Genomic DNA, 224,247 nt, shown 5'->3' on the forward strand with positions numbered 1-224,247 from the left:
GGGATGCAATGATGCCGGCGCTACCCGAATCGAACGTAATACCGCGCTGCTCAACAGCTTACGTGAACACGGCGTGCAGGCGGAACAAGAGATCGTGCCAAACGTCGGCCACGACGGCATGAAGGTGCTGGATGAAGTAAAAGATTTTTTCCTGCGCGTACTGCAGGCAAATCGCTGAGGAGCGAATAACGTGACGCAACCTTTTCCCTTAATCGAAATTTCCGGCACGCCGTACGAGCGGGGCTGCCAGTACGGTGAGCAGGCTAAGGCTCGGATCCACGCCAGCGTGGCCATTTACGGCGACCAGCTCAACGCCCTGCGGATCGGCCAGGAACAGCGCGATCGCCTGATTAATAGCTTCAGCGCCATCATCCGCGAGTTTGACGCGGACTATCTCGACGAAATGCGCGGCATTGCCTGCGCCTCCGGGGTTTCGCTGGAAGCGATTGTGATGATCAACGCCCGTACCGAAGTTATCGCCCAGGCGCGCAGCATGCAGCAGTGCCAGACGCCGCACGACGACAGCATAAAAGATGGCTGTACCGGCGCGGTGATCCTGCCGCAGCGCAGCCCGCACGGCAAACTGATTCATGGCCAAAACTGGGACTGGCGCGCGGAGTGCGCGGAGAGTTCGGTAGTGGTGAAAATTAAGCGTCAGCAGGGGCCGGATGTCCTGACTTTTGTGGAGGCCGGAGGGCTTGGACGCAGCGGCATGAACAGCGCCGGTATCGGCATCACCGCGAACTATCTGCGGTGTGAGCGCGATTATCAGCAGCAGGGCGTCCCGCTGTCGCTGATCCGTCGTAAGGCGCTGGAACAGCAGCACATGGCGCTGGCGATGAAGGTGGTCACCACCACGCCAAAGTCGTGCTCCAACAATATGATCCTCAGCACAAAAGAGGGCTTTGCCATTGATTTCGAATGCGCCCCGGACGAAAGCTTCACCCTCTATCCGCAAAATGGCCTGCTGGTGCATGCCAACCACTGGGAAAGCCTGCCCGCACGCTGCAAAGTTCGCGAAGAGGGCATCGATGCCTCGCCGGATTCGCTGTACCGCAGCTGGCGCGTCCATGAATTACTTAATGCCCATGCAAAACCGGGAGAAGAGGAGATGAAAAACGCCTTTTTCGATGACTTCGGCTCCCCCTATTCCGTATGTCGTCCGCCGCGGCAGGGGTTCAGCAGCGATTTATCCGCCACGGTGGCGATGATCGTGATGACCCCCGCCGAGGGGATGATGGATGTGGTCCCGCTTCCGGCACTTAATCGCGACTTCACGCGCTACACGCTTGATTAACAGAGAGATCGCTATGAAAAAATTATTATCAGCTGTTGCCCTGTTACTGCCGGGCATGGTGGCGCAGGCGGCCGATGGCGAGGTTATCCGTTTTGCGCTGAATCAGGATATCCGCAGCAGCCAGCCGGGCGTCAACCGGGACGGAAACACCGATGATGTCCTGATGCACGTGGTGGAAGGTATGGTGGGCTACCGTGAAGACGGTACCGTGGGGCCGATGCTCTCGTCATCGTGGGACGTGAGTAATGAAGGTAAAACCTATACCTTCCATCTGCGTGAAGGGGTGAAGTTTCACAACGGCGACGCCATGACGGCGCAGGACGTGGTGTGGAGCTGGAAACACTGGAACGACCCGAAAACCCAGTGGCGATGTTTGCGCGAATTTGACGGCAGCGGGTTGATTCATGTTACCGACGTCAGCGCGCCGGATGCGCATACTGTGGTCATGACGCTGGAGAAACCGGTGGCGCTATTTCTGGACACGCTGGCGCGCACCGACTGCGGCGCGGCTGCGGTTATCAGCCCTAAATCGGTTGCCGCGGACGGAACCTGGATCGCGCCGATCGGCACCGGGCCGTTCAGCTTTGGGGAGTGGAAGCATGGTGAGTACGTTTCATTGAAGCGTTTTGCCGACTACAGCGCGCTGGCGGGGAAAGAGGACGGCTTTGTCGGCGGGAAAAAAGCGCTGGTGGAGGAAGTGCGCTTTATGGCGATCCCCGATGCGGCAACGGTGAAGGCGGGCCTGCAGTCGGGAGCCGTGGATCTGGCGCAGGTGAGCCCGATTGACGGCATCGACCTGAAAAAAGACCCCAATATCTCCCTCGAAGTGGCGCCGAACGCCCAGCGTCACGTGATGCTGATCCAGACCGACGATCCGCTGCTGAAAAACGTCAAGCTTCGTCAGGCGATAGCCTCTGCGCTGGATAGCGAACAGATCGCGCTGGGAACCAGCCAGAATCTGGCGCAGGCATCCAACTCCAACATTTCCGTGGCCTCGGCGTTTTACAGCAATATTCAAAAACAGGGCTATAAGTACGATCCGGCCCGCACGGCTCAACTGCTGAAAGAGGCGGGCTATAAAGGCGAGCCGCTGGAGATTATCGCCAATAAACGCGCGACCGTGCCGAGCTTTGACATGGCCATTATTATCCAGGCGATGCTGCAGTCGGCGGGAATTAACGCCCGCGTCACCACCATGGAGTGGGCGACCCAGCTTGAGCGCTATCAGTCAGGGCGCTATCAGATGATGACCTTCACCTACTCCGCGCGCTTTAACCCGGCGCTGGCGTTTGAGCAGCTGGTGGGCGATAAAACGAAGCAGAAACGCAAGGTATGGGGCGACCCGCAGGCTATCGCTATGACCGATGAGCTGGCCACCGTCGACGATCCGGCGCGGATCCAGGCCATCACCGATAAGCTGCACCAGCAGATGATTGCTGATGTTCCGCTGATCATCTTTTATCCCGGGCTGGATATTGTCGCACACCGTAAGGCTATCAGCGGCTATAAATCCTGGCTCGCCGCCGCTGCGCGGCTGTGGAACGTCAGCAAAGCCTGATGAGATAAGGAGACGCGCATGTTGCAGTTTCTGCTTACCCGTATTTTGACCGCTATTCCGACGCTGCTGCTGGTGACCGTGCTGGTCTTTCTGCTGACGCGCATGGTGCCGGGCGACCCGGCCCTGCTGATGCTGGGGGATATGGCGACGGAATCCAGCCTTGCCGATCTGCGCCATAGCATGGGTCTGGATCAGGGGATAGTGCAGCAGTTCTTTATCTGGTCCGCTAACGTGCTGCACGGCGACTTTGGCCACTCAATTCAGAGCGGTCAGGCGGTGCTGCCTTTGATTCTGCAGCGCTTCGGCGTGACGCTAAGCGTGGTGCTGGTCGCCATCGTTATCGCTTCGCTGCTCGCGGTGCCAGCGGGAATGCTGGCGGCGTGGAAACAGAACTCCTCCCTGGATACCGGGCTGGTGATGTTCTCCACGTTTCTGCTGTCGATCCCGAGCTTCTGGATGGGGCTGCTTATCCTGCTGCTGCTCGGCCTGAAGCTCGGCTGGCTGCCGGTTGTCGGCTACGTCTCATTGAGCGATGACCTGAAGGCGGGGCTGCTGTATCTGCTGATGCCAGTGATGACGCTGGTGCTGGTGGAAATCGGCGCGCTGGTCCGCATGATGCGGGCCAGTACGCTGGAGGTGCTGCGGCTTGATTATGTTTCCCACGCCCGGGCGAAGGGGCTGCGCGAGCGCGCGGTCCTAACGCGCCACGTGTTCCCGAATGCCTTTGGGCCGACGTGGACGCTGATTGGCCTGACGCTCGGCAACCTGCTCAGCGGGGTGGCGGTGACGGAAACGGTCTTCAGCCTGCCGGGGCTCGGCCGCCTGCTGGTGGATGCCATTTATGCCCGCGACTATCCGGTTATTCAGGGATGTATGCTGTTTATCGCCACGCTCTATGTGCTCACCAATCTGCTGATTGATGCGCTCTATCCACTGTTCAATCCGAGGGTTTCTGCGTGAAGAGAAAACATATCGTCCTCGCGCCAAACGCGCTGCTGGGAATCGCGCTGATTGGCACCATCGCGCTGGCCGGCATCGTGGGCTTCTTCTGGACCCCGCTGGACCCGTCGCGGATCAATATTCTGGCGCGCCTGCAGTCCCCGGGAGCGGGTCACCTGCTGGGTACCGACGAATACGGTCGCGACGTGCTGAGTCGCCTGCTGGCCGGAGCCAATGCCAGTATGACTATCTCTCTGGTGACGGTTGGCTTTGCGCTGTTGGTCGGTATTACGCTGGGGCTGATCAGCGGCTACCTGCGCGGCGCGGTGGACCGGCTGATTATGATGCTGACCGATGCGCTGCTGGCCTTTCCCGGCATCCTGCTGGCGCTGGCGCTGTTGAGCATTCTCGGCAACAACCGCTACGGCATTATTCTGTCGCTGGGCCTCGCCTACACCCCCTCTGTGGTGCGCATCGTTCGCGGGACCGTGCTGGGATTGCGCGAGGCGGAGTTTGTCTCTGCGGCCAGGGTTATGGGGCATAACGAATGGGCGATCCTGCGCCGTCATATTCTGCCCAACTGCCTGGCGCCCTTGACGGTGCTGGCAACCTCGATGCTGGGCTGGGTGCTGATTTCAGAAAGCGCGCTCTCATTTCTCGGTCTCGGCGTGCCGCCTCCGGAACCGACGTGGGGCAATATGCTGGCCGCCAGCCGCAGCTATCTCGCCCAGGCGCCGTGGCTGGCGCTCCTGCCGGGCCTCTGTATATCGCTGGCTCTGCTGGGAGTGAACATGCTGGGTGACGCGTTACGTGATTATCTCGATCCGAGGATGCAGTGATGAACAATACAACCGCCTTATTGCAGGTTAGCAACCTGCGGGTTAGCGTCGCGGGGCGAGAGGTCGTAAAAGGCATCTCATTTGCGCTCGCGCCCGGCGAAGTGCTGGCCGTGGTCGGGGAGTCCGGCAGCGGTAAAACCCTGGCGATGCGTTCTTTAATTTCGCTGCTGCCGACGGGAGTGACCAGCTTTGCCGATTCGCTGGTTTTTGACGGCCGCGACCTCAATCATCTTACGGCGGAGCAGCTGCGCGACCTGCGCGGCGCGGGCATTGGCATGGTTTTTCAGGAGCCAATGACGTCGCTAAATCCGGCTATGACGATTGGCCGTCAGCTTGATGAAGGGCTGGCATTACACACTCGCCTTAGCGAGCCCGCGCGAAGGGCAAAGATTATTGCGATGCTGGAGCGCGTCGGCCTGGCGGATGCCGGGAAATTACTAGGCGCTTACCCCCATGAGTTTTCCGGGGGCATGCGCCAGCGGGTGATGATCGCTGCGGTCATGCTGCTTGAGCCGAAGCTGATCGTTGCCGATGAGCCGACCACCGCGCTGGACGTGCTGGTGCAGCATGAGGTTATGGATCTGATGCTGGCGCTCACCGCCGAAAAGGGCAGCGCCGTTATTCTGATTAGCCACAATCTGTCGATGGTTGCACGCTATGCGTCGCGCATTATGGTGATGGAACAAGGCGAAATCGTTGAGCAGAACGACAGCCAGCGGCTGCTGGCCGAACCGCAGCACGCCTACACCCGGCGCCTGCTGGAAGCGCTGCCGGTACGTCAGCCGGCGCCGGACCGCCAGCGGCTGCTGGCGGCAGAAAGCGTGATTGCGCTGACGGATGTCGATATCCGCTACGTAGGCCGCAAGTCCTGGTTCCGCCCGCAAAAGGTGACGCACGCGGTCAAAGGGATCAGCTTTAACGTGCGCGCCGGCGAAACGGTGGCGCTGGTCGGCGCGAGCGGTTCCGGTAAAACCACCATCGGTAAGCTTATTGCGGGCATGCTAAAGGCCAGCCAGGGCGTGCTGGCGTTTCGGGGGCGGGCGCTTAATCCGGCGGATAAGGCGCTGATGACCACCTGGCGGCGGGAGTGCCAGATGATCCAGCAGGATCCCTTCTCCTCGCTTAACCCGCGGATGCGCGTCGCGCAAATTATCGAAGAGCCGCTGCTGCTGCTGGCGACGATGAACCGCAGCGCGCGCGAGCAGCGGGTGCGCGAGGTGCTGGATGAGGTTGGGCTGGGAGACCTGTTTACGTCCCGCTATCCTCATCAGCTTTCGGGAGGACAGCGTCAGCGGGTGGCGATTGCGCGGGCGATTGTCCGTCACCCGGCCTTTATTATTGCCGATGAACCCACTTCAGCGCTGGATATGACGGTACAGAAACAAATTCTCGAACTGCTCAAGCGGCTCCAGCAGCACTACGGGTTTGCCTGCTTGTTTATTACGCACGATCTCGGCGCCGTGGAGCAGATAGCGGACAGGGTGCTGGTGATGGAAAAGGGGGTTCTGGTCGAGAGCGGCTGGAGTGATGAGGTTCTGGATAATCCTCTTCATCCCTACACGCAGCGGCTGTTGAGCTGCCTGCCGGTTCTCAAACCGCGGGAGCAGGGAGGATACCAGCTGCAGCAGCCGGCCTGAACGCGTCGCTAAGCGGACTGCGGGCGGGCAGATGAAAAAATAGCGGCGTCAGGCCGCCGCTCTTATTTTGTCGCTATAAAAGAAAGCGTTACAGCGTAGGGTAGTCGGTATAGCCTTCCGCGCCGCCGCCGTAGAAGCTCTCCGGACGCTGCGGGTTCAGCACCGCCTTGTACTTCAGACGGGCAACCAGATCCGGGTTGGCAATAAAGTCGCGGCCGAAAGCCACGGCGTCAATCAGCCCTTTGCTAATCAGATCGTTAGCCTTTTCAACCGTATAGGCACCCGCGCCGATGATGGCACCCGGGAAACGGTCGCGAACTTTCTGACGGAACTCGTCGCTGTACGGCTGGCCGCCGGCCCAGTCCGGCTCGGACATGTGCAGGTAGGCGATGCCGCGTTTAGCCAGCTCTTCAATCAGATACAGGGCGTCGGCTTCTTCGTTCGGGCCGTTATCGACGTTCTGGAAGCTGCCGATTGGCGATACGCGGATACCGATGCGATCGGCGCTCCACTCTTGACTGACCGCATCAACCACTTCCAGCACAAGGCGCGCGCGGTTTTCAACGCTGCCGCCGTATTGATCGCTACGCTGGTTAGACGTTGGTGACAGGAACTGGTGCAGCAGGTAGCCGTGGGCCGAGTGCAGCTCAACGAGATCGAAGCCGGCGTCGCGAGCGTTGCCTACCGCCTGGCGGAAGTCGTTGACGATCCCCGGGATCTCATCGAGCTCCAGCGCACGCGGCATCGAGGTATCGGCGCGCACGGCGTGGCCGTTCTCATCGCGCAGCGACGTACGGGTGCCGGCGCTGATTGCGGACGGCGCAACCGGCGCCGCGCCGCCCGGCTGCAGGCTATTATGTGAGATACGACCGGTATGCCACAGCTGTACCGCAATATGTCCCGCTTCGGCGTGAACGCCGGCGGTGATTTTCTGCCAGGCCGCGATTTGCTCCGGGCTGTGCAGACCCGGGGCGCCGGCATAGCCTTTAGCCTGGGCGGAGATCTGCGTCGCTTCGGAGATAATCAGCCCGGAGCTGGCCCGTTGACGGTAATACTCGGCCATCAGCGGAGTCGGGATATCGCCGGGTTCGATGCTGCGCAGGCGGGTCAATGGAGCCATAAACACGCGGTTAGGTACGGTGACCGCACCCACTTTCAACGGGGTAAACAATTTTGATTCGGACATAATGACTCCTGAGTAGACCGGTCGTCTTGCAATTCGTTAAATAAAAACGCCTGTCAAACGCCAGGCGCGGCAATAATACTTTTGGCATGGGCAAGGGCGCTTTCAAGCGGCGTTGCGCTGCGCGTAATCTTGGCCTGCAGGTTTGCACCCAGCCACAGGGAGTAGAGCACCTGCGACAGGGTTAATGCATCGCCGCTGAAGACCAGGCTGCCTTCCTGACGGCCCTTTTCCAGCGCTTCGCCAAGCAGGGTAATAATCTGGCTGGCGCCTTTATCCATCTCGGTACGCATCGACTCCGACAGATCGCAAACTTCCGCCGACAGCTTCACCGTCAGGCAGCCGCTGATAATGCCCTGCTGGCAGAACTGGGTCAGCGTATGCTGATAGTAGGCCAGCAGACGATCGCGATAGTTGCCTTCGCCGTGGGCGAAATGCTCCACCAGCCGCTGCAGATAGCCAGCGTAGTGATGTTCCAGCAGCGCAACCCCGTAAGCTTCCTTCGAGCGAAAATAGTGGTAGAAAGAGCCCTTCGGCACTTCCGCCGTTTTCAGCAGTTCGCTCAGGCCCATTCCGGTAAAGCCGCGGTGCATGCACAGCTGTTCGCCGGTGGCCAGGATATGTTCGCGGGTATCGCATTCGCTATGTTTGTTCATGCCGCTCACTGTATTAGACCGATTGGTCTAATGCAAGTGATAATTTTAAATGATGCGTGGCGCAGAGGCTGAGCAACAAAAGTTGCCAACCGCGGATGAAACGTCTTCAATGAGAGAGAGAACGAGGTGACCGGAGGCGTGAGGTGGCAGAGCAGCTGGAGTTTTTCCCGGTACAGAGCCCGTGCCGGGGAATTTGTCAGTCGGACGAACGCGGCTACTGTCGCGGCTGTTTGCGCAGCCGCGAGGAGCGTTTCGCCTGGCAAACGATGAGCGACGTACAAAAGCAGGACGTTCTGCGGCTGTGTCGTCAGCGCCAGTTGCGTAAATTACGCGCGACTAAGGCGGAAACAGCGGAAGAACCGCAGCAACCCTCACTGTTTTAATTGCAAAAATGAGTATACTCAAAGCACTTTTTTGTTGAGGACGTTGTTATGGTTCAGCGTATTGCTATGGCCCCGCAGGGGCCGGAATTCTCGCGTTTTGTTATGGGCTACTGGCGTTTAATGGACTGGAAAATGTCCGCCAAAGAGCTGGTCGGCTTTATTGAGCAGCACCTGGATCTTGGCGTCACAACCGTTGATCATGCGGATATTTACGGCGACTATCAGTGCGAGGCGGCGTTTGGTGAAGCGCTGAAGCTGGCTCCGCACCTGCGTAGCCGGATGGAGATCGTCAGCAAATGCGGCATCGCCACGATGGCGCGCGCGGAAAACACCATTGGTCACTACATTACCGATCGCGACCATATTGTGCTCAGCGCCGAGCAGTCGCTGCGCAACCTGGCTACCGACCACCTGGATCTGCTGCTGATTCATCGCCCGGACCCGCTGATGGATGCCGATGAGGTCGCCGAAGCCTTCCTCGCGCTGCACCACAGCGGCAAGGTGCGCCACTTCGGCGTCTCTAACTTCACGCCGGCCCAGTTTACCCTGCTGCAATCGCGTCTGCCGTTTACGCTGTCGACTAACCAGCTGGAAATCTCACCGGTACATCAGCCGCTGCTGCTGGACGGCACCTTAGATCAGCTGCAGCAGCTGCGGATCAGGCCGATGGCGTGGTCCTGCCTGGGCGGCGGTCGTCTGTTTAATGATGAAAGCTTCCAGCCGCTGCGCGATGAGCTGGCTCGGGTTGCCCAGGAGCTGAATGCCGAAAGCATTGAGCAGGTGGTTTACGCGTGGATCCTGCGCCTGCCGTCGCAGCCGCTGCCGATTATCGGCTCCGGCAAAATTGAGCGCGTCCGCTCCGCGCTGGTGGCGGAAAAGCTCAATATGTCCCGTCAGCAGTGGTTCCGCATCCGCAAAGCCGCGCTGGGATACGACGTCCCGTAAGCGCAGCCAGAGCGCCCGCGGCGCCGGTGATACGCCCGATAAACCCGGATACGGCCCGCGCCGCTATCCGGGTTTTTTCTTTCAGCGCCGGCGCCTCACGCCGTTCTCTCTTCTATCGTTCCGGCAACCGGGGCCTGCTCCAGCTGCGACAGCGCGCAGTAGAGGCGCCAGATAACCGCCGCCAGCTCCCTGGCCGCCGGCTGATGGTGATGATTAAGCGTGTCGCAAATGCGCTGCAGCTCCTCGAGGGTTGACGCCAGCGGCCGCTGCTGCACGCCGCGCTCGCTCATCACGTCCCGCAGCAGGCTGATGCACAGGTCGCGCACCTGAGAGAGCGGGTCGGAGCGGGTTTCCCACTCCCGAAGCTGCCACACCACGTGCGAACAGTTAAGCAGCACAACCCCCCAGCGCAGCAGCCAGCGGCGCGCCAGGGCATCCTGGCTGTTACTCAGCTGGCTGATATGGTGATAAACCAGAGACTCAAACTCGTGTTCGCTATGCTGCGGATGGCGGCTAAGCTGGTCGACAAAGTGACGCCGTAACGCTTTGATGTGGCGACGGCTTTTGCGCGCATCCGAGCCCGGGCTTATCACCGCGAAGGCAAGCCAGGCAAGGCCTACGCCGATGATTTTCCCGAGGTTATCGTTAAGGAATGCGGCAAAGTCGTACACCGGCGGGTTGGTCACCGAAATAAACGAGCCCATAAATACGATCAGCTGCCCCCACAGGCCCGCCAGCTTTGGCATCTGCAGCTTGAGCAGCTGCATGGTGGTGAGCAGCGGAAAAAGAAACAGCAAAAATTGCCATAAATCGGTTATCTGCACCATCAGGCCGAACTTCACCACGAAGCTGAACAGCGAAAGCAGCACCAGGGTGCGCATCAGCAGCGTCAGCGATTTAAACGGCGAGGGCGAGACGGAGTAGAGCACGCAGCAGATGGCGGCGAGGGTGAGCGCGGCGGCGCTGGACTGCCACTGGGTGCTGATGCCCCAGGCCCCGACCATCACCAGCGCGCAGAAGGTTCGCACGCCGTTCCACAGCGCTTCCGCCTGGTCGGTGTGGCGGGCCAGCGCGGGCGCCGAAGGGACGTTGAATTCGCTCACCGCCGTCGCGTTTTCCACCCGGGCTATCCAGCGGCTGCTCCGCAGGTAGAGGCGACAGAAGTAGCGCAGACGCATCCAGAACGCCAGGTGCCGGTAGTCGGCGGCGGCACCGGGCGCCAGCGGGGCAATAATGCGGGCGACGGAGTAGAGATCGGCGCGCGGGCTGGCCAGCTCGCTCAGCAGGGTCTCCAGCACCGCGCGAGTATTTTTTGGCGCATCGGGCCAGTTGAGCAGCAACCGGCGCAGGCTGGAGATGACGCTGGTCATACGCAGCTGCTGGTGCAGCAAATAGTTCAGCAGCGGGTTCTGCCGGCGGAAGCGGTAGTGGCTCCAGAAGGCCTGAATGCGCAGCAGGTTCATAGTGAGGATCTGACCAATAACGCCTTCGTGGGCGGTGCGAATGGCGTCGGTGGTTTCCGGCACCCACAGCAGGCTGGCGTGCTCCAGCAGACGGGCGTGCATATTTTTTAGCGCCGTCAGCAGCGTGGTGCCGTCGGAGGTGCTGGGCAGGATCATCATCATGACCCCGCCGCAAAGGATCCCGACGATGACTTCGCAAACGCGCGACTGGGCAATGGTCCACAGCTCGTTGGCGTCGGTCACGTTGATGACCGGGAAGGCAATAATGGCGCAGGTATAGCCGGCAAGCTGGAAAGCGTAGGCGACGTTGTTGGTGTACATCGCGCAGGCCCAGGTGCAAAGCGCGATCCATGCCGAGATGCTAAATAAGAACAGCCACGGATCGTTCAGCGTATGGCCGGCCAGCAGCAGGGCGGCGCAGGCGCCGAGCAGGCTGCCGGCGATGCGGCCAAAGCTTTTGCTGATAACGCCGCCGACGGTAGGAAAGCTGACCACCGCTGCCGAGGTCATCGCCCAGTAGGGTTCGTCCAGGTTCAGCCAGTAGGCAACGCTCAGCGCCAGGCACATGGCAATGCCGTTGCGCAGCGCGTATCGCCACTGCGCCCGGCTGGCCTTAACCCACGGAAGTGCGCGCCACGTCAGGGCCTGCACGTTCACTACGGGCGGCCAATAGAGACGGTGCAGGTGGTACCGGAGATAAGCGTTATCTCCGGCGGCAGGCTGCTCAACTCGATGCGTACCGGCACCCGCTGGGCCAGGCGTACCCAGGGAATATTCGGTTTAATATCCGCCACCAGCCCGGCGCCACTTTCAACGCTTTGGTCAACAATGGCGCGGCCAATGCTGGAAACGTGACCTTGTAACTTTTGCTTGCTGCTATACAGAATAACCTCGGCGCTATCGCCGGCGCGGATATGGCGCAGCTTGGTTTCTTCAAAATAGCCAATGACGTAGAACGAATGGCTGTCTACCAGCGCGAACAGAGGGCGGCCAACGGAGGCGTAGTCGCCCACGCGGGTGGAGAGATTGGTGACCCAGCCGTCAACCGGCGCCTTAATCAGGGTCTGGCTGAGCTGCCACTGAGCGTGTTCGAGGCTGGCCTGGGCGACGCCGGTGACGGCTTTCGCCGCTTCGAGGACCGCGTTCGCGCTACTCAACGCGGTGCCGGCGCTTTCAAGATCTTCGGCGGAAATCACGTTGCGCGACAGGTCCCGGCGGCGGGCGGCGTCGCTGGCGGCCTTCGACTGCGCGACCTTAGCTTTCGCCAGCTCCGCGCGGGTTTTAGCCAGCTGCGCCTGGGCGTCGAGTAGGGCAATACGATAGGGAGTGTCATCAATCTTAAACAGCACGTCTCCGGCCTTCACCAGTTGGTTATCGCGGACGTTGAGCTGCAGAATGCTGCCGGAGACCTGAGGCGTGATGCCGACCTGCTCGGCGCGCACCTTGCCGTCGCGGGTCCACGGCGATTGGGTGTAGTAGTTCCAGACCAGCCAGGCAGCAATAATCGCCAGCGCAACAATCAGTAAAGTTGAGAAGTATTTTAGTTTTTTCATCGAGTTAACATTACCAGACGGTCAACAGAACCAGTGCAAGACACACTGAAAGCGCAAACAGGGAGAGATCCATCAGCAGCGGGTGCCAGATGTCGCCGGCGTACATCCAGTCGCGCAGCTGACGATGCAGCACCAGCCAGAGAAAGAATCCCAGCAGGACGGCTTTAAACAAGGGAGGGAAATAGATAGAAGCGCCAAACACCAGGTCCTGGAGCGACAATCCGCAAGCGTTAAGACTCAGTTTCACAAGCAAAAATCCTTTGCCGTTGCAGGGAGAATGTCAGGTAATGCTATTATTTGCATTGTAAATCATTGTTTTCATATTAGTGAATCAGGTAATTCATTTGTTTTGATTATTTAAATGCTGCACACTATTCTAAAATCAGTATAATAACTTAGCAAGCTAATTATAAGGAGATGAAATTGGAATCGCCACTGGGTTCTGATCTGGCACGTTTAGTGCGCGTCTGGCGCGCGCTGATCGACCATCGCCTGAAACCTCTGGAGTTAACGCAGACGCACTGGGTCACGCTGCATAACATCCATCAGCTGCCGCCCGAGCAGTCGCAGATTCAGCTGGCGAAAGCCATCGGAATTGAGCAGCCCTCTTTGGTGCGTACGCTGGATCAGCTGGAGGAGAAAGGGCTCATTTCTCGCCAGACCTGCGCCAACGACCGGCGGGCGAAGCGTATTCGGTTGACGGAAAAAGCGGAGCCGCTGATCAATGAGATGGAAGAGGTTATCAGCAAAACGCGCGATGAAATTCTGGCCGGCGTCTCGACGCAAGAGGTTGAAATGCTGCTCGGTTTGATTCGCAAACTGGAACACAATATTCTGGACCTCCAGGCAAAAGATTAACCTGTCCAGGGCCTTGATCTCTCAAGGCCCTTCATCCTTTACTTCTCCTCACACCACACGACGACGCGGTTGCGTCCGCCGTTTTTCGCTTCATACATTGCCGTATCTGCCCGCTTCACGCACTCCTCGGCGCTCAGGTTGCCGTCAACAGCGGTAAACACCCCGGCGCTGATCGTCATCCTTTCCGGCAGGGCGTCCTTTCGCTCGTTGACCGCGAGACGGATGCGCTCGGCGATAGCGCCGGCGTCCCCTGGACCGGTATTCACCAGCAGTAGAGCAAACTCTTCGCCGCCAATGCGGGCGGCAACGTCCTGCGGCCGGACGTTTTTTTGCAGCACGTCGGCGGTAAACTGAATGACTTTGTCCCCCTGCACGTGCCCGTAGCTATCGTTAATGCGCTTAAAGTAGTCGAGATCGCTGACAATCACCGACAGCGGCTGGGATGCCGAGGCTTTCGTCAGCTGTGCGTTGAGGGCGTCGTAGAAATAGCTGCGGTTATGCAGGCGGGTCAGCGGGTCGCGGATTGAGTTTTGGTATGACGCGAGATATTTATCGTTGGAGCGACGGTACAGCGTAAAGACATCACACAGCAGGATAAAAAACATAAATAACGTGCTGATGGCTTCGAACGTCCGCGCGTGATACCACGAATACAGCATGTCACTCTGCGGCATGAGCACCAGCAGTGTAAATATATAAGCCGAACAAAAGAATGCGCCGCTATACCAGAATATATTTTGCAATCTGCTTATATAAATTAAAAATGTCAGCGTTATTAGCCAACTGGCGACTAAAATCCGTCCGATAAAATTATGCCAGAGCGGAGAGAACTGATGGCTGAAATTGTCGACCAGCGCGATATTCAATAGCGGATGATTGCTTGAATAAAGCCACGACAGAGTAATTATCAGCGTGGTAAAACTCAGGCAGCCCGTCAGAATAACCGCATGTACCCTTTTGGTGAGGCGCGGGCTATGGCGGAAGCGATATAAAATAATCGCGACGGTGAACAGTATTACCATCATCGCGTTGCGGAAGGTAAAGAAAATCAGCGCGTCGTTGGCGTTAGGCATGGGGCCCTGGCTGCAGAGTAACCAGCCCGAGTGGCCGCTTAGCGCTCCCAGCATCAGCAGCGCCGAGCCGGCGAAGGCGCAGGCAATGGCGGTCAGGTACAGACGCTCCCGAACGCACCAGTACTTCATTATCATGAAGCAGGAAATCGTGAGATGTAATATCAATAAAAATATCGTCAGTACCGGCAATAGTACCGGGCTGGCCGTAGATGTACGACTAATTAATGAGGAGGCAAATAAATGTATCAGGCCAGTGGCAATAATACAGATAAGTAAATAGAGTAACGCCTTGTTTAATAAAGGCTGTGAGTTTATTAGCATCTTCTTCATCCCTGGGAAATAAGACGGCACGGAGCGACGTCACTGTCGCGCATGATGATATGGGGCAGGGACTATAATAAGGCCACGTGCGCGATTAATATTGCGCCAGCGCAAATCTCCGGCCGTTAACGCCGCGGCAGGCTGAATTCAAAAGGAGAAAAAGTGGGGTTAATAGATTGATATTTGGGGAATAAGGCGGCCCCGAAAGGCCGCATGAAAAAAGATTAACGCGGGGATACGGTGACCTGGCTGCCGCTGCCGGCAATCGCCACGCGCTGGCCAACGGAGAACGGGGTGCTGCCCTGTTTCTGGACCACCAGAATGGTGTTGCCGTCATCCTTACGGATTTCCAGCTCAACGCCCTGGGTTTTATTCATTGCGCCCTGGACGCCCTGGCCGGCTACGCCGCCCGCTACTGCGCCTGCTGCCGTTGCCAGCGAACGGCCCGTGCCGCCACCGATGGTGTTACCGAGGAATCCACCCAGAACTGCGCCGCCGATAGCACCGATGGCGTTGCTGTCATCGCCGCCCTGGATCTGAACCGCGCGGGTATGAACGATGGTGCCGTAAGTTACGCTCTGGACCTGTTTGGCTTCGGATGCGGAGTAAACATCACCGGAAAGGCCGCTGCTGCTCACGCAGCCCGCAAGAGTAAAACCAATCATCGAGACAGCCAAAACACGTAAAATCATTTATGAATCTCCTTCACCAAATAGCGTTCTGTTGAACTTCCATGTGGTCAATTATATGGCATTTAAGCGTCAGCTGGCATAGCTTCCACATGAACAATACAAAAAATAATAAGCACAGACGTCTTAACCGCAGCTAAACGTACGCGCTTTACGCGAAGCGCCGCGTTGATAACCACGAGGCTTCGGGCTTCTCTGCTCGGGCTTTTGCGCCGTTTGAAAGCGGCTAAAACCTGATTATCTGACAGCTGGAATGATTTAAGGTTTATCCGTTTTAGTGTTAAAAAAAATTATTGTCCCATAGCAATGACCCCGTCTTTATGATGGAGTGTCGCTATACCAGAGTCATGGAATGAAGGAAGGCGTATGAAATCAGGTCGCTTTATTGGCGTAATGTCCGGCACCAGCCTGGATGGCATCGACGTTGTTCTGGCGGTAATTAACGAAAGTATTGTGGCCCAGCAGGCCAGCCTGTCTTATCCCATCCCTGTTGCTATAAAAGAAGAGATTCTGGCCATCTGTCAGGGACAGACGCTCACCTTATCGCAGCTGGGGCAGCTTGATACGCGCCTGGGGCGGCTGTTTTCCGATGCGGTGCGGGCGTTAATGCGCCAGGAGAATCTTCAGGCCTCGGAGATTGTTGCGATTGGCTGCCACGGCCAGACGGTCTGGCACGAGCCGATGGGCGATGCGCCTAATACCCTGCAGATCGGCGACAACAACCAGATTGCCGCCCATACCGGCATCACGGTGGTGGGGGATTTTCGCCGTCGCGATATGGCGCTTGGGGGCCAGGGCGCGCCGCTGGTTCCGGCCTTTCACCACGCGCTGCTGGCCCATCCGGTCGAGCGCAGGATGGTGCTAAACGTTGGCGGCATCGCCAACCTCTCGCTGCTGGCGCCCGGCCTGCCGGTACGCGGCTACGACACCGGTCCGGGCAACATGCTGATGGACGCGTGGATCTGGCGCCAGTGCGGCAAGCCGTACGATAAAGATGCGCAATGGGCCAGCGAAGGAAAGGTGCTGCTGCCGCTGCTGCAGGATATGCTCAGCGATCCGTGGTTCGCGCTGCCCGCGCCGAAGAGTACCGGTCGCGAATACTTCAACTACGGCTGGCTGGCGCGGCATCTGGCGCGCTATCCCGGCGTCAGCGCGCAGGACGTTCAGACCACCCTGACGGAGCTTACCGCGGTGACGATCGCCGAGCAGGTGCTGCTCAGCGGCGGCTGCGAGCGGCTGCTGGTGTGCGGCGGCGGGGCGCGTAATCCGCTGCTGATGGCGCGGCTGGCGGCGCTGCTGCCGGGTACGGAGGTCTCTACCACCGACGCGGCGGGGATCAGCGGTGACGATATGGAAGCGCTGGCCTTTGCGTGGCTGGCGTGGCGGACTATCTCCGGGCTGCCCGGCAACCTGCCGTCGGTGACCGGCGCCAGTGAAGCCTCCATCCTTGGCGCTATTTTCCCGGCGAATGCGCCGCAGAATCAGAGTTAACTGAACTCGCTCTATTTTATTAACCGGTAAACTGGATGAAGTGAGTGGAGGGTCAACGCCCTCCTGGACCGGGAAAGTCGAAGGCAACCAAATGAAAAAAATCCTTATCGCAGTGATCCCTTTTATGCTCGCAGGCTGCAGCTATTACAATCAGTTTGCCGAGCGCATGCAGACCGATACGCTGGAGTATCAGTGCGATCAGAAACCGCTGACCGTTCATCTCAATAACGTCCGCCAGCAGGTGAGCTTCATTTACGATAACCAGCAGCTGAATCTGCAGCAGGGGCTCTCGGCGTCGGGGGCTCGCTACACCGACGGCGTATACGTCTTCTGGTCAAAAGGCGACGGCGCTACCGTCTACAAGCACGACCGCGTGGTGCTGGAAAACTGCCAGCTGCAAACCGCCAAACGTTGAGATTTCCGTCCCGGGGGCGCACAATAACGCCACCCGAAGACTCTTTTCTCAATGGCCATGTCAGACAACGACGAATTGCAGCAAATCGCGCATCTGCGCCGAGAGTATACCCGTGGCGGCCTGCGTCGCCACGATCTTCCCGCCGAACCGCTGACGCTGTTTGAGCGCTGGCTCCGACAGGCCTGCGATGCCCGCCTGGCCGACCCCACGGCGATGGTGGTGGCCACCGTTGATGACAGCGGCCAGCCCTACCAGCGCATCGTGCTGCTAAAGCACTATGACGAAAAGGGGCTGGTGTTTTATACCAACCTCGGCAGCCGCAAGGCGCACCAGATCGAAAAAAATCCCCGCGTCAGCCTGCTGTTTCCGTGGCATATGCTGGAGCGCCAGGTGATGGTCACCGGCAAAGCTGAACGTCTGTCGACGCTGGAAGTGGTGAAGTACTTCCATAGCCGCCCGCGCGATAGCCAGATCGGCGCCTGGGTCTCCCAGCAGTCGAGCCGTATTTCTGCCCGCGGCATCCTTGAAAGCAAATTCCTTGAGCTGAAGCAAAAGTTCCAGCAGGGCGAAGTGCCGCTGCCGAGCTTCTGGGGCGGGTTCCGCGTCAACATCGAGCAGATGGAGTTCTGGCAGGGCGGCGAGCATCGTCTGCACGATCGTTTTCTGTACCAGCGGCAAAACGAAGGCTGGCAAATCGACCGTCTGGCGCCATAAAGGACGCAAAATGTTGTTTTAAGCGCTGGTGCTACGTTCCCCGGCGCTTTATTCTATAGGCTTCATTTTTCACGCTGCATCGTAGCCATCCGTGCCTGTTCGCTCCGGTAGCTTACCCGCGTAAGCGCCAGAGGATCCCCACGCTTGCCGCTGTGATGCCGCCTGAATCATTTTGTGCAGTATTTTTTCGCGTCTGGCGAAAAGTCGTGTACCGGCAAAGGTGCAGTCGTTTATAGATGGAGAATTTGATGGCAAGCAGTAACTTGATTAAACAATTGCAAGAGCGGGGGCTGGTAGCCCAGGTGACGGACGAGGAAGCGTTAGCAGAGCGACTGGCGCAAGGCACGATCGCGCTCTATTGCGGCTTCGATCCTACCGCCGACAGCTTGCATTTGGGGCATCTTGTTCCATTGTTATGCCTGAAACGCTTCCAGCAGGCAGGCCATAAGCCTGTGGCGCTGGTGGGTGGTGCGACCGGTCTGATTGGTGACCCGAGCTTTAAAGCCGCCGAGCGTAAACTGAACACCGAAGACACGGTGCAGGAGTGGGTTGATAAAATTCGCAAACAGGTCGCGCCTTTCCTCGACTTTGACTGCGGTGACAACTCGGCTATTGCCGCGAATAACTACGACTGGTTTGGCGGCATGAACGTGCTGACCTTCCTGCGTGATATCGGCAAGCATTTCTCCGTTAATCAGATGATCAATAAAGAAGCGGTTAAGCAGCGTCTGAACCGTGACGATCAGGGCATCTCCTTTACCGAGTTCTCCTACAACCTGCTGCAGGGCTATGACTTCGCGTGCCTGAACGAACTGCACGGGGTTGCGCTGCAAATCGGTGGTTCGGATCAGTGGGGTAACATTACCTCCGGTATCGACCTGACCCGTCGCCTGCATCAGAACCAGGTATTTGGCCTGACCGTTCCGCTGATCACCAAAGCGGACGGCACCAAGTTCGGCAAGACCGAAGGCGGCGCGGTATGGCTGGATCCGAAGAAAACCAGTCCGTACAAATTCTATCAGTTCTGGATCAACACCGCGGATGCCGACGTCTATCGCTTCCTGAAGTTCTTCACCTTTATGGAAATTGACGAGATCAATGCCCTCGAGGAAGAAGACAAGAACAGCGGTAAGGCGCCGCGCGCGCAGTACGTGCTGGCGGAACTGGTTACGCGTCTGGTTCACGGTGAAGAGGGTCTGATCGCCGCTAAGCGTATTACCGAGAGCCTGTTTAACGGCAACCTGAGCGAGCTGAGCGAAGCGGACTTCGAGCAGCTGGCGCAGGACGGCGTGCCGATGATTGAAATGGAACAGGGCGCCGACCTGATGCAGGCGCTGGTGGATTCCGAGCTGCAGCCGTCCCGTGGCCAGGCGCGTAAAACCATCGCCTCCAACGCGGTGACCATCAACGGTGAAAAACAGGCTGACCCGGAGTACGTCTTCGGCGATGGCGACCGCCTGTTTGGTCGCTATACCTTACTGCGCCGCGGTAAGAAAAATTACTGTCTGGTCTGCTGGAAGTAATTGCGTAAAGGCAGGGGCGTGGGAAACCACGCCCCTTATTTTTTGCTGTCAGGTATCCAAGATGAAGAATATCCTCGCCATCCAGTCCCACGTTGTGTTTGGCCATGCCGGCAATAGCGCCGCCGAGTTTCCAATGCGCCGCCTTGGCGCCAACGTCTGGCCCCTCAACACCGTGCAGTTCTCAAACCATACCCAGTACGGTAAATGGACCGGCTGCGTTATGCCGCCGGCGCACCTGAGCGAAATCGTACAGGGCATCGCTGATATTAATCAGCTTCAGCGCTGCGACGCGGTGCTCAGCGGCTATCTGGGATCGGCGGAACAGGGCGAACATATTCTTGGGATTGTTCGTCAGGTGAAAGCGGCCAATCCGGCGGCAAAGTATTTTTGCGATCCGGTGATGGGCCATCCTGAAAAGGGCTGTATCGTCGCGCCGGGCGTGGCCGAGTTTCACGTGCGCCACGCGCTGCCTGCCAGCGACATTATCGCGCCGAACCTGCTGGAGCTGGAAATTCTCTGCGAGCATCCGGTGGCGAACGTCAGCGAAGCGGTAGCCGCCGCGCGGGAGCTGATTGCTCAGGGGCCGGAAGTGGTGCTGGTGAAGCATCTGTCGCGCGCCGGGATTAGCATGGATCGTTTTGAAATGCTGCTGGTGACGCGTGACGAAGCCTGGCATATCAGCCGTCCGCTGGTGGACTTTGGTCTGCGTCAGCCGGTAGGCGTCGGGGATGTGACCAGCGGCCTGCTGCTGGTGAAGCTGCTGCAGGGAGCCAGCCTGCGCGATGCGCTGGAGCACGTAACCGCTGCGGTATACGAAATTATGCTGGCGACTAAAGGAATGCAGGAGTACGAGCTGCAGGTCGTGGCGGCGCAGGATCGCATTGCGCAGCCGGAGCATCTCTTCAGCGCCACGCAGCTCTAGGCGCCGATAGCCTGCCCGGAATCGCGTCCGGGCAGGGACATCAATCTTACTTCAGACCTTCCGCTTCCAGCGCGGCCGCCACCGACGGGCGCGCGGCGATGTGCTTCATCCACGCCCCGATATGACGATAGCCTTCCATATTCAGCTTCACCGCGTACGCCCAGCGCAGTACGGTAAACAGGTAGCCATCGGCGATGGTGAAGCGATGGCCGTTGAGCCACTGCTTATCCTGCAGCGATTCGTCAATATACTGCAGCTTCTTCTCCAGCTGCGCGCGCGCCGTCGGTTTGTAATCCTCCGGCGTATCCGGACGAAACAGCGGGGTGAAGCCTTTGTGCAGCTCGGTGGCAACGTAGTTGAGCCATTCCAGAGTCTGGTAGCGGGCAACGGTGCCCACCGGAGCCAGCAGCTGCCGGTCCGGGACGCGGTCGGCAATGTACTGCATAATCGCCACCCCTTCCGTCAGCAGCAGTTCGTCGTCAAGCAGCAGCGCCGGAACCTGGCCTTTCGGGTTAATCAGCAGGTAATCCTCCCCGTTTTCAAGGCGTTTTTTCATCAGGTCAACGCCCTGTAAGGTGAAGTCCAGTCCGCTTTCGCGCAGGGCGATATGCGAAGCAAGAGAACAGGCGCCGGGTTTGTAGAACAGTTTCATCGGTAACTCCTCGTAGCTGCAGTTTTCTGTATGTTAGTCCGCCCACGGGCAAAAAAAAAGCCGCTAACGGCAGGTTAGCGGCTAAATTAAAGGGTTTTCCCGACGCGATTAGGCGGTTGCTGTCTCGCGCTCTTTCGCGACGCTATCGTCGTCCAGAGTCATACGATTCAGCTTCGGCGCCGTCAGCAGCATCAGCGCGGCGATTACGGCCGTCACGATACCAATCTGCATGAATACGTGACCGTAAACGTTCAGAGAAACCAGCGGGTCGGTTACGTTTTCCGGAACGGCCATCAGGTTAGCAATCTTACCGGCAATAATTGCCGCACCCGCGGTGGTCAGGAACCAGCTGCCCATGATGAAGCCCATCAGACGCTGCGGAACCAGCTGAGCAACCATGGCCAGGCCGAGGCCGGAAATCATCAGCTCACCGATACTCTGCAGCGCGTAGCTCAGGATCAGCCAGTTTACCGACACGATACCGGCATCGCTGGCGAACTTGGTGCCCAGCGGCAGCACCAGGAATGCGCCAGAGCACAGGATCATCCCGATAGCGAACTTGTGCGGCATCGGCAGACGGTCGCCCATCTTGTTATAGATGGCGGCCAGAATCGGGCTACCGACCATGATCCAGAACGGGTTCAGCGCCTGGAACTGCTCCGGCTGGAAGCTGATGCCCATAATGGCGTGCTCAACGTTGCGGATGGCGAAGAAGTTCAGAGAAGTCGGCATCTGGCTGTAAAGGACGAAGAAGACGATCGCCTGCACCATCAGAATGAAAGCGACAATCATCTTACGACGCGCGGCACCCTTCAGGGCGATAGCTTCTTTGGCGAAGATGATGACGATACCCAGCGCGACCACGCCCAGAACCATACGGGCGATGCCCTGGTTATGCAGCAGCCAGGTAGCAATCACCACCAGGATAACCACGCCCACGATAGTCGCCAGCAGCTTGCCGTAATGAACCGGCGCGAAGTCGGGTTTAGAACCGTAGTTTTTCACCCATTTCTTGCAGAACATAAAGTTCACAAGCGTAATCAGCATGCCGACAAAGCTCAGGGAGAAGGCGATACTCCAGCCGAACTTCGCTGCCAGCCACGGGGTCGCCAGCATGGAGAAGAACGAACCGATGTTGATGGACATATAGTACATGGTAAATGCACCGTCCAGACGCGGGTCGTCTTTCTCATAGCAGGTAGAGAGCAGGGAGGACGGGTTCGCCTTAAACAGGCCGTTACCGACGGCGATAGTCGCCATACCCATATAAACGATAGCGGCGTCGTGGCCGGAGTACGCGACCAGCGCGTAGCCGATAGCCAGGACGATAGTCCCCAGCATAATGACGCGCTTGGTGCCGAGCACTTTATCGCCCAGCCAGCCGCCGATAGCCACGAGGCCGTAGACCAGCGCGCTGAAGGAGGAGAAGAGTGTAATAGAATCCGCTTCTGACATACCCAGCTGTTTGACCAGGTAAACGGCCATGATCCCTTGCAGGCCGTAATAACCAAAACGCTCCCATAATTCGATCGAGAAGATCAGATAGAACGACTTCGGCTGCTTGAAAGCGTTCAAACTCACGCTTTCTGCTGGTTTATTGTTTGCAGTTGACACATATACCTCTTTTTTTACATCCCATATTAACGGGGGGTGTTCGGGGCGCAATCTTCGATGACCGCCGCCTTTATAGTTATTCTGGAGGGAAAACGGCAGGTAATGTTCACTATCCTGACCGTTCAGGCAATACCTTTGTAATAAACTGTTACACATAACCAACGCATTATAATACGCCAGTCATTCAAATGTTATGCAGAGTTAAACTTCACCAATTTGCTATTGGTGATATTTTTATCTGTCCGCATCCGCGAGATGGCGGATAAAGGCGATATATTCTGCTGATTAGCCTTGAACCCAGTGATATAGGCCATAATCCTAAAAAATGATGGGGTATTCTCCTGGTAAGCAGGGCTGCGCTATTGCAATTGCTGGCTTTTGTTATCAAACGAGCAACAACAAATTAACATTAAGTTGCGCAGATGATCTGGATCACAAATGTATAGAAATTTTTTCTTCGTAAAAAATGATTAACCTGGCTGAGCGTTATATAAGCAGATGATCGCCCTGTTAACTGGCGAAATTATGGCGAAAGTGGCAGGGATGAAAGGGTGTGAACAGAACCATTACCCCAGGCAGGGTAATGGTATTATCGAGTTTCAGGCAGCGTAGACTTTTTCTTTGAACTCGCAGAGGTCTTCGATCAGGCAGGAGCCGCAGCGCGGCTTGCGGGCAATGCAGGTGTAGCGCCCGTGGAGAATTAGCCAGTGGTGGCAGTCCACCTTAAACTCGGCGGGAACCACCTTCAGCAGCTTCTCTTCAACCTGCTCGACGTTCTTGCCGGGGGCAAATTGCGTCCGGTTGCACACGCGGAAAATATGCGTATCGACCGCAATCGTCGGCCAGCCGAAGGCGGTATTGAGCACCACGTTGGCGGTTTTGCGCCCGACGCCGGGCAGCGCTTCCAGCGCGGCTCTGTCCTCCGGAACTTCGCCATTATGCTGCTCCAGCAGGATCCGGCAGGTCTTAATCACGTTTTCGGCCTTACTGTTAAACAGGCCGATGGTTTTGATATATGACTTAACCCCGTCGACGCCAAGGTCGAGCATCGCCGCCGGGGTATTGGCCACCGGATAGAGCTTTGCCGTCGCCTTATTGACGCTGACGTCGGTCGCCTGCGCCGAGAGCAGCACCGAGATCAGCAGCTCAAACGGCGAGCTGAAGTTGAGCTCGGTGGTGGGATGCGGATCGTTATCCCGCAGGCGGGTCAGAATTTCCAGACGTTTGCTCTTATTCATCAGGCTTTCCCTGCGGCATCAGAGGGCGCGACGATCGGGGCTTCGGCGATTGCCGCCTGGGCCTTACGCTGTTTGCCGCGCTCATCAATAAGATATTTGACCGCCAGCATCATTCCGAGACCGATAAACGCCCCCGGCGGCAGCATCGCCAGCAGGAACGGGGTGTCGGTATGGAAGACTTCGATGCGCAGCGCTTTCGCCCAGCCGCCGAGCAGGCTATCGGCGCCGTCAAACAGCGTACCGTTACCAATGATCTCGCGCAGCGAGCCGAGGACAAACATGGCGCAGGTAGCCCCCATGCCAATCGCGAAACCATCCAGCGCCGAGAGGGCCGGGCCCTTTTTCGCCGCGAAGGCCTCGGCGCGACCGACGACAATACAGTTGGTCACAATCAGCGGGATAAAAATCCCCAGCGACTGGTAGAGGCCGTAGGCGTAGGCGTTAATCAGCATCTGCACGACGCTCACCACCGAGGCGATGATCATCACGTAAATGGGAATACGGATTTCGGCCGGCGTCCAGCGGCGCAGGCTGGAGATAGTCAGGTTGGTGAGGGTCAGCACCAGGGTGGTGGCCAGCCCTAGCCCCAGCGCATTGGTGGCGGTGGAGGTCACGGCAAGCAGAGGGCACATCCCCAGCAGCTGAACCAGCGCGGAGTTGTTTTTCCACAATCCCTGGACAATAACGTCTTTTACTTCGCTCATGCTCTAGTCTCCGCAGGCGGTGAATTCGGGAATCTGCGCTGGCAGCGTTTGTGCGTACAGGCCGGCGCGCTTAACCGCGTTGACGACCGCGCGAGGCGTAATGGTCGCACCGGTAAACTGGTCAAAATCGCCGCCGTCTTTTTTAACCGCCCAATGGCTGTCGCTCTGCCCGTGAATAACTTTGCCGGCAAAATAGGTGATCCAGTCAGAAAGACGCAGCTCAATTTTATCCCCGAGGCCCGGCGTTTCGTGATGCTCGGTGACCCGAGTGCCGAGGACGGTGCCTTTAAAATCTGCGGCGACCAGCAGCTGAATCGCCCCGGAGTAGCCGTCCGGCGCGGTGGTTTCCATGACCGCGCCCACCGGAATGTCGTTATTTTTAGCGATCCAGACCTTATGCTGTCCTTTGCCCAGCGCCGGGGCGGAGGCCAGATAGCAGCTCTTCAGCAGATCGTTATTATACAGCTCTGCCGGCAGTACCTGGTCAAAAAGCGCCTTTTGCTGTCGGGACGCCTGATCTTCAATCGTCGATTTGGTCAGCTCATTGATAGCCGCCGTCAGGCCGGTGGAGCCGGCGGCGAAAAGTGCCAGCGTGATGCCGTGTTTGCGCATGCTTTTTAACATGACGGGTCCTCAGCGGTGGCCGTACACGCGGGGGCGCGTGTAGTAATCAATCAACGGAACGGTAATGTTCGCCAGCAGCACGGCGAAGGCTACGCCGTCAGGATAGCCGCCGAAGCTGCGAATCAGCCACACCAGCAGGCCAGCCAGCGCGCCGAAAATAAGGCGCCCGCGGTTGGTGGTGGAGGCGGTTACCGGATCCGTCAGAATAAAGAACGCGCCGAGCATGGTGGCGCCGGACAGCAGATGTATCTGCGGCGCGGCCAGGCTCTGCGGCGAGAAAAACCAGCCGAGCGTGGAGCAGACGGCCAGGCTCAGCAGGAAGCTGAGCGGAATATGCCAGCGAATCGTCTTCTGCCATAGCAGGAACAGCCCGCCGACCAGATAAGCGATATTCACCCACTGCCAGCCAAGCCCTGCCAGAGTGCCGCCAAAAATCGGGTACTGGAGGATCTCCTGCACCTTATGGCCGGCGTGCAGGGAGGTTTTAAAGGTGTCCAGCGGCGTGGCCTGGCTGATACCGTCGATCCCGAGGCGCAGGGCGTTCATATCGCCACCGGCGGCGGTGTGGCCGGTGAAAATGACCCGCAGCGCGTCGGTAAAGCCTGGAATGTGGGCCGCAATCTCCTGCGGCGGTAGCCAGGAGGTCATCTGCACCGGGAAGGAGATCAGCAGCACCACGTAGCCAATCATGGCCGGGTTAAAGGGGTTATGTCCCAGCCCGCCGTACAGCTGCTTGGCGATGATCACGGCAAAGGCGGTACCGAGGACGACCATCCACCAGGGCGCCAGGGGCGGAATGCTGACGGCCAGCAGCAGGCCGGTCAGCAGCGCAGAGTTGTCGGCCAGAATAGCGGCAACATTCTGCTTGCGCAGCTTGAGGATAGCGGCTTCGGTTCCCCAGGCGGTTAAGGCGGCGAGAATAAGCTGCAGCACGGTGCCCCAGCCGAAAAACCAGGTCTGCACCACGATGCCGGGCACGGCGGCGAGCAGCACCAGCAGCATAATCCGCGAGGTCTGACGCTGGTTGTGGGTATAGGGAGAGCTTGCGATTCTGAAAACCATTTAATCCTCGTTAACTGCCTGCCGGGATGCTTTCCTGGCCTGAACTCGGGCGATTGCTTCGGCGACTGCAGCCTTGCGCGCATCGTCATTGGCGGCGGACCCTACGTCGTCCGCCTGCTGCTGTTCGGCCTTGCGGGCCTTAGCCCGGGCGATGGCGGCCTCTACCGCGGCCTTACGCGGATCGACGGCTTCGGCTTCCGGGGCGACAGTAGTGACCTCCGCCTGCTGCTGTTCGGCCTTGCGGGCCTTAGCCCGGGCGATGGCGGCCTCTACCGCGGCCTTACGCGGGTCGACGGCTTCGGCTTCCGGGGCGGCAGTAGTGACCTCAGCCTGCTGCTGCTCGGCCTTGCGGGCCTTGGCGCGGGCGATGGCGGCCTCTACCGCGGCCTTACGCGGATCGACGGCTTCGGCTTCCGGGGCGACAGTAGTGACCTCCGCCTGCTGCTGCTCGGCCTTGCGGGCCTTAGCGCGGGCGATGGCGGCCTCTACCGCGGCCTTGCGCGGGTCGACGGCTTCGGCTTCCGGGGCGACAGTAGTGACCTCCGCCTGCTGTTGTTCAGCCTTGCGGGCCTTGGCGCGGGCGATGGCGGCCTCTACCGCGGCCTTGCGCGGGTCGAGACCTGCGCCAGCCGACGCCTCGGATGTGGACTCAGCCAGTTCGTTTTTACGGGCGCGCGCCTGCGCTTTACGCGCTTCGCGCGCGGCGATGGCTTCACTATTATCCGGCTTAGCGCCCGCCTGAACGACGATCGGCTGCGCCGCGTCCTGCTGTTTTTCCCGCACGCGGGCGAGGGCGGCGTTAATCGCCGCGCTATCCTTGGCGGCGGGCTGCACGGCAGACTGTTTATGCCGCTCGAGGCGCGCGGCCTTATCGCGCTCCAGACGCGCCTGGCGGGCTTCAAAACGGGCTTTGGCTTCCGCCGCGCGCTTCTCTTCCAGACGAATCTCCGCGATCTCGGCCTTCTCCTGACGGAAGTACTGCACCAGCGGAATATTGCTCGGGCAGACCCAGGCGCAGGCGCCGCACTCAATGCAGTCGGCGAGGTTGTGGGTGGTGGCCTTGTCGTGCTGCTGGCCTTTGCTAAACCAGTACAGCTGCTGCGGCAGCAGATCGGCAGGGCAGGCATCGGCGCAGGCGCTACAGCGAATGCAGCCCTTTTCCTCTTCCGCCTCGCCCATTTCGCTGGCCGACGGGGCCAGCAGGCAGTTGGTAATTTTGACCACCGGCACGTCGAGCCACGGGAGGGTAAAGCCCATCAGCGGGCCGCCCATAATCACCATCGGCTCAGCGCTGGGGCAGAAACCGGCATCATCCAAAAGATGGCGCACCGGCGTGCCCAGCCGGGCCCAGACGTTGCCCGGGCGCGAAACCGCTTCCCCGGTTAAGGTCACCACCCGCTCGGTCAGCGGTTCGCCGTCGATCACCGCGCGTTTAACCGCGTAGGCGGTGCCGACGTTTTGCATCAGGATCCCGATATCGGAAGAGCGGCCGCCGTGGGGCACCTGCTTACCGGTGAGGATCTGCGTCAGCTGCTTAGCGCCGCCGGAGGGATATTTGGTTGGGATTACGCGCAGGGAGATGCCGTGCGCATCGCTCAGTACCGCACGCAGCATGGAGATTGCCTGCGGCTTGTTGTCTTCAATGCCGATCAGCACCTGGCTTGGCTGTAAAATATGGGCCAGGATGCGAATGCCGTCGATAATCTGCGCCGCACAGTCCTGCATCAGACGATCGTCGGCGGTAATGTAGGGCTCGCATTCGGCGGCGTTAATAATCAGGGTGTCGATTTTGTCGCCGCCGCCGCGCAGCTTGATGCCGGTCGGGAAGCCGGCGCCGCCCAGCCCGGCCACGCCGAACTGGTGGATACGCTCGATAAGCTCTTCGCGGGATTTGCTCTGGTAGTCGCTCCAGCCGTCGCGTTCAATCCAGCGGTCTTCGCCATCGGCGTCAATGATAACGCTCATCTCCGCCAGCGCGGAGGGGTGCGCCGTCGAATGCGGAGCGATGGCGCTGACGATACCCGACGTCGGGGCGTGAACGGGCAGCATTTTTCCCCAGCCGCGGGTAAGAGGCTGGCCGCGCAGAACGCGATCGCCGGGCTGCACGCAAAGCTCGCCCTCTGCGCCAATATGCTGCTTAAGCGGAATAACAAACTGCTGCGCGAGGGAGACCTGGCGCAGCGGCGTACCGTTTGACTGGGTTTTCATCTCCGGAGGATGAATTCCGCCGTTGAAATCCCAGATCTTGTCTTTTTTGAACGCGGAAAATAGCTTAAACATGTTGTTCCACAGGAATGATGCGCACCGGGATGGTGTGTAGATCCCATTTCCAGGTTTCAGTGGTCGCCGCAACCGGAACCATCTCTATACACTGCGTCGGGCAGGGCGCGACGCAAAGGTTACAGCCGGTACAGAGGTCGCTCATCACCGTATGCATCGCACGGGTCGCGCCGACGATGGCGTCAACGGGGCAGGCCTGGATGCATTTCGTGCAGCCAATACAGTTCTTTTCGTCGATGACCGCCAGCATACGCGCGGGCTCAGCCTGCTGAGCATCGCCGTCAGCAGGCTGCGGGTCGACGTTCAGCAGGGTGGCAATTTTTAACATTACCGCTTCGCCGCCGGGGGCGCAGCGGTTGATTTTCTCGCCCTGCAGGCCTACCGCTTCCGCATAGGGGCGGCAGCCGGGGTAGCCGCACTGGCCGCACTGGCTTTGCGGGAGAAGTTCGTCGATCTTTTCAACGACCGGATCGTCCTCCACCTCAAAGCGGCGGGAGGCGTAACCCAAAATTAAGCCGAAAATCAGCCCGAGAAGGCTGATCGCAACGACGGCTATCCAGACAGCGCTCATATTACAACTTCACCAAACCACTAAAGCCCATAAATGCCAGCGACATTAAACCTGCGGTCACCAGCGCAATGGCGTTACCGCGAAACGGCGCCGGGACGTCCGCAACCACCAGACGCTCGCGAATGGCGGCAAACAGCACCATCACCAGAGAGAAGCCGACCGCCGCCGCAAAACCGTACAGCGCGGACTGCAAAAAATTGTGCCCAAGGTTAATATTCAGCAGCGCTACGCCGAGCACGGCGCAGTTGGTGGTGATCAGCGGCAGGAAGATACCCAGCAGGCGGTAGAGCGCCGGGCTGGTTTTGCGCACCACCATTTCGGTGAACTGCACGACCACCGCAATGACCAGAATAAAGGCCAGCGTGCGTAAATAGACCAGATTCAGCGGAATAAGAATCCAGGTATCAATCAACCAGGCGCAGATAGAGGCCAGCGTCATCACAAAAGTGGTGGCCAGCCCCATTCCCATGGCGGTCTCCAGCTTTTTGGACACCCCCATAAACGGACACAGCCCAAGAAACTTCACCAGCACGAAGTTGTTGACGAGGACGGTACCAACAAAGAGCAGTAAATAATCAGCCATCAATTCGACCTGAAACGGAAAAAGCCGCCTATTATCGAATAAAACGATACCGGCGACAACAGGTTAACTGTGGGGTTATTACGGATTAACAAAGGTCCGTTTAACCCGTTCGGAGCGCTTGAAGTAAGGAACCAGCAGCGCGGCAGCAAGAAGAGGGAACAGCAGCTGGCGCAGGGCCAGAACGTCCGATATTGGCGAAAAGGCAAAGGCCTTAATCGCCAGCAGCAGGGAGATCAGCAGCCAGATAATATAGTGCTTCGGCACCACCTTCCGCCGTTTGAAAAAGGCCAGCGTCAGCCACAGGGTGTAGTACCACATGGCGACGGCGAACAGCAGGGATGCGATCCACAGAATAAGATTCCCGGCGCTCATTGCGCTCAGCAAGGAGAACGTTTGGGGCGCCATGAGCGCGTTGGCAAAGATAAGCAGCGATAGCGAAGCGCTTAACAGCGCAACCAGTAGCCACGCAAGCGGCCCCAGCAGCCATCCGCCAATTCGTTCTGCAGAGTCAGAGGACATACTTTCTCCCGGATTTAACGCCAGTGAAATACCCGTTGAGCGTCAGGCTGCGCGCGCTTGCCTGCGCAAGCGTCTGTACATTCGCGCTGCTTGCCCGGCGGGCCGGCGCTCAACCTGTTCAGGTACGGATCAAAATCAAGGGCGGGAGTATAAGCAACTGGCGTGCTTCAGAACAGTTTTTATTGCACGTAACGCCAGACGGACTTGGGAACCTGGCCAATATCGAACAGTTTACCGCCAGAAACCAGCTCGGCCCGGCGATGGTCAGCGGCGCGGTACATATTAACAATCTCTTCGTTATCGGTCAGGGAGTAGTTAAGGTGGTCAAAAAGCTTTTCCAGACTTTCCAGCGAGCTGATTTTACGAAATTTTAATAAATAGTCCTGAACGGTCATTTGCGTATCCATTTTATAATCGGAATAAATATGAGCCTGTCCCATTAGGTTATTTGATTGGCCATTTTAGCCCAGGGTCGTACTCGCATCCTCACGCACTTCGCGCGCGCTGCGGTTGCTCCACGCTCCCGGTATCACAAACAGCGGCACCGTTACCCGGCGGGATCGCCTCTAAGTCGAATATTACCAACTTTCAGTAAACCTGCTCTAAACCAGCGGCACCTTATTAATTAACGCTGCCTGGGTGGAATTATTTCGGTTGTAAATACTAAAGACAAGAACTGATTACATTCCTGGTGTAGTAACAAGAAATTTAAGAATATTCTAGCGCTGAATCAGGCGCCGGACGGCGCCTGGAGGAGAAGATTAACGCTGTTGGCCGCGGCTGGCAATAACGTTTTGATACCAAAAATAGCTCTTTTTCCGTTTGCGGGCGAGCCCCTGCTGATGGTCGACAAAAACGAAGCCGTACTGTTTCTGATAGCCGTTCAGCCAGCTCAGCAGATCGATAAATGACCAGGGATAATAGCCGCGCACGTCGGCCCCGGCGTCGATCGCCTTCTCCAGCGCACTGATGTGGGCGCTGAGGTAGTCGATACGCGGATCGTCGACTATTTCGCCGTCAATAATTGGGTCTTTGGCGCCCAGGCCGTTTTCGGTGATGTAAATCGGAATATCACCGTAGCGCTCCTTGATCATCATAATGCCGTCCGTTAATCCCTGGGGCCAAATTTCCCAGCCCCATTCGGTATAGGTGCTTTGCGGATTACGCACGAAGTGGAACAGGCCCTCAACGCCAGGCTCGCCGCCGCTTAATCCTTCCTGCGGATGGGCTGAAACGGTTTCGCGGCGATAGTAGTTCAGGCCGATAAAATCGCTGTGGTTTTCACGCAGCAGCGCGTCATCGCCGGGGGCAAAGCGCGGAACGCCCCACAGCGCCTGGGTTTGCTGCAGCAGCCCTTCGGGATAGGTGCCTTTTAACACCGGATCGTACAGCCAGTGGGTATGGATAGCGTCAGCCAGCTCGGTCGCCTGGCGGTCCTCTTCGCTATCGGTGAGCGGCGTATGCGGCTGCAGAACGTTGACGAAACCAATCTCGCCCTTAATACCCATTTCACGAAACGCTTTAATCGCCATCGCGTGGGCCACAAAGACGTGGTGACAGGCCTGAATGGCGCGGGCCGGATCGCGTACCGCCGGCGGATGGCAGCCGTTAATGTAGCCATGACCAATAAAAACGATGGTCTCGTTAAAGGTGGCCCACAGCTTGACCCGTGAACCGAAACGCGCGTAGCACAGGCGCGCGTATTCGGCGAAAGCCTCCGCCGTGCTGCGGGCTTCCCAGCCGCCCTCATCCTGCAGCGCCTGCGGCAGATCCCAGTGGTACAGCGTGATCATCGGCTCGATATTGTGCGCCAGCAGCTCGTCGATCAGATCGCTATAAAACTGAACGCCGGCTTCATTGACCTCGCCGCGGCCGCCGGGCAGCAGGCGCGGCCAGGAGATGGAAAAACGGTAGCTCTGCAGGCCCATTTCGGCCATCAGCGCAACGTCTTCGCGAAAGCGGTGGTAGTGATCGACGGCGACGTCGCCGTTGGTCCCCTGGAAGGTGGCGCCCGGCTGGTGAGAGTAGATGTCCCAGATCGACGGCCCTTTCCCGTCGGCATCGTGGCCGCCCTCAACCTGATAGGCTGCGGTAGCGGCGCCCCAAAGAAAATTTTGCGCAAATGCGGCCATGAGAAAAACTCCTTAGCAAATGATAAGGAGAGTGTAATGAAGGGGTATACAGAGATGCAACCGGTTTCAGAAACCGGTTGCATACTTGCGAAGCGGGTCACTCTTTAGCGTTAACGCTATTTTGTCTGCACAACATTAGCGGGAGGCGGGGATTGGTAGTTATCAATGTGATGCGCGATAACCAAAAGCAGGGCCGAAACGCCAAGAACAACCCAACCTATAAGCTCTACAATTCTGCTGAAAACGGCTGCCATAATTCTGCTATTGAAAGTTAAAACAGAGCTAAATGTTACTAAATGCCGCAAACAACGCAAGTATTAGCTGGCGAAGTTTTCACGATTGGCGCAAGAGTGAGCGGTCGACGATGCATAAGCAAAGCTAATAAGACATTTGGGTCTTATAGTTATGGTGAACCCCCGAACTTTTCGCCAGAGAGGTGGCAAGATGAGTGACAATATTCGCGTCGCAATAATCGGCTACGGGTACGCCAGTAAAACGTTCCATGCGCCGCTGATCGGCGGTACGCCGGGAATGACCCTTGCCGCGGTGTCGAGTAGCGATGAAGCTAAGGTGCGGAACGATTGGCCAACGGTGCCGGTTGTGGCCGAACCCCGCCAGCTGTTAGACGACCCCAACATCGACCTGATCGTGATCCCTACGCCGAACGATACCCACTTTCCGCTGGCAAAAGCCGCGCTGGAGGCGGGAAAGCATGTAGTGGTGGATAAACCCTTTACCGTGACACTGTCACAGGCCCGCGAGCTGGATGCCGTTGCCAGGAGCCGGGGACGGCTGCTGTCGGTGTTCCACAATCGCCGCTGGGACAGCGATTTTTTAACCGTTAAATCATTGATTCACGAAGGTCTGCTGGGGGAAGTCTGCTATTTCGAATCGCACTTCGACCGCTATCGTCCCCAGATACGCGACCGCTGGCGGGAGCGGGGCGGCCCGGGAAGCGGGATCTGGTTCGATCTTGGCCCCCACCTTCTCGATCAGGCGATCGGCCTGTTTGGCCTGCCGGTCAGCATGACCGTTGACCTCGCCCAGCTGCGCCCGGGGGCGCAGTCTACCGACTATTTCCATGCGGTGCTGGTTTACCCGCAGCGTCGGGTGATCCTGCACGCTACTCTGCTGGCGGCGGCGGAAACGGCGCGCTTTATCGTGCACGGATCGCGGGGAAGCTATATCAAATACGGTCTCGACCCGCAGGAAGAGCGGCTAAAAAACGGCGAGCGCCTTCCGCAGGAGGACTGGGGATACGATATGCGCGATGGCATTCTGACGCGCGTTGACGGGGAGGAGCGCAGCGAGGAGAGCTGGCTAACGCTGCCCGGTCATTATCCAGCGTACTATGCCGCCATCCGCGATGCGCTAAACGGGAATGGCGAGAATCCGGTACCGGCGAGTCAGGCTATTCAGATTATGGAGCTGATTGAGCTGGGGATTGAATCAGCAAAGCATCGGGCCACGCTCTGCCTGATTTAAGATAAAACGCCCGGCAGGATTGCTGCCGGGCAGGATCCTAGACGCGCTGCACGCGCTGAATCAGCGCCGCTTTTTCCTCTGCGCTGAGGAAGGCGAGCTCCAGACCGTTGATTTGTGCCTGGCGGATTTGCTCGCGGCTCAGGCCCGCAGCCGGGGCGGCAACGTTATATTCATGAATAATATCGACGCCCTGTACCGCCGGATCGTCGGTGTTAATCGAGGCCAGCACGCCGTGCTCGAGGAAGGTTTTTAACGGATGCTCGGCCAGCGACGCGACGGTGCTGGTCTGAATATTTGAGGTCAGGCAGGATTCAATCCCGATACGCTGCTCGGCTAAAAAGTCCATCAGCGCCGGATCCTGCACCGCCTTCACCCCGTGGCCGATACGCTCGGCGCCTAGCTCACGAATGGCCTGCCAGATGCTTTCCGGGCCAGCGGCTTCGCCGGCGTGGACGGTAATGCGCCAGCCGGCGTCGCGGGCCTGGGTGAAGTGTTGCATAAACAGGGTACCCGGGAAGCCGAGCTCATCACCGGCCAGGTCGAGGGCGGTGATGCCGTCGCGATGGGCAAGCAGCGCGTCAAGCTCCTGCTGGCAGGCTGCCTCGCCGAAGGTGCGGCTCATAATACCAATCAGCCGCGCTTCAACGTTAAAATCGCGGCTTCCGTCGCGCACGCCGGCAATGACCGCCTCAACCACGCCGTCGACCGGCAGCTGATGGGTCATCGCCATATAGCGCGGGGAAAAGCGCAGCTCAACGTAGTGCAGGCCGTTGCGCGCCGCGTCTTCTACGTTTTCATACGCGACGCGACGGCACGCTTCCAGCGAGGCGAGCACCTTTACGCCCCAGTCAAGCTTGGCAAGGAAGCTCACCAGATCGGGTTCGTTGCTGGTGACCTGGACATGCGGACGAAGGGTATCGAGGGTGGTTGCCGGGAGCGCGATGTTAAACTGGCGGCCAAGATCGAGAATCGTTTGGGCGCGGATATTGCCGTCAAGATGGCGATGAATGTCGGTTAATGGCAAAGCTGAATCAATCATGGTCGCACTCATTTTTTAGTAAAAGTGCACATCATTATACAACAGGGCTATAACTGTTTAAAAGTATTGAAAAAAATCCTGTCTATACAAGCATCTGGCGGCGCTGCGGGAACCGCCGGCTCTGTTTAAGATCCCACATTGCGATTTTGTTCCCGCCTTTGCCGCGCGTCTATTGCTGCCTGCGCGCACATTTTCAGCAATTGCGGCGCCGGTGAGGGCGTTGACAGCACGCGGGTGATTATGGTTGTATTATACAACTATGTGGTCAGGGTGGTTTTATGAATACTGAAATGCAGATCGTCGAAGAGATACGCGTGGCTTCCCGGCAGATGGTGCGGGAGCTCGGATTCATGAACAACACCCTGGCCGCGAGCCCATACTCCCCTTCGATAGTGCATACTCTGCTCGAAGTGCATGCGCAGGGCCTGATGACGGCGGCGCAGCTGGTGCAGGTTCTGGGCCTTGAGAAGTCCAGCGTTAGCCGCATGTTGGCAAAACTGGTCAGCGCCAACGAGCTGGAAGAGGTGCCGTCGACGGAGGATGCGAGAGTCAAATACCTGGGCCTGACGGCAAAAGGCCGGGAAACGGTGGCGAAAATTAATCAGTACGGTAGCGAACAGGTGATTGCCGCGCTGAAAAAAATGAATCCCCATCAGCAGCAGACGGTGTCACAAGGGCTTAAACACTACGCCGGTGCCCTGGCCGCCTGTCGTGAAAACAGCGAGATCGCTGCCGGGGATGCGCTTGAAATTATTACCGGCTATCACCCCGGCACCATCGGCCGCATCGTGGAAATGCACGGTACCTACTATGCCAGAGAGCACAATTTCGGCGTGTTCTTTGAATCCAAAGTTGCCGCTGACCTGGCTGATTTTTCGGGCCGTCTGGACAAGGACTGCAATCAGATTTGGCTGGCCGTGTTGAACGGGCGCATCGTCGGCTCTGTGGCGATTGACGGTGAGGACCTTGGCAACGGCGAAGCGCATCTGCGCTGGTTTATCCTTGATGACGGATGCCGCGGCAGCGGCGCGGGGAGAAGGCTTATCGGCGAAGCGATGAGGTTCTGCGAAGAGAGCGGCTTCAGTTCCGTTCAGCTCTGGACCTTCAATAAGCTTGCGGCCGCGCGTCGGCTATATGAATCGTTTGGCTTTATGCTGGCCGAAGAGTGGCAGGGCGATCGGTGGGGAAGCCTCCTCATCGAGCAGCGGTTTACCTGCATGTTGCGCTAATTATTCACGGCTTCTCTGTGGGGGCAGAAAATAATGCTTGCTATCAATGGTTATCTATGTGATCAATAGCAGGTCGGTTTGGTACACAGAACCAATAAAGCGGTTTAGTAAAGCAGTCCTCATCTCAAGCGTTATTCCTAAATAATCCTTTTTTCGAGCCTCCTTATCGTTATTAATTAATTTCTGTGATGCGAACTTTTTCGCCGCAAGGCTTTGAACATTGGGATAATACTTATGTCTGGTAAGATGATTGGTTTAGTAAAATGGTTTAATGAAGGTAAAGGTTTCGGCTTTATTTCTCCAGTAGACGGCAGTAAAGATGTTTTCGTGCATTTTTCTGCGCTGCAGGGCGATGGCTTTAAAACTTTATTTGAAGGGCAGAAGGTCGAATTCACTATCGAGAGCGGCGCCAAAGGCCCTGCTGCCGGTAATGTCGTTCTGCGCGACTAATTAATTTCGCTTTTTTATGAATCTGCGATAACGATGACGGTGTAATCCCGAGTAGTCAGATTGATAAAAAATGCATGCGGTTGAACTAAGTCAGCAGTATCTGCTGGCTTTAATCGATGCGGTAAATTGGTTTTTGTCTGACATTTCAGCAGGCTGAATGCCGTATGTTGTGCTGTAGCGTGAAGAGTTCTGTGGGCTGATGCAACCTAATCATCACCCTGAGCTAATGTACGTAAAAGGAGTGACCGCCTCCTGAAACAGGACACTGTTTTACATTGTGTAAATTTTTGTATTTCGTACGCCTGCGGGCAAATTAAAAACTAACAACATCCAAAATAATCGCTGATAAAGTAACATGGTTTGATCTGGAGTGATTTTCAGATTTATCGTTAAGAAATAATGACAATGATGTCTTTGTTTTACCAACCATTCGAACAGTGATTTCCGCTGTCATTGAAGGTCAAGAAGAACCTTCAGTTAAATATGGCTAAATGCCCCTGCGGTAGTGAATGTTGTAGCAAATAGAAGGCTAACATCATGACTGACCACATTCATTTCAGGTGCCCATGCTGCCATGGGTCACAGTACAGAACATCAAACTATGATGTATCTGAAAGCAATCCATTCGGTGCGAAATGTATCTTTTGTAAATCCTCGATGATTACATTTGATAATATTGCCCCCTATATTTCGGCAAAAGCCACCGTATCTGGATTACGCAATTAATCAAAAGGCCCCGAAAGGGGTCTTTTAACATCTGTGCGACGGTGTCAGGCTCCACCACGGGATGATTCAAATGCTCCCAGGGCGCTGGCGCCCGCGCATCTGACGAAATTCGCTGCGAACCCCGTAAATCTAGCCCCGGCCAGCGCCGGGGTTTTGCTATTTTGGCGTACAGCGTTGGCCGCGCCGCAGAGAGCGTGGACCAACGACGGCCTGCCGTCCGCGCTCATAGCAAAACGCTATTAATCATAGTGAATCAGTATTTAATTTTGGCGATGATATTTTCTATAGTTCCGGGTGCTACTTTTCCTGCAATGACTGGCAGGCTATTTTAAAAAGGACTCCGGGACTATGGTATTCACTCTAAAAAAATTTGCTGTTTCGCTGGCCGTTGCCGGCTCGCTGCTCCTGACCGCCTGCGGCCCCGCGGGAGGGGATCCTAATCATATCAAGGTGGGGATCAGCGCCGGTATTGACCAGCAGGTGTGGTCGGTGGTGCAAAAGGTGGCGAAAGAGAAGTACAACCTCGACGTCGAAGTGGTGACCTTTAACGACTTCGTTCTGCCGAACGAGGCGCTCAATAACGGCGATCTCGACATCAACGCTTTTCAGCATAAGCCGTATCTTGATAAGCAGATTCAGGAGCGCGGCTACAAGCTGGTAGCGGTGGGCAACACCTTTGTCTATCCTATTGCCGCCTATTCGAAGCAGATTACCGCTATCGACCAGCTGGCGGACGGCGCGCAGGTTGCCGTGCCGAACGATCCGACAAACCTTGGGCGTTCGCTGCTTCTGCTGCAAAAGCAGGGGCTGATTACCCTTAAAGAGGGCGTTGGTCTCCTGCCGACAGCGCTGGATATCGTCAATAATCCGAAGCGCTTAAAAATTGTTGAGATTGAGGCTCCGCAGCTGACGCGCGCGCTGGACGACAGGCAAATATCTCTCGCGGTTATCAATACGACGTTTTCCAGCCAGATCGGACTCTCGCCGAGCCGTAACGGGCTATTCGTCGAAGATAAGAACTCGCCGTACGTCAATATTTTTGCCAGCCGCGTCGATAATAAAGATAGCGATAAGGTAAAAAATTTGGTGAAAGCGTATCAGACCGATGAGGTGGCCGCGGCGGCGGCGGAACTGTATAAAGGCGACGCGGTTAAGGGCTGGTAATCTCTCTTTCGATATCAGGGCGAGGCCCTGATATCGAATATCGCTTATTTGTTCAGCATTTTATTGTAGACAAAAAAGTCCGTATCGCGCACGAAGCCGTTGCGTTCGTACAGCGCCTGCGCCGGGGCGTTGTCGGTCGCGGTACTGAGCATGATAAAGGCGGAATCTGTTTCCGTAGCCAGCTGCTCTGCGCGCTCGATAAGCTTCTGCGCGACGCCGTGTTTACGTGATTTGCCATCGACGAAGAGATCGTAAAGCAGCCAGATTCTTTTCATTTCTAATGAGCAGAACAGCGGATAGAGCTGCGCGAAGCCGGCGGGCTGGCCGTCAACTTCCGCGAAAAAGATAACCGATTCATTCAGCTCTAAACGTTTGAGAATAAACTCACGGGCCTGAACCGGCTGGGCTTCTACCTGATAAAAATTACGATAGCCTAGATACAGCGGCAGAATTTTATCGACATCCTGGGGCTGGGCTTGAAATATGTTCATTACGTACCTCACGCTAAAAGTAGGCTAATTGTATTACAAATCGGCTTCAGGTAAACCGGGGGGGAACGAGGGCTGGCCGCTGTACGGCGAGGTTGCCGCGCGCGTGGCGTCTTATTGACGTCCGTTCGCCAGGCAAATTGCCCTGGGAGCGAAATAAGGCGCGGGAATCGCGATCGAAATCATATCCTGGCCAAAAAATAGCCGCTTATCGTTCTGGCCTCGCTGCTTTTTTGGCCGAACGGCAGGCCGGCGGCCTGCCGCTTTTACCGATCTATTTCTGAATCAGGTAGCGGATGGTGGGCCCATCCTGCTGAATATCCAGTACGGTGTAGCCGTAGTTTTTCGCATCGTGCGGAATATTGTTGATCGACTGCGGGCAATCGCTGACCACTTCGAGAATTTCCCCCTTCTTCAATGACGGCATTGCTTCAAGCGTCGCGACGGCAGGATAGGGGCAGGGCTCGCCGACCATATCGAGGCGGTAATCTGGAACGATAGTTTTCATGCGGTGTCCTTAGCGCCGGCAAGGGCGGCAGATTTTTGACGGAAAAAGCGTTTTTCCCAGGCTATGACCAGCATCAGGGCGATAAACAGCAGGAGATAGGTGACCAGCAGACCGCCGAAAGGACCGAAGGTGGCCAGCAAATTGACCTTATCCCAGCTGGTGGCCAGCGCTGGCGACAGGTCGTCCCAGAAGTAGGCCAGAATGGTTGAACCGATAACGTTGCCCAGCCCGACCCACCAGTAGTGAACCTGGCCTTCAACGGCGCGATACATCCAGCCGGTTTCACAGCCTCCGGCGAGAACGATCCCAAAACCGAACAGCAGACCGCCGATGACCGCATTGGGACCGGCCCACATGATTTTCGGTTCCATTCCGAGCTGCACGTAGCTAAAGATGCCGATTGCGCTGGCGGCCATGCCGAAAATAATGGCTTTGGCCATATAGGTCCGGCCGGTTATCCACATATCGCGAAACGCCGAGGTGAAGCAGATCTGCGCCCGTTCGATAAGCAGGCCAAAGCCGACGCCAAAGAGCATGGCCAGCCCCAGCTTCGGCCGGTCGACCGCGGTCAGCAGACCCCAGGCTATCATGGCGAAAAAGACCAGCATGCCGAGACGAAAACGGCGCCGGGCCTGCTGAGGTTTTTGGGTTAACGGCGAGGCCGCGGAGACTTTCTGCATCCTTACCGGAATGCGAAAAATAGGCAGCAGGGTGAAACGGGCGCCAAACCAGGTGCCGATAGCGGTGGCGATAGCGAAAAACCAGGCGTGCAGCGAGAACTGGGGGATCCCGGTGAAAAAGGCCGCCAGATTACAGCCCATCGCCAGGCGGGCGCCAAAGCCGGCAATAATACCGCCAGCGACGGCCTGGATAATGCGGATTCGGCTACGCGGCATGCGCAGCTTAACGTTATTCGCCCACAGCGCGGCGGCAAAACAGCCGCCAAACATGCCAATAATCATCATTCCGTCGATGCGGGTTAACGGCGTCCCCTCAAGATGGATGAGCTTATAGTAGCCCCACTGCTCGCTGTGCACGCCGGCAAGCTGCAGCAGCTGCCCGCCCCAGCGGGTAAATTCGCCGGTAACGGCCCAGAAGGTGCCGGTAATACCAAAGTAATAAGTCGAAAGAATCCCTGCGGCAATAACCGCCGGGGCGGGTGCCCAGAATTTAATCAGATAGGTTTGTTTGAACTGCTGCCATGTCATAGAGAGGCCTCTGAACTCAGAAGGTAAATCACCCCTGGCGGGGTTTAAGAGCAGGGAATAATACGCTGGTGGCCATGCCAAAACGCTCGACGGGATCAAAAGGCCTATTTTTCCTGCGCATAATTAACGCCTCTGGATAAAGCAAATATGTCAGTCAGGCTACCGTTTTATGACCAAATCATTAACCTTGCCAAGGTGGCTAAAATAGCGAAAGATGACCGCGTTCGGGCCCGAATACTGCTCAATGAGATCCTGAGGGATATATGAGTCAAGACGTTACGTTAAAAATGTTAAAGCCCGATTTTGATATGGAAGTGTCCGGGTTGGTTTATGGCTATCTGTTCCGTGAAGGCAACGCGCCGCGGCAAATATCCTCCAATGAGGTCTGCGCCGAATATCATGAGCTGGCTGGCGAAAATGATTTCGTCTGGCTGCACCTCAACCTGAATCATGCCACCGCCGAAAAATGGCTGATGGCGCATTTTCCCGTCGACGACTTCTTCTTTGAAGAGATCCGCGATGGTTCCCACACCACGCGCATCGAACGCCAGGGCGACAGCCTGTTTGCCGTCCTTAACGACGTGCTGTTTAACCCCAAAGAGACCACCTCTGAAACATCAACCCTGTGGCTCTACTGCAGCCAGAAGCTGGTGGTGACGGCGCGCTATAAGCCGCTGCGCTTTATTGAATGGATGCTGCCGCGGCTGGCAGCGCTAAAGGTGAACTCCTCTACCGAGCTGCTGGCCTTTTTACTGGAAGAGCAGGAGGAGGTGCTGGAGCAGGTGGTCCGGCAGGCCAGCCGCCACGTTGATGCCATCGAAGAGCGGCTGCTCAGTAACCACGTTCAGCGCAACCGTGCCGATCTGGCGCGCCTGCGGCGCATGCTGCTGCGCTTTCAGCGTCTGCTGGCGCCGGAACCGGCGGCGATGTTCCGTCTGCTGAATCGCCCTCCGGCATGGATTGACCGGGCGGTAGTTCAGGAGTTTCGCCAGTTCACGGAGGAGTTTACCGTGGTGCTGAACGATTTATCCGGCCTGATCGAGCGGATTAGCCTGCTTCAGGAAGAGATCACCGCCAGGCAAATGGAGCAAAGCAACCGCACGCTGTATACCCTGACGGTGATTACCGTTCTGGCGCTGCCGATTAACATCGTGGCCGGCTTCTTTGGCATGAACGTCGGCGGCATTCCGCTGTCGACCAACCATCATGGCTTCATGTTGCTGGTGCTCATTGTCGGCATCTTTACGGTCGGCGCCGGGTACCTGGCCTTTCGGCGGCGGGACGATCTTTAGGCGTCAGCTATTATTTTCGGTAGAAGACCGCGGCGCCGGCTTGCGCTACCTTATTGATAGGAATTATCAATAAGGAGTTAAGGGATGACGAGAATCGGCGCAGTGCTGGCCCCATGCCTGCTGTTGCTTCTGCTGTCGGGTTGCGCGACCGACGGCGTTAAAAAACCATCATCACAGCCGAAGCTGCTGAAAAAGAGCCAGCCGGTCTATCCGATTGTGGCCTACGCCAACCATCTGACGGGCTACGTTCAGGTTGTCTATGATGTCAACGCGCAGGGCAAAGTTGAGGAGCTGCGGATTGTGGACTCGCAGCCCCGCTATCTGTTTGATGAGGCGGTGGTGATGGCGATGGCGCAGTGGGAGTTCGAGAAGAATAAACCGTACAACAACATGGAGATGCGCTTTCGCTTCAGCTTCGCGCCGGTCAATCCACAGGGTCTGTGAGGGCGCGTGGATGAGCGTTACGCGGCGCCTGGCGTAACGCTTCGTGAAGCGCTACGTCAGCGAACGCAGGGCGGCAATCAGCCCCTGAACTCCTTTCTCAAGCTTGACCCGCGGACACCCGGCGTTGAGGCGCACAAACCCCGCGCCCTCCTCGCCGTAGGTCGAACCCGGCATGATAGCAATCTTTTGCTCGTGGATTAACGCCTGCTGCAGGGCGCTATCGTCCACCTTGAGCGCCCGCAGGTCGATCCACGCCAGATAGGTCGCCTCCGGCGGCTGCCAGTTCAGCTGCGGGAAAGCCTGATTCAGCTCTCGGGCAATATAGCGCAGATTTTCCTGCAGATAGGCCCGCAGCGCGTCCAGCCAGCCGGCGCCTTCGCGATAGGCGGCAATATGGGCAACCAGCGCCGGGACGCAGGGCGAGGAGAGGCCATCCCGCGATTTCAGCGCGTTGAGGTAGCCCTCGCGGGTAGCCGCGTCGTCAATCAGGCCATAGGCGCCGGTCAGCGCCGGAATATTGAAGCTTTTCGACGCGGAGGTAAACAGCGCCCACGGGCCGCGGGCGACGTCGCACCACGGCGTATGCCGGTGGTTTTCCCAGGTCATATCCATATGGATTTCGTCGCTGATAACCTTGACGCCGTGCTTGTTGCAGAGCTCGGCCATCGTCGCCAGCTCGTCGCGGCTCCAGACCTTACCGGTGGGATTATGCGGGCTGCAGAGCAGCAGGATTTTATTGCGCGGTTCGGCCAGAGCCCGCTCCAGCTCGGCCATATCGCAGCGCCATTGGCCATCGTGAGCGGCGAGCGGGACCGGGACCAGCCGGCGCTGGTTGCCGGCAATGGTCTTATAGAAAGCATCGTAGGCCGGAGTGTGCACCACCACTCCGTCGCCCGCATCGGACCACTGGCGAATGGTTTCTGCCACCATATAAATCACCGATGGCCCGTAGACGATGGCATCGCTCTCGACGGGGCTCTGAAAACGGCTGGCAAACCAGTGGCTAACGGCGCCGAGGAACTCGTCGTTTTTCCAGCGGCTGTAGCCCAGCACGCCGTGGGCCAGGCGCTGGCTGACGGCGTCAAGAATGCACGGCGCGGTGGCGAAATCCATGTCGGAGATGGTGAAGGGCAGCAGGTCGGCGGTGCCGAAGCGGTCGGCGACGTAATCCCACTGCGTACACCAGGTACCGTGGCGATCGACGGGCGTTGAGAAATCAAACATCGGAACTTCCTTTATCTGAAACCCCTCCTGGTGGGAGGGGGCGCGGCGTTTATGCCTGGACGGTATTCATCAGGACGCTCATCTCATCCTTCACCGACTGGACCTGCGGCCCAATGACCACCTGTAGATTATGCTGATTAAGCTGAACGACGCCAATGGCGCGGTTGGCCTTCAGCGCGGCGGCGTCGACTTTGCTCATGTCGCTGACCGACAGGCGCAGGCGGGTAATGCAGTTATCCAGGGAGGTGATGTTCTCCGCGCCGCCCAGCGCGGCGAGGATCGCCGGCACGTTATAGCCGGACTTGCCGACGCTACCGGCGGTGGCTTTCTCAAAGGCGGCGCTGTTTTCGATATCGCGACCCGGCGTTTTGAGGTTAAAGCGGGTGATGGCGAAGCGGAAGATGCCGTAGTACACCGCGAACCAAACGGCGGCGACCACCGGAACCAGATACCACTTGGTCGAGAGGCCGTGCAGGATGCCGAAGACCACAAAATCAATCACGTTACCGTCGGTATTGCCGATGGTTACCCCAAGCACCGCCATGATGGTGAAGCCAAGGCCGGTCAGCAGGGCGTGGATGAGGTACAGCGCCGGGGCGACGAACAGGAACAGGAACTCCAGCGGCTCGGTGGTGCCGCCAATAACGCAGGCAATCACGCCGGAGATCAGCAGGCCCTTAATTTTGTGGCGATTTTCCGGGCGTGCGCAGTGGTACATGGCCAGCGCCGCGCCCGGCAGGCCGCCGAGGAACGCCGGCATTTTGCCCTGCGAGAGGAAGCGGGTGGCGCTTTCGGAGAAACCGTGGGTTTCCGGACAGCTCAGCTGGGCCTGGAAGATGGTCAGCGCGCCGCTGACGCTGTGGCCGCAGACGTCCATGGTGCCGCCCGCTTCGGTAAAGCGGATCAGCGCCACCAGAATATGCTGCAGGCCGAAGGGCAGCAGCAGACGCTCACCGGTGCCGAAAATCATCGGACCAAAGTTGCCCGCGCTGTTAATGACGCTGCCCAGGGCGTTGATACCCATCGCAAAGATCGGCCAAACCAGCGGGATGGCGAGGCCAACCAGCCCCATCACCACGGTCGTCGCAATAGGCACAAAGCGGGTGCCGCCGAAGAAGGCGAGCGCGTCCGGCAGGCGGATATTGTGAAAACGCTCGTGCAGCAGCCAGATAATAATCCCGGCGATCACCGCGCCGAGGATCCCGGTATCGATCGACTGAATGCCGATAACGTTCTGGATATTGTTGGCTTTAAGGATCGCCGCATCGGTGGTCGGCAGAATGCCTTTCGCCGTCAGCCAGAAGTTGACCGCGAGATTCATTACCGCATAGCCGACGAAGCCGGCAAAGGCGGCGACGCCTTTATTTTCGCGGGCCAGGCCAAGAGGAATGGCAATACAGAACATCACCGGCAGGAAGCTGAAGGCGAAAGAGCCGATCTTGCTCATCCACACGAACACCGCCTGTAGCAGCGGGGTATTGAGCCACGGCTGCAGGGTGAGGACATCATGGCTACTTAAGGAACTGCCGATGCCCAGCATGATCCCGCAGAATGAGAGCAGGGCCACGGGTAACATAAAGGTTTTCCCTAACTGCTGGAAAAATTCCCACAACGTAATTTTTGGAGTTGTTTTCGCCGTCATAACACGAATCCTGCTGCTTAGGTTATTGGTAGGATGTAACGTCACGGAAAGATAAAACGTTTTACCACTTTTTAGTGCGATAAAAATCACATAATCAAGCGATAATAACGTTTATAAAGGTCACTCATTGATAAAACGTTTTATCGACAGCCACAGGGAGTCGGTTGCAGGTATGGCTATCGCAAGAAAGATCACCATTAACGATGTGGCCCAGGCCGCGGGCGTTTCGGTCAGCACGGTGTCGCTGGTGCTGAGCGGCAAAGGCCGCATCTCTTCCGCCACCGGCGAACGCGTCAATCAGGCCATTGAGCACCTGGGCTTTGTCCGCAACCGCCAGGCGGCCTCGCTGCGCGGCGGGCAGAGCGACGTGATTGGACTCATCGTCAGTGACCTCTCGAAGCCCTTCTACGCGGAGCTTACCGCAGGGCTGACGGACGCTCTCGAATCCGCAGGCAAGATGGTCTTCCTCACGCAGGGCGGGCGTCGGGGCGAAAAAATGCTCCAGCGTTTTGAAACTCTGGTTTCGCAAGGGGTCGACGGGGTGATTATTGCCGGCGCTATCGACCAGGGCGGCGAGCTGCGCGACCGGGCGGCAGAGGTCGGCATGCCGCTGGTGTTTGCCTCCCGGGCCAGCTACCTCGAGGATATTGATTTAATCCGCCCGGATAATATGCAGGCCGCGCAGATGGTCACCGAGCATCTTATCCGCCGCGGGCATCAGCGTATTGCCTGGCTGGGCGGGCAAAGCTCGTCGTTAACCCGCGCCGAGCGGGTGGGCGGCTACTGCGCGACGCTGCTGAAGTATGGCCTGCCGTTTCATAGCGAATGGGTGGTGGAGTGCGAGTCGAGCCAGAAGCTGGCGGCGGAGGCGATGGCTTCACTGCTGCGGCAAAATCCGACCATCACCGCGGTGCTGTGCTACAACAGCGTGATCGCCACCGGCGCGTGGTTTGGCCTGATGCGGGCAGGGCGCCAGAGCGGCGAAGACAGCGTGGAAAGCTATTTTGAGCAGCGCATTGCGCTGGCGGCGTTCGCCGAAGTACCGGAGGCTGCGCTGGATGACGTGCCGCTAACCTGGGTGACCACGCCGGCGCGAGAGATGGGCAAAAGCCTCGCCGGGTGTATTCTGCGTCGTCTTGAAAAGGGGCCGGAATCAGCGCGCAACCAGATCATGCCGCCGCGGCTGGTGACCAGAAAATAGCCCTCCGGAGAGGGCTATTTCGCGTCTTACTGCTGAGGCGTCACCGGCGGGATCAGCTCTTCCGGCTCCGCGCTCTGCGGAGCGGAATCTGACGCCGCGGGAACCGACAGGCCGAACATCCCGGCGAACTCATCCAGCGGCATTTTCTGTCCGTTCAGGGTGACCTGGCCTTCAGCATACTGCAGGCTGGAGGTGATGGCGTTATTCTCCATGGCGGTGATGCGGAACATCTGTCCCATAGCCGCCAGGCCTTTGACCTGCTGATCCGCAAGCTTCGCCGCGTCAGCCGGCTGATAGCCTTCGAGACCCGCAATCTGGGTCATAAATTCGGTCGCCATCTCTACCGGAACGACCAGCTTGCCGTCCAGAGACTTCACGCTGCGGTCAATTTCGTCGGCCAGGGTTTGCGCCGGCGCGGTAACCACGGTCGGATCTTTCAGCAAAATTGAGAGATTAAAGGTGCTTTCGCCCTTCGCGTTGCGCCAGCTCAGCGGGGCGATGGTCAGCGACGGGCCGCCCTTCAGCAGCACCGGCAGCGCCTTAAAGAAGGTCTCGGTCAGCGCCTGCTGGTAAAGCTCCGGATTCTGCGCCAGCTCCGGCTTCGCCATCAGCGCCTGCGCTTCGCTATTGTACTGCTGGCTAAACTGGTGCCACGCCTGGCCGTCGAGATTATCCAGCTTCACGGTCAGCTTGCCACTGCCCAGATCCTTGTTCTGCAGCTTGAGGCTGTTAACGGTGTAATCAAGCTGGCTGTTGATGCCCTTGCCGTCTTCGGTCAGCGTCGATTTGCCGTCGATATTCATCCCTTCCAGCAGGGCCAGCTCTTTGCCTTCGACGCCAATCGCCAGCTTCTCAAGAGACACTTTTTGCTTGCCGATGCGCTCGTTAAAGCTGGTCATCTCGGTGGCGCCGTCGGTTTTCAGATTGCTGAAGTTGAGCTGTACTTTCTGGTTGTACTCGTTGACCGCGTTGATCTGGCCGCTGCCCGCTTCACCGGTCAGCGCGATCGCCTTGCCGTCACGATCGGCATTGAGCTGGAACTGGCCGCCGCTAAAGGTGACCTTTTCGTCGCCTTTACTGTAATCCAGGGGCTTCAGGTCGATAGCCGACCGGCTGTCGCCGCTGTAGGCAATCAGGGTGTCGATGGTAAACGGCGTGCTGCCTTTAGCAATATCAAACAGCGCCTTACTGGCTTCGTTATTGACCAGCGTGGTTTTGACCGAGGCCATCGACGGGGCAAAGTGGCCGCTTTTCAGCGCCGCCAGCGGGAACGGCCCGTGGCTGACGACTTCGTCAAACACCAGCGGCTGTCCGGCCGCGAGCCAGCTGCTCTCTTTGCCCGCTGCAGGCTTCACAACCAGCTGCAGGTGGCTGCTGAACAGGCCGCGCTGATAGTTCTGCCAGCCCAGCTCCAGCCCGGCTTCCGGGGCGCTGTTTTGTAGCTGAGCATTAGCCTGCTGTACCACCTCGGCGATCCGGCTTTCCAGCTGCTTGCCCGTATACCAGGAGCCTCCGGTCCAGACCACGCCCAGGGCCACGATAATTCCTGCTGCGACCAGCGATTTCTTCATAGTATTTGTCCATAAATAAAACCAGGCGCAAGAAGCCGCCTGGTTGTGCTGTCATGATGGGTCAAAGTCTAGCAAGAGCGGCTAAAAACTTCAGTAACTTACTGGAGCTTATTGAAGACGCGCGCCAGGCGGCCGCTGCCGCTCACCGTGACCGGCGATTCATCGCTGGCAATAAACGCCGACTCGCCGGGCTTCAGGGTCAGAGCCTGCTCGCCTTTGCGGATCGTTGCTTCGCCTTCGACGCAGAAAGCAATCGCGGCGCTCTGCTGGGCGAGGGTGGACTCCTGCGCCGACAGCGCGTGCAGGGAGAAGGCAAAGTCATCGACCGGGATCGGGAAGTCCAGCTCGTTGCCGTGCTGCTGCGGCTGCGTCAACAGCTCGGCGGCCGGTTTGGCTTCGAACTTAACGTTGGCAACCAGCTCCGGAATATCGATGTACTTCGGCGTCAGGCCGGCGCGCAGCACGTTATCCGAGTTGGCCATCACTTCCAGCGCCACGCCCTGCAGATACGCGTGCGGCGTTTCCGCAAACAGGAACATGGCATCGCCAGGGTTCAGCTTCACCACGTTGAGCAGCAGAGGAGAGAACAGGCCGCTATCGTCCGGATAGAACTCGGCGATCAGGCGAATAGTCTGCCAGGGTTCGCCCTGTTCGGCGTCGAGCGCCGACTGCAGGACGCTCAAGGCGTGAGATTTTTCCTCGCCCTGCATATTCAGCAGGCTGGCGAACAGCTGGCTTAAGCGTTCAGCATCCGGGCTGCTGAGAAACTCGCCGATCGCCGGATGGGCGCTGGCAACCGGCTGCAGAAGCGCGGCGATTTCCGCAAATTCGCGGAAGGCGTTCATGGCGAGGAACGGCGTCAGGGCAAAAACCAGCTCCGGCTTGTGGTTCGGATCCTTGTAGTTGCGCTCCGCGGCATCAAGTGGGATCCCGGCGGCATTCTCTTTGGCAAAGCCAATTTCAGAGGCCTGCTTATTCGGGTGGACCTGAATCGACAGCGGCTGGGCGGCGCACAGCACTTTGAACAGGAACGGCAGCTCGCCGAAGCGCTCGGCGACCTTGCTGCCGAGCAGGCTGGCTTTATCGCTCTCGATAAATTCGCGCAGCGAGCGCGGGCTGCCGCCGGCATCGAGGATCTGTGAACTACTTTTCGGGTGCGCGCCCATCCACAGCTCCGCCATCGGCAGATTGTTGGGGTTAGCAATTCCATAAAGTTCGGTTAATGCGGTGTGACTTCCCCAGGCATAGTTCTGTACTGAGTTAATGAGCTTCTGCATTCTCAATCCCTGTTTCCACTTGATAGTAATCGCTCTATTAAACCAGTAAACGCCTGAGAATCAACTGCTGAAAGAAAAAGTCGACCTTGTCTCAGTTTTTGTTAAAAAATTGTGTAAAATCGATCGACTCGCTTTTCTACAGGCAAATGGAGTGTCTGCCTGAAATATAATCAGCCAAGCAGTAAGTGAGAGCACAATGTCGAATAAACCGTTTGTTTATCAGGATCCTTTTCCCCTCAAAAAGGATGACACCGAGTATTATCTCCTCAGCAGTGACTACGTCTCCGTTACCGAATTCGCCGGTCAGGAAGTCCTTAAAGTTGAACCCCAGGCGCTAACCCTGCTGGCCCAGCACGCCTTCCACGACGCCTCCTTTATGCTGCGCCCGGCGCATCAGCAGCAGGTGGCCGATATCCTCAGCGACCCGGAAGCCAGCGAAAACGACAAATACGTCGCCCTGCAGTTCCTGCGTAACTCCGATATCGCCGCTAAGGGCATTCTGCCGACCTGCCAGGACACCGGCACCGCCATTATTACCGGCAAGAAGGGCCAGCGGGTGTGGACCGGCGGCGGCGATGAGGCCGCGCTGGCGCAGGGCGTCTACAACACCTACATTCAGGACAACCTGCGCTATTCGCAGAACGCTGCCCTCGATATGTATAAAGAGGTCAACACCGGCACCAACCTGCCGGCGCAGATCGACCTCTACGCCACCGACGGCGAGGAGTATAAATTCCTCTGCATCGCCAAGGGCGGCGGCTCGGCCAACAAAACCTATCTCTACCAGGAGACCAAGGCGCTGATCACCCCGGCAAAGCTGAAGGACTACCTCGTCGAGAAGATGCGCACCCTCGGTACCGCCGCCTGTCCGCCGTACCACATTGCTTTTGTTATCGGTGGAACCTCTGCGGAATCGACGCTGAAAACCGTTAAGCTGGCCTCCACCCACTATTACGACGGCCTGCCAACGGAGGGCAATGAGCACGGCCAGGCGTTCCGCGACGTGCAGCTCGAGCAGGAGCTGCTGCTGGCCGCCCAGAATCTCGGCCTCGGGGCGCAGTTCGGCGGCAAGTACTTTGCCCACGACATCCGCGTTGTGCGCCTGCCGCGCCACGGCGCCTCCTGCCCGGTTGGGATGGGAGTTTCCTGCTCCGCCGACCGCAACATCAAGGCGAAAATCAACCGCCACGGGATCTGGCTGGAGAAGCTGGAAAGCAATCCGGGCAAATATATTCCGCAGGCGCTGCGCCAGGCGGGCGAAGGGGAGGCGGTGAAGGTTAACCTCAACCAGCCGATGAGCGAGATTCGGGCGCTGCTGTCGCAGTATCCGGTGTCAACGCGCCTGTCGCTGAGCGGCACGATTATCGTCGCCCGCGATATCGCCCACGCGAAGCTCAAGGAGCTGCTGGATAACGGCGAGGCGCTGCCGCAGTACGTCAAAGATCACCCGATCTACTACGCGGGTCCGGCCAAAACGCCGGACGGCTACGCTTCCGGTTCGCTGGGGCCGACCACCGCCGGGCGCATGGATTCCTACGTCGATCAGCTGCAGTCGCACGGCGCGAGCATGGTGATGCTGGCAAAAGGCAACCGCAGCCAGCAGGTGACCGACGCCTGCCACAAGCACGGCGGCTTCTACCTTGGCAGCATCGGCGGCCCGGCGGCGGTGCTGGCGCAGCAGAGTATTAAGAGCCTCGAGTGCGTGGCTTATCCGGAGCTGGGAATGGAGGCTATCTGGAAAATCGAGGTGGAAGACTTCCCGGCGTTTATTCTGGTGGATGATAAAGGCAACGACTTCTTCCAGCAGATCCAGACCTCGCAGTGCGCGAGCTGCGTGAAATAATCGCCCCGATCGTCGGGTGAGCGCCTGCCGGCGAATCCACCGGCAGGTATTTTTAACACGCCGCCGCTGCGCTCTGCGGGGCGGCTATTTGTGTCGCTTAGCGGCACGAACGACTAAAACTAATTATAAATCTGACCAATACTTAACGCTTTTAAGCCAGTGGGCTTTGTCGAAATTACGTACTTTTTATTCAAGGAGACAGTAATGACAACGCATCGCAGTGAAAAAGACTCTATGGGCGCGATTGAGGTTCCTGCCGACAGGCTATGGGGCGCGCAAACCCAGCGTTCGCTGGAGCATTTCCGTATCTCAACGGAAAAAATGCCGGGCGAACTGATCTACGCCCTGGCGTTGACCAAGCGCGCGGCGGCGAAGGTGAATCAGGATTTAGGCCTGCTGGCCGGCGAAAAAGCGCAGGCTATCGTCGAGGCCGCCGATGAAGTGCTGGCGGGAAAGCATAGCGCAGAATTTCCGCTGGCTATCTGGCAAACCGGCTCCGGTACCCAAAGCAATATGAATATGAATGAGGTGCTGGCAAACCGGGCCAGCGAGCTGCTGGGCGGCGTGCGGGGCATGGAGCGCAAGGTGCATCCGAATGATGACGTCAACAAGAGCCAGAGCTCCAACGACGTCTTCCCGACGGCGATGCACGTGGCGGCCATTATCGCGCTGCGGGAGACGCTCATTCCCCAGCTTAACGTGCTGAGAAAAACGCTCAGCGATAAATCCGCCGCGTTCAGCGATATCGTTAAAATCGGCCGTACGCACCTGCAGGACGCTACGCCGCTGACGCTGGGGCAGGAGTTCTCCGGCTGGGTCGCCATGCTCGAACATAACCTCCGCCACCTTGAGCTGAGCCTGCCGCATCTGAGCGAGCTGGCGCTGGGCGGTACGGCGGTGGGAACCGGGCTGAACACCCATCCCGAATACGCGGTGCGGGTCGCGGCAGAGCTGGCGGAGAGTAGCGGCCAGCCGTTCGTTACTGCGCCGAATAAGTTTGAGGCGCTGGCAACCTGCGACGCGCTGGTCCACGCCCACGGCGCGCTGAAGGGGCTGGCGGCGTCGCTGATGAAAATTGCTAACGACGTGCGCTGGCTGGCCTCGGGGCCGCGCTGCGGTATCGGCGAAATTGCGATTCCGGAGAATGAGCCGGGTTCATCGATCATGCCGGGCAAGGTCAACCCGACGCAGTGCGAAGCGCTGACCATGCTGTGCTGCCAGGTAATGGGCAACGACGTGGCGCTGAATATCGGCGGCGCTTCCGGTAACTTCGAGCTCAACGTCTATCGCCCGATGGTTATCCATAACTTCCTGCAGTCGGTGCGGCTGCTGGCCGACGGCATGGAGAGCTTCAACGAACACTGCGCGGTCGGGATCGAGCCTAATCGGGAGCGCATCAACCAGCTGCTCAACGAGTCTCTGATGCTGGTGACGGCGTTGAATACCCATATCGGCTACGACAAAGCGGCGGAAATTGCCAAAAAGGCGCATAAAGAGGGGCTGACGCTGAAAGCCTCGGCGCTGGCGCTCGGCTACCTGACGGAAGCCGAGTTCGACAGCTGGGTGCGACCGGAAGAGATGGTCGGCAGCATGGCTACTCGCTAGCCAGCCACAGGTGCAGGCGCGGGATCAGCAGGCGCAGCGACTGCGCCTGGGGTTTATAGCGATACTGCACGTTGTCGGCATCGTAATTCAGTAACTCGCCAATGTCCGGCACGCTAACCCCCTGGCTGCCGGATATCAGCGTAATCAGCGGCCCGGGGCAGGCGTACTGCACCTGCTTTTGCTCGCCGGCGTACCAGACGCGGGCGATAGGCTGGACTTTCACCGGCCGCTTAATCTTCAGCTTTGCCCGCTGCGGCAGGGCGGCAATATCCTGATACTCCCGCTCCAGCTTGCTCTGCCACTGCTCGCGCGTCCACGGCGGCACCGCGCGCGGCGACTGCAGGCTTTTTTCCAGCTGCATCAGCACCTCATCGCGGGTTAAATTCTTAATCACGTGCTTATTGGCCCAGCCAAAGCGGATGGTGCTGGGATCGAACAGCGGCGTCAGCGTGCGGTAGGCGCTAAGGGTGATTAATCCCGGCAGATGACGATGAACCCACTCAAAGCGGGCCGCGGCGGGGAGGGTGGAGTCGACGGTAATGATTTTTTCGAAGGTGGCCTTTAGCGCGTTGATGCTGGCGATTTTTTGCCGCAGGTCGGCCTGCTCCTCGGCGCTGGTTTGCAGGCAGATAGTCCCGGGAAGGCGCACCGCCGCCTTGCTGCTGCGGCTTTCCGATTGCTGCTGGATAAACAGATGGCCGTAGTGCCTGAGGGCCATCTCCAGCGCCGTTTTACCGATATGCTGTACGACCTGAATCGTCTCAAGCGGATCGTGCTCGGCGTCTTTACTCACCGCCGGGAGCTCAAATACCCGAGCGGCAAGCAGGCGACAGCGGCTTAGCGCCAGCTTCAGCTCCTGCAGCTCCCGCTCAAGCTGGCGAAAGGTGCCATTGAGTCGTTCAACGAGGTCGTAATTTGCCATCTTCGCCACCTTAGTTACAACATACTAATCGATTTTTAACTATACGCAGGCCGCAGCGCCTGCGCAAGTGGGGTCAGCCAGAGGTAAAATTCGGCAGCTGGTGGTAGATAGGCCAGCTAAAGCTGAAGCATGCTCCGCCCAGCGGGCTGGTGCGGCAGCTCACCTCGCCGGACATCGCCTGGGCGATGCTGTGGACGATAGCCAGCCCGAGCCCGCAGCCGCCGGTCGCCCGATCGCGGCTGGGGTCAAGCCGGACAAACGGCTCAAACACGCGCTCGCGCTCGGCGGGGTCGATGCCCGGGCCGTCGTCGTTGACCTGCAGCGTCGCCCGCGATCCCGCCAGCGTCAGGCTCACCTGAATCTGCTGATTACTGTAGCGAAGCGCGTTATTGACCAGATTGTCGAGCACGCGCTCCATCAGGCGCATATCCAGCGCGCCGTAGTCGCCGGCCACCACCTCGTGAAGGGTCACCTCGCGCTGCGGGTTAACCATCTGAATATCTTCCACGTGGGCCTCAATCCAGGCCGGGAAGTCGGGGGTGGTCAGGCTCAGCTCGTTTTGCGGCCGGTCAAGACGGGCGTAGGTTAACAGCTCTTCGATAAGGGCTTCCAGCTGTCCGATATCGCGGTTTAGGGCCTGTGATTCGGCGGCGGTGAGATTTTCACTCATCTCAAGGCGGTAGCGCAGGCGAACCAGCGGCGTGCGCAGTTCGTGCGCAATGCCGTCGATCAGCTGCTTTTTGCTGGCGATCAGGGCGTTGATATTATCGGCCATCTGGTTAAAGGCCACGCCGAGCCGCTCAAAGCTGGACATGCTATCGAAATGGATGCGTTCGCTAAAATGCCCCTCGCCGAAGCGCTGGGCGGCGGTTTCGAGGCGCAGCATATCCTGCCAGTGCGGGCGCATCCAGACGAAGACCGGGAACGCCAGCGAAATGGCGATAAAGGCCATCAGCGCGACGTCCAGCAGGCGCATCTCATGCAAAAAGTAGAGATAGGGCACCGGACCCACTGACAGCACGTAGTGGCTGCGCGGAATGCGCTGAATAAAGGTGTACTCATCATCGAGGGCGACGATGTCGCCGGCGCGCAGATGCTGCATTGAGCTCTCCGCTAGCTTGAATTTGCTGAGCGGTTCAATATGCAGATCGAACGACAGGTTGAGGTCCAGCTCTTTGAGCGTTTTGCTCCAGTCGCGCGGCGGAATTTCCCGCAGCTCGCTGCGCATCAGATATAGCGAGCTTTTCATCAGATCGTCCAGCGACTGGCGGCCCGCACGCTCGGCGGTAAATTTATACACCAGACCGACCAGCATGGTCATAACCAGAAAGCAGACGAACAGCAGGAGGTAAAACTGCACAAACAGCTTTTTCATAGCCGGACCCGTTAATTAATTGTCCCAGGCGTGGGGGGCAAACAGATAGCCTTTGTTGCGCACCGTTTTGATCCGGTAGGGTTCCGTTGCGCTATCGAGAAGCTTTTTACGCAGGCGGGAAATGGCCACGTCGACGCTGCGGTCCATACCGTCGTAGGTGACGCCGCGCAGGTTTTTCAGCAGCGCATCGCGATCCATAATTTGTCCCGCATGGGTCGCAAGCTCCCACAGCAGTTCGAAATCCGCCGTAGAGAGCGCGACGCTGTCGCCGGCGAGCAGCACCTGGCGGTTCACCGGGTCGATGGAGAGTGAGCCAAAGGCGATGGTTTTATGCGGCGTCAGCGAGGCGGGCGCGGAGGTGAGCGGAACGGCAACGTGCTGACGCAAATGCAGGCGCAGCCGCGCCAGCAGCACGGCAGGTGGGGTGGTTTTGAGGATATAATCGCTCGCGCCCATCTCCAGCGACAAAATATGGTTCATATCGCTATCAAGGGAGGTCAGCAGCACGATGGGGCCCTGCCACTGCCCGCGCAGGTCGCGGCAGAGCGTCATCCCGTCCTTGCCCGGCAGCATGATATCTAATAGCACCAGATCGGGTTTTTCTCGCGCAATAACCTCTTCCGCCCGGTCGCCGCGTGGTTCAACCACCACGTCCATATCATGCTTACCCAGATAGGCGGCGATCAGCGCGCCAACTTCCGGATCATCCTCAACAAACACGATCTTATTCATATTTTATATGTATATGTAAAAGGTTAAACATACACCGCCAGCAAATTGCCTGCCATTACTCTTTTATAAACAAATGTTCTTCCGCTATGCTGGCGTAACTTGTTGTTTAAATGTTAAGGCAAAAGGCATGGGGCTGTTGATTAAAGCGCTGCTCGGGGCGCTGGTGGTGGTACTGATTGGCGTACTGTCCAAAACCAAAAATTACTATATTGCCGGGCTCATTCCGCTATTTCCGACATTCGCCCTGATCGCTCACTATATTGTCGCCAGCGAGCGCGGGATTGAAGCCCTGCGCACCACCATCGTATTTGGGATGTGGTCGATCATTCCCTATTTTATCTACCTGCTGTCGCTCTGGTACTTCACCGCAACGATGCGCCTGCCTTACGCGCTGGCGGGCGCCGTTGTGTGCTGGAGCCTGTGTGCCTGGCTGCTGATCCTCGGCTGGAGCCGTTTCCACTAGCGCAGGTGGCGGCCACCGTCGACGGCGAAGGAGCGGCCGGTGACGAAATGGCTGCTGAAGAGATAGTCGAGCAGTTCGATAATTTCCGTTTCGCCTGCCGCTATTTTCATCAGCGATTTATCCAGCGCCTGCAGGCGATATTCGGCATCGTCGCCTTCATTAAACATAATGAGCGAGGGGGCGATGGCGTTGACCTTTATTTCCGGCGCCAGCTTGCGGGCGAAGGAGCGGGTCATATTATCCAGCGCCGCTTTACTGGCGGCATAGGCGATGTGCTTATCGCTGCCGCGCTCAACCACGTAGTCAGTGATATGAATAATATCGCTGCCCGCGTGACCGTGGCCGCGCAGCAGCGCTTCCAGGGCGTGATTGAGCAGATAGGGCGCGTTGACGTGAATTTGCATCATGCTGGCGAGCACCGTGCTGAGGGGCGTCCCCGGCTTTTCCGCCATCCAGCCGCTGGCATTGTGGATAACGGCGCGCAGGCCTTGGCCGGCGTGGGATTTCACCGCCTCGGCGAAGGTTAAAATCCCATCGTCGGTGCTAAAATCCGCCTCCAGACAAACGGCGCCGGCCGTACGCAGCGCGTCAATAGCCGGATAGTGGGTACGATAGCTGACGATGACGGGCTGCTGTTGCTGAAGAAAATGCTGTGCCAGAGCGAGGCCGATTCGGCGGCCTCCTCCTGTTATAAGGACCGGGCGGGGCTGTAGTTCAGCCATGGGTATCTCCTTTGAATTCCGCGGCAGGGCAACCGCTTACCCCACCAGCATCCACGTTGCCGGTACGGCGGCAACCAGCAATAAACCAATTAAGGCTAATTCACGGCGTTTAAGCATGCGATCGTGCTGGTGCGTACGGCGGGCGTACAGGAAAACCAGAAGACCCGGAGCGTAAAGTATCACCGACAGCAGTAAATGCACAGGGCCCGACGCATATAATAACCATAAGCCATAAGCGCATGCCCCGATACCCACGGCCTTATGCAGCGGGCGTGCGGCAATTTTCAGCAGGAAGGCGCCGACGAGCAGATAGGGAACGAGGATCATCTCGGAGGCGATGGTGAGCAGGGTACCGTAATCCGAGCCGGTCAGCCAAATCAGCACCAACGAGGCCTGGACGCTAATATTGGTTAGCCACAGCGAAGCAGACGGCGCGTTGTGGCGATTTTGCCGGGCAAACAGGCGCGGAAATGCTTTGTGGGTGGCGGCCAGCCAGGGAACCTCCGCCGCCATGATGGTCCAGCTCAGATAGGCGCCGCAGACGGAAACGATCAGCCCGGCGGCGATGATCACCTCGCCCCAGGAACCCATCATTCTGACCATCAGCCCGGCCATCGAGGGATTACGCATTTCCGCCAGCTCCGGACGGGCGACAACCCCCAGCGAGAGCAGCGTGACCAGAAGATAAACCACCAGCGCCGAGAGTACGGCCAGCAGCGTCGCGCGGCCAACGTCGCGTTTATTTCGCGCGCGCGCCGACACCACCACCGCGCCCTCTACGCCGATAAACACCCACAGGGTGATCAGCATCGTATTCTTCACCTGCTCCCACACCGGCACGCCGAGCGCCAGGCCGCTGAAATCAAGCGTGAAGGTCTCTAAACGGAAGGCCATCGCGGCGAGAACGATAAACGCGCCGAGCGGAATAAGCTTCGCCAGGGTGGCGACCAGGTTGATGCCCGCCGCCGTTTGCACGCCGCGCAGCACTAAAAAATGGACCACCCACAGCAGAATCGACGCCCCGACGATCGCCTGCCAGGTATTGCCGTTGCCAAAAATAACCGAGCCGGGCGCGTCGGTGAAGAAGCTCAGCGCCGCAAAGACGATAACCAGGTAGGAGACGTTGGCGATGACCGCGCACAGCCAGTAGCCCCAGGCGGAGCAGAAGCCCACCAGCTCGCCAAATCCTTCGCGCGCATAGGTAAAAATACCGCCGTCGAGGTCGGCGCGAATGCGGGTCAGCAGGAGCATGGCGAAGGCGAGGAATAAAATGCCCACGCCGGTAATGGCCCAGCCGATCAGCAGGGCGGACGGGCTGGCCACGGCGGCCATATTTTGCGGCAAACTGAATACGCCTGCGCCCAGCATTGAGCTGAGAACCAGGGCGGTCAGGGCGCTAAGGCCCAGTCTCTTTTCCATTGCAATCCCGAAGTGACAACCGTGAAGTAAAGAATATTTATTTGGCTAAATCGCATAAAATGGACGATTACGCTAAGGCGCGGGATTTTACGGAGTGTCTTGTGCGCATGCAATGGCGGCGGATGAAAAAAAGCAAAAAGGCGGCAAAGCGCCGCCTTTTTATTCAGCTGAGGTGTCGTTATTTATACAGGTCAGCGCTGATGGTCATGTTGCCACCGCGTTCCTGCCACTGGCGGGTGATGTGGTAATACTTCGCGCCTTTCTTCGCCGCACGTTTGGCCACCTGGTAGGAAACTTCGGTCATATTGCCGTAGTTACCGGTGAACTTAATGCTATCGAACGGGGCCATCTGCGCCGCGGTGATCTTGTTTACTTCTTCAATCTTCGTGCCGTCAGGGAGCGTGACGGTGTAACGCCCACCTTTTGAGGACTGCGTTTCGAAGAAGCGGCCTACGCCGGTACCGGAGCCGACGGCTGCGGTGGTTGCCACGCCGGGGATTTCCACGTTTTTAGCCGCGGCGCCGCCTTCAGCCAGCGCTGCGCGCCCGGCTTGAGAATCGGCAGGAATCGCATCCGGGCTTTGCAGAACGCGTTTTTTGGCATCGGCTTTATAAACATAAGCGGTGATGCGCTGGTTGCCGCCCTGGTTAGCATCTACCTGACGAACGATGAAGAAAGAGGCCGCGCCTTTTGCTTTCGCCGCTTTGGTGATGGCATCGTTAACTTCAGGCTGGCTGCGATAGAAGCCCTGCACGGTCACGGTGTCAAACGGTTCCAGCTCAACGGCCTGGTCTTTCGGCAGCTCCATGATCCCATTAATCATGCGATTTTTGGGAGCATCGGCCTGCTGGGCGTTGTCTTTATAGAGATCTGCCGTTACGCGCCAGTTGCCGCTGTTGCCATAGTCTGAGGTGTCGACAACATAAAAGGAGGCTGCGCCGTCTTTGTCGGCCTTGCGGGAGACCGCCTTAACCGCATCGCCAATCGCAGTAAAACGGCCGGTGATGACCACGCGATCGTAGGGCTTCAGCGCCGCCGCCTGCTCCGGAGTCAGCTCGGTCGCTGCGTGGGCAGACAGCGCGGTCGTAGCCAGGAGAGCAGACGCCAGGAGTGAGTTCTTAAGATTCATAAAAATAGTCCTTTGCCTTGCGCAAACCATGTACAGGTATTGTTGTTGACTGAAAACGCTCGATTATTGCATTTAAAAGGAGTGACTGTCTGCGTCAATTTTTGCTAACCGCCCGAAACGCGCGTCACAATAATATAACATTTTCCGATATGTTGAAAAAACAGCCGCTTGACCAGCAAAATCGATAATCGATATCGCTTTAATAAGTTAATGTAATGTTAATGCGATGTTCTGGCTGGCGATTAATTGCGTATTACTGCTTAAGCTAAGCGAATTATCAGGCTCGCTTATAAATTTAAGGTAAATATTGCTGCCTGACGCAGTTTGCCGCGCGTTTTACCAATAAAATCAAAAATTCTGTTTTATCGCAGTAGATCACAATCGGTATTTTCAGTAGGTTATAAAAAGTTTGTTACTGTTTCATTTTTTCAGCCGAATATCCGAGCCGGTGCGTTTTGCCGGCGGATCCTCGGCTGTCAGAAGAGAAAACCATCATCAAAAACCGATGAAAGGGAAAACTATGCGTATCGGGGTACCAAAAGAACGGCTAGCCAATGAAACCCGCGTAGCGGCCACGCCGAAAACGGTGGAGCAGCTGCTCAAGCTGGGTTTTACCGTCGCAGTTGAAAGCGGCGCGGGCCAGCTGGCAAGTTTCGATGACGAGGCGTTTGCTCAGGCAGGCGCTGAGGTTGTGGACGGCGCCGAAGTTTGGCAGTCGCCCGTTATTCTCAAGGTCAATGCGCCTGACGAGAGTGAAATCGCTTTACTGAATCCAGGCACCACGCTGGTGAGCTTTATCTGGCCGGCGCAGAACCCGGAGCTGCTGGCAAAACTCTCTGCCCGCAATGTCACCGTGATGGCGATGGATTCGGTGCCGCGTATTTCGCGCGCCCAGTCGCTGGATGCCTTAAGCTCGATGGCCAACATTGCCGGCTATCGCGCCATCGTCGAGGCCGCGCACGAATTTGGCCGCTTCTTCACCGGGCAGATCACCGCCGCGGGCAAGGTTCCGCCGGCCAAGGTGATGGTGATCGGCGCCGGCGTTGCCGGCCTGGCCGCGATTGGCGCCGCTAACAGCCTGGGGGCGATCGTCCGCGCGTTCGACACCCGTCCTGAGGTCAAAGAGCAGGTGCAGAGCATGGGCGCAGAGTTCCTTGAGCTGGACTTTAAAGAGGAGGCGGGCAGCGGCGACGGCTATGCCAAAGTGATGTCCGAAGCCTTTATTAAAGCCGAAATGGCGCTGTTTGCCGCTCAGGCGAAAGAGGTCGATATCATCGTCACCACGGCGCTGATCCCCGGCAAACCGGCGCCGAAGCTGATTACCCGCGAAATGGTTGACTCGATGACTTCCGGCAGCGTGGTGGTCGATCTGGCCTCGCAGAACGGCGGCAACTGTGAATACACCGTGCCTGGCGAAGTGGTGACCACCGCCAACGGGGTGAGAATCATCGGCTATACCGATCTGCCTGGCCGCCTGCCGACCCAGTCATCCCAGCTCTACGGCACCAACCTGGTCAACCTGATCAAGCTGCTGTGCAAAGAGAAAGATGGCAACATTGCCATCGATTTCGACGACGTCGTGGTACGCGGCGTAACGGTTGTCCGCGACGGGGAAGTGACCTGGCCGGCGCCGCCGATTCAGGTCTCCGCCCAGCCGCAGGCCGCCGCGAAGAAGGTTGAAGCACCTGTTGAAGCGAAAAAACCGGTTTCGCCGTGGCGCAAATACGCGCTGATGGCGCTGGCGATTATCCTGTTTGGCTGGTTGGCTAACGTGGCACCGAAGGAGTTCCTCGGCCACTTTACGGTCTTTGCGCTCTCCTGCGTGGTCGGATACTACGTGGTGTGGAACGTGTCGCACGCGCTACATACGCCGCTGATGTCGGTCACAAACGCCATCTCGGGGATTATCGTTGTCGGGGCGCTGCTGCAGATAGGCCACGGCGGCTGGGTCAGCGTGCTGAGCTTTATCGCGGTGCTGATCGCCAGCATTAATATTTTTGGTGGTTTCACCGTCACTCAGCGCATGCTGAAAATGTTCCGCAAAGGATAAGGGGTAACAAATGTCTGGTGGATTAGTTACAGCTGCATACATTGTTGCCGCGATCCTCTTTATTTTTAGTCTCGCAGGGCTGTCAAAACACGAGTCCTCTCAGCAGGGCAACTACTTCGGCGTTGCCGGGATGGCGATCGCGCTGATCGCCACTATCCTGGGGCCGGACAGCAGCAACGTCGCGTGGATCCTGCTGGCGATGGTTATCGGTGGCGCCATCGGTATCCGTCTGGCGAAGAAAGTCGAAATGACCGAAATGCCGGAGCTGGTGGCGGTGCTGCACAGCTTCGTCGGCCTGGCGGCGGTGCTGGTGGGCTTTAACAGCTACCTGCAGCATGAAACCGGCATGGAGCAGATTCTGGTCAATATTCATCTGACCGAAGTGTTCCTCGGCATCTTCATCGGTGCGGTGACCTTTACCGGCTCCATCGTGGCCTTCGGCAAGCTGTGCGGCAAGATGTCCTCTAAGCCGCTGATGCTGCCGAACCGTCATAAGCTGAACCTCGCGGCGCTGGTCGTCTCCTTTGTGCTGCTGGTGGCCTTTGTGCGCACCGACAGCACCGCGACGCAGGTTCTGGCGCTGCTGGTGATGACCGTTATCGCTCTGGCGTTTGGCTGGCACCTGGTGGCCTCCATCGGCGGTGCGGACATGCCGGTAGTGGTATCGATGCTGAACTCCTACTCAGGCTGGGCGGCGGCGGCGGCGGGCTTTATGCTGAGCAACGATCTGCTGATCGTCACCGGTGCGCTGGTCGGTTCTTCCGGTGCGATTCTGTCCTACATCATGTGTAAGGCCATGAACCGCTCCTTCTTCAGCGTCATTGCCGGCGGATTTGGTACCGATGGTTCCTCGTCCGGCAGCGATGATGAAGTGGGCGAGCACCGTGAAATTAGCGCAGAAGATACCGCTGAAATGCTGAAAAACTCGCACTCGGTGATCATTACCCCGGGCTACGGGATGGCGGTAGCCCAGGCGCAGTATCCGGTTGCGGAAATCACCGAGCGTCTGCGCGCTCGCGGTATCAAGGTGCGCTTCGGTATTCACCCGGTTGCCGGTCGTCTGCCTGGGCATATGAACGTGCTGCTGGCGGAAGCCAAGGTTCCGTACGACGTGGTGCTGGAAATGGATGAAATCAACGATGACTTCACCGACACCGACACCGTGCTGGTTATCGGCGCCAACGATACCGTTAACCCGGCCGCGCAGGACGATCCGAAAAGCCCTATTGCCGGTATGCCGGTGCTGGAAGTCTGGAAAGCGCAGAACGTGGTGGTCTTCAAACGTTCGATGAACACCGGCTACGCCGGCGTGCAGAACCCGCTGTTCTTCAAGGAGAACACCCACATGCTGTTTGGCGATGCCAAAGCCAGCGTGGATGCGATTCTGAAAGCGCTGTAATGCGCTGAAGAGCGCGGACCAATGCCGCTATAAAACGTTTGCTTCTGAAGCCGTCTCCGTTGAGACGGCTTTTTTATATAGCGCGCCAGCCCGCTTATTGCTCATAAATTAATCGCCTCGGAGTGCTATAATAGGGACGTTTTTTCAACACACTGAGGATATTATGGATACCGAATTGACCCCCGCGCAAATGGCCATCGAATTTCTGCGTCGTGACCCTACAGCTTTAACCCCCGCACAGTACCTGAAAAAATTTAAACTTCTCGAGCTGGAATTTGCCGATTTAATGTCGCTCTCCTCCATCGAGCTGAAAGAAGAGATCGACCACGCCTGGCGCTTAGGTATCCACTAAAAGTATCGCTTCAGCCCGCAGTGCGTAGCTGATGAAGGGGCCGGAAGGCCCTTTTTTACGCTCTGTGCTCGGCGGCGGGCAAAAAAATCCCCCGCGGCGGCGGGGGAGTTGGCGACGACGGCTGGGCGACCAGAGATCAGTCGTCGTCTTCGTCGTCCAGTTCAACCGGCGTTTTGTACTGATCGGGTTTCAGCACCAGCAGATCGCAGCGCAGATGGTCGATCACCTGCTCGGCGGTGTTGCCGAGGAAGGCCGCCGACAGTCCGGTACGCCCGATGGTGCCCAGGACGACAATCCCCGCCTGCAGATGCTCCGACAGATCGGGAATTACCTCTTCCGGCAGACCCTTCTCGACGTGGGTGCGGCTCTCGTCAATAGCAAACTTTTGCCGCAGCGTTTTCATCGCCAGCAGATGCTGGCCGCGAATCGCGTCGTTATAGATGCTGGGATCGAAATCAGGCAGCTCAATGGCGATATTGATAGGCGTAACCGGATAGGCGCCCACCAGGTGGACCTCGGTGTGGTTAACCTGCTCCGCCAGCTCAAGCGTCTCTTTGACCAGTTTCTCATTCAGGGAGTCGTGGTAGTTTTCTTCGCTGGCAAGGTTGACCGCCACCAGCGCTCTGCCGCCCTCGGGCCACGGCTGGTCTTTAACCATCCACACCGGGCACGGGCACTTACGCAGAAGATGCCAGTCGGTAGGGGTGAAGATGACCGCTTCCAGCTTGTCGTGCTGGTGCGCCATTTTCAGCACTAAATCATGCTTGTCGCTGATAATTTCCTGAATGATGGCTTCGAAGGGGCGGTTGTGCCATACCACCTTGATGTCAATTGGGATCCCGGACTCAATATAGAACCGGGCTTGCTCCTTGATCCAGGCGCTGCGCTGGCTAATCACGCCCTGGCGCATAGCCGTTCGCTCGTCTGGCGACAGCAGGGTCGTCATCTCATATGAGAAATCATAGATCGGCAAAAAGGCTTTAATGCGGCCACCAATCCGTTGGTGTAGGTATACCGCGCGCCGCAGTGCGGGCTGGTCGTCCTGGTTAGGATCGATTACTACCAGCATGTTCTGATACTTTGCCATACAGGGTCTCCTTACAACTGTAACTGCAGTTTGTAATTAAAAAGATAACCTATATAGATGAATTGAAACAGGGGATGACCCTGGCCAGATCAACAAATAAGAAAAAAATTAGCGATCTGGCGAAGGGATCGGGCTATCAGGCGACGTTGCGCGCCTGACCAGCCAGCTGGGCGAGGAGGTCGCTGTTTTCGATGGTGATATATTTACCTTTAACCGCCAGCATGCCGCTTTTCTGGAAACGACCCAGCAGGCGGCTGATGGTTTCTACGGTCAGGCCGAGATAGTTACCGATATCGCCACGGGTCATGGTCAGACGGAACTCACGAGGCGAGAAGCCGCGCTGGGCAAAACGACGAGAAAGATTGTAGATAAAGGCCGCCAGGCGCTCCTCGGCGTTCTTTTTGGAAAGCAGCAGGATCATATCCTGATCGCCTTTGATCTCGCCGCTCATCAGGCGCATCATCTGCTGACGCAGATTCGGCATCTTGCCTGAGAGGTCGTCCAGGGTTTCGAAGGGAATTTCGCAGACCATTGAGGTTTCCAGCGCCTGAGCAAAGCTCGGGTGGAGACCGGTGCCGATTGCGTCAAAACCAACCAAATCACCCGCCAGGTGGAAGCCGGTAATCTGCTCATCGCCCTGTTCGGTGATGGTGTAGCTTTTGATGGTGCCTGAACGAATGGCGTACAGCGACTTCAGCTCATCGCCGGCTTTGAACAGGGTCTGTCCTTTCTGGATAGGCTTTTTTCGCTCGATGATATTATCAAGCTGATCAAGCTCGTGCTCGTTCAGAGTAAAAGGGATGCAAAGCTGGCTGATGCTGCAATCCTGACAGTGGATTGCACAACCGCCAGACTGAATGCGTCGTATAATTCTCTTTTCCGGGATCATAAGTCTGCTCAAGCCTTAATTGATATTGGTCAATTTTAACATCTTTTTGGTGAGCAGGTAAGCCTCGAACCGATGAAACACGTAATATTAAAAGGGGAAAGCGATTACCCCTTTTATCTTATTGATAAGAAATGAGATGTCTGGGCATATTTGATTGTAAAGTTGCCGGATGCTTCCGATAAAAGGCACTTACGGTCAAAGAAGCAAATACCCCTCATGGCGCAATAACCACTCTTTACGCTGCACGCCGCCCGCGTAGCCGGTCATGGTGCCGTTACGTCCGATGACGCGGTGGCAGGGCACCACGATACTGACCGGATTAGAGCCGTTGGCCGCCCCGACCGCCCGCGCGGCGCCAGGCCGACCTAATGCCTCCGCCAGCTGACCGTAGTGCATGACCTGGCCGCAGGGGATGGTACGCAGCGTTTTCCAGACCTCGCGTTGAAACGGGGTGCCCGCCGTCGCCGTCGGCAGCGTTTCGATAACCGCAAGGTCGCCGGCGAAATAGTCGCCGAGCCTGCTGCTCAGCCCGCCCGGGTCACGAGAATCCACGCGCTGATACCCTTCATGGCGATAGTGCAGCTCCAGCAGCTGCTCCATCCGCGCGCTGTGCTCCTCCCACTCAACGGCTCGCAGATGGAACTGCTCGTCGCAAATGATCCATAGCGGCCCGACCGGGGTGTCGATTTTGTCCTGAAGCAGTATCAGCATCGTTTTTCCTTATTACCTGATTCAAATGATTATTACTGCAGCCTGAACACAAGATATCACGTCATCCTGGCGGGCAACTATACTCCATAAAGGTGAACGGCGAGCGGCGTGGCTGAAGGGGCGGATCTATGAGTATGTTTTCCATTTTGCAACTGCCGGCAGGGCAGAAGCAAAACCAAATCGCAGCGGGCCCCGCGATATTTAATTTTGTATTAATTACGCCGCGCGGGTGTGAATGGATTTTGCTACTTTCTCCGGGCGGTAAATTCCCCTATGAGGAGGAGCGTTCAGTTCATCTCTCTATGCAGTTTGTCATACGCACGCGGATTAGTTTGAGCTGGCTAATTCATCGGGAGGCACCCGACGTCGCAACACGCTATACAGGCATTCCTTGAGTCAATTATTTGCCAGCACGCTAGTGCTGGCTTTTTTTGTTAACGTGAAAGGTGATGGTATGCAATATATGCTAACTGGCGTTTTGATATTGATTATCAGTGGTTTGCTGTTAAATGCTGTCTCTCTTATGTTCGAGTCGCTTTATAAGCTAATGAAAGATATGCACTTAAAGAAAAAACATTTTTAGGTGCCTCAGCAGGCTCGGCAAGCGAATAGACAGCGATCGCTTGCCGACCTGTTATTCCCCTCCGTCATACACCCGTTCAGCGATCCGGCCCTTATTTTCAGGCACTTCCTTTGGCATCACGTATATTTACCGCGGCGATCGCGCGGGCTGAGTGCTGGTGGCTATGGGCGCGGGATACGCCGCTGCCGGCGCGACCGGCGACAAACGCGTTGAGGGCGCACGGTGCGACGGCTATAGTAGCCTCCGATAGTCGCCGGAGGAGTGCTGATGAACCTTGATGACAAATCGCTATTTCTGGATGCCATGGAGGATGTCCAGCCGCTGAAGAGCGGCAACGACGTGCTGTGGCATCCCGAGCGCCACGCCCGCACCCCGCAGCGGATCGACGCGCTGCAGCTGGATAACTTTTTGACCACCGGCTACCTCGACGTGCTGCCGCTGGCAACGCCGCTGGAGTTCAGGCGCGAGGGGTTACAAAGCGGCGTGCTGGACAAGCTGCGGCTGGGGAAATACAGCCAGCAGGCGAGCCTCAATCTGCTGCGCCAGCCGGTCGAGAAGTGTCGGCAAATGCTGTTTGCCTTTGTGCTCCAGGCGCAGAAGGAGTCGCTGCGCAACGTGCTGATTGTTCACGGCAAAGGGCGCGACGACAACGCTCACCCCAATATTATCCGCAGCTACCTGGCGCGCTGGCTGGAAGAGCTTCCCGAGGTACAGGCGTTTTGCGTCGCCTCCGCCCATCACGGCGGCAGCGGGGCGTGCTACGTCGCCCTGCGCAAATCGGCCGAGGCAAAGCAGGAAAACTGGGAACGCCACGCCAAGCGCAGCCGCTAGCGCAGCAGCAGCGTCAGCTCCCGGGCCGCCTTTTGCAGCTCGGGCAGCACCCGATCCAGCATTTCGCGGGTCGAAACCTGTCCGGCATGGACGCCGACGTTCAGCGCCGCCTGAACCTGTCCCTGCGGGTTAAACAGCGGCACCGCCAGCGAGCGCAGCCCCATCTCCAGCTCCTGATCGTTCAGCGCGTAGCCCTGCTGGTGGACGCGCTTGAGCTCGGCGCGCAGCTTATTCACCGAATCCACCGTCTGCGGGGTGTAGCGAATCATCGTCACCCGGCCCAGCATATCGTTCAGCTTCTCCTCCGGTTGATGGCTCAACAGCACCCGGCCCATCGAGGTGGCCCAGGCCGGCAGCCGGCTGCCAATATCCAGATCGATAGTCATAATGCGCGAGCTGGAGGCGCGGGCAATGTAGAGAATATCGTCGCCGTCGAGGGTGGCGATGGAGCAGGACTCGTTAAGCATTTCGCTCAGATGCTTGAGCACCGGCTGGGCCGAACGCGCCAGCGGGGTTGAGGCCAGCCAGGCGTGGCCGAGGGCGAGGATGCGCGGACGCAGCTGAAAATTCTTGCCATCTTCAGCGTAGACAAACCCCAGCTTGCCCAGCGTATAGAGGCAGCGGCGCACCGCCGCGCGCGGAATGCCGGTCTTCTGGCTGATCTGCGAGATCGACAGCACCGGGCGCTGCGGGGTGAAGGCCTGAATCACCTCCAGCCCGCGTGCCAGCGAGGCCATAAAATTCGGATCGCCCTTAAACGGGTCGCTATCGCCGGTCAGTAAATCGTCTGGATGCTTCTCCATTTTGTTCTCCATATTTGCCATCGATCACATTCTTTCGCTAAAGATATACGATGTTCGATTATCGCACCATATTTCGATTATCGCCCTTGACCAACATCGTTAAGCGGGTCACATTTTGTGCGAACAACGTATATAAGTGCGATTACCGCACATAAAGGAGCGACCTGATGATTGATAAAAGCGTGTCGACGCTAAGCGATGCCATCGCCGGGATCCACGACGGCGCGACCATCATGATCGGCGGTTTTGGTCCCGCCGGTCAGCCAACGTACCTGATTGATGCCCTGATTGAGCAGGGCGCCCGCGACCTAACCATTATCAACAACAACGCGGGCAACGGTGAGGTGGGCCTGGCGGCACTGCTGAAGGCCGGACGGGTGAGCAAGATGATCTGCTCTTTCCCGCGTCAGGTTGACTCGCAGATTTTTGACGACCTCTACCGCCGCGGCAAGGTTGAGCTGGAGCTGGTTCCGCAGGGTAATCTGGCCGCCAGAATCCAGGCTGCCGGCGCCGGGCTGGGCGCGATATTTACCCCGACCGGCTACGGCACGCCGCTGGCAGAAGGCAAAGAGACCCGCGAAATCGACGGGCGCCACTACGTGCTCGAATATCCGATTAAGGCCGATTTTGCGCTGATCAAGGCCCATCACGCCGACCGCTGGGGCAACCTGGTGTACCGTAAAGCGGCGCGCAACTTTGGCCCGATCATGGCGACCGCCGCCAAAACCACCATCGCTGAGGTCTCCCGCCTGGTCACCCTCGGCGAACTGGATCCGGAAAATATCATTACTCCGGGGATTTTTGTCCAGCGCGTCTTCTCGCTGGAAAACACCGTTAGCGCACAAAGCGCCTGAGGAGCCAGCGATGCAAAAATTAACTCGTGATGAAATGGCCCAGCGCGTGGCGCGCGATATCCCGGAAGGGGCCTATGTGAACCTCGGTATCGGTTTACCGACCCGCATCGCCAACTATCTGCCCACGGATAAAGAGGTGTTCCTGCACAGTGAAAACGGCCTGCTGGGCATGGGCGGCAGGCCGCAGCCCGGCGAAGAGGACCCGGAGCTGATTAACGCCGGGAAAGAGTACGTCACGCTGCTCAAAGGCGGCTGTTTCTTCCACCACGGCGACTCCTTTGCCATGATGCGCGGCGGCCACCTCGATATCTGCGTGCTCGGAGCCTATCAGGTCTCTGCCCGCGGCGACCTCGCCAACTGGAGCACCGGAGCGCCGGACGCGATCCCGGCCGTAGGCGGGGCGATGGACCTGGCTATCGGCGCCCGTCAGGTCTTCGTGATGATGGATCATCTGACCCGCGACGGCGAGTGCAAGCTGGTCGAGCACTGCAGCTATCCGCTGACCGGCGTTGGCTGCGTCAGCCGAATTTACACCGATCTCGCGGTTATCGATATCACCCCCGGCGGCCCGGTGGTGCGGGAACTCTTCAACGGCCTCTCTTTTGAGGAGCTGCAGCGCATCACTCCGGTGGCGTTGACCTTCGAACATCTGGCGAAAAGCGCGTAAGGAACCTATGATGAATCAGGCATTTATCTGTGATGCGGTGCGTACACCCTTCGGTCGTTTTGCGGGCACCCTGGCGCCGATGCGCGCCGATGATTTAGGCGCGCTGCCGCTCAAGGCGCTGCTGGAGCGCAATCCGGGACTGGATCCTTCGCGCATCGATGACGTGATTTACGGCTGTGCAAACCAGGCCGGCGAAGATAACCGCAACGTCGCGCGCATGGCCCTGCTGCTGGCCGGGCTTCCGGAAACGGTTCCGGGCAGCACCATAAACCGTCTGTGCGGCTCGAGCCTTGATGCGATCGGCGTCGCAGCGCGGGCAATCAAAAGCGGCGAGACTCAGCTGATGATTGCCGGCGGAGTAGAGAGCATGTCGCGCGCGCCCTTCGTCATGGGCAAGGCCGAAAACGCCTATAGCCGCAGCATGCAGATTGAAGATACCACTATCGGCTGGCGCTTTATCAACGCGCGAATGAAGGCGCTGTACGGCGTCGATTCGATGCCGGAAACCGCCGAAAACGTGGCCGCTGATTTCGCGATTTCGCGCGCGGACCAGGACGCTTTCGCCCTGCGAAGCCAGCGGCGAACCGCGGAGGCGCAGGAAGCAGGGCGCTTTACCGATGAGCTGATTGCGGTCTCGATCCCGCAGCGTAAGGGCGAGCCGCTGCTGTTTACCCGCGATGAGCACCCGCGCAGCACCTCGCTGGAGGCGCTGGCGAAGCTAAAAGGCGTGGTGCGCGCCGACGGTTCGGTGACCGCCGGCAACGCGTCCGGGGTCAACGACGGGGCCTGCGCGCTGCTGCTGGCCAGCGAGCAGGCGCTGACGGCGAACGACCTGCAGCCGCTGGCGCGCGTTGTCGGGGTGGCGACCGCCGGGGTCGCGCCAAGAATTATGGGCTTCGGTCCGGCTCCGGCAGTACGTAAAGTGCTGGCGCTGACCGGGCTGACGCTGGCGCAGATGGACGTGATTGAACTGAACGAAGCCTTTGCCGCTCAGGCGCTGGCGGTGACGCGCGATTTAGGCCTGCCCGACGACGCCGCGCACGTTAACCCCAACGGCGGGGCGATTGCCTTAGGCCATCCGCTGGGCGCCTCCGGCGGGCGGCTGGCGATGACCGCCGCCTATCAGCTGCGGCGCACCGGCGGGCGCTACGCGCTGTGCACCATGTGTATCGGCGTCGGCCAGGGAATTGCGCTGATTATTGAACGCGTTTAAGGAGCCAAAATGAGTTTGCTGACCCCGATGATGCGCAGCAGCCCGCTAACGGCCTGGTTTAGCGACGCGCAGCGGGTACAGGGGATGCTGGATTTTGAAGCGGCGCTGATCCGCGCCCAGGCCGCCTGCGGGACGGTGCCCGAGGCGGCCGTCGCGCCGGTGGTCAACGCCTGCCGGCATTCGCTTATCGATTTCTCCGCGCTGGGTGAGGCGGCGGCCCGCGCCGGTAACCTGGCGATCCCGCTGGTCAAACAGCTCACCGCCTGCGTGAAGGCCGCGGACCCGGAGGCCGCGCGCTACGTCCACTGGGGAGCTACCAGCCAGGATGCTATCGACAGCGGTCTGATTCTGCAGCTGCGCGGCGCGCTGGCGGAGACCGATTCGCTGCTGCAGCGCCTGATGGCTGAATTTGCGCGGCAGGCGCTGCGGCATCAGCATACGGTGATGCCGGGGCGCACCTGGATGCAGCACGCGCTGCCGGTGACCTTTGGCCTGAAGCTGGCGGGTACCCTCGATGCGCTGCTGCGCTGGCAGCAGCGGCTGCGAGAAATGCGCCCCCGCGTGCTGGTGCTGCAGTTTGGCGGCGCGGCGGGCACCCTCGACTCGCTAAAAGGGCACGGACCGGAGATCGCCGGGCGGCTGGCGACCGAGCTTGGCCTGACGCTGCCGGACGCTCCGTGGCACAGCCAGCGCGATCGGCTGCTGGAAGTGGGGGCCTGGTACGCCGGAGTCTGCGGGACGCTGGGAAAATTTGCCAACGACTTCTCGTTGCTGATGCAGACGGAAGTTGCCGAAGTTGCGGAGCCGGTCGCGGAGGGCCGCGGCGGTTCGTCGACGATGCCGCACAAGCGTAACCCGGTCGGCTGCGCGGCGATCCTCACGGCGGCCCAGCGTACGCCGGGCCTGGTGGCCTGCCTGTATGCCGGCCAGGTTCAGCAGCACGAGCGCGCGCTCGGCGGCTGGCAGGCGGAGTGGGAGACGCTCCCGGAGCTGATTACCCTCGTCGGCGGCGCGCTGGAACAGTGCGTTGAGCTGGCGCGCGATATGCAGGTGTTCCCGCAAAAAATGCGCGCCGATCTCGATATTACCCACGGCCTGATTATGGCCGAAGCGGTGACCCTGGCGCTGGCGGAGTTTATCGGTAAAGCCGACGCCCATCATCGGGTCGAGGCGCTGTGCCGCCAGGCAATTGACCAGTCGCGCCCGCTGCAGGCGCTACTGGAAAACGACCCTCAGGTCAGCCAGCATCTTAGCGTAGCCCGTTTAACCCAGCTGCTGGACCCGACAACGGCTACCGGCAGTGCGGAAATTTTTGTGCGCCAGGTCGTGGCGCGTTACAAGGAACAACATGATGAACCTTGATTACCAGATTGACGGCCCGGAAGGTGCGCCGGTTATCGTTCTTTCTAACTCGCTGGGCACCACCCGGTCGATGTGGCAGCCGCAGCTTGGCGCGCTAACCGCGCGGTTTCGCGTGCTGCGTTACGACACTCACGGTCATGGTCAGACCGCTAAAAGCGGTAAAGTGACCCTCGCCCAGCTTGGCGAAGACGTTATTGCGCTGCTCGATCACCTGCAGATAGAGAAAGCCTGGTTTTGCGGGATTTCGATGGGCGGGCTGACCGGACTGTGGCTGGGACGTTTCGCCCCGGAGCGATTTTACGCCATTGCGGTGGCCAATACCGCCGCGCGAATTGGCGATCAGGCCAGCTGGCTCTCGCGGGCGCGAGCCGTCCGCCAGGAGGGGATGGACGTGGTGGCCGCCGGCGCGGCGGACCGCTGGTTTAGCCACGCCTTTCGCCAGAAGGCGCCGGAGGTGGTCGAATCCCTGTGCCATCAGCTGACCCATAGCGATGCCGAGGGCTATGCCGCCTGCTGTGAAGCGCTGGCGGCGGCCGACCTGCGCAGTGAAGTCGGGCACATTAGTCTGCCAACCCTGATTATCGCCGGGGAAAGTGACCCTGTCACGACGGTGGCGGATGCCAACTTTCTCCATCAGCAGATCCCCGCCTCGCAGGTGGTGGTAGTCTCCGCATCGCATCTGTCTAATATCGAAGCGGCGGGGGCATTCAGCGCCGCATTACTGGGATTCTTCCGGGGAGAGCAGCATGGATGACAAGGCGCGTTATCAGCAGGGAATGGCGGTACGACGTCAGGTGCTGGGCGATGCCCACGTCGACCGCACGCTGGATAAGCTGACCCCGCTCAATGAAGAGTTTCAGGACTTTATTACCCGCTACGCGTGGGGTGAAACCTGGACCCGATCGGGGCTGGATCGCCATACTCGCAGCATGATCACCATCGCGATGCTGATCGCGCTTAATCGCGAAGCGGAGCTTAAAATGCATCTGCGCGCTGCGTTTAATAACGGCGTGACCCGCGATGAGCTCAAGGAGCTGATTATGCACTCCGCGCTCTACTGCGGTCTGCCTGCGGCCAACGCCACGATGCATCTGGCGCAGCAGGTGTTTGACGATCTGGACGCGCAGCGGGCCTAGGCGCCCGCGTTCTCAGGCCGGCCGCGGGCGTTTACGGCCGGCTCTCCTCGCGTTAACCCTCTTTTTTGTTTATCTCTTCCGGCGCGGCCGCCGGCGCGGCGTACCAGTTTTCCTTCGCCACCACCACCGGCTCCTTCGGCTGCAGGACAAAGTTAGGCGACATTATCTGCACGTTAAACTCGTTGAACACGTCCAGCACGCTGCCGTGCAGCGCATTACGACCTTCTGGTACGGTGGTTTCGGCAAGCAGCCGCACCTGCAGCTCGTAGGAGGCGTACCAGTCCATCAGCGCCAGCTTGCGCACTTTTGGCGGCTGGTCAGGGTCGATGCCCTCAGCGCGGTGCGCCGCCAGCTCCAGCAGGGCGCAGACCTGGCGCCACGGCGTATCGTAACCAATCGTCACGCTAACGGTAAGGTTAACCCCCTGGCCGGGGTCCTGCGCGCTGAGGTTAACGATCTTGCCGCTCACCACCACCGCGTTGGGGACGGTGACGATGTAATTTTCACGGGTCTGGATCTTGGTTGCCAGCATGCCGATTTCGCTGACCTGGCCCTCATCGCCGGCGATGCGGATCCAGTCCCCTTTATGCAGCGCGCGCGAGTAAATCAGCACCAGCCCGCTCATCGCATGATTCATGATGCCGGTTGAGCCCAGGGTTAACATCAGGCCGAAAAAAACGCTGATGCCCTTAAAGGCCAGCGAATTAGCCCCGGGGAGAAAAGGGTAAGCGGCGGAGAGGGCAAAAAGCCAGATTGCCGCGGAGATGAGCCTGCGGGTGGCGCCGACGGTCTCCGGGTGCAGGCCGGGGATATGCAGGCGGCCGGCTTCAACCTGGCCGAGCAAAACCTTGACCAGGCGGATAATAAACCAGGTTATCAGGAAGATAATCAGCACAATCAGCAGACCGGGCAGCGAAGAGAGTATCGACAGGGCAATCTCCTGGATAACTTTCAGCGACCACTCGCCCAGCGATTCGCTCCACACGCGGGTCCACGGAAAGAGGCCGAAGGCCCAGCTCAGCCAGGCGTAAAGCGCCAGAATGCCGAGCAGCGCCATCAGCAGGGCATAGAGCCGGGTTTCAATATTGCCGAGGAAGCGCCGCCAGTTCTGCGGGATCCAGCTGCGTTTCTCGAGAATGCGCAGAGTGAAAAAACGCCGCACCCGCCGCCACGAACGGTACGCGGCGTAGTAAAGCAGGGCCAGAGCCAGGGCCCCGGCCAGGGTTTTGCCGGCCGACAGCAGCAGATATGAGCGGTTGTACTGTTCGCGCAGGGAGGTTCGCTGCGCCTCAATCCGGGTGAGCGCGCGCTGCGCCGCCCGATCGAGGGTCAGATCGTCGCCTTCATCAAGATCGGCCTGGCTGAGCAGCATCACCGGTTTGTTGTTCATCATAAACAGGCGGCCAGGCAGGTTGTAGCGGGTAACCGCCACCACCTGCAGCGGCTGGCTGATGTCGGCTTCCGTGAAGGCGCGCAGGGTATTACGTACCCGCAGCACGCGCTCTTCGGGGGTGGTCTGGCCGAAGGTTGCCTGCAGCATGACGATCGGCTGGTGGAAGATAAATACCGTGCGCGCCCGCTCGCGATCCGTCGGCTGCTCGCGCGGCTCGGCGGCGTGAAGCGGGAGCGCCAGCAGCAGCGCCAACCATGCCAAAAACAACGCCCGTACTCTGTTCATAAGCCGCACCCGGAAAGCGAATATTTTTGTTATTTTTCAGGCGGTCCAGCGCACCGTCTGGCGTGGACCTGCTTTGAGCATAGCCGAGGGGCAGGCGAATTCAAGAGCCGTCTGGCAGGGGCGCACCGGCGCTTAGCGCGCGGCTGAGGAGGCGCCATCCTGACAAAATGTGCGATCTTCTTGACACAGCATTGACAAATAAATGCCTGGTCAGTAATTTCATTTGTAATTACTGACCAGGCAAATATCATGAATAAGCATCCGGGTATTATCAATAACAAGTTCCATCTGGGTTTATTAATCCATCTGGCAAACCAGTATAAAGATCAGCTCATTAGCCAGTATTTCTCCGGCATGGATATCACGGCCGCCCAGTTTAAGGTGCTGATCAGCATCTATAAGGGCGTCACCAGTCCGGTTGAGATCAGCAAAAATCTGGTCATGGACGCCGGGGCGATGAGCCGCATGGTGGATCGGATGGTCAAGCGCGATCTCATCAGCCGTTCGCCTAATCCGCAGGATAAGCGGCAGGTCGTGCTGGCGCTGAGCGGCAAAGGCGAGCTGATTTGCGAGCGCTTTGTTAATGAAGCGCTGGCGTCAATCATCAGCGACCTTACCGCCCGACTGACCCCCGACGAGTCTCGTTTACTGGTAGAGCTAATGACAAAAATGCTGCCAGACGAAATTGTTGCCCCTCATCGCTAACGTATTCAAGAAGGTCCGGACAAGATGGAAACCACACCTGCACAGCACGCCGAGCGCGGCAGCAAGCGCAAACGCAACTTTATTATTTTACTGATTATTCTGCTTCTGGCCGCCGGCGGCGGCGTGGCATGGTACCTGCTGTACGCCCGCTACTATGAATCGACCGACGATGCCTACGTTAACGGCAACCAGGTGACGCTCACTCCGCAAATCGGCGGTACGGTGACCCAGGTCACGGTGGACGAGGGGGATTTTGTGCAGAAGGGGCAGCCGCTGGTGCTGCTTGACCCGAGCGATACCGAAATTGCGCTGCAGCAGGCGGAGGCTAATCTGGCCAACACCGTGCGCCAGGTTCGCGGTCTCTACAGCACGGCGGATAACTACCGCGCGCAGGTGGCGGCGAAAAGGGTCGCCCTGCAGACGGCGCAAAACGACTACGCCCGGCGGCAGAAAATCTTCCAGAGCGGCGCCATCGCGGCGGAAGATCTCTCCCACTATCGCGACGCGGTCACCAGCGCGCAGAGCGACTTAGCCGCCGCTCAGGAGGCGTTACGCACCAATACCGCGATGGTTGACGATACGGTTATCGACAGCCATCCTGAAATTAAAAGTGCGGTAGCCACGCTGCGCCAGCGCTATCTGGATAATTCGCGCAGCACCATCGTTGCCCCGGTCAGCGGCTTCGTGGCCAAACGCGCGGTCCAGCTCGGCATGCGCGTCGATTCGGGGACCACCCTGATGGCTATCGTGCCGCTGAATGAGGTGTGGGTCGATGCCAACTTCAAAGAGAGCCAGATGAGCGGGATGCGCCTGGGGCAGAAAGTGACGCTCAGCGCGGACCTCTACGGCGACGACGTGGAGTACCACGGCACCATTGAGAGCCTGGGCATCGGCACCGGCAGCGCGTTTTCGCTGCTGCCGGCGCAGAACGCCAGCGGCAACTGGATCAAAATCGTCCAGCGTCTGCCGGTGCGCATCGCGCTGGACCCGCATGATATGCAGAAAAACCCGCTGCGCGTGGGGCTGTCGATGAACGTTCGCGTTGATATTCGCGATACCGACGGCCATCTGCTGCCGCAGCAAACCGTTAGCGCCCCGCGTTTCACCACGGATGTGTATCAGAACCCGCTGGAACAGGCGGACCAGCTGGTGGCTAAAATCCTTCATGACAACAGCAAAGCGGTAGCCGCCGGCGCCCGTTAAGAGAGACGTTATGCAAGATAAGGCCGCATTTACGCCGCCCAATATGTGGCTGGCGGTGCTCGCGTTGTCGCTGGCCACGTTTATGCAGGTGCTGGACTCCACGATTGCCAACGTGGCGCTGCCGACGATCGCCGGCAACCTCGGGGTGAGTGCCGATCAGGGGACGTGGGTTATCACCTCGTTTGCGGTGTGCAACGCCATTGCGCTGCCGCTGACCGGCTGGTTTACCCGGCGCTTCGGCCAGCTAAAGCTGTTTATCGGCTCGGTGGTGCTGTTTACCCTGACCTCGTTCCTGTGCGGGTTTGCCCACAGCATGAGCGAACTGATTATCTTTCGCGCCCTGCAGGGCTTCTTCGCCGGGCCGATGTTCCCGATGTGCCAGACGCTGCTGCTGGTTATCTTCCCGTCGAGCAAGCGCAGCATGGCGCTGGCTCTGCTGTCGATGGTGACGGTGGTGGCGCCGATTGTTGGCCCCATTACCGGCGGCTGGATCACCGATAACTACTCCTGGCCGTGGATTTTCTACATCAACGTGCCGATCGGCATCTTTGCCGCGATTGTGGTCTGGACGCAGATGCGCGAGCGTGAAGAGACCACCACCCATGCGCCGATTGACTACATCGGCATCGCGCTGCTGGTGCTTGGCGTCGGGCTGCTGCAGGTGGTGCTGGATAAAGGCAACGACCTCGACTGGTTCGCCTCAATCCATATCGTCATTATGTCGGTAATTTCGGCGATATCGCTGGTTTCGTTCGTTATCTGGGAGCTGGGCGAGCGCCACCCGATAGTCAACCTGCGGCTGTTTAAGGACCGTAACTTTGCTATCGGTACGCTCTCGCTGACCCTGGGCTACGCGGCGTTTTTTGCCATCAACATCATTCTGCCGCAGTGGCTGCAAACCCAGATGGGCTACACCGCCATCTGGGCCGGGCTTGCCGCCGCGCCGATGGGCGTGCTGCCGCTGGTGATGACGCCGATTATTGGCCGCTACGCCAATAATTTCGATCTGCGTATTCTGGCTTCGCTCTCGTTCCTGACCATGGGGGCCTCCTGCCTTATTCGCGCGCAGTTCAACACCGACGTCGATTTCCGCACCATCGCCGAAGTACAGCTGTTTATGGGGATCGGCGTGGCGTTTTTCTTTATGCCGATCACCACTATCGTACTGTCGAACCTCAGCGGGGCGGAGGTGGCGGAAGGTTCCGGTCTGGCAACCTTCTTCCGCGTGCTGGGCGGCTCGTTTGCCTCCTCGCTGACCACCTGGATCTGGTCGCGGCGGGAGGTGTTCCACCATGCCAACCTGACCGAAAGCGTCTCCGCCTATAATCCGGCGGCGGTGGATTACGTGGAGAAGATGGGTGGAGCGACCCAGCAGCATATGGCGCTGATCGATAAAACCATCGAGCAGCAGGCCTATATGATGTCGACCATCGACTATTTCTGGGTGTTAGGCTGGGGCTTTATGGCGCTGATCGTGGTTATCTGGTTTGCCCGTCCGCCGTTCAGCCGCGCCGGAGCGCCGGGCGCGCCCTCGGCCGGCCACTAGCAACAAGCGGGGCCGAAAAGCGGGTCTGCTGGTCTGGCGGTGTTCAGCTCACCGGACAGCTGAGGCGATAAAAGCGGCCTGTCCGCATGGTCACCGCATGGTTTCAATCATTGTTGCTCTCCGCCATTGTTGCTATCCGCAACGATGGACGCCAGGTGGCGAAAAGGCGTGCAGCGGGGCCCTGGACCCCGCTGAAATCGGCGAACCGAAGGCCGGAAGACAAGGGCTGGCCGCCAGGGATGGCGGCAAGAGGCGAATCGAGACAGGAGCGAGCCCCGGAACGGGCGAGCAGGTCGAGTTGAGCCGACCGCAGGCTGCAGGCCGGGAGGTGAGCGCAGTGCGCAGCACCGATTTCCGTGCGGGACCGCGGGGATTGTTAAGGGGAAGACGGTTATCTTCCCCTTAACCCGGTCACCTCGCATTGAGGCCGCATGTTCTGCCTGACGTATGGTGAACGGAATACCTCTTAGCTAAATGATACCACGCAGCGCCCGGCTTTAGCCGGCAACATTACCGCTGGGCACAGCTGTTACACTGCTGGTTCTGGATCTGCTGGAAGAAGTCGTTGCCTTTATCATCCACCAGGATAAATGTCGGGAAGTCTTCCACCTCGATTTTCCAGATCGCCTCCATTCCCAGCTCCGGATAAGCCACGCACTCAAGGCTCTTAATACTCTGCTGCGCCAGCACCGCCGCCGGGCCGCCGGTGCTGCCGAGATAGAAACCGCCGTGCTTGTGGCAGGCGTCGGTCACCTGCTGGCTGCGGTTGCCTTTTGCCAGCATCACCATGCTCGCGCCGTGCGACTGCAGCAGATCGACGTAGGAATCCATGCGCCCGGCGGTGGTCGGCCCCAGCGAACCGGAAGCGTAGCCGTCCGGCGTTTTGGCCGGACCCGCGTAGTAGATCGGGTGATCTTTAACGTACTGTGGCAGCGCCTCGCCGTTATCCAGCAGCTCCTTGAGCTTCGCGTGGGCGATATCGCGGGCGACGATAATCGTGCCGTTCAAGGTCAGGCGGGTTGAAACCGGATGGGCCGAAAGCTGCCCGAGGATGTCGCTCATCGGCTGATTGAGGTCGATGCTAACGACCTGGCCTTCACCCTGCTGACGCAGCGCTTCCGGGATGTACTGGCCGGGGTTGCTCTCCAGTTTCTCAATCCAGATCCCGTGACGGTTGATTTTCGCCTTAATGTTGCGGTCGGCGGAGCAGGAGACGCCCATCCCAACCGGGCAGGAGGCGCCGTGGCGCGGCAGGCGAATCACGCGGATGTCGTGGGCAAAGTACTTGCCGCCGAACTGCGCCCCGAGGCCGAGATTCTGGGCGGCCAGCAGCAGCTCCTGCTCGAGCTGCACGTCGCGGAACGCCTGGCCGTGCTCGTTGCCTTCGGTTGGCAGGCCGTCGTAATAGTGGGTGGAGGCCAGCTTAACGGTTTTCAGCGTCGATTCCGCAGAGGTTCCGCCGATGACGAAAGCAATGTGGTACGGCGGACAGGCGGCGGTGCCGAGGGTGCGCATCTTCTCGACGAGGTAGTCCTTCAGCTTTGCCGGGGTGATCAGCGCCTTGGTCTCCTGGTAGAGATAGGTTTTGTTGGCCGAGCCGCCGCCTTTTGCCATGCACAAGAATTTGTATTCGTCGCCGTCAACGCTGTAGAGGTCGATCTGCGCCGGCAGGTTAGTCCCGGTGTTGACCTCTTTATACATATCGAGGGCGGCGTTCTGCGAATAGCGCAGGTTATCTTCGGTATAGGTGTTGTAGACCCCGCGCGCCAGCGCGGCCTCATCGCCGCCGCCGGTCCATACGCGCTGGCCTTTTTTACCCATGATAATCGCCGTGCCGGTGTCCTGGCAGGTTGGCAGAATCCCCTTAGCGGCAATCTCGGAGTTACGCAGGAACTGCAGGGCGACGTATTTGTCGTTTTCGCTGGCTTCCGGGTCCAGCAGGATTGACGCCACCTGCTGCTGGTGGGAGACGCGTAGCATAAAGGCCGCGTCGTGGAAGGCCTGCTGGGCCAGCAGAGTGAGCGCTTCAGGCGCAACCTTGAGGATCTCCTCGCCCTCGAACCCGGCGACGCTGACGTGCTCTTTGCTCAGCAGATAGTATTCAGTCTCATCTTTCGCCAGCGGAAACGCTTCCTGATAAACAAACGGTTTAGTCGACATTGTTTAAGCTCCCTAAGAGTAAAACCGCCGGGAGTGACCCCGACGGTTGTGAATCAGAACATCATGGACATCCACGGATAGCCAATCAGCAGCAGGGCGGCCAGGAAGATGGCGCCGAAGATGGTGCCGAGGCGCCAGTAGTCTTTGGTCGGCAGATAGCCGCTGCCATAGTAGATCGGGCTGGGGCCGGTACCGTACGGGGTGATGATCCCCATAATGCCCAGCGAAGTGACCATCAGCAGTACGAATACCTGCATATTCATACCCGGAATGGTGGAGGCGATGGTCAGCATGGCCGGCAGCAGCGCGGTGGTATGGGCGGTGGTGCTGGCAAACAGGTAGTGCAGCAGGTAGAACGCCAGCAGCAGCAAGATGGTGGCGACTCCCGGAGAGATACCGCTCATCAGCGCGCCGCCTTCTTTACCCAGCCAGGCGATAAAGCCGGTGGAGGAGAGGCCATCCGCCAGCGCCACCAGGGTGGCGAACCAGACAAAGGTATTCCACGCCGCTTTATTATTGGTGATATCGTTCCATGACAGGACCCCGGTCCACAGCATCAGGACGATAACCAGCAGGGCCGCCAGCGCCGGCTCAATCCACTCGGCGGCGAAGATCCACATCGTCAGCGCGAAGCAGACGAACACCAGCAGCAGAATCTCATTACGCGACAGGCGGCCGAGCTTTTCCAGCTCGCGCGCGGCCCACAGGGGCACTTCATCATTGACCTTCACCTCCGGCGGATAGAACCAGTAGGCCAGCAGCGGCATCACCGCAATCAGCAGCACGCCCACCGGCAGGAAGGCGATAAACCAGGTGCCCCAGGAGATATTGATACCGACGATACTTTTCACCAGCGCCAGCGCCAGCAGGTTAGGCGCCAGCGCCGAAAGGAACATCGAGCTGGTAATACAGGCGGCGGTAATGGCGACCCACATCAGATAGGAGCCGATGCGGCGGGCGCTAGGGTCGTTAGGCTTAGAGCCATACAGCGGCGGCAGGTTGGCGATAATCGGGTAAATGGTCCCGCCGCTGCGGGCGGTATTCGACGGGGTGAAGGGCGCCAGCAGCAGGTCGGCAAAGGTGATGGCGTAGCCCAGCGTCAGGCTGCGGCGGCCAAGGTACTTCACCAGAATCAGCGCCAGACGGCGTCCAAACTGGGTTTTGTCGTAGCCCGCGGCAAACATAAAGGCGCCGAAAATCAGCCACACGGTAGAGTTACCAAATCCGCTGACCGCCCACTTAAACGAGGCGCCGGCAAGCTTGAATTTGGGGTCCGCCAGCTGCGCCGGGTCGAACAGCAGCCACTGGCTGCACAGGGCGATAACCACCACCCCGGTGATGCCGATCACCGCCCCGGGAAGGGGTTCGAAAATCAGGCCGACGATCACGCCGACGAAAATGGCAAAGTAGTGCCAGGCATAGGGCGGAAGGCCGTCAGGCACCGGGACGAAGAGCAGCATTACGGCCACGATAATGGGCAGCGCCATCATCAGCAGACGACGCTTATCAGCAGCCTTAGGACTGGCTGCGCCGGCAGGCGATATGGTTGTCTTTTTCTCTTTCATAATGAGTATCTGCAAGTAGTTGAAAATAAGTTTGAGCCGTCGGTGATTTTTACTTTCTTTAATTTCAAAACTTTCTTTAGTTATTAATCATTGGTTTTTATTATCACCGCGACGGTTATTTAACGCATTTTTTATGGCGCTAAATTAAATCTGTTTGTTATTTATATATTGCTCTTTGATGTCGAATTGCAATTGATTGAGATCAATAAATCCAGGGGTCTGGCGTTTTTTTTATTTTTCGCAATAACCCCTGTAGTGAGGGTGGTTATTTGTATGAAATACCGCTAAATGTTAAATTTTAGTCGATTTTTAGCGTTTATCCGACAAGGTGAATTTATTTAAAGTGTTGATTTGTTTGGTTTTAAATGGATAAGAGTGATTTTGTTTTTATTAACAAAAGTGTCTTGTTTGTTATCAATATTATGCTTTGTGTAAACGTTGTATTTTAAAATAATAATACAATGGGAGTAGTGATGTTATTGTTGGTATTAAATAGTTTTTTAACTAACGTAAGTGATTTGGTAACTAAAAAATTCGCTATATTATTAACATGACAACAGGAATTAAAAACACAACCAAAAATAAATTCCTTAGCGAATTCTGAATTTCAATATTTAAAATCTGGAGTGTTACTATGACCAGTAATCAACGTATTTTGCAGCCCTTTACCTTACCAAACGGAACTGAGCTAAAAAACCGCCTGTTTATGGCGCCGATGACCACCTGTACCGGCTATTATGACGGCTCGGTCACCAGCGAGCTGGTGGAGTACTACCGCGTCCGTGCGGGCAGCATCGGGACCATCATCGTCGAGTGCTGCTTTATCGATAGCTATGGCCTGGCCTTCCCTGGCGCCATTGGCATCGACAGTGATGAAAAAATTGCCGGCCTTGCCAAAATTGCCGAAGCCATCCAGGCGGAAGGGTCGAAGGCCATCCTGCAGATCTATCACGGCGGCCGGATGGTCGACCCGCAGCTAATCGGCGGTCGCCAGCCGGTCGCGCCGAGCGCGCTGGCCGCCCCGCGCGACGGCGCCGCGATGCCGCGCGCGCTGAGTACAGAGGAAGTCGAGGAGACCATCGCGAAATTCGGTGACGGCGTTCGCCGCGCGATTCAGGCCGGTTTTGACGGCGTCGAAATCCACGGCGCCAATACCTACCTTATCCAGCAGTTCTACTCCCCGAACTCTAACCAGCGCGACGACTGCTGGGGCGGCAGCCGCGACAACCGCGCCCGTTTCCCGCTGGCGGTGCTGGAGATCGCCCATAAAATGGCCGGCCAGTACGCTGATGACGCTTTTATTATCGGCTACCGCTTCTCGCCGGAAGAGCTGGAAGAGCCGGGCATCCGCTTTGAAGACACCCTCTATCTGCTGGAAAAGCTGGCGGCGCGGGGCCTCGACTATCTGCACTTCTCGGTAGGCGCCTCGCTGCGTCCCTCCATCGTTGATACCCGCGATCCGACGCCGCTGATTGAAAAATACTGCGCGCAGCGCTCCGCCAGCCTCGCGCAGGTGCCGGTGATGGGCGTTGGCGGGATTGTTAACGCCGCGGACGCCGAGCAGGGGGTGGATCACGGCTACGATCTGATCGCCGTCGGACGGGCCTGCATCGCCTATCCGGACTGGACCGACCGCGTTGCCGATGGCGAAAACCTGGAGCTGTTTATCGACAGCACCCGGCGTGAAGCCCTGCATATTCCGGAGCCGCTGTGGCGCTTCTCGCTGGTGGAAGCGATGATCCGCGATATGAGCATGGGCGACGCGAAGTTTAAGCCCGGCGTCTTCGTCGAAAGCGTACAGGATGAGGCCGGGGAGCTGGTGATCCACGTCAGCCTTGAGAACGACCGCATCGCTGACGTTGAGCTGGCCTCTGCCGCGGTACAGACCGTGGAGTTCACCACCAGCTTTGAAGAGATCCGCGAGCGTATTTTGACCGCCAACACCCCGCACGTTGACGCCATCTCCGGCGCCACCAGCCAAAGCGAAGCGGTGAAAAAAGCGGTATCCAAAGCGATGCTGAAATCGAGCAAAGCGCTGGCAGTTGAGGAAGGCGGCGACGATCGGGCGGTGAAAAGCTACGACGTGGTGGTGGTCGGCAGCGGCGGCGCGGGTCTGGCGGCGGCGATTCAGGCCCACGACGAAGGCGCCCGCGTGCTGATCGTTGAAAAAATGCCGACTATCGGCGGCAACACCATTAAAGCCTCCGCCGGGATGAACGCCGCGGAAACGCGCTTCCAGCGGGTAAAAGGGATCGTCGACAGCAAAGAGCTGTTCTACGAGGAGAGCCTGAAGGGCGGGCACAACAAAAACAACCCGGCGCTGCTGCGCCGCTTCGTGGAGAACGCCCCCGAGGCGATCGAGTGGCTGGCCCGTCGCGGGATCATGCTGAACGACATCACCACCACCGGCGGGATGAGCATTGACCGTACCCACCGTCCGCGTGACGGGTCGGCGGTCGGCGGCTATCTGATTAGCGGCCTGGTGCGCAATATCAGCAAACGCGGGATTGACGTGATGCTGGATACCTCGGTCGAAGAGATCCTGATGGCCAACGACGAGGTGAGCGGCGTGCGTCTGCTCAACGACGAGCAGGAGCGCATCGAGGTGCAGACCAGGAGCGTCGTGGTCGCCACCGGCGGCTTCAGCGCCAACAGCGCGATGGTGGTCAAATACCGTCCGGACCTCGCCGGTTTTGTCACCACCAACCATAAAGGAGCCACCGGCGGCGGCATCGCGCTGCTGGAACGCATCGGCGCCGGCACCGTGGATATGGGCGAAATCCAGATCCACCCGACCGTTGAGCAGAAGACCTCATACCTGATTTCGGAGTCGATTCGCGGCGGCGGGGCGATTCTGGTGAGCCAGCGCGGTCAGCGCTTCTACAACGAAATGGCGACCCGGGATAAAGTCTCGGCGGCGATTATCGCGCTGCCGGAGCAGTACGCCTGGATCGTCTTTGACGAGCACGTGCGGGCAAAAAACAAGGCGGCCGATGAATACATCGCCAAAGGTCTCACCACCAGCGCCAGCTCCCCGCGCGAGCTGGCGGAGAAGCTGGGGATGGATTACCATGCCTTCCTTGCCACCCTTGAGCGCTACAACGGCTTTGTTGAAACCCAGCGCGATGAGGATTTTGGCCGCACCACCGCGCTGCGGGCGCCGATTAACGAAGGGCCGTTCCACGCGATCCGCATCGCCCCGGGTGTTCACCACACCATGGGCGGGGTGACGATTAATACCGCGACCGCGGTGTTAAACACCGCTCAGCAGCCGATTCCGGGCGCCTACGCCGCCGGGGAAGTGGTCGGCGGCATCCACGGCGGCAACCGCATCGGCGGCAATGCGGTGGCAGATATCATTATCTTTGGTACCCTGGCTGGCCACCAGGCGGCAGTACGCGCCAGAGGATAACATTTAGCGATTTGCCCCGGCCGCGCGCCGGGGTCATCCACAGGAGCTGCAACCATGTCTGACGACAGCCGCGTCTATAGCTACTCCGCCGTGTTAATGGGTTCGCCCATTTTGCTTAAACTGTTCCGTCACGATGACGCGCTCGCCTCCCGTACCTTCCAGTTAATCAAACGCTACGAAGACCTGCTTACCGTCAACCGCGCTCACTCCCAGGTCATGGAGATTAACCATGCCGCCGGCCGCCATGGGGTTGCCGTCAGCCGCCCGGTGTTTAAGCTGATCCAGTGCGCGAAGGCCGCCAGCATGGTGCGGGATAGCGCCTTCAACCTGGCGATTGGCCCGCTGGTCAAGCTCTGGCGCATCGGCTTTCAGGGGCACAGCGTGCCGGCGGCGGCGGAGATTGCCGCCCGCCTGCCGCTGACCCGGCCGCAGGATGTGATCCTCGATGAGGCGGCGGGCAGCGTGTTTCTTGCCCAGCCGGGCATGGAGATCGACCTTGGCGCCATCGCGAAAGGCTATATTGCCGATCGGGTGCGGGATGACCTGCGGCGCCAGGGCGTCGACGCGGCGCTGATCAACCTCGGGGGGAACGTGCACACCCTCGGGGAGTGGTCCATTGGGCTGAAAAAACCCTTTGCCGCATCAGACCAGCTGGTGGGCACGATTGCGGTGAGCGGCCAGTCGGTGGTGACCTCCGGCGTCTATGAGCGCTATTTCGAGCAGGACGGCAGGCGCTGGCACCATATTCTCGACCCGCGCAGCGGCTATCCGCTGGATAACGAGCTGGAGAGCGTGACCATCATTTCTGACGACTCCCTCGATGGCGATATCTGGACCACCCTGATCTACGGCCTGGGCGTGGAGAAGGGACGCGCGGCGCTGCGTCAACGGGAGGATATTGAAGCGATTTTTGTGACTAAAAATCGCGAAGTGATCCTCTCATCGCAGCGCCGCTTTCGCTTTCAGCTGCTGGATAGCGGCTATCGGCTCACTGACTGTACTGCTTGAGCAGGCCGTACTGCTCGGCGACCAGCCGATAGCGGTAGACCGGGCGGCCGGTGGCGCCGTAGTGAATGGTGGTGTAGAGGATATTAATCTGCGCCAGCCAAATCAGATATTTGCGACAGGAGACGCGGGAAATATTCACCGCCACCGCCAGCTCGTCGGTGGAGAACTCGGTCGCCGGGTGGGCATCGATCCACTGGCACAGCGTGCGCAGCGTTTGCGAAGTGAGCCCCTTCGGCAGCTTGCGCGCGTCGGTGGCTTCCGGCGCGTCGCCGTGCAGCAGGCGGTCAACGTCAGCCTGCTCATAATATGTCTGTCCGGTCATCAGCTTTCTTTTCTCGCGCCAGGCGGTTAACGCCTCCTCAAAACGCGGGAACTGGAAGGGCTTAATCAGATAATCGATAACGCCGTAGTGCATCGACGTTTGCACGGTTGCGGCATCGGCAGCGGAGGTGATCATAATCACGTCGATGGCGCGGCCGGAGGCGCGAATAGTCGGCAGCAGATCCAGGCCGCTATCATGCTGCATATAGACGTCGAGCAGCACCAGATCGATCTCCAGCTCGCCGTCGTTAATCATCTCCCGGGCCTTATTCAGCGTCGATGCGGTGCCGCAGCAGCGGAAACCGGAAATCCTCGCCACGTACAGGCGGTTCAGCTCGGCGACCATGGCATCGTCATCAACAATTAATACATTTATCACGCGCTGTTCCTTTTACTATCCCAGGGAAGGTGAACAAAAAATTGAGTAAATACGCCGGGTTCGGACTCGACGGCCAGCGTCCCGCCCAGTTCGCGCAGCTGCTGGCTGGCAAGAAACAGGCCGACGCCGCGATTCTCGCCTTTGGTGGAGAAACCTTTATTAAAGATGGCGTCGATATTGGCCTCCGGGATCCCCGGGCCATCGTCGCTCACTTCGCCGCTTAACCAGCCGTTTTGATAGTGTAGCAACAGGCTGACTTCGCCCTCGTGCTGGCCGCTCATGGCGTCCAGCGCGTTCTCAATCAAATTACCCAGCACGGTGACCAGCACGGTGATCTGCTTTTCGTTCGGGCAGTCGGGGACGAGGCTCTCTTCCGCGAGGCTAAGGCTAAATCCGCGCTCTTTCGCGCGCTGGATTTTACCAATCAAAAAGCCGGCGACCACCGGAGATTTGATGCGGTGCTGGATTTCGCCGATATCCGCCTGATAGGTGTGGGCGGTTTGTAGCACGTACTCCTCCAGCTTGTCATAGCTTTTCATATTCAGCAGGCCGAGGATCACGTGCAGCTTATTCATAAACTCATGGGACGTGGTGCGCAGCGCATCCACATAGTTGACCATGCCGTCGAGGCGCTGCAGCAGCTGGCTGACCTCGGTTTTGTCACGGAAGGTGCTGATGGCGCCGACGGTGGCATTCTGGCTGCGCACCGGCACGGTGTTGCTGATGAGCAGCAGGCCGTTGCAGCCGAGCTCGCGGTCGTAGATGGGCCTCCCGGTGCGCAGGACCTCCTGTAAATCCGCCAGCAGAGGCGTATGGCCGAGGGTTTTATCGGGGCCGCTGAACAGAATTTCGCGCGCGGCGGGGTTGATCAGGGTGACTTGTCCCTCGTTATCGACCGCCACCACCCCCTCTTTTAACGAATGCAGCATCGCCTGGCGCTGCTGGAACTGGGTGGAGATCTCCTGTGGCTCGAGGCCGAGCAGCACGCGCTTGAGGCCGCGCACCAGGCTCCAGGTTCCGATACCGCAGACCAGGGCGCTGAAGAGTACGGTAAAGAGGACGTCCCAGCGGCTGTTGGCTATCTGGGTATCGACCTTGCTGAGCGAAATCCCGATCGCCACGACGCCAATTTGCCGGTGGTTCGCGTCAAAGACCGGCGTAAAGGCGCGCAGGGCGGGGGCCAGCACGCCGTGGTTGACGGCAACGTTCTCCTTTCCCTGCAGGGTGGGATTAATGTCATCGCCGATAAACCGCTTGCCGATGATCTGGCTGTTAGGGTGCGAGTAGCGAATGCCCTGCATATCGGTGACCACCGCGAACAGGAGATCGTTGCGCCGAACGATCGCCTGCGCCAGCGGCTGAATAATATTGCTGTCCGCCGGCAGGGTCAGGCCGCGCTTCACTTCCGGCATATCGGCCAGCGTTCGCGCCACCGCCAGGGCGGTGTCCTTCAGCCCGTCGCGGGTGGTATCACTGATTTGGATAAACCACAGCGCGTACACCAGCAGCAGCACCGACCCCAGCACGCTGCCAATCATCAGCGTCACGGCGGTACTCAGCTTCATGCTCTTACGGCGCCTGCGTGCGGGCGGTTCCTGCTCCGCTAACTCGTTCATAACAACCCCAGGGTAAACAGCGAAGGCCTATTATCGCTGAAGGTGTGAATTTCTTAAAGGCATGTAAAAAAGCAATAAACCCGCCGCCGGGAGCCGGGAAGCGTGACCCCACTCGCAGGAGGCGAGGTTAAATATCCCTATAGTAAATACGGAGTTATTTAAATGGAGGTTTTTATGAGCAGTAAGCCAACCGCTTCAATGACGGAACGACGCCACCCGGATACCCGCCGCATCGATACTCTTACCACCTATGACATGCTGACGCTGCTGCACGCCGACGGCCGGCAGATTGCCAACGCCATCGACGCCTGTCTGGCAGACATGACCCGCCTGGTCGATAACGCCGCCGCGACCCTGAGCCGCGGAGGGCGGCTGGTGATTGTCGGCGCCGGCGCATCCGGCCGCGCGGCCCTGCAGGCGGTCAGCGAGTTTGCACCTGAGGAGAAACACTCCCTGGTGGGGCTCATTGCCGGCGGGCCGGCGGCGGCGCTGCAGGAGATGGAAACGGCCGCTAACGACTACGATCTCGGCGCCCTTGAGCTGCAGGCGCTGCGGTTCAGCGATAACGATATGCTGCTGGCGCTGACGGTCAGCGGCAAAACGCCGTGGGTGTGGGGCGCGATGCGCCACGCCTGGTCGCTCGGCGCGCCGGTTGCGGTGCTGACCCAGCAGGCGGATAGCGAAGCGGCGCAGCTGGCGGATATTATCGTGGCGCCGCAAACCGGCCCGGAAGCGGTGGCGGGGTTTGGTAACCCGAAAGCGCAGCTGGCGCAGCGGCAGCTGCTCAACATGCTGACCACCGGGCTGGCCATTCGCGGCGGCAGGGTCTTCAGCAACCTGCGGGTCGATCTGAAGGCCAGCAGCCCGCGCTGGGCTGAACGGCAAATTGCCATCGTTATGGAGGCCGCCGGCTGTTCGCGCAGCGAGGCGAAAGCCGCGCTTGCCGCCTGCAACCAGCACTGTCGGACGGCGATTCTGATGCTGCTCGCCGGGCTTGATGCGTGGCAGGCGCGGGAGCTGCTGCTGGAAAACAACGATCATCTGCGCATTGCGTTACGGGATAAAACGCATCAGCTGGCAGAGTCGCAGCGTTAATTATCAGCGGCGCGCTATAATTCCGCGCGCCGCTATTTTTTCCTTATGTAACTAAATAAACCGGCGCATGCGCCGCCAGCCCTCTAATTATCGCCCTGCGTTGACCCGTTTTAATTTCATTAATCATTTTCTGGTTTTTTAAGTTAAAAAAGTGAAATCAAATAATTGATTAACTGTGCGGAAAATGTAAATGATATTTTAAAATATAATGAAAGTGCGTTAACATGTTTACACTTATTTCATTATGCTATGCGATAATTCTATTATGCCTGCAATAAAAAACTCGATCTTATCCCTGACCGCGCTGGCGATGTTCGTCAGTACGGCAACCTACGCAAATACCGACGCCGCAAAGAAAACTGATTTTCTGCTGATTGGCGGCGGGATCATGAGCGCCTCGCTCGGGACCTGGCTGCAGGAACTTCAGCCGGACTGGAAGCAGGTGATGGTAGAGAAGCTTGACGGCGTGGCGCTGGAGTCCTCGAACGGCTGGAACAATGCCGGTACCGGCCACTCGGCAAACATGGAGCTGAACTACACGCCAGAGCGTGCGGACGGCTCTATCGACGTCAGCAAGGCGCTGGATATCAACGAACAGTTTATGATCTCCCGTCAGTTCTGGACGGCGCAGGTTAAGCGCGGCATTTTGCGCGATCCGCACTCCTTTATTAATTCCACCCCGCACATGAGCTTCGTCTGGGGCGATAACGTGGATTATCTGCAAAAGCGCTATACCGCGCTGCAGCAAACCGCTTTATTCCAGGGGATGAAATTCTCCACCGACCATGCGCAAATTAAACAGTGGGCGCCGCTGGTGATGGAAGGGCGCGATCCGCAGCAAAAGGTAGCGGCCACCTGGACTCCGGTCGGGACCGACGTTAACTACGGCGAAATAACCCGTCAGCTGATCGGCAGCCTGAAGAAAAGTAATAACTTCTCGCTGCAAACCTCCTCTGAGGTTACCGCCTTTAAGCGTAATGCCGATAATTCGTGGCACGTGACGATTAAGAACGTTAATAGCGGCGACGAGCAGGCGATTGACGCGAAATATGTCTTTATCGGCGCCGGCGGCGGCGCGCTGAAATTACTGCAAAAGACCGGCATTCCGGAAGCTGATAACTACGCGGGCTTCCCGGTAGGCGGCTCCTTCCTGATGACCGAAAACCCGGCGGTGACCCAAGAGCATCTGCAAAAAGTTTACGGCCAGGCCTCGGTCGGCGCGCCGCCGATGTCGGTTCCGCATCTTGACGCCCGCTTCCTTGACGGCAAGCGCGTGGTGCTGTTCGGGCCGTTCGCGACCTTCTCGACTAAGTTCCTCAAAAATGGTTCGATCTTCGACCTGCTGAGCACTACCACCACCGATAACGTTCTGCCGATGACCCACGTCGGTCTCGACAACTTCGATTTGGTCAAATACCTGGTAAGCCAGGTGATGCTCAGCGACGACGACCGCTTTGCGGCGCTGAAAGAGTACTATCCGGCAGCGCGTAAAGAGGACTGGAAGCTGATTCAGGCCGGCCAGCGCGTGCAGATCATTAAAAGAGACGCCGAGAAGGGCGGAGTGCTGAAGCTGGGGACCGAAGTGGTGGTCGACGAGCAGAAAACCATCTCCGCGCTGCTTGGGGCCTCTCCGGGCGCCTCTACCGCCGCGCCGATTACCCTGAACGTGCTCAAGCAGATGTTCCCGCAGCAGTTCAGCTCCGCGGAGTGGCAGAGCCGCATCCACGCGATCGTGCCGAGCTATGGCCAGAAGCTGAACGACAGCCCGGCGCTGACCCAGCAGGTGTGGGACGATACCGCCGCAACGCTGCAGCTGACCAAGCCGCCGGTGATTGATATGACCCACTCCCAGGCCGCCGCCGCGCCGTCTGCCGAGCTTAAGCCTGCGGAATCTCCGCAGCACGATATGGCGCTGTAGCCGCCGTATTAACTCCGCCCGCGTGCGTCATGCCGGTCAGCTCAGCAGCTGACCGGCATTTTTTTTGCCTTATCCGCGCCAGCGCCGCCTCACGCCCCGTTCGGCAATTCCTTGCTCTGCGTTAAAGCATTTACCGGCGTTACGGTTATACTGGCTTGAATTCATTCGAGAAATAGTGAGCCGCGGCGGAAATAGGGAGTGCAGCGCAGTGAAAGACGACATTAGCCAGGATATTACCTTCCGTAAGCTGGCGGTATTTATGATGTTTATGGCCAAAGGCAATATCGCCAGAACCGCCGAAGCGATGCAGCTCAGCGGCGTCAGCGTCCACCGGGCCCTGCATACCCTCGAAGAGGGGGTGGGCTGCCCGCTGTTTGTGCATAAGGGACGCAACCTGCTGCCGCTGCCGGCGGCCTGGACGCTGCTGGAGTATTGTCAGGACGTTACCACGCTGATGACGCGCGGGCTGGAGGCGACGCGAAAGGTCGCCGGCGTCGGCCAGGGACGGCTGCGGATCGGCACGCTCTATTCGCTCACGCTGGAGACGGTCCCGCGGATCATCATGGGGATGAAGCTGCGGCGCCCGCAGCTGGAGCTGGACCTGACGATGGGCTCCAACCAGATGCTGCTGGATATGCTGGAAGACGACGCCCTGGACGCGATCCTCATCGCCACCAACGAGGGGGAGTTCAGCAACAGCGCGTTTGACGTGGTGCCGCTGTTTGAAGACGATATTTTTCTCGCCGCGCCGGCGGCCGAACGGCTGGATACCGCGAAACCCGCCGACCTTCGCGACTATGCCGACCGCAAATTCGTTTCGCTTGCCGAAGGATTTGCCACCTACGCGGGCTTCAGGGAGGCCTTTCAGGTTGCCGCCTTCGAGCCTGAAATCGTCACCCGGGTCAACGATATCTTTTCGATGATAAGCCTGGTGCAGGCCGGCGTCGGCTTTGCGCTGCTGCCCGGGCGGATGAAAAAGGTCTACGAAAATGACGTGCAGCTGCTAAAGCTGGCGGAACCCTATCAGATGCGCCAGCTGATCTCGATTGTCTATTCCCACCATCGCGAACGCGACGCGGACCTGCTGGCGCTGGCGGCGGAAGGGCGGATGTACGCCCGCAGCCTCAACGGCTGAGGCGCTTCGCCAGGTGCTGCGCCACTTCAACGCTGTTTCGCTCCATGCAGATGGCGTCGCCCTGCCAGCCTGCGAGGTAGGTCAGCCCGGTCAATACGCTGCCGGGCGGCATCTCAATCGCCAGCCGCGCGTCGCGCTGATTGGCGGAAACCATCGCATCCTGCCACTGTACGGTGCGCGCCATGTTGAAAGCTAAGTCTTCGGCGATTTTCTGCGGTTCCCACAGCACTCGGCCGGTTGATCCGCTGAGATACGCTCGCGATGGGCGTGACAATGTCACGGATTCGAACGCCTGAGCTAATTCTGCCGCCGGTTTATCCAGCAAGGCACAGTGCGACGGTACGCTTACCGCAAGCCGGGTAGCCTTGCTGGCTCCGGCGGCCAGCGCCTTTCTCGCGACCTCGGCCATATCCTCATCCCGGCCGGCAATCACTATCTGCGTTTCGGCATTAAGGTTGGCAATGAAGGTGCTGCTTCCCGCCATCAGCTTTTCAACCTGATTCAGCGTGAGGCCAACAATCGCCGTCATACTGTAGCCGTGGGGATACGCCCGCTCCATTAAATCCCCGCGCAGGGCGACGAGGCGCAGCGCGTCGCGAAAATCCAGCGCGCCGGCCACTACCGCCGCAGGGTAAGCGCCAATCGACAGGCCGCTGACGATGTCGGGCTTAACGTCGTGGCGAATAAGCTCGTTAGCCCATGCCACGCCGGCAATCAGCAGGCAAAGCTGCACCGCGCGGGTGTGCTTCAGCGCGTTGGCAGTGTCGAGCAAGCTGGCTCCATCGCCAAGTACGGCGCGGACTTCGGCAAGAACGGTCTCGCCGTCGGGCAGGTTTTGCAGCATTCCCGGACGCTGGGTGCCCTGGCCGGGAAAGGTAAAGAGGATTTTCATCATGACTCCCTGTGCCACGGCGCAGCGGTGAGCCGCGGTCCGGTGGCGGTTTTCAGCAGAACGCGTCCTTCGCGCAGCCATTCGTTGAGCGCAAACGCGCCAAAGGGCGTTTCAATCTGGGTGTCGGCGCGGCACGGCAGCTTTTCCACCTGCGCCTGCCACTGCCGCAGTTCGTCGTCGGTCAGTGGTTCCGGGGCGCGAATCAGCAAATCGAGATCGCTGTCGGCGTGCAGGACGGGAATTTCGGTGGCGAGGGCATAGGCCGTACTGCCGGTAATGCCCCAGATCCACGGCCACGCAAAGGTGGTCAGCAAAATAGCCGCCTGAACGGGCGGCTGGGAAACAAACGGCGAGTGCAGCAGGCGCTGGCGCTCGACCAGCGCTTCCGGCGTGACGATGCGGGAAACGGACTCGGCCTTAACCCATCCGGCGGCGCGCTGTTCGCGCTTTATGCCGCGCACGCCCACCGGAATATCGCCGCTATCATTCACGTCGCGCCGCACGACCACGGGCAGGCCCGGCTGCCACTGGCTGGCTACCCACGCCTCCTCGACGTTGAGCAGGGCGTCGCGGCTTTTCAGCCACAGTAAATCGTGCGGGCGCGAAGTGAATGTCATATCAAATGCCTGAAGTTAAGGTGATGAACAGCGGTAGCGACAGGATACACAGAACCGAGCTCAACAGCAGCACCGCTTCCGCATCCGGCGACTGCACGCCAAAGCGGTTACCAAACACCACCCCGAAGAAGCCCGCAGAGAGCGCGATCATCAGGATAGCGGTGATCGCCACGGAGCCGTGCAGGCCGAAAACCACAACGATAGCCCAGGCGATAAACGGCTGGATCAGCAGCTTGGCGATGGTCGCAATGCCCACCATCGCGTTCAGCTTCAGCTTACGGGCAGACAGAATCACCCCGGTCAGGAACAGCGCCGCCGCGGTGGCCGAGAGGCCGAGCGGTTTGATTGCCGCCAGCAGCAGATCCGGCATTTTGATGCCAATCGCCGAGAGGATCACGCCGAGCAGCGGGCCCATCACGATCGGTTTTTTCAGCGAACGCCACATCAGCACCGGCAGCATTGCCAGCGTAGATCCGCTGTTTTCACCGGCGGCACGGGCTTTTTCACGCTCCAGAATCAGCAGACAGAACGGCGTCATCAGCACCGAACCACAGGCGATGGAGACGGCGACGGAAAGGGACGTCGCGGAGCTTTCACCCAGCACGCTACCCAGAATCGGCAGACCAAGCGCGGCATAGTTCGGCAGCGCCACGGTGAGGGTCAGCACGGCGGCATCCTGCGGGGACTTTTTAAACACGCCGGTGGCCAGGAAGTAGATCGCCGCATAGGTGATCCACATCGCGCCGGTCAGCACCACAATCAGCGGCGACTGGGCAACAATGCCGGCCCACGGGGTTTGCACGGTAGCGCTGAACAGCGCGGCGGGCAGGGCAAAGTCCATTACGAAGATGTTGAGCAGCGACACGTTTTTGTTGTCGACCATTTTGGCTTTGCCGGCCCAGAAGCCCAGCAGCATGATGAGAAAAATCGGCGCAAGGGCATGAACAATTACATAAGTCATAGATCACCTGTAGTAAGAAAAATAGAGAACATTTGCGATGTTTATAATTTTCTAAAAGCGGCATGCCGTGGGCGCTATGCTGCGTCCGACGGCTGCCGCTTTCGGCAGGTCTTTTTTTACGTACTTCTGAGGTTGCCCGTTACCAGCTGGCGCGCATCCGTTCGCGAACCAGGGCAGAGCTGCGGCGGTTCTCCGCGCCGAGACGGTTTTTCAGCGTTGGGTCTTTACGTGCATCGGAAATGGCCTTCTGCACGGTGAGCTCCACCAGCGCCAGATCGGCATCGGACGGCGCATCCGGGTTGCTGAGGTTCAGCAGGTCGGAGAGCAGGCCGAGGGTGGCGTAGTTGCTGACGTCATAGGCCATTGGCGGAATGGTCGCCGCCAGTTTTTCCAGCGCATCGACGGTGCGCAGGGTGATGCGGGCGGCGGACTCTTTGCCCATCGCGTGCACCAGTACGCCTTTATCGTTGATGGCAATCAGGCGATTAGCCTGATAACCGTGCGCCAGAAACGCCCCGGACATCGCCTTGCCGACGATAAGACCGATCACCGGATGGCCCGCCAGGCGCGCTTTGGCGTAGGCACCTGCGGCACCGGCCAGCGCCTGGTGAATGCCGAACGCTTCTTCCCGACGGCCGTAGGCCTGGCTTGGGACGTCGATGACCGCCACAATCGGGCGCTTCACGTCGCGGTTAGCGTCGGCATCGATGGTTTCATTCACCACTTTTGCCAGCGTCCAGCCTTCCAGCAGGCCCACTTCGCCTTTTGCGGCGCGCGGATAGTGGTTATTGGCATCGGGCACCACGGCAATGAAGCGTACGGCCTCATTGTTCAGCTCACCGTCGGCGACCTGTACCGAAGGGCACAGGCCAGTCATGCGCGGCGCATTGGGCGCCAGTTTTTCCAGCCACAGGGCTCCACGGCTATTGGACTGAGTCATCATTTCACCTCCCCGGCGAAAAGCTGTTTGATCTGCGCGGTATCGGCCTGCTGACGAGTGTCAAAGTTGCTCAGACGGGTCAGGAAGTCGGCATATTTGTCGCTGCGGTTTTGTGCCGGAACGCCTTTGGCGATGGCGTCGTTCATGGCGGTTTTCACCGCGTTGACGCCGTCACCGACCAGCGCATCCACCAGGCCGCTGGCATAGCGGATTTCGCCGCCGGTCATGCTCCAGATAAACGGGCGATCGCGGGAGTCATACTCTTCGATCCCGGCTTCCTGCTCGATAACCTGCGGGCCGTTGAGGCCAAGACGCGCTTCGCGGGTGACGATCAGGTAGCTGCAAAGCGCGGCGGCAATCGACATCCCGCCGAAGCAGCCGACGGTGCCGGTGATAATGCCGACCACCGGGGTATAGCGACGCAGATCGACAATCGCCGCGTGGATATCGGCAATGGCTGCGAGGCCAAGGTTGGCTTCCTGCAGGCGCACGCCGCCGGTTTCCAGGCACAGCATCGCCTGGGTTGGGATGCCGTTGCGGTTATCTTCCGCCGCCAGCTCCAGCGCGGCGGCCATTTTGGCCCCGGAGACTTCGCCCATGCTGCCGCCCTGGAAGGTGCCTTCGATGGCAATCACCACCGCTGACTGACCGTTAATGGTGCCGCGAGCGACCACCATGCCGTCGTCGGACTGCGGTACCACGCCCTGCGGCGCGAGCCACGGCGACATAATGCCTTCGAACGGGTCGAGCAATTCGCGGTAGCTGCCTTCGTCCAGCAGCGCGTGGGCACGTTCGCGGGCCCGTAATTCGATAAAGCTGCGATCGTTACGCATGAGCCACCTCTTCAAATACCTGTTCGATACGAATGCGCGCCACGCCGGGGGTTGCGCCGAAGTCGTGAACGATCAGCTTGCCGGCCGGCAGGCCGTTGATCAGATTCAGGCGATCGAACAGCGCATTCCAGCGGCGGGTGCTGTTGTCCACGGAGGTGGTGATATCAATGCTGAGGGTTTCCCCGGCGGCTGCGGTGAACAGTACTTCCATATCACCGGAGCCTACAACGCCTGCCAGAGCTTTACCGCTGACGGTGCGGCTGGCAGGAAATGACAATGTAATGTGTTCCATAACATCCTCTTTAAATTGAGCAAGACGCGGGCTGGCTGACCCTGTCAAGAAACAGCGTGGCGGCGAGAAGATCCGCGGCACCGCCGGGCGAAGCGTTAAGGGCGAGCATCTGGGCATCAAGCACAGCGAGCGCTTCGCGACCCTGTGCCGTGGCGCAACCGCCGGCGTTCAGTACCGCGCGGGCGCCTGCCTGCATCGCTTCCAGGCCGGGCATGCCGGCTCGGGAAAGCACACAGGTATCGCTGAGCGAGGTCATGATCGCCATCAGCGCGTCAAGGCGGGCTGCGCTCTCGTGCGCCCCCATTGCCCGGCTGCGTAACAGCTGCGGCAGCGCGAGCCGCATCACGTGCGGAAACGCCTGCTGCGCCTCTTCACGTGCACCAGGCACCCGGTACTGATGCGTGGCTTTCAGCCCTTTGCTGAAGGTTTTCGGCGCGGCGCCGTCCGGCAGGCGGGCGAGCAGGGCGGCGGATTGTGCAATCTGCCGTGCGCCTGCGTTACCGCCATGCATTGCCACGGCGCTGACCAGTAAACCGAGCGCCCAGATGGCGCCGCGGTGGGTGTTCACGCCGCGGGTGGCGGCCATCATCTGCCGTTCGCCTTCGCGCCCTAAGCGGCCGACGGTTTCGCGCAGGGCGATGTCGGCGGGGCGCTGCCAGCTTTGCTGGGCCAGCTGCAGAAACGTTGGGGCCAGGCTGTGCGCCGAGCGCTCCATCAGCGCCAGGGTGAGGTCGTGATGGGCGCCGTTTCCCCGGCTGTCCACCAGACCCGGCTTCGGGCTTAATCGCGCTTCGTCGATCAGACAGTCGCGGGCGATGAACGCCAGCTCTTCTGCCTGCACCTCGGCATAAGTCTGTGACAGGAGTTTCATTACCAGCTCCGGAATTTTGCCGGTGGGTTATAGAGTCCGTCGGACCACTCCACCAGATCGGCTACGCTGCCGGCGGCCAGCAGGGAGCGGGTCGCATCGCTGCGGCGAATGCCGATGTCTTCCGGATAAACCACCTTGCCGCTCTGGCGCAGCGCGGCAACGCGCTTCGCGTCGACGCCAAGGCCGATATCGGTGATCCCGGCGACCGCCGCCACCATCGCCCGCCGCTCTTCCAGGTTTTCGGCACGGTAGAGGTAAGCAATGCCTTCTTCGGTGAGTACGTGGGTGACGTCATCGCCGTAGATCATCACCGGCGCCAGCGGCATCCCGGAGGCTTTCGCCACCTCGATAGCGTCGAGTTTTTCGACGAAGGTGGGTTTCACGCCGGCCTGGAAGGTTTCGACCATCTGCACCACCAGCTTTTTACCGCGCTGCATCGGGTCGGGCTCGGTGATCATATTCAGCCAGGCCGGGGTTGCGTGGCGGCGGCCGTGCGGGTCGTGGCCCATATTGGGGGCGCCGCCGAAGCCGGACAGCCTGCCGCGGGTCACCGTGGACGAGTTGGCGAGGCCGTCAACCTGCAGGGTTGAGCCGATAAACATATCGACCGCATATTGCCCCGCCAGCTGGCAGAAGGCGCGGTTGGAGCGCATGGAGCCGTCGGCGCCGGTGAAGAACACGTCCGGACGGGCGCGGATGTACTCCTCCATCCCCAGCTCGCCGCCGAAGCAGTACACGCTTTCCACCCAGCCGCTTTCGATGGCCGGGATCAGCGTAGGGTGCGGGTTGAGCGTCCAGTGCTTACAGATTTTGCCCTTCAGGCCCAGCCGTTCGCCGTAGGTCGGCAGCAGCAGCTCGATAGCGGCGGTGTTGAAGCCGATACCGTGGTTAAGAGACTGCACCTGATGCTCGGCGTAGATGCCCTTAATGGCCATCATAGCCATCAGGATATGCTCCTGCTTGATGAGGCGCGGGTCGCGGGTGAACAGCGGTTCGATAAAGAACGGCTTATCGGCGACCACCACGTAATCGATCCACGAACCCGGAATATCCACGCGCGGCAGATCGCACTCGTCGTCGACCAGTTCGTTCACCTGGGCAATGACGATGCCGTCGTGGAAGGCTGCGGCCTCAACCAGCGCCGGGGTGTCTTCGGTACTCGGCCCGGTATAGAGGTTGCCTTTGCGATCCGCTTTATAGCCGGCAATCAGCGCGACGTTCGGCGAAAGATCGACGTACAGGCGGGAGTAGAGCTCGATATAGGTGTGAATGGCGCCGATTTCCAGCAGACCGTCCTCCAGCAGCTGCGAGATGCGCAGGCTCTGGGTGCCGGAGAAGGAGAAGTCGAGCTTGCGGGCGATGCCCTTTTCAAAAAGGTCCAGATGCTCGCTGCGCCCGACGCTCGGCATGATCATATGCAGGTCGTGGACTTTTTGCGGGTTTACCTCCGCCAGCATGCGGGAGAGAAAGTCGGCCTGCTTCTGGTTATTGCCTTCCAGCACCACGCGATCGCCGGGGGCGAGCAGATGCTCCAGCGCGTCGACCAGCTGTTCGCTGGGGATAACCTTACCGGAGACGTTGGCGGCGGCCAGTCGCCGCTGCTTTTCCGTCCGGCGGCGGTTCCAGACCCGTCCCGTCGTTTGTTCGGCATTCATTATTAACCTCCTGATTCGACAAATCGTTTTGACTGTCATGGTGTGGAAGTTAGTGTGCGACGCGAGGCGCAGGGCATCAATTAAGCCCGCGGACAGACTGTTAGCTTAAGAGTAATGAATGACGGACGCAGGATGTGACGAGGATCAATAATGCTAAAGGAGTAGTGGTCTACGGGCCGGCTGGCCCGTAGTGGGAGTGGGAGTGGGAGTGGGAGGTTAATCCTTGCTGAGGTCGCTCAGCAGGAAGGCGATGCTCTGTCCGCTCTCGCTCTGTTCAAGGGCAATTTTAACAATGATGGTCAGCGGCACCGACAGCAGCATCCCCACCGGCCCCAGCAGCCAGCCCCAAAAAATCAGCGACAGGAATACCACCAGCGTTGAGAGCCCGAGCCCGCGCCCCATAATCCGCGGTTCGAGGATATTGCCGAACACCAGGTTGATCACCAGATAGCCCGCGAGCACGATCAGCGCGTCATACAGGCCGCCGAACACCAGCACCTGTAAAATAGGCGGAATGGCCGCCAGCACCGAGCCGATATTGGGAATATAGTTGAGCGCGAAAGCCAGCAGCCCCCACACAAAGGCAAAGCGCACCTCCAGCAGCACCAGCATGCCCCAGACGACCAGCCCGGTGACCAGGCTAATGGCGGTTTTCAGCACCAGATAGTGCGAGACGCTGTCGAGCGCGCGCTGGATTGCGCCCATGCCCTCAACCGGGCGGGTCATCAGCTGCTGCAGCTTGGCCGGCAGCTGCGGTACCTCCAGCAGCATAAACACCACCGTCAGCAGCAGCAGGAAGATCGACGACATGGCGTTAGAGAGCTGGGTGAGCAGGCCGGTGACCATCGTCATCACCGCGTTGGGGTCAATATATTTGTTCAGCTCGACGACGGAAACGGTAAAGCCGAACCGCTGCAGCCACGGGGTGATGGTCTGCACCGGTTCGGATAGCGAGGCGCGGTACTGCGGCAGGGTGCGCGCCAGCTCGTTTAGGGAGGTGCCCAGCGAGGCCAGCAGGACGATCGCCAGCATAACGATCGCGCTGATTAAGAGCGAGATCGCCAGCACCCGCGGAACCCGGCAGCGCACCATCAGCTGCACCAGAGGGTTAAGGACCACCGCGAGAAACAGCGCCAGAACGAAGGGGACGATAATATCCGCGGCGAAGCGGATGCCGGTAAGGATGATGACCAGCATGCCCAGCATGATGACAATCTTTAATCCGTTAAGAGTGATGATGGGTTTGGCCATACGAATCCCTGAAAATAGAGCCTGTTTTCCTCACATTGTAGACGCAGATGCGGATAAAAAATCACGACTTTTTTGCGCGTACAGCGTGGAGTATTTGTTCGCCACGCCTCTGCCGCCGGCGATAAAATCATCAGGCGACAAAATTAAAATAACGACGCGCCATCATAATGGCGATCGGCATCAGGAAAAGCTAATCTAAATCAAATAGCCGAGGTAAAGAAATGCAAAGGCTTTGAGTATAATGTAGCATTATGCTACAAATTAGCTGTGTATAACTACCGAGGACAATTTTCATCCGCAATGACGAGAAGCAATACCGCGGATAATTGTAATTTTATGGACAATCAGTTCAGTATCTATATTTGTTATCTCCCTTCGCTTTCCCGCACAAACTCACGCTTTGCTGGCGAACAGCACTGGCGTTCAGCGCTTTAGATCCCTCTCTCTGCCTGAGCTGGCGCAGCGTTGCGCACGGCTAAATCTACGTCAGAATTTTTCGGTTTACCTTTGCTGTAGGCCGTAATGGATTATATTCTCAAGCAGGAGAAGGGATCATGTTTTATTGGATTTTATTAGCACTTGCTATCGTTGCAGAAATTACCGGGACCCTTTCGATGAAATGGGCGAGCGTCAGCGGTGACCACACCGGTTTTATTTTGATGCTGGCAATGATTGCGCTTTCATATATTTTTCTGGCCTTCGCGGTTAAAAAAATTGCCCTCGGCGTGGCCTACGCGCTGTGGGAAGGTATCGGCATTTTGCTGATCACGCTGTTCAGCGTCCTGCTGTTTGACGAGACGCTCTCAGTGGTCAAAATGGCGGGTCTGGCGACGCTGGTGGTCGGGATTGTTCTCATCAAGTCCGGCACCAAAAAGGCGGTGAAGCAGCCAGAAGAGAGGACCCATGCAACAGTTTGAGTGGATCCATGCGGCCTGGCTGGCGCTGGCCATCGTGCTGGAGATTGCCGCTAACGTCTTCCTGAAGTTTTCTGACGGCTTTCGCCGCAAGATCTACGGCGCGTTGTCACTGCTCGCCGTACTGGGCGCGTTCAGCGCGCTATCGCAGGCGGTAAAGGGGATTGAGCTGTCGGTAGCCTATGCGCTCTGGGGCGGCTTCGGTATCGCGGCGACCATCACCGCCGGCTGGGTCCTGTTCGGCCAGCGTTTGAACAGCAAAGGCTGGATCGGCGTGATGCTGTTGATTATCGGGATGGTGTTAATAAAACTGGCCTGATTGAACGCCGCCTGCCCGCGCAGGCGGCAAAATCTGTTCTCTGTATTACTCTTTAAAAAAGAGTATATTCGGTGCGTTTTTCCCCAGCCGCGATGAGGACAGATAATGGTTAACTTGCCTGGTTGGCGTCATCTTCCTTCGGCCAAAACGCTTGCGGTCATTATTCTCCTCGCCGGAATAGGCCTGATCGCTTCCGTTATTTCCCTGCTTTATCTGTCGCAGCACCTGATTGGCATCAAGGCGAACGAGATCGACCACCACCGCTCGGTGCTTTCGGTTAACGGCGCGGTGCAGACCTCGGTGAACCGCGTTATGTCGCTGGTGCTGGATAACTCCATCTGGGACGACGCCGTTAAGCAGACCTATGCCCCAACGCTCGATACCAAATGGCTGTTTGATTCCTGGGGTTCGGGCTTCAAAATAAATAACCTCTACGACGGTACCTTTGTCCTCGATCAGCACTACCGGGTGCTGTGGGGATCGTTTCGCAGTCAGTCCTTTAATGAGACGGATATCGGCTTTTTTGGCCGCGGGCTGCAGTCGATGATCGCCGAGCACGGCGCGGCGCTGCGCAACGGAACCAGCGCCTACGCCGGGATAACCCGAACCCGGGAGGGGATTGCCTTTATCGCTATTGGCCTGATACGACCGACCATGGGTCGCCTGCAGGTGTACGACGATACGCGGCGCTATCTGGTGATTACCCGACACATCAACCCCGATATGCTGCAAAAGCTTGGGGATACTTTTCAAATTCGTCATCTGCACACCACCGAAACCAGCGGCGACTATAGCGTGGCGCTGCGCACCAACGGCGGGGAGATTATTAGCTACCTCAGCTGGCAGCCGCGGCTGCCGGGAGCGGAGGCGGCTCAGGCGGCATCCGGCAGCATTCGCCTGATCGCGCTGGTGGCCGCCAGCCTGATCCTGCTATTCATCCTCTTTAGCTGCCTGGGGCTGTATAAGCTGGCGCGCGGAGAAAAGCTGGCACGCACCATCGCCATGACCGACTGGCTGAGCCGGCTGCCCAACCGGCGGGCGCTGATTGAGCGCCTCAACGTGGTGTGTGAACGATCGCAGCACGAGATGCAGAGCGTGGTGTTTATCGACCTCGATGGCTTTAAAGACGTTAACGATAACTACGGGCACGACGTTGGCGATGCGCTGATTACCCACGTCGCCCGCGAGCTGCAGGAGAGGGTGCCCGCCGGGGGGATGCTGGCGCGCATGGGCGGGGACGAGTTTGCCATGACCGTCGGCGGCGAGCAGGCGATAAGCCAGGCGTCGGCGTTCGCCTGGGCGGTGCTGGAAATGCTGAAATCGCCGATTGACCTGAGCGATCGTAAAATCTATATCAGCGCCAGCCTCGGGATCGCCAGCGGAGCGCCGGCCCTGTGCTCGAGCACCGAGCTTTTCCGCCGCGCCGATATCGCCATGTATCATTCGAAGAAAACCGGAAAGGGGCGCACAACCTGGTACGACGAGGCGCTGAGCGACGCCAGGCAGTATCAGCTGAATCTGGAAAACGGCATCCGTCAGGGGCTTGAAAACGACGAGTTTGACGTCTGGTATCAGCCGATAGTCAACGCCGGAACCCTGACCATCGAAGGTGTGGAGGCGCTGATACGCTGGCCGCGGCGCCCCCAGGGCGCGCTGCCGCCGGACGTCTTTATCAGCGTCGCCGAAAGCAGCGGCCTGATTTACGCGCTCGGCCAGTTTGTGCTTCATCGCGCCTGCTGCGACCTGCAGCCGATGGGGGACCTGATGCTGTCGGTAAATATCTCGCCGGCGCAGTTTCGCGACCCGGAGTTTGAGACGCGCGTGGTGCAGGTCCTCGCCCGCTGCCATTTCCCGGCCCGTCGCCTGCAGGTTGAAGTCACCGAGAGCTACGTGATGGAGAACCCCGAACGCGCCCGCGCGGCCATTGAAAACATGAAGGCGCTGGGGGCGGCCGTTGCGTTGGATGATTTCGGCATCGGCTACTCCAGTATTGGCTATCTGCGCAGCTTCAGTTTTGACACGCTGAAGATTGATAAATCGCTGGCCGGGCTGGTCGACACCGATCCGCAGGCGGCGGAGCTGGTGCGCGGTACCGTGCGCATCGCCGGCGCGCTGGGCATGACGGTGGTGGCGGAGGGAGTGGAAAATCAGCAGCAGCTGGCGCTGCTGCGTCGTGCGGGATGCGATAAGCTGCAGGGCTACTATTTTAGCGAGCCCATGCCGATTGCCTCTTTGCTTCAGCTGCGCCAGCAGCAGGGGTAGCGGTTACTCGCCGGCCAGCGTCTCCAGCTTGTCGCGAAAACCGGTCACCGAAATGGCCCGATTGTCCGCGCGCCAGCGATCCTTCGGCCCCGGCGCCGAGCTCTGGACGGCAATCACCTGCCAGCCGGTTTCGGTTTTTAACAGCAGCGGGGAACCGCTATCGCCGGGTAGGGTATCGCACTGGTGCGACAGAACCGAGGTCTGGGCCCAGCCGGTCACGATGCAGTCCTGATGGTTGTACAGATTATCGAGGTGATCTTCCGGGTAGCCGGACTGAGTCACCTTGCGCTCGGCGACCTTTAGCGCGGCGGTCAGGTCGGCCTTACTGCCGGGAAACAGCGGGATCGGGTCGATTCCGGAAGGCGCATAGCGCAGCACGACTAAGCCAAAGTCCGAAGGCGCGGCGGCGGAGGGGACTATCCAGCCGTCGCCGTCGGCCTTCAGGCGCCTGCCTAATGACGGGTCCACGCGACCCTCGACGCCGTGAATTTCGTAAACCCAGCCGTTTTTGCGCGAGATAAAGCGCAGGGCGACGACTTTATCCGGCTTACCCTTCGGCGGCGTCAGCAGGCAGTGCCCGGCGGTCAGCGCCAGGTTGGGGGAGATCAGAGTGGCGGTGCACAGATTGCCGCTGGCTGTTTCCAGCTGGCCGATGGCGTCCCACGGGGCGTCGGCGGGGTTGCTTACCGGCTTGCGGTCATCATGACCAAAAAACAGGGTCTTGATATCTTTCGCGCTCATGCCGTCATCGTCAGCCTGTGCAAACAGAGGAAACAGGCAAAATGAACACAGTAATAACAGTACGTCTCTACGCATATCACTCTCTGAGGAGATAATTATACTCACCACCCTGCTGGCCACCCGAGTGCGCCGGGGATGATTTTGGCTATATTGAAAGTAGCAGGAGATTTAAGTTTATGAAAGTTAACAGTAATTTTAATTAAATCAGCACGCCGTCAGCCCCCGGTAAAGTTGCCGCTTTGAACGCAAAGAAGGTCGATAACTCAACCAGTTAGCGCGCATTTTTTGCTGCTGTCATTTCCGCAGAAACCGGCCCTGGAAGCAACAGATATCGGGTTACAGAAAGTACCAAAAAGAGGGCGCCATCTGCGACCGGACATGATGCGTTTTTCCGGCGTTTGTTAATAAAAATCATTAGAGTAATGCTATATAAAACAGACAACTTCACAAAAAACCGTCCTTTTTTACACCATTTGTGCTTACTTGCAAAACGAAACATTTTCTCACTCAAAAGGCTGTTATTGATAGCAGCCGTTGAGCAAGCAGAGATGTTGTCCCCGCGATGATATCGGTGATTTCTGGCTCCAGTCTCGGGAGGACGTATGTCGAAAAAAGGTATTCGTGCGTTGGTTTATGTCTCCGTCGTGTCCGTCTTTATCTGGGGCGCTGCGGGGTATCTGGTGGCGCAGGCGGTCAGCGTTTTGTAAGCCATCACCACATCGCTGCACGTCATCGCGGGGCCTTTCCCCGACGAAGGATCCCGTCGGGAAAAGGCCCCGGAACGTGCGCGAGCAAAAACGCCTGCAGCAGAGCAATCGGCTGCGGGCTGAGCATATTTGCAGACCACACCAGATAGTATCCCTCACCGGTAGCGACGGCCTGCGAAAACGGCAGCGTCAGCAGTCCCGCCCGCAGCGCCTGCTGGCTAAGCAGCAGATCGCCCACCGAAACGCCGTGACCGCTCATGGCCGCCATATTGCCCTGTTCCAGGCTATCGAAAACCAGCCCCTGGGAGAGATCGACCGCCGGATGCTGCCCGCTATGCTGCAGCCAGCGCCGCCAGTCCCGGCGGTCGGTGGTCGGGTGAATCAGCGGGCAGGAGGCTAAATCTTCCCGCGCCGCCGGGGTCATTGCCGGCGCGCAGACCGGGATCAGCCACTCGGCGAACAGCAGCGTCTGGCGCTTATCCGCGCCAAAGTTCCCGTCACCGAGGAGGATCGCGCAGTCGTACGGCTCCCGCGCGAAATCAACGCTGTCCTTATCCATCCATACGCTGCTGAGCTCGATTTCAGGGCGCTGATGCTGCTGGCGAAAGCGCTGCAGTACGTCCAGCAGCCAGCGCATGGTTAGCGTCGAGGGAGCCTTCAGCCGTAGCTTTCCCGCCTGTCGGCGCAGCGAATGGCAGGCCCTGTCGATGGCCGAAAAGCTCTCCTCCAGCGCGTTTGCCAGCTGCCGCCCGGCATCGGTGATGATCACCTTTGGCCCCTGACGAATAAACAGCCGGCACTCGAACCACGCCTCCAGGGCAGCGATATGCCGGCTGACGGCGCCGGGGGTGACGTGCAGCGCGGCGGCGGCCCGGCTAAACGAGCCCAGACGCGCGGCGGTTTCAAACGCGCGCAGGGCGTAGAGGGGAGGCGTCGACATCGTCATGGATCTCTATTGTGAGTCATACTCACATTCAAACTCACCATTTCTCGTTTTTCAACCTGTTAATCAAAGAACAGAATGCAGAACTCTAAATCATTGAGTGAGTTATTATCATGAACTACATGCTGGTGGCGGGATATTGTCTGACGGTCGTGGCCCTGATTGCAACCCCGGGGCCGGTGGTACTGCTGGTGACCGGGACCGCGGCGCGGGAGGGTTATGCCCGGGCGGTACGGACGATGATCGGCGGCAATCTGGCCTCGCTGCTGCTGATTGCCGTCGCCGCGGCAACGCTGACCGGCGCGCTGCGCCTCGACCCGCAGGCGCTGACGCTGGTGGCGTTCGGCGGATCGCTGTACGTTGCCTTTCTGGCGGTAGGAATGCTGCGCGAAACCTCAGCGGCTCGCCCGGCGGCCCGGCGCGGCGGGCTGACGGCGGGATTTATCACCGCCCTGGGTAATCCCAAAGATATTCTGTTTTTTGTCGCGTTTTTTCCGCAGTTTATCCATATCACCGCCGATAGCGGCACGAGCCTTGGGATCCTGACCGCGCTGTGGGTGGTTATCGACCTCAGCGTACTCTCATTTTATATTCTCGCCATTCATCGCTGGCTGACGCCGGCGCACACCCGGCTGTTAACGAAGATTTCGGCCGCTTTCCTGCTGGTCCTCGCCCTCTACGGCCTTGGCTACAATCTCTGGCAATTAATCGGTAGTCGGGCCTAGGTCCGCGTAAAGAGGCTATGGTTGAAGGGGGCTACCGGTGAGGAGAGTGAACGATGATCGAGAATGACGCGCTGCGCGCGGCGGCAAACGGTGAAAGAGACGATATTGCGCCCGCGCTTTTCGCCGCCGAGCTTCTGGCTGCCCGGGAGAGAATTACGCAGCTGGAGCGGCAGCTGGCAACGCCGGTGAGGCTGCCGGTGTGCTGTGCGAGTCCGGTCTGTGAGATTGAAGCGGGCTATGCGGCAGGGGTCAGCGATTGTCGAAATGCGATACGTCAGGCGGGTTATCCGATCGAAGGGGATGATTAAGCGCTGCCGCGCTAGTAGAGAAAAAAGCGGGTCGCAACCAGCGCACAGATAATCAGCAGGATCAGAATGAGCTCGAAACGGTAGCGCCGCAGCATAGTATCCTCCAGAAAAAAACGGCGCTGAAGCAGCGCCGATTTATTACGATACCAGACTAACCGGATGAATTATGCAGCCGGCTGTGCAGCAGGTTTAGCCGCAGCGTGGTGTTTAGCTTTGTGGTGTTTTTTAGCAGCCTGAGCTTTCTGAGCTACGGCAGGTTTAGCAGCGGCTTTGTGGTGTTTTTTAGCAGCCTGAGCTTTCTGGGCTACGGCAGGTTTAGCAGCGGCTTTGTGGTGCTTTTTAGCGGCCTGGGCTTTCTGAGCGGCAGCCGGTTTAGCTTCTGCTTTTTTGTGTTTTTTCGCAGCCTGAGCTTTCTGCTCTGCGGCCGGTTTAGCGGCGGCTTTATGGTGTTTTTTGTGATGAGTGGTCTTGGCAGTGGTGCTGTGAGTTGCAGCAGCCGGAGCCTGAGTGGTGCTTACCGCATCAGCAGCGAAAGCAGCAGAAGACAGACCCATAGCAGCGGCAACGACCAGAGCTAATACTTTTTTCATTCTGATATCCTCGAAAAGGTTTTTTTCATTCAACCCCACTGCGGGGCCGGTGAAAGAACTATATGCTTCTCTTTTCGAGCTTTCCGTGAGTGTTTGGTATCGGCGTGTAACCGAATGTACGACGCGGTTCATCATGCAGAAATAATGCGCCGGGACGTTGCCCGGCGCGAAGTTTTACAGATAGCGGGAGGTCAGATGCTGGCGGAAGTAGTCGCTGTTCAAATCTTCCCCGGTGGCGTTGTGAATCAGCTGGGAAGTGGTGAAGCGGCTGCCGTGCTGCCAGATGTTCTGCTGCAGCCAGTCGAACAGGCTGGAGAAGTCGCCGCTGGCAATCTGGCTCTCGAGCTGCGGCAAGGCGCGTCTGGCGGCCGCCATCAGCTGCGCCGCGTACATCGCCCCCAGGGTATAGGAAGGGAAGTAGCCAAAGCCGCCGTCGGTCCAGTGAATATCCTGCATACAGCCGTTGCGATAGTTACCGGTGGTGGAGAGTCCCAGCCAGCTCTGCATTTTTTCATCCCACAGCGCCGGGATATCGTCAACCTCAATGTCGCCATCGATCAGCGCCCGCTCAATCTCATAGCGCAGAATAACGTGCGCCGGATAGCTGACCTCATCGGCGTCCACGCGAATAAACCCGGGCTTAACGCGCTGATTCCAGGCAACGAAGTTCTCGCTGCTGAACGCCGGCTGCTCGCCGAAGCGCTGGCGCACGGCAGGCAGCAGGCGGTTTAAAAACGCGTCGCTGCGGCCCAGCTGCATTTCGAAAAACAGGCTTTGTGATTCATGGATCGCCGTCGAGCGGGCGAGGGCGACCGGCTGATCGATCCAGGTGCGCGGCAAATTCTGCTCATAGCGGGCGTGGCCCGTTTCGTGGATAACGCCAAACAGCGCGCTCAGCAGATCGTCTTCGTTGTAGCGGGTGGTGATACGCACGTCCTGCGGCACGCCGCCGCAGAACGGATGGGCGCTGATGTCCAGACGCCCGGCGTTGAAGTCAAAGCCCAGCACGCGCATCGCTTCCAGCCCCAGCTCGCGCTGTTCGGCGATAGGGAACGGGCCCTGCGGCGCGATGAGCGGATGCTGGGCCTGTTTCTCAACCACGTTCGCCAGCAGCGACGGCAGCCAGGATTTGAGGTCGGCAAACAGCACGTCCAGCCGGGCGCTGGTCATATCGGGTTCAAAAATATCCAGCAGGGCATCGTACGGCGAACAGCCCTTAGCTTCGGCACGCAGGGCCGCCTCCTGGCGGCTCAGCCTGACGACTTCGCGCAGGTTATCGGCGAAGCCTTCCCAGTCATTGGCCGGACGCTGGCTGCGCCAGGCGTGTTCGCAGCGGCTGCCGGCCAGCGATTTAGCCTCAACGAGGCTCTCCGGCAGCAGGGCCGCCTGGGCGTGCTGGCGGGTCATTTCGCGCAGGTTGGCCTGCTCAACGTCGTTAAGATCTTCCTGCAGGGCGTTCTGCAGCGCCTGAGCCACGCTCTTATCGGTCAGGATTTGGTGCTGCAGCACGCCCAGCTCCGCCAGCGCAGCGCCGCGCGCCGCGCTGCCGCCCGGCGGCATCATGGCGAACATATCCCACCCGGCGATGGCGCCCAGATGTGAAAAGCGCGACAGACGCTGAAAAGTATGGGTAAGCTGCTGATAGTTTTTGTTTTCTGCCATAGTAAATTCTGACCTGTTGCAAGTGAACGAGAGGCATAGCCTGTTGACCCCTACACTATCCTGATCCTCCGGGCGGGTCGAGCGACGCGAGTGAATTGCCTGCCGGGATTGGCGATGCGCTGAACTGCACAAATCTTCCAGACAGACGTAAAAGGATAGACAATGCTGATGGCGTGGGGGAGAGATTATGACAAACGACTGGCTTGAGCTGCGACAGCATGCAGATTCGGGAATTGAAACCATCAAGGCGCACTTCGAGGGGCATGCCTACGATCCGCACTGGCACGACAGCTATCTGGTGGGGATAACCCTGTCCGGGACCCAGCAGTTCTCCTGTCGCCGGGAGCGCCATCGTAGCCATCCCGGCGACGCCTTCCTGCTTGAGCCCGGCGAGATCCACGACGGCGACGCGCCGGTGGCGGGGGGCTTCACCTATCTGACCTTCTATCTCGACGAACGCTGGCTGGCGCACACCCTGCAGGGCCTCTACGAGTCGGTTCCCGACAGCTACTCGCTCCATTTTACCCGCACCCTGACCCGCGAGCCGCGGCTGGTTCGGGCTATCGGCGAGACGTTTTCAACGCTGCACGGCAATGAGATGCGCATCGTGCAGCAGAGCCGTATGGATGACCTGCTGGCCCAGCTCACCGCGCACTGCAGCTGGCGGAAGAAGCTGCCGTCGCATATTCGGAGCGCGGCGGTGGCGCACCGGGCGAGGGATTATCTGTATGCGCATATGGGCGACAATATCGGTCTTGCCGACCTGGCGGCGGTCACCGGGACCGATCGCTTCACGCTGACGCGCTGTTTTAAGCGCGAGTTTCACCTCGCGCCGCACGCGTGGCTTATCCAGCTGCGGCTGGCGAAAGCGCGACAGCTGCTGGCCTGCGGCGAGCTGCCGGTGGACGTCGCCGCCGCGACGGGGTTTGCCGATCAAAGCCATCTTGGCCGCTGGGTCCTGCGTTCGTATCGACTCACCCCGGCCCACTACCGGCGCCTGTGCACAAACCTTCCAGACGTTTCCTGAAAATAGCCGCACAGTGGTGGCTCCTGACAACAAGGAGTCACCTGTGGATCTGCTGCCCTATCTGCTTTTTGCCTTCGTCGCCTCCATTACCCCCGGGCCGACGAATATCCTGATCCTCACCAACAGCCAGCGCTATGGCGTACGTGCGACGCTCTCTGCGGTGGTGGGAGCCTGCGTCTCGGCCAGCGTCATCGTCCTGATCTCCGGCGCCGGGGAGCTTTTGCATCATCATCCGCTGGTCCGCCAGCTGATGAGCTGGACCGGCGCGCTGTGGCTCAGCTGGCTTAGCTGGCAGCTGTTCAACGCTCCGGCGCCGAATTTGCAAACGTCCACGGCTGCACGCTTTACCGCTCGCGCTGCCGCGCTGCTGCAGATAGTTAATCCGAAGACGTGGATGATGGCGCTCGCGGTGGTTGGCCTGTTTGCGCCCGCCGGCGAAGGGGCGATGTGGAGCATTGCGCGGATGGCGGCGTGGTTCTTAGTGATTTCGCTGCTGTGCCTCTGGCAGCCTGGGCGTGGCTGGGACAGATCGTCAACCGGGTCTTTCGCACCCCCGCGGCGCTGGTTCGCTTCCAGCGCGCGATGGCGCTGCTGCTGCTGATTTCCGCGTGGGCGGGAATGCTGTAGCAAGCCCGCGACGGCGGCGGTCATCATAATGTCATCATGATGTGGCCAGGATAGCAGATTCTTTCTCAGCCAGCGGCTAAACTCATAGGGAGCCAGGGCCGCTGATGCGGGGTTAATATGAATCCGTTCACCTTGCTGTTTATCGCACTCCTTTCAATCGACGCCGTCAGAGAGCTGCTGGGGGCCTCATCGATACTGGGTATGTGGTGAGCAGCGTGGCCGTGAAGGCCACGTGATTACTCGCTATTTCAGACGCCTGTGCAAACAGGCGCCGGTAACGAGTGCTGCCGTTAGCATCAGGGCAATAAAGCCGCCAACGCCATTCCAGCCGTAGTTATGCCAGAACACCCCGCCTAAGGTCCCGGCAATGCTGGAACCCAGATAGTAGCTAAACAGATACAGCGACGATGCCTGGCCGCGGGCGCGGCGGGCGCGCGGGCCAATCCAGCTGCTGGCGACCGAGTGCGCGGCAAAAAAACCGGCAGAAAAGAGCAGCATGCCGCTGAATATCAGCCACAGCGAGGGGAAAAGCGTCAGCAGCAGGCCGCCAAGCATCACCGCGATAGAGACCAGCATCACCGGGCCGCGTCCGTAGCGGGCGGTCATGGCCCCGGCCTTCGGCGAGCTCCAGGTTCCGGTCAGATAGGCGACAGAGAGCAGGCCGACCACCGCCTGGTTCAGCGACCACGGGGACATCATCAGACGATAGCCGATGTAGTTAAACAGCGTCACGAAAGCCCCCATCAGCAGGAACCCTTCGAGAAAGAGCAGCGGCAGGCCGCGATCGCGCCAGTGCAGGCGGAAGTTAATCAGCAGGGATTTTGGCCGCAGCGAGGTCGGGCGGAAATGGCGCGACTCGGGCAAAATTCGCCAGAACATAATGGCCGAGGCGAGGGCAAAGCAGCCGATCGCCGCCAGCGCCACGCGCCAGCCGAAGAAGTCGGTAAACACCCCGGTGAGCAGGCGTCCGCTCATGCCGCCGATCGAGTTGCCGCTGATGTACAGCCCCATCGAGAAGGCCACCACGCTGGGGTGGATCTCCTCGCTCAGGTAGGTCATGCCGACGGCGGCCACGCCGCTGAGCGACAGGCCGATCAGCGCGCGCATGATAAGGATCCCGTGCCAGGTGGTCATGACCGTTGACAGCAGGGCGCAGCAGGAGGCCAGCACCAGCGCGGTGACCATCACCTTTTTACGCCCGATGGCATCCGAGATGGGACCGGTAAACAGCAGCCCGACGGCGAGCATGGCGGTGGAAATCGACAGCGAAATACTGCTGCTGGCCGGTGAGATGCCGAACTCGCTCGACAGGACCGGTAGAATCGGCTGTACGCAGTAGAGCAGGGCAAAGGTGGCGAGACCGGCAGAGAACAGCGCCAGGGTGACGCGCATAAACTGAGGGGTACCGCGTTTGATAAACTGATTTGGCTGGGATACCACATTATTGTCGATGACTTCGCTTGCCGGCGCGATGTCAACGGTAGTTGTACGACTCACGGAAAATCCTTGCTGAGAAACTCGGGGTTAGGTGACCTCACAGATCACATTTTTAGAGTATGAAAATGTAAATATTCTGTCTAATATATTAATAATCTCAAATAAGACGTTTTAAATATGAATATCGAGCTGCGCCACCTGCGCTACTTTATTGCCGTCGCCGAAGAGCTCCATTTTGGCCACGCGGCGGCGCGGCTGAATATCTCCCAGCCGCCGCTGAGCCAGCAGATTCAGATCCTCGAGCAGCAGATCGGCGCCCGGCTGTTTGCCCGCACCAACCGCAGCGTCAGCCTGACGGCGGCGGGAAAGCAGTTTCTTGCCGATAGCCGCCAAATTCTCACCCAGGTTGAGGATGCCGCCGCCCGGGCGGGGCGCCTGCACCATGGCGAAACCGGCGAACTGCATATCGGCTTTACCTCTTCGGCGCCGTTTATTAAGGCCGTCTCCGATACCCTGTCGACCTTTCGCCGCCGCTATCCGGACGTGCATATCCAGACCCGGGAAACCAATACTCGGGAACAAATTGTGCCGCTTAACGAAGGGGCGTTAGACCTCGGGCTGATGCGCAACACCCGGCTGCCGGAAACGCTGGTGTGGCAGTGCATTCTGCGCGAACCGCTGCTGGCAATGGTGCCCAGCGATCATCCCCTGGCGCGCCAGGATGCGGTCAGCCTGGCGGAGCTGGCGCGTCAGCCGTTCGTCTTTTTTGACCCGCACGTGGGTACCGGGCTGTACGACGATATTCTCGGCCTGATGCGCCGCTACGGCCTCACGCCGACGATTGCTCAGGAGGTCGGCGAGGCGATGACGATTATCGGTCTGGTGTCGTCCGGGCTTGGCGTGTCCATTCTGCCAGCCTCGTTTAAGCGGGTTCAGCTCAATGAGATGCGCTGGCTGCCGATCGTCGAGCAGGACGCCGTTTCCGAAATGTGGCTGGTCTGGTCGAAGCACCGCGAGCAGGGGCAGGCGGCGCAGCGCTTCCGGGAGCAGCTTCTTCACGCCGCTTTGATGCACAATTAGGACAAAATTAGCTCAAAATTGTGCGGTAAATCACAAGGCTAAGCAAAAATTTGACGTGCACCGTCGAAGTGCTTCACCATAGCTGAAAGTTTATTTCGAAGCGCGAAAATAAAGGGAGTCAACGGTGGTAGCGGATAGTCAGCCTGGCCATATCGATCAAATAAAGCAGACCAATGCAGGAGCAGTGTATCGCCTGATCGATCAGCTTGGCCCGGTATCGCGCATCGACCTCTCCCGTTTTGCCCAGCTGGCGCCGGCCAGCATCACCAAAATTGTCCGCGAGATGCTGGAAGCGCATCTGGTGCAGGAGACGGAAATCCAGGATCCGGGCAGCCGCGGGCGTCCGGCGGTGGGCCTGATGGTGGAAACCGAGGCCTGGCACTATCTTTCCGTGCGCATCAGCCGGGGAGAGATTCACCTCGCGCTGCGCGACTTAAGCAGCAAGCTGGTGGTCGAAGAGCAGCTCGAGCTGGCGCTGCAGCATGAACAGCCTTTCCTGAGCCGGGTCGTTGAGCATATCGACCGCTTTTTTATTCGCCATCAAAAGAAGCTGGAACGCCTGACGGCAATCGCCGTGACCATGCCGGGAATTATCGATACCGAAAATGGCATCATCCATCGGATGCCGTTCTATGACGACGTGAAGGATCTGCCGCTCGGCGAAGTGCTGGCCAACCATACCGGAGTTTCGGTTTATATTCAGCACGATATCAGCGCCTGGACCATGGCGGAGTCGCTGTTTGGCGCCTCCAGGGGGGCGAGGGACGTGATTCAGGTGGTGATTGACCATAACGTCGGCGCCGGGGTGATTACCGACGGCCGCCTGCTGCACGCCGGGAGCAGCAGCCTGGTGGAGATCGGCCATACTCAGGTCGACCCTTACGGCAAGCGCTGCTACTGCGGCAACCACGGCTGTCTGGAAACCATTGCCAGCGTTGAGAGCGTGCTGGAACTCGCGCAGGTAAGGATGACCAAATCAATGAGCTCAATGCTGCACCAGCAGCCGCTGAGCGTGGAGTGGCTCTGTCAGGCGGCGCTGCAGGGTGATTTGCTGGCTCGCGATATTATCAGCGGCGTCGGCCAGCACGTTGGGCGAATTCTGGCAATCATGGTTAACCTCTTCAATCCGCAAAAAATTCTTATCGGCTCTCCGTTTAGCCTCGCGGCGGATATCCTGTTTCCGGCTATTTCTGACTGCATTCGTCAACAGTCGCTGCCGGCCTATAGCCGACACATTACCGTCGAAAGCACCCAGTTCTCCAACCGCGGAACCATGGCCGGTGCCGCGCTGGTCAAAGATGCCCTCTATAACGGATCGCTGCTGATACGACTGTTACAGGGTTAACATTTTTTCATAGTCACACTAAAAATTGCGCTATCTCAAGCTGGCATTCGCCGGCTTCGCGTAGACTTTTCCCACAGTTTTCTATCCATTTTCTGTATATATCCGCACGATTCGCGCAGCCGGAAGGCCGCTACGCAGGGAATCCCGACGCCTTACTTCGCTAAGCGTTCAGGGTGAGCGAGGAGCGCTAACCGCTATGCCGCCTGAAGCATGACGGGTATATATTTCATCAACATAACTGTGGGGTTAGTGATGTTTAAGCGTTTCTTTATAACAGGTACTGACACCGCCGTCGGGAAGACGGTGGTTTCGCGTGCGCTGCTGCAGGCACTGGCCGCTGAGGGCAAAAGCGTCGCCGGATACAAGCCTGTGGCGAAGGGCAGCAAAGAGACGCCGGACGGGTTGCGTAACAAAGACGCGCTGATTTTACAAAGCGTGTCGACGCTGGCGTTACCCTATGATGCTGTCAATCCCATAGCGTTAAGCGAAGATGAAAGCAGCGTGGCGCACAGCGGCCCCATCAACTACGGGCTGCTGACGGACGGACTGCAGCGCCTGAGCGGCCAGGTCGACCACGTGGTGGTTGAGGGAACCGGCGGCTGGCGTAGCCTGATGAACGATCTGCGTCCGCTTTCCGAATGGGTGGTGCAGGAGCAGCTGCCGGTGCTGATGGTGGTGGGCATTCAGGAGGGCTGTATCAACCACGCCCTGCTGACCGCGCAGGCCATCGCCAATGACGGCCTGCCGCTTATCGGCTGGGTCGCCAACCGCATTAACCCGGGGCTGGCGCACTACGCTGAAATCATCGACGTCCTAAGCAAAAAGCTGCCGGGTCCGCTGATCGGCGAACTGCCCTATCTGCCGCGCGCCGAACAGCGCGAGCTGAGCCAGTATATTGACCTGGCGCGGCTAGGTGAGGTGATGGCGGTAGATCGAGTCCTGGCGTAGCGTTCGGGATAGCACCGATGCCAGCACGCTGGCAATCAGTAAGCCGGGCAGTAGCGCATATTGCCCGGTCATTTCACAAATCATCAGGGTCGACATAATTGGCGCGTGCGTTGTTGCCGCCAGCAACGTCGCCATTCCGGCCAGACCCAGCATAATCGCCACCTCCGAACCGTGCAGCCACAGGCCGGTGAAGCTGGCGAACAGCATGCCCATTGCCAGCCCGACAAACAGCGTCGGCGTAAACACGCCGCCGGGCGCGCCTGAGCCGCTGCTGGCCAGTACCGCAAGCAGTTTACAGGCGAATACCACGGCGATTGCCCCCAGCAGCGGCGGCGACTGGAGATAGCTCTGCACCGTGCTGTAACCATTGCCCCACACCGCTGGCGTCAGCAGCGACAGCAGGCCGACGATGACGCCGCCGAGCGCCAGCTGCCAGGGCGGCGAGAGGCGCAGGCGCAGAAAGCCGCGGTGGCTCCAGCCCATCAGCCAGACGAAGAGCGGCCCGCAGAGCCCGGCCAGCAGTCCGGTCGCCAGCATCAGCCCGTAGTGAACGGCGGTGAGGGTAAGGCTGAGCGTCACCTGGTAGAGGGGCTGCTGGCTGCCGTTGAGCAGATGGCTGACCAGCAGCGCAACAACCGCTGAAATAACCACCGGGCCGAGCGAGGCCAGCATCAGCGTACCGAACAGAATCTCGGCAATGAACAGGCTTCCGGCGAGGGGAGCGTGATAGGCGCTGGCCATCCCGGCGGCGGCGCCGCAGGCAACCCATAATTTCCACTCCTCCTTTGGCGTAAAGCGCCGGGCGAACTGCGAGGCCGCCAGCGCCGCCAGCAGGATCATCGCCCCCTCGCGGCCAATGGCGCTGCCGGTGGTCACCACCAGCAGAGAGGCGCAGGATTTTATCAGGCTGGCCGGCGTATCGAAGCGGCCGTCGCCGGTTTCCAGCGCCTCCATATAATCGGTCGGCGCATGCGGACGCTGGCGGGTGCGGCGCTGCCAGAGCCAGAGCAGGGTGCCGGCGGCAAATCCGCCGGCCGCCGGCGTCAGCAGCCGTCGCCACCACGGCAGCGATTCGGCGGCGTTGACCAGGCTTCCGCTCCGGTTGCTGAGGAGCAGCGCCTCCAGCAGCCCCATTGCGGCATGAAAGAGCGCTACGGCGAGCGCCGCCAGAATACCGATCAGCGTGGCGACCAGCAGGCGGCGAAACATGACCTGAATATCAGGATAAGCAGGCAAACGATGCATCGGACATTACGCGTTGCGGGAATGGGTGCCTTATTGTGCAGGGGAATAACGTTATAAGCAAAAGCGATAAGTGCCTCCTTTGCCGCCGCGCAGCGGCGCAAAAGGAGGAACGGAAGACATTTTATGTGACGTTGTCACTCATCGGCTGGCCATCCCGAGTCCCTCGATATGGCGGTGAGGCTAGCGATAGAGCGGCTTTTCGGCGACGGCAAGAGTCAGCGCGTGTTGCCACTCCGCCAGCGTGGCCTGGCTTAGCTGACCCAGGGCCTGGTAGAACGGATGCCCGGCTTCGCTAACGAAAACCGCCAGGAAGCGGCCCGACCAGGGGAGCAGATGCCGGGCCAGCAGCTGCGAAAAGGCCTCATCCTGCCCGGACTCGCATAGCCAGGCGGCCAGCAGCAGCAGGGTGCCAAAGCTATCTTCCGGCTCGTTGTTCTGCGCGGCGCGGGCGATGCCGTTCTGCCGCATCCACTCCCTGAGTTCCAGCGTCGAATCGCCGAACAGGACGTTCTCTTTATCCAGCCAGACGGAGCCCCACGGCGGCGCCGGCAGGGCCCAGGGGCCGATAAACAGGCGCTGCCACGCCTCGGCCAGCGGCTCGTCGTTGTGCTCGGCGAAGCGGGCAACCACCTCGGCGGGCACCGCAAAGGGCCACTGGGCCTGCCAGCTTCCATCGCGAAGGGCGCTGACCAGCGGGGCGGCCTGCTCGCTTTGTGGGGCAAACGAAAATAGCGCGCCGAGGGTGCGGGCGCTCAGCGCGACGGCGTCGCGGAATGGGGGTTGCATCATGCTTATATTCCTTACTGCGGCGCGGCTGTCCGCGCGCGAAAAATTAACCGGCAACTGCCGTGCCGACGGTCATATGCAGGCCATAAAACAGGCCGCGGCCAATCAGTTCTCCGGCCAGTACCAGCAGCAGCCCGAGGCATAACCCGCCGGTACGCGGGCGGATGCCGCGAATAAGCGGGCACAGCCAGCAGCCGAGACCAAGGGCCAGCAGCGCGATGCGCCAGGTTTGCCAGAACCCGTATCCCGGAACCAACGCGCCGGCGCGCTGCACCGAGCTGTGAATATCGCCGAGGCCAAAACCCTGCAGCACGACGATGGCAATGCTGGCCAGCAGCGCCAGAACGCTCAGCGAGGCGAAGACGCTGCCGTTAAACGACACGTTGGCGGCGCGCAGCAGCAGTGCGGCAAACAGCGGCCCGCTCAGCAGCATGGTCAGAAAAAAGGCGCCGGTGGTATAGCCATTATACCATGTCGGGACGGTATCAATCTGGTAAACCCGGGTCATCGCAAAGACAAAAACGCCCCTCAGCAGCATGCTCGCGGCCAGCCACGGCGCGCTCAGCGCGGCGGGCATTTTGCTGGTGACTGCCAGCAGCCACCACAGGCCGCCGACGGCAAAGAAGATGATGCCGCTGGCGATTTCGTTACTCAGCGCCGACTCGCCGAGGCGATTGAGCGAATTGAACGCCCGCAGCGGTGAACCGAGGTGCAGCGTGGAGGCGAGAAAGCCGACCCCCAGCATCAGCCAGATAGCGATCATGCTGCGCACCAGACGCTGCCGGGCCTCGGAGTTATTTTTCAGCGACAGCCAGCCCAGGCCGCTAACGATGAGCGCTCCCGCCGCGCACTGGCCCAGCACCGTAAACAGCACCAGCGGCCATTCATGCCATCCGTTTCCCATGCTCGTTCTCCTTAGGCTTTGGCAATTTCAACCAGGTTGGTGTGCTGAGGATTGCCTTTCGCCAGCGGCGACGGACGGTGGGTGGTCAGCGTATTAATGCAGGCGCCGCGGTCGACACGATCCCCGTCCATATTGGCGTCATGCCACGCACCCTGGCCCATCGCCGAGACGCCGGGCATAATGCGCGGCGTCACTTTTGCCGGAATGCGCAGCTCGCCGCGCTGGTTAAAGACGCGCACCATATCGCCGTTTTTAATCCCGCGCCGCTCGGCGTCCAGCGGGTTAATCCACACCTCCTGGCGGCAGGCGGCCTGCAGAATATCGACGTTACCGTAGCTCGAGTGGGTACGCGCTTTATAGTGGAAGCCAAAAAGCTGCAGCGGAAACTGGCTGCGCAGCGGGTCGTCCCAGCCTTCGAAGGTGGAGGCGTACACCGGCAGTGGGCTGATGGTGTCATCCGGCGCCAGCTGCCAGCTGGCGGCGATATCGGCCAGCCGGCTGGAGTAGATTTCAATTTTACCGGAGGGCGTTTTGAGCGGATTGGCGAGCGGGTCGCGGCGGAAGTCGCGATAGGCGACAAAATGGCCCGCGGGATCCTTACGCTTATAGATCCCCATTGCTTTGAGTTCGTCGTAGCCGGGCAGCGCGGGGTCTTTCGCCAGCATCAGGGCGTAAAGATGCTGCAGCCACTGCTCCTGAGTGCGCCCTTCGGTAAACTTTTGCAGGACCTCAGCGCCGAGGCGCTTTGCCACTTCGCTGAGGATCCAGTAGATCGGTTTGCGCTCAAACTTCGGCGAGGTGGCGGGCTGAATAAAGATCAGGTAGCCCATATTGCCGGCGGAGTCGTTGGGGATAATATCCTCCTGCTCGACGGTCATCAGGTCCGGAAGCAGGATGTCGGCATATTTAGCCGATGAGGTCATAAAGTTATCGATCACCACGATGGTTTCGCACCTGCTGTCGTCCTGCAGGATTTCGTGGGTCCGGTTGATGTCAGAATGCTGATTGATAATGGTATTCCCGGCGTAGTTCCACAGGAACTCACGGGCAGTAGACCTAGTGAGGCACCGATAGTTAAGCACGCACAGCGGCTGGTGGTCAATCTGTTTGTGTCACCGCTTGGGTCACCGCTTGGGTCAGTATCATCATCATCAGTATCACCACAATTATCCCCAAAGAGCTTTACGCGTGGGCGCCCTGAGAGTAGTCTCGCTGTGCTATCGAGATAGCTGTGACTGCAAGGAGCGGTAACGGGGGAATTACTCACAAGGGAACTATTACATATCCCCTCAGATTTTTGTGGTGATTTCTTAAAACTCCTCCACTACGTAATACACCAGAAGGAGGACCAGATAGAGCATCATCAGGTTTGACATAGCGCCCTCCTTGATTTTAGTTTGTATGTTATATCATAACATTTAATAAACCCTCAGAGTTTCCTCCAAGGGTTCACAGGGTTAGTCCTCAAATTTCAGGACGTGGACCAGCGGATAACTTGCAGCCGCCTCAGTGTCGAACGCTCCGGCCTTAACCTTAACGGTGCCCGTTGCCATGACATCTAGTGCGCCCACCAGTTCGACGTCATAGCCTGCACGGTTAGCGTCACGAGTAACCAACACGTTAACGAGGTCGCCACTGCGGGTTGAGCGGAAAGATAACATAGCGTACTTCTTAGGTAGAATGATAACGCCACGATCATCACCACTGTAAGGCGCAACGGCAGTGCCTACCAGTTCGCTAATCTCGGTCATACCCGCTTTCTGGGCTGCACGATTGAGGATAGCTTCATACTTCTCTGGGACCAGTAGAGTGTGATCGATCAGTGAGGAGCCAAGGTAGAACGGCAGGTTCACAGCTACAGCATCCAGAATGTCATCGGCTTGTGCTGACGCTTTGCCAGACAATGCGCCGACTTTGGTTAACTGAAGGTCTGGAGCATCTAGCAGCACATCGACAACTTTAGAGGTCATGTTGCGCAGATACTGGTCAACCATATCGGTAGCCGTAGCCATCAGGCCAGCGCCAGTCCAGCCGCCCATCATCGCAAAGTCGGACACATGGGTAATCGCTGAGCACAGAATACCAGTTTCTTTAGCGTCCTTATCGGCAATCACAGGGTTAACCATCAAGGTCTGACCGCCTTTCACCTTAGTGGTCGGGGCGTTATTCGCTGGGTTATACACGCCGTTAGACAGGAAGCGGACGGTGCGATCAGTCAGGGTCTCGCGGTTAATCGGAGTCGGCAGAGTGGCAAATGGGCGCTGCTCACAGGGGAATACTTCGGTATTCAACCCATCGATAAAATCACCATCATTAAGCGTCTCATCAAGCGCAGACTCAAGGGCCTGAACGTAATCAGTCACGTCATTACCGAATGCCTGCGGGCGGCCTGAGCGGTCAGTAAAGCCAACGTTCATAGTCTCGCCTGTACCGTCAGCCTGAGAGATAATCTCGGTGCGCGTGGTGTCAGTACCAAAGACGCTATGCGGAATCTTGTTACCTTCTTTATCCAGCAGGTGGGTGCGGAGTGCGTCGGTGTGTTTAATCTTTGAATTGTTCGAGTCGATACGTTTTACTTCTGGCATGGGATGCCTCCTTGTATTTAATTTGAATGAGATTGATATTGGTTTGGCACCATGAGTTCTGACCCGCAGTGCCATTAGTCCGTTGAACTTACAGACCGAATGCAGCGCCTTTGCGGCTGAATCGGCGCTCAAGGTCTGCTTTACGTTCCTTACGCTCGGCGGCCTCTTTAGCGATTTCTTCAGGGGTTGCGTACATAGCGGCGATGCGCTGGCGGTCTTTCTCGTTCTCAATGCGCTGACGCTCGGCTTCCCGGCGTGCCTCTGCGTTGCTCTCAGCCCACGCTCGGGAATATGCCCCGTAGTCATTAGCGTTAAGACCCGCTGCGTGCAGGGAAGTCAGGATGGCGTGTGCTCCTGTGCTCAGGGCCGGTAGACCATTCAGCATTGCGGTCACTACAATCTCAGTGAAATACTTGGTGGACATCTCTTGGCCGAAGACCAGCACGGTCTCTTTGTCGGCACTCAGGTTGATGTCGAGTTTACGGTATGAAATAGACATAATTTGATTCTCCTTATTTGGAATGATGATAAAAGTGTGGAACTTATCGGTCGGCCATAGGTATCCCTACGGCGTCTCCCCGCATCGGTCAGTTCCAAACAGGAGTGAACTTGGTGCTAGCAAGGCTAGTGGTGGTGATAATATGGTGCTAGCTGGTGGCTAGTGGCTTACTTGAAGTCCATTGGGGTCAATCCTTCGGCGGTCGCCATGAGACACAGCGCGCCCTTCGAGTAATACATATCGGGCCGGGTGTACTTCGGCTGGAGACACAGAGGACTGTGAGTGACCCAGAGTATGGTGATTGTTATGATTGATATCATCACCTCTTTAAGTTCACTTTAAGTAATAATTAGCGTTCTAATAGTTATCTTTTAATTAATCTATTATTTAAACTATAAGTATCTTAAGGGTCTTTAAGGGTCTTTAAGTTAAAACTCATCCAGCTATATCTTGGTCTCCACGTAAGTAGAAACCGTCATAGTAGCTGTAGCTTTTCTTCAGGCCCATCACCCCCTGAAGTGCTTAGTCGGTCCTTTGAGAAGGAGTCGCTGTTAGTTAAAGTGTGCAGTCATGGACGTCTCAACGTCGTGGTGTCATGGCTACGGAAAGTTGTTATGCTGGTTGGCTGTGGAAGATTGTTTAACTGTCTCCCTATAGTGCGGCCTGATTCCAAGTGCTTGACTCAATGTAAAAACCATGAGTGAAATTCCCGTAGACTCCACCCGAAAGGATGCGATGAGTTACGGTTAAAGGAATGCTGATTGTCAGCAGTGCTAGCTGCGCCAGCGTGAAGTGTACACAGGGACAGTGAGTATCATCACTAGCACAGCTAGCATCATAAAATTAATTTCTCACCGTCTCCCTATAGTGTGCCCTAATTCAAAGTGCTTGACTTTACTGGATAAACTCACCGGACAACGCCACCTGAAGCGCGTCTCTGAGCCTGCCGATTGCGTGGCCCTTACCGTACAGGTCAAACGTTATCGACTGGCTGCTATGACCTAGTACTCCCTGAGCGTCTACCAGCGCCACTCCACGGCCTTTAAGACGTGAAGCAAGCCAATGCCTAAGGCTATGCAGTGAAACGTTTTGGACATCACCGAGGGCCTCTCTGACTACCTTCCTGTTAAACCAGTGGGAATATGCGGCAGGCGTCATCCCGAATAGCGGGGCGTCGGTATCACAGTCAACTCTACTGACCCACTCAAGGAACTCCTCCACATCGAAGCCAATCGCCTTACTCGTGGTCAGAGGCACAAGGCGCACCGAGTGTTTATTCTTAACGGATTTATGATGGCCGTTCTCGTTAATATCAATACAGGTAATCCCGTCAATCGTTACAATGTCACGTTTGGTCAGGTGAGCTATCTCCGCTGCCCGCGCTCCAGTCACTACAGACAGCATCGCGGCCCACTTGCGGGTAACACTGTCGGAGCTGTCTACATGGCCCACCTGTTCCAGTAAGGCCGCCACCTCGTCATCTGTGAATGCCCGGCGCTTGGACTCCGCATCCTTGGTCAGCTTCAGGCGCTCTATGGGGTTCCTGCCGTTTGGTAACTGCTTATTCATAAGACCATAGTCAATCGCCATCTTTGACTTGGTGAGCAACTTGTTGATTGTCGAATAGGCAAGGCCATCAGCTACCATAGCGTCCCGGACGCCCAGCCACTCCGCACGATTCATGATATCCATCCCATCCGGGATGTAACGCAAGACAGAGCCCAGAGATGCCCGCAGGTCCGCATAACTGGACTTCTTGAGTGATAGCGCCTTCTCGGCTAGCACTGAATCCGTCAGCCTGTTGAAATCTACAGGGTCATCGCCTTGCTCAACTTTCAGAATCGACACAGCGTCACTTAAAGTTGACTCGTTTGTGTGGTTATTATCATCGTAATCATTACTATTGGGACCAGAGGGTCGGCCAGAGGCCACGAACTCAAGGAGGCCAGAAGCGTCCCCGTAATCAACCCTGCGCTGTCCTGCCGTCAGCACCTTCAAGGCTTCCGCTATGTATGCCTGCTGCTCGACTGTGAGCCGCTCCCTTGCTGCTATATGGCGAAGATTCGCCTTAGCGTCCTCTAATACAGCCACCTCAACGCCATTCCAGTAGTCGTCCGTTGGTTCTGTGAGTAACCCCTCGGCGATGGTCATCAGGTGCTCTCTCAGCTCCTTGGCGGATACTTCGGGCTTATCCAGAAGGAATGCCTTAGCGGCTGCTGCTAGTTCATTCTGACGCATTACAGCGGTGCTCCTGATAGTGGTTCGCGTTGACAGGCTGATTAGTGGGACGGTATGCCCTACCATACGGAAGCGCACAGTATATCGCCCAGACTTCCTCCTGACCAGTTGAGGGCGCGCTAATTGCGACATGGCCAGATACCCTAGTTGTGTCACCCTTGTGTCACCCTTGAGATGTGACGCTGGGTTTAAACTTTTGGTATCAACAGATAGGGACAGACAGGGAAGTGAATTGTTATGCTGGTAATATGAATATGAATGCATAAAGTAGCCCATTGATTGAATAAGGTCACATAGCGTTTAGCTATGCGCTCCCTCTCTGGGCCTTCGTTTAGTTAGTTCCACAGGAACTTGATCGGCACGTCCAGCTTATCCTTGCCGCGTACGCCGTCGCGCAGGGCGGTCATTTCCGGCCCGCGCGCGATGGCGTCGGTCCAGCTAAAGCAGGAGATGGCGGTTTTCACCGGGTTAGTCAGCACCGGCAGCCGCTCGATGGTGATGGTATAGGTTGATTCGCGCGCGCCGCTGTTGCCGCCGCTAATCCCGACGTTGCCGGTCAGAATCGGCAGCATGGCGATGGCCCTGGCGGCCAGCTCGCCGTTGGCCTGGCGCTGCGGCCCCCAGCCCTGACAAATACAGGCCGGCCTGGTGCTGCCGATCTCTCGCGCCAGCTTGACGATGCGGTCGGCAGGAATGCCGCAAATCCGCGACGCCCACTGCGGCGTTTTAGCGGTTCCATCATTTCCTTCGCCAAGGATCCAGGCCTTATAATGGCTGTTTGCCGGCGCGCCTGCGGGCAGCGTTTTTTCGTCGTAGCCTACGCAATAGGTATCAAGGAACGACTGGTCGACAAGGTTTTCCGTTATCAGCACCCAGGCGATGCCGGCCACCAGCGCCGCGTCGGTGCCGGGGCGAATGGGGATCCACTCGTCTTCGCGGCCGGCGGCGGTGTCGGTATAGCGCGGATCGATAACGATCATTCTGGCGTTGGAGCGCTCGCGAGCCTGTTCGAGATAATAGGTTATCCCGCCGCCGCTCATGCGGGTTTCCGCCGGGTTATTGCCGAACATCACCACCAGCCTGCTGTTTTCGATGTCGGAGGTGCTGTTGCCCTCGTTGCTGCCGTAGGTGTAGGGCATGGCACAGGCAATTTGGGCGGTGCTGTAGGTTCCGTACTGGTTTAAAGAGCCGCCGTAGCAGTTCATCAGGCGGGTTACCGGGGAAGCGGAGGGCGACGAGCGGGTCATGTTGCCGCCGACGATCCCGGAGGAGTAGTTGATGTAAACCGCTTCGTTACCGTACTCTTTAACGATCCGCTGCAGGCTGCTCGCCAGAGTGTCCAGCGCTTCGTCCCAGCTGATGCGGGCAAACTTTCCTTCGCCGCGCTTACCGACTCGTTTCATCGGATAGTTCAGGCGGTCAGGGTGGTTGATCCGCCGGCGGATAGAGCGGCCGCGCAGGCACGCCCGCACCTGGTGATCGCCATAAATATCCTGCCCGGTGTTATCGGTCTCAACCCATACCACTTCGTCGTCGCGCACGTGCAGACGCAGCGCGCAGCGGCTGCCGCAGTTCACCGAGCAGGCTCCCCACACCACCCGTTCTTCGCCCTGGGTGGCCTGCTGAACGGCCGCCGCCGCGCCGCGCAGGCTAAACGGCAGCGACACTGCGCCGGCCGCTAACGCCAGTGAACCGATCGCTGAGGATTTAATTAGCGCGCGACGGCTGAGGCCGCCGTCATATTCCGGATAAGACATTACTCACTCCCTGATTGTTATTATGATGACATTCCGCCGGGTTCTGCATTCGAGCGGATGGGAGAGTCATAATACTTATATAGAGGTAGATGAATATTATCCCTGGTCAACCCAGGGATAATATCCTTCACTTGAAGCCGGGGCGGGGTTACTGCGCTTCGCTGTCGCTGTCGGTGCCGGCGCTGCGGGTATAGGTGATTTTAAAGGTGTCGTTGGCGCAGTGTCCGACAACCTGGGCGCCGGGCTGGTCAGGCTGGTCGCTGGGGACGATGCTCAGGCTAAAGCCCGTCGCCGGCACGCCGTTATTGATAATTTTCTGCTGAATATCGTTTTTTACCCGTTCGCAGGAATCCGGTGCGGCAAGCGCTGATGCCGAACCCAGCAGCAGAGCCGCGCATAGCAAGGGGGATATTTTCATCATAAACTCCTTATTGACGTCATCCAGATTTAAGCATAGCAGAACTGGTGTAAACAATTGTATTTGCTAATATGATTGCATAGGTTCACAGAAGGAATCGGCCGTGAATAAACTGTTTTTACTGGTTTTAGCGACCATGGCGCTAAGCGCCTGCGATAATCAATCCGCGCCGCAGGCCTTTACGCCAGAAATGGCGAGTTTCTCCAACGAGTTTGAATTTGACCCGCTGCGTGGCCCGGTGAAAGATTTCAGCCAGACGCTGCTCGATGAGCATGATGAAGTGGTGAAACAGGTCAGCGGGCGATTATCCAGCGAGGGCTGCTTCGATCTGCTGGCTTTCCAGGATCGCGAAAATAACACCGGCGCCACGCTGCTGCTCGACGCGAACTACTATCTCGATGCGCAAACGCGTGAAAAGCGCCTGCGCCTGCAGGGAAAGTGTCAGCTTGCCGAAATGCCGTCGGCGGGAGTGAGCTGGGAAACGGATGATAACGGCTTTGTGGTGACCGCCCGCGGCAAAGAGACCACGGCCAGCTACCGCTATGATGACGAAGGCTATCCGCTAGGCAAAACCACCACCGCCAAAGACGAACGCTTTACGGTGGTCTCAACGCCGGCGGCCGATCCGCGTAGAAAACTGGACTACACGGCGGTGAGCACCTTTAACGATCGCGAGCTAGGCAGCGTGCGGCAGACCTGCGACTACGACAGTCACGACAACCCGGTGAAGTGCGAGCTGCAGGTTATCGATGAAAGCGTGCAGCCGCCGTTAACCCGCCGCTACACCATCAAAAATAGCATCGAATACTACTGAGCCGTTGGCTTCAGCAGCGTCGGGCCCTGCGGGCGGTGTTCGCTAAGGTACTGATGCTGGAACAGGCACATCCGAATAGTATTGCGGTATTCGCCGTTAATGAAAAACTCGTGAATGAGCTCGCCCTCCACCATAAACCCAAGCTTGCGGTAGATGTGGATCGCTTTTTCATTTTCGCTGTCGACGATGAGGTACAGCTTATAGAGGTTGAGTACGGTAAAGCCGTAGTCCATCGCCAGCTTAGCGGCGCGGGTCGCGAGACCTCGCCCCTGATAGTCCGGGGAGATAATAATCTGAAACTCGGCGCGGCGGTGGACGTGGTTAATCTCAACCAGCTCGACCAGACCGGCTTTTTCCCCGTCGCACTCAATCACAAACCGGCGCTCGCTCTGATCGTGAATATGCTTGTCATAGAGGTCCGAGAGCTCGACAAAGGCCTCATACGGCTCTTCAAACCAGTAGCGCATGACGCTGGCGTTGTTATCGAGCTGGTGAACAAAACGGAGATCTTCGCGCTCTAGCGGGCGCAGCTTGACGGTATGAGCGTCAGTCATGGGAGTTCCTGTGCAGCAATGCTGGCGATAATAATGAATTATGGCGCCCGCAGGCGCCATGCGTGACGGGTTACGGTGCTACCGCGCGCCCGGTGCGGCGATCGAGGCAGCGCAGGGTGTTTGGCTCCCAGTACGCGTTGACGTTCGCGCTTTTCTGGCAGTTATCCTGGGCATCAAAAGCGACGTCGGCCTTATCCCATTCTTTCTCGGTGCGGGTGTTGACCTTATGGCGTAAAGAGCGGGTATCGTTCCACTGCTCTTTTTCCATGGCGGCGTGCTGGCGGCTCTGCGCGCTATCGCCGGATTCGATCACCAGCGTGTCGGTTTTAGCAAAAGACGAGGCGGTGAAGGCCGCGGCGCTTAGCGCCAGCATGGCGGTCAGGCACCAGCGTTTGTTCAGTGTCATTTTCATCACGGTTTCCTTTGAGTGATAAAAAGGGTTAGCCCTTAATATGAGTTTACTACATCTCTTTTCTACGGCATACCCGGCAAAAGGAAGTGGGAGCGCGGCAATTATCGCGTAGAATGCCGCCACTCTCTGCGCTATTTACGTATCTTTAATGCTCAAAACCACGCTGCTCTTTTTTGCCACCGCCCTGTGCGAAATCCTCGGCTGCTATTTACCCTGGCTCTGGCTAAAGCGGGGCGCCACGCCGCTGCTGCTTCTGCCCGCCGTACTCGCGCTGGCGATGTTCGTCTGGCTGCTGACCCTGCACCCGGCGGCGAGCGGGCGCGTTTACGCCGCCTACGGCGGAGTCTACGTCTGCACCGCGCTGCTGTGGCTGCGCTTTGTTGACGGCGTTAAGCTCAGCCACTACGACTGGGCCGGCGCGGTTATTGCGCTGTGCGGGATGCTCATTATCATCGCCGGCTGGGGCCGCGCCTAGCTAACCTTACGGGCGCAGCGCAGACGATGCGTCGGTCACGCGGCATCGCGCCTGTTTTCACCTCTGTTTATCGCTTTTCTTCAGCCAGCGGCCGCGCGTCGGGCCCGGACATTAATGTGACCAATGGCATCTTTTTCGATCATTATACTTGTATGGTAGTAGGTCTGGTGATTTAATTTTATTCACTAACCGCAGAGATGTAAGGAATAGAAAAAGATGAAGATCGTTGCCGCTGAAGTTTTCGTCACCTGTCCCGGACGTAACTTTGTCACCCTAAAAATCACCACCGATGACGGCATCGTCGGGCTGGGAGATGCCACCTTAAACGGTCGCGAGCTGTCCGTCGCATCGTACCTGCAGGATCACCTCTGCCCGCAGCTTATCGGCCGCGATGCGCAGCGTATCGAAGATATCTGGCAGTTCTTCTACAAGGGAGCCTACTGGCGCCGCGGGCCGGTGACCATGTCGGCTATCTCCGCCGTCGATATGGCCCTGTGGGATATTAAAGCGAAGGCGGCGGGGATGCCTCTGTATCAGCTGCTGGGCGGAGCATCCCGTGACGGGGTGATGGTTTACTGCCACACCACGGGCCACTCCATTGACGAAGTGCTGGATGACTACGCTCGCCACAAAGAGATGGGCTTTAAGGCCATCCGCGTGCAGTGCGGTATTCCGGGAATGAAGACCACCTACGGGATGGCAAAAGGTAAAGGGCAGGCCTACGAGCCGGCGACCAAGGGCCTGTGGCCGGAAGAGCAGCTGTGGTCGACGGAGAAGTATCTTGATTTTACCCCGCAGCTGTTCGCCGCCGTGCGCGAAAGATTTGGCTTCAATGAACACCTGTTACATGACATGCACCATCGCCTGACGCCGATCGAGGCCGCGCGCTTTGGCAAGAGCATCGAGGAGTATCGTCTGTTCTGGATGGAGGACCCGACTCCGGCAGAAAATCAGGAGTGCTTCCGTCTGATCCGCCAGCACACCGTGACCCCCATTGCGGTCGGGGAAGTCTTTAACAGCATCTGGGACTGCAAGCAGCTGATAGAGGAGCAGCTGATTGACTATATCCGCACCACCGTGACCCACGCCGGCGGGATCACCGGCATGCGCCGTATCGCCGATTTTGCCTCGCTTTATCAGGTGCGCACCGGCTCGCACGGCCCGTCCGACCTGTCGCCGGTCTGCATGGCGGCGGCGCTACACTTTGATCTGTGGGTGCCGAACTTCGGTGTCCAGGAGTACATGGGCTACTCCGAGCAGATGCTCGACGTTTTCCCGCATAGCTGGACGTTCGATAACGGCTATATGCACCCTGGCGAAAAGCCGGGGCTGGGCATTGAGTTTGACGAGAAGCTGGCGGCGAAATATCCCTACGACCCGGCCTGCCTGCCGGTGGCGCGGTTAGAAGATGGCACCTTGTGGAACTGGTAAGGAGAACAAAATGAAAAGTATCGTTATCCGCCAGCCCAATGAGCTGGTGATTGAAGAGCGCGCGCTGCCGGAGCCTGCCGCGGGGGAAGTTCGGGTCAAGGTGCAGCTGGCGGGAATATGCGGTTCGGATAGCCATATCTATCGCGGCCACAACCCCTTTGCAAAATACCCGCGCGTTATCGGCCATGAGTTTTTCGGCACTATCGATGCCGTTGGCGCCGATGTGACGGATAAAGCCATAGGTCAGCGGGTGTGCGTGGATCCGGTTATCAGCTGCGGACGCTGCTATCCCTGCTCGGTCGGCAAACCGAACGTCTGCACCTCGTTGGTGGTTATCGGCGTGCACCGGGACGGCGGCTTCAGCGAGTATGCGGTGGTACCGGCGAAAAACGCCTGGCGGGTGCCGGACAGCGTTCCGGACCGGCATGCGGTGATGGTTGAACCCTTCACTATCGCCGCCAACGTGACCGGGCAAGTGACGCCGACCGAGCAGGACGTGGCGCTGGTTTACGGTGCCGGCCCGATGGGCTTAACCACCATCCAGGTTCTTAAGCAGGTGTACAAAGTCGGCCAGGTGATTGTGGTTGACCGAATCGATGAACGTCTGCAAATGGCCAAACGCAACGGTGCCGACCGCACGATCAATAACGGCGAGCACTCATTAGCCGAGGTGTTAGAGGTGAAGCCGACGCTGATTATCGACGCCGCCTGCCACCCGACAATATTACAGGAGGCGGTAACGCTGGCTTCACCGGCGGCCAGAATTGTCCTGATGGGATTCTCTACCGAGCCGTCACAGGTGGCGCAGCAGGGGATTACTGGTAAAGAGCTGTCGATATTTTCCTCGCGGCTTAACGCCAATAAATTCCCGATTGTTTTGCGCTGGCTGGAACAGGGGCTCATTAATCCGGAAATGTTAATTACCCATGCCTTTGACTATCAACAGGTCGCTGAGGCAATTGAGCTGTTTGAAAATGACCGCAAGAGTTGCTGTAAGGTTTTATTAACCTTCTGACAGCCAATACAACGCCAGACTCTATATCCTACACAATTAGAGATTATAAAGATGACGACAGTAAAGAATGAGAGAACAACCTCCGATCTCATCCGCGCGGCTGTATCCGGTTGGTTAGGTACCGCGCTGGAGTTTATGGATTTCCAGCTTTATTCTTTAGGCGCCGCGCTGGTATTCCATGAAATATTCTTCCCCGAACAGTCTGCGGCGATGGCGCTGATTTTAGCCATGGGGACCTACGGCGCCGGATATATTGCCCGCATCGTCGGGGCGTTTATTTTCGGCAGAATGGGCGATAGCATCGGCCGCAAGAAGGTTCTTTTTATTACCATCACCATGATGGGCATCTGTACGACGCTGATCGGCGTTTTGCCCACCTATGCGCAGGTGGGGATCCTTGCGCCGGTGCTGCTGGTCACCCTGCGCGTGATTCAGGGGCTGGGCGCCGGAGCGGAAATATCCGGGGCCGGTACGATGCTGGCAGAATATGCGCCGAAAGGTAAGCGCGGGATTATCTCCTCGCTGGTGGCGATGGGAACCAACTGCGGCACCCTCAGCGCTACGGCAATCTGGGCGGTGATGTTCTTCCTGCTCGACCGCGAGCAGCTGGTGGCGTGGGGCTGGCGCGTTCCGTTCCTTGCCAGCGTGGTGGTGATGATCTTCGCCATCTGGCTGCGCTTGAACCTCAAAGAAAGCCCGGTATTTGAAAAAGTCGCCGAGGGCGGCAGTCGGCAGAGCGCCGCCAGCAGCCAGGAGAATAGCTTTGGCGCGATGCTGAAGAGTAAATCATTCTGGCTGGCAACCGGCCTGCGCTTCGGCCAGGCGGGCAACTCGGGGCTGATTCAAACCTTCCTTGCGGGCTATCTGGTGCAAACCCTGCTGTTTGATAAAGCAATCCCGACAGATGCGTTAATGATTAGCTCGGCGATCGGTTTTATCACTATTCCGCTGCTGGGCTGGCTTTCAGATAAAGTAGGGCGGCGCACGCCGTATATTATCGTCAATATCTCGGCGATTATTTTAGCCTATCCGATGCTGGCGATTATCATGGATAAAAGCCACAGCGTGAGCACCATTATGGCCTCGTTGGTTGTTATTCATAACGTGGCGGTGCTGGGCCTGTTTGCGCTGGAAAATATTACGATGGCCGAGCTATTTGGATCGCGCAATCGCTTCACCCGCATGGCTATCTCAAAAGAGATGGGGGGGCTGGTTGCCGTGGGTTTCGGCCCGGTGCTGGCGGGCATTTTCTGTAATATGACCGACTCGTGGCTGCCGGTAGTGGTGATGCTGGTGAGTTATTCGGTTATCGGCCTGCTTGCCGCACTCCTGATGCCGGAAGTGCGCGACCGCGACCTGAGCCTGGCAAACGATGCCGCCGATACGGTTCCGCTGCCTAAAGACGAAAAATCCGGTCAGTATATTTAAATAACAGCCTATAGTTCGGCGCTATTATTTTCTGGTTTTATATCTGAAAAGTGATTATTGATATTAACCATGGCCTCCCGGTCGCAGAACGCACTTCGCCTAAGGCTAATTTGACCTGTGGGTACTGAACTTTGGCTTCCGGGAGTACAAGCGCTATTCCGAACAGATGCTCGACGTTTTTCCCCGTAGTTAAACCTTAGATAATGGCTATACGCAGCCTGGTGACATCCGGGCTGAGTAATAAGTTTGACGAGTGCTGAGGGCAAAATACCCGTCCGATCCGGACTGTCTACCGGTTGCCCGGAGAGGAGACGGTACCCTGGGGAACGGGTAAGCATAATGTGTACGCACGAAAGATGTTGATTAACTCAATACCCTATAAAAGGTAAAAAACCTATGGTTGGTTCAGTCGAAGTTAAAAGTGGTGTAGGTAATAAACCTATTATTCGCCGAGTGGCCTCTGCATCTGCAATTGGGACCGCTGCAGAATATTATGACTTTTTTGCATACGGAACGGCAGCAGTACTCTTTTTTGGACATCTATTTTTTCCAAGTGACGATCCTTTAATTAGTACTCTTGCTGCTTTTGCAACATATGCAGTTGGTTTCTTAGCGCGGCCATTAGGTGGGATTGTTTTTGGTCATATCGGCGATAAGGTTGGCCGTAAAAAAGCGCTGGTGATTACTATATTAATTGTAGGGTTAGGTACGTTTTGTATTGGGCTGTTACCAACGTATGAAAAAATTGGTATTTGGGCTCCAGCATTGCTTATCTTTATTCGTGTGTTACAAGGCTTTGGTGTTGGTGGTGAGCAGGCCGGTGCGGTATTGATGACAGCTGAATATTCTGAACCAAAGCATCGTGGATTCTTCTCCAGTTGGGTTCAAATCGGTGCACCAGTTGGTTTTCTGCTTCCATTAGCTCTGTTTGCATTATTGAATGCCACGCTCTCTCCAGAGGCGATGATGGACTACGGGTGGCGTATACCGTTCCTGTTAAGTCTGCTACTGGTTATTGTAGGGTTGTTTATTCGTTTAAAAATTGATGAATCGCCAGTGTTCGCTCAAATTCGTGAGACCAAGGCTGAAGAATCTCGCCCATTGGTTGAAGTTATTCGTGATTTCCCCGGAATTGTTGTAAAGGGGGTGTGCGCAAAATTGATCGAAGCGTGTACATTCGCGATGTTTACAGTCATTGTTTTGGCCTATGGTAAGGCAAATAATCTTGATGCTAATATTTTGATGGAAGCAATGATTGTTGCTGTAATAATAGAAATTATTGCAATACCGCTGATGGGATCGCTATGTGATAAAATCGGGCGCAAACCAGTTTATATTATTGGAGCGTTGATTCAAGTTATTATGATCGTTCCATTCTTCCTTGCTATTAATCAGGATAGTTTCTGGCTTACGCAGTTAGTGATGATTTTGGTTCTGAGCGTAGGGCACAGTATGTGTTATGCCCCACAGGCATCATATTTCCCTGAACTGTTCCCGACCCATATTCGTTGTAGCGGTATTGCATTGATTTGGCAGATGGGATCTCTTATTGGTAGCGGGATCCTTGGCCTGGTGGCGGTGAAGATTCTGCAAGTTACAGGTGGCCATTATTACGGACTTGCAACCTATGTCATTGTTTTGGGTGTTATCTCAATAATTGGCTTACTTATGATGCCAGAAACTGCACCACAGCGGCTCAAGCGTGAATACCAGCAGTGGCAAAAACACTAATAATCCCTGGCGGCTTCAATGCCGCCAAAACCTCCCCGCGTGGTACATAACTTCAAAATGATGTCATACCAATACTGCAAAACTTAATTCAAATCAAAACATACAACCATACAGGCGTTACTCTGAGACAGTCCTGATTTCATTTATAAGTAGGTTATATAATGCAAAACAAGCTATTGGTGGCAAAGGCTGCACTTCCTGACTACGATCGTACAAAACTGATTTCCCGTATCGTTCACCTCGGTTTCGGCGCCTTTCACCGCGCGCACCAGGCGGTCTATGCCGATATTCTGGCCGCGGAACACGGCAGCGACTGGGGATATACCGAAGTAAACCTGATTGGCGGCGAGCAGCAAATTGCCGATCTGCAGCAGCAGGACCTGCTGTATACCGTCGCTGAAATGTCGGCGGATGCCTGGACCGCTCGGGTGGTCGGCGTCGTGAAGCAGGCGATGCATGCGCAGGTTGCAGGGCTGGAAAGCGTGCTGGCAAAAATGTGTGAACCGCAGGTGGCGATTGTTTCGCTGACCATCACGGAAAAGGGCTACTGCCATTCACCGGCCACCGGTAGGCTGCAGCTGGATCATCCGCTGATTGTCGCCGATGTCCAAAACCCGCATCAGCCGAAGTCTGCGCCCGGCGTTATCGTGGAAGCGCTGGCGCGTCGTAAAGCCGCCGGTTTACCGGCATTCAGCGTGATGTCCTGCGACAATATGCCGGAAAACGGCCACGTATTGCGCAACGTAGTCTGCGCCCTGGCGCGGGCTATCGATAGCGAGCTTGCCGACTGGATCGCCGCTAACGTGACCTTCCCGTCAACGATGGTCGATCGCATCGTTCCGGCAGTGACCCCTGCGACCCTGGATAAAATCGAACAGCTGACCGGCGTGCGCGATCCGGCCGGCGTCGCCTGCGAGCCGTTCCGTCAGTGGGTCATTGAGGATAATTTTGTCGCCGGACGCCCGGAATGGGAAAAGGCGGGCGCCGAGCTGGTGGCCGACGTTGTGCCGTTTGAAGAGATGAAGCTGCGCATGCTCAACGGTAGCCACTCCTTCCTCGCTTATCTCGGCTACCTTGCCGGGTATCAGCACATTAACGACTGTATGCAGGACGAGAACTATCTTCGCGCCGCCCGCAGCCTGATGCTCAACGAACAGGCGCCGACGCTGAAAGTGCAGGGCGTTGATCTGGCTCGCTACGCCGGGCTGCTGATCGAACGCTATAGCAATCCGGCGCTTCAGCACCGGACGTGGCAGATTGCGATGGACGGCAGCCAGAAGCTGCCGCAGAGAATGCTGGATTCGGTGCGCTGGCATCTGGCGCAGCGGAGCGATTTTAGCCTGCTGGCGCTGGGCGTAGCCGGCTGGATGCGCTACGTCAGCGGCGTCGACGACCGGGGCGAGGCGATTGAGATTTGCGACCCGCTGCTGCCGGTGATTCAGCAGGCCGTGCGCGCGAGCGCCGATGGCGAAGCGCGGGTGAACGCGCTGCTCGGTATCGAGGCTATCTTTGGCGCCAGCCTGGCGCAGGATCCGCGCTTTGTCGATGCGGTGACTCAGGCCTATCTCTCGCTGCAGCGCCGGGGGGCTAAGGCGACCGTTGCGGCCTGGGCGCTGGCGCAGTAATCTCGCTTCAATGCCGCCGGCTCCGGCGGCATTAACCCGGCTTTGGCGAACGGCGTTCGCCAGCGCGTCTTGCCCATACGTCATTCCGCCGATCTTCACTTTTTCTGCAATAAATATGATCGAGACCATTGAATATACATAACTATAGCTATCCACAGATAAATAAATATATGCGGTGTTTGTTTTAATGGCTTATGTATTTATTAGGCCGATTGTTTGTTCTCCATTTAGAATGTTTATGGCATAGTGAGGCCTCTGAAATGCACTTCCTCGGGAAAAAGGAGAGCGGGCTATGTACAAAAAAATTTTATTGCCTGTAGATGTTTTTGAAATGGATTTAAGCGATAAGGCGGTACGTCACGCTGAATTTTTAGCCTCAGCGGAAAACGGCGAAATTACGTTATTAAACGTCCTGCCAAACAGCGGTCGTTCTATTCTGCGCGGTTTTGCAGCCGATATTCATAAATTCGAAGCTTTTATGAAAGAGGAATCGGAGAAAAAAATGAAGTCCCTCTCGCGTCTGTTTTCAATTCCGCCAGAGCGTCTTCATACCCGGGTCGTGTTTGGCAACGTGCGTGATGAAATATTAGCTATCAGCAATAGCGATGAGTATGACGTGATTGTTGTCGGCTCGCGCAAACCGGGTATTTCCAACCATCTGCTGGGCTCTAACGCCGAGTCTATTTTACGCTACGCTAAAATACCGGTGCTGGTGGTTCGATAACGGCCCGGTCTGCATCTTTCGCGGCAGGAGAGTGCGCCTGCCGCTAGCGCAACTACTCCTCGCTAAACCAGTCGCGGTTTTCCTGGCGAATTAATAGTACCGACTCGCTTATTTCGTGCAGGTGCAGATGCATCGCCGCGTCTACCGCATCGGCATCGCGATTTTCCAGCGCCTTGAAAATTTGGTGATGCTGACGCAGCAGCATTTCCGGCGAGCTGATGTGATCGAGACTCATATAGCGCACCCGGTCAATCGTCGCCTTAATATTCTCCACGGTGTCCCAGGCAAGCTGGCAGTCGGCAATGAGCGACAGCTTCTGATGAAACTCATCGTCAAGCTGGAAGAAATCATTGAGCTGCTGGCGTTCAACCGCCGTGCGCTGCTGATTAAGATTTTGCTCAAGCTGATAAATTTGCTCGCTGTTGACCATCCCCGCCGCCCGACGAACCACCGCGCACTCGATGGCCTGGCGCACGAAGCAGCCGTTGCGGACCTGCGAAAGGGATATTTTATTGACGTAGCTGCCGCGCTGCGGACGGATTTGGATCAGGCCATTTTCCGCCAGCTTAATAAACGCCTCGCGCACCGGCTGACGGGAAACGTCAAAGCGCACGGAGACTTCCTTTTCAGACAGCGGCGTGCCGGGTGGGATCAGACAATGGACGATATCCCGGCGGAGGATCCGATAAATCTGCTGATTTACCGGCTGTGTTGGATTGAGCTGTGATTCTGCGGCCATTGATGGTTACTTTTTAATGGATTATGTGCGCTATTTTACGCGTTTTTTGCCTTTGCGCCCATACCCGGCCCGCAGGCCGGGCAAGGGGATTAGCCCTGGCGGTGCACGCTGAGGCCGGCGAAGCTTTGGCTAACCGGCATCATTTCCAGGGTATTAATATTGACGTGTTTCGGCAGGTTGGCGACCCACCATACGGCTTCCGTGACGTCGTCTGGCGTCAGCGCCTGGGTATTTTCGTAGGCTTTGCCGGCTTTCGCGTCGTCGCCTTTAAAGCGGACGTTGGAAAACTCGGTGCCGCCCACCAGCCCTGGCTCGATGTCGGTGACGCGAATCGCCGTGCCGTGCAGGTCGGTACGCAGGTTGAGGCTAAACTGACGCACGAAGGCTTTGGTCGCCCCGTAGACGTTACCGCCCGCGTAGGGCCAGTTTCCGGCGGTTGAGCCGATATTGATAATATGGCCGCGGTTGCGCTCAACCATCCCCGGCAGCACGGCGCGGGTCATATAGACCAGCCCCTTGTTGTTGGTATCGATCATGTCTTCCCAGTCTTCAACGCTGGCCTTGTGCGCAGGCTCCAGCCCCAGCGCCAGACCGGCGTTATTGACCAGCACGTCGATGGCCTGCCATTGCGCAGGCAGGCCGGCCATCATCTCTTCGATGGCCGCGCGATTACGGACGTCGAGCTGGGCCGTATAAATGCCGTCACCAAGCTCGTCTTTCAGCGTTTGCAGACGTTCTTCACGACGTCCGGTGGCGATCACTTTATGCCCATTCTCGACAAAGCGGCGGGTCATACTCTCACCAAAACCTGCAGTTGCTCCGGTAACCAGGATAATCATCTTACTGTTCCTCAACGCTTTTGTGTCGTTATACCATAGCATGCGTTAACGCGGACCGGTAACGGAAATCACTGCGCCTGGTGCGGTTACAGGCGATGAAAAATAGGGCACAGCCAGGCGACACTTCTGGAATTGATTGCGGTCAATCAACGAGTTGCCTAATCTAACCTGATGCCCGCAGCCTGGAGATAATAATGTTGGAAAATAACCCCTTTTTAAGCGTCAGCCTGCTGCCCTATCAGGCGCCGCGTTTCGATCTGATCGAGGATGAACACTACCGTCCGGCCTTCGATGAAGGCATGCGGCGCCAGCGCGAAGAGATTGCCGCGATAGTGAATAATCCGGCGCCCGCGGATTTTGCCAATACGGTGGTGGCGCTGGAGCTGAGCGGACAGCTGCTGTCACGCGTAACCCGGGTCTTTTTTGCGATGGCCGGGGCGCATACCAATCCGCTACTGCAGCAGCTTGATGAGCAGTTTTCCGCCGAGCTGGCGCAGGCGGGCAACGATATCTGGCTTAACACGGCGCTGTTTGAGCGCGTGCAGCGCGTATGGGAGGATCGTGAGCATCTGCAGATCGATGCGGAGTCCCGGCGCCTGCTTGAGGTCACCTGGCAGCGGTTTCTGCTGGCCGGCGCGCGGCTGGCCGAAGAGCAGAAATCGGTGCTGCGGGCGCTGAATACTCAGGCCGCGGCGCTGCAGAGCCAGTTCCAGCAGCGGCTGCTGAGCGCGGCAAAAGCCGGCGGCCTGGTGCTGGATTATCTGCACCAGCTGGACGGGCTGAGCGCGGAGGAGATCGCCGAGGCCGCACAGGCGGCGGCTGAAAAGGGTCTCCAGGACCGCTGGCTGCTGCCGCTGCTCAACACCACCCAGCAGCCGGCGCTGCTGTCGCTGCGCAGTCGTCAGACCCGGGAAAACCTGTTTGCCGCAGGCTGGACGCGCAATCAGAAGGGCGATGATAACGATACCCGCGAACTGCTGCTGCAGCTGGTGGCGATCCGGGCGCAGAAAGCGGAGCTGCTGGGCGCGGCTGATTACGCCAGCTGGTCAATGGCCGATCAGATGGCGGGCACGCCTGCCCAGGCCTTTGAGTTTATGCGCCGAATTGCTCCGGCCGCACGAGCAAGGGCGGAGCAGGAGCTGGCGGATATTCAGCAGGTTATTGATGATGAAGGCGAGGATTTCACCGCCGCCGCCTGGGACTGGCCGTACTATGCGGAGCAGGTGCGGCGCGCCAGGTTCGCTATCGATGAGGCGCAGCTAAAACCCTATTTTGCGCTCGATCGCGTGCTGCTGGACGGCGTATTCTGGACCGCATCGCAGCTGTTTGGCCTGCGCTTCGTCGAACGCTTCGACATTCCTGTCTATCATCCGGACGTGCGGGTGTGGGAAATTTTCGACGCTAACGGCGCCGGAATGGCGCTATTTTACGGCGACTATTACGCGCGAGATTCAAAAAGCGGCGGCGCGTGGATGGACGTGTTCGTTGAGCAGTCCGCGGAGCTGCGGCAGCAGCCGGTTATCTACAACGTCTGTAACTATCAAAAGCCCGGTTCGGGCCGCAGCGCGCTGCTGTCGTGGGATGAAACCATCACCTTATTCCACGAATTCGGCCACGCGCTGCACGGGCTGTTTGCCAGCCAGCGCTATGCCAGCCTGTCGGGAACCAATACCCCGCGCGATTTTGTCGAGTTTCCGTCGCAAATCTTTGAGCACTGGGCCAGCGAGCCGCAGGTATTTGCCCGCTACGCGCGTCATTATCAAACCGGGGAGGCGATGCCCGACGCGCTGCGCGAGAGCATGTACCGGGCAGCGAAGTTTAATAAAGGCTACGACATGAGCGAGCTGCTGGCGGCGGCGATGCTGGATATGCACTGGCATAGCCTGGCGTCGGCGAAGGTCCCGCAGGACGTGGACGCCTTTGAAGCCGCGGCCCTGGGCGCGGAGAAGTGCGATCTTGCCGCCGTACCGCCGCGCTATCGCAGCAGCTATTTTTCGCATATTTTCGGCGGCGGCTATGCCGCGGGCTATTACGCCTATCTGTGGACGCAGATGCTGGCGGACGATGGCTATCAGTGGTTTGTTGAGCAGGGCGGCCTGACCCGCGAAAACGGCCAGCGCTTCCGCGAGGCGATTCTGTCCCGCGGCAACAGCACGGATTTAGCTGAACTTTATCGCCAGTGGCGCGGGCACGCTCCTAAGATTGAACCGATGCTGGAAAATCGCGGGCTGAGTGCCCAGGGCCACCGGGAATCCTTCAACCGTCCATCATTGCACTGTTAAGGTGCAATGATGCGCACCCCGACCCGTTCGCAGATCGTCAAGGGAACGCAGTAAGTCAATTCATCGCTCCAAACCCCACAGCCATTCTCTGTGGGGATTGTCTAAATGACGTACGGAGCAATCTTATCGGGAGGGCGAAAAACAGGATTGTTCTAGCCCCATTTCTCTGTGGGCGGGGCGTTGAGTTTTTCTTTCATATATTCGTATAACTCTGCGTTTTCCGCCCAGCGGAGCAGCGTCTGCTCATCGATATCTATTCGATTCGGATGTAGTCCCACGTACCGAAAGTAGCTGCTGTTGTTTGCATATGCAGGCGGCGGGGGGCCAAGCGGGTCGCACCAACATAGTCGCCCCAGTTTCAGCAACGTCATTAGCCCTTGTTCGCTCGGGGAAATTTTCCGAAACATCATCACCTCCTGCTATTTGCATCTTAGTAAGGGGTTATTTTGCAAAATACTTGCCATATTCAGAGTGGCGCTACAGGGCGACAATGAGTTCATTTGAATACGGGAATGAGGGGGGAATGCGCGTCGGTTAGCCTAAGCCTTACCTGTGTGAAGAATACGATGATGGGCAGAGACATTAATTAAATCTGTTTGATTCATGAATGCCGCCTCAGCGGCATTCTTATCGTTAGTGGAGACCGAGGCGAATCAGTTCAACGGGCTCAAACTGGCCTTCACAGCCTTCCACTTCGACGGTTTTACCGCGGCGCAACTGGGCTGGAGTTAACCCATTAGAATGTATGGCAACGATCTTACCTGTTCTACGAGTCCCATTAATCATAACCCGGCTGCCATTGGTGATAGGGTTACGATTACGATCATAAGTGATCATGGTTATTTCTCCTCTTAATGTCTGGGTATAAAAAATCCGCTTAACAATCAGGTCCGTAGTTCACAAGCGGATGTAATACAAATACACCTTTGACATAATGATTTTTTGTTTTTGATCAATGTCACACTTTTTTTCTCCGTTTCCCGGCGAGTGGATTGACCTGCCGGTGACCCGTGCGCCCAGCGTATGACGGCTAAAAATCGCTATCATTTCAATCCGCTACGGCGCGTTTCTTATGCGGCAATCCCGTGAAATAGATTGACGAAATTATTATCTACTGGATAATTTTACTATGTGGTGAATCCCCCTATGCGGAGGGGCGTACTGACCAGGTAATGTCGCAGAAGGTATTGCCAGCTGATGATAACGCGGGTCATAGTCGGTCAGGCAAAGGCTCACCGGGAGGCACCCGGCACCACAGCATTTCTGTAATATTTTATCCCAATGGAAGGGTTGAAAATGATTAAGTTTAATATATCTGCACTGGCTATTTTCCTGCTATCTGGTTGTAGTTCTGATATTGCGATTGCTCCAGCGACAAAGCCCGTTTACAAGCCAATGCCTGAAATAACCCAGTCGGTGACGCCATCGCAACAGCGCGCGATTATGGCTGGTGAGCGGCCTGACTGGTCGGAAAGAACACCGATCAATACAATGAAGCGATATTAATCGACTCTTATTAGTTTAAGGCTGCCCTGCGGCAGCTTTTTTATTTGTGCCGACAGAACGATATTCATTCTGTGGTTGGAAAAAGATGTTTCTTCAGGGCTATTGTGTGGAGCGTTGACGTTGGCATTCGCATCCGCTGAAGAGGACGGGCATGTCGATCGCCCGAAGGGGGCCGCCGCCGGGCGTCCGGCGATATCGGTGATATGGCTGATCAGTTGAAGGGGCCGCCTGAATGAGCCGATCCTGATCCAAAATAAGGTATTGCGCTTGAGCTTTCTATTTACTGAAGCCTGAGGGCGGACTCAAACTTCAGCTGGCGGGTCATCAATCAGTTATTTGATTGGTTTACTTTCAGAAGGAAGGAAAATATTGCCGCAGTAGGGGCAGATTAATGTTATATCGTTTTTAATTCTCGACAGGCTATGCATTGACTGGCGAGAGCAGTGCGGGCAGGTACTTTTTAACGGTCGCAATGTATGTACCTTATCTTTGAGAATAGACATGATATTTGTCCTGGTGAGCGGTTACTAACCATATACCATTGGAGAGAAAATAGCTTGCTTTATAACCACCTATTTTTTGCGGTTACTGAAAACTTAAATGTGCAGTACGGCAGCGAAGAACTGACTCCCTATAGATGTAATGTAATAAAAAATAATGATTTACATAACTTTCCAGATTGGCGGACTCGGCTTAAACCTGCTGACTGTTGAGCAGACGCCGTCCACGTCGTGGCGCGGGCAGCAGTCATATGCCCGTTATGCTCGCCAGGCGCGACGGGCGTCCGTTGGCCGCTGCCGCCTCGCCAGCGACAGCGCCTGCCTTACCAGTGCTTAACCAGCGTCTCGCCGATCCCGGCAATCTGCCGGTTCCGCTCTTCCATCGAGGCCTCGGCGCCGGTTAAATAAATAATAACGATGCGTGCGGGCTGCCCGTCCGGGCCGAGGGCGGCGATAATACCGCGCGACCCGCGGTTGCCCGCGCCGGTTTTGTCAGCGATAAACCAGCCGTGCGGCAGCGTCGAGCGCAGCAGCGGGCCGGCGACCTTATCGTCAACCATCCAGCTGCGCAACTGCTGTCGCGATGCGGCGGAGAGCACGCTCCCGGTGAGCAGATTGCGCAAGGTTTTTGCCATCGCCTGCGGAGTGGTGGTATCACGCGCGTCGCCGGGCAGGGCCTCGTTAAGCTCGGTCTCCCAGCGGTCGAGGCGCGAAGTCTGGTCTCCGCTGCGGCGCAGGAAGGCGGTCAACCCCTGCGGGCCGCCGACGCTCGCCAGCAGCAGGTTAGCGGCGGTGTTATCGCTAAGAGTGATTGCCGCAGCGCATAGCCCGGCTACCGTCATGCCGTCGGCGAGATGCTTTTCGGTCACCGGGGAGTAGTCAACCAGATCCTGCTGGCGATAGCGGACGCGGCGGTCGAGCTTCTCCTCTCCGGCATCCACGCGCGCCAGTACCGCCGCACAGAGCGGCACTTTAAAGGTGCTCATCATCGGGAAACGCTCGCCGGGGCGATAGCTTGCCAGCAGCCGGCCGCTGGCTAAATCCAGCTCCGCGTAACCTACTCTGGCCTTGAGCTGGCGCTCAGCGGCTTTGACCTGGTTTACCGTCGCGTCATGAGCCCGGGCGGGCAGGGCGAATAGGGCGAGCAGGAGGAGCGGGGCAAAAAGAGAGTGGCGCATTTTGGTGACTGTTCCTTAGTTTTTATTTCTTCACGCTGCTATGGGCGCAGCCCGCACCTGAAAATAATGCGAAATAAGAGTTGTGAAGATTCACAATTTCTCTTTTTTCCTTCATCATTCGTCAGCTTTTAGTCGCAATAATCAATACTTAGCTCAGTATAAGAAAGAGTTTTTTTATTTAAGGCCGGTATGAACTATAAGAATGTACTGAAGGTAGCGTTATTGCTACCAGCGGTCGGCTATCGAACGTTAATCATTGACCCCAATCCGGGAGGAACATGGTGGACCCGCTAATTAAGGTCATGCTGGTGGGGGGCAAGGCGGATGGCCTACTGGTCAGCGTCGCCGATACCGCGACGGAACTTTCCGTCACCGCCGCGCAATATGGCGCGAAATCCGGGCAGCCGCTGAGCTATCGGATCGTGTCGCAGACTATCGATAATGAGCGTTACTTTTTTGGCGTGTTTAGCGATACTCATGACGACACGGATAAACTAACCCGAGTTGCGCTGACCCGGGGTATGAAGAAATCGCTGTGCTGAGCCTGCGCCGGACGGCCGATCGTCGTCCGCTCAGGCGGCGTTTTCCCGGCGGCAGCAAATGATTTCGCGATCTTAGGGAGCTCCATGATCCACCATCTGCGCATACAAAATTTCAGATCGGTAAGGGATATCGAACTGGATCTGGGGGCGCTGAATATCGTCTTCGGGCCGAACGGCTGCGGCAAGTCCAATATCTACAAGGCCATCCATCTGCTCACCGCCTCAGCTGACGGCAAATTTTCCAGCTATATCAGCGATGAAGGCGGCCTCGAAAATATCATGTGGTCGGGAAAGAGCGCGCCAACGGCCCGCTACCCGAAGCGGCTGCAGATCGCCTGCCTGACGGAACAGTTCGACTATGAGCTGCAGGTCGGATTTCCGGAAAAGCTGCCGTATCCCACCCAGTTCATGCTCGATCCGATTGTGAAAGAGGAGTCTATCTGGCTGGCCGGCTTCTCCCGTCGCCCCTCGGCCAGAGTGCTGCAGCGTAAAAATCAGGCGGCGTTTCTGATTGACGTGAACGGCGAGAAAAACACCTTTACCGAAGCTATCTACGAGAATGAATCGATCTTCGGCCAGCTTGGTGAACCGCACCGCTTCCCGGAAATATCCCGGGTCCGGGAGACCATGCGCCAGTGGCGCTTTTATCACGAATTCAATATTGGCCGCCACTCCGCGCTGCGCCATCCGGCGGTGGGCTATCGCTCGCCGGTGCTGGATAGCGACGGGCACAACCTGGCCGCCGCGTTTCAGACCATTGTCGAAATTGGCGCCGTGGAGCTGCTGCACGAAATCCTCGAGAGCGCCTTTCCGGAGTGCCGTTTCTTCTGTGAAAATGAAAATTCGCGCTTTTCGATAAAGATGCGCCGCGACGGCATTTACCGGCCGCTGCTGGCGGCGGAAATGTCTGACGGCACCCTGCGCTTTCTGTGCCTGGCGGTGGCGCTGCTGAGCCCAAGGCCGCCGGCATTTCTGGCGATTAACGAGCCGGAAAACAGCCTGCACCGGCAGATGTTACCGGCGCTGGCGCGGCTGATCGTTGAAGCATCGCGCTATAGCCAAATCTGGCTGACCAGCCACTCGGCGGAGCTGACCGAGCTCATCTCGTCGCTGGCGGAAAGCCAAATTTACGAACTGGAAAACAGCGGCGGCGAGACCCGGATCAGGCGCTGAAAGCCCGCCGTGCGGCGGGCGTTATGCCTCAGACGGCGTTGTTATATCCCGGGGCCGGCAGCAGGGTTTTGCTGCCTTTGAGGGTAAACAGCGAAATAAGCGTAAAGCACAGCGTAATCGATCCGAGGATCAGATAGGCCTGATGGAATCCTACGGTGTCGTACATGCGTCCCACCCACGCCGACAGCACCACGCCGGAGAGCTGTTTTGATAAGTTAAAGCCGATCAGGAACAGGGTGGCGGAGAGCTTCGGGTTAAAGGCGGAAGAGATATATTTGAAGGTGCCGACCAGCAGGAACGGAACTTCAAACATATGCAGCATTTTTAATATCACCACTTCGACCGCGCTGGTGGCGAATGAGGAGCCGAGAATGCGCACCGACATAATTATCCCCGCGGTCAGCAGCGCATTTTTCGCCCCGATGCGGTTAACAATCGCCGGAGCGCAGAACATAACCAGCGCATTCAGCAGCTCGCCGCCGGTGGTGACAAAACCAAAGACTTCGGTTCCGCGCTGCGGGCTGGAGAAGAAGCCTTTAAAGAAGTTAGCAAACTGCTGGTCGAAGACGTCATAAACGCTGGCAACGCCGACCACGTAGATAATAAATCCCCAGAACCGCGGCATGCGCAGCAGCTCGGCGGCAACGCGCAGCGAGAAGGCCTGGCGGTTGGCGCCCAGCGCGTCCATCACCTGGGCGCTGTTGCTGCTTTCCGGACGAGAAAACCACAGCAGCACGCCGAGTGCCAGCGCGAAGCCTGAGGCAATCCAGAAGGTAATATTCGGGTCGATGCCAAACAGGATCCCGGTAATCGACGCGCAGATCGCCCAGCCGATGCAGCCGGCTACGCGCACCTTGCCGTATTCAAACCGGTTGGCGCGGCTGACGCGTTCGATATAGGCCTCGACCGCACCGGAGCCGCTGGAAAAGACGATCCCCAGATAGACGCCGCCCACCAGCGCGCCGACGAAAATATTCATCTGCAGCAGCGGCGAAAAGACGAATATAAAGAACGGGGCGAACAGAATTAATAACACCACGATTGTCCACAGCAGATGCTTGCGCAGTCCGAGCTTGTCAGAGATCAGGCCAAATATCGGTTGGCAGATAATGGCGAACAGCGAAATTGAGGAGAAGACGATCCCGGTTTCCGTTTTGGTTAAATGGTTAACGTCCGCCAGCCACACCGGGAAAAAGGGGAAATAGGCCGACATAATGAAGTAATAGAAGAAAAAGAACAGCATGAAATAGATAAAGTTATGCCGTTCTCGCGGCGCGAGTTCAGAGAATTTCATAAAGAGATTCCATTTTTATTATGCCTGTAGGGTTGGGGCGTGACGCCCCGTTTATACCGCTCATACTTCAGGTTGCATGTGCGCTGCTTTTCCTCGCTCATCCCCACCGCTGACGTCGGTAAGCCGTCGGGATCCCTGCCTGCAACTCGAATTATTCCGGGTTTATACCGTTATGAACCAGGCGGCCGGCGGGCGATTCGCTTACTGAATCACCCGCGGCGTAGCCCGATTATTCCGGGTTTATTACTGGAAATGAATGCTTATCTGATACTGCCACTGCGTCTCCTGCAGCAGCCACTGCGGCAGAACGCTCGGGGTCCAGGAGTCATCGCCGCCGACGCCCATATGCCGGCCGTCGAGGGTGATCCAGACGCCGTTCTCCGGGCGCATCCGGTGCCAGTGGTCGGTCGCCATCAGCTGCGCGGTACCGTAGGGCTGCACCGAGAAGTGGAAGTTGCCCGCGACGTGCCAGCGTCCCCAGTCCAGCGCTTTGCTATCGCAGCGCAGGCCGTTCTCGGTGGGGAAGATGTACGGCGTGCTCATCTCCGCAAGGGGCAGCTGCCAGCGGGAGAACTCCGCGCTGCTGCGGCGATCCGGGTAGTTTTCATGCGGGCCGTAGCCGAGCCACGAGACCGGCTGCTGCTGATCGGCGACCTGGAAGTTGAGGCCGACTCGCGGCAGCGGCGGCAGAGTACCGGCGCGCTCGCCGTCCACCGCCAGGTGTAAGCGGCCTTCGCTATCAAAGGTCATACGCCAGCTGCTGACGATGACCACTTCATCGCCGCGCAGGTAGTGCCAGCGGCTGTCGATGACCACCTCATGGGCCAGACGCTGGGCTTCGCAGCGAACGCAGCGCGCTTCAAGGTCGTACAGCCCGGCGCTTTTCCAGCGCTCAACCCAGGCGTTAGGGTCAATGCGTTCGACTTCGCTGACGCCGATATCGTTATCCAGCGGGGCGCGAACAAACTGGTCGCGCAGCGGGTTCAGCAGCTGCTCCACGCCGTCCGCGCGCCACTGGCTGAGCAGCCCGCTTTGCCGATCGACGGTCCACTGCTGCGATCCCAGGCTAACGACGTAGATCGACTCATCGATCTCCAGCGTCGGCGCGCTGCCGGCAGGCGCCGGTTTGGCGAGCGCCAGCGGGGCGGCGAGGGCAAACTGCTGCCAGGCGACGCGGTGTTCGGCCGGCGACCAGGCGGTAGCCTGCGGCTGAACCACCTCCAGCAGCAGCCAGACCTCTTTTGCTCCCGCAGGCAGGGTCAGGGTATCGCACAGCGTCAGCTCCGCCTCGCCCTGCGGGATGAGATCGAGGGAAGTGCTGCCGCTGGCGACGGTTTCGCCCGCTGACTGCACCTGCCAGCGCAGTTCTTCATTATTGGTCGCGCGGAACAGGTATTCACTATTGACGCTGACCCGCAGCGGCGACTGCGCCAGCAGCGCGAACTGGAAGAACTGCTGGGCGTGTTTGGCCTCGATGAGCGACGGGTGCGGGCGGCGGTCGGGGAAAACCAGCCCGTTCATGCAGAACTGACGGTCGTTGGGTTTATCGCCAAAATCACCGCCGTAGGCCCAGCCGGTGCTGCCGTCTTCGAAGGTTTTGCTAATAGCCTGATCCGCCCAGTCCCAGATGAAACCGCCCTGCAGGCGTGGATATTCGCGGAACGCCTGCCAGTAGTCGGCGAAGTTGCCCAGGCTGTTGCCCATGGCGTGCGCGTATTCACAGAGGATCAGCGGGCGCTGCTCGCCCGGCATGCTGATCCACTTTTTGATGCCCCATTTCGGCACCGCCGGAATGAGCTGGTCGCGCTCAACGCGGGCGTACATCGGGCAGATAATATCGGTGGCGCTGCTATCCGCTCTGCCACCCTCGTACTGCACCGGCCGCGAAGGATCGTTGCGCTTGAGCCAGTGATAGAGGGCTTGATGGTTGTCGCCGCCGCCGGATTCATTGCCCAGAGACCAGATAATAATCGACGGATGGTTGCGGTTGCTTTGCACCATGCGCGTCACGCGGGCGCTAAACGCCGGCAGCCACGACGGGTCGTCGGAAAGGCGGTTCATCGGCACCATGCCGTGGGTTTCGATATTGGCCTCATCGACCACGTACAGTCCGTAGCGGTTGCAGAGCTCGTACCAGCGGGAGACGTTCGGATAGTGCGAGCAGCGCACGGCGTTAAAGTTGTTCTGCTTCATCAGCAGGATATCCTGCAGCATATCCTCTTCGGTCACCACCTGGCCGCGCTGGTGATGGTGCTCATGGCGGTTAACGCCGCGGATCAGCAGCGGTTTGCCGTTAAGCAGCAAAAGCCCGTTACTTATTTCGACCCGGCGGAAACCGATGTCCCAGGCTTCCGCCTCAATCAGCCGATCGCCGTGCCACAGCGAGACCACCGCGCGGTAGCAGTGCGGCGTTTCGGCGCTCCACAGCGCCGGGCGCTCGACCGCCAGGGTCAGGCTGGCCCGTTCGGCATAGTTACCGCGCTCGTCGATGGCCGGCGAGCCGGGACGCTGGCGGATGCTGGCAACCTGTTTATCCCCTTGCCACAGGCTAACCTCGGCGGTCAGCGCGTCGAGCTCCCCGGCAGGCGCGGCAATGGTCAGATCGACCGCCAGCTCGCCGTCGCGGCAGAGCGCGTCCAGCCTGGGGGTGATTTGCACGTCGCTGAGGTGCTGATGGGGCTTATTGAGCAGCCACACCGAACGGAAAATACCGCTCATGCGCCACATATCCTGATCTTCCAGCCAGCTGCCGGCGCTCCAGCGCATCACCATCACGCACAGGCGGTTATCGCCCGGCTGCAGGTACGGCGAGAGGTCAAATGCGGCGGGAAGGCGGCTGTCCTGAGAGTAGCCGACCCACTCGCCGTTGCACCACAGGTGGAAGGCCGAGTTGACGCCGTCGAAGATCGCCTGGGTCTGGCCCTCCGCCAGCCACTGCGGATCAACGGTAAAGGTCAGCGAGTAGCAGCCCGTCGGGTTGTCTTCCGGCACGCGCGGTGGCGTGGTGTCGATAGGATAGCGGACGTTGGTATAAATCGGCGCGTCGTAGCCTTCCATTTGCCAGTTTGAGGGAACCGGGGTGCTGCGGCTGTCCGGCAGATCGGCGTCGATCCAGCTGGCGTCAACGGCAAACGGGCTGCGGGCGTAGGAAAACTGCCACCGTCCGTCCAGCAGACGACGGCGATCGCCGGGCAGATTGTCGCGCGCGTCGGCGATATTTCGCCAGCTGGCAAAGGTCGGGTGGGCCGCCAGGCGGTTAAGGTGAGTAATGGTCTGGTTTTGCCAATCTTCACGGGCCAGCACTTCGTGGAACAGCGGAGAGCGGGCGGCGGTTGAGTCGTGTTGTTGCATACGCATACCTGACGGATAAGTGAAGGAAATGTCATTCGCTAGACAAGAATGAATGTGTTATCAGATATTTTTCCTTGTGCCGCAATATCGTTGGAAATGAAACCCATTAACGATCACGAAATGGCGGAATTAGGGCTGATTTTTGTCGTAAATTAGACATAAAATGTTAGCGCAATACATTTAATCAATACCTACTGAATTTTGGCGACCAGGAGAGGACTATGCAGAGGCGTTCGGCAACCTTAGATGATGTGGCGAAAGAGGCCGGGGTGTCTCAGCAGACCGTTTCCCGGGTGCTGAATAACCCGGACGTGGTCTCTGACCGCACCCGCGATAAGGTGATTCGCGCGATGCAGGCGCTGCACTATGTGCCTAACCGCTCCGCTCAGCTGCTGGCGGGGAAGGCGGCGCCGTCCATAGGGCTGATCACCGCCTCGTTGACGCTGCATGCGCCATCGCAAATTGCCGCGGCGGTGAAGCTGCATGCCGGAATGCACCGGCTGGAGGTGTCGATAGCCATGCCGGAACAGACCGACTATGCCTCGCTGCAGGCGCGGCTGGACGAGTTTCGCGCCCAGCATATCCGCGGGGCCATCGTCAGCCTGCCGCTGGAGAGCAGCACCGCCGAGCGTCTGGCCGCCGAGAACCCCGATATCTCCTGCCTGTTTCTCGACGTCGCTCCCGAAACCGAGGTTTCCTGCGTGCGCTTCGATCACCGCGACGGCTGCGGCGCCTGCGTGCGTCATCTGTGGGAATCCGGGCACCGGGAGTTTGGCCTGCTGGCGGGGCCGGAGAGCTCTATTTCTGCGCGCATGCGCCTCGGCAGCTGGCGCGAGGCGCTGCATCGTCTGGGCATCAGCCGGGAGGTGACGGTCTTCGGCGACTGGAGCGCGGCCAGCGGCTGGCAAAAGACCTTTGAACTGCTGCACCTTCAGCCGCGGATCAGCGCTATCGTGGTGGCCAACGATCAGATGGCGCTGGGGGTGCTCAGCGCGCTGGCGCAGCTTAACCGCACCGGCAGCAGCGCCATCTCGGTAACCGGCTACGACGATACCGCCGATAGCCTCTACTTCCAGCCGCCGCTGACCACCGTCGCGCAGAATTTCGATCTGCTGGGGAAAAGGGCCGTGGAGCTGCTGGCTCAGCAGATGGCGACGCCGCAGATGCGGATTCGCGAACTTCTGCCCACCACGCTGATTGTGCGCCAGTCTACCTGGGCTTACGGCGCCGAGCCGGCCCGCGATCCGCTGATCGCTCAGCTCAAAACGCTGGTGGAAAAGCTTTAAGCCGGTTGGTTTAAGCTTCATTGAAGTAGAGGGTGCTAAGGTGCGCGACAGGCGTAAAGAAAGATGGACTCTTTTTTTGCGTACAATGCAAAACACAATCTATCCATGCAAGCATTTATTTACCGCCATTTCACTGGCGGTTTTTTTTCGTCCACACTTTGCCCACGCGGTGTCCACGCCGCCCGGGCGTATTTTATTTAACTCTACCATTTGCTTGCTTATTAGCCGATTACCGGAATAAACGCTCTGTTTTTGCAGCAGGCGGTGCGCCGACCTTCCCGGGCGAGAGTTTTCAACCCAGCATAAAATGCTGTGAGGCCACGAGGCCACGAGGCCACGAGGCCACGAGGCCACGTGCAGCCGGGAAGCCTGGCGCGCTTCCCTCTGCGGCTATCCTCGCGGATGCTGCCGGTGGGCGACAATATAGCCGGGGCTGAGTTGTCGAATCTTATATTCTGCCCTCCTCGCAGGGCTAAGAGCCTATCCCATTAGGGATATTTTACTTGCCATTTTGAACCCAAACTGGCTTCGCCAATTACGCCTGGTGGAACAGGCTCTAAATACCGCTTCGGCGATAATTGCATAATATCTGCACCCGTAACGGGCGCAATAAGAGAACGGCGCCGCCAGGCCTCAGGCGCGCGGTTGCGGAATTCATAATTACTATCAATAGATGTGGTGAAATCAATATAATCAAATAATTAATTGTCCAGATTTAAATTTAACCCTTTGTTACAGATGGAGTTTATTATTTCGATGATAATTCAGGTTCTTTTACAACATTAAGGATAATCTTTCGTGAATAAATTTGTGCGTACTACCCTGATTGCCGTTGCCATTACCACCGGTTTCTCCGCCGCCGCTCAGGCTGCCAGCGCGAGCGACGTTCCGCCGATATCTCAGGACCCGGTGGTTCAGCATCTTAAATTAAGCAATGAGCAGGTGACTAAAATAAAGGCGCTGCATCAGGAATTTGAAACCAACGTGAATAATATCAAAATTGACGGTTTCAAAGAGGGCGCGCTGGTGGAGACCATTCAGTCCGGGAAATGGGACGATGCAAAAGTGAAGCAGCAGCTGGCGGCCTTTAGTCAGCTCGATCGGCAGGTTCGCTACTACCGCGTAAAATACTATTTTGGCGTCAATCAGGTTCTGACGGCGGACCAGCGCGCCCAGGTTAAAAAAGATCTCAGCGAAGCGCTTAATTAATCTGCTGCCGCCGGCAGCAAAACGGTGGTGGAGTATGGCGTGGTGCAGCAGGGCCAGATTATCAGCAGCCAAACGCGCTCCCACCCTCTGCGTACCGTCGCTGCCGGGGCGCCAGGGGGCGTAGTGGGCCATCAGTTTGGTAACGGTAAAGGACAAACCGCCATGACCGCCGCGGGCGCGGTGGCCGGAGTCGGGGTCTTTCGTCATCGGCAAAGCCAGCAGCAGGCCGTTCAGCAGGTTGACGGCAGCCTGACCTTTAGTCAGGGCGATAAGGTTCGCGTTTTGACGTCCGGGAGCAATATCCGCGTCGATAAATCCGTGTAGTTAACGGTCCGGGCCGTCGCCCGTGCGAAAAAACGTCCTCTGGTGCCGACAGCAGAGGGTGGCTTCAGGCCGTCGCTCGTCGGGCCGTTAGCGACAGGCTAAAATTCACCGAACCCACGCTCTTCGTTGTTAACCCTATCTGTTTACTCTATTAACCAGGGGATTGATGCGCCCGACCGCGCCATGCTGTTTGCTCAGGCAGGTCAGCATCACGCTATCGGACCACTGACATTTACTGCGCCCGCGATGGGTTGACGATGAGTTAAATAAAGCGCTGATAAGAAGCCCGACAAAAAGGGTGAGCAGCGGGAATGCGAGCGAGGTTTTCACTTTATAACTGTCCTGGCGGTCAATGCGATTTTCAGTACCCTACACTAAAAATGTGACAGTTATCCCATTTATGTTTTATATGACCGACCCGGCAGCCCGCTGCGCAGGTGCCGGATCGTCTGTCGCCAGCTGTGAATGCGATTTGCTGCTGAAAAATATGCTACTGGTGGCGGGGGGAGCCATATGGCATTGCGCTGGGGCATTGGGTTGATACGCCATCCAGCCCCTCGGCATCTTGCCGGAAGGAGTAAAAATGTTTCTGAGCGTCTATTCTCTGCTCCTGAATACATTTAAAGGTTTAGCACAAGGGGAAAAGTGGTCAGGCAATGGCTATTTTTTCTTTATAAAAGCGTGGGCGAACTTGTTGAATTCTTGCTTGTTGCTAATTCTAAATTTTATCATAATATTTTGTTTGTGCGAGAAAACCGTCTTATAGTTCATTTCCAATGCCTTTGCGATGTCAAGATTGTCAAGTCCGGCATTGGTGGCGTGTATGATTTTTAATTGGACAGGAGTAATTGATTTACACTGGCAGTTAATGCAGCGCCTGAGCTTGTTCAATAAAAACTCATCGTTACCAGTGGTTAATGGGATTCGTCTCAGGTGTTGAAATATCTTTTTCGTAATCCGAGGGATAATGTCTTTCGAATAAAGGAAGACTGCACTGTTAATGCAGTTAGGTAATATTCCGGCAGGGATTTCTTTTTTCTGTGGGTGAAATATAAAGGTTGTTGCCTGATTGCTTTGATTGTTCAGAATGTCATGGCATAAAAAATATTCACCCACAACCATTTCAGTAAAAATAAAATCTGCGCTGGCTGCAGTCTGTGGGCTGTACTGTTCATGGAAGCATAGATAGTTCCCCTCCATGTTAGCGAAAATATCTTTGATCAGGTGTCTGAGGCCGATTTTTAAATAGGAGTTGTGAGTGTGAATTAAAATGTTGATCATTAGGGGTTCGCAATAAATAATAAGCAAGTTTCAGTCCTGGTCAGGTTTGAAAATTAAAATAAAATCGCTCATTATAGTTAAATGATATTTGATTGATTTCTGCTTAAACCGAGTTGTTAAGATATTTCACATTCTGGTGATTTGCAATAGTCGCTCTAAAAATGAGAATGACTCATCATTTTGTGAGAAAAATCCTATTTAACAGCGGATTAAAAAGCATGGTTTTATTTTTTCGTTTTTTTTTAAACAAAAATCCCATCATCTCATTCATCAATGAAATTTTAGTGTTAGCGCCTGGCTATCTGCTGACAGTGTCAGAATGATGAGTGTGCAGGTGAATCCTGGGTGAGCGTCGATTAAAAAAGGACGGAGATGAACGATCTTCCGATCGTTTTATCATGATTATATGTAAGATATTGAAATATATCGATTTTAATGCCATTCGATGGCCGGCGATCCGCCGCATCCGTGGCAAACAGTTTGAGCATGAGGGCCGAAGCACGTGACTTCAGCTGCCAGAAAGCATACGATGCGTATATGTTTTATTACGGTATATATATATGGGAATCGTAAAAATTTCAGATCTGCTGCATGACGATATCCGCGATGCCAGCCGGGCCATGTCGCGGTCGGTGAACGCTCAGGCCGAATACTGGATCCGCGTGGGGATGATGAGCGAGCTCTATCCCGAGCTTAACCATCAGCAGATTAAGCTGCTGATGCTCAAATCAGGGTCCGACCGCCTGCTGGAGGTGATTAATGCCATCCATTCCCATTAAGACCGTCGAAGAGCTGGCTCTACAGCGCCATGCCGGGGAACTGTTAGCCGCCGTTTTTGACATGCTGGACGCGTTTATTCAGCCGGGCGTCACCACGATGGAGATTAACAATCGCGCCGAGGATTTCATCGTCAACCAGCTGCACTCCCGGCCCGCCAGCAAGGGGCAGTATGATTACCCCTACGTGCTGAACACCTCCATCAACGAGGTCGTGTGCCACGGGATGCCGAAAGAGACGGAGCGCCTGAAATCAGGGTCGATTGTTAACGTCGATATTACGCTTGAGAAGAACGGGCTGATTGCGGACTCCAGCAAAATGTACCTGATCGGCGACGTTTCTCCGCTCGCTCGCCGGCTGGTGAAAACGACCTATGAAGCGATGTGGAAGGGGATCAGGGTCGTGAAACCCGGCGCCACGCTGGGTGATATTGGCCATGCGATTCAATCCCATGTTGAGAAGAATGGCTACAGCGTCGTCAGGGAGTACTGCGGCCACGGCGTGGGCAAAGAGATGCATGAAGACCCGCAGGTGCTGCACTATGGTAAACCCGGCGAAGGGGTCGTTTTGCAGCAGGGAATGGTCTTTACCATCGAGCCGATGGTCAACCAGGGCGACAGCAAAACGAAGCTTAAGAAAGATGGCTGGACGGTGGTGACCCGCGATAAGAAGCTCTCGGCGCAATGGGAGCACACCATCGCGGTGACCGACACCGGCTTTGAGGTCCTGACCCTGCGCCAGGGGGAAGAGCGGCAGCTTTGACAGGCCCGCTCCGCCGACCGCCTCATCGATAAGAGACGGTCGGCGAGGAACTGGGTCTCGTCAGCAGTTCGCCGGATCCTGCTTTTGCTTCAGCCACAGCCCCAGCTCCTTAACGACCTCGACCACTTTTACCAGCCTGAGACCGTCGGCCGTCAGGTTGTAAACAACCCTAACCGGCACTTCGGGATAAACGGTACGCTGCACGACGCCGGCCTCTTCTAACGCCCTGAGATCCATGGTGAGCATCCGCTGAGATATGGCGGGGATATCGCGACGGAGGTCGCTAAACCTTTTCGGCTTTTCCAGCAGGTACGACACAATAAGTAAACGCCAGCGGCCGCCTATGAGATTCATCGCAACTTCGACGGAACAGCCGGAGATAACGTCTTTCATATTAATACTCAGTATAATTTATGTACCTACACTACAATAATGTGCCTTCTTTAAAGTATCAACTAACTTTGTTAACCTCGCGCTATATTTAAACGGTGAGGGTGTTATTGCATGAAACTTTATTATTCTCCGGGCAGCTGCTCGCTTTCTCCCCATATTGCTTTACGTGAAGCGGGTCTTGATTTTGAGCTTATTCGTGTTGATACCAAAACCCATACCTGGGGCGCCGGGAATAACTATTATGATATTAATTCGCTGGGCTATGTCCCCGCATTAGAGACCGCCGACGGGGATATATTCAGAGAGGGCGTCACGCTTATTCAATATATTGCTGATTTGGCACCCGATGCCGGACTGGCTCCTGCCAGCGGGACTCTCGCGCGCTATCGCCTTGAAGAGTGGCTGGTTTTTTTAATAGTGAAATTCATAAAGCCTTTATTCCCCTCTTTTATAGCGAGCACGGCGGGGCCTATATCAATATTGCGCGCGAGAAGCTGCTTTCGCGTTTTGCGTGGCTCGACCAGCAGCTGGCGGATAAAGCATTTATCACCGGAGCGCAGTTCTCGATTGCCGACGGCTATCTGTTCGCGCTGGTTGGCTGGGCGCAGGCGGAGTGGCTGATATCGGTTTATAACCTGGATATTGACCTGACGGATTATAAAAACATTGCCGCATGGTACCAGCGGGTGCTGGCGAGACCGGCGGTCCGCCAGGCGTTAAAGGAGGAGGGCATCGACTTCCTGCCCCTCATATAATACCGCCCGCTTCCTGTGCTATTATGGCGCTCCACCAACGCTTATAGGGATAAAAGGATGTTAGAACAATATTTTGGTAATGCTGCCACGGCAGAAGAGAAGAAACGACTCCTTGCCGTCCAGGCCGCCTTAGAAATCTCGAAAGCCGCCGTCTCTTCATCAACCGCGAATTCAGGGATCCGCAGCCAGATGGATCTGCGCAACGTGGCGCAGGAAGTGGCTTCATTAGCTGACGCTATTCAGGATGCGCTCGAAGAGAGCGAGTAAACCCGGAGTGGGTTAAGCAGCCCTCAAGGCATAAGCCCCCTGGCGTATCGGCAGCAGGGGGCCTTCACAAAACAGTCTTCCTGCCCGTGGGGAAGCGACCTTAGCCAGCATCGCCTGGTTGAAATCAAAATTATTACGCAATAGAGATAACGCTGCCGCCAGGCTATTAATTCTTGTTATTCGCATGCTGACAAATCTCGCCGAGCTTTATTATCGCCGCTATCAGCTGCGGCGTGGGTTCGCAGGCGCAGTTAAGCCGGAGATAATGGTTCATATCCTGGCGCGGGGAAAAAAGCTGTCCCGGACTTACGCCAATTCCGGCTTCGAGCGCGGCGCGGTGCACGTCAAGCGCGTTAATGGCTTTGGGCAGCTCCACCCACATCAGAAATCCGGCCTGCGGAATGACCACCCGGGTCTGCTCGGGAAATTGAGCCGCTACCGTGCGGGATATGATGTCGACGCTTTTCTGGATCCTGCTCTTGAGGCGTAAAAGGTGACGATCGTAGTCCCCGCGGGACATAAAATCGCTTACCGCCGCCTCCGTCAGCGGCGAGCCGGCCCAGTCGCTGGCCAGCCGAATTTTCATCACCTCTTCATAGTAGCGGCCCGGCGCGATCCAACCCGTGCGCCAGCCTGGCGTCAGCGTTTTCGACACCGAGGAGCAATACAGCACGGAGCCGCTGCGGTCAAATGCCTTACACGCCGGCGGACGGGCGGCATCCCCGGCCAGGTCGCCGTAGACGTCATCTTCTATCAGCGGAACGCCGTGTCTCTCCAGCATCGAAACCAGCTCCCTTTTGGCGGCTACCGGCATCACGGCGCCCGTTGGGTTCTGCGCGCTGGGGGAGACCAGCACCGCGGCAGGGCGATAGCTGACGATGGCCTCATTCAGCGCCGTAAGGGAGATGCCTTCCTGCGGATCGGTGGCGATTTCAAGCGCCTTGAGGCCCATTGACTCCAGAAGCAGCAATGCGCCAAACCAGGCGGGACGTTCGATCGCCACAACATCGCCGGCAACGCAGACGGCCTGTAGCGCCAGGCGTACGGCCTGGGTGGCCCCGCCCGTGACGATCAGTTCGTCGGGGCCGAAGGTCGCGCCCCACTGGACGGCTCTGCGGGCTATTTGATAACGCAGATCGGCTCTTCCCGGCGGCATGCTGTAGGTCTGTCCGCAGGCCTCCAGACGGCGGCTCGCGGACTGCAGAACCCGCTGCAGCCGGGCCGCCGGCAGCCAGGCGGGATCGGGCTGCGCGGCGCCAGGCGGAACCAGGCGACTCTCCTGACCGCTAAACAGCGTTCTGGCGAGGGTCGACATATCCACGGAGACCGGAGCGGCGTTGGGAACCGCGCCAGATGCGGCTGCGGGGGTGACGAGGCTGACGTAATACCCGGAGCGCGGGCGGGCGACGATCAGCCCTTCGGCTTCCAGAAAACGCAATGCTTCCTGGGCCGTTGGGATGCTGACCTGCTCCCGTTCAGCCAGCTTGCGGACTGAAAGCAGGCGGTCGCCGGGATGAAGCGCGCCGGCAGTGATGGCCTGTCGAAGCGAAAGGGCAATGCGCTGATAGCGGGGAAGCATGGGATCTGTACAGGCTGGTTTTCAATAAATCTGAATATATCCGCTTAGCGCCCGTAACGCTATTCTCGGCTGCAGATGACGAAGACACGGAGATTGCCATGAAAGCTACAAATTTTGACCTCGCCGCCTATTTTCAGCGCATTGATTATCACGGTTCGGCGGGAGCGGATGCCGCCACGCTGTATGAAATAATGCAGAAACAGCTGTTTTCAATCCCGTTTGAGAATATCGACGTGCGGGACGGGAAAGGCGTCTCGCTGGTCCCGGAAGATATTGTCGAAAAACTGATTGGACGGCTGCGGGGCGGATATTGCTACGAAGTAAACGCGCTGTTTGCCATGGCGCTTGAAGCGCTGGGTATCCCTTACCAGTTTGCCGCCGCGCGCCCGATGTTCTATCCGGCCCGCCGTCCGCGAACGCATATGGTGGTGATTGCTTTTGTTGAAGGCAGGCGCTGGCTGTGCGATCTCGGTTTTGGTCATTATGGAATACGGGCGCCCGTTGACCTCGCAATTCTTGATACTGAACAGCCGCAGAATCCGGATACCTTCCGTCTCAGCCTCGATGCGACCGGCGTGTATACGCTGCAGGCGCGGGTTGATAGCGGCTGGCACAACCAATACAGTTTCGATCTCTCGCGCCACGAGCTGATCGATTTTGAGCCCGCCAACTATCTGAATTCCACCCACCCGGACACCGTGTTTGTCAGGCAATTAGTGGTCGTGTTACACCACCCTGACGGCAGAGATATTCTCTCCGGCCAGGCGCTTAAGACGATCCGCGGTCAGGAGACGCGCCAGCGGCAGCTCTCCGATGACGAGCTCCCACAGGTACTGCGCGAGACGTTCAGGGTGACAATGCCCGGGCCCGCTTCAGCGCCGGCGGATAAACCGCTCTTCAGCTGATTTTTTGGTCATTAGCGGCGGAGATTATCCGGCCTCCGCCGCTGGGCGCGTGCGCCCTGATGGCGGCGTGAAGGGGATATTCACCGCCGGCTATGGCGCCAGTGCGGCCGCTGGCAGCCCTTTGCCGGGGACCCTGACCGGCCAGCGGACTTCTCCGACGCCGTTCAGCTGGGGTCGGGAGAATAAAAAGCCCTGGAAAAGACGAATTCCGATGGCGTGAAGCCAGCACCACTCTGCAATGGTCTCCACGCCCTCGGCGACGACGGTGATCCCGAGGTCTTCGCAGCATCTGACCACGGACACCACAATCGCCTGCTTGGCTCCGCTCATATGAATATTGCGCACCAGCTCGGCGTCGATCTTAATCTTATTCGGCTGGAAGCGGGTCAGCAGCGAAAGTCCAGAATAGCCGGCGCCAAAATCATCGATGGCCAGGCTCATGCCGGCCACGCGGATATCCTTCAGCACCTGCTGAAACTCGGTGAAACCGGAGATAACCTCGGTTTCGGTGACTTCTATTATAATTTGCTCCGGCTTTAGCCCGGCGTCGCGGATTTTATCCAGTAAAAACGCCACCGAGCCGGAGCGGTTATACAGCGAGCCCGGCAGCAGGTTAACCGCCAGCCGCTGTTCGCCGAGGTTAATGCTGCCGGCAAGCGAAAAGGCGTAGGCTTTGGTTTCCAGATCGAAATCATAGCGCTTCTTTTCCGGCACCGAGGAGAACATCTCCGCCGGTGAGCCGCCAGATGGGCTGCGGATCAGCGCCTCAAACGATGAGATATGGCCGCTTTCCGGCTCGACAATCGGCTGAAGCGCAAACTGGCAGGGCTGCCCGGGAGACAATCCCGACAGCGGGCAGAGCGAAGGGGTGCCACGGCTCTCCATAGTCCACAGCGCGGGATTGAGCCCTTCCGGCAGAATATAGCGCCCGCCGTGCGCGATAAAGGCCTTGATAAACTTGAACATCCGGTCATCCGCAGAGAGTGCGTTTCTGAACTCACCTAAATGGAGGATCTGTTCCGTCAACGCCCCCGGCTTGTTTAGCTGCAAATCAAACAGATGCATACCGATATCGCGAAACCGCCGGTAGGCAGAGTAATCGCGCATTAGCTCCACCACGTCGGTGTGGCGCGGGTCGTTGCGGATCTGGCTGAATAGCGCATCGACCACCTGCTCATCGCCCTCCAGGACCTGAAAAAACTGGGACCCACTAAAAATCAGGATACCCGTGACGTGGAGGTTTGTGTTTTTCTGTCGTGCCCGGCTGACGAGAGTGCCCAGGCCGGTCGTCTGCCAGGCGGGAGCTAACTGACTCCGGTAGATCAGTGTGGTCAGCATATATTTCCTTGTTGGATCGGACTAATGGGTGCCAGTCTGCGCGAGGGAATAAGTCCTGGCCCGAGGTCCTCTGACCTATGCGGGTACGGTGTTCATGCCTTTGCCAATTATCAGGGCGTGACGCCGGTCTTTTCGAATGTCGCTATCACGCTGAGAGTCGCTTACTTTACCCTGAACGGCGCGCTATTCCATGTTTATCTTAGTTCTGACGGGCGTTTGAGGAAAACACTCTCGGCCTGCTCGTCCGCTAGTGCATAAAGCGTGCCTGCGCGCGCGTAGTAAGGTTAGCATCCACAAATTAACGAGGAGTGGTAATGAAACTGATTGGCATGCTGGATTCACCCTATGTGCGGCGCGTAGCAATATCGCTGGCGGCTTACGGCGTGGCTTTTGACCACCGGCCGCTGTCCGTGTTTAGCGACTATGCGGCCTTTGCCGAGCTGAATCCGGCGGTGAAAGCCCCAACCCTACTGCTGGATGACGGCACGGTATTAATGGATTCCACTCTGATATTGCACTATCTGGAAGCGCAGGCGGATGCCGCCGCTAAGCTTTTGCCCGCGGATATTGCGGCGCTGGCGGAGGATAGCCGCCTGCTCGGGCTGGCGCTCGCGGCGAGTGAGAAGGCGGTGCAGCACGTCTACGAGCATCGCCTGAGGCCGGAGGAGAAAAGGCACCAGCCGTGGATAGACCGGGTCACCCGGCAGCTGCTGGCGGATTGCGCCGCATGGGAGGCCGGGCTGCAGCATCGTCAAATCAACGACGCCAGCCTGGATCAGGTCGCCATTACCAGCGCCGTGGTGTGGGGGTTCATTCAGATGATGATTCCAGAGGTGGTCAACGCCAGCGGCTACCCGCGCCTGCAGGCAATCTCTCAGCAGCTTGAGGCTCTGCCGCTGTTTGCAAAATTTCCCGCGCAGAGCTGAGCGCTGAGACGGGGTATCGTTATTTGTCCGCGATCGCGGCGTGGCGTTTACTCTCGGCCCGGCGGGTCGGCATCGACTGCCGCCGGACGTTACCGCCGCGCTATGCGGAGGGCGGGGAAGAGGCCGCCGCTCCCGCGCGGGTCTACCTCAGCGGCATACGGTATTCGATCATCCCGCTTTTGCTGGCGATCCAGTCGTAAAGCCGCTGCCCGCGCAGGTTCGTTTCATGCGTATGCCAGTAAAGGTGGGCGCAGTGCCGCTTTCTCGCCTGCCGCTGCACGTGCTCGATAAGCCGCTTACCAATCTGTTTGCCCCGTACATCGGCGCTGACAAAGAGGTCCTCCAGATAGCAGTAATCCGTGTCGGCCCACGTCGAACGGTGAAACAGGTAGTGCACCAGCCCGACGACGGTTCCGTTCTCTTTTGCCACCGCGCAGTACACCGGCTCGATGGGATTAAAGAAACGGTTCCAGGTTAGCAGGGTGGTGCTTTCCGCAATATCGACGCGATAAAACGTCTGATAGTTTTTCCATAACGCTAACCACTGCGGGTAATCATTTTCGGCAACGGTCTCGACAGTAATATTGTCCGGAGCGCCGGTCATTGCTGCTCTGTGCATCGCTTTTCCTTGTTTGTGTTATGACCCGATTGTCTCTGTGCCGGTGATGTTAGGGGGATTTTTGGTTCCAGGTAAGTCACGCTTTTTGTATATTTATAGGATCCACTTTTACCAAAAGGACGTGGGCGTCTGTGAAAAAAACCGTTTCTCCTCTGTTTCAGGATCTGCTGTTAGAGAGCGGGACCATCAAGGATCAGGTCTATCATGCTATTCGCCGCGCTATTCTCGACGGCCGCCTGAGCGCGGGCGCAAAAATTCCCTCCAGCCGCGCGTTGGCCGAAGTGATGGGGATTTCGCGTAACTCGGTTATTGCCGGCTTTGAGCGTCTGAGCGATGAGGGCTATCTGGTCACGCGGGAGGGGGCGGGGACGTTTGTGGTCACGCATATCCCCGACTGGCTTACGCATACGGACGGCGCGGGTGGCGGGCAGGTTGACGATCCGCCGTCGGTCGGGTCGCTTAATCCGGATATCACCGCGCTGCGGCCCCTGTGGTCAGAAAGCCAGGCCGGAGGCGGCGCAAACCGCCTGTTTGCCGTGGGCGTCGGCTGCACCGATCTCTTCCCCTACGATCTCTGGGGCCGCCTGCTGGGGAGAGTCTGGCGGCAGTCGCGCCGCGAGATTGGCCTTCACGCCAGCCCCAATGGTTATCAACCTTTGCGGCGGGTGATATGCCAGTACATTCAGTCGACGCGAGGGGTTAACTGTACGGAGGATCGCGTGATTATCGTCAACGGTATCCAGCAGGCGCTGGATATCACCGCGCGCTCGCTGCTTTCGCGCGGAGATGAAGTGTGGCTCGACGATCCCGGCTATAACGGCGCCCGCGGCGCTTTTGCCTCGGTAGGGGCAACGGTCAGGCCGGTGAGGGTCGATAGCCAGGGAATGGACGTTGAGTACGGAATGACGCATTATCCTCACGCGCGGCTGGCCTATACCGCACCCTCGCACCAGTTCCCGCTGTGCGCAACCCTTAGCCTCGCGCGCAGGCTGGCCCTGCTGGAGTGGGCCGAATCCCGGCAGGCGTGGATCTTCGAAGACGATTACAATAGCGAGTTTCGCTACGCCGCGCGTTCATTGCAGTCCCTGCAGGGGCTGGATAAGCATAATCGGGTCATTTACGCCGGGACGTTCTCGAAGATGATGTATCCGGAGTTTCGCCTCGGTTTCCTGGCCGTTCCCGGTCATTTACGCGAGCAGTTTGCCACGACGAAATACTTCTCCGATCTGTGCAGCGGCTATCTTGAGCAGGCGGTGCTGGCCCGTTTTATTGCCGAAGGCCACTACGCCAGCCACGTTCGCCGGGTCCGCAAAGCCTGCTATGAGCGTAAGCTGGCGCTGGCCGCCGCCGTTGAGCGCTATCTGCCGCAGAAAATGACCGTTCATCCGACGGATTCCGGCGTGCATCTGGTGTGCTGGCTGCACGGCGGCCTGACGGCAGAATACGTGGTGGAGAGAGCCCGCGAGCTGGGCATGGGGATCCAAACCTTTGCCCGCTACTGCCAGCGGCCGATGGCGCGGGAGGGGGTCTTGCTGGGCTTTGCCAACCATTCGCCCGCAACGCTCGAGGAGGGCATTCGCCGCCTTGCGCAGGCGCTGTGATGCTGGCCCGATGAAAATGGATAAGCCGTTTGATAAAATGCGCGATCCGCGCAGAGACAGAGGAAAATCGATGTTTAGTCCCTGGCTGAGCCGCTGGGCGCTTATTCCGGATGGGGAACCGGTCATGACCCATACGTCGCAGCTTTTGCCGGTGTTGACCGCCAAAGAGGGCATGAAAGCGATGCTCAAGCTCACCGCAGATAGCAGTGAGCGAACCGGCTGCGAGCTGATGGCGTGGTGGGACGGGCGGGGAGCGGCGCAGGCGCTGGCCCATGAGCCCGGGGCGCTTCTATTAGCGCGAGCGACCGGCGAGGCGTCGCTGTCCGTCATGTCGAGAACGGGGGAGGATGAGAGGGCCTGCCGGATCGTTTGCGAAGTCGCCAGCCGTCTGCACGTCCCACCGGCGGCGGCGATGCCGAAGCTCACGCCCCTGGAGAGCTGGTTTGGCGATCTCGAGCCCGCCGCGCGAACTCATGGCGGCATTCTGATCCGCTGCGCAGCGGTGGCGAAGGCGCTGCTGTCCGCTCCCCGCGACATTGTCGTACTGCACGGCGACCTGCATCACGGCAATATTCTTGATTTCGCCGCTTGCGGGTGGCTGGCCATTGACCCTAAGGGCTTAATCGGCGAGCGCGGCTTTGATTTTGCCAATATATTTACCAATCCCGACCTGGCGGATCCCGCGACGCCGGTCGCCGTCAGGCCTGAAATCTTTCAACAGCGTTTGCGCGTTGTGACGGAGCAGGCAGAACTCGATCGCCAGCGTCTGCTGATGTGGATAGTCGCCTGGTGCGGCCTCTCTTCCGCGTGGTTTCTTGATAGCGGAGAGCCCGCCCCGGTCACGTTGCGCGTTGCTGAGATGGCGCTGGCCGAACTTGAGCGATAGGGCGAATATTTTTTGCTGCCGTATCAACCGCTGCGCTGATTTTTCGCAGCGCCGTCTGGCTATTGTATTAACTTTACACTTCCCGTATTTATTTACAAAAGCTAATTATTTTGATGAGTTTTTTATCACTTCGCGCTTCTCGCCTCGTTTATTTCATAGTCTTAATAGTCACTTGGCCTGAAAATATTTTTTGCTGCCGCTGCGTTATTTTTTCTTAAATATTTTATTATTCCTGATGTCAGGTTGTTAATAATTTGACTCTCGCTTTCATTGTTCTAGCCTTAAATCTCGAAGACGATGATTTGCAGGTCTGAATCATTATTAAATCACGTACCTGGAGATAAAGTTATGACAGAGCACAGAGGCGGTTCAGGTAATTTTGCCGAAGATCGGGATAAAGCATCTGAAGCCGGTCGCAAAGGCGGCCAGCACAGCGGGGGGAATTTTAAAAATGACCCAGAGCGTGCGTCCGAAGCCGGCAAGAAAGGCGGGCAAAATAGCCACGGCGGCGGCCGTAAATCAGGCGGCAGCTAAGCCGGAGAGGCCGATGTTGAGCCGGGTTAACAAGCCATAGCCCCTGCGGGTCAGCCGGCCCGCAGTGTGTTTATCACGTTCGTGGCGCGGCACCGAAAGGAGATCATGATGAGTTTGCTGCTGCGGCATGCTCCGGACGTTGGCAAAATCGCCGGGAGATAACGCTGAGGCAAAATTGCCTGGCGGCGCAGGAAGAGGGAATCAAGAGGTCGATATGAAATTAACCGACCGCGCCCTTAGCGATATTAATCGGGAACCGCGACAGGTCGTTTTATTTATTCTAAAAATAAACGCGACAGCGGAAAGAGGCCTCTATGACCGACGTTGAGAATTATCATGACTGGCGGCGGGATGCCCGCACTAGGGAAAAACAGGCTGAGGATATGCTTATCAATGGCGAAGCGCGTCAGCAATTATCCTGAATTAGGCGCGCGTATTAGAGCATCTTAAATTTACCGGGGGCGTGATGAAAATAATACCGATTTTAATTATCTCTTTATTAGCAACGCTGAACGCGCATGCGGATGAGAAGGGCGGATTTAACGGTAACGCGGCGCCGCCGCCGCCGCATAAGCTTGATGACGGGTATCGCGGCATGGAGGACGCCAGGATAATGACCGTGGAGCATGCGAAAACTATGCATGATGGCGCCACTATCTCGCTGCGCGGTAATCTTATCGAACGTCAGGGCGATGACCGCTATATTCTGCGGGATAAAACGGGAGAAATAACGGCGATAATCCCGGCCGCTGTTTTTACCGATCAAGAAGTGAAGCCTGACCATCTGGTTAGCATCAACGGTAGCCTGGATACCAAAATGACGCCGCCCGTCGTGCGGGTCGACAGGCTGCAAAAGCAGGCGCCAGAGTAAAGCCGGGTCGTGCGGGCTGATTTATTCGACGCGGCTCGTGTCCAGGATTATCGCGATTTTCACCCATGCTGATTATCCCCCGGACCGCGGGGAAAAAGGTAAACGCTATCGCTCCTGTTGCACCAAACCGGCGTTGCGGCCGGACGCGGCGGTTCAGCCTGTTCCAGCGTATCGCCGGTGGCGGTAACCGCGTTGGCAAATACGCAAAATGGCAGAATGAGAGAGATAAACAAAGCCGACACTCATATTTTCAATGTCGGCAGCGGCTCCTGAGGGACGGGTAATCAAATCGATGCCTTCAGCCAGCCGGCAACATCCTCGGTGGCGATATTGTTTTTCGCATTAAACGTTTCGCTCATTGGCCACCACGTGCCGACTCCTCGCGCAAACGCGGCACGGTAGCGAAGCATCCGATCGTCGGGGTCAGCATGAAGCGCATCAAGCAGCGCGGGGAGGGTTAAGACGTCCTTCCTGAAGGATTGCTGCGTCACCTGCTCTACCGTCGAAGCGAGCTCAGCCCAGGAGAGGGTTTCACCGGCAACGAACACCACTTCATTCCTGATACGCGGCTGATGCAAATAGATGGCGGTCGTCAGGCGGCCAATATCTGCGGGTGAGGTGACCGTAACCCGGGTATCCCAGCTCCCGAGGGCGTTAACTGTTTTTTCGGCGAGAATCATTGTTCCCGGTCTCTGCAATACTTGTGATATTACTTGCATATCAGCCCGGCGCCGTATACGACACCATCATGACAGCAAGGCGACAGACCTGTGACATAATGTCTGAACTCGGCATATGACGGGCCTTGTTAAGGACCAAAAGATACAGTTATACCTGGCGCTAGCAATGAAAACAGGATACCAGACTCGGGGGAAACTGATAACCGCCACACTGTTATTCGCGTTAGATGGAACCAACCTGCACGGCGAGGAAACCATTATTTTACTCAAATTAAGATTTAGCATGTTATTCATATAACATACTAAGAAAAGTGTATGGGTTGATATTTAATATGTATAAATTTAAAAACACTTTAGTTTAAATAATAAAAGAACTAACAGGCTATACAAAGTATCGTAACTTAGGTATTTATTATTTAAATCAAGGTGTAAATTGATTTTATAGCTGGATTGACTTTTTCTCCAGCTAGGGGTAGCTTAAATTTTTTGTATGTATTCACAGTGTTTTTATGATTTTTAATAAGGAGATTAATATGCCTGAAGAAACAATGACTGTCGGTGGCAGTGATAATATCCATTGGGGTGGATCTAACGGTACGGGAGGAGGTAATACTGGTGAGAGCGGAGGCGGGGTAAGTGGTATTAATTGGTCAGTGCTAAAATACGGTGATACCATTAAGACGAAATGGGGGACGATTAGAATTGATACTTATGGCAGGCCGGTTGTGAATGGGGTTATTATGACCTATGAAAATTCTTCTCTAGTTGAGGATGGTTCCGGCAGTCTTGTCAGAGCGCTTAATTCAGCAATCGAAAAAGACAAAAATAATCCTAGAAATTACGGTAATAACCAGAGCCCTTCGAACGTAAAATATACAGGTAAAAACCCAGCGGCCGAATATGGATTACCTCTGGATGTATATAACTCTGTGCTAAAAGGAATTATTCCGAATGGATATTGGGTTAGTGATAATAAAGTCATGACTAAAATTGTCGAAACCTATGAAATTAATGGTGGCGGTAAGGGTAATGACAGAATTGGCACAAGAAAATACAATAAAGAAATCGTTGCGCTAACAAACACCTATGAGCGCGGAGAGAAAGATCGGCAGGAAACAAAAGATGCTCTCAAAAAAACCTCTGGATTTTTTAATGACTTGTATGGGAAATTTGGAGAAAATCAAGAAAAAATTGCCAAAGAACTCTTTGAGTCAGCAAAAGATAAAAATCTTCGCAGTATTGATAACGCTATAAAATCATACGGCACGTTTAAAGGTAACTTCGATAAATTACATAATGAATCACGCCGAAAAGCTATTTCTCTGGAATTAAAAGCAGTCGAACGAACAGAATTAGTCAAAAATCTGAAAACGTTTGGCAAAGCATTCGGCTTAGTAGATAAAACTATTGATGGTTATGATTTGGTTACTGAGCTTAGAAAGTCAATTGAGTCCAACAATTGGCGACCATTCTTTGTTAAAGCCGAATCCATTTTTGCCGGACTCGGCGCTAGTTGGTTAACTGCCTGGGCATTCTCAATTATACTGGTCACTCCATTAGGTGTTGTTACATTTGCTGTAATAATGGCCTCTGTAAGTGCCCTTGTTGATGAAAAACTCATGGAAAAAATTAATAAATCAATTGGTGTTTAATATCAAAGTACCGCTCCAGATATTTTACCTGGAGCTTTTCACTGCTTTGCAGATTAACAAAATAATGATGATTAGTGGCGTAAATATAAAAGTAATTGTATAAAATATAGCAAATAACCCGTTTTCCGCTGATGTATTTTTTGTTGACCTGTTAGCTTTGAATTTCTCGCTGATGAATTTTGATAAAACTGACTCTAAAAATAACCTCGAGAACGGGAAGAGTATTGCACTAATAAGAGAGAGGGAACTTACTAAAAATATTTTATCTTTGTCATCGAACCAAATGAAAATAAAAACAGCAGCCCAGAGGAAACCAAGTGAAATGTTTTTTAAATAATATTCTTTAGTCATATGTAGTCATCCTTTTTATGATGTAGATACAAAGTACCATACTTAAACTCCACTGCACATCATCTTGAACTTAATTTTAAGGCCATATAAGGCTAGATAAAAGGCCTTCAGCGCGTCATGGTCGCCTTAGGTAAAAGGGGTTAACCTTATAGGTTTTTAGAGGCACTCTGGTTTCGTCTGTGTTGTCTTCCATGTTGTTTTCGCTTGAATACAGCAATAAATGCACTCACTATCTGAGAACCTGTTTATCCTAATTTTCGTGAATGCGAGTTTCCGGACAGATTAAAGAACGCTATAACTTCTCGCGTCGTGGCTGACGTTGGCCGTATAAGTGTACTGGCTGAAGGATATGGTGGAGCAGTTTGATGCAAAATCTGCTGAAATAAGTGCATTGTTTAACAATCAACCTGACAGGCTCGCACATCTGAACTGCTTGACAGAATGCTGGCAGTCAGTTTGTCAATATGACGGTGTTGATTTGCCGTTATTGTGAGCCTGGCGGAATGGATTGCGAGTCGCTACATCCATGAATGGAGCAAAGCGGTTCTTAATACCCCGGACAACCGTTGATATTGCCCGGGTAGCGCCGGAAGAGGATCAGCCTTTCCAGGGCGACTGGCGAATGATGCGGCAGAAATCAAACGGCGCAAAGCCGGGGTCTTTGTCCTTCAGAACATCCGCCTTCACGTTGCCAAACGTCGTTTCGGGGCGGTGCTTGATGCCATCGTAGAAGGCCTGGATAATCTCCTCCTTGAAGTTGTCAGGGCGCGGATGCTGGTTAACGACGGCAGCTCTCTCCTTATCCTCGAAGGTATCGTAGCCGATGCCCAAAACATCCATCTCCACGCCGGCGGTAACAAGCGCAATTTCCGGGGCCATAAATTCCGGGATGCCGGGCGTCGTGTGCAGGGCAATAGCGGTCCACACTTTATCAATATCTTGCTGCTTCATCCCATAGCCTTGCATAAACTCGCGGGCCGCATTCGCGCCGTCCACCTCAAAGCGTTTATCACAGCTGCAGTGCTCATGCGTTAAACCGATGTCGTGGAACATGCATCCCACGTATAAAAGTTCATGATCGACCTTCGCGTTCCGCCTGCGGGCTGCCAGGGCCGCCCAGTAGTAGACCCTGCTGGAGTGGTTGAAGAGTAGATCCGATTCAGTATCACGGATGAATGCCGTGGCATCACGGGCCATCTGCGTGTCGGGTATGCGAATACCCTGTACGGTAAATTGCATGATTAATCTCCTGTGGAATGTTTCGCCACCATTCTAAGAGATCCCGCTTATGGCTATAATGGTAATATTCATGCAATTCAGGACATTCGGTTAAATCCGGACCTGGGGAGAAAAAATAGTGCACAGTATCGTGATTCTGGCCGTCCCCGGCGTGCAGCTGCTTGACGTCGCAGGGCCGCTGGACGCCTTCGCTGAGGTTAACCGCATCCTCCGTCGGCAAATATACCGGTCGGTTGTTGTCTCTCTTGATGGGGAGACGATTCACGCGTCTTCCGGGGTTAGCCTGCGCGCAAACGGCTCGCTTGCCGACTACTCCGCCAGCGGGCCGATGTCGTTTCTTATCGCCGGATCGCCGGATATGGCCGAACGCGAACTCTCTGAACACCAGCGCCAGGCGGTAGCGGCGCTTTGCCGGCTCAGCTGTCGGTACGGTTCAGTCTGTACCGGCGCGCTACTGCTGGCGCAAACCGGGCTACTCAATCACCGTCAGGTCACCACCCACTGGTCCGTCGCCGGGGAGCTCTCCAGACGTCATCCCGAAATAGAGGTTAATGCCGATGCTCTGTACGTTGCTGATGGTCCGGTGAGAACGGCCGCCGGCGTCACTTCGGGTATGGATCTGGCGCTGAGATTTATTGAAGAAGACGTTGGGCGCGAAACTGCACGAGATGTCGCGGCGAACCTGGTGATGTTTTTCCGTCGCCCCGGGGGACAGGGGCACTTCACGCGCAAACAGCAGGTTTCAACCACCGGCCGGGCGGCCCTGCAGGATTTGCAGCGCTGGGTGCTGACGAATCTGGATACCACAGGTACCGCCGCGGAGATGGCGAATCACATCAACCTCAGCGTTCGCCATCTGAACCGGGTATTTCAGCAGGAAATGGGCGTGAGTACGGGAGAGTGGCTGGAGCAGGCGAGAATAGCCCGTGCGAGGGAGCTGCTTAGCGAACGGCTACCGATCAAATCGGTGGCCGCAATGTGTGGATACAGCAGCGGCGACGTCATGCGCAGGGCGTTTGTCAAAGTGACGGGGATGAGCCCGGCGATGTACCAAAAAATTTATGCCGCCGATAAATAAATAATGCGGCCACGCGGCGCTGGCGACCAACAAACCCGTCAGCGCAGAGGGGCACTCTCTTTCGGGCGTCGCTGCCTGCGCTTCCACTCATCGACAACGTCACCCAAACTTTTGGCGACATCGTTACGGATCCATGCCATGAATTCACGGTCAAACCGAAAATCCTCCCCACACTCCTTGAGCATAAAGCGGCGGACGTTTTGCGTATTCTTGTACTCTTTATCAATAACGGTATTACGCGTGAGTAACGCACTATGCCAGTCAATTTTCACCTTTCCCGCTCCCGTGGTTAGCTATCGCTAAGACGCCGTGCTACAACTTAACCCAACCGGCGGCAATATTGAATATCCGCTTCTCGCGTAGAGACGGCCTCTAAGGAATATCTGACGCCGCCGTAATTAAAGCGCCCGGTGAATGGCTGCGCAAAGAATCGGTGAGAAACGCCAAAAGAGAATGAAAATTTTCCCGTAATGGGCATGATGCTATTAATCGTTGAGCCTCTAATTTAATCGTTTATGGATGACATATGAAAACGCCTAAGCTGGAAACTTCACGTCTTTATCTTCAACCGCTTCAGGCCGAAGATGCCCTCCAGATTCAGCAAATATTTCCGCAATGGGAGATTGTTCGTTATCTTGCCGCCGGCTTTCCGTGGCCTTTTCCGCAGGATGGCGCCAGCCGTTATGTTAACCAGATTGCGCTGCCGGCCGCAGAAAAAGGCACGGCCTGGTACTGGACAATCCGGCGCAAGGAAGAGCCGGCGGTTATTATTGGGCATATCTGCCTCTCGGACGAGCAGGACAACAATCGTGGGTTCTGGCTGGTGCCGGAGTGGCAACGCCGGGGCTATATGACCGAAGCCTGCCGTATCGTGACGGATTTCTGGTTTAACTCTCTTAACCGGGAGGTCCTGCGAGCGCCGAAGGCGAGCGGAAACGACGCCTCCAAAAAAATATCCCTGAATGCCGGGATGCGCCTGATTCAAACCGGTAAGAAACAGTATATAGAAGGGGAGCTGGACTCCGAATTATGGGAAATAACCAGAGAGGAGTGGAACCGTCAGAGCCGAGGCTGAGCGGCCTCAGCCGTAAGCTAATACACGTGAGCAGCAGGCCGCTCTCTTCGTTACATATCTAAAACGAGGGCTTTTATCTTTTCTGCCTTTTCAAAATGATCCAGCTTCATCTCCATGATCCACCAGTGCGCAACCTCCATCAGCAGCTCAGGGTCATCATTTTTATTGGCAAAAAAGGCGTAGAACGAAAGACCCACGTTACTGCCCTTAGCCACGATTTTTGCCTCACAGATGGTGATGATTTTTTCCTTCATTGCTGCCCGCACGTGCTCTCCTTTTTATTCGTCAGACCTAAGACTATTTAAAATAACATCCGCCGACGCGGCAGGCGATACGGACACCGCATTCAACCAGCGCCGGCTGTCGCCGCGGCGCGTAGACTCAGGTCATGACAGGGTTGAATAGAAACTATCTGCATCTAAATGCATTATTTTGCATTAAATGGTGCTTGTTTGATCTAAATATTGCAAAATAGTGCACATCATGCCAGGCTGTTTGCATTGAGGAGGTAGCGATGTTCATTGAGGATCGTTTAAACAAAATTAAAAAAATCATTCAGGAGAACAAAAGTGTCTCGATAGAAACACTTGTCTCGCGAATGGGTGTGTCTAAAGACACCATCAGGCGTGACCTGATCAGGCTCGAACAGGACAACGTCATCAAGCGGACTCATGGCGGGGCGGTGATCAACAGCCGTGATGCCCTGATTTTTGATTACAGCCAGCGCTCGGGAACCCTTAACCCGGTCAAAGAAAAGATTGCTAAAAAAGCAGCAGAGTTAATCCAGGACAACGCCAGCGTCATCTTTGATGCGTCAACCACGGTCGAAGCCGTTATTCCTCAACTTGCTGATAAGCACATACTGGCAATCACTAACTCTTTAACCAATGCCAACAGGCTGGCTAAAAACGCAACAGCCGATGTGAAGCTTTTGCCTGGGAAACTGCACAAAGAGCAGCTCTTTTTGTTCGGCAGTGAAACCATTCAGAAATTAGCTGAATATCATGTTGACTATGTTTTGCTGGGAATTTTCGCCATTTCTGACAAAGGCGTTTTCATTCATACCGAAGAAGAAGGCCTGGTGAAAAGGCAGATGGTCATGCAGGGGACCAGGGTCATAGCCCTGGCAGATAACAGCAAAATTAATACCACAGGCTTTTTCAAGGTGTGTGACCTGTCTCTGATTGATTGTCTTATTACGGATATACATCCTGACGACAGTTTTATTCAGGCGTTGCAGGAAAGCGACGTTGAACTGATTCTGACTGCTACTTGATTGCGAGGTAAATTATGTACTCTAAAGATATCCAGCTGCAAACTGCCGAAGCCCCGCGTAAATTCACCGATGTCCCGCCTGTATTTTTAAGCGATGCAACTATGCTCGAACGAAAAAATAAAGTTCTGGCGAGAATGAATGAGGAAGGTTTCGATGCACTCGTTATCTATGCGGATAAAGAGCACGGCGGTAACTTTGAGTACCTGACAGGGTTTGTTCCTCGGTTTGAGGAGGGCCTGCTAATCCTCGAAAAATCAGGTAGCGCAACGGTTATTCTGGGAAATGAGAACCTGAAAATGGCTAACTATTGCCGTATTCCGGTCACTCTGAAACATTGTCCATATTTCTCTCTGCCTAATCAGCCAATGGATAATGAAAAGTCGCTCGAAGCGCTGTTCATTGAGTCGGGCTTGAACACCCGGTCTAAAGTTGGCCTGGTCGGCTGGAAAATGTTCACATCTACTCTGGCCGATAATAAGGCATATTTCGACCTGCCTTACTTTATCGTTGAGGCTGTTAAAAATAGCATCGCTCCAAACGTGGTTCTCGAAAATGCCGCTCATCTGTTTATTCGCGGCGATAAAGGTGCCCGAAGCACAAATAATGACAACGAAATTGCCCACTATGAGTACGGCGCAAATCTGGCTTCCAACGCTATTCTGGATGCCATGAACGCGGTAGAGCCGGGGATTCGTGAAACCGAACTCGGCGCGCTGTTGGCCGCAGAAGGGCAGTATCAGACCGTTGTGACCATTGCAGCAGCCGGTCAACGTTTTGAAAAAGCGAACTTCTACCCGACATATAAAAAAGTGGAGCGCGGCAATCCTCTTTCACTGACCACCGGCTTTAAGGGCGGGCTATCCAGCCGCACCGGCTTCGTGATAGCAGACGAGAGCGAGCTCCCTGAAAATCAGAAAGATTATCTGGATCGTGTGGCAAAACCGTATTTTGCGGCAGTCGTCAGCTGGCTGGAAAACATCAAAACAGGGATGCCTGGCTGCGAATTGTACGATCTGGTTGAGTCAGTTCTGCCGAAAGAAAAATATGGCTGGCACCTCAATCCGGGTCACCTCAGCGCTGATGAGGAGTGGATGTCCTCTCCCGTCTACCGTCATTCGGAGGAAATGCTGAAGAGTGGGATGATTATGCAGATCGATATTATTCCCTCCGTAGCGGGCTATACCGGGGTTAGCGCAGAGGAGAGCGTGGCGCTAGCAGACGCCGCGCTGCAGAAAAAAATCCAGGCATCTTATCCTGAACTGTGGGCACGTATCGCCGCTCGTCGCGAGTATATCCGCAATGTACTTCATATTAATATTGCGGATGAGGCGATCCCGCTATCAAATACGGTGGCGTATCTGCGGCCGTTCTTGCTGGCGAAAGATAAGGCGTTTGCCGTTCAATAACGTCTCCCCCCAAACGGGGAGGCGCGCTTTTGTGACGGAAGTCATATAATAACGCCCGGTTATGGTGATGCTGTTTGCATTAAATGGATTTTGCACTGTTGAATCAGCCCGCCACATCTCTGCGGTTTTTTTTCGTCCAGCGTGCCCCGAACGAAGATACCGGTCGATTGTCAGGCTGCCGCGCTTCGCGTCAGAGGCGGTCTCGCCGTGCTGCCGGTGAGAGAGAACCTGAGGCTGGCGGCTGCGGACATCGATCGGCTCAGAGAATCGTGCATGTACGCTAAGGATCGATTGGTACAAGATGTCTTAGCCATTGTGTAACCCGCTCGCAGCGGGCCTTGTTGTTTATGCTTTGAGCATATAGATGTATGATTTTACTGTCTGACCGGAAGATATAGTTACCTCTACCGTTACCCGCTCATACTCAGAACCTTCGAACTCATCGAGTAGCTGCCAATGATTTTGTAAATTATCTGACGTGAAAAGAAATCCTTGTACACGATCACCTGAATCATCCAATACAATTCCCGGATAACCCATCTCCGCACCCCAACCTTTATCCGATAAAGAACCACCAACATGGCCTTCCTGCCATGCGCCGCCGATATGCTCAAGAATATGAGCATTAGGTCGACCTGGACCAAGTGTCCCGTAAACAAACAAACTGCCCATCACTCCTCCGATTTTCGTTATGGAAATGAAAAACGTTCTTCGTGTAAATTTTGATTATCGGACGCTGGCCTGACAAATCATTTGTTCTCACAACATGCGTGAATTATTATCACGCGTATGATATTTGATCGTCTCCCCCCATTGCAGACTCTGCGTGCTTTTGAAGCCACTGCCCGTCTCTCCAGCATGACACTGGCAGCGGCGGAGCTGCACGTAACGCATGGTGCGATAAGCCGGCAAATCCGGAAGCTCGAAGAGCATCTGGGGTTAAAACTATTTTTCAGGCTGACCCGACAGATAATACTGACGGAGGAAGGGGCTGAATTTCATCGTACCGTTATCCGTCTTCTGAGTGAGCTAATGAGGGAATCCGAGCATCTGCGTGGAAGGAGCCTGGCAAAGAGTTTACGTATCAGTACAACGGTTTCATTTGCCAGTAAGTGGTTGGCCCCGCGTCTTAGCCGGTTCAGACGGAGATATCCTGAGTTTGATATTCAGCTGGATGTTACTGACATTAACGTGGATCTTAATGATGGTCAGGTAGATGCTGCAATTCGTTACGGCCCTGGCCATTATCGCGACGTTTCGTCTGAGCGTATCTTCGATGAAACCGTCACCCCTGTCTGTAGTCCAGGTTTTCTTGAGGAACATAATGGTCTGACAGAGATTAAGGCGCTTTCAAACTGCGTTCTTCTTCATGAGTACAGAATGCAGGCGAACTGGGAGGCATGGTTTGCAATGGCCGGAGATAAAAATTTCCGCTGCCGTCAGGGGCCCTTATGGACTCTCGGCAGCATGGCGACTGACGCAGCTCTACGTGGGGAAGGCGTGGCTCTGGGACGCAGCGTTCTGATTGCAGATGATGTAGCAGCGGGAAGGCTTGTTGCTCCGTTTCCGCAGCACAGACTTAAGGCTGAGCGGGGGTACGATTTAGTTTACCGTTCAGATAATCAGGATTCATTTAAAATACGAATGCTCAGGCAATGGCTCTCTGAGGAAATGAGCTTGCTGGAGGATTAAATGGCGATCTAAAAATAATCCGCTCCTGGCACACAGCGAACCTCCTGTGGCAAATATGACGCCTGCCAGGAGGCTCCTTTATCTTTTTATTTGTCGGTTATTCCTGATGATGGCTGGAGCATATTCGGGGTCAGGGTCAACTGAAGCCTTCTACTGACATTGGCATGTGGGGATTAGCAGGGAGCAGGATTTTTCATCTATCAAATTCGCCAACATATTGATAGCTGCTGATCAAATTAATTAGTTGAGCTGCAAGGGAAAGTCGTAACTTTCCTTTTCCTGTAAATTGTTTTCAATATGTCGTTCTGGCTAGCTCGATGAAAAGTAACAGTCCTGTTATCATTATTATGATAAGAGCCAGGCGACGACAAGGCATCCATTGCTTATATTCTCTGGCGTCGGCTTCACGAATCAATTTTTCTACGTCCGTTTCCTCTTTTTCGTTTTTTTCTCTTTCCAGTATGTGACGATAATGTTTCCTCATACCATAAACAGTGAACTGGAACCAGATAAGCATGGCTGGGTAGACAACGACGACCGTTCTTACTATATCTCTCGGGAATGAGTTTGGTCCCGGCAGGAAATAATCATATGCCCTAAAGAAAAATACAATATAAAGAAATGCTATGCCAGCTCCGACCCAGTATTCAATGTGGGTAGATATGGCGTTGTATGCATTTTTAAAATTTTTCCTTCTTAAATCTTGCGGAAGTTCCGCTAACTCTGGGATGCTTTTTTTGGTCCAGTAAATCTTCATCTGAATGTCCTGGTTATCATTGGCGTTAGTTTATAAAAATCGCTTTTGCTCTTTCTGATAAATAAATGTACAAGATAAATAATGAAAAAATAATCATATCAATCAGTAGATTGTCAATATATCCAGCGGCGATGATATCGACTCCGACGTCTACCACATAAATGCCATACAGATAGCTTGCGGCAGGAATTAATATATAAATGGTGTAAATGTAGAGGAGGAGTTTTTTGGTTATTATTTTTCTTTTAAAGAAAGCATAAAGGAAAAAAACGCATAAAACAGACAGGATAAGAAGAGCAACAAAAGAAATTATGAAGTATCCCCTTACCTGAGAGTCATCATCCAGTGACGCGTATATAGTCAAAAACGTATGCATTAGATCTATTCTTGTTATTAATATGTAGCAAACTGATAACATTATAACAAGCAGGATCGGGCCAAATCTGGGCTCTTTTGTTTTTCTTACGGCTGTATTTTTTTCTTGCATAAAGCATCCTTGTTATTTCAGTATTCCTGCTAACTATCCCTGAGCTGCTGCAGGAGTCGGAGCTCATCACCCTTTGACTCAAGAGAAGCCACGAATCCTTCATGGTTCCAGGTTCCTTTGCCCTGAGGTAATACCTGCCGGATTTGCTCAAGCGTGAAGCCAAATTTCTGTACCCGGTCAGTGAGCATGAGTATCAGCGCGGTCGCAGGTGGATAATGGCGATAACCATTATTCTGGCGGGGAGGGGCACCGATTAGGCCTTCCGCCTCGTAATAGCGGATGCGGGAAGGCGTAAGCCCCGTCGTTTTTGCCTGATCGCGTATCTTCATTTCATCTCCGGTGAGTCTCTTGACATTAAACTTATACTTTAAAAAAAGTCAATCCCAGGACATCCGTCCCAACTGTAGAAGAGAAAATGAAATGCAAACGATTCTGGGAGCAAGCGGACAGATTGTCCGGGAGCTGCTCGCGAGTTAACACATTCCTTCAACGCTGAACTGAGGCTTGTTAGCCGCAATTCGCATAAGCTCACTAACAATCCCTGGAGCCGTCAGGCACGAGCTCAAACTCCGCTTTTGCCGTTAAGGATCGATTGTCCCACCGTCAAACTCACTTTCAATACGCCGCCATGCGGCTACTCGCTCGCGACAGAGATAAAAAATCCACGCCAGGCGTGGATTTTAGAGGAAGGGAAAGAGCAGGGGGGTTAGCGTTCACGCCTTGCCATCAGCAGCGCCAGGTCGACGAGGCGGTTAGAGAATCCCCATTCATTGTCGTACCACGCCAGAATTTTGACCATATTGCCGCCAATCACCAGCGTTGACAGACCGTCGATAATGGAAGATCGCGGATCGCCCTGGTAGTCGCTTGAGACGAGGGGTTCATCGCTATAGCCGAGGATCCCTTTCAGCGGTCCCGCCGCGGCGGCTTCACGAAACGCATTGTTGACCTCTTCTGGCGTCACATCCCGCTCAAGCGTGACGGTCAGGTCGACAATGGAGACCACCGGAACCGGTACGCGCAGCGAGTAGCCGGTTAAGCGGCCATCCAGCTCGGGAATGACTTTACCAAGCGCCTTCGCGGCACCGCTGGAGTAAGGCACAATCGACAGTGCCGCAGCGCGGGCACCGCGAAGGTCTTTTTCCGGCTGGTCGTGCAGCGCCTGGCTGTTGGTGTAGGCGTGGGTGGTATTCATCAGGCCATGCTTGATACCGAAATGCTGGTGCAGAACCTGCGCGGCGGGCGCCAAACCGTTGGTGGTGCAGCTACCGTTGCTGACCACGTAGTGCTTATCCGGGGAGTAGAGGCCGTCGTTAACGCCCATCACGATGGTTAAATCATCGTTTTTACCGGGGGCGGAGATAATCACCCGCTTTGCGCCACCGCTATGGATATGCACCGCCGCCTTGTCGCGATCGGTGAAGAAGCCGGTGGCTTCAATGACGATATCAACCTCGCTCTGACGCCACGGGATGTTAGCCGGGTCGCGTTCGCTGAACACGGTGATGGGTTTACCGTCGACCACAAGCTGCCCCTCGCCGGCGGTGACCTCGGCGTCGAGCTTGCCGAGCAGCGAGTCGTATTTCAGCAGATGCGCCAGCGTTTTACTGTCCGTCAGATCGTTAATTGCCACAATCTGAATATCCGGATTACCCAGTGCAGCACGCAGTACGTTGCGTCCGATACGGCCAAAACCGTTAATACCGACCTTTACCATGATCAACTCCTTATCTGTTGTCTCTGAAGGTAATGTAGGTCGGTCGCCAGTTGGCGTAAATGACAAAAAAGGATCACTTTACGCCATTTTGCGGCAGTGAAAGCGCTGGCGATATTCTCCCGGCGTCAGGTGAAGCTGTTTTTCAAATAGCCGTCGCAGGTTAATGCTGCTGCCAAATCCGCATTGTTCGGCGATACGATCCAGCGTCTCGTTGGTCTGCTCCAGACGCTGCCGGGCTGCGGCCAGGCGGGCCTCGGCGACGTAGCGCGCCGGCGAAGCGCCGGTTTCCCGGGTAAATACGCGGGTGAAGTTACGCGGGCTCATGGCGACTTTTGCCGCCAGTTTTTCCACGCTGAGGTCGGCGGTGAGGTTCTCGAGAAGCCAGGCCAGCAGATCGTTAATCGGGCCCAGGGTGCTGGTCTGCTGAAGGTTGTAGCGGCTAAACTGCAGCTGTCCTCCGGGACGTCGCAGGTACATGACGAAGTCCTGGGCGATGTCGCGGGCGAGGCTGAAGCCGTAGTCCTCCTCAACCAGCGCCAGGGTAAGGTCAAAGCCGGAACTGACCCCGCCTGATGTCCAGATGTGTTCATCCTGAACGTACAGCGGTCCGCCTTCGACGCGCACCTGAGGGAATTCTGCCTGCAGGGTTTCCAGTAGTTTCCAGTGAGTAGTGGCTCGTCTGCCGTCCAGCAGCCCGCTTTGCGCCAGCAGCATCGCACCGCCGCAAATGGAGGCAATTCGACGGGCATGGGGAGCGGCAAGGCGCAGCCAGTCGACCACCGCAATTCCTTCCTGCGGGTTTTGACCTCTGCCGGTGATAATGATGGTATCGAGAGGCTCGCGAGGGTCTACCTCATGCAGGCGATGATCCGCCAGTAGATTTAAACCCGACTGACCATGGATAACCTGATGCGGCTGGGTTGTCGCCAGCTGAACCTGGTAACAGGCGTCCGTAGCGCCTTGCGGATGCAGGCGGTTGGCCTGCATCAGAATGTCGGCAATACCGGCGGATTCAAACAGCATGCCGCCATCGGGGACAATAATAAGTATCTTCTTCATGTCCTGAAAAGTATTCCTTTTACAGAATAAGTCAACAGAACATATTGAACTGATACCGGCCGGTAGTGCATTAGCCTCTATTAATATTGCAGCCGCTATCGGCATAATCACGGCGGGAACGGGCATAGGTTACGTACCTGATTTTGTCGTTCGCGACGCGCTGGAGAAGGGGGATTTGAGAGAAGTTTTACCGGGTTCGTGCGTCAGGCAGGGGCACTTTTGTGCACTATGGGCCGCCAGACGCCACCTCTCTTCGAGAATACGCCGCTTTGTCGATTTCCTCGCCGAAAACTGGATGAAGTCATCCCGTTCTCAACCGCTCTGCGCGTATCGTTAAGCCAATTTCGCAGGCTGGCATGACGGGCAGCGTTGAGCCAGGAGCAGGCATTATCTATTGAAGGAAAGAACCGCCGGCCTTTCATTAATTCATTCCCGGAGCTGGTATCAATTGAGATTTGATCTATTATGTTGAACTCATGTACTAGCTTAGGGGTTCACGAAGTGACTTTTTCCAGCATTGAAGATGTCAGGGGTTGTATCGATCGGATAGATAGCGAATTGGTCAAATTGATTGCTCAACGCGCAGAATGTGTGAAAGCAGCCGCCGCGTTTAAAAGCGATCGCTCCGCCGTTCGTGCTCCGGAACGCGTGCAGCAGGTTATCGATCGGGTTCGCGAGAAAGCGACTGAGGCAGGGCTTCCTGAAGTGATTATTGAGAAAGTCTATCGGAGCATGATAGACGCATTCATTGAATATGAGCTTGAGCAACATCGCCAGTTACAACAGCATAAGAACTGACGTTGCGCGACAAGGATCCGTATTGAAGCAACGCTATCGATATAAATATTGCGCTTTTATCCGCGGCGCCAATCGCACTCTACCTGCGTCCGCGAAGCCATCGGTTGAACCCGCCGCGAGCGGCGGACGTTAACCTCGCGCAGATAACGGAAGTGCTCCGGATGTGGCGGACTCTGATTACCGGAATGCTTAGATTTCAAGTGCAGCAATGATTGCGGCTTCCATTTTCTCTGGGGTGGTGAACGGAGCAAAACGCCTGAGCGGTTTACCGTCGCGTCCAATCAGGAACTTAGTGAAGTTCCACTTGATCCGCCCCCCGAGCACGCCCGGCAATTGGTCTTTCAGATAACGAAACACCGGATGCGATGCGGCGCCGTTGACCTCCACTTTCTCAAACATTGGGAAGCTCACGCCGTAGTTGATATGACAGGTCTGCGCTATTTCGTCAGCGCCGCCGGGTTCCTGCTTACCGAACTGGTTGCAGGGAAAACCAAGCACCACCAGACCCCGAGCGGCGTACTTCTTGTAGAGCGCTTCAAGGCCAGCGTATTGTGGCGTAAAGCCGCAATGGCTGGCGGTATTCACCACCAGAATCAGCTTGCCAGCATAGTCGGCCATAGAGATGCGCTGGCCGCGCAGGCTGGTGGCAGTCAGTTGATAAAAGGGGGTCATGGCGAAATTCCTCATAGCCGCACCCATTCGACGTCGACGCTGCCACGTAGCGCATGGCTGCCGGTGCGCGCGGCGCGGGTCGCGGTGAATAGAGCCTGTTTAAAACGCTATTATACGAACAATATATGCTTCTGGCATCAGGCAGCCACGCGCGACGACCTGGGACGGCTTTGAGCGAGGAGCGGAGGTTGTGCGTTGAGGCGAGTTTTATTATGCCGGCCGGACTCTCTGCGGCTATTCCACGCTGCCCTACGTTGCGAAGGATATATTGCTCAACTGCTGATGCATGAAATCAATTAGCGCTCTTGTTTTAGCGGGCAGATAGCGGCGATCTGAATAAATTGCGAACAGCTGCAGTGGGGCTACCGATTGTTCAAACTTAATCTCGATTAACCGACCATCGCTAATATAGGGCTGGCAGGCCTGCTTAGAGAGAATGGCAAAACCGACACCTGAGACCGCGGCTCGTCCTGCCATCTCTCCGCTGTTTACCCGATAATGACCTCTGACCTTAATGGTTTCGAATCCCCCCTTTTTATTGACGAACTGCCAGGGCGCGCCTTTCAGCGCACTTACCGTGGTAATACAGGGTAACTCTTCAAATTGCTGTATACGAGAAGGGGTGCCATACCGCTGAATGAGGCAGGGGGCTGCAACGATGGTGCAGGGGATCGTCAGCAGATGACGGGCGATGTAGTCACTGTCATCCATTTGACCGCGGCTGACAATGACCGCTAAATCCAGATCCTCGCGCAGGGATTCGAAACCTGACAAATTGGTGACGCAGCTGATCTCCAGCTCCGGATGCTGACAGGCGAAATCGGCAACAACAGAACCCAGCAGCGCAGGCCCTATTTCATTGGGAATGCAGATACGTAATGGGCCCTTGAGCTGCATTTGCCGCAATGTTAATTCTGTCTCAGTTTGCTCAAGCGCCTCCAGTAATGGCTTCGCTCGGGTATAGAGTAGGTGCCCCGCCTGGGTGAGTTTCATATGCCGGGTGCTGCGCTCAATGAGCTGAAGATTCAGTTTGTCTTCTAACTGAGAAATACAACGACTCACGTTAGAGCTCGGCATTTCAAGAGCTTTCGACGCCCCCACAAAACTTTCTCTTTCAACCACGGCAATGAACACTTTCAGGGTATTAAAATCAAGAGCCGGACGCATCAATTATCCCATATATGATAATAATGAGTGTCACTTTTACCATCTAATGAATATTTTTGATAGGGGTTAAACTCGGGTCTCCTTCATCCACAGGTTGCTTGCTATGTCACCGGTCACACCGACTTTTAATCATAAAGCCCTCATGCGGATAGCCGCTGTAATGGCTTTTATCCAGTTCGCTAATGCGCTGGAATATATGATGTTCAACCCCATTTTTGCTTTTATGGCAGCCGATTTCGCCGTTCCCGTCTCCTTCTCAGGCTACGTATCCGGTATGTACACCGCAGGTGCCGTCCTTTCGGGAATTATCGCCTTTTACCGGATTGGTCGTTTCAATAAGAAACGTTTTTTAATTGCCAATATGGCGCTGCTAGGCCTGCTGACACTTTTGACTACCTTCACCGCCAGTTTTAGTCTTCTGCTGACGCTACGATTCTGTGCAGGATTAGTTGGAGGTACGACAATGGGCGTGGGGATAAGTATATTGATAAACAACGCCCCGACGCATTTGCGCGGAAAGATGCTGGCGACGGTCATTGCGTCATTTTCGCTGGTAAGCATTGTAGGCATGCCCACGATATTATTTTTGTGTACGCATTATGGCTGGCATGTCGCTTTGTGGTTAATTAGTACGCTTTGTTTGTTGGCATTACCGCTGATTGTATTCATCATACCCCAGGACCCCGTCTCTTTTGACAGGCTCCCCGCGCAGTCTCTCGATGCGGATACTTTACTGTTTGCCTCCAGCAATGCGCTTGTCCAGTTTAGTCCCATGCTGGTTATTCCGGTTCTGGTACCCTTAATCACCCAGCAGATGGGCGCTTCGCAAGACCTGTTGCCCTGGCTGTTCTTCGTCGGGGGGATGACAGGCTACCTGTCTACAAAAATTACCGGCGTGCTAACTTCCCGTTTTTCCGCTTTGACGCTGGCTAGCGGGTCAACCATCGTCTTTATACTGAGTTTGCTAATACCCATTCTCGGCTATCAGCATGCGGCGTTATTTATGACGTTATTTCTTGGTGCATCCTACAGTCGCCTGGTTTCATCTTCGGCGGTGGCGATTCAGTTTCCTGATGACGGGCAGCGCGCTGGATTCTCTTCATTACAGACATCAATAATGTATCTGATTACAACCGGCGCATTTTTCCTGTCCGCTTTGTTATTACCTGAGCACGGCATGGGACCACAAAATATGAACAAGCTGCTGGTGATATGTGCAATTTCCGCAGCAGGGTTGCCAATTATCGTTATCATCCTGCAAAAGAAACTGGCTAAACGGACTCTCCGGCCTGACCTCCTTTGAACGGCTCAAATGTTTATGTCTATCCGCGCCGCTATCTGGCTGTGAAACGCTCTCCGGGCTTAAACAAAGAAATGAATGTTTTCTTGAGTTTATGTAAGCGTAATTTACGTAAATAAATAAAAGATTAAAAAGGAAGCATCTTCTTTAATTGTGTATGCGGAATATTTGTAAGAGAAACTTAGGTTTGAACAATAAATTTGAATGCCAATAAAATTTCACATTGAGGTTAACTTAATGATTGATTTATTAATTAAATGAAGTCATTTTGTGTTTTTTGTTACATGAAAGAGTCTGGGTAAATGCGTCTGAAAAACTCACAATCAGCTTATGGTTTTATATCCATAACCCTGCACTGGCTCACGGCTGCTGTGGTGTATGGGATGTTTGCGCTCGGGCTGTGGATGGTGACGTTAGGATATTATGATACCTGGTACCATAAAGCTCCGGATATCCATAAAGGGATCGGTATCCTTTTGATGATGGGGCTAATCATCCGGGTGTTATGGCGGTTTATATCCTCTGCGCCTCAGCCGTTAAAAAGCTATTCAAAGATAACTCGCATAGGTGCCGGTTTCGTTCACGTGTTACTTTATCTGGCACTGTTCACTATTGTTATTAGCGGCTACCTCATATCCACAGCCGATGGCAAACCGATAACCGTCTTTGGCTGGTTTTCTGTACCCGCGTTCATATCTGACGCCGCGATACAGGCTGATACTGCGGGCGTAATACACCTGTGGGTTGCATGGGGCGTCGTGGTGGTATCCATTCTTCATGGCCTGATGGCAATTAAGCACCATTTTATTGATAAAGACGCAACGCTGCTCAGAATGCTGGGTAAAACGTCAATACACTCTGGAGTGAAAAAATGAAAAAACACCTGCTGGGACTTTCGCTGTTTACCGCTTTGTTCGTTTCAGGCTCTGCTTTAGCGGCGGATTATAAGATTGATAAAGAGGGCCAACACGCATTTGTAAACTTTAAAATAAAACATCTCGGCTATAGCTGGCTGTACGGGACATTTAAAGATTTTGATGGCACCTTCACCTATGACGAAAGTAACCCATCGGCGGATAAGGTTAACGTTAAAATTGCTACCGGCAGTCTGGACACCAATCATGCTGAACGTGACAAACATCTGAGAGGGGCCGATTTCCTCAATACGGGCAAGTTCCCTGAGGCGACGTTTGTATCGACGGCGGTTAAAAAGAGCGGTGAGAAGCTGGAGATTACCGGTGATTTGACGCTGAATGGCGTTACCCGGCCCGTTGTTCTGGATGCGAAACTTATTGGTCAGGGCGATGACCCGTGGGGTGGCAAGCGTGCCGGATTTGAGGCCACTGGCAGCATCCACCTCAAAGACTTCAATATTAAAAGCGACCTGGGCCCGGCCTCACAGGATGTCGAGCTTATTATCTCCGTAGAAGGCGTCCAGCAGTAATTGAATAAATCCCGGACATAACAAGTCCGGGGTTGACTTCGTTATACAGGCACTCTTTCCCTGTAATACCTGAGTAACTATTTATTGCTCGTATTTTCAGACAGGGACATTTTAAGACAATCAGCGTGATAAAAGGAGCTATAGGGATGCAGCTAAAATATATCTAAAACACGAATCGAAGACGCGGGTTCGGTACTATCGACATTGCTTTCGTTCTGGGTGGTAATCGGCAGAGCGCAATAAAGCAGAACGCCCCTTGATGCATTAGCAGCAAGGGGCGTTTAAGGGTGGGGATTATCGTCGTTCATCAGTCATCCCATTTGTGGCTTAGATACGCAGCAAGAAATCCGAAGAACAGAATGGTTCCCAGTACTGCCATAAATACATGCATATTTCCCAGCATGATTAACCTCCATTGAGTTTTTATTTGCGCTAAGGTTGTCCTTATTGAACAGGGTGTACGGTTGTTGAAGCTATAGTAGCCGGCGCAACTTCAACCGGATGTTAACAAAAGGTATTATTTAAGATCTCAATAATGACGCCCGCGGCGGAAGCGGGCGGGAGAAGAGGGGGATCAGAGGGCGCGTTCAAGTACGAAAAGATAGGCTTCCCGTGACCAGAAAAGGCCGGTGCGGCGCCTTTCCACGGACATCGTTTTCACTTCCCAGCCCTGCATGGTGTATTCATTCAGGAAACGGCTCATCTTATCGGGGTCGGCTTTAGCCTCGCCGAAAAACATACTTCCCAGTATCCCTTCCTTATAAAGCACCACGCGACACTCTTTTTTCATTGGAACCAGCTCCTTGCGTTAGATAAACAAATTAAAGCTATTGTGCTCTGCCGCTACGGTTTTACAACCGCGGGGGCAGAAAACTTCTTGCGATACTGTAACGGGCTGAGGGCAAACTGCTGGCGAAAATGATGGCGCAGGGCGCCGGCATTGGCGAAGCCGCAAAGCTCGGCGATCTTCTCCACGCTAAGCCGGGTGTCGCTGAGGTGCTGCGTGGCGCGCAGCAAACGCTCATCCAGCAGCCAGCGCGCGGGGGTTTTGCCGGTTGCCGCCTCAAAGCGGCGTAAAAAGGTCCGCGGGCTCATGCCGACGCGCTGCGCCAGCGAGGCGACGCTGTGGCTGACCGCCAGCTGCTGATGCAGAAAATCGAACAGCAGCCCCAGACGCTGGCTTTCCCGCGCCTTCGCCACCGGACGGACAACCTGCTGGGCCTGGGCACCGTCGCGGTGCGGGGAGATAACCAGCCTGCGGGCAACCGTATTCGCCGCATCAATGCCGTAGTCTTCGCGCACCAGATGCAGACATAAATCAATTCCGGCGGCGCTGCCGGCCGATGTCATGACGTTTTCGTCGCCGACGTACAGCACGTCGGCGATGACCTCTATCTGCGGATAGCGCTGGCGCAGCTGGTCGGTATAGCGCCAGTGGGTGGTTGCCCGGCGTCCGTCGAGCAGGCCGGCGGCGGCAAGCACGAATACGCCGGAGCAAATCGAGATGATGCGGCAGCCGCGGGCGTGGGCGGCAACCAGCGCCGCACAGAGCGCTGCGGGAACCGGGGCATCAATTCCGCGCCAGCCGGGGACTACAATGGTCTCCGCGCTGCTGAGCAGGTCCATGCCGCCATCGGCCATAAGCCGTATACCGCCGGTCGCGCGAAGCTCGCCGCTGTCGACGGCCGCTACCGCAAACTGATACCAGCCGGCGCCCATTTCCGGGCGCGGCAGGCCGAAGATCTCGACCGCCACGCCAAATTCAAAGGTACAGAGGCCGTCGTAGGCCAGCGCAACCACCCGTTTCGGTGACAACGTCACGGTTGGAATTGGCATAATTTCAGCGTTTTCTGTCATGGTTGCCAGCGGATAAGAGAGTGAAGGTGTCATTAAATAAGTGGTATCACAGACAAGGAGAATACGCCATGAGTGTTGTTACCGAATTTACCCCTGCCGCACCCGCCGAAGCCGCCGCCTGGTTCGGCAAAAAGCTGGGTCTAGAAACAGATTGTGCTGACGTCCACCGGGCGATGAGCGAAGGCGAGGCCGATTTTGTCCTGCTGCATGTCGTCGGCAGTGCGGAAACTTTTGCCCGCCGCCACCTTCCCGGGGCGCTGCATATTCCGCACCGGCACATTGATGCCGCCAGAATGAGCGAATGGCCGATGGAGACGCTGTTCGTGGTTTACTGCGCCGGCCCGCACTGCAACGGCGCGGACGCCGCGGCGCTGCGGCTGGCGCTGCTGGGTAGACCGGTGAAGATGATGATCGGCGGCCTGACCGGCTGGCAGGATGAAGGGCTGCCTTTCGCCGACTAAGCCGGGCGGCGGTCAGCCTCTGGAGAGTAAGCTGACCGCTGGATGAAAATATTTCATCAGCCATGAAATTTTCTCGTTTGCCGATCGACATGCCGCGTGCCAGTATTTGGACATATAGCCATCCAGAAGTCTATAAATTCAAATAATGAACTATCACGGTGGGCAACTAAACCGGCCTGCCGCTAAGGAGACACCATGCAACGCTCACAGGCCCCGTTCCGCGCTGATATTGTCGGCAGCTTCCTCCGTCCAAACGCCATTAAGCTGGCGCGTCAGCAGTTTACCGAAGGTGCTATCGATGGCGTGCAGCTGCGCCGGGTGGAGGATGAAGCGATTCGCCAGCTGGTACAGCAGCAGTGCGACTGCGGCCTGCACGTGGTGACCGACGGGGAGTTTCGTCGCGCGTGGTGGCATTTTGATTTCTTTGACGGCCTGCAGGGCGTCGAGCGCTACGATTCGGACCACGGCATCCAGTTCAACGGCGTGCAGACCCGGGCGCACGGCATCCGGGTGACCGGCAAGCTGGCGTTTGGCGAACATCCGATGCTGGAAGACTTCCGCTTTCTGCAAAGCATCAGCGGCGCCGCGCAGCCAAAAATGACCATTCCCAGCCCGAGCGTGCTGCATTTCCGCGGCGGACGCAAAGATATTGACGCTACCGTTTATCCGGACCTTGCCGACTATTTTGCCGACCTGGCGACCACCTGGCGCGACGCGATCCGCGCGTTCTATGACGCCGGCTGCCGCTATCTGCAGCTGGACGATACCGTCTGGGCCTACCTGTGCTCCGACGAACAGCGCCAGCAGGTGCGCGACCGTGGGGAAGACCCTGACGAGCTGGCGCGGATCTATGCCCGGGTGCTCAACCAGGCCCTCGAAGGCAAGCCGGATGATTTAACCGTCGGTCTGCACGTCTGCCGCGGCAACTTCCGCTCCACCTGGATCTCCGAAGGCGGCTACGAGCCGGTCGCGGAAGTGCTGTTCGGCAGCGTCAATATCGATGCGTTCTTCCTTGAGTACGATAACGACCGCTCCGGCGACTTTGCGCCGCTGCGCTTTATCCGCCCGGGCCATCAGCAGGTGGTGCTGGGGCTCATCACCACCAAGAACGGCGAGCTGGAAAATCCTGAAGGGGTGAAGGCGCGGCTGGCGGAGGCGGCGCAGTACGTTTCGCTGCAGCAAATTTGCCTCAGCCCGCAGTGTGGCTTCGCCTCTACCGAAGAGGGAAATGCGCTGACCGAGTCCCAGCAGTGGGATAAAGTCCGCCTCGTCACCGGGCTCGCCGCTCAGGTCTGGTAACCTCTCTTCTTAGCGCAGCGTTGCACCGTTTTGAGGCAACGCTGCGCCTCCCGTTTTACGCTCCCGCCGCGCGCCGCGCGTTCAGGTTGTTTTGCAACCTGGCATCGTTTTTGCCTTATCACTTCCGGTTAGTCGTTAATTCATATTTTGTTTTTGCGATATTCAGGAGTGAACATGCAGCGTCGAACACTATTAAAAGCTTTTGCACTCTCCGCCTCTGTCATCAGCATGGGCTACACCTTCCCGGCTTTTGCCGCCGACACCATTAAGGTCGGCATTATGCATTCGCTCTCCGGGACGATGGCCATCTCCGAAACGCCGCTCAAAGACGTCGCGCTGATGGCGATCGACGATATTAACGCCAAAGGCGGCGTGCTGGGCAAAAAGCTCGAGCCGGTGGTGGTGGACCCGGCCTCGAACTGGCCGCTGTTTGCGGAAAAAGCCCGCCAGCTGCTGACTCAGGACAAGGTAGCGGCGGTCTTCGGCTGCTGGACCTCGGTGTCGCGTAAATCGGTTCTGCCGGTCTTCGAGGAGCTCAACGGACTGCTGTTCTACCCGGTACAGTACGAAGGCGAAGAGATGTCGCCGAACGTCTTCTATACCGGCGCGGCGCCAAACCAGCAGGCTATCCCGGCGGTGGAGTACCTGCTGAGCGAGGACGGCGGCGGGGCGAAACGCTTCTTCCTGCTGGGGACGGACTACGTCTATCCGCGCACCACCAACAAGATCCTGCGCGCCTTCCTGCACGCCAAAGGGATTCAGGATAAGGATATCGAAGAGGTCTACACCCCGTTTGGCTACAGCGATTACCAGACCATCGTCGCCAATATTAAGAAATTCTCTGCCGGCGGCAAAACCGCGGTGGTCTCGACCATCAACGGTGACTCCAACGTTCCGTTCTATAAAGAGCTGGCGAACCAGGGACTGAAGGCTACCGATGTCCCGGTGGTTGCCTTCTCGGTGGGGGAAGAGGAGCTGCGCGGCATCGATACCAAACCGCTTGTCGGCAACCTCGCGGCGTGGAACTACTTTGAGTCGGTCGACAACCCAACCAACAAACAGTTCGTGGCCGACTACCGCGCCTATGCAAAAGCCCACAAGCTGCCGAACGCCGATACCGTGGTCACCAACGATCCGATGGAAGCCACCTGGGTTGGGCTGCACATGTGGGCTCAGGCGGTGACCAAGGCCGGTACGACCGATGTGGACAAGGTTCGCGCGGCGATGGCCGGGCAAACGTTCAAAGCGCCGTCCGGCTTTACCTTAACCATGGATGCCACCAACCATCATCTGCATAAGCCGGTGATGATCGGTGAAATCGAAGGCAACGGTCAGTTCAACGTCGTCTGGCAGACCGACGACGCGGTGCGAGCCCAGCCGTGGAGCCCGTGGATCGCCGGTAACGATAAGAAGCCCGACCATCCGGTAAAAACCGTCAGCAACTAAACGTCACTTAGCGTCACCTTCCCGGGCTACGGCCCGGGCGGGTGGAACGCGCATTAACGAGCGTACGGGTGACCCGGAACGCCACAAGGAGAGCAATCATGAAGGCGCTGCGCATCATGGGTTACTACTTCGCGCTGCTGGTGATGATTTTGCCGTGGCGCGCGCAGGCGGCGGATGCGGATGATTTCGTGACGGCAAATCGCAGCCAGCAGGCGCGACTGCTCGAGCAGTGGGCCGCCGCTCCGCAGGCCCAGCGTCTGCCGCTGCTGCGCGCCTTAGCGGCGGAAACGCTGCAGGTTGATAGCAGCGGCCACGCCTTCAGCAACCAGCAGGCGCTGGGCGCGGCGGCGGAACCTTCAGGCACCCCCAAACCGGTGCGGCTCACCAACCGCCTGCGCAACCTGGCCGCCGGCGCGCTGGCCACGCACCTGCTGGTGAGTGACAGTGTCACTGAAAGGGCGGCGGCGGTGAAGATCCTCCAGCGGGAAGCTACCCCCGAAATGAGCGGTCTGCTGCAGCAGCGGCTGGCGGCAGAAACGGATGACGGAATCAAAACGCAGCTGGAGATGGCGCTGGCTCGCCTTCAGCTGAGCAGCCCTGCCAGAGAGCTGCGGCTGGCGGCAGTTGAGCGGCTGGGCCACTCCTCCGACCCCGAAACGCAGGCGCTGCTGATGCCCTTTACCGATGCGCAGCATGAGCCTGATGCCGGCGTACGCAGCGCGGCGGCCGATAGCCTGAGCCAGATTAAGCAGCGGCTGCTGCTCGGGGAAATTCTCGGCCAGGCCTTTATGGGGCTGTCGCTCGGTTCGGTGCTGCTGCTGGCGGCGCTGGGGCTGGCCATCACCTACGGGCTGCTGGGGGTCATCAATATGGCCCACGGCGAAATGTTGATGATAGGGGCCTACAGCTGCTGGCTGGTGCAGCAGGCTTTGTCCCAGTTCGCCCCGCAGTGGCTGGCGCTCTATCCGCTGATTGCGCTGCCGGTGGCCTTTCTGGTCACCGCCGGGATCGGCATGGCGCTGGAGCGTACCATTATTCGTCATCTCTATGGGCGCCCGCTGGAAACGCTGCTGGCGACCTGGGGGATCAGCCTGATGCTCATTCAGCTGACGCGGATGCTGTTTGGCGCGCAAAACGTCGAGGTGGCGAACCCGGCGTGGCTCTCCGGCGGCATGCAGGTGCTGCCCAACCTGATCCTGCCGTGGAACCGGCTGGCGGTGCTTGGCTTTGTGATCCTCGTTCTGTTCTTTACCTGGCTGATTCTGAATAAAACCCGTCTGGGCATGAACGTGCGGGCGGTGACGCAGAACCGGGCCATGGCCGCCTGCTGCGGCGTGCCGACCGGCCGGGTCGATATGCTGGCGTTTGGCCTCGGCTCCGGGATCGCGGGCTTAGGCGGCGTCGCGCTGTCGCAGCTCGGCAACGTCGGGCCGGAGCTCGGTCAGGGCTACATCATCGACTCGTTTCTGGTGGTGGTGCTGGGCGGCGTCGGTCAGCTGGCGGGAAGCGTGGTGGCGGCGTTTGGCCTCGGGATCTTTAACAAAATCCTCGAGCCGCAGCTGGGCGCGGTGCTGGGCAAAATTCTGATCCTGGTGCTGATTATTTTGTTTATCCAGAAACGCCCGCAGGGGCTGTTCGCGTTAAAAGGCAGGGTGATTGACTGATGAGCCAACCGATGACCTTACGACTTGCGCGCAACGCGCCGCGGCCGCTGCGGTGGTTTGGGGCGCTGGTGATAATCGCGCTGCTGAGCATGCCGTTTCTGGCGCTGCTGCCTCAGTCGCATCCGCTGGCGGTGCCGACCTGGCTGCTGACCCTGACCGGCAAGATCCTCTGCTACGCCGTCGTTGCGGTGGCGCTGGACCTGGTGTGGGGCTATGCCGGCATGCTGTCGCTGGGCCACGGCATCTTCTTTGCGCTGGGCGGCTATGCGATGGGCATGTATCTGATGCGTCAGGCGGCCGGCGACGGTCTGCCGGCGTTTATGTCCTTCCTGTCGTGGACCGAGCTGCCGTGGTTCTGGTGGGGAACCCAGCACTTTGCCTGGGCGATGCTGCTGGTGGTGCTGGTTCCCGGGCTGCTGGCGCTGGTGTTCGGCTGGTTTGCCTTTCGCTCCAAAATCAAAGGGGTCTACTTCTCGATAATGACCCAGGCGCTGACCTACGCCGGCATGCTGCTCTTTTTCCGCAACGAGACCGGCTTCGGCGGCAACAACGGTTTTACCGGTTTCACCACGCTGCTCGGCTTTTCCGTCACCGCGACCGGCACCCGCGCGGCGCTGTTTATGGCGACGGTACTGCTGCTGCTGTTAACGCTGTGGATAGGCTTTCGCCTGGCGACCAGCAAGTTCGGCCGCATTCTGACGGCGGTGCGTGACGCCGAAAACCGGCTGATGTTCTGCGGCTACGACCCGCGCGGCTTTAAGCTGCTGGTGTGGACGCTCTCCGCCGTGCTGTGCGGGCTGGCGGGGGCGCTGTATGTCCCGCAGGTGGGGATTATTAACCCTGGCGAAATGTCGCCCACCAACTCGATTGAGGCTGCCATCTGGGTGGCGCTCGGCGGCCGCGGAACCTTAGTCGGCCCGGTGCTGGGCGCGGGGCTGGTCAACGGCGCGAAAAGCTACTTTACGATGGCGATCCCGGAGTACTGGCAGCTGTTTCTTGGACTGATTTTTATCATCGTCACGCTCTTTTTACCGCGTGGGGTGATTGGCCTGCTGCGTAAAGGAGATCGCTGATGCAACCGGATGACGGCCTGTTTACCCGCCAGCTGCCGACGGATCGCTTTCGCGAGCAAACCGACCCGGTGCTGCAGCTGGAAAAGATTAACGTCAACTTCGACGGCTTCCAGGCGCTAACCGACCTCTCGCTGCAGATTGGCGTGGGCGAGCTGCGCTGTATTATCGGGCCCAACGGCGCCGGAAAAACTACCCTGATGGACGTGATTACCGGCAAAACCCGGCCGCAGAGCGGCAGGGCGCTGTACGATCAGTCCATCGACCTGATGTCCCTTGACCCGATCGCCATTGCCCGCCAGGGGATCGGGCGCAAGTTTCAAAAGCCGACGGTCTTTGAAGCGCTGACGGTGGCTGAAAATCTCGAGCTGGCGCTGAAAAGCGATAAATCGGTCTGGGCCAGCCTGCGCGCGCGGCTGAGCGGGGAGCAGGAGGATCGCATCAGCGAGACCCTGCGCCTGCTGCGCCTCGATGGCGAGCGCGGGCGGCAGGCGGGGCTGCTGTCGCACGGGCAGAAGCAGTTCCTTGAAATTGGCATGCTGCTGGTGCAGGAGCCGCACCTGCTACTGCTGGATGAGCCCGCCGCCGGCATGACCGATGCCGAAACCGAGTACACCGCCGAGCTGTTCCGCACCCTCGCCGGAGAGCACTCCCTGATGGTGGTTGAACACGATATGGGATTCGTTGAAACGATTGCCGACCGGGTAACCGTGCTGCATCAGGGGCAGGTGCTGGCGGAAGGCTCGCTGCGCGAGGTGCAGGCCAACGAACAGGTGATTGACGTTTATCTTGGACGCTAAGGAGCGCCGATGCTGCAGGTTAACCAGTTACATCAATACTACGGCGGCAGCCATATTCTGCGCGGCGTCGATTTTGCCGCCCGGCCGGGGGAGATTACCTGCCTGCTGGGGCGCAACGGCGTCGGAAAAACCACGCTGCTGAAGTGCCTGATGGGGCTGGTCCCGGCGCGCAGCGGCGAGGTGAAATGGCAGGATAAGACCATCACGGCGCGTAAGCCCCACCAGCGCGTACAGGCCGGGATCGCCTATGTCCCGCAGGGGCGAGAGATCTTTCCCCGCCTTACCGTTGAGGAGAACCTGCTGATGGGCCTGTCGCGCTTTTCCGCCCGCGATGCGCGGCAGGTTCCGGAGGAGATCTATCAGCTGTTTCCGGTGTTAAAAACGATGAAGCAGCGGCGCGGGGGCGATCTCTCCGGCGGTCAGCAGCAGCAGCTGGCGATTGGTCGGGCGCTGGCCAGCCGGCCGCAGCTGCTGATCCTCGACGAGCCAACGGAGGGCATTCAGCCCTCGGTGATTAAGGAGATCGGCGAAGTTATCCGCCAGCTGGCGAACCGCGGTGATATGGCGATCCTGCTGGTTGAGCAGTTCTATGATTTTGCCGCAGCTCTTGCCGACCACTACCTGGTGATGTCGCGAGGGACAATTATTCAGCAGGGAAAGGGCGCGGATATGGAAGCCGAGGGCGTGCGCGGAATGGTGGCTATCTAAGCCGCAATAACCGTTCAGCGCGGCGCCTGACGTCGCGCTGAACGGAGTCTACTTACGTAATAATCGCTGCAGCCGGGCCTGGCGCCAGCTGCGGGTCATTCCGCCGAAGACAAACAGCCTGGCCGCTCTCATCAGCAGCAGCGCGCCCCAGATGGCGGCGACCCACGCCGACCAGTAGTTTTCGGGGCCGGTGACCCGGTTGAGTACCGCCAGCAGGACGCAAACCACCACCGCTACCGACAGCGAGCGAAAGAAGCGGCTCTCCTGATGGACCCGCTCTTTGGCTTCCTCAATGCGTAAATCGAGCGACTCTTCGTGACCGACGGGGGCGTCGTCGCTCAGACAGGCCACGTTAACCTCAAATACGGCGGCGAGGGCGCTGAGCGTTTCCAGGCTCGGGCGATCGCCGTTTTCGATGCGCTGAATGGTGCGCACGCTGACGCCGGCCAGTTCGGCCAGCTGCTCCTGAGACCATGCGCGCTGCAGACGTAACTGTTTAACCTGATTAATGCTGTTCATCATATCTATCTCCGGGTGAAACCTGAGATGCAGCGTGATGGTTTCCGCCGTCGGCCGCCACGATCCTCTCCCGACAGTAACCCGACACCGACCCGACAGCCCATGACGCCGCGTATAAAGCGCTGAAAGCCGCGTCATTACTGGTGGTTCGAGGTGTTTGTATGTATAAAAAAACAGCATTTATTCAGCAAAATCCTCTCTATATACATCAATGAGTTAGGGGGCAGTTTCACCCCACGTGTCATGATGTCATAGTCCAAACTTCGCCTGATAGTTGAGCATGATAACAAGAGGCAATTCTGTTAGTCAGTTTAGCGTTTTAAAAAGACAATGTTTTCTGTAACAAGCTGATACTTAAGGAATATTAAATACAATTAACTTCTGAGTGGGTACTCCTGAAATACCACTATTTAACTATTTTTTAAAGTTACACAATTCTGACTTCCATTTTGCCATAAAATAGTTGTATAAATATGACATTCTAAAATTATGTTTCTCTTCCAATAAAGATAAAGACTGGATTAAGATGAAAGATTTTAATTTAAATAAATGGATTGATGAAAGTTTGCCTAAATTTGAGTTATTAGGAAAACATATTGCCTTTATAATTGAGAATCTTTTGCAACAAAACAAAATTGATTATCTTTCAGTTAGTTACAGGACAAAGGCTAAAGAGGGAATTATTGAAAAGGTTGGGCGTAAAAATTACACAAATCCTTGTGAACAATTGACTGATGTTTCAGGTGTAAGAGTTATTCTCTATCTTGAATCGGATATAGTTAGAGTAAGTGAAATATTAAATTCTACATTTAATATTGATAATAAAAATAGCATGAGCAATGAAAGTAGGCTTTCATCGGACAAAGTTGGATATAGGTCAGTGCATTATGTCTGTGATATTGGTGAAAAAAGAAATTTATTAAAAGAGTATGAGTATGTATCTGGAATAAAATGTGAGATTCAAGTTAGAACAATGTTGCAGCACGCTTGGGCTGAATTAACACATGATAGGAACTATAAACTTGGTGCTAATTTGCCTCTGAAAATACAAAGAAAAATAAATCTATTTTCGGGAATGCTTGAAATAGCAGATCAAGGTTTTTCAGAAATAGTTAACTCCATCGAAGAATATGAAGAATCCTTGTCTAAAGAAGATTTAAATCAATCTCTTTCTCATGATATTAATTCTATAACTCTTGATATGTTTGTTCGAAATACAAGTGATAAAATTGGCTTGATTTTAAAACCTGTAAAGGATTGGGGGGGGGAGATAACAAGGGATGTTATCAATGAGCTTAAGTTTTGTGGTTTTAATGATTTGAATTCGATAGCTAAGGTAATACCTGGAAACTATGCTGAAGTTGCAAGTGAATATTTTCCTCAGAATAATATTTATGGATTTTTACGTGATTTAATGCTTATTAATGATTTTGAAATTTTAAGGCAAAAGCCAGATCTAAACTGGCATGTGGTTGGCGAACAAGAAGGTGAATCCGGGGATAAAATGCGTGGTTTTTATTCAAATTTTATGTCTCCTGAGAAAGCGTCTTTATTGGTCTCTTCTTTTTCTAAAACTTGATAGTATAGCTAAAAATACGATTTTTTTGGATTTTTAGCGAGTTTAAAGTTAGTCGTTACACCATATTATCCAACACCTAGTTATTCATTTAGACTTATAGTGGATATGGTGGGTAGCGGTATTCTCTTTTTCTTGGTCTCGCTGCCATGGTTAACCTTCATTTATTAGTTGGCGAACCGTATGATTAACGACTGAGTCGACTCCCCATGTTTCTGATTCGGTTGGTTCCGGATATGACAAACTATCAGTGGTATACCGGTTACGCAGAAGTCATTAATTTATTGATTATAAAGTGTTGGCAGGAAGAAAACTATGCAGAGTCAGAATTGATAAAAGTGACGCGTTAACGTCGACATAGCCTTCTACAAACACTAGAAGGCTTATTATTTTGATGCAAAGTAATGCCCTGTTTCGTATTTGTACTTGTACACCGTTGCTCTGTGGTTTTTTTGACCAGAGCAATAAGGCTGTAGGTATATTTTATTTTTCACAAGCTTTATAAATATGCGCGAAAATTTTTATTTTCATTTCACCATGCAATTAATAGTGATTGTGAATTATAGTAATAGAAATCGTTGGAGTGCTTATTATGAATAGGCGTCAAATTATTTTCTTTTTCTGTATATTCTGTACATCTGGTTGCTATTACAAAACATCGCAAGTTCCTGCTGTAGATAAAGCGTTTTTAAATAATTATCCTTCTGTTATAGATGCGCATGGTACAATTAAAGATAAAGAGTTTACAGCTGCGTGGAGAGACTTCCTTGAAGCCAGCGCAAGGTGTAGGGTGATTCACAATAATTATGAAATAAAATCTAATAATGCTGAGCAAACGAAACTATTGCTTGGGACAACTGGCGGTATTGCTGGAATTACTGGTTCTACACTTATAGCTGCTGGTTCCAGTACCGTTGTCGGCGGTATTGCCGCAGGGATGGCTGGTGTTATTAGTATGGTTTTGGGTAACTCAGAGAAAGGTCCACTAAGTACAACTTATTTTGTTAAGCAAAAGGAAAGTATAGCTCATCAAATTCAACAGGCTGCTGATAGTGCTAAAAGTGCGAAAGAACCTAAAGATGTTTATATGATTGCTTCTAATTTATCTGCATCTTGTTTGGCAGCAGAGAGTTTAGAAGGCGAAAAGTGACCGCCAATTAATCTATAGGGTGATTTTATGGTGCAGTTATCAGAGCATTTTTATAAATATGAGTTTGCATGTAATGATGGGTGTGGCGAGGACTTTGACGTACCACAAGAGTTAATTGACATATTGGAAATTTCTCGGGGTTATTTCAAACAGCCAATTTATATTAATTCAGGATTTAGATGTGTTAAACATAATATTGAAGTTAAAGGCGCACCTAATTCTTTTCATTTAAAGGCATGGGCTGCTGATATTGTTATAAATAACGTGAGTGTAGATGAGGTCTACAATTATTTCGATAATCAATATCCTGATAAATATGGTGTCATTAAATATAAAGACTTCGTTCATGTGGATATAAGAGACTATAAGTACCACAAGAAATTAGTTTGAAGTATGGTGAGTAGGGGGTGTTTTCTCCAAAAAAATGGGGCTGGTCGATGAAGCCGACCCTCTCACGTGAACTGGCACTGGATGCGCTGATGATGGCGGTCTGGCGACGTAAACCGGACGCGAGGTTGTTGTGCACTCAGACCAAGGCAGCGACGACTGGCAGCGCTTCTGTCGGGCCAATAACCTGGCACCCAGTATGAGCCGGCGTGGCAACTGCTGGGATACTCATTCTAATATACTTTTAAATACCGGATCGGACTGACCCGTGCTGGGATTGGCTGAACTGCTTTTGTGTTGACCTGTCGTCCGATTCTGGTATTTCCCGGGCATAACCGGGCCCGGTGTTTGTGACTCTCCTCTTTGGCTCCTCGTATGAAAAACAAGCATAAAAAAACCAGCCTTAAAAGGCTGGTTTCTCAGTGATTTTTGGTCGGCACGAGAGGATTTGAACCTCCGACCCCTGACACACCATGATGGTGGGCTTCAAGCGCTGGCCACCGGATAACCTTTTTGCCGGGGAGGATTGTTCATGCCGCGGAAAATCATCAGCCACGCGGCGATAATCGCCACCATCAGCACCACAAACAGCGACCAGTGCGGCATATGGGTTAGAATCGCCCCGGTGATCATTGGATTAAACGCGGCGCCAAGCCAGCCTAACGACTGGGCGGAAAAATAGCTGGCCTTCATGCCCGCCGGCGCAATGTTGTCGATCAGCATATATTCTCCTGGCGCATAGATAACCTCGCCAAGAGTAAAAATCGCCGCCGACACGCCCCACAGCAGCAGGCTGCTGCCGGAAAGAATAAACCCGCCCAGCCCGATGACAAAGCATAGCGTACCGAAGGTCATCAGCGGGCGGATATTGCGCGCGTTCAGCCTGCGCCCGACGGCGTACTGCAGCGCCACCACCACCGCGGCGTTCACCGGCAGAACGACCGCTACCACTTTCTCGGCAAAGTCGCTGTCGGCGACCACTAGCACGTACTGGGAAATGCAGGAGGCGAAAGAGCCGCCGACAAACGACGCCAGCAGCCCGGAGAGCGTAAACCACATTAGCGCCCGATCGCGCAGCAGCACCGAGGGCGACCACGGGCTGGCGCTATCCGCCGCGATCGCCGCCGCTGTCCGCTGGACGAAGAGCTGGATAAACACCAGCGGAAACGCGGCGCAGGCCGCGGCCAGCCAGAACGGCAGGTTAATGCTGTGCATCACCAGCAGGGTGCCGAGCGGGGGCCCGACGGTCCAGCCGATATTGAGGAAGGTATAGTTGAGCGAGAAGATCCGCGCCTTCTTTTCCGGCGTCAGCACGTCGGCAAACCACGCCTTTAGCACGGTGGAGAAGACGGAATAGGCGCAGTTGATCAGGGCGAAGAAAAAGACCACCAGCGGAACGCTGTTTACCAGCGGGATCGCCACAAACCCGCAGATAAAGGCGGTCACGGCTACCAGCATATAGCGCTTTTTATCGAACTTATCGGCCAGAATGCCGAACCCCATGCTGAACACCACCCCGACCGTCAGGGCGATAGACATGGCATAGCCGATTTTATCCACCTCCAGCTGATACTGGCGGGTAAGAAAGATGGTCATAAAAGGGAGCGTCGCGCCGCGTCCGATGGTGAGCAGCAGCGATGAAGCCAGCAGCGCTATCGTTGAGCGCCTGAGGGTCGGTTTCATTTTTTCCTTGCCTGATAAATGTTATTTTTTTGTGGTGCTATTCACAAATAACATGGTCTTTCAGGCTTGTATAGCATTCCCCTATGTCGGAAGGGGCATTACGACCCTGCTAAAAATAATGATCTATCCGGATGACGTTTTTTTCGTTACTTTGATTTCATTGATAAAAATTAGCGTAGTAACCGAGGCGGGGTATGACACGTAAAGACGGGCTGCTGGCACTGCTGGTGGTGGTCGTTTGGGGGCTTAATTTTGTGGTGATTAAGCTCGGGCTTCACAATATGCCGCCGCTGATGCTGGCGGGGCTGCGTTTTTTACTCGTCGCCTTCCCGGCGCTGCTGTTCGTGGCGCGGCCCAAAATTCCCCTGCACCTGCTGCTGGGCTACGGCCTGACGATAAGTTTTGGGCAGTTCGCCTTTCTGTTCTGCGCCATCGGCCTCGGCATGCCCGCCGGGCTGGCGTCGCTGGTGCTGCAGGCGCAGGCGTTCTTCACCATTATTCTCGGGGTGTTTACCTTCGGTGAACGCCTGCAGGGCAAGCAGCTGGCCGGCATCGCGCTGGCGATTTTCGGCGTGCTGGTGCTGGTAGAGGCGAGCCTCGGCGCCCAGCATGTGCCGGTGGTCGGGTTTATGCTGACCCTGGCGGCGGCGCTGAGCTGGGCCTGCGGGAACATCTTCAATAAGAAAATCATGTCGAGGCAGGAGAAGCCGCAGATCATGTCGCTGGTGGTGTGGAGCGCGCTGATCCCGGTGCTGCCGTTTATGCTGGCCTCATACCTGCTTGATGGCCCGCAAAAAATGGTCGCCAGCCTGGTGCAGATCGATCTGCTGACCGTGCTTTCGCTGCTCTATCTGGCGTTTATCGCCACGATTGTCGGCTACGGGATTTGGGGTTCGCTGCTCGGGCGCTACGAGACCTGGCGGGTGGCGCCGCTCTCGCTGCTGGTGCCGGTGGTCGGGATGGCCAGCGCCGCGCTGCTGCTTGGCGAAACCCTGAGCGGGCTGCAGCTTACCGGGGCGGTGCTGATTATGGCCGGGCTCTATATTAACGTCTTTGGCCTGCGGCGGGTTCGCGTCGGCGCTGCGCGGGGATAAAAAAAAGCCCCGAATGTCGGGGCTATAAAACCGGAGTCGTGCGGTTAGTTGTAGTAGGGCACGCCTAGCTCATCTGACTTGTCGCTACCGGCAGCCATATGATTGAAATCAAACGGCGAATCGTTATGTTCGGAAGGCATTATCATCGCATCGCGGTGGTTATGGCGAACCGGAGTCGTGGTTTGCTCCGCATAGCTCTGGCCTGACGCCAGGGCTACCAGCACAAGGGCGGCGGAAGCGAATAGTTTCATGATTTCCTCAATACGTCTTTTTGCAGGCGATTAACAACAGTTGTTCAGTGGCATTAGATAGCGGGATTCACCCGGCATATTTGTCATGCGATATTTATGCGGCGGAACGTCGAAATAGTTTTTAAAGGTTCGGGTCAGCGTTTGCTGTGATTCAAATCCGTAGCGCTCCGCCAGGTAGAGAATCGGCTCGTTGCTCTGCTTGAGCTTCTGGGCGATCTCGGTCAGCTTGCGGCTGCGGATGTACTGGCCTAAGGAGTGACCGGTCTCTTTCTTGAACATTCTTTGCAGGTGCCATTTAGAGTAACCTGAGCGCTCAGACACTTTCTCCAGCGACAGCGGCGATTCCAGGTTATCTTCGATCCACGACAAAATACTATGGATAGTGATGGCGTCGTTATTGCGTCTGGACATCATCTTACCTCTTCTTATTACGGCAGGACTTTCTTGAGTAAATACTCAAGGGTGACCACTTCATCCGCCGACAGATTTTTTGTTAACTCCTGGTGCAATTTCTGACCCACAACCTGATGACATTGCTCACATAGCGCCGCGCCGTCTGGCGTTAGCTGCACCAGCACGCCGCGTTTGTCAGTGGGGTTGGGTAACCGTTCAATCCAGCCTTTACAGACCAGGCGATCGAGCATGCGCGTCATTGCGCCTGGGTCGACCGAGAGCACGGTTTTCAGCTCAACGGGGGTAATGCATACTTCGCAACGAATGGAACAGAGCACCCGGAACTGGGTGGAAGTGATATCCATCGGAGAGAGGTACTCGTTGAGCAGGCGATCTTTTTTCTGGTTAACCATCTGGATCAAGCGACCGAGGGGGATCATTTCGTTAAACAGGTCACTTGTGCTTTTCACAATGGTTGCCCAGGCAATTATTTAATTGCTGTGGATATTATTGCCTAGGCAACCATAAGTCAACCTGATGAATTTGCGGATGACACAATTTGCTAAAGCACGCCTGCGCAGGCGCTGCGAGGAAAATATCAGCGCTGGTATGATACCGACGACCAACGTTATACTCAGAGCGTAAAATTTTTAATTGTTTAATATTAACAGGGGCTTAATTAATCATGATGGAACTTTTTAAAGCGATAAGTCTGGGGCTGGTGGTGATTTTGCCGCTGGCAAACCCGCTCACGACCGTCGCATTGTTCCTCGGGCTGGCGGGCAACATGAACAACGCCGAGCGTAACCGACAATCGCTGATGGCCTCGGTATATGTCTTTATCATTCTGGCGGTGGCGTGGTATGCCGGCCAGGTGGTGATGAATACCTTCGGTATCTCAATCCCCGGTCTGCGTATCGCCGGCGGGCTAATCGTGGCCTTTATTGGTTTCCGGATGCTGTTTCCGCAGCAGAAGGCTCATCACTCCATGGAAGCCAAAATGAAATCGGAAGAGCTGCAGGACGAGCCGACGGCCAATATCGCCTTCGTGCCGCTGGCGATGCCGAGTACGGCGGGTCCCGGGACCATTGCGATGATCATCAGCTCGGCGTCGACGGTGAAACACGGCGTTGAGTTTCCGGAATGGGTGGTGCTGGCGGCGCCGCCAATCACCTTTGCGCTGGTGGCGCTGATTCTGTGGGCCAGCCTGCGCAGCTCCGGGGCGATTATGCGCATGGTCGGGAAGGGCGGCATCGAGGCGATCTCCCGCCTGATGGGCTTCCTGCTGGTGTGCATGGGCGTGCAGTTTATTATTAACGGGGTGCTGGAAATCATTACCACCTACCATGCCTGACGGGTGAACAGCCGATAAAAAAAGCCGGACAGCGCTGCGCTATCCGGCTTTTTTATTGCCGCTATCAGGAGTGGTGGGGCTGCTCTTCCAGCGACACCGGCCAGCGGCGGAAAATCATTACCGCCCAGACCAGTGCGACCAGCGCCGGAATGGCTCCGACGTAGCCGATAGAGGCCATCGACAGATGGGTGCTCACCTGGCTACCGACCAGCGCGCCGGCGCCGATACCGATATTAAAGATCCCCGAGAACAGCGACATCGCAACGTCGGTAGCGTCCGGGGCCAGCGCCAGCACCTTAACCTGCATGCCGAGGCCGATAATCATAATCGCCACGCCCCAGAAGATGCTCAGCAGCATCAGGTGGTTGGCGTTTTGCGATGCCGGCAGCAGCAGCAGCAGACAGGCCAGCAGCAGGCCAATCGCCATATTAATCAGCCCCGAAGCGTGCTTATTGCCCATCTTGCCGAACAGCACGCTGCCGATAATCCCCGCGCCGCCGAGCACCAGCAGCAGTACGGTGGCAAAATTACCGCTCATCCCGGCCACCGTCTGCACGAACGGCTCAATGTAGCTGTACGCGGTGTAGTGCGCCGTCACCACGATAGCGGTCAGCAGATAGATGCTGAGCAGCGCCGGGCGGCGAAACAGCAGCGGCAGGCTTTTCAGCGAGCCGGAGTGCTCGCTTGGCAGCTTCGGCAGCAGCTTGTAGAGACACACCAGCGTCACCATCGCGCCAAGGCCGATGACCAGGAAGGTGGTACGCCAGCCGAAATATTGACCAACGATGCGGCCGATGGGAATACCAAAGACCATCGCCAGCGCGGTGCCGGTGGCGATCAGGCTCAGCGCCTGGGCGCGTTTTCCCGGCGGCGCCATGCGGATCGCCAGCGCCGAGGTAATGGACCAGAACACCGCGTGGGCGAAGGCGATACCGATACGGCTGATCACCAGCACGTTAAAGCTCCACGCAAAAAACGACAGCACGTGGCTGGCAATAAACAGAATAAACAGGCCGATCAGCAGTCGGCGGCGCTCCATCTGGCTGGTGAGCAGCATAAACGGCAGCGACATCAGGGCCACAACCCATGCGTAAATAGTCAGCATCATGCCGACCTGAGCGGTTTCCATCCCAAAGCTGCCGGCAATATCGGACAGCAGGCCGACCGGCGCGAATTCGGTGGTATTAAAGATAAAAGCGGCGATCGCCAGCGTGACTACCCGAAGCCACGCGACCCTGCGTGAAACCGTGTTTGTAATCATAGGTTTTGAACTAGTGCTTAGAGGAAGAAGAGGAGACGATCTTAAAACGATTGCTGCTGAAAATACAACCATTTTGTGATCTGCGTCTCATTATTCCGCCGCGGAGATAAAAGGGCTAACAGATTAATTTCTCTATAGATAGTGTACGAATCCCGCTTTTATGTCATGTTGAAGATAAGTAAAAAAAAAGGACTACAGCGATGCAGGAAATTGATTTTTATCTGGTAGATGCTTTCAGCGATCGTAACTTTGGCGGTAACGCCGCGGCGGTATGCCCGCTCACCGAGTGGCTGCCTGACGAGACGCTGCTGAAAATGGCCCAGCAGCATAATCAGTCGGAGACCGCCTTCTTCGTGCGTACCGATGAAGGCTATGAGCTGCGCTGGTTCACCACGCAGTATGAGATAAACCTGTGCGGCCACGCGACGCTGGCGGCCTCGCACGTTATTTTTGAATACCTTGACCATCCGTCCGCGACGATCGCGTTCAGCACCCGTTTTGTCGGCGAGCTGCGGGTGACGCGCAACGGCGACTGGCTGACCCTCGACTTCCCGGCGTGGTCGACGACGGAAGTTGCCAACCCCCCCGCCGAGCTGTTGGCCGGGTTGGGAATTAGCCACGCGCTGGACGTGCGGGTCGGGCGTGACTATCTGGTGGTGCTGGCGGATCGTCAGCAGGTTGAGGCCGTCCGTCCGGACATGCACCAGCTCCAGCGGCTCGGCAAGATGGTCTGCATCAGCGCGGCGGACGAGGAGTACGACTTCGTCAGCCGTTTCTTCTGTCCCGGCGAGGGCGTCGCCGAAGATCCGGTCACCGGCTCGGCTCACAGCATGCTGATCCCTTACTGGGGCGAGAGGCTTGGCAAAACGCAGATGCAGGCGCGTCAGGTATCGGCCCGCGGCGGAGATCTGCGCTGCCAGTGGCAGGGCGAGCGGGTGCTGATCGGCGGCCAGGCGGTCACCTACCTGATTGGCAAAATTGGCCTGCGCTAGCGTAATCTCGCGAAAGAGGCTGCCATGTCTCATGGCGGCTGGCCTGGCTCCGCGCTGTCGGACGCCAGGCCATATCTTATTCGAGGCGGGCGATATTAGCTTTAATCACCGCCACCGAATGCAGGAACTTCTCGCTTTCCTCCGGCGCCAGCTGCAATTCTATAATCTGCTGCACGCCGTTTTGCGCCAGCACGGCCGGTACGCCGACCGCCGCGCCGCGAATGCCGTACTCGCCATCGAGAATGCAGGAGATGGCCAGCGCGCGGTGGCTACCGGTAAAGATATTGCGGCAAATCTCGGCGATGGTTCCGGCGACGCCATATTCGGTGCAGCCTTTACCGGCATAGATCTCAAACCCGAGTTTGCGCACCCGGTCGGCGATTTGCTGACGGTCCAGCGCCTTACCGGTATGTTTTTGGTAAACCTCGGCAATCGGCGAGCCGTACACCGACGAGTGGGACCACACCGGAAACTGGGTATCGCCATGTTCGCCGAGAATAAAAGCATCGATACTCTGGGCGCCAATATCCAGCGCCTGTGCCAGAACCCGGCGCAGGCGGGTGGTATCCAGCCAGACGCCGGTACCGATCACCTGGCCGCGCGGCAGGCCGGAAAGCTGCCACACCTGCCAGGTAATAATATCGCAGGGGTTGGTGGCAATCAGGAAGATACCGTTGAAACCGTTGGCCATCATACGCGGGACAATGCCGCGGACGATTTTCGCCGTACGGGTCAGCTCGTCCAGCCGACTCTCTCCCTCTTTCAGCGCGCCGCCGGAGACGGTGATCACCGCGATATCCACATCGGCGCAGTCGCTGGCATCGCGTACTGAAATGGCCATCATTCCCGGCATATAGGCGGCGGCGTCGCTAAGGTCCTGCGCGTGCGCCTGGGCCCGCGTTTTATCGAGATCGACGAGGATCAGCTCTTCGCAGATATTCTGGTTTAATAATGCATAGGCCGCCGAGGTGCCGACGTTGCCTGCGCCGATGATCATCACCTTGCGCGCTTTGCTATTCATGGTCCGTTCCTGATATCAACCGTCATGGCATAAAATTACTGCGGCTCAATTGGTTAGCGCAAGAGGATGCCGGAGGTATAAGTTAATGCTATGAGAAACGGCTGTATGCGCTGCGCTACAGTGGCTCAAAAAAAGGAGCTCGCCTATGTACACCATCGCCCCGACCACGTTATCCCATCCCGACCTGACCGCCCTGATTGCGCAACTGGACGCTTTCCAGGAGTCGCTCTATCCGGCGGAGAGTAACCACCTCGTTGACCTGAGCCAGCTAAAGGCGGAGTCGGTTATCGTGCTGCTTATCCGGGATGAAAACCAGCGGGCGGTGGGCTGCGGAGCTATCGTCCTCAGCGACGATGGCTTTGGCGAAATGAAGCGGGTGTTTATCGATCCTAACCATCGCGGGCAGATGCTGGGCGAACGGCTGCTGGAGGCGCTGGAAAGCGAGGCCCGCCGCCGCGACTGCCACACCGTACGCCTCGAAACCGGCATTTACCAGCAGGCCGCCGTCAGGCTCTATACCCGCAGCGGCTATCAAACGCGCAGCCCCTTTGCCCCCTATCAGGAAGACCCGCTGAGCCTGTTTATGGAGAAACTGCTCGTTGCCGATCTTCGTTCAGCAGCGCTATAAACGCCTCCAGCTGGCGGGTTTTCGCCCCGCGCCGCCACACCAGCCAGGTGGTTAGCCAGCGCCACTCTTCGGCCAGCGGCCAGGCGGAAACCTGCTGATGGCCGGGCATGCTCTCCAGCATGCTGCGCGGGATCAGCGCCAGCCCGGCGCCGGCAATCACGCACGCCAGCATGCCGTGATAGGACTCCATCTCGTGGATCCGCCCGGGGGTGGCGCGGTCGGCGTGAAACCAGCTTTCAAAGTGACGCCGGTAGGAGCAGTTGGCGCGAAACGCGTAAACGTTGACGCCGTTCACCTCGCTGGCGCGGGTAATGGGGGCATGACCCACGGGGGCGACGATCATCATCTCCTCCGGAAATACCGGCAGGCCTTCGAGGCCAGGGTGCACCAGCGGGCCGTCGATAAATGCCGCGCTCAGGGTACCTTCGAGCACGCCGTCAATCATATTGCCGGAAGGGCCGGTTGAGAGCGCCAGATGGATTTTCGGGTAGCGCTGGTTATAGAGCGCCAGCGCTGAAGGGATCCTGACCGCGGCGGTACTCTCCAGCGACCCGAGCGAAAATAGCCCCTGCGGCTCATCGCCGGCAACCACCATTCTCGCCTCATCGACCAGCGCCAGGATCTGCTGGCTATAGCGCAGAAAGCTATGGCCGGCGGGAGAAAGGCGCAGGCGCTGGTTCTCGCGGATAAACAGCTCCACGCCGAGGTCGGCCTCCAGCTGGCGAATGCGGGTGGTGAGGTTCGAAGGGACGCGATGCACCTTCTGCGCGGCCTGGGTAATGCTGCCGGTGGCGGCGACGGCGTTGAACATCTCAAGCTGGGTCAGGTCCATAGCATTCTTCTTTTGTGAACGGGTTGCTTAATATTATTCATTTTCAATGAATGGAAGCGTAAGCCAGAATGAGGTCAGTTCGCAATCAACATTCGCCATCAAAACAGAGAGAATAACGATGAATTTATCTGCAACTCATGCGGTTTCCGTGAACCCGACCACCGGTGAAATTGTGTCGTCTCTGCCCTGGGCTACTGAACAAGAGGTCGATGCGGCTATTGGTCTTGCGGAGCAGGGCTATCGCCAGTGGCGCGCCGCCAGCGTAGCCCAGCGCGCCGATGCGCTGCGTCAGGTCGGCAGCGTCCTGCGCAGCCGGGCGGAAGAGATGGCGCAGATGATAAGCCTGGAGATGGGCAAGCCGATTGCCCAGGCCCGCGGCGAAGTGACCAAATCGGCCAATCTCTGCGACTGGTATGCCGAGCACGGTCCGGCCATGCTGGCAACCGAAGCCACCCAGGTCGAAGAGAATAAGGCCGTTATCGAATACCGCCCGCTGGGCGCCATTCTGGCGATTATGCCGTGGAACTTTCCCCTGTGGCAGGTCCTGCGCGGCGCGGTACCGATCCTGCTGGCGGGCAACAGCTATCTGCTCAAGCACGCGCCAAACGTGATGGGCAGCGCGGCGCTGATCGGCGATATCTTCGCTCAGGCCGGGCTGCCGGCCGGCGTATTTGGCTGGGTTAACGCCACCAATGAAGGCGTTTCGCAGACCATTAACGATCCGCGCATTGCCGCCGTGACGGTAACCGGCAGCGTGCGCGCCGGGAAGGCGATCGGCGCCCAGGCCGGCGCTGCGCTCAAGAAGTGCGTCCTGGAGCTCGGAGGGTCGGATCCGTTTATCGTGCTCAATGATGCCAGCCTCGACGAGGCGGTGAAGGCGGCGGTCATCGGACGCTACCAGAACACCGGGCAGGTGTGTGCGGCATCAAAGCGTTTTATTGTTGAAGCCGGAATCGCCGATGCGTTCAGCAAAAAATTCGTTGCCGCCGTTGAGGCGTTGAAAATGGGCGATCCGCGCGATGAGGCCAACTATCTTGGGCCGATGGCGCGTTTCGACCTGCGCGACGAGCTCCATCAGCAGGTGACGGCGACGCTGGCGGAAGGGGCGACCCTGCTGCTCGGCGGAGAAAAGGTTGCCGGCGCCGGTAACTACTATGCGCCGACAGTGCTGGGTAACGTGACCGCTGAAATGACCGGCTTCCGCCAGGAGCTGTTTGGCCCGGTTGCCACCATCACCGTGGCTCGCGACGCCGCGCACGCCCTCGAACTGGCTAACGACAGCGAATTTGGCCTGTCGGCCACCGTCTTTACCGCCAGTGATGAAGAGGCCGACCGCTTCTCCCGCCAGCTGGAGTGCGGCGGCGTCTTTATCAACGGCTACAGCGCCAGCGACGCGCGGGTGGCCTTTGGCGGCGTGAAGAAAAGCGGCTTCGGCCGCGAGCTCTCGCACTTTGGGCTGCATGAGTTCTGTAACGTGCAGACCGTATGGAAAGACCGCCGCTAATCGACGTAAGCGCCTGACGCCCGTCGCCGCGCTCTGCTATACTCGCAGCCCGAATTTGGTTGTGGGCAAGGAGCCGGGTGTGGCGACGGTCATTAATAATGCAATGCTGGATGCAGTTCTGGCAGAAATCAGGCCGCTGATTGGGCGCGGCAAGGTGGCGGACTACATTCCGGCGCTGGCCAGCGTGAGCGGCAATAAGCTTGGCATCGCGATCTGCACGGTTGACGGGCAGCACTATTTTGCCGGTGACGCCCATGAGCGTTTTTCCATTCAATCCATCTCTAAAGTGCTCAGTCTGGTGGTGGCGATGAACCACTACCAGGAGGAGGAGATCTGGCAGCGGGTGGGCAAAGATCCCTCCGGCCAGCCGTTTAACTCGCTCCTGCAGCTGGAAATCGAGCAGGGAAAACCGCGCAATCCCTTTATTAACGCCGGGGCGCTGGTGGTGTGCGATATGCTGCAAAGCCGCCTCAGCGCGCCGCGCCAGCGGATGCTGGAAATTGTCCGACGCCTGAGCGGCGTGGCGGATATCGCCTACGACCCGCTGGTGGCGCGCTCCGAGTTTGAGCATTCGGCGCGCAATGCGGCGATTGCCTGGCTCATGAAGTCCTTCGGTAATTTTCATAACGACGTCGCCACGGTGCTGCAAAACTATTTCCACTACTGTTCGCTGGAGATGAGCTGCGTTGAGCTGGCGCGCACCTTTCTGTTCCTCGCCGATCGCGGCATGGCGCCGCATCTCGATACGCCGGTGATCGCACCGATTCAGTCGCGCCAGGTTAATGCCCTGATGATGACCAGCGGGATGTACCAAAACGCCGGGGAGTTTGCCTGGCGCGTCGGGCTGCCGGCAAAATCGGGCGTGGGCGGCGGGATCGTGGCGATCGTTCCCCAGGAGATGGCCATCGCGGTATGGAGCCCGGAGCTGGACCAGGCCGGGAATTCGCTGGCCGGGATTGCGGTACTGGAGAAACTCACGCAGAAGGTGGGAAGGTCGGTATTCTGATGGATACGATAAACGGTTTATTTAGCCGGCTGCAGCGTTCAGCCTTTCGCTCCCGCTTTAAGCTGGGAATAAAAGAGCGGCAATACTGTTTCGATAAAGGCGCGGAGACGATTGACCAGCACGCGGCGGATTTTATTGCCCGCCGACTGGCACCGGCGAATATCCCGAACGACGGCAAGCAAACGCCGATGCGCGGTCATCCGGTATTTATCGCCCAGCACGCCACCGCCACCTGCTGTCGCGGCTGCCTCGAAAAGTGGCACGCGATCCCGCCTGGCCGGGCGCTGAGCGCCGACGAGCAGCGCTACGTTGTGCAGGTTATTCACCATTGGCTGGTGCTGCAGATGAATTCTCCCGGCCATTGATAGTGCGCAATAATCAGGCATAGGTATGCCTGATAAATATTCTCATGCTATGATAATCCGCTAACTAATTATTAACATAATAATTGCCTGAAACAATTAGACGGATAATTACTGAATGTCTTCACTGTCGATTCGGTCATTCACGCTGTTTCGTGAGGAGCAGCCCGTGCGTGATGCGCTGGTGCTATTCACATTAACGCTGCTGCTTCATTTCTTTGGCGCCATGCTGCGCCTGGTGCAGGAACTCTCGTTTTTCTGGCCGCTGAATGCCGTGATGGCAGGGATCTTCGCGCGTTACGTCTGGCTAAACCGCAGCTATTTTTACGCGGTTTGCTTTGCCGCGATGCTGGTTTATGACGGCTTAACCTCGCGCTGGGGAATGGGCTTTGCTTCGCTGCTGATTAATTTCTCCAATATTGTCTTTATTGTGACCCTGGCGCAGTTGGTGCTGTGGGATAAACGGCGCGCCGATTCTATGCCCGGGCCGATTAATGCGCTGAGCCTGTTTTGCTATTGCCTGCTGGCGGCGCTGCTGTGCGCGGCCGTCGGCGCGCTGGGTTCGGTGGACGTCGAGCGTGCCACCTTTATTCCTCAGCTGGCGGACTGGTTTAGCGAGCAGTTCTCGACCGCGGTGCTGATCCTGCCGTTTATTCTGACCCTGACGCTGCCTTCGGCGCTCGGCGCCTTCCGTTTCCGCCAGCTTCTGCCGGTTATCGCGCTGGTACTGTCGATTATTCTCGGGGTTAGCGTGGGCGGAGCAGGGAGCATCACCTTCCCGCTGCCGGCGCTGATCTGGTGCGCCATTCGCTATCCGCTGCCGCTGACCTGCCTGCTGACGTTTATCACCGGCATCAGCGAAATTCTGCTGGTGGCAAACTCGCTGATTCATCTCTCTCCCGACGCGCGGATGCAGCCGTGGCAGCTCTTCTCCACCCGTCTTGGCATCGCCGCGATGCTGATTAGCCCGGTGATCGTCGCCTCAAGCGTGGAAGCCATTAATAACCTGGTGAAACAGCTGGCGCTGCGCGCCGATTTTGATTTCCAGACGCGCGTTTACTCACGCTCCGGGCTCGGCGAGGCGTTAAAGCGGCAGCCGCTGGCGGAAGGGCAGCTATTGACCGTAATGGTGCTGGATATTGACGGCTTTAAGCGGGTCAACGACAGCTGGGGGCACGAGTGCGGCGATTGCGTCCTGACCCAGTTTGCCCAGCAGGTGCGCCAGCTGGCGGGCGAGCAGGGAATGGTGGCGCGCATCGGCGGGGAGGAGTTCGCCGTGGCGACCCTGACCTCATCGATGCAGGAGAGTCAGGCGCTGGCGGAGAAAATCCGCCAGGGCGTTGAGGCGCAAACCTTTGTCTGGGGCCAGAATCAGATCCGCCTGACCGTGAGCATGGGGCTGGAGTCCCGTCAGGTCGGGAACGAGCGGATAACCGAACTCTTTAATCAGCTGCTGATGGCCGCCGACGACTATCTGGTGAGCGCCAAGAAAGCGGGGCGCAATCGCGTTTGTACCCCCGGACTGGCCTGAAGACGGTCATAAGAAAAAACGATAGTGATTTTTCTTGTGTTAAATTTAGGTTAAAAACATAGTGATGTGGTCAATTTTAAGGAACCTATCATGACCACATCCTTTTCCCTGCGCACGCTCTCGCGTGAAGAAATCCTCGACCAGATTCAACCGTTAAGCGACATTTTGACCAGCTGCGTGAACGGCGGAGCGTCGGTCAGCTTTATGCTGCCATTCTCCGCGCAAACGGCCAGCGACTTCTGGCTGCGGACGGCGCAAAGCGTTGCCGCCGGAGAGCGTATTGTAGTGGTGGCGGAAAATGAACGTCATCAGATTGTCGGTACTGTCCAGCTTATTGTCAGCCAGCCGGAAAACCAGCCTCACCGTGCGGACGTGGCGAAACTTTTGGTTCACCAAAATGCCAGGCGGCAGGGGCTGGCCAACGCGCTGATGAACTATCTGGAGGAGGTCGCCCGCGACCAGGGTAAATCCGTGCTGGTGCTGGATACCGCAACAGGCAGCGGCGCCGAGCGCTTCTACGTTCAGTGCGGCTGGGAAAAAGCCGGGGAAATTCCGCGCTATGCGCTGATGCCGGACGGAAAGATGACCGCCACCTCGTTGTTCTATAAGTTCCTGCAATAACCGCCGATGGTTTGATCAAAACGGGGTTTTAGTCGTAGAGAAAGCTGATAAGTTATTACACCAATTACTCAGGTTGTATGACTACTCTATGAGGGAACCCATTGTGAAAACACTCAATCGTCGCGATTTTCCCGGCGCGCAGTATCCTGAACGCATTATCCAGTTCGGCGAAGGTAACTTTTTACGCGCCTTTATCGACTGGCAGATCGATCTGCTCAATGAGCATACCGACCTGAACGCCGGCGTCGTCATCGTGCGCCCCATTGAGAGCGAGTTCCCGCCGTCGCTGAGCGTTCAGGACGGCCTCTATACCACGATTATTCGCGGGCTGAACGAGCAGGGCGAGGCGGTTAGCGATGCGCGCATGATCCGCAGCATCACCCGGGAAATCAGCGTCTATGCGGACTATGCCGAATACCTGCGCCTGGCGCACAACCCGGATATCCGCTTTGTGTTTTCTAATACCACCGAAGCGGGCATCAGCTACCACGCGGGAGACCGCTTTGACGATGCCCCGGCGGTAAGCTATCCGGCTAAGCTGACGCGCCTGCTGTTTGAGCGCTACAGCTGCTTCTCCGGCGCCAGCGATAAAGGCTGGGTCATTATTCCCTGCGAGCTTATCGACTATAACGGCGAAGCCCTGCGCGAGCTGGTCCTGCGCTACGCCAAAGAGTGGGCGCTGCCGGAAGCCTTTAGCGCCTGGCTGGATGAGGCGAATACCTTCTGCTCAACGCTGGTGGACCGCATCGTCACCGGCTATCCGCGCGATGAAGCGCTGCAAATCGAGCAGCAGCTCGGCTACAAGGACGCCTTCCTGGCGACCGCGGAGCACTTCTATCTCTTCGTTATTCAAGGGCCTAAATCGCTGGCCGCTGAGCTGCGTCTCGATAAGCTGGCGCTTAACGTCCTGATTGTCGACGATATTAAGCCCTACAAAGAGCGTAAAGTGGCGATTCTCAACGGCGCGCATACCGCGCTGGTGCCGGTTGCCTTCCTGGCAGGGCTGGATACCGTCGGGGAAGCGATGAACGATAGCCAGATCTGCTCGTTCGTCGAAAAGGCAATTTACGCGGAAATTATTCCGCAGCTGGACTTACCCCGTGAGGAGCTGGAGACTTTCGCCAGCTCGGTGACCGGGCGTTTCCGCAATCCCTACATTAAGCATCAGCTGCTGTCGATTGCGCTTAACGGCATGACGAAATACCGCACCCGCATTCTGCCGCAGCTGCTGACGGGGCAGGCGAAAAACGGTAAACTGGCCCCCCGGCTGACCTTCGCGCTGGCGGCGTTAATGGCGTTCTATCGCGGCGAGCGCAATGAGCAAAACTATCCGCTGCAGGACGACGTCGAATGGATGGAGCGCTATCGGGCGCTGTGGTCCGCGCATCGCGACGGACAGCTGAGTAGCAGCGAGCTGGTGAAAGCGGTGCTGTCGGTCGAGGCGCACTGGCAGCAGGATTTGAGCCAGGTTCCCGGCCTGGTGGAGCAGGTAGCCCTCGACCTCGATGCCATCCTGCTCAAAGGCATGCGTGAGGCGGTTAAGCCGCTCTGCTGATATCCCGTTCAAAACGTTGACCCGGCGATTGCCGGGTTATTTATCCCCTTATAATAGTTACAACATACATTAGATCGCCGGTAAAATTAAGCGAGCAGACCTGATGCTTCTGCGCCGCTTCTTTCAGCAGAACGGGAGATAGCGCATTCTCCGCGCCCGAATCCGAGAACTCGGTCTCCTCCTGATGCGGAAAACCAGCGTAAATGAGCAAATTCACGGCCTCGATCGCGTTTTGGGACGTCCTGACGCCGCGGCTCATCTATAAATGGGCCTCAATTCAGCACAGCAGGAGTCAACATGATGTTCAGAAGAGGGTTTCTTTTATTACCGGCTTTACTTATCTGTATCCAGGTTCACGCCGATCCGGGGTTTCGCCAGCTGGCGTTGACCGACCCGCAGGGGAAAAGCCTGGACGTGGCGGTATGGTATCCAACGTCAGCTGAAGGAAAAGCGGAAAATATCGGCGCCAATCCCGCTTTCGAAGGGGTCGCCGTTATCCGCGATGCGCCCGTGCGGCCCGGAGCCCACCCTCTGCTGGTTATCTCTCACGGCTATAACGGCAACTGGCGAAATTTGTCGTGGATAGCGGCGGCGATGGCCGCTCAGGGATATATTGTCGCGGCGCCGGACCATCCCGGAACCACCACCTTTAATCAGGATCCGCGCGATGCGAAGCGCCTGTGGCGACGTCCGCAGGATCTCAGCCAGGTGATTGACTTCACTCTGCGCTCTTCCACGCTGGTCGGGGAAGTAGACGCCGGGCGAATTGCCGCTTTAGGCCACTCTCTCGGCGGCTGGACGGTGATGTCGCTGGCGGGAGCCCGCTTCGATTCCGCCCGCATGCTGCGCGACTGCCGGCACCATGCACAGCGAGGCGACTGCCGGCTAACGCAAAAGCTCGGCATCGATGGCGCCCGCTCGCAGGATGCGCGCTTTGAGGACCTCCGGGATGCCAGAATCAAGGCGGTAGTCTCTCTGGATCTCGGCTTCGCCCCCGGCTTTACCCCGCAGAGCCTGCGCGCGCTCGGCGTTCCGGTACTGATCCTTGCGGCCCAGGCGGACAAGCTCGCGGACCTCGATGCCGGGCAGGAGTCAGGCTACCTTGCGGCCAGCCTGGATCCGCAGCGCAGGCAGTATGAGGTCGTTGAAGGGGCCAGCCATTTCAGCTTTATGCAGCTGTGCAAGCCTGGCGCCGAGGCGCTTATTGAGGAAGAGACGCCCGGTGACGGCATCGTTTGTCGCGACGGTAGCGGAGGAGACCGCGCCGCTATTCACCAGGCGCTGATACCTAAGATCGGTAGATTCCTTAATTCGGCACTGGATTACCGCTCGCCTGCTGACGAAACGAAGTAGGCGACAGGCCGCAGATGCGCTGAAACTCGCGGTTAAAATTGGACTTGGTGGTAAATCCGGACTCGAACATGATTTCGGTAACGGGCAGCGGGGTGCTGAGCAGCAGCGCCTGCGCCCGTTCAATCCTTAAACCGTTGATCCACTGCGAGACGTTACATTGGCTGATAGCATTGACCGCTCCTGAGAGCTGGCGTGCGGGGATCCCGGTTTTTCTGGCGAGAAGGCTCAGCGTCAGGTCGGGATTGAGATAGAGCTCCATCTCCCGCACCTGCTTCTCGAGCCCGGCGTAAACTTTCGCCAGCTCTCCCGCCGACGCCGCGGCCCGCGTCGGGAGCGCGGCCTTACTCTCAGATTGCGCGACCGCAGCCGGCCGTCCGGCGATGACGATCGCCGCGCCAATAAGCGGAAGGAGCGCGGCCTGAAAACCCATCACGATCGCCGGCGCCAGCCTGCCGCCGGTCAGGCTGAAGTCAAACGTCACCGCAAGGTCGGTCAGTGCCGACAGACAGAGAAAACAGCCGGCAAAAAAGGCCATTTTCGTGGTCTGCGGCGGCTCGCTGAGACGGCTGAGGGTGAAGCGGTGCTCCCCGCGCCATGCGAGGCGCAGCAGGCTGCCCCCGTAGCCGGCAAAAAGTAAAAATAGGACCGGATCCGTCGCCGGCGGCCAGAAAATCCTGATAACGGCGGCGAGAGCGGCGGGGGCGAACAGCAGCAGCAGGTGACGCCGCCGGTTGATCTCCGTCAGCGAGACAAAACAGTGCCAGGCAATCGGCGGCAGCATTATGGCCAGCCCGGACTGGATATTGCGCAGGAGGCTGGATTCATATTCCCAGCGCAGCGTGCTGACGGCAACCAGCACGATACAGGCAAGCACGAAACGCAGGGTGCCCGCGTGGCGCTGTTTTGGCGCAAACAGGGCCGTTGCCAGCAGGATAAGCAGGGCGGATAAGGTAATCAGCGGAAAAGGAACTGAAAGCATGTCAGCCGTACCATAACGGAAAGTTACCGGGAATGATGGACGGGAATAGTGACACATATCCCGGCGCGCCGTCGCCGCTGGCGTGATGTTCTGCCGGCAGGCGTTTATTAATAATTTATTCCCGAGAGCTGGAGGCTCTGACCTTTAGCCGGCCGGCCAGCATCACGTGCGTGGCCGCATCCTCCTGATTGCACAGATACTCCACCGCCAGTCGCCCTAACTCGCTGTAGGGCAGCTGAATACTGGTGAGCGGCGGGGTGAGCTGTTCCGATATTTTCTGATCGTCGTATCCCGCCAGCAGGATATCCTGCGGCAGCCGAACGCCGTTGACCGCCAGCGCCTGATAGCAGCCGATCGCCAGCCAGTCGCTGGCGCAGAAAATGGCGTCAGGGCGATCCGGCTGCTCCAGTAGAGAGCAGGTGGCGGTAAAGGACTCGCTGAACTGCCAGTTGGTCCGCCGCACCAGGCGCTCATCGTACGCCTGTCCGGCCTGCTCCAGCGCCGCCTGATACCCCGCCAGCCGCTGGCGGGTTGCCTCCATCCAGCTTTCGCCGGTGATGTGCGCAATGCGCGTCGCGCCCATGGAGATCAGATGACGGGTCACCTGAAACGCGTTGGCGTAGTCGTCGGGAACAAACGAAGGCAGCAGCGGCGAATCCGGGTCGCGCTGGTTGAGCAGGACCAGCGGCAGGCGGGTGCAGTCCTGAAAATCGGTCATATCTACAAGCGTGGTCACCGGGGAGGCGAGAATAATGCCGATACAGTTACGCTGTTCCAGCTGACGAATAATATTAATCGCCAGCTCGACGTCGTCGCCGTAATCATAGACGGTCAGCAGCACTTCATTGCGCCAGGCCGCTTCCCGCGCCTGGCTGATGGCATCGATAAAGGGATCGTAGCTTTGCAGGGTGCTGACCAGCAGCGCCACTTCTTCCTGATTTCGCGGGGCGTGAATCGCCGGAAGACGGTCGTAGCCGAGCTCGCTCGCGACGGCGATCACCCGCTGACGGGTCTCCTCGCTCAGCTTGATATTCCGGGACTGATTAAGGACCAACGAGACCGTTGCCTGTGATACACCCGCCGTACGGGCGATATCGTTCATTGTGACTTTGTTTTTCCGCTTCATCATCCCTCTCCCCTTGAGAAACCGCATTATACCTTAACGACCCGGCACATAGGCAGACTAAAGCGCCGTCGTTGACCTTTCCTGCGGCTCATCGGGCACGGTTTGTGACCCTCATCGCTTTTAGCGGTTTTCGCCGCCGAGGGCCGACAGTGGCAAATTGCGTCGGTAGGGCTTGAAGTCATTTTCTTCGAGGAAAATAATGGCCTATTCAGATGAGGTGGGAGGATACGATGGTTATCAATATTCGCGAGCTGCAGCCGCAGGACAAATCGCAGTGGCTAGGATTGTGGGAGGGCTACACCTGTTTTTACGGCAGCCCGCAGCCTGACGATGTGACGCAATACACCTGGCAACGCCTGCTGGACGATGCATCTCCGGTTATCGGCCGGGCTGCGATCGTTGACGGTCGGGTGGTCGGGTTCGCTATCGGCGTCCTTCACGAAGGAACCTGGGTGAAAACGCCCGTTTGCTATCTGGAAGATCTGTTCGTTGACCCGGCAATGCGCGGACGCGGAGTCGCCAGAGCGCTGGTGCAGGCGCTGCATGCGGAAGGAAAAGCGAAAGGGTGGTCGCGCCTCTACTGGCATACGCGTGCTGATAATCCCGCCCGTAAGCTGTATGATGAGTTCACCCCGGCGGATGATTATGTCCGCTATCGGGTGATGCTCTAAGCTGCCGGCGATAAGAAGTTATTAAGATTTTCCCTGTCTAATAGCGGAAAACGACTCAGAAGAATCAAAAATGGAAAAACGCATCGAGACGACCGTTAATGTGATCATCTTTCTTTCACTGCTGGCTACCGCCTGGGATCTCTCCCTGGTGCACCATCTCCCCTGGTAAATCCGGCAGTACGGCGCCCGCTGCGGCGCCGTTAGTTAGCCCTCAGCCTGTCCCTCCAGCATCTCACCGCGGCTAAAGCTCCAGTCGTCGGTATGATTAAACTGAATCACCACCATCACGTCATCGGGGGCAATGCCGAGCTCTGCCTGAAGCCGGTCGCACAGCCGCCGATAGAGGCGCTTTTTCTGCTGAGCGCTGCGCGGCTTGCCGGCAAAAATATGAAACAGCACAAAGTCGCCGCTGCGCCCGCCGCTGAGGTAGTGCGGATCGACGATGCGTCGGGCGTCGGGCAGAGCGTCGATAAACTGAAATTTATCCGCCGCGGGCACCGCAAACTCGTCCACCAGAGTTTGATGAAATAGCGCCGAAAGCCGTGCGATCCACTCATCGTCATAGCCGGCACGAATCGTTATTCGGGTCAAAGGCATGCTGGATCCTCCGGCGGTATGCAGGAGAGCGCGGTGACGGCCGCCGGCCAACCGGCATAAAAGGCCAGGTGGGTGAAGACCTCGGTTATTTCAGCCCGGGTCAGGCCGTTGCTCGCCGCAAAATCAATATGCCACGGCAGCTGTCTTTCTCTGCCCAGCGCCGTCAGGGCGGCAAGGGTGATCAGGCTTCTTTCTCGCGGCGACAGCTCGCTGCGGACCCAGATATCGCCGAAAAGCACCTCTTCGGTCAGCTGGGCGAGCTTTGGCGCGATCCCGGCCAGGTTATTGCGGTTAGGTGATGCCATCGTTCATGTCTCCGGTTGTCATTAGAGGATGAACAGAGAGTGGCACAGGGCAATACTTCTTAATATCGCAACATTTTTGATGATCAATCCTGAAAATCAGGACGATGGGCAATGCAGGCCGGGCTACGTTCTGCGCGCCCGGCAGGCACTATCAGCCAGCGGCCCGGCGTCGGGCGACGATAAACAGGCGAGGGAATAGCAGCAGCACCTTTCCGTTACACTGTAACGGATAGTGCTCCTGCAGAAGCACCAGATAGCGGCTGAGAAACGCGTCGCGCTGGCTGTCGTCGAGTCGCTGCAGGTAAGGACGCAGTCCCGTCGACTGCAGCCAGTCAATAATCGCCTGATGAGAATCGAGCTGATGGTAATAGGTGGTGTGCCAGATATCGACCTCGCAGCCGCTGGCTGTCAGGATGTCGTAGTACTGTCGGGCGGTGGGGAGCGGGTGGCGTCCGCTCTCCGGATGCCCAAGCTCCTGGGCGACCTGACGCATCAGAGTATGCGACGGCTCCTGCCAGTTATCCGGCATCTGCACCGCCAGAATGCCGTTATCCGCCAGCTGCGCAACCAGCTGCGGGAACAGCGTCTGATGGTCGGTAAGCCACTGCAGGGAGGCGTTGGCGTAAATCACATCCGCCGCACGCTCGGGTCGATACTCGCGGATATCGGCGGTGACGAAGCGACACGCCGGCAGCGCCCGGGAGGCCTCTTCCAGCATCGCCGGTGAATTATCCACGCCGATCACCGTCGCCGTGGGCCAGGCATGATGCAGCAGCGCGGTACTGTTCCCCGGCCCGCAGCCAAGGTCAACGGCGAGGGTAACGGGATGGTGGGCGATACGGGCGAGCAGTTCGGCGGCGGGGCGGGTACGCTCGGCGCCGAACTGTAGATATAACGAGGGATTCCAGTCTGCCATCGATGACTCCGGGTTAGATAAACTCGTTCATCAGCATAGATGGCATTGACCGCGGGTAAAATAACTTTACCCATTTTTTATGCTTAACGTGACAGCGTCACGTTAATCGGCGGCGGACTAATCGGCGTCCTTTAGCGACTCCGCGCGTTTAGCGGTGGCATAGACAAAATCCAGCATCGGCTCAAGATCGGTATCATATCCGGCCTGGATTATTTTCCCCCGCAGCCACTCAATCTCGCTGGTAATATCCGGGTGGAAAATATTGTTGTCCTGCGCTTTACGCAGCCATTTCAGTAGGAAGTTATTTTTTCCTCTGATCCCGCCCGCTTTCTTAGATTTTCCGTGTATTTTCAGCGCGATTAATATGCAGTAATAGAAATGAACCCGCTGATTAAAACTTTGATGCATGTATGTATTTCCCGCCAGACTCAGGAATTCACCGTCGAGGTCAGTGATTCGGATTGGCCATGATAACGGGCACGGATCGTTTATTATTCGATCTCTGATATCTCACCCGTTTCGCCAGTACGCCCGTTGCCGGGCGTTGAGCGGATGGTGTCACGGATGCCGAATAACAGTCAATTCTTGATTACTTTTTTACCTTTTTCAGCGGGGGCGGCCCGCCGGATACAATTCCTCATGCCCGCCGCAAACCGGCGCGTTGTTGCAGGTATACGCGGAATATCAAGATAAATGCCATCACCACGACCGCCGCCGCCAGCAGATAAATAGTTCCCAGGCTGTAATACCCGGCAACCCAGCCGGCAACGGGGCCGGTCAGGCCGAGAGCCAGATCGAGGAACGCCGAGTAGGTGCCCAGCGCGGTGCCCTGGTTCTGCTCCTCAACCTGTTTCACCGCCTCGACGCCCAGCGCCGGGAAGACCAGCGAGAAACCGGAGCCGGTCAGGAAGGCGCCGATCCCGGCCACCCACGCAGAGGAAGCCTGCCAGATAATCAGCAGGCCGATGCACTCGATAACAAAGCAGGCCAGCGACACCGGCACGCCGCCGTAGCGGGTGATGGTGTTGCCGAGCACCAGACGAATGCAGATGAAACCGACGCTGAACAGCGACAGCGTAAACGCCGCGCCCTGCCAGTCGTGGGCGGAGAAGTAGAGGGTAATGAAGGTGGCTATCACCCCGAAGCCGACCGTCCCCAGCGCCAGCCCCAGCCCGTAGGGCCAGATTTTGCGCACCACCACGTGAAAGGGCGCGCGAACCCCGCCGCTAACGCTGACGTCCTGGCGCGTGCGGGCAAAAAGCAGTCCGATAAAGGCCACCGCCACCACCACCACGGCAAAACCGCTAATGCCAAAATAGCCGTTGAGCAGCACCCCCAGCGGGGCGCCAACCGCCATCGCCACGTAGGTGGCGACCCCGTTCCAGGAGATAACCCGGGAGGTATGGATCGCGCCGACGGTTTTAATTCCCCACAGCGTCGCCCCGGTGGCGGTAAAGCTCTCGCCCACGCCGAGGAAGATTCGGCCAACCAGCAGCGCGGCCACCGCCAGCAGCGGAACGGATTGCAGCAGCACCGCCGCCAGCGTAAAAATCCCGCTCAGCAGGCAGCAGACGATCCCGAGGCTGACCACTTTTTTTGGCCCCCAGATATCGGCGTAGCGCCCGGCGTGCGGCCGGCTGAACAGGGTGGCGATGTACTGCAGACTGATCACCACGCCGGCCATAAAGGTGCTATAGCCGAGCTGATAGTGAATGTAGCCGGGTAAAACGGCGAGCGGCAGGCCTATCGATAGATAGCAAATACAGGTGAAAACCACGATCGAAATGATGCGCAGGTTGAGCTGAGTCTGAGTGGCAGCAGAAGTCATAACGTCAGGTATTTAAAA

General features: G+C 57.1%; 223 protein-coding genes and 9 pseudogenes (1 of these 232 only partly in view). 120 read left to right on the top strand and 112 right to left on the bottom strand.

What is annotated here, in order from left to right:
* The 6 genes in view from MMW58_RS13285 to MMW58_RS13310 are tightly spaced (at most 18 nt apart) and all read left to right on the top strand, a layout consistent with a single transcriptional unit that may run on beyond the window.
* On the top strand, positions 1-178 hold the 3' portion of the coding sequence (locus tag MMW58_RS13285; protein WP_133599533.1) for an alpha/beta hydrolase. Its footprint begins 683 nt before the window's first position; the window shows 178 of its 861 coding nt (coding positions 684-861); its start codon lies beyond the left edge, outside the window; its stop codon occupies positions 176-178.
* A 12-nt stretch (positions 179-190) separates the two neighbouring features.
* On the top strand, positions 191-1,297 hold the full coding sequence (locus MMW58_RS13290; RefSeq protein ID WP_241723569.1) for a C45 family autoproteolytic acyltransferase/hydolase: 1,107 nt from the start codon (positions 191-193) through the stop codon (positions 1,295-1,297).
* A gap of 13 nt (positions 1,298-1,310) precedes the next feature.
* Positions 1,311-2,855, top strand: coding sequence for an ABC transporter substrate-binding protein (locus MMW58_RS13295; protein WP_159236985.1), 1,545 nt, complete (start codon positions 1,311-1,313; stop codon positions 2,853-2,855).
* Between the two features lie 18 nt (positions 2,856-2,873).
* Entirely contained in the window at positions 2,874-3,815 is a 942-nt protein-coding gene (locus MMW58_RS13300; protein ID WP_045858579.1) for an ABC transporter permease, read from the top strand.
* The gene (locus tag MMW58_RS13305) at positions 3,812-4,633 is read left to right on the top strand and encodes an ABC transporter permease (protein ID WP_159236984.1); all 822 of its coding nucleotides are present in this window, start codon (positions 3,812-3,814) and stop codon (positions 4,631-4,633) included. Before MMW58_RS13300 ends, MMW58_RS13305 begins: the two co-directional genes overlap by 4 nt.
* Entirely contained in the window at positions 4,633-6,270 is a 1,638-nt protein-coding gene (locus MMW58_RS13310; RefSeq protein WP_241723570.1) for a dipeptide ABC transporter ATP-binding protein, read from the top strand. The genes MMW58_RS13305 and MMW58_RS13310 overlap by 1 nt, the downstream gene beginning before the upstream one ends.
* An 88-nt stretch (positions 6,271-6,358) precedes the next feature.
* Here the strand turns inward: MMW58_RS13310 and nemA are convergent, their stop codons facing one another.
* Positions 6,359-7,456: an alkene reductase gene (gene nemA / locus MMW58_RS13315; RefSeq protein WP_241723571.1), complete on the bottom strand. Its 1,098-nt coding sequence runs from the start codon at positions 7,454-7,456 to the stop codon at positions 6,359-6,361.
* Positions 7,457-7,509: 53 nt separating this feature from the next.
* Positions 7,510-8,109: a TetR/AcrR family transcriptional regulator gene (locus MMW58_RS13320; RefSeq protein ID WP_041145842.1), complete on the bottom strand. Its 600-nt coding sequence runs from the start codon at positions 8,107-8,109 to the stop codon at positions 7,510-7,512.
* Between the two features lie 143 nt (positions 8,110-8,252).
* On the opposite strand from MMW58_RS13320, the gene MMW58_RS13325 reads away from it, so the two are divergent.
* Together MMW58_RS13325 and MMW58_RS13330 are read left to right on the top strand one after the other, a co-directional pair.
* Positions 8,253-8,492 carry a DUF1289 domain-containing protein gene (locus MMW58_RS13325; protein ID WP_241723572.1) on the top strand — a complete coding sequence of 80 codons (240 nt, stop codon included), beginning with the start codon at positions 8,253-8,255 and terminating at the stop codon, positions 8,490-8,492.
* 48 nt (positions 8,493-8,540) lie between these two features.
* A complete protein-coding gene (locus MMW58_RS13330; protein WP_123708160.1) occupies positions 8,541-9,437 on the top strand; it encodes an aldo/keto reductase in 897 nt (298 codons plus the stop codon).
* A gap of 95 nt (positions 9,438-9,532) precedes the next feature.
* Here MMW58_RS13330 and MMW58_RS13335 read toward each other — a convergent pair whose 3' ends face one another.
* Genes MMW58_RS13335 through MMW58_RS13345 form a run of 3 tightly spaced genes read right to left on the bottom strand, consistent with a single transcriptional unit; the run spans position 9,533 to position 12,700 of the window.
* On the bottom strand, positions 9,533-11,557 hold the full coding sequence (locus MMW58_RS13335; RefSeq protein ID WP_241723573.1) for an FUSC family protein: 2,025 nt from the start codon (positions 11,555-11,557) through the stop codon (positions 9,533-9,535).
* The gene (locus tag MMW58_RS13340) at positions 11,557-12,453 is read right to left on the bottom strand and encodes an efflux RND transporter periplasmic adaptor subunit (protein ID WP_241723574.1); all 897 of its coding nucleotides are present in this window, start codon (positions 12,451-12,453) and stop codon (positions 11,557-11,559) included. The genes MMW58_RS13335 and MMW58_RS13340 overlap by 1 nt, the downstream gene beginning before the upstream one ends.
* 10 nt (positions 12,454-12,463) lie before the next feature.
* Positions 12,464-12,700, bottom strand: coding sequence for a DUF1656 domain-containing protein (locus MMW58_RS13345; RefSeq protein WP_045858559.1), 237 nt, complete (start codon positions 12,698-12,700; stop codon positions 12,464-12,466).
* A gap of 170 nt (positions 12,701-12,870) precedes the next feature.
* Between MMW58_RS13345 and slyA the strand changes: the two genes are divergently transcribed.
* Positions 12,871-13,311 (top strand): transcriptional regulator SlyA, encoded by a 441-nt coding sequence (gene slyA, locus MMW58_RS13350; RefSeq protein WP_071844932.1) that lies wholly within the window; start codon positions 12,871-12,873, stop codon positions 13,309-13,311.
* A gap of 38 nt (positions 13,312-13,349) precedes the next feature.
* Here slyA and MMW58_RS13355 read toward each other — a convergent pair whose 3' ends face one another.
* A complete protein-coding gene (locus MMW58_RS13355; RefSeq protein WP_241723575.1) occupies positions 13,350-14,705 on the bottom strand; it encodes a sensor domain-containing diguanylate cyclase in 1,356 nt (451 codons plus the stop codon).
* A 224-nt stretch (positions 14,706-14,929) separates the two neighbouring features.
* Complete coding sequence (gene slyB, locus MMW58_RS13360) at positions 14,930-15,397, bottom strand: outer membrane lipoprotein SlyB (protein ID WP_095103095.1); 468 nt, start codon at positions 15,395-15,397, stop codon at positions 14,930-14,932.
* Between the two features lie 363 nt (positions 15,398-15,760).
* Between slyB and anmK the strand changes: the two genes are divergently transcribed.
* The 5 genes from anmK (at position 15,761) to pdxY (ending at position 20,459) form a co-directional block, all read left to right on the top strand.
* Positions 15,761-16,885 carry an anhydro-N-acetylmuramic acid kinase gene (gene anmK / locus MMW58_RS13365; protein WP_133599550.1) on the top strand — a complete coding sequence of 375 codons (1,125 nt, stop codon included), beginning with the start codon at positions 15,761-15,763 and terminating at the stop codon, positions 16,883-16,885.
* 91 nt (positions 16,886-16,976) lie between these two features.
* The gene (gene mliC, locus MMW58_RS13370) at positions 16,977-17,300 is read left to right on the top strand and encodes a C-type lysozyme inhibitor (protein ID WP_041145832.1); all 324 of its coding nucleotides are present in this window, start codon (positions 16,977-16,979) and stop codon (positions 17,298-17,300) included.
* Between the two features lie 57 nt (positions 17,301-17,357).
* Positions 17,358-18,014, top strand: a complete 657-nt coding sequence (gene pdxH, locus MMW58_RS13375) for a pyridoxamine 5'-phosphate oxidase (protein ID WP_045859593.1) — start codon at positions 17,358-17,360, stop codon at positions 18,012-18,014.
* 248 nt (positions 18,015-18,262) lie between these two features.
* Positions 18,263-19,537: a tyrosine--tRNA ligase gene (gene tyrS, locus MMW58_RS13380; RefSeq protein WP_241723576.1), complete on the top strand. Its 1,275-nt coding sequence runs from the start codon at positions 18,263-18,265 to the stop codon at positions 19,535-19,537.
* A gap of 61 nt (positions 19,538-19,598) precedes the next feature.
* Positions 19,599-20,459 carry a pyridoxal kinase PdxY gene (gene pdxY / locus MMW58_RS13385; protein WP_041145830.1) on the top strand — a complete coding sequence of 287 codons (861 nt, stop codon included), beginning with the start codon at positions 19,599-19,601 and terminating at the stop codon, positions 20,457-20,459.
* Positions 20,460-20,505: 46 nt separating this feature from the next.
* Here the strand turns inward: pdxY and gstA are convergent, their stop codons facing one another.
* The 13 genes from gstA to blr all read right to left on the bottom strand — a co-directional run bounded on the left by gstA (position 20,506) and on the right by blr (position 32,692).
* Complete coding sequence (gene gstA, locus MMW58_RS13390) at positions 20,506-21,111, bottom strand: glutathione transferase GstA (RefSeq protein ID WP_133599553.1); 606 nt, start codon at positions 21,109-21,111, stop codon at positions 20,506-20,508.
* A gap of 108 nt (positions 21,112-21,219) precedes the next feature.
* Positions 21,220-22,725 carry a dipeptide/tripeptide permease DtpA gene (gene dtpA, locus MMW58_RS13395; RefSeq protein ID WP_133599556.1) on the bottom strand — a complete coding sequence of 502 codons (1,506 nt, stop codon included), beginning with the start codon at positions 22,723-22,725 and terminating at the stop codon, positions 21,220-21,222.
* A gap of 599 nt (positions 22,726-23,324) precedes the next feature.
* On the bottom strand, positions 23,325-23,963 hold the full coding sequence (gene nth, locus MMW58_RS13400) for an endonuclease III (RefSeq protein WP_041145827.1): 639 nt from the start codon (positions 23,961-23,963) through the stop codon (positions 23,325-23,327).
* Positions 23,963-24,667, bottom strand: a complete 705-nt coding sequence (locus MMW58_RS13405) for an electron transport complex subunit E (RefSeq protein WP_241723577.1) — start codon at positions 24,665-24,667, stop codon at positions 23,963-23,965. Before MMW58_RS13405 ends, nth begins: the two co-directional genes overlap by 1 nt.
* A 3-nt stretch (positions 24,668-24,670) precedes the next feature.
* A complete protein-coding gene (gene rsxG, locus MMW58_RS13410) occupies positions 24,671-25,291 on the bottom strand; it encodes an electron transport complex subunit RsxG (RefSeq protein ID WP_133599559.1) in 621 nt (206 codons plus the stop codon).
* 9 nt (positions 25,292-25,300) lie between these two features.
* Positions 25,301-26,353 carry an electron transport complex subunit RsxD gene (gene rsxD / locus MMW58_RS13415; RefSeq protein WP_241723578.1) on the bottom strand — a complete coding sequence of 351 codons (1,053 nt, stop codon included), beginning with the start codon at positions 26,351-26,353 and terminating at the stop codon, positions 25,301-25,303.
* Positions 26,354-28,633, bottom strand: coding sequence for an electron transport complex subunit RsxC (gene rsxC, locus MMW58_RS13420; protein WP_241723579.1), 2,280 nt, complete (start codon positions 28,631-28,633; stop codon positions 26,354-26,356).
* Entirely contained in the window at positions 28,626-29,204 is a 579-nt protein-coding gene (gene rsxB, locus MMW58_RS13425; protein ID WP_045858534.1) for an electron transport complex subunit RsxB, read from the bottom strand. Before rsxB ends, rsxC begins: the two co-directional genes overlap by 8 nt.
* Position 29,205: 1 nt before the next feature.
* Positions 29,206-29,787, bottom strand: coding sequence for an electron transport complex subunit RsxA (gene rsxA / locus MMW58_RS13430; RefSeq protein ID WP_015366851.1), 582 nt, complete (start codon positions 29,785-29,787; stop codon positions 29,206-29,208).
* 78 nt (positions 29,788-29,865) lie between these two features.
* Positions 29,866-30,306: a DUF2569 domain-containing protein gene (locus MMW58_RS13435; RefSeq protein ID WP_045858531.1), complete on the bottom strand. Its 441-nt coding sequence runs from the start codon at positions 30,304-30,306 to the stop codon at positions 29,866-29,868.
* A gap of 179 nt (positions 30,307-30,485) precedes the next feature.
* Positions 30,486-30,701 (bottom strand): transcription modulator YdgT, encoded by a 216-nt coding sequence (gene ydgT, locus MMW58_RS13440; protein ID WP_041147653.1) that lies wholly within the window; start codon positions 30,699-30,701, stop codon positions 30,486-30,488.
* A 366-nt stretch (positions 30,702-31,067) separates the two neighbouring features.
* The gene (locus tag MMW58_RS13445) at positions 31,068-32,438 is read right to left on the bottom strand and encodes a GH1 family beta-glucosidase (protein ID WP_133599565.1); all 1,371 of its coding nucleotides are present in this window, start codon (positions 32,436-32,438) and stop codon (positions 31,068-31,070) included.
* A 116-nt stretch (positions 32,439-32,554) separates the two neighbouring features.
* Positions 32,555-32,692 (bottom strand): division septum protein Blr, encoded by a 138-nt coding sequence (gene blr / locus MMW58_RS13450; RefSeq protein WP_071844930.1) that lies wholly within the window; start codon positions 32,690-32,692, stop codon positions 32,555-32,557.
* Between the two features lie 190 nt (positions 32,693-32,882).
* Between blr and MMW58_RS13455 the strand changes: the two genes are divergently transcribed.
* Positions 32,883-33,923, top strand: coding sequence for an oxidoreductase (locus tag MMW58_RS13455; RefSeq protein WP_133599567.1), 1,041 nt, complete (start codon positions 32,883-32,885; stop codon positions 33,921-33,923).
* 37 nt (positions 33,924-33,960) lie between these two features.
* Here MMW58_RS13455 and add read toward each other — a convergent pair whose 3' ends face one another.
* Positions 33,961-34,962, bottom strand: coding sequence for an adenosine deaminase (gene add, locus MMW58_RS13460; RefSeq protein WP_045858525.1), 1,002 nt, complete (start codon positions 34,960-34,962; stop codon positions 33,961-33,963).
* A 278-nt stretch (positions 34,963-35,240) separates the two neighbouring features.
* Here add and MMW58_RS13465 point away from each other — a divergent pair, with 278 nt between their 5' ends.
* The 4 genes from MMW58_RS13465 (at position 35,241) to metQ (ending at position 38,531) form a co-directional block, all read left to right on the top strand.
* Positions 35,241-36,191 (top strand): bifunctional helix-turn-helix transcriptional regulator/GNAT family N-acetyltransferase, encoded by a 951-nt coding sequence (locus tag MMW58_RS13465; RefSeq protein WP_241723580.1) that lies wholly within the window; start codon positions 35,241-35,243, stop codon positions 36,189-36,191.
* Positions 36,192-36,425: 234 nt separating this feature from the next.
* The gene (gene cspA, locus MMW58_RS13470; protein ID WP_041145816.1) at positions 36,426-36,641 is read left to right on the top strand and encodes an RNA chaperone/antiterminator CspA; all 216 of its coding nucleotides are present in this window, start codon (positions 36,426-36,428) and stop codon (positions 36,639-36,641) included.
* A gap of 537 nt (positions 36,642-37,178) precedes the next feature.
* Positions 37,179-37,367, top strand: a complete 189-nt coding sequence (ymcF, locus tag MMW58_RS13475) for a cold shock small protein YmcF (protein ID WP_128878043.1) — start codon at positions 37,179-37,181, stop codon at positions 37,365-37,367.
* Positions 37,368-37,715: 348 nt separating this feature from the next.
* The gene (gene metQ, locus MMW58_RS13480) at positions 37,716-38,531 is read left to right on the top strand and encodes a methionine ABC transporter substrate-binding lipoprotein MetQ (RefSeq protein ID WP_241723581.1); all 816 of its coding nucleotides are present in this window, start codon (positions 37,716-37,718) and stop codon (positions 38,529-38,531) included.
* 44 nt (positions 38,532-38,575) lie between these two features.
* On the opposite strand, the gene MMW58_RS13485 is transcribed toward metQ, so the two are convergent.
* From MMW58_RS13485 to yedE, 3 genes are all read right to left on the bottom strand, one after another.
* Positions 38,576-39,022, bottom strand: a complete 447-nt coding sequence (locus tag MMW58_RS13485; RefSeq protein WP_133599573.1) for a GNAT family N-acetyltransferase — start codon at positions 39,020-39,022, stop codon at positions 38,576-38,578.
* Between the two features lie 271 nt (positions 39,023-39,293).
* Positions 39,294-39,527: a sulfurtransferase-like selenium metabolism protein YedF gene (gene yedF / locus MMW58_RS13490; RefSeq protein WP_041145813.1), complete on the bottom strand. Its 234-nt coding sequence runs from the start codon at positions 39,525-39,527 to the stop codon at positions 39,294-39,296.
* Positions 39,524-40,735, bottom strand: a complete 1,212-nt coding sequence (gene yedE, locus MMW58_RS13495; RefSeq protein WP_045858518.1) for a selenium metabolism membrane protein YedE/FdhT — start codon at positions 40,733-40,735, stop codon at positions 39,524-39,526. The genes yedF and yedE overlap by 4 nt, the downstream gene beginning before the upstream one ends.
* Positions 40,736-40,998: 263 nt before the next feature.
* On the opposite strand from yedE, the gene MMW58_RS13500 reads away from it, so the two are divergent.
* Both MMW58_RS13500 and MMW58_RS13505 read left to right on the top strand, forming a co-directional pair.
* Entirely contained in the window at positions 40,999-42,027 is a 1,029-nt protein-coding gene (locus tag MMW58_RS13500) for a CorA family divalent cation transporter (protein ID WP_045858516.1), read from the top strand.
* 84 nt (positions 42,028-42,111) lie between these two features.
* A complete protein-coding gene (locus MMW58_RS13505) occupies positions 42,112-42,471 on the top strand; it encodes a TonB family protein (protein ID WP_241723582.1) in 360 nt (119 codons plus the stop codon).
* 51 nt (positions 42,472-42,522) lie between these two features.
* On the opposite strand, the gene MMW58_RS13510 is transcribed toward MMW58_RS13505, so the two are convergent.
* Both MMW58_RS13510 and malX read right to left on the bottom strand, forming a co-directional pair.
* Positions 42,523-43,695, bottom strand: coding sequence for a MalY/PatB family protein (locus tag MMW58_RS13510; protein WP_241723583.1), 1,173 nt, complete (start codon positions 43,693-43,695; stop codon positions 42,523-42,525).
* Between the two features lie 49 nt (positions 43,696-43,744).
* Positions 43,745-45,337, bottom strand: coding sequence for a maltose/glucose-specific PTS transporter subunit IIBC (gene malX, locus MMW58_RS13515; RefSeq protein ID WP_241723584.1), 1,593 nt, complete (start codon positions 45,335-45,337; stop codon positions 43,745-43,747).
* Positions 45,338-45,509: 172 nt separating this feature from the next.
* Here malX and MMW58_RS13520 point away from each other — a divergent pair, with 172 nt between their 5' ends.
* Positions 45,510-46,538 carry a Mal regulon transcriptional regulator MalI gene (locus tag MMW58_RS13520; protein ID WP_041145808.1) on the top strand — a complete coding sequence of 343 codons (1,029 nt, stop codon included), beginning with the start codon at positions 45,510-45,512 and terminating at the stop codon, positions 46,536-46,538.
* Positions 46,539-46,564: 26 nt separating this feature from the next.
* Here the strand turns inward: MMW58_RS13520 and MMW58_RS13525 are convergent, their stop codons facing one another.
* Both MMW58_RS13525 and manA read right to left on the bottom strand, forming a co-directional pair.
* The gene (locus tag MMW58_RS13525) at positions 46,565-48,109 is read right to left on the bottom strand and encodes a YdgA family protein (protein WP_241723585.1); all 1,545 of its coding nucleotides are present in this window, start codon (positions 48,107-48,109) and stop codon (positions 46,565-46,567) included.
* 98 nt (positions 48,110-48,207) lie between these two features.
* A complete protein-coding gene (gene manA / locus MMW58_RS13530; protein WP_241723586.1) occupies positions 48,208-49,386 on the bottom strand; it encodes a mannose-6-phosphate isomerase in 1,179 nt (392 codons plus the stop codon).
* Positions 49,387-49,582: 196 nt separating this feature from the next.
* Between manA and fumA (MMW58_RS13535) the strand changes: the two genes are divergently transcribed.
* Positions 49,583-51,229 (top strand): class I fumarate hydratase FumA, encoded by a 1,647-nt coding sequence (gene fumA, locus MMW58_RS13535; protein WP_133599587.1) that lies wholly within the window; start codon positions 49,583-49,585, stop codon positions 51,227-51,229.
* 204 nt (positions 51,230-51,433) lie between these two features.
* The gene (fumC, locus tag MMW58_RS13540) at positions 51,434-52,834 is read left to right on the top strand and encodes a class II fumarate hydratase (RefSeq protein WP_241723587.1); all 1,401 of its coding nucleotides are present in this window, start codon (positions 51,434-51,436) and stop codon (positions 52,832-52,834) included.
* Here the strand turns inward: fumC and tus are convergent.
* The 3 genes from tus to rstA all read right to left on the bottom strand — a co-directional run bounded on the left by tus (position 52,824) and on the right by rstA (position 55,863).
* A complete protein-coding gene (gene tus, locus MMW58_RS13545) occupies positions 52,824-53,756 on the bottom strand; it encodes a DNA replication terminus site-binding protein (protein WP_241723588.1) in 933 nt (310 codons plus the stop codon). The genes fumC and tus overlap by 11 nt on opposite strands.
* Positions 53,757-53,829: 73 nt before the next feature.
* The gene (gene rstB / locus MMW58_RS13550) at positions 53,830-55,131 is read right to left on the bottom strand and encodes a two-component system sensor histidine kinase RstB (protein WP_133599591.1); all 1,302 of its coding nucleotides are present in this window, start codon (positions 55,129-55,131) and stop codon (positions 53,830-53,832) included.
* 15 nt (positions 55,132-55,146) lie between these two features.
* Entirely contained in the window at positions 55,147-55,863 is a 717-nt protein-coding gene (gene rstA, locus MMW58_RS13555; protein ID WP_045858496.1) for a two-component system response regulator RstA, read from the bottom strand.
* 127 nt (positions 55,864-55,990) lie between these two features.
* On the opposite strand from rstA, the gene MMW58_RS13560 reads away from it, so the two are divergent.
* Positions 55,991-56,326, top strand: a complete 336-nt coding sequence (locus MMW58_RS13560; RefSeq protein ID WP_045858494.1) for a GlpM family protein — start codon at positions 55,991-55,993, stop codon at positions 56,324-56,326.
* Here the strand turns inward: MMW58_RS13560 and folM are convergent.
* From folM to ydgH, 3 genes are all read right to left on the bottom strand, one after another.
* A complete protein-coding gene (folM, locus tag MMW58_RS13565) occupies positions 56,323-57,048 on the bottom strand; it encodes a dihydromonapterin reductase (protein ID WP_133599593.1) in 726 nt (241 codons plus the stop codon). The two genes, MMW58_RS13560 and folM, sit on opposite strands and share 4 nt — an antisense overlap.
* A gap of 36 nt (positions 57,049-57,084) precedes the next feature.
* Positions 57,085-58,467, bottom strand: a complete 1,383-nt coding sequence (locus MMW58_RS13570; protein ID WP_159236963.1) for an amino acid permease — start codon at positions 58,465-58,467, stop codon at positions 57,085-57,087.
* Positions 58,468-58,645: 178 nt separating this feature from the next.
* Positions 58,646-59,596: a DUF1471 family protein YdgH gene (gene ydgH / locus MMW58_RS13575; RefSeq protein ID WP_045858488.1), complete on the bottom strand. Its 951-nt coding sequence runs from the start codon at positions 59,594-59,596 to the stop codon at positions 58,646-58,648.
* A 520-nt stretch (positions 59,597-60,116) separates the two neighbouring features.
* Between ydgH and pntA the strand changes: the two genes are divergently transcribed.
* From pntA to MMW58_RS13595, 3 genes are all read left to right on the top strand, one after another.
* Positions 60,117-61,646, top strand: coding sequence for a Re/Si-specific NAD(P)(+) transhydrogenase subunit alpha (gene pntA / locus MMW58_RS13585; RefSeq protein WP_045858486.1), 1,530 nt, complete (start codon positions 60,117-60,119; stop codon positions 61,644-61,646).
* A gap of 10 nt (positions 61,647-61,656) precedes the next feature.
* Positions 61,657-63,045: a Re/Si-specific NAD(P)(+) transhydrogenase subunit beta gene (pntB, locus tag MMW58_RS13590; RefSeq protein WP_045858484.1), complete on the top strand. Its 1,389-nt coding sequence runs from the start codon at positions 61,657-61,659 to the stop codon at positions 63,043-63,045.
* Positions 63,046-63,208: 163 nt separating this feature from the next.
* Positions 63,209-63,397 (top strand): YdiH family protein, encoded by a 189-nt coding sequence (locus tag MMW58_RS13595; RefSeq protein ID WP_041145794.1) that lies wholly within the window; start codon positions 63,209-63,211, stop codon positions 63,395-63,397.
* 136 nt (positions 63,398-63,533) lie between these two features.
* Here the strand turns inward: MMW58_RS13595 and uspE are convergent, their stop codons facing one another.
* From uspE to ogt, 3 genes are all read right to left on the bottom strand, one after another.
* Positions 63,534-64,484, bottom strand: a complete 951-nt coding sequence (gene uspE / locus MMW58_RS13600; protein ID WP_123708126.1) for a universal stress protein UspE — start codon at positions 64,482-64,484, stop codon at positions 63,534-63,536.
* A 136-nt stretch (positions 64,485-64,620) separates the two neighbouring features.
* Positions 64,621-65,373 (bottom strand): fumarate/nitrate reduction transcriptional regulator Fnr, encoded by a 753-nt coding sequence (gene fnr / locus MMW58_RS13605; protein ID WP_002903394.1) that lies wholly within the window; start codon positions 65,371-65,373, stop codon positions 64,621-64,623.
* 195 nt (positions 65,374-65,568) lie between these two features.
* The gene (gene ogt, locus MMW58_RS13610) at positions 65,569-66,084 is read right to left on the bottom strand and encodes a methylated-DNA--[protein]-cysteine S-methyltransferase (RefSeq protein WP_133599599.1); all 516 of its coding nucleotides are present in this window, start codon (positions 66,082-66,084) and stop codon (positions 65,569-65,571) included.
* Positions 66,085-66,212: 128 nt separating this feature from the next.
* Here ogt and MMW58_RS13615 point away from each other — a divergent pair, with 128 nt between their 5' ends.
* Positions 66,213-66,479 carry a hypothetical protein gene (locus tag MMW58_RS13615; RefSeq protein WP_241723589.1) on the top strand — a complete coding sequence of 89 codons (267 nt, stop codon included), beginning with the start codon at positions 66,213-66,215 and terminating at the stop codon, positions 66,477-66,479.
* A 455-nt stretch (positions 66,480-66,934) separates the two neighbouring features.
* On the top strand, positions 66,935-67,498 hold the full coding sequence (gene smrA / locus MMW58_RS13620) for a DNA endonuclease SmrA (protein ID WP_123708123.1): 564 nt from the start codon (positions 66,935-66,937) through the stop codon (positions 67,496-67,498).
* Here the strand turns inward: smrA and MMW58_RS13625 are convergent.
* A complete protein-coding gene (locus tag MMW58_RS13625) occupies positions 67,495-68,301 on the bottom strand; it encodes an IclR family transcriptional regulator domain-containing protein (protein ID WP_041145790.1) in 807 nt (268 codons plus the stop codon). The two genes, smrA and MMW58_RS13625, sit on opposite strands and share 4 nt — an antisense overlap.
* A 167-nt stretch (positions 68,302-68,468) precedes the next feature.
* Between MMW58_RS13625 and MMW58_RS13630 the strand changes: the two genes are divergently transcribed.
* Genes MMW58_RS13630 through pcaC form a run of 6 tightly spaced genes read left to right on the top strand, consistent with a single transcriptional unit; the run spans position 68,469 to position 73,533 of the window.
* Positions 68,469-69,155, top strand: a complete 687-nt coding sequence (locus tag MMW58_RS13630; protein WP_133599603.1) for a 3-oxoacid CoA-transferase subunit A — start codon at positions 68,469-68,471, stop codon at positions 69,153-69,155.
* Positions 69,156-69,165: 10 nt separating this feature from the next.
* A complete protein-coding gene (locus MMW58_RS13635) occupies positions 69,166-69,822 on the top strand; it encodes a 3-oxoacid CoA-transferase subunit B (RefSeq protein ID WP_241723590.1) in 657 nt (218 codons plus the stop codon).
* A 10-nt stretch (positions 69,823-69,832) separates the two neighbouring features.
* A complete protein-coding gene (gene pcaF / locus MMW58_RS13640) occupies positions 69,833-71,035 on the top strand; it encodes a 3-oxoadipyl-CoA thiolase (protein ID WP_133599985.1) in 1,203 nt (400 codons plus the stop codon).
* 9 nt (positions 71,036-71,044) lie between these two features.
* Positions 71,045-72,397: a 3-carboxy-cis,cis-muconate cycloisomerase gene (locus MMW58_RS13645; RefSeq protein ID WP_241723591.1), complete on the top strand. Its 1,353-nt coding sequence runs from the start codon at positions 71,045-71,047 to the stop codon at positions 72,395-72,397.
* On the top strand, positions 72,387-73,151 hold the full coding sequence (pcaD, locus tag MMW58_RS13650) for a 3-oxoadipate enol-lactonase (protein ID WP_159237015.1): 765 nt from the start codon (positions 72,387-72,389) through the stop codon (positions 73,149-73,151). The genes MMW58_RS13645 and pcaD overlap by 11 nt, the downstream gene beginning before the upstream one ends.
* The gene (pcaC, locus tag MMW58_RS13655) at positions 73,144-73,533 is read left to right on the top strand and encodes a 4-carboxymuconolactone decarboxylase (RefSeq protein ID WP_241723592.1); all 390 of its coding nucleotides are present in this window, start codon (positions 73,144-73,146) and stop codon (positions 73,531-73,533) included. The genes pcaD and pcaC overlap by 8 nt, the downstream gene beginning before the upstream one ends.
* Positions 73,534-73,585: 52 nt before the next feature.
* On the opposite strand, the gene MMW58_RS13660 is transcribed toward pcaC, so the two are convergent.
* A complete protein-coding gene (locus MMW58_RS13660) occupies positions 73,586-75,211 on the bottom strand; it encodes a mechanosensitive ion channel family protein (protein ID WP_241723593.1) in 1,626 nt (541 codons plus the stop codon).
* Between the two features lie 249 nt (positions 75,212-75,460).
* On the opposite strand from MMW58_RS13660, the gene MMW58_RS13665 reads away from it, so the two are divergent.
* Genes MMW58_RS13665 through MMW58_RS13675 form a run of 3 tightly spaced genes read left to right on the top strand, consistent with a single transcriptional unit; the run spans position 75,461 to position 78,665 of the window.
* Positions 75,461-75,916, top strand: a complete 456-nt coding sequence (locus tag MMW58_RS13665; protein ID WP_133599606.1) for a MarR family transcriptional regulator — start codon at positions 75,461-75,463, stop codon at positions 75,914-75,916.
* Between the two features lie 24 nt (positions 75,917-75,940).
* Positions 75,941-77,119 (top strand): efflux RND transporter periplasmic adaptor subunit, encoded by a 1,179-nt coding sequence (locus tag MMW58_RS13670; protein WP_241723594.1) that lies wholly within the window; start codon positions 75,941-75,943, stop codon positions 77,117-77,119.
* A 10-nt stretch (positions 77,120-77,129) separates the two neighbouring features.
* Positions 77,130-78,665, top strand: a complete 1,536-nt coding sequence (locus MMW58_RS13675; RefSeq protein WP_133599608.1) for a DHA2 family efflux MFS transporter permease subunit — start codon at positions 77,130-77,132, stop codon at positions 78,663-78,665.
* A gap of 510 nt (positions 78,666-79,175) precedes the next feature.
* Here MMW58_RS13675 and fumA (MMW58_RS13680) read toward each other — a convergent pair.
* Both fumA (MMW58_RS13680) and MMW58_RS13685 read right to left on the bottom strand, forming a co-directional pair.
* Entirely contained in the window at positions 79,176-80,825 is a 1,650-nt protein-coding gene (fumA, locus tag MMW58_RS13680) for a class I fumarate hydratase FumA (RefSeq protein ID WP_241723595.1), read from the bottom strand.
* Between the two features lie 53 nt (positions 80,826-80,878).
* Positions 80,879-82,390: an anion permease gene (locus tag MMW58_RS13685; protein WP_241723596.1), complete on the bottom strand. Its 1,512-nt coding sequence runs from the start codon at positions 82,388-82,390 to the stop codon at positions 80,879-80,881.
* Between the two features lie 634 nt (positions 82,391-83,024).
* Between MMW58_RS13685 and MMW58_RS13690 the strand changes: the two genes are divergently transcribed.
* Positions 83,025-85,802, top strand: coding sequence for a flavocytochrome c (locus tag MMW58_RS13690; RefSeq protein ID WP_241723597.1), 2,778 nt, complete (start codon positions 83,025-83,027; stop codon positions 85,800-85,802).
* Positions 85,803-85,856: 54 nt separating this feature from the next.
* A complete protein-coding gene (locus MMW58_RS13695; RefSeq protein ID WP_241723598.1) occupies positions 85,857-86,810 on the top strand; it encodes an FAD:protein FMN transferase in 954 nt (317 codons plus the stop codon).
* Here MMW58_RS13695 and dcuR read toward each other — a convergent pair.
* Both dcuR and MMW58_RS13705 read right to left on the bottom strand, forming a co-directional pair.
* On the bottom strand, positions 86,791-87,510 hold the full coding sequence (gene dcuR / locus MMW58_RS13700) for a two-component system response regulator DcuR (protein ID WP_045858444.1): 720 nt from the start codon (positions 87,508-87,510) through the stop codon (positions 86,791-86,793). The genes MMW58_RS13695 and dcuR overlap by 20 nt on opposite strands.
* A complete protein-coding gene (locus tag MMW58_RS13705) occupies positions 87,507-89,126 on the bottom strand; it encodes a sensor histidine kinase (protein ID WP_241723599.1) in 1,620 nt (539 codons plus the stop codon). The genes dcuR and MMW58_RS13705 overlap by 4 nt, the downstream gene beginning before the upstream one ends.
* A gap of 174 nt (positions 89,127-89,300) precedes the next feature.
* Between MMW58_RS13705 and MMW58_RS13710 the strand changes: the two genes are divergently transcribed.
* The 3 genes from MMW58_RS13710 to MMW58_RS13720 all read left to right on the top strand — a co-directional run bounded on the left by MMW58_RS13710 (position 89,301) and on the right by MMW58_RS13720 (position 93,274).
* Complete coding sequence (locus tag MMW58_RS13710; protein WP_241723600.1) at positions 89,301-90,221, top strand: N-acetylmuramic acid 6-phosphate etherase; 921 nt, start codon at positions 89,301-89,303, stop codon at positions 90,219-90,221.
* A 310-nt stretch (positions 90,222-90,531) separates the two neighbouring features.
* Entirely contained in the window at positions 90,532-92,139 is a 1,608-nt protein-coding gene (gene mqo, locus MMW58_RS13715; protein ID WP_241723723.1) for a malate dehydrogenase (quinone), read from the top strand.
* Positions 92,140-92,347: 208 nt separating this feature from the next.
* The gene (locus MMW58_RS13720; protein WP_241723601.1) at positions 92,348-93,274 is read left to right on the top strand and encodes a LysR family transcriptional regulator; all 927 of its coding nucleotides are present in this window, start codon (positions 92,348-92,350) and stop codon (positions 93,272-93,274) included.
* Here MMW58_RS13720 and mdcH read toward each other — a convergent pair.
* The 9 genes from mdcH to MMW58_RS13765 form a co-directional block, all read right to left on the bottom strand.
* Entirely contained in the window at positions 93,264-94,166 is a 903-nt protein-coding gene (gene mdcH / locus MMW58_RS13725) for a malonate decarboxylase subunit epsilon (RefSeq protein ID WP_241723724.1), read from the bottom strand. The two genes, MMW58_RS13720 and mdcH, sit on opposite strands and share 11 nt — an antisense overlap.
* The gene (locus MMW58_RS13730; RefSeq protein ID WP_241723602.1) at positions 94,166-94,783 is read right to left on the bottom strand and encodes a malonate decarboxylase holo-ACP synthase; all 618 of its coding nucleotides are present in this window, start codon (positions 94,781-94,783) and stop codon (positions 94,166-94,168) included. Before MMW58_RS13730 ends, mdcH begins: the two co-directional genes overlap by 1 nt.
* A gap of 1 nt (position 94,784) precedes the next feature.
* Positions 94,785-95,744, bottom strand: a complete 960-nt coding sequence (locus MMW58_RS13735; protein ID WP_241723603.1) for an AEC family transporter — start codon at positions 95,742-95,744, stop codon at positions 94,785-94,787.
* Positions 95,745-95,883: 139 nt separating this feature from the next.
* Positions 95,884-96,684 (bottom strand): biotin-independent malonate decarboxylase subunit gamma, encoded by an 801-nt coding sequence (gene mdcE, locus MMW58_RS13740; RefSeq protein ID WP_133599988.1) that lies wholly within the window; start codon positions 96,682-96,684, stop codon positions 95,884-95,886.
* Complete coding sequence (locus MMW58_RS13745; RefSeq protein ID WP_241723604.1) at positions 96,684-97,517, bottom strand: biotin-independent malonate decarboxylase subunit beta; 834 nt, start codon at positions 97,515-97,517, stop codon at positions 96,684-96,686. The genes mdcE and MMW58_RS13745 overlap by 1 nt, the downstream gene beginning before the upstream one ends.
* Positions 97,510-97,809: a malonate decarboxylase acyl carrier protein gene (mdcC, locus tag MMW58_RS13750; protein ID WP_133599619.1), complete on the bottom strand. Its 300-nt coding sequence runs from the start codon at positions 97,807-97,809 to the stop codon at positions 97,510-97,512. Before mdcC ends, MMW58_RS13745 begins: the two co-directional genes overlap by 8 nt.
* A gap of 10 nt (positions 97,810-97,819) precedes the next feature.
* The gene (locus tag MMW58_RS13755) at positions 97,820-98,680 is read right to left on the bottom strand and encodes a triphosphoribosyl-dephospho-CoA synthase (RefSeq protein WP_241723605.1); all 861 of its coding nucleotides are present in this window, start codon (positions 98,678-98,680) and stop codon (positions 97,820-97,822) included.
* The gene (mdcA, locus tag MMW58_RS13760) at positions 98,680-100,335 is read right to left on the bottom strand and encodes a malonate decarboxylase subunit alpha (RefSeq protein ID WP_241723606.1); all 1,656 of its coding nucleotides are present in this window, start codon (positions 100,333-100,335) and stop codon (positions 98,680-98,682) included. The genes MMW58_RS13755 and mdcA overlap by 1 nt, the downstream gene beginning before the upstream one ends.
* 216 nt (positions 100,336-100,551) lie before the next feature.
* Positions 100,552-101,586, bottom strand: coding sequence for an AI-2E family transporter (locus tag MMW58_RS13765; RefSeq protein ID WP_045858426.1), 1,035 nt, complete (start codon positions 101,584-101,586; stop codon positions 100,552-100,554).
* 267 nt (positions 101,587-101,853) lie between these two features.
* Here MMW58_RS13765 and MMW58_RS30440 point away from each other — a divergent pair, with 267 nt between their 5' ends.
* From MMW58_RS30440 to MMW58_RS13780, 4 genes are all read left to right on the top strand, one after another.
* Positions 101,854-102,021: a protein YdgV gene (locus tag MMW58_RS30440; protein ID WP_462442466.1), complete on the top strand. Its 168-nt coding sequence runs from the start codon at positions 101,854-101,856 to the stop codon at positions 102,019-102,021.
* A gap of 119 nt (positions 102,022-102,140) precedes the next feature.
* Positions 102,141-102,503, top strand: coding sequence for a multidrug/spermidine efflux SMR transporter subunit MdtJ (gene mdtJ, locus MMW58_RS13770; protein WP_123708103.1), 363 nt, complete (start codon positions 102,141-102,143; stop codon positions 102,501-102,503).
* Positions 102,490-102,819 carry a multidrug/spermidine efflux SMR transporter subunit MdtI gene (mdtI, locus tag MMW58_RS13775; protein ID WP_045858422.1) on the top strand — a complete coding sequence of 110 codons (330 nt, stop codon included), beginning with the start codon at positions 102,490-102,492 and terminating at the stop codon, positions 102,817-102,819. Before mdtJ ends, mdtI begins: the two co-directional genes overlap by 14 nt.
* A gap of 105 nt (positions 102,820-102,924) precedes the next feature.
* Positions 102,925-105,081, top strand: a complete 2,157-nt coding sequence (locus tag MMW58_RS13780) for a putative bifunctional diguanylate cyclase/phosphodiesterase (protein WP_241723607.1) — start codon at positions 102,925-102,927, stop codon at positions 105,079-105,081.
* Positions 105,082-105,084: 3 nt separating this feature from the next.
* On the opposite strand, the gene MMW58_RS13785 is transcribed toward MMW58_RS13780, so the two are convergent.
* Both MMW58_RS13785 and MMW58_RS13790 read right to left on the bottom strand, forming a co-directional pair.
* Positions 105,085-105,897, bottom strand: coding sequence for a trypsin-like serine peptidase (locus MMW58_RS13785; protein ID WP_133599622.1), 813 nt, complete (start codon positions 105,895-105,897; stop codon positions 105,085-105,087).
* Positions 105,898-106,551: 654 nt separating this feature from the next.
* Complete coding sequence (locus MMW58_RS13790) at positions 106,552-107,469, bottom strand: LysR substrate-binding domain-containing protein (protein WP_241723608.1); 918 nt, start codon at positions 107,467-107,469, stop codon at positions 106,552-106,554.
* 116 nt (positions 107,470-107,585) lie between these two features.
* Here MMW58_RS13790 and MMW58_RS13795 point away from each other — a divergent pair, with 116 nt between their 5' ends.
* Positions 107,586-108,197, top strand: coding sequence for a LysE family translocator (locus MMW58_RS13795; protein ID WP_241723609.1), 612 nt, complete (start codon positions 107,586-107,588; stop codon positions 108,195-108,197).
* A 53-nt stretch (positions 108,198-108,250) separates the two neighbouring features.
* Positions 108,251-108,505 (top strand): hypothetical protein, encoded by a 255-nt coding sequence (locus tag MMW58_RS13800; protein ID WP_041145758.1) that lies wholly within the window; start codon positions 108,251-108,253, stop codon positions 108,503-108,505.
* A gap of 11 nt (positions 108,506-108,516) precedes the next feature.
* Here the strand turns inward: MMW58_RS13800 and ydgU are convergent, their stop codons facing one another.
* The 3 genes from ydgU to MMW58_RS13810 form a co-directional block, all read right to left on the bottom strand.
* Positions 108,517-108,600 carry a small membrane protein YdgU gene (gene ydgU / locus MMW58_RS30445; protein WP_095103248.1) on the bottom strand — a complete coding sequence of 28 codons (84 nt, stop codon included), beginning with the start codon at positions 108,598-108,600 and terminating at the stop codon, positions 108,517-108,519.
* 69 nt (positions 108,601-108,669) lie between these two features.
* On the bottom strand, positions 108,670-109,095 hold the full coding sequence (asr, locus tag MMW58_RS13805) for an acid resistance repetitive basic protein Asr (RefSeq protein WP_071844927.1): 426 nt from the start codon (positions 109,093-109,095) through the stop codon (positions 108,670-108,672).
* A 174-nt stretch (positions 109,096-109,269) separates the two neighbouring features.
* Positions 109,270-110,757, bottom strand: a complete 1,488-nt coding sequence (locus MMW58_RS13810) for a carboxypeptidase M32 (protein ID WP_133599627.1) — start codon at positions 110,755-110,757, stop codon at positions 109,270-109,272.
* A 187-nt stretch (positions 110,758-110,944) separates the two neighbouring features.
* On the opposite strand from MMW58_RS13810, the gene MMW58_RS13815 reads away from it, so the two are divergent.
* The 3 genes and pseudogenes from MMW58_RS13815 to MMW58_RS13825 all read left to right on the top strand — a co-directional run bounded on the left by MMW58_RS13815 (position 110,945) and on the right by MMW58_RS13825 (position 112,621).
* Positions 110,945-111,784, top strand: coding sequence for an AraC family transcriptional regulator (locus MMW58_RS13815; protein WP_241723610.1), 840 nt, complete (start codon positions 110,945-110,947; stop codon positions 111,782-111,784).
* A gap of 43 nt (positions 111,785-111,827) precedes the next feature.
* Positions 111,828-112,411 (top strand): annotated as a pseudogene (locus MMW58_RS13820) (LysE family translocator).
* A gap of 117 nt (positions 112,412-112,528) precedes the next feature.
* On the top strand, positions 112,529-112,621 hold the full coding sequence (locus MMW58_RS13825; RefSeq protein WP_217698319.1) for a KPN_01571 family protein: 93 nt from the start codon (positions 112,529-112,531) through the stop codon (positions 112,619-112,621).
* 33 nt (positions 112,622-112,654) lie between these two features.
* Here MMW58_RS13825 and MMW58_RS13830 read toward each other — a convergent pair whose 3' ends face one another.
* Positions 112,655-113,908 carry an MFS transporter gene (locus MMW58_RS13830; protein WP_045858404.1) on the bottom strand — a complete coding sequence of 418 codons (1,254 nt, stop codon included), beginning with the start codon at positions 113,906-113,908 and terminating at the stop codon, positions 112,655-112,657.
* Between the two features lie 117 nt (positions 113,909-114,025).
* On the opposite strand from MMW58_RS13830, the gene MMW58_RS13835 reads away from it, so the two are divergent.
* From MMW58_RS13835 to bioD, 3 genes are all read left to right on the top strand, one after another.
* The gene (locus tag MMW58_RS13835) at positions 114,026-114,928 is read left to right on the top strand and encodes a LysR family transcriptional regulator (RefSeq protein ID WP_041145753.1); all 903 of its coding nucleotides are present in this window, start codon (positions 114,026-114,028) and stop codon (positions 114,926-114,928) included.
* 124 nt (positions 114,929-115,052) lie between these two features.
* Positions 115,053-116,273 (top strand): sugar metabolism global transcriptional regulator Mlc, encoded by a 1,221-nt coding sequence (gene mlc, locus MMW58_RS13840; RefSeq protein ID WP_045858401.1) that lies wholly within the window; start codon positions 115,053-115,055, stop codon positions 116,271-116,273.
* Positions 116,274-116,525: 252 nt separating this feature from the next.
* A complete protein-coding gene (gene bioD, locus MMW58_RS13845) occupies positions 116,526-117,221 on the top strand; it encodes a dethiobiotin synthase (protein ID WP_076946855.1) in 696 nt (231 codons plus the stop codon).
* Here bioD and clcB read toward each other — a convergent pair.
* The 9 genes and pseudogenes from clcB to MMW58_RS13890 all read right to left on the bottom strand — a co-directional run bounded on the left by clcB (position 117,183) and on the right by MMW58_RS13890 (position 127,653).
* Complete coding sequence (gene clcB / locus MMW58_RS13850) at positions 117,183-118,466, bottom strand: voltage-gated ClC-type chloride channel ClcB (RefSeq protein WP_133599630.1); 1,284 nt, start codon at positions 118,464-118,466, stop codon at positions 117,183-117,185. The genes bioD and clcB overlap by 39 nt on opposite strands.
* Before the next feature lie 180 nt (positions 118,467-118,646).
* Positions 118,647-119,255, bottom strand: coding sequence for a Tat proofreading chaperone DmsD (dmsD, locus tag MMW58_RS13855; RefSeq protein ID WP_133599631.1), 609 nt, complete (start codon positions 119,253-119,255; stop codon positions 118,647-118,649).
* Positions 119,256-119,298: 43 nt separating this feature from the next.
* Positions 119,299-120,156, bottom strand: coding sequence for a DmsC/YnfH family molybdoenzyme membrane anchor subunit (locus MMW58_RS13860; protein ID WP_241723611.1), 858 nt, complete (start codon positions 120,154-120,156; stop codon positions 119,299-119,301).
* 11 nt (positions 120,157-120,167) lie between these two features.
* Positions 120,168-121,199 (bottom strand): annotated as a pseudogene (locus tag MMW58_RS13865) (molybdopterin dinucleotide binding domain-containing protein); the annotation flags it as partial.
* A 414-nt stretch (positions 121,200-121,613) separates the two neighbouring features.
* The gene (locus tag MMW58_RS13870; protein ID WP_241723612.1) at positions 121,614-122,741 is read right to left on the bottom strand and encodes a hypothetical protein; all 1,128 of its coding nucleotides are present in this window, start codon (positions 122,739-122,741) and stop codon (positions 121,614-121,616) included.
* A gap of 88 nt (positions 122,742-122,829) precedes the next feature.
* Positions 122,830-123,240 carry a DUF6971 family protein gene (locus MMW58_RS13875; RefSeq protein WP_117095513.1) on the bottom strand — a complete coding sequence of 137 codons (411 nt, stop codon included), beginning with the start codon at positions 123,238-123,240 and terminating at the stop codon, positions 122,830-122,832.
* 894 nt (positions 123,241-124,134) lie between these two features.
* A complete protein-coding gene (locus MMW58_RS13880; protein WP_117095514.1) occupies positions 124,135-125,478 on the bottom strand; it encodes a site-specific integrase in 1,344 nt (447 codons plus the stop codon).
* A 338-nt stretch (positions 125,479-125,816) separates the two neighbouring features.
* A pseudogene (locus tag MMW58_RS13885) lies at positions 125,817-127,235 on the bottom strand (molybdopterin-dependent oxidoreductase); the annotation flags it as partial.
* Positions 127,236-127,383: 148 nt separating this feature from the next.
* Complete coding sequence (locus tag MMW58_RS13890; protein WP_241723725.1) at positions 127,384-127,653, bottom strand: DUF1161 domain-containing protein; 270 nt, start codon at positions 127,651-127,653, stop codon at positions 127,384-127,386.
* Positions 127,654-127,789: 136 nt separating this feature from the next.
* On the opposite strand from MMW58_RS13890, the gene MMW58_RS13895 reads away from it, so the two are divergent.
* Positions 127,790-128,467 (top strand): YnfC family lipoprotein, encoded by a 678-nt coding sequence (locus MMW58_RS13895; RefSeq protein ID WP_371823011.1) that lies wholly within the window; start codon positions 127,790-127,792, stop codon positions 128,465-128,467.
* On the opposite strand, the gene speG is transcribed toward MMW58_RS13895, so the two are convergent.
* Positions 128,461-129,021, bottom strand: coding sequence for a spermidine N1-acetyltransferase (speG, locus tag MMW58_RS13900; protein WP_041145744.1), 561 nt, complete (start codon positions 129,019-129,021; stop codon positions 128,461-128,463). The two genes, MMW58_RS13895 and speG, sit on opposite strands and share 7 nt — an antisense overlap.
* Before the next feature lie 70 nt (positions 129,022-129,091).
* The gene (locus MMW58_RS13905) at positions 129,092-129,433 is read right to left on the bottom strand and encodes a DUF1283 family protein (RefSeq protein WP_133599636.1); all 342 of its coding nucleotides are present in this window, start codon (positions 129,431-129,433) and stop codon (positions 129,092-129,094) included.
* 148 nt (positions 129,434-129,581) lie between these two features.
* On the opposite strand from MMW58_RS13905, the gene MMW58_RS13910 reads away from it, so the two are divergent.
* From MMW58_RS13910 to MMW58_RS13945, 8 genes and pseudogenes are all read left to right on the top strand, one after another.
* Complete coding sequence (locus tag MMW58_RS13910) at positions 129,582-129,908, top strand: YnfA family protein (protein WP_241723614.1); 327 nt, start codon at positions 129,582-129,584, stop codon at positions 129,906-129,908.
* Positions 129,909-130,124: 216 nt separating this feature from the next.
* On the top strand, positions 130,125-131,339 hold the full coding sequence (gene manD, locus MMW58_RS13915) for a D-mannonate dehydratase ManD (protein ID WP_045858379.1): 1,215 nt from the start codon (positions 130,125-130,127) through the stop codon (positions 131,337-131,339).
* 10 nt (positions 131,340-131,349) lie between these two features.
* The gene (locus MMW58_RS13920) at positions 131,350-132,354 is read left to right on the top strand and encodes a Zn-dependent oxidoreductase (RefSeq protein ID WP_159236939.1); all 1,005 of its coding nucleotides are present in this window, start codon (positions 131,350-131,352) and stop codon (positions 132,352-132,354) included.
* 51 nt (positions 132,355-132,405) lie between these two features.
* Entirely contained in the window at positions 132,406-133,782 is a 1,377-nt protein-coding gene (locus MMW58_RS13925) for an MFS transporter (protein WP_241723615.1), read from the top strand.
* A 109-nt stretch (positions 133,783-133,891) separates the two neighbouring features.
* Positions 133,892-134,116 (top strand): annotated as a pseudogene (locus MMW58_RS13930) (bifunctional D-altronate/D-mannonate dehydratase); the annotation flags it as partial.
* A 62-nt stretch (positions 134,117-134,178) separates the two neighbouring features.
* Entirely contained in the window at positions 134,179-135,513 is a 1,335-nt protein-coding gene (locus MMW58_RS13935; RefSeq protein WP_241723616.1) for an MFS transporter, read from the top strand.
* Between the two features lie 161 nt (positions 135,514-135,674).
* On the top strand, positions 135,675-137,138 hold the full coding sequence (locus MMW58_RS13940) for a mannitol dehydrogenase family protein (protein WP_241723617.1): 1,464 nt from the start codon (positions 135,675-135,677) through the stop codon (positions 137,136-137,138).
* Between the two features lie 292 nt (positions 137,139-137,430).
* On the top strand, positions 137,431-137,862 hold the full coding sequence (locus MMW58_RS13945; RefSeq protein ID WP_241723618.1) for a universal stress protein: 432 nt from the start codon (positions 137,431-137,433) through the stop codon (positions 137,860-137,862).
* A 52-nt stretch (positions 137,863-137,914) separates the two neighbouring features.
* On the opposite strand, the gene MMW58_RS13950 is transcribed toward MMW58_RS13945, so the two are convergent.
* Positions 137,915-138,601: a GntR family transcriptional regulator gene (locus MMW58_RS13950; RefSeq protein WP_041145734.1), complete on the bottom strand. Its 687-nt coding sequence runs from the start codon at positions 138,599-138,601 to the stop codon at positions 137,915-137,917.
* 89 nt (positions 138,602-138,690) lie between these two features.
* On the bottom strand, positions 138,691-139,440 hold the full coding sequence (ydfG, locus tag MMW58_RS13955) for a bifunctional NADP-dependent 3-hydroxy acid dehydrogenase/3-hydroxypropionate dehydrogenase YdfG (protein ID WP_045858366.1): 750 nt from the start codon (positions 139,438-139,440) through the stop codon (positions 138,691-138,693).
* Between the two features lie 194 nt (positions 139,441-139,634).
* On the opposite strand from ydfG, the gene dcp reads away from it, so the two are divergent.
* Positions 139,635-141,722, top strand: coding sequence for a peptidyl-dipeptidase Dcp (gene dcp / locus MMW58_RS13960; RefSeq protein WP_241723619.1), 2,088 nt, complete (start codon positions 139,635-139,637; stop codon positions 141,720-141,722).
* A gap of 633 nt (positions 141,723-142,355) precedes the next feature.
* Here dcp and ydfZ read toward each other — a convergent pair.
* Positions 142,356-142,559, bottom strand: coding sequence for a putative selenium delivery protein YdfZ (gene ydfZ / locus MMW58_RS13965; protein ID WP_159236934.1), 204 nt, complete (start codon positions 142,557-142,559; stop codon positions 142,356-142,358).
* Positions 142,560-143,018: 459 nt separating this feature from the next.
* Between ydfZ and MMW58_RS13970 the strand changes: the two genes are divergently transcribed.
* Positions 143,019-143,228: a hypothetical protein gene (locus MMW58_RS13970; protein WP_133599647.1), complete on the top strand. Its 210-nt coding sequence runs from the start codon at positions 143,019-143,021 to the stop codon at positions 143,226-143,228.
* A 332-nt stretch (positions 143,229-143,560) separates the two neighbouring features.
* Here the strand turns inward: MMW58_RS13970 and MMW58_RS30315 are convergent, their stop codons facing one another.
* Entirely contained in the window at positions 143,561-143,731 is a 171-nt protein-coding gene (locus MMW58_RS30315; RefSeq protein ID WP_220432782.1) for a YnfU family zinc-binding protein, read from the bottom strand.
* A gap of 154 nt (positions 143,732-143,885) precedes the next feature.
* Here MMW58_RS30315 and MMW58_RS13975 point away from each other — a divergent pair, with 154 nt between their 5' ends.
* On the top strand, positions 143,886-144,065 hold the full coding sequence (locus tag MMW58_RS13975; RefSeq protein WP_159236932.1) for a hypothetical protein: 180 nt from the start codon (positions 143,886-143,888) through the stop codon (positions 144,063-144,065).
* Here the strand turns inward: MMW58_RS13975 and blaTER are convergent.
* Positions 144,052-144,906, bottom strand: coding sequence for a TER family class A beta-lactamase (gene blaTER / locus MMW58_RS13980; protein ID WP_241723620.1), 855 nt, complete (start codon positions 144,904-144,906; stop codon positions 144,052-144,054). The two genes, MMW58_RS13975 and blaTER, sit on opposite strands and share 14 nt — an antisense overlap.
* 281 nt (positions 144,907-145,187) lie before the next feature.
* Here blaTER and MMW58_RS13985 point away from each other — a divergent pair, with 281 nt between their 5' ends.
* Both MMW58_RS13985 and MMW58_RS13990 read left to right on the top strand, forming a co-directional pair.
* On the top strand, positions 145,188-145,448 hold the full coding sequence (locus MMW58_RS13985) for a hypothetical protein (RefSeq protein WP_045859573.1): 261 nt from the start codon (positions 145,188-145,190) through the stop codon (positions 145,446-145,448).
* A gap of 84 nt (positions 145,449-145,532) precedes the next feature.
* Positions 145,533-146,621, top strand: a complete 1,089-nt coding sequence (locus MMW58_RS13990) for an AAA family ATPase (protein WP_241723621.1) — start codon at positions 145,533-145,535, stop codon at positions 146,619-146,621.
* Between the two features lie 28 nt (positions 146,622-146,649).
* Here the strand turns inward: MMW58_RS13990 and MMW58_RS13995 are convergent, their stop codons facing one another.
* Together MMW58_RS13995 and MMW58_RS14000 are read right to left on the bottom strand one after the other, a co-directional pair.
* A complete protein-coding gene (locus MMW58_RS13995; protein ID WP_241723622.1) occupies positions 146,650-147,915 on the bottom strand; it encodes an MFS transporter in 1,266 nt (421 codons plus the stop codon).
* A 243-nt stretch (positions 147,916-148,158) separates the two neighbouring features.
* Positions 148,159-151,266: a beta-galactosidase gene (locus tag MMW58_RS14000; RefSeq protein ID WP_241723623.1), complete on the bottom strand. Its 3,108-nt coding sequence runs from the start codon at positions 151,264-151,266 to the stop codon at positions 148,159-148,161.
* Between the two features lie 221 nt (positions 151,267-151,487).
* Here MMW58_RS14000 and MMW58_RS14005 point away from each other — a divergent pair, with 221 nt between their 5' ends.
* The 3 genes from MMW58_RS14005 (at position 151,488) to MMW58_RS14015 (ending at position 154,085) form a co-directional block, all read left to right on the top strand.
* The gene (locus MMW58_RS14005) at positions 151,488-152,552 is read left to right on the top strand and encodes a LacI family DNA-binding transcriptional regulator (RefSeq protein WP_133599652.1); all 1,065 of its coding nucleotides are present in this window, start codon (positions 151,488-151,490) and stop codon (positions 152,550-152,552) included.
* Positions 152,553-153,350: 798 nt separating this feature from the next.
* Positions 153,351-153,761 carry a Spy/CpxP family protein refolding chaperone gene (locus MMW58_RS14010; RefSeq protein WP_241723624.1) on the top strand — a complete coding sequence of 137 codons (411 nt, stop codon included), beginning with the start codon at positions 153,351-153,353 and terminating at the stop codon, positions 153,759-153,761.
* Positions 153,762-153,785: 24 nt separating this feature from the next.
* Entirely contained in the window at positions 153,786-154,085 is a 300-nt protein-coding gene (locus tag MMW58_RS14015; protein ID WP_241723625.1) for a hypothetical protein, read from the top strand.
* A gap of 660 nt (positions 154,086-154,745) precedes the next feature.
* On the opposite strand, the gene MMW58_RS14020 is transcribed toward MMW58_RS14015, so the two are convergent.
* Positions 154,746-155,366 (bottom strand): helix-turn-helix transcriptional regulator, encoded by a 621-nt coding sequence (locus MMW58_RS14020; RefSeq protein WP_133599655.1) that lies wholly within the window; start codon positions 155,364-155,366, stop codon positions 154,746-154,748.
* Between the two features lie 560 nt (positions 155,367-155,926).
* Between MMW58_RS14020 and MMW58_RS14025 the strand changes: the two genes are divergently transcribed.
* Together MMW58_RS14025 and map are read left to right on the top strand one after the other, a co-directional pair.
* The gene (locus tag MMW58_RS14025; RefSeq protein ID WP_041145722.1) at positions 155,927-156,145 is read left to right on the top strand and encodes a ParD-like family protein; all 219 of its coding nucleotides are present in this window, start codon (positions 155,927-155,929) and stop codon (positions 156,143-156,145) included.
* Entirely contained in the window at positions 156,126-156,905 is a 780-nt protein-coding gene (map, locus tag MMW58_RS14030) for a type I methionyl aminopeptidase (protein ID WP_133599656.1), read from the top strand. The genes MMW58_RS14025 and map overlap by 20 nt, the downstream gene beginning before the upstream one ends.
* Positions 156,906-156,965: 60 nt before the next feature.
* Here the strand turns inward: map and MMW58_RS14035 are convergent, their stop codons facing one another.
* Entirely contained in the window at positions 156,966-157,298 is a 333-nt protein-coding gene (locus tag MMW58_RS14035) for a winged helix-turn-helix transcriptional regulator (protein ID WP_159236927.1), read from the bottom strand.
* Positions 157,299-157,409: 111 nt separating this feature from the next.
* On the opposite strand from MMW58_RS14035, the pseudogene MMW58_RS14040 reads away from it, so the two are divergent.
* From MMW58_RS14040 to MMW58_RS14050, 3 genes and pseudogenes are all read left to right on the top strand, one after another.
* A pseudogene (locus MMW58_RS14040) lies at positions 157,410-157,586 on the top strand (glutathione S-transferase); the annotation flags it as partial.
* 110 nt (positions 157,587-157,696) lie between these two features.
* Positions 157,697-158,053, top strand: a complete 357-nt coding sequence (locus tag MMW58_RS14045; RefSeq protein WP_241723626.1) for a glutathione S-transferase C-terminal domain-containing protein — start codon at positions 157,697-157,699, stop codon at positions 158,051-158,053.
* Between the two features lie 57 nt (positions 158,054-158,110).
* A complete protein-coding gene (locus MMW58_RS14050; RefSeq protein ID WP_045858319.1) occupies positions 158,111-158,320 on the top strand; it encodes a hypothetical protein in 210 nt (69 codons plus the stop codon).
* A gap of 166 nt (positions 158,321-158,486) precedes the next feature.
* On the opposite strand, the gene MMW58_RS14055 is transcribed toward MMW58_RS14050, so the two are convergent.
* Positions 158,487-159,899: an aminotransferase-like domain-containing protein gene (locus MMW58_RS14055; RefSeq protein ID WP_241723627.1), complete on the bottom strand. Its 1,413-nt coding sequence runs from the start codon at positions 159,897-159,899 to the stop codon at positions 158,487-158,489.
* A 98-nt stretch (positions 159,900-159,997) separates the two neighbouring features.
* Between MMW58_RS14055 and MMW58_RS14060 the strand changes: the two genes are divergently transcribed.
* A complete protein-coding gene (locus MMW58_RS14060; protein WP_241723628.1) occupies positions 159,998-160,804 on the top strand; it encodes an arylamine N-acetyltransferase family protein in 807 nt (268 codons plus the stop codon).
* 90 nt (positions 160,805-160,894) lie between these two features.
* On the opposite strand, the gene MMW58_RS14065 is transcribed toward MMW58_RS14060, so the two are convergent.
* The gene (locus MMW58_RS14065) at positions 160,895-162,142 is read right to left on the bottom strand and encodes a diguanylate phosphodiesterase (RefSeq protein WP_133599661.1); all 1,248 of its coding nucleotides are present in this window, start codon (positions 162,140-162,142) and stop codon (positions 160,895-160,897) included.
* A gap of 314 nt (positions 162,143-162,456) precedes the next feature.
* Between MMW58_RS14065 and MMW58_RS14070 the strand changes: the two genes are divergently transcribed.
* Positions 162,457-163,068 carry a glutathione S-transferase gene (locus MMW58_RS14070; RefSeq protein ID WP_133599662.1) on the top strand — a complete coding sequence of 204 codons (612 nt, stop codon included), beginning with the start codon at positions 162,457-162,459 and terminating at the stop codon, positions 163,066-163,068.
* A gap of 142 nt (positions 163,069-163,210) precedes the next feature.
* Here MMW58_RS14070 and MMW58_RS14075 read toward each other — a convergent pair whose 3' ends face one another.
* Positions 163,211-163,672, bottom strand: coding sequence for a GNAT family N-acetyltransferase (locus MMW58_RS14075; RefSeq protein WP_159237012.1), 462 nt, complete (start codon positions 163,670-163,672; stop codon positions 163,211-163,213).
* Positions 163,673-163,818: 146 nt separating this feature from the next.
* On the opposite strand from MMW58_RS14075, the gene pdxR reads away from it, so the two are divergent.
* The 4 genes from pdxR (at position 163,819) to MMW58_RS14095 (ending at position 167,579) form a co-directional block, all read left to right on the top strand.
* Positions 163,819-165,288 carry a MocR-like pyridoxine biosynthesis transcription factor PdxR gene (gene pdxR / locus MMW58_RS14080; RefSeq protein ID WP_241723630.1) on the top strand — a complete coding sequence of 490 codons (1,470 nt, stop codon included), beginning with the start codon at positions 163,819-163,821 and terminating at the stop codon, positions 165,286-165,288.
* A gap of 70 nt (positions 165,289-165,358) precedes the next feature.
* Positions 165,359-166,174 carry an aminoglycoside phosphotransferase family protein gene (locus MMW58_RS14085; protein ID WP_241723631.1) on the top strand — a complete coding sequence of 272 codons (816 nt, stop codon included), beginning with the start codon at positions 165,359-165,361 and terminating at the stop codon, positions 166,172-166,174.
* A 348-nt stretch (positions 166,175-166,522) separates the two neighbouring features.
* Complete coding sequence (locus MMW58_RS14090; RefSeq protein WP_133599665.1) at positions 166,523-166,708, top strand: con-10 family general stress protein; 186 nt, start codon at positions 166,523-166,525, stop codon at positions 166,706-166,708.
* Positions 166,709-167,174: 466 nt separating this feature from the next.
* Entirely contained in the window at positions 167,175-167,579 is a 405-nt protein-coding gene (locus MMW58_RS14095) for a YdeI family stress tolerance OB fold protein (RefSeq protein ID WP_041145704.1), read from the top strand.
* 284 nt (positions 167,580-167,863) lie between these two features.
* Here the strand turns inward: MMW58_RS14095 and MMW58_RS14100 are convergent.
* Positions 167,864-168,253: pseudogene (locus MMW58_RS14100) on the bottom strand (Rossmann-fold NAD(P)-binding domain-containing protein); the annotation flags it as partial.
* A 539-nt stretch (positions 168,254-168,792) separates the two neighbouring features.
* Between MMW58_RS14100 and MMW58_RS14105 the strand changes: the two are divergent.
* The gene (locus MMW58_RS14105) at positions 168,793-169,911 is read left to right on the top strand and encodes a colicin-like pore-forming protein (protein WP_241723632.1); all 1,119 of its coding nucleotides are present in this window, start codon (positions 168,793-168,795) and stop codon (positions 169,909-169,911) included.
* A 24-nt stretch (positions 169,912-169,935) separates the two neighbouring features.
* Here MMW58_RS14105 and MMW58_RS14110 read toward each other — a convergent pair whose 3' ends face one another.
* Positions 169,936-170,262, bottom strand: a complete 327-nt coding sequence (locus tag MMW58_RS14110; protein ID WP_241723633.1) for a hypothetical protein — start codon at positions 170,260-170,262, stop codon at positions 169,936-169,938.
* A gap of 334 nt (positions 170,263-170,596) precedes the next feature.
* On the opposite strand from MMW58_RS14110, the pseudogene MMW58_RS14115 reads away from it, so the two are divergent.
* Positions 170,597-170,730 (top strand): annotated as a pseudogene (locus MMW58_RS14115) (hypothetical protein); the annotation flags it as partial.
* A gap of 129 nt (positions 170,731-170,859) precedes the next feature.
* Here the strand turns inward: MMW58_RS14115 and MMW58_RS14120 are convergent.
* Positions 170,860-171,501 carry an HD domain-containing protein gene (locus MMW58_RS14120; protein WP_241723634.1) on the bottom strand — a complete coding sequence of 214 codons (642 nt, stop codon included), beginning with the start codon at positions 171,499-171,501 and terminating at the stop codon, positions 170,860-170,862.
* Between the two features lie 118 nt (positions 171,502-171,619).
* On the opposite strand from MMW58_RS14120, the gene MMW58_RS14125 reads away from it, so the two are divergent.
* Positions 171,620-172,579 (top strand): GlxA family transcriptional regulator, encoded by a 960-nt coding sequence (locus MMW58_RS14125; protein WP_371823002.1) that lies wholly within the window; start codon positions 171,620-171,622, stop codon positions 172,577-172,579.
* Between the two features lie 38 nt (positions 172,580-172,617).
* Here the strand turns inward: MMW58_RS14125 and MMW58_RS14130 are convergent, their stop codons facing one another.
* The gene (locus tag MMW58_RS14130) at positions 172,618-172,851 is read right to left on the bottom strand and encodes a DUF6434 domain-containing protein (RefSeq protein WP_133599672.1); all 234 of its coding nucleotides are present in this window, start codon (positions 172,849-172,851) and stop codon (positions 172,618-172,620) included.
* A 254-nt stretch (positions 172,852-173,105) separates the two neighbouring features.
* Here MMW58_RS14130 and MMW58_RS14135 point away from each other — a divergent pair, with 254 nt between their 5' ends.
* Positions 173,106-173,654: a GNAT family N-acetyltransferase gene (locus tag MMW58_RS14135; RefSeq protein WP_133599673.1), complete on the top strand. Its 549-nt coding sequence runs from the start codon at positions 173,106-173,108 to the stop codon at positions 173,652-173,654.
* A gap of 50 nt (positions 173,655-173,704) precedes the next feature.
* Here the strand turns inward: MMW58_RS14135 and MMW58_RS14140 are convergent, their stop codons facing one another.
* Positions 173,705-173,920: a DUF6500 family protein gene (locus MMW58_RS14140; protein WP_045858294.1), complete on the bottom strand. Its 216-nt coding sequence runs from the start codon at positions 173,918-173,920 to the stop codon at positions 173,705-173,707.
* A 248-nt stretch (positions 173,921-174,168) separates the two neighbouring features.
* On the opposite strand from MMW58_RS14140, the gene MMW58_RS14145 reads away from it, so the two are divergent.
* The gene (locus MMW58_RS14145; protein ID WP_241723635.1) at positions 174,169-174,930 is read left to right on the top strand and encodes a DeoR/GlpR family DNA-binding transcription regulator; all 762 of its coding nucleotides are present in this window, start codon (positions 174,169-174,171) and stop codon (positions 174,928-174,930) included.
* Positions 174,931-174,944: 14 nt separating this feature from the next.
* Positions 174,945-176,336 carry a M24 family metallopeptidase gene (locus MMW58_RS14150; protein WP_241723636.1) on the top strand — a complete coding sequence of 464 codons (1,392 nt, stop codon included), beginning with the start codon at positions 174,945-174,947 and terminating at the stop codon, positions 176,334-176,336.
* A 345-nt stretch (positions 176,337-176,681) separates the two neighbouring features.
* Here MMW58_RS14150 and MMW58_RS14155 read toward each other — a convergent pair whose 3' ends face one another.
* Positions 176,682-177,008, bottom strand: a complete 327-nt coding sequence (locus MMW58_RS14155; RefSeq protein WP_241723637.1) for a gamma-glutamylcyclotransferase family protein — start codon at positions 177,006-177,008, stop codon at positions 176,682-176,684.
* 186 nt (positions 177,009-177,194) lie between these two features.
* Here MMW58_RS14155 and MMW58_RS14160 point away from each other — a divergent pair, with 186 nt between their 5' ends.
* Positions 177,195-178,028, top strand: a complete 834-nt coding sequence (locus MMW58_RS14160; protein WP_241723638.1) for a LysR substrate-binding domain-containing protein — start codon at positions 177,195-177,197, stop codon at positions 178,026-178,028.
* A gap of 292 nt (positions 178,029-178,320) precedes the next feature.
* Here the strand turns inward: MMW58_RS14160 and MMW58_RS14165 are convergent, their stop codons facing one another.
* The 5 genes from MMW58_RS14165 to MMW58_RS14185 all read right to left on the bottom strand — a co-directional run bounded on the left by MMW58_RS14165 (position 178,321) and on the right by MMW58_RS14185 (position 182,048).
* Positions 178,321-178,785, bottom strand: a complete 465-nt coding sequence (locus MMW58_RS14165; protein ID WP_241723639.1) for a hypothetical protein — start codon at positions 178,783-178,785, stop codon at positions 178,321-178,323.
* A 25-nt stretch (positions 178,786-178,810) separates the two neighbouring features.
* On the bottom strand, positions 178,811-179,272 hold the full coding sequence (locus tag MMW58_RS14170) for a DUF2569 family protein (RefSeq protein ID WP_159236913.1): 462 nt from the start codon (positions 179,270-179,272) through the stop codon (positions 178,811-178,813).
* Positions 179,273-179,301: 29 nt separating this feature from the next.
* Complete coding sequence (locus MMW58_RS14175; protein WP_241723640.1) at positions 179,302-179,601, bottom strand: MerR family transcriptional regulator; 300 nt, start codon at positions 179,599-179,601, stop codon at positions 179,302-179,304.
* A 377-nt stretch (positions 179,602-179,978) separates the two neighbouring features.
* Entirely contained in the window at positions 179,979-180,989 is a 1,011-nt protein-coding gene (gene gap, locus MMW58_RS14180) for a type I glyceraldehyde-3-phosphate dehydrogenase (protein WP_133599680.1), read from the bottom strand.
* 78 nt (positions 180,990-181,067) lie between these two features.
* Positions 181,068-182,048 carry a GlxA family transcriptional regulator gene (locus MMW58_RS14185; RefSeq protein ID WP_241723641.1) on the bottom strand — a complete coding sequence of 327 codons (981 nt, stop codon included), beginning with the start codon at positions 182,046-182,048 and terminating at the stop codon, positions 181,068-181,070.
* A gap of 124 nt (positions 182,049-182,172) precedes the next feature.
* On the opposite strand from MMW58_RS14185, the gene MMW58_RS14190 reads away from it, so the two are divergent.
* Entirely contained in the window at positions 182,173-182,385 is a 213-nt protein-coding gene (locus MMW58_RS14190) for a LysR substrate-binding domain-containing protein (RefSeq protein WP_371823012.1), read from the top strand.
* 164 nt (positions 182,386-182,549) lie between these two features.
* Positions 182,550-182,846: a chorismate mutase gene (locus MMW58_RS14195; protein ID WP_133599682.1), complete on the top strand. Its 297-nt coding sequence runs from the start codon at positions 182,550-182,552 to the stop codon at positions 182,844-182,846.
* A 189-nt stretch (positions 182,847-183,035) separates the two neighbouring features.
* Here MMW58_RS14195 and MMW58_RS14200 read toward each other — a convergent pair whose 3' ends face one another.
* The gene (locus MMW58_RS14200; protein ID WP_241723642.1) at positions 183,036-183,518 is read right to left on the bottom strand and encodes a glutathione peroxidase; all 483 of its coding nucleotides are present in this window, start codon (positions 183,516-183,518) and stop codon (positions 183,036-183,038) included.
* A gap of 249 nt (positions 183,519-183,767) precedes the next feature.
* Positions 183,768-184,685 carry a LysR family transcriptional regulator gene (locus tag MMW58_RS14205; protein WP_241723643.1) on the bottom strand — a complete coding sequence of 306 codons (918 nt, stop codon included), beginning with the start codon at positions 184,683-184,685 and terminating at the stop codon, positions 183,768-183,770.
* A 103-nt stretch (positions 184,686-184,788) separates the two neighbouring features.
* On the opposite strand from MMW58_RS14205, the gene MMW58_RS14210 reads away from it, so the two are divergent.
* From MMW58_RS14210 to MMW58_RS14220, 3 genes are all read left to right on the top strand, one after another.
* Positions 184,789-185,988 carry an MFS transporter gene (locus MMW58_RS14210; RefSeq protein WP_241723644.1) on the top strand — a complete coding sequence of 400 codons (1,200 nt, stop codon included), beginning with the start codon at positions 184,789-184,791 and terminating at the stop codon, positions 185,986-185,988.
* A 299-nt stretch (positions 185,989-186,287) separates the two neighbouring features.
* Positions 186,288-186,860: a cytochrome b gene (locus MMW58_RS14215; protein ID WP_241723645.1), complete on the top strand. Its 573-nt coding sequence runs from the start codon at positions 186,288-186,290 to the stop codon at positions 186,858-186,860.
* Positions 186,857-187,429 carry a YceI family protein gene (locus tag MMW58_RS14220; protein ID WP_041145653.1) on the top strand — a complete coding sequence of 191 codons (573 nt, stop codon included), beginning with the start codon at positions 186,857-186,859 and terminating at the stop codon, positions 187,427-187,429. Before MMW58_RS14215 ends, MMW58_RS14220 begins: the two co-directional genes overlap by 4 nt.
* Before the next feature lie 307 nt (positions 187,430-187,736).
* Here MMW58_RS14220 and mgtS read toward each other — a convergent pair whose 3' ends face one another.
* The 3 genes from mgtS to ftrA form a co-directional block, all read right to left on the bottom strand.
* Complete coding sequence (gene mgtS / locus MMW58_RS14225; RefSeq protein WP_004102377.1) at positions 187,737-187,832, bottom strand: protein MgtS; 96 nt, start codon at positions 187,830-187,832, stop codon at positions 187,737-187,739.
* 171 nt (positions 187,833-188,003) lie between these two features.
* On the bottom strand, positions 188,004-188,219 hold the full coding sequence (locus MMW58_RS14230; RefSeq protein WP_041145651.1) for a DUF4177 domain-containing protein: 216 nt from the start codon (positions 188,217-188,219) through the stop codon (positions 188,004-188,006).
* 53 nt (positions 188,220-188,272) lie between these two features.
* Positions 188,273-189,286 carry a transcriptional regulator FtrA gene (ftrA, locus tag MMW58_RS14235; RefSeq protein WP_241723646.1) on the bottom strand — a complete coding sequence of 338 codons (1,014 nt, stop codon included), beginning with the start codon at positions 189,284-189,286 and terminating at the stop codon, positions 188,273-188,275.
* Positions 189,287-189,354: 68 nt separating this feature from the next.
* On the opposite strand from ftrA, the gene MMW58_RS14240 reads away from it, so the two are divergent.
* The 7 genes from MMW58_RS14240 (at position 189,355) to urtE (ending at position 196,734) form a co-directional block, all read left to right on the top strand.
* Entirely contained in the window at positions 189,355-189,747 is a 393-nt protein-coding gene (locus tag MMW58_RS14240; RefSeq protein ID WP_133599687.1) for a rhodanese-like domain-containing protein, read from the top strand.
* 195 nt (positions 189,748-189,942) lie between these two features.
* Positions 189,943-191,046, top strand: a complete 1,104-nt coding sequence (locus MMW58_RS14245; RefSeq protein ID WP_241723647.1) for a cobalamin-independent methionine synthase II family protein — start codon at positions 189,943-189,945, stop codon at positions 191,044-191,046.
* Positions 191,047-191,220: 174 nt separating this feature from the next.
* Positions 191,221-192,492 (top strand): urea ABC transporter substrate-binding protein, encoded by a 1,272-nt coding sequence (gene urtA / locus MMW58_RS14250; RefSeq protein ID WP_041145647.1) that lies wholly within the window; start codon positions 191,221-191,223, stop codon positions 192,490-192,492.
* A gap of 98 nt (positions 192,493-192,590) precedes the next feature.
* Complete coding sequence (urtB, locus tag MMW58_RS14255; RefSeq protein WP_241723648.1) at positions 192,591-194,156, top strand: urea ABC transporter permease subunit UrtB; 1,566 nt, start codon at positions 192,591-192,593, stop codon at positions 194,154-194,156.
* Positions 194,156-195,229 (top strand): urea ABC transporter permease subunit UrtC, encoded by a 1,074-nt coding sequence (gene urtC / locus MMW58_RS14260; protein ID WP_241723649.1) that lies wholly within the window; start codon positions 194,156-194,158, stop codon positions 195,227-195,229. The genes urtB and urtC overlap by 1 nt, the downstream gene beginning before the upstream one ends.
* Positions 195,229-196,026, top strand: a complete 798-nt coding sequence (gene urtD / locus MMW58_RS14265) for an urea ABC transporter ATP-binding protein UrtD (RefSeq protein WP_041145644.1) — start codon at positions 195,229-195,231, stop codon at positions 196,024-196,026. Before urtC ends, urtD begins: the two co-directional genes overlap by 1 nt.
* Positions 196,027-196,035: 9 nt before the next feature.
* A complete protein-coding gene (gene urtE / locus MMW58_RS14270; protein ID WP_241723650.1) occupies positions 196,036-196,734 on the top strand; it encodes an urea ABC transporter ATP-binding subunit UrtE in 699 nt (232 codons plus the stop codon).
* Positions 196,735-196,782: 48 nt separating this feature from the next.
* Here the strand turns inward: urtE and MMW58_RS14275 are convergent, their stop codons facing one another.
* Positions 196,783-197,253, bottom strand: coding sequence for a helix-turn-helix domain-containing protein (locus MMW58_RS14275; RefSeq protein ID WP_241723727.1), 471 nt, complete (start codon positions 197,251-197,253; stop codon positions 196,783-196,785).
* Between the two features lie 526 nt (positions 197,254-197,779).
* On the opposite strand from MMW58_RS14275, the gene MMW58_RS14280 reads away from it, so the two are divergent.
* The 5 genes and pseudogenes from MMW58_RS14280 to MMW58_RS14300 form a co-directional block, all read left to right on the top strand.
* Entirely contained in the window at positions 197,780-198,832 is a 1,053-nt protein-coding gene (locus tag MMW58_RS14280) for a GTP pyrophosphokinase (RefSeq protein ID WP_241723651.1), read from the top strand.
* 188 nt (positions 198,833-199,020) lie between these two features.
* Positions 199,021-199,179: pseudogene (locus MMW58_RS14285) on the top strand (antitermination protein); the annotation flags it as partial.
* A gap of 242 nt (positions 199,180-199,421) precedes the next feature.
* Positions 199,422-199,979, top strand: a complete 558-nt coding sequence (locus MMW58_RS14290) for a hypothetical protein (RefSeq protein ID WP_241723652.1) — start codon at positions 199,422-199,424, stop codon at positions 199,977-199,979.
* A 27-nt stretch (positions 199,980-200,006) separates the two neighbouring features.
* Positions 200,007-200,369 (top strand): D-Ala-D-Ala carboxypeptidase family metallohydrolase, encoded by a 363-nt coding sequence (locus MMW58_RS14295; protein WP_241723653.1) that lies wholly within the window; start codon positions 200,007-200,009, stop codon positions 200,367-200,369.
* A 35-nt stretch (positions 200,370-200,404) separates the two neighbouring features.
* Positions 200,405-200,592 (top strand): annotated as a pseudogene (locus MMW58_RS14300) (DDE-type integrase/transposase/recombinase); the annotation flags it as partial.
* A 260-nt stretch (positions 200,593-200,852) separates the two neighbouring features.
* Here the strand turns inward: MMW58_RS14300 and ydeE are convergent.
* Positions 200,853-202,049, bottom strand: a complete 1,197-nt coding sequence (gene ydeE, locus MMW58_RS14305; protein WP_241723654.1) for an efflux MFS transporter YdeE — start codon at positions 202,047-202,049, stop codon at positions 200,853-200,855.
* Positions 202,050-202,243: 194 nt separating this feature from the next.
* Here ydeE and eamA point away from each other — a divergent pair, with 194 nt between their 5' ends.
* Positions 202,244-203,143 carry an O-acetylserine/cysteine exporter gene (eamA, locus tag MMW58_RS14310; RefSeq protein ID WP_133599694.1) on the top strand — a complete coding sequence of 300 codons (900 nt, stop codon included), beginning with the start codon at positions 202,244-202,246 and terminating at the stop codon, positions 203,141-203,143.
* A 44-nt stretch (positions 203,144-203,187) separates the two neighbouring features.
* On the opposite strand, the gene marB is transcribed toward eamA, so the two are convergent.
* Genes marB through marR form a run of 3 tightly spaced genes read right to left on the bottom strand, consistent with a single transcriptional unit; the run spans position 203,188 to position 204,257 of the window.
* The gene (marB, locus tag MMW58_RS14315; RefSeq protein WP_045858245.1) at positions 203,188-203,394 is read right to left on the bottom strand and encodes a multiple antibiotic resistance protein MarB; all 207 of its coding nucleotides are present in this window, start codon (positions 203,392-203,394) and stop codon (positions 203,188-203,190) included.
* 30 nt (positions 203,395-203,424) lie between these two features.
* Positions 203,425-203,805, bottom strand: a complete 381-nt coding sequence (gene marA, locus MMW58_RS14320; RefSeq protein ID WP_004862191.1) for an MDR efflux pump AcrAB transcriptional activator MarA — start codon at positions 203,803-203,805, stop codon at positions 203,425-203,427.
* A 17-nt stretch (positions 203,806-203,822) separates the two neighbouring features.
* Complete coding sequence (gene marR, locus MMW58_RS14325) at positions 203,823-204,257, bottom strand: multiple antibiotic resistance transcriptional regulator MarR (RefSeq protein ID WP_041145638.1); 435 nt, start codon at positions 204,255-204,257, stop codon at positions 203,823-203,825.
* A gap of 215 nt (positions 204,258-204,472) precedes the next feature.
* Between marR and MMW58_RS14330 the strand changes: the two genes are divergently transcribed.
* Positions 204,473-205,141, top strand: coding sequence for a MarC family NAAT transporter (locus MMW58_RS14330; RefSeq protein ID WP_133599695.1), 669 nt, complete (start codon positions 204,473-204,475; stop codon positions 205,139-205,141).
* Between the two features lie 64 nt (positions 205,142-205,205).
* Here MMW58_RS14330 and MMW58_RS14335 read toward each other — a convergent pair whose 3' ends face one another.
* Positions 205,206-206,402, bottom strand: a complete 1,197-nt coding sequence (locus tag MMW58_RS14335) for a sugar transporter (protein WP_159236900.1) — start codon at positions 206,400-206,402, stop codon at positions 205,206-205,208.
* A 200-nt stretch (positions 206,403-206,602) separates the two neighbouring features.
* Here MMW58_RS14335 and MMW58_RS14340 point away from each other — a divergent pair, with 200 nt between their 5' ends.
* A complete protein-coding gene (locus tag MMW58_RS14340) occupies positions 206,603-207,394 on the top strand; it encodes a PhzF family phenazine biosynthesis protein (RefSeq protein WP_133599696.1) in 792 nt (263 codons plus the stop codon).
* A 76-nt stretch (positions 207,395-207,470) separates the two neighbouring features.
* Here MMW58_RS14340 and MMW58_RS14345 read toward each other — a convergent pair whose 3' ends face one another.
* Positions 207,471-208,415, bottom strand: coding sequence for an L-lactate dehydrogenase (locus MMW58_RS14345; RefSeq protein WP_241723655.1), 945 nt, complete (start codon positions 208,413-208,415; stop codon positions 207,471-207,473).
* Between the two features lie 145 nt (positions 208,416-208,560).
* On the opposite strand from MMW58_RS14345, the gene MMW58_RS14350 reads away from it, so the two are divergent.
* Complete coding sequence (locus MMW58_RS14350) at positions 208,561-209,043, top strand: GNAT family N-acetyltransferase (RefSeq protein ID WP_133599698.1); 483 nt, start codon at positions 208,561-208,563, stop codon at positions 209,041-209,043.
* Here the strand turns inward: MMW58_RS14350 and ptrR are convergent.
* Positions 208,997-209,875: a putrescine utilization regulator PtrR gene (ptrR, locus tag MMW58_RS14355; RefSeq protein ID WP_095103407.1), complete on the bottom strand. Its 879-nt coding sequence runs from the start codon at positions 209,873-209,875 to the stop codon at positions 208,997-208,999. The genes MMW58_RS14350 and ptrR overlap by 47 nt on opposite strands.
* A 118-nt stretch (positions 209,876-209,993) precedes the next feature.
* Here ptrR and sad point away from each other — a divergent pair, with 118 nt between their 5' ends.
* From sad to MMW58_RS14390, 7 genes are all read left to right on the top strand, one after another.
* Positions 209,994-211,379 carry a succinate-semialdehyde dehydrogenase gene (gene sad, locus MMW58_RS14360; protein WP_133599699.1) on the top strand — a complete coding sequence of 462 codons (1,386 nt, stop codon included), beginning with the start codon at positions 209,994-209,996 and terminating at the stop codon, positions 211,377-211,379.
* 79 nt (positions 211,380-211,458) lie between these two features.
* Complete coding sequence (glsB, locus tag MMW58_RS14365; protein ID WP_159236895.1) at positions 211,459-212,385, top strand: glutaminase B; 927 nt, start codon at positions 211,459-211,461, stop codon at positions 212,383-212,385.
* A complete protein-coding gene (locus MMW58_RS14370; RefSeq protein ID WP_076947506.1) occupies positions 212,385-212,750 on the top strand; it encodes a DUF4186 domain-containing protein in 366 nt (121 codons plus the stop codon). Before glsB ends, MMW58_RS14370 begins: the two co-directional genes overlap by 1 nt.
* Before the next feature lie 115 nt (positions 212,751-212,865).
* A complete protein-coding gene (locus tag MMW58_RS14375) occupies positions 212,866-214,278 on the top strand; it encodes a GGDEF domain-containing protein (protein ID WP_241723656.1) in 1,413 nt (470 codons plus the stop codon).
* A gap of 90 nt (positions 214,279-214,368) precedes the next feature.
* Positions 214,369-214,899, top strand: coding sequence for a GNAT family N-acetyltransferase (locus tag MMW58_RS14380; protein WP_133599702.1), 531 nt, complete (start codon positions 214,369-214,371; stop codon positions 214,897-214,899).
* Positions 214,900-215,002: 103 nt separating this feature from the next.
* Positions 215,003-216,454 (top strand): tagaturonate reductase, encoded by a 1,452-nt coding sequence (locus MMW58_RS14385; RefSeq protein WP_241723657.1) that lies wholly within the window; start codon positions 215,003-215,005, stop codon positions 216,452-216,454.
* Between the two features lie 300 nt (positions 216,455-216,754).
* Positions 216,755-217,807: an alpha/beta hydrolase family protein gene (locus MMW58_RS14390; protein ID WP_463351433.1), complete on the top strand. Its 1,053-nt coding sequence runs from the start codon at positions 216,755-216,757 to the stop codon at positions 217,805-217,807.
* Here MMW58_RS14390 and MMW58_RS14395 read toward each other — a convergent pair.
* Positions 217,761-218,786: a helix-turn-helix domain-containing protein gene (locus MMW58_RS14395; protein WP_241723659.1), complete on the bottom strand. Its 1,026-nt coding sequence runs from the start codon at positions 218,784-218,786 to the stop codon at positions 217,761-217,763. The two genes, MMW58_RS14390 and MMW58_RS14395, sit on opposite strands and share 47 nt — an antisense overlap.
* 115 nt (positions 218,787-218,901) lie before the next feature.
* Entirely contained in the window at positions 218,902-219,912 is a 1,011-nt protein-coding gene (locus MMW58_RS14400; protein WP_241723728.1) for a LacI family DNA-binding transcriptional regulator, read from the bottom strand.
* 230 nt (positions 219,913-220,142) lie between these two features.
* Between MMW58_RS14400 and MMW58_RS14405 the strand changes: the two genes are divergently transcribed.
* Entirely contained in the window at positions 220,143-220,583 is a 441-nt protein-coding gene (locus tag MMW58_RS14405) for a GNAT family N-acetyltransferase (RefSeq protein ID WP_241723660.1), read from the top strand.
* 204 nt (positions 220,584-220,787) lie between these two features.
* Here the strand turns inward: MMW58_RS14405 and MMW58_RS14410 are convergent, their stop codons facing one another.
* From MMW58_RS14410 to MMW58_RS14430, 5 genes are all read right to left on the bottom strand, one after another.
* Entirely contained in the window at positions 220,788-221,180 is a 393-nt protein-coding gene (locus MMW58_RS14410) for a tautomerase family protein (RefSeq protein WP_241723661.1), read from the bottom strand.
* Entirely contained in the window at positions 221,171-221,485 is a 315-nt protein-coding gene (locus tag MMW58_RS14415; RefSeq protein ID WP_241723662.1) for a carboxymuconolactone decarboxylase family protein, read from the bottom strand. Before MMW58_RS14415 ends, MMW58_RS14410 begins: the two co-directional genes overlap by 10 nt.
* A 151-nt stretch (positions 221,486-221,636) precedes the next feature.
* Positions 221,637-222,401, bottom strand: a complete 765-nt coding sequence (gene tam, locus MMW58_RS14420) for a trans-aconitate 2-methyltransferase (protein ID WP_241723663.1) — start codon at positions 222,399-222,401, stop codon at positions 221,637-221,639.
* A 117-nt stretch (positions 222,402-222,518) separates the two neighbouring features.
* Positions 222,519-222,809 (bottom strand): hypothetical protein, encoded by a 291-nt coding sequence (locus MMW58_RS14425; protein WP_041145621.1) that lies wholly within the window; start codon positions 222,807-222,809, stop codon positions 222,519-222,521.
* 229 nt (positions 222,810-223,038) lie between these two features.
* On the bottom strand, positions 223,039-224,229 hold the full coding sequence (locus MMW58_RS14430; RefSeq protein ID WP_133599710.1) for an MFS transporter: 1,191 nt from the start codon (positions 224,227-224,229) through the stop codon (positions 223,039-223,041).
* Between the last annotated feature and the right edge of the window lie 18 nt (positions 224,230-224,247).

Source organism: Klebsiella sp. HC6 (assembly GCF_022605325.1).
Lineage (GTDB): Bacteria > Pseudomonadota > Gammaproteobacteria > Enterobacterales > Enterobacteriaceae > Klebsiella > Klebsiella terrigena.

Coding starts and splice junctions, on each gene's coding strand:
- MMW58_RS13295 (WP_159236985.1), top strand. CDS start 1,311: ATGAAAAAATTATTATCAGCTGTTGCCCTGTTACTGCCGGGCATGGTG.
- MMW58_RS13300 (WP_045858579.1), top strand. CDS start 2,874: ATGTTGCAGTTTCTGCTTACCCGTATTTTGACCGCTATTCCGACGCTG.
- MMW58_RS13310 (WP_241723570.1), top strand. CDS start 4,633: ATGAACAATACAACCGCCTTATTGCAGGTTAGCAACCTGCGGGTTAGC.
- nemA (WP_241723571.1), bottom strand. CDS start 7,456: ATGTCCGAATCAAAATTGTTTACCCCGTTGAAAGTGGGTGCGGTCACC.
- MMW58_RS13320 (WP_041145842.1), bottom strand. CDS start 8,109: ATGAACAAACATAGCGAATGCGATACCCGCGAACATATCCTGGCCACC.
- MMW58_RS13330 (WP_123708160.1), top strand. CDS start 8,541: ATGGTTCAGCGTATTGCTATGGCCCCGCAGGGGCCGGAATTCTCGCGT.
- MMW58_RS13340 (WP_241723574.1), bottom strand. CDS start 12,453: ATGAAAAAACTAAAATACTTCTCAACTTTACTGATTGTTGCGCTGGCG.
- slyA (WP_071844932.1), top strand. CDS start 12,871: ATGAAATTGGAATCGCCACTGGGTTCTGATCTGGCACGTTTAGTGCGC.
- MMW58_RS13355 (WP_241723575.1), bottom strand. CDS start 14,705: ATGCTAATAAACTCACAGCCTTTATTAAACAAGGCGTTACTCTATTTA.
- slyB (WP_095103095.1), bottom strand. CDS start 15,397: ATGATTTTACGTGTTTTGGCTGTCTCGATGATTGGTTTTACTCTTGCG.
- anmK (WP_133599550.1), top strand. CDS start 15,761: ATGAAATCAGGTCGCTTTATTGGCGTAATGTCCGGCACCAGCCTGGAT.
- mliC (WP_041145832.1), top strand. CDS start 16,977: ATGAAAAAAATCCTTATCGCAGTGATCCCTTTTATGCTCGCAGGCTGC.
- pdxH (WP_045859593.1), top strand. CDS start 17,358: ATGTCAGACAACGACGAATTGCAGCAAATCGCGCATCTGCGCCGAGAG.
- tyrS (WP_241723576.1), top strand. CDS start 18,263: ATGGCAAGCAGTAACTTGATTAAACAATTGCAAGAGCGGGGGCTGGTA.
- pdxY (WP_041145830.1), top strand. CDS start 19,599: ATGAAGAATATCCTCGCCATCCAGTCCCACGTTGTGTTTGGCCATGCC.
- gstA (WP_133599553.1), bottom strand. CDS start 21,111: ATGAAACTGTTCTACAAACCCGGCGCCTGTTCTCTTGCTTCGCATATC.
- nth (WP_041145827.1), bottom strand. CDS start 23,963: ATGAATAAGAGCAAACGTCTGGAAATTCTGACCCGCCTGCGGGATAAC.
- MMW58_RS13405 (WP_241723577.1), bottom strand. CDS start 24,667: ATGAGCGAAGTAAAAGACGTTATTGTCCAGGGATTGTGGAAAAACAAC.
- rsxG (WP_133599559.1), bottom strand. CDS start 25,291: ATGTTAAAAAGCATGCGCAAACACGGCATCACGCTGGCACTTTTCGCC.
- rsxD (WP_241723578.1), bottom strand. CDS start 26,353: ATGGTTTTCAGAATCGCAAGCTCTCCCTATACCCACAACCAGCGTCAG.
- rsxC (WP_241723579.1), bottom strand. CDS start 28,633: ATGTTTAAGCTATTTTCCGCGTTCAAAAAAGACAAGATCTGGGATTTC.
- rsxB (WP_045858534.1), bottom strand. CDS start 29,204: ATGAGCGCTGTCTGGATAGCCGTCGTTGCGATCAGCCTTCTCGGGCTG.
- rsxA (WP_015366851.1), bottom strand. CDS start 29,787: ATGGCTGATTATTTACTGCTCTTTGTTGGTACCGTCCTCGTCAACAAC.
- MMW58_RS13435 (WP_045858531.1), bottom strand. CDS start 30,306: ATGTCCTCTGACTCTGCAGAACGAATTGGCGGATGGCTGCTGGGGCCG.
- ydgT (WP_041147653.1), bottom strand. CDS start 30,701: ATGACCGTTCAGGACTATTTATTAAAATTTCGTAAAATCAGCTCGCTG.
- MMW58_RS13445 (WP_133599565.1), bottom strand. CDS start 32,438: ATGGCCGCATTTGCGCAAAATTTTCTTTGGGGCGCCGCTACCGCAGCC.
- blr (WP_071844930.1), bottom strand. CDS start 32,692: ATGGCAGCCGTTTTCAGCAGAATTGTAGAGCTTATAGGTTGGGTTGTT.
- MMW58_RS13455 (WP_133599567.1), top strand. CDS start 32,883: ATGAGTGACAATATTCGCGTCGCAATAATCGGCTACGGGTACGCCAGT.
- add (WP_045858525.1), bottom strand. CDS start 34,962: ATGATTGATTCAGCTTTGCCATTAACCGACATTCATCGCCATCTTGAC.
- MMW58_RS13465 (WP_241723580.1), top strand. CDS start 35,241: ATGAATACTGAAATGCAGATCGTCGAAGAGATACGCGTGGCTTCCCGG.
- cspA (WP_041145816.1), top strand. CDS start 36,426: ATGTCTGGTAAGATGATTGGTTTAGTAAAATGGTTTAATGAAGGTAAA.
- ymcF (WP_128878043.1), top strand. CDS start 37,179: ATGACTGACCACATTCATTTCAGGTGCCCATGCTGCCATGGGTCACAG.
- metQ (WP_241723581.1), top strand. CDS start 37,716: ATGGTATTCACTCTAAAAAAATTTGCTGTTTCGCTGGCCGTTGCCGGC.
- MMW58_RS13485 (WP_133599573.1), bottom strand. CDS start 39,022: ATGAACATATTTCAAGCCCAGCCCCAGGATGTCGATAAAATTCTGCCG.
- yedF (WP_041145813.1), bottom strand. CDS start 39,527: ATGAAAACTATCGTTCCAGATTACCGCCTCGATATGGTCGGCGAGCCC.
- yedE (WP_045858518.1), bottom strand. CDS start 40,735: ATGACATGGCAGCAGTTCAAACAAACCTATCTGATTAAATTCTGGGCA.
- MMW58_RS13500 (WP_045858516.1), top strand. CDS start 40,999: ATGAGTCAAGACGTTACGTTAAAAATGTTAAAGCCCGATTTTGATATG.
- MMW58_RS13505 (WP_241723582.1), top strand. CDS start 42,112: ATGACGAGAATCGGCGCAGTGCTGGCCCCATGCCTGCTGTTGCTTCTG.
- MMW58_RS13510 (WP_241723583.1), bottom strand. CDS start 43,695: ATGTTTGATTTCTCAACGCCCGTCGATCGCCACGGTACCTGGTGTACG.
- malX (WP_241723584.1), bottom strand. CDS start 45,337: ATGACGGCGAAAACAACTCCAAAAATTACGTTGTGGGAATTTTTCCAG.
- MMW58_RS13520 (WP_041145808.1), top strand. CDS start 45,510: ATGGCTATCGCAAGAAAGATCACCATTAACGATGTGGCCCAGGCCGCG.
- MMW58_RS13525 (WP_241723585.1), bottom strand. CDS start 48,109: ATGAAGAAATCGCTGGTCGCAGCAGGAATTATCGTGGCCCTGGGCGTG.
- manA (WP_241723586.1), bottom strand. CDS start 49,386: ATGCAGAAGCTCATTAACTCAGTACAGAACTATGCCTGGGGAAGTCAC.
- fumA (WP_133599587.1), top strand. CDS start 49,583: ATGTCGAATAAACCGTTTGTTTATCAGGATCCTTTTCCCCTCAAAAAG.
- fumC (WP_241723587.1), top strand. CDS start 51,434: ATGACAACGCATCGCAGTGAAAAAGACTCTATGGGCGCGATTGAGGTT.
- tus (WP_241723588.1), bottom strand. CDS start 53,756: ATGGCAAATTACGACCTCGTTGAACGACTCAATGGCACCTTTCGCCAG.
- rstB (WP_133599591.1), bottom strand. CDS start 55,131: ATGAAAAAGCTGTTTGTGCAGTTTTACCTCCTGCTGTTCGTCTGCTTT.
- rstA (WP_045858496.1), bottom strand. CDS start 55,863: ATGAATAAGATCGTGTTTGTTGAGGATGATCCGGAAGTTGGCGCGCTG.
- MMW58_RS13560 (WP_045858494.1), top strand. CDS start 55,991: ATGGGGCTGTTGATTAAAGCGCTGCTCGGGGCGCTGGTGGTGGTACTG.
- folM (WP_133599593.1), bottom strand. CDS start 57,048: ATGGCTGAACTACAGCCCCGCCCGGTCCTTATAACAGGAGGAGGCCGC.
- MMW58_RS13570 (WP_159236963.1), bottom strand. CDS start 58,467: ATGGAAAAGAGACTGGGCCTTAGCGCCCTGACCGCCCTGGTTCTCAGC.
- ydgH (WP_045858488.1), bottom strand. CDS start 59,596: ATGAATCTTAAGAACTCACTCCTGGCGTCTGCTCTCCTGGCTACGACC.
- pntA (WP_045858486.1), top strand. CDS start 60,117: ATGCGTATCGGGGTACCAAAAGAACGGCTAGCCAATGAAACCCGCGTA.
- pntB (WP_045858484.1), top strand. CDS start 61,657: ATGTCTGGTGGATTAGTTACAGCTGCATACATTGTTGCCGCGATCCTC.
- MMW58_RS13595 (WP_041145794.1), top strand. CDS start 63,209: ATGGATACCGAATTGACCCCCGCGCAAATGGCCATCGAATTTCTGCGT.
- uspE (WP_123708126.1), bottom strand. CDS start 64,484: ATGGCAAAGTATCAGAACATGCTGGTAGTAATCGATCCTAACCAGGAC.
- fnr (WP_002903394.1), bottom strand. CDS start 65,373: ATGATCCCGGAAAAGAGAATTATACGACGCATTCAGTCTGGCGGTTGT.
- ogt (WP_133599599.1), bottom strand. CDS start 66,084: ATGCTGATACTGCTTCAGGACAAAATCGACACCCCGGTCGGGCCGCTA.
- MMW58_RS13615 (WP_241723589.1), top strand. CDS start 66,213: ATGAGTATGTTTTCCATTTTGCAACTGCCGGCAGGGCAGAAGCAAAAC.
- smrA (WP_123708123.1), top strand. CDS start 66,935: ATGAACCTTGATGACAAATCGCTATTTCTGGATGCCATGGAGGATGTC.
- MMW58_RS13625 (WP_041145790.1), bottom strand. CDS start 68,301: ATGGAGAAGCATCCAGACGATTTACTGACCGGCGATAGCGACCCGTTT.
- MMW58_RS13630 (WP_133599603.1), top strand. CDS start 68,469: ATGATTGATAAAAGCGTGTCGACGCTAAGCGATGCCATCGCCGGGATC.
- MMW58_RS13635 (WP_241723590.1), top strand. CDS start 69,166: ATGCAAAAATTAACTCGTGATGAAATGGCCCAGCGCGTGGCGCGCGAT.
- pcaF (WP_133599985.1), top strand. CDS start 69,833: ATGAATCAGGCATTTATCTGTGATGCGGTGCGTACACCCTTCGGTCGT.
- MMW58_RS13645 (WP_241723591.1), top strand. CDS start 71,045: ATGAGTTTGCTGACCCCGATGATGCGCAGCAGCCCGCTAACGGCCTGG.
- pcaD (WP_159237015.1), top strand. CDS start 72,387: ATGAACCTTGATTACCAGATTGACGGCCCGGAAGGTGCGCCGGTTATC.
- pcaC (WP_241723592.1), top strand. CDS start 73,144: ATGGATGACAAGGCGCGTTATCAGCAGGGAATGGCGGTACGACGTCAG.
- MMW58_RS13660 (WP_241723593.1), bottom strand. CDS start 75,211: ATGAACAGAGTACGGGCGTTGTTTTTGGCATGGTTGGCGCTGCTGCTG.
- MMW58_RS13665 (WP_133599606.1), top strand. CDS start 75,461: ATGAATAAGCATCCGGGTATTATCAATAACAAGTTCCATCTGGGTTTA.
- MMW58_RS13670 (WP_241723594.1), top strand. CDS start 75,941: ATGGAAACCACACCTGCACAGCACGCCGAGCGCGGCAGCAAGCGCAAA.
- MMW58_RS13675 (WP_133599608.1), top strand. CDS start 77,130: ATGCAAGATAAGGCCGCATTTACGCCGCCCAATATGTGGCTGGCGGTG.
- fumA (WP_241723595.1), bottom strand. CDS start 80,825: ATGTCGACTAAACCGTTTGTTTATCAGGAAGCGTTTCCGCTGGCGAAA.
- MMW58_RS13685 (WP_241723596.1), bottom strand. CDS start 82,390: ATGAAAGAGAAAAAGACAACCATATCGCCTGCCGGCGCAGCCAGTCCT.
- MMW58_RS13690 (WP_241723597.1), top strand. CDS start 83,025: ATGACCAGTAATCAACGTATTTTGCAGCCCTTTACCTTACCAAACGGA.
- MMW58_RS13695 (WP_241723598.1), top strand. CDS start 85,857: ATGTCTGACGACAGCCGCGTCTATAGCTACTCCGCCGTGTTAATGGGT.
- MMW58_RS13705 (WP_241723599.1), bottom strand. CDS start 89,126: ATGAACGAGTTAGCGGAGCAGGAACCGCCCGCACGCAGGCGCCGTAAG.
- MMW58_RS13710 (WP_241723600.1), top strand. CDS start 89,301: ATGAGCAGTAAGCCAACCGCTTCAATGACGGAACGACGCCACCCGGAT.
- mqo (WP_241723723.1), top strand. CDS start 90,532: ATGTTCGTCAGTACGGCAACCTACGCAAATACCGACGCCGCAAAGAAA.
- mdcH (WP_241723724.1), bottom strand. CDS start 94,166: ATGAAAATCCTCTTTACCTTTCCCGGCCAGGGCACCCAGCGTCCGGGA.
- MMW58_RS13730 (WP_241723602.1), bottom strand. CDS start 94,783: ATGACATTCACTTCGCGCCCGCACGATTTACTGTGGCTGAAAAGCCGC.
- MMW58_RS13735 (WP_241723603.1), bottom strand. CDS start 95,744: ATGACTTATGTAATTGTTCATGCCCTTGCGCCGATTTTTCTCATCATG.
- mdcE (WP_133599988.1), bottom strand. CDS start 96,684: ATGACTCAGTCCAATAGCCGTGGAGCCCTGTGGCTGGAAAAACTGGCG.
- MMW58_RS13745 (WP_241723604.1), bottom strand. CDS start 97,517: ATGCGTAACGATCGCAGCTTTATCGAATTACGGGCCCGCGAACGTGCC.
- mdcC (WP_133599619.1), bottom strand. CDS start 97,809: ATGGAACACATTACATTGTCATTTCCTGCCAGCCGCACCGTCAGCGGT.
- MMW58_RS13755 (WP_241723605.1), bottom strand. CDS start 98,680: ATGAAACTCCTGTCACAGACTTATGCCGAGGTGCAGGCAGAAGAGCTG.
- mdcA (WP_241723606.1), bottom strand. CDS start 100,335: ATGAATGCCGAACAAACGACGGGACGGGTCTGGAACCGCCGCCGGACG.
- MMW58_RS13765 (WP_045858426.1), bottom strand. CDS start 101,586: ATGGCCAAACCCATCATCACTCTTAACGGATTAAAGATTGTCATCATG.
- mdtJ (WP_123708103.1), top strand. CDS start 102,141: ATGTTTTATTGGATTTTATTAGCACTTGCTATCGTTGCAGAAATTACC.
- mdtI (WP_045858422.1), top strand. CDS start 102,490: ATGCAACAGTTTGAGTGGATCCATGCGGCCTGGCTGGCGCTGGCCATC.
- MMW58_RS13780 (WP_241723607.1), top strand. CDS start 102,925: ATGGTTAACTTGCCTGGTTGGCGTCATCTTCCTTCGGCCAAAACGCTT.
- MMW58_RS13785 (WP_133599622.1), bottom strand. CDS start 105,897: ATGCGTAGAGACGTACTGTTATTACTGTGTTCATTTTGCCTGTTTCCT.
- MMW58_RS13790 (WP_241723608.1), bottom strand. CDS start 107,469: ATGTCGACGCCTCCCCTCTACGCCCTGCGCGCGTTTGAAACCGCCGCG.
- MMW58_RS13795 (WP_241723609.1), top strand. CDS start 107,586: ATGAACTACATGCTGGTGGCGGGATATTGTCTGACGGTCGTGGCCCTG.
- MMW58_RS13800 (WP_041145758.1), top strand. CDS start 108,251: ATGATCGAGAATGACGCGCTGCGCGCGGCGGCAAACGGTGAAAGAGAC.
- ydgU (WP_095103248.1), bottom strand. CDS start 108,600: ATGCTGCGGCGCTACCGTTTCGAGCTCATTCTGATCCTGCTGATTATC.
- asr (WP_071844927.1), bottom strand. CDS start 109,095: ATGAAAAAAGTATTAGCTCTGGTCGTTGCCGCTGCTATGGGTCTGTCT.
- MMW58_RS13810 (WP_133599627.1), bottom strand. CDS start 110,757: ATGGCAGAAAACAAAAACTATCAGCAGCTTACCCATACTTTTCAGCGT.
- MMW58_RS13815 (WP_241723610.1), top strand. CDS start 110,945: ATGACAAACGACTGGCTTGAGCTGCGACAGCATGCAGATTCGGGAATT.
- MMW58_RS13825 (WP_217698319.1), top strand. CDS start 112,529: ATGAATCCGTTCACCTTGCTGTTTATCGCACTCCTTTCAATCGACGCC.
- MMW58_RS13835 (WP_041145753.1), top strand. CDS start 114,026: ATGAATATCGAGCTGCGCCACCTGCGCTACTTTATTGCCGTCGCCGAA.
- bioD (WP_076946855.1), top strand. CDS start 116,526: ATGTTTAAGCGTTTCTTTATAACAGGTACTGACACCGCCGTCGGGAAG.
- clcB (WP_133599630.1), bottom strand. CDS start 118,466: ATGCATCGTTTGCCTGCTTATCCTGATATTCAGGTCATGTTTCGCCGC.
- dmsD (WP_133599631.1), bottom strand. CDS start 119,255: ATGATGCAACCCCCATTCCGCGACGCCGTCGCGCTGAGCGCCCGCACC.
- MMW58_RS13860 (WP_241723611.1), bottom strand. CDS start 120,156: ATGGGAAACGGATGGCATGAATGGCCGCTGGTGCTGTTTACGGTGCTG.
- MMW58_RS13870 (WP_241723612.1), bottom strand. CDS start 122,741: ATGCCAGAAGTAAAACGTATCGACTCGAACAATTCAAAGATTAAACAC.
- MMW58_RS13875 (WP_117095513.1), bottom strand. CDS start 123,240: ATGTCTATTTCATACCGTAAACTCGACATCAACCTGAGTGCCGACAAA.
- MMW58_RS13880 (WP_117095514.1), bottom strand. CDS start 125,478: ATGCGTCAGAATGAACTAGCAGCAGCCGCTAAGGCATTCCTTCTGGAT.
- MMW58_RS13890 (WP_241723725.1), bottom strand. CDS start 127,653: ATGAAAATATCCCCCTTGCTATGCGCGGCTCTGCTGCTGGGTTCGGCA.
- MMW58_RS13895 (WP_371823011.1), top strand. CDS start 127,790: ATGGCGCTAAGCGCCTGCGATAATCAATCCGCGCCGCAGGCCTTTACG.
- speG (WP_041145744.1), bottom strand. CDS start 129,021: ATGACTGACGCTCATACCGTCAAGCTGCGCCCGCTAGAGCGCGAAGAT.
- MMW58_RS13905 (WP_133599636.1), bottom strand. CDS start 129,433: ATGAAAATGACACTGAACAAACGCTGGTGCCTGACCGCCATGCTGGCG.
- MMW58_RS13910 (WP_241723614.1), top strand. CDS start 129,582: ATGCTCAAAACCACGCTGCTCTTTTTTGCCACCGCCCTGTGCGAAATC.
- manD (WP_045858379.1), top strand. CDS start 130,125: ATGAAGATCGTTGCCGCTGAAGTTTTCGTCACCTGTCCCGGACGTAAC.
- MMW58_RS13920 (WP_159236939.1), top strand. CDS start 131,350: ATGAAAAGTATCGTTATCCGCCAGCCCAATGAGCTGGTGATTGAAGAG.
- MMW58_RS13925 (WP_241723615.1), top strand. CDS start 132,406: ATGACGACAGTAAAGAATGAGAGAACAACCTCCGATCTCATCCGCGCG.
- MMW58_RS13935 (WP_241723616.1), top strand. CDS start 134,179: ATGGTTGGTTCAGTCGAAGTTAAAAGTGGTGTAGGTAATAAACCTATT.
- MMW58_RS13940 (WP_241723617.1), top strand. CDS start 135,675: ATGCAAAACAAGCTATTGGTGGCAAAGGCTGCACTTCCTGACTACGAT.
- MMW58_RS13945 (WP_241723618.1), top strand. CDS start 137,431: ATGTACAAAAAAATTTTATTGCCTGTAGATGTTTTTGAAATGGATTTA.
- MMW58_RS13950 (WP_041145734.1), bottom strand. CDS start 138,601: ATGGCCGCAGAATCACAGCTCAATCCAACACAGCCGGTAAATCAGCAG.
- ydfG (WP_045858366.1), bottom strand. CDS start 139,440: ATGATTATCCTGGTTACCGGAGCAACTGCAGGTTTTGGTGAGAGTATG.
- dcp (WP_241723619.1), top strand. CDS start 139,635: ATGTTGGAAAATAACCCCTTTTTAAGCGTCAGCCTGCTGCCCTATCAG.
- ydfZ (WP_159236934.1), bottom strand. CDS start 142,559: ATGATCACTTATGATCGTAATCGTAACCCTATCACCAATGGCAGCCGG.
- MMW58_RS13970 (WP_133599647.1), top strand. CDS start 143,019: ATGATTAAGTTTAATATATCTGCACTGGCTATTTTCCTGCTATCTGGT.
- MMW58_RS30315 (WP_220432782.1), bottom strand. CDS start 143,731: ATGTCTATTCTCAAAGATAAGGTACATACATTGCGACCGTTAAAAAGT.
- MMW58_RS13975 (WP_159236932.1), top strand. CDS start 143,886: ATGATTTACATAACTTTCCAGATTGGCGGACTCGGCTTAAACCTGCTG.
- blaTER (WP_241723620.1), bottom strand. CDS start 144,906: ATGCGCCACTCTCTTTTTGCCCCGCTCCTCCTGCTCGCCCTATTCGCC.
- MMW58_RS13990 (WP_241723621.1), top strand. CDS start 145,533: ATGATCCACCATCTGCGCATACAAAATTTCAGATCGGTAAGGGATATC.
- MMW58_RS13995 (WP_241723622.1), bottom strand. CDS start 147,915: ATGAAATTCTCTGAACTCGCGCCGCGAGAACGGCATAACTTTATCTAT.
- MMW58_RS14000 (WP_241723623.1), bottom strand. CDS start 151,266: ATGCAACAACACGACTCAACCGCCGCCCGCTCTCCGCTGTTCCACGAA.
- MMW58_RS14005 (WP_133599652.1), top strand. CDS start 151,488: ATGCAGAGGCGTTCGGCAACCTTAGATGATGTGGCGAAAGAGGCCGGG.
- MMW58_RS14020 (WP_133599655.1), bottom strand. CDS start 155,366: ATGATCAACATTTTAATTCACACTCACAACTCCTATTTAAAAATCGGC.
- MMW58_RS14025 (WP_041145722.1), top strand. CDS start 155,927: ATGGGAATCGTAAAAATTTCAGATCTGCTGCATGACGATATCCGCGAT.
- map (WP_133599656.1), top strand. CDS start 156,126: ATGCCATCCATTCCCATTAAGACCGTCGAAGAGCTGGCTCTACAGCGC.
- MMW58_RS14035 (WP_159236927.1), bottom strand. CDS start 157,298: ATGAAAGACGTTATCTCCGGCTGTTCCGTCGAAGTTGCGATGAATCTC.
- MMW58_RS14050 (WP_045858319.1), top strand. CDS start 158,111: ATGTTAGAACAATATTTTGGTAATGCTGCCACGGCAGAAGAGAAGAAA.
- MMW58_RS14055 (WP_241723627.1), bottom strand. CDS start 159,899: ATGCTTCCCCGCTATCAGCGCATTGCCCTTTCGCTTCGACAGGCCATC.
- MMW58_RS14060 (WP_241723628.1), top strand. CDS start 159,998: ATGAAAGCTACAAATTTTGACCTCGCCGCCTATTTTCAGCGCATTGAT.
- MMW58_RS14065 (WP_133599661.1), bottom strand. CDS start 162,142: ATGCTGACCACACTGATCTACCGGAGTCAGTTAGCTCCCGCCTGGCAG.
- MMW58_RS14070 (WP_133599662.1), top strand. CDS start 162,457: ATGAAACTGATTGGCATGCTGGATTCACCCTATGTGCGGCGCGTAGCA.
- MMW58_RS14075 (WP_159237012.1), bottom strand. CDS start 163,672: ATGACCGGCGCTCCGGACAATATTACTGTCGAGACCGTTGCCGAAAAT.
- MMW58_RS14085 (WP_241723631.1), top strand. CDS start 165,359: ATGTTTAGTCCCTGGCTGAGCCGCTGGGCGCTTATTCCGGATGGGGAA.
- MMW58_RS14090 (WP_133599665.1), top strand. CDS start 166,523: ATGACAGAGCACAGAGGCGGTTCAGGTAATTTTGCCGAAGATCGGGAT.
- MMW58_RS14095 (WP_041145704.1), top strand. CDS start 167,175: ATGAAAATAATACCGATTTTAATTATCTCTTTATTAGCAACGCTGAAC.
- MMW58_RS14105 (WP_241723632.1), top strand. CDS start 168,793: ATGCCTGAAGAAACAATGACTGTCGGTGGCAGTGATAATATCCATTGG.
- MMW58_RS14110 (WP_241723633.1), bottom strand. CDS start 170,262: ATGACTAAAGAATATTATTTAAAAAACATTTCACTTGGTTTCCTCTGG.
- MMW58_RS14120 (WP_241723634.1), bottom strand. CDS start 171,501: ATGCAATTTACCGTACAGGGTATTCGCATACCCGACACGCAGATGGCC.
- MMW58_RS14135 (WP_133599673.1), top strand. CDS start 173,106: ATGAAAACGCCTAAGCTGGAAACTTCACGTCTTTATCTTCAACCGCTT.
- MMW58_RS14145 (WP_241723635.1), top strand. CDS start 174,169: ATGTTCATTGAGGATCGTTTAAACAAAATTAAAAAAATCATTCAGGAG.
- MMW58_RS14150 (WP_241723636.1), top strand. CDS start 174,945: ATGTACTCTAAAGATATCCAGCTGCAAACTGCCGAAGCCCCGCGTAAA.
- MMW58_RS14155 (WP_241723637.1), bottom strand. CDS start 177,008: ATGGGCAGTTTGTTTGTTTACGGGACACTTGGTCCAGGTCGACCTAAT.
- MMW58_RS14160 (WP_241723638.1), top strand. CDS start 177,195: ATGACACTGGCAGCGGCGGAGCTGCACGTAACGCATGGTGCGATAAGC.
- MMW58_RS14165 (WP_241723639.1), bottom strand. CDS start 178,785: ATGAAGATTTACTGGACCAAAAAAAGCATCCCAGAGTTAGCGGAACTT.
- MMW58_RS14170 (WP_159236913.1), bottom strand. CDS start 179,272: ATGCAAGAAAAAAATACAGCCGTAAGAAAAACAAAAGAGCCCAGATTT.
- MMW58_RS14175 (WP_241723640.1), bottom strand. CDS start 179,601: ATGAAGATACGCGATCAGGCAAAAACGACGGGGCTTACGCCTTCCCGC.
- gap (WP_133599680.1), bottom strand. CDS start 180,989: ATGGTAAAGGTCGGTATTAACGGTTTTGGCCGTATCGGACGCAACGTA.
- MMW58_RS14185 (WP_241723641.1), bottom strand. CDS start 182,048: ATGAAGAAGATACTTATTATTGTCCCCGATGGCGGCATGCTGTTTGAA.
- MMW58_RS14200 (WP_241723642.1), bottom strand. CDS start 183,518: ATGACCCCCTTTTATCAACTGACTGCCACCAGCCTGCGCGGCCAGCGC.
- MMW58_RS14205 (WP_241723643.1), bottom strand. CDS start 184,685: ATGCGTCCGGCTCTTGATTTTAATACCCTGAAAGTGTTCATTGCCGTG.
- MMW58_RS14210 (WP_241723644.1), top strand. CDS start 184,789: ATGTCACCGGTCACACCGACTTTTAATCATAAAGCCCTCATGCGGATA.
- MMW58_RS14215 (WP_241723645.1), top strand. CDS start 186,288: ATGCGTCTGAAAAACTCACAATCAGCTTATGGTTTTATATCCATAACC.
- MMW58_RS14220 (WP_041145653.1), top strand. CDS start 186,857: ATGAAAAAACACCTGCTGGGACTTTCGCTGTTTACCGCTTTGTTCGTT.
- mgtS (WP_004102377.1), bottom strand. CDS start 187,832: ATGCTGGGAAATATGCATGTATTTATGGCAGTACTGGGAACCATTCTG.
- MMW58_RS14230 (WP_041145651.1), bottom strand. CDS start 188,219: ATGAAAAAAGAGTGTCGCGTGGTGCTTTATAAGGAAGGGATACTGGGA.
- ftrA (WP_241723646.1), bottom strand. CDS start 189,286: ATGACAGAAAACGCTGAAATTATGCCAATTCCAACCGTGACGTTGTCA.
- MMW58_RS14240 (WP_133599687.1), top strand. CDS start 189,355: ATGAGTGTTGTTACCGAATTTACCCCTGCCGCACCCGCCGAAGCCGCC.
- MMW58_RS14245 (WP_241723647.1), top strand. CDS start 189,943: ATGCAACGCTCACAGGCCCCGTTCCGCGCTGATATTGTCGGCAGCTTC.
- urtA (WP_041145647.1), top strand. CDS start 191,221: ATGCAGCGTCGAACACTATTAAAAGCTTTTGCACTCTCCGCCTCTGTC.
- urtB (WP_241723648.1), top strand. CDS start 192,591: ATGAAGGCGCTGCGCATCATGGGTTACTACTTCGCGCTGCTGGTGATG.
- urtC (WP_241723649.1), top strand. CDS start 194,156: ATGAGCCAACCGATGACCTTACGACTTGCGCGCAACGCGCCGCGGCCG.
- urtD (WP_041145644.1), top strand. CDS start 195,229: ATGCAACCGGATGACGGCCTGTTTACCCGCCAGCTGCCGACGGATCGC.
- urtE (WP_241723650.1), top strand. CDS start 196,036: ATGCTGCAGGTTAACCAGTTACATCAATACTACGGCGGCAGCCATATT.
- MMW58_RS14275 (WP_241723727.1), bottom strand. CDS start 197,253: ATGAACAGCATTAATCAGGTTAAACAGTTACGTCTGCAGCGCGCATGG.
- MMW58_RS14280 (WP_241723651.1), top strand. CDS start 197,780: ATGAAAGATTTTAATTTAAATAAATGGATTGATGAAAGTTTGCCTAAA.
- MMW58_RS14290 (WP_241723652.1), top strand. CDS start 199,422: ATGAATAGGCGTCAAATTATTTTCTTTTTCTGTATATTCTGTACATCT.
- MMW58_RS14295 (WP_241723653.1), top strand. CDS start 200,007: ATGGTGCAGTTATCAGAGCATTTTTATAAATATGAGTTTGCATGTAAT.
- ydeE (WP_241723654.1), bottom strand. CDS start 202,049: ATGAAACCGACCCTCAGGCGCTCAACGATAGCGCTGCTGGCTTCATCG.
- eamA (WP_133599694.1), top strand. CDS start 202,244: ATGACACGTAAAGACGGGCTGCTGGCACTGCTGGTGGTGGTCGTTTGG.
- marB (WP_045858245.1), bottom strand. CDS start 203,394: ATGAAACTATTCGCTTCCGCCGCCCTTGTGCTGGTAGCCCTGGCGTCA.
- marA (WP_004862191.1), bottom strand. CDS start 203,805: ATGTCCAGACGCAATAACGACGCCATCACTATCCATAGTATTTTGTCG.
- MMW58_RS14330 (WP_133599695.1), top strand. CDS start 204,473: ATGATGGAACTTTTTAAAGCGATAAGTCTGGGGCTGGTGGTGATTTTG.
- MMW58_RS14335 (WP_159236900.1), bottom strand. CDS start 206,402: ATGATTACAAACACGGTTTCACGCAGGGTCGCGTGGCTTCGGGTAGTC.
- MMW58_RS14340 (WP_133599696.1), top strand. CDS start 206,603: ATGCAGGAAATTGATTTTTATCTGGTAGATGCTTTCAGCGATCGTAAC.
- MMW58_RS14345 (WP_241723655.1), bottom strand. CDS start 208,415: ATGAATAGCAAAGCGCGCAAGGTGATGATCATCGGCGCAGGCAACGTC.
- MMW58_RS14350 (WP_133599698.1), top strand. CDS start 208,561: ATGTACACCATCGCCCCGACCACGTTATCCCATCCCGACCTGACCGCC.
- ptrR (WP_095103407.1), bottom strand. CDS start 209,875: ATGGACCTGACCCAGCTTGAGATGTTCAACGCCGTCGCCGCCACCGGC.
- sad (WP_133599699.1), top strand. CDS start 209,994: ATGAATTTATCTGCAACTCATGCGGTTTCCGTGAACCCGACCACCGGT.
- MMW58_RS14370 (WP_076947506.1), top strand. CDS start 212,385: ATGGATACGATAAACGGTTTATTTAGCCGGCTGCAGCGTTCAGCCTTT.
- MMW58_RS14375 (WP_241723656.1), top strand. CDS start 212,866: ATGTCTTCACTGTCGATTCGGTCATTCACGCTGTTTCGTGAGGAGCAG.
- MMW58_RS14380 (WP_133599702.1), top strand. CDS start 214,369: ATGACCACATCCTTTTCCCTGCGCACGCTCTCGCGTGAAGAAATCCTC.
- MMW58_RS14390 (WP_463351433.1), top strand. CDS start 216,755: ATGTTCAGAAGAGGGTTTCTTTTATTACCGGCTTTACTTATCTGTATC.
- MMW58_RS14395 (WP_241723659.1), bottom strand. CDS start 218,786: ATGCTTTCAGTTCCTTTTCCGCTGATTACCTTATCCGCCCTGCTTATC.
- MMW58_RS14400 (WP_241723728.1), bottom strand. CDS start 219,912: ATGAAGCGGAAAAACAAAGTCACAATGAACGATATCGCCCGTACGGCG.
- MMW58_RS14405 (WP_241723660.1), top strand. CDS start 220,143: ATGGTTATCAATATTCGCGAGCTGCAGCCGCAGGACAAATCGCAGTGG.
- MMW58_RS14410 (WP_241723661.1), bottom strand. CDS start 221,180: ATGCCTTTGACCCGAATAACGATTCGTGCCGGCTATGACGATGAGTGG.
- MMW58_RS14415 (WP_241723662.1), bottom strand. CDS start 221,485: ATGGCATCACCTAACCGCAATAACCTGGCCGGGATCGCGCCAAAGCTC.
- tam (WP_241723663.1), bottom strand. CDS start 222,401: ATGGCAGACTGGAATCCCTCGTTATATCTACAGTTCGGCGCCGAGCGT.
- MMW58_RS14425 (WP_041145621.1), bottom strand. CDS start 222,809: ATGCATCAAAGTTTTAATCAGCGGGTTCATTTCTATTACTGCATATTA.
- MMW58_RS14430 (WP_133599710.1), bottom strand. CDS start 224,229: ATGACTTCTGCTGCCACTCAGACTCAGCTCAACCTGCGCATCATTTCG.